195 protein-coding genes, 8 tRNA genes and 3 rRNA genes (1 of these 206 only partly in view) are annotated in these 174,870 nt (G+C 53.4%); 120 read left to right on the top strand and 86 right to left on the bottom strand.

Going from position 1 to position 174,870, the window contains the following annotated elements; translation table 11 throughout:
- The 5 genes from petA to BL107_RS04940 form a co-directional block, all read left to right on the top strand.
- Positions 1–936 (top strand): cytochrome f (petA, locus tag BL107_RS04960; protein ID WP_009789184.1); only part of this gene is annotated, 936 nt, incomplete at its 5' end.
- Between the two features lie 5 nt (positions 937–941).
- On the top strand, positions 942–1,784 hold the full coding sequence (lgt, locus tag BL107_RS04955) for a prolipoprotein diacylglyceryl transferase (protein WP_009789183.1): 843 nt from the start codon (positions 942–944) through the stop codon (positions 1,782–1,784).
- Positions 1,785–1,816: 32 nt separating this feature from the next.
- Entirely contained in the window at positions 1,817–2,572 is a 756-nt protein-coding gene (gene cobM / locus BL107_RS04950; protein ID WP_009789182.1) for a precorrin-4 C(11)-methyltransferase, read from the top strand.
- Between the two features lie 29 nt (positions 2,573–2,601).
- Positions 2,602–2,673 (top strand) — tRNA-Val (locus tag BL107_RS04945).
- A 97-nt stretch (positions 2,674–2,770) separates the two neighbouring features.
- Positions 2,771–3,592, top strand: a complete 822-nt coding sequence (locus BL107_RS04940) for a RodZ family helix-turn-helix domain-containing protein (protein WP_009789181.1) — start codon at positions 2,771–2,773, stop codon at positions 3,590–3,592.
- Here the strand turns inward: BL107_RS04940 and BL107_RS04935 are convergent.
- Positions 3,570–5,216: a Ppx/GppA phosphatase family protein gene (locus BL107_RS04935; protein ID WP_009789180.1), complete on the bottom strand. Its 1,647-nt coding sequence runs from the start codon at positions 5,214–5,216 to the stop codon at positions 3,570–3,572. The two genes, BL107_RS04940 and BL107_RS04935, sit on opposite strands and share 23 nt — an antisense overlap.
- 87 nt (positions 5,217–5,303) lie before the next feature.
- Between BL107_RS04935 and BL107_RS04930 the strand changes: the two genes are divergently transcribed.
- A complete protein-coding gene (locus BL107_RS04930) occupies positions 5,304–6,194 on the top strand; it encodes a 4-hydroxybenzoate polyprenyltransferase (RefSeq protein WP_009789179.1) in 891 nt (296 codons plus the stop codon).
- Complete coding sequence (locus BL107_RS04925) at positions 6,194–7,105, top strand: LD-carboxypeptidase (RefSeq protein WP_037988113.1); 912 nt, start codon at positions 6,194–6,196, stop codon at positions 7,103–7,105. Before BL107_RS04930 ends, BL107_RS04925 begins: the two co-directional genes overlap by 1 nt.
- Here the strand turns inward: BL107_RS04925 and ispD are convergent.
- Positions 7,083–7,763: a 2-C-methyl-D-erythritol 4-phosphate cytidylyltransferase gene (gene ispD, locus BL107_RS04920; RefSeq protein ID WP_009789177.1), complete on the bottom strand. Its 681-nt coding sequence runs from the start codon at positions 7,761–7,763 to the stop codon at positions 7,083–7,085. The two genes, BL107_RS04925 and ispD, sit on opposite strands and share 23 nt — an antisense overlap.
- 73 nt (positions 7,764–7,836) lie before the next feature.
- Here ispD and BL107_RS04915 point away from each other — a divergent pair, with 73 nt between their 5' ends.
- Genes BL107_RS04915 through fabG form a run of 3 tightly spaced genes read left to right on the top strand, consistent with a single transcriptional unit; the run spans position 7,837 to position 10,541 of the window.
- On the top strand, positions 7,837–8,670 hold the full coding sequence (locus BL107_RS04915) for a glycosyltransferase family 9 protein (RefSeq protein WP_009789176.1): 834 nt from the start codon (positions 7,837–7,839) through the stop codon (positions 8,668–8,670).
- A 12-nt stretch (positions 8,671–8,682) separates the two neighbouring features.
- Positions 8,683–9,741, top strand: coding sequence for a TrkA family potassium uptake protein (locus tag BL107_RS04910; RefSeq protein ID WP_006169827.1), 1,059 nt, complete (start codon positions 8,683–8,685; stop codon positions 9,739–9,741).
- A 47-nt stretch (positions 9,742–9,788) separates the two neighbouring features.
- The gene (fabG, locus tag BL107_RS04905) at positions 9,789–10,541 is read left to right on the top strand and encodes a 3-oxoacyl-[acyl-carrier-protein] reductase (RefSeq protein WP_037988112.1); all 753 of its coding nucleotides are present in this window, start codon (positions 9,789–9,791) and stop codon (positions 10,539–10,541) included.
- Between the two features lie 4 nt (positions 10,542–10,545).
- Here fabG and BL107_RS12885 read toward each other — a convergent pair whose 3' ends face one another.
- Positions 10,546–10,722, bottom strand: a complete 177-nt coding sequence (locus BL107_RS12885) for a hypothetical protein (protein ID WP_009789174.1) — start codon at positions 10,720–10,722, stop codon at positions 10,546–10,548.
- Positions 10,723–10,851: 129 nt separating this feature from the next.
- Here BL107_RS12885 and groL point away from each other — a divergent pair, with 129 nt between their 5' ends.
- Complete coding sequence (groL, locus tag BL107_RS04900) at positions 10,852–12,540, top strand: chaperonin GroEL (protein ID WP_009789173.1); 1,689 nt, start codon at positions 10,852–10,854, stop codon at positions 12,538–12,540.
- A gap of 305 nt (positions 12,541–12,845) precedes the next feature.
- Here the strand turns inward: groL and BL107_RS04895 are convergent, their stop codons facing one another.
- From BL107_RS04895 to BL107_RS04870, 6 genes are read right to left on the bottom strand one after another with little or no spacing between them, the layout of a single operon-like run.
- Entirely contained in the window at positions 12,846–13,535 is a 690-nt protein-coding gene (locus tag BL107_RS04895; protein ID WP_009789172.1) for an N-acetylmannosamine-6-phosphate 2-epimerase, read from the bottom strand.
- Between the two features lie 6 nt (positions 13,536–13,541).
- Positions 13,542–14,120, bottom strand: a complete 579-nt coding sequence (locus BL107_RS04890; protein WP_009789171.1) for a hypothetical protein — start codon at positions 14,118–14,120, stop codon at positions 13,542–13,544.
- 4 nt (positions 14,121–14,124) lie between these two features.
- Entirely contained in the window at positions 14,125–14,979 is an 855-nt protein-coding gene (locus tag BL107_RS04885; protein ID WP_037988111.1) for an ABC transporter permease, read from the bottom strand.
- A gap of 9 nt (positions 14,980–14,988) precedes the next feature.
- Complete coding sequence (locus tag BL107_RS04880; protein ID WP_009789169.1) at positions 14,989–16,002, bottom strand: ABC transporter ATP-binding protein; 1,014 nt, start codon at positions 16,000–16,002, stop codon at positions 14,989–14,991.
- 52 nt (positions 16,003–16,054) lie between these two features.
- A complete protein-coding gene (locus BL107_RS04875) occupies positions 16,055–17,035 on the bottom strand; it encodes a heme o synthase (protein WP_009789168.1) in 981 nt (326 codons plus the stop codon).
- Positions 17,028–17,954 carry a heme A synthase gene (locus tag BL107_RS04870; protein WP_037988768.1) on the bottom strand — a complete coding sequence of 309 codons (927 nt, stop codon included), beginning with the start codon at positions 17,952–17,954 and terminating at the stop codon, positions 17,028–17,030. Before BL107_RS04870 ends, BL107_RS04875 begins: the two co-directional genes overlap by 8 nt.
- 201 nt (positions 17,955–18,155) lie before the next feature.
- Here BL107_RS04870 and coxB point away from each other — a divergent pair, with 201 nt between their 5' ends.
- Genes coxB through BL107_RS04850 form a run of 4 tightly spaced genes read left to right on the top strand, consistent with a single transcriptional unit; the run spans position 18,156 to position 21,746 of the window.
- Positions 18,156–18,983 (top strand): cytochrome c oxidase subunit II, encoded by an 828-nt coding sequence (gene coxB, locus BL107_RS04865; protein WP_009789166.1) that lies wholly within the window; start codon positions 18,156–18,158, stop codon positions 18,981–18,983.
- Position 18,984: 1 nt separating this feature from the next.
- The gene (gene ctaD / locus BL107_RS04860; RefSeq protein ID WP_037988110.1) at positions 18,985–20,655 is read left to right on the top strand and encodes a cytochrome c oxidase subunit I; all 1,671 of its coding nucleotides are present in this window, start codon (positions 18,985–18,987) and stop codon (positions 20,653–20,655) included.
- Positions 20,652–21,275, top strand: a complete 624-nt coding sequence (locus BL107_RS04855) for a cytochrome c oxidase subunit 3 (RefSeq protein ID WP_009789164.1) — start codon at positions 20,652–20,654, stop codon at positions 21,273–21,275. Before ctaD ends, BL107_RS04855 begins: the two co-directional genes overlap by 4 nt.
- A 54-nt stretch (positions 21,276–21,329) precedes the next feature.
- The gene (locus tag BL107_RS04850) at positions 21,330–21,746 is read left to right on the top strand and encodes an AbrB-like transcriptional regulator (protein ID WP_009789163.1); all 417 of its coding nucleotides are present in this window, start codon (positions 21,330–21,332) and stop codon (positions 21,744–21,746) included.
- On the opposite strand, the gene BL107_RS04845 is transcribed toward BL107_RS04850, so the two are convergent.
- Positions 21,686–22,342, bottom strand: a complete 657-nt coding sequence (locus BL107_RS04845) for a riboflavin synthase (RefSeq protein ID WP_009789162.1) — start codon at positions 22,340–22,342, stop codon at positions 21,686–21,688. The genes BL107_RS04850 and BL107_RS04845 overlap by 61 nt on opposite strands.
- A 50-nt stretch (positions 22,343–22,392) precedes the next feature.
- Here BL107_RS04845 and BL107_RS04840 point away from each other — a divergent pair, with 50 nt between their 5' ends.
- The gene (locus BL107_RS04840; protein ID WP_009789161.1) at positions 22,393–22,965 is read left to right on the top strand and encodes a bifunctional nuclease family protein; all 573 of its coding nucleotides are present in this window, start codon (positions 22,393–22,395) and stop codon (positions 22,963–22,965) included.
- The gene (locus BL107_RS04835; RefSeq protein WP_009789160.1) at positions 22,962–24,083 is read left to right on the top strand and encodes an aldo/keto reductase; all 1,122 of its coding nucleotides are present in this window, start codon (positions 22,962–22,964) and stop codon (positions 24,081–24,083) included. Before BL107_RS04840 ends, BL107_RS04835 begins: the two co-directional genes overlap by 4 nt.
- Here the strand turns inward: BL107_RS04835 and BL107_RS04830 are convergent.
- Genes BL107_RS04830 through topA form a run of 5 tightly spaced genes read right to left on the bottom strand, consistent with a single transcriptional unit; the run spans position 24,072 to position 30,090 of the window.
- A complete protein-coding gene (locus BL107_RS04830; RefSeq protein ID WP_037988108.1) occupies positions 24,072–25,079 on the bottom strand; it encodes an ABC transporter substrate-binding protein in 1,008 nt (335 codons plus the stop codon). The two genes, BL107_RS04835 and BL107_RS04830, sit on opposite strands and share 12 nt — an antisense overlap.
- The gene (locus BL107_RS04825; RefSeq protein WP_009789158.1) at positions 25,076–26,275 is read right to left on the bottom strand and encodes a nicotinate-nucleotide--dimethylbenzimidazole phosphoribosyltransferase; all 1,200 of its coding nucleotides are present in this window, start codon (positions 26,273–26,275) and stop codon (positions 25,076–25,078) included. The genes BL107_RS04830 and BL107_RS04825 overlap by 4 nt, the downstream gene beginning before the upstream one ends.
- Positions 26,247–26,900: a DUF2232 domain-containing protein gene (locus tag BL107_RS04820; protein ID WP_009789157.1), complete on the bottom strand. Its 654-nt coding sequence runs from the start codon at positions 26,898–26,900 to the stop codon at positions 26,247–26,249. The genes BL107_RS04825 and BL107_RS04820 overlap by 29 nt, the downstream gene beginning before the upstream one ends.
- Positions 26,897–27,391 (bottom strand): hypothetical protein, encoded by a 495-nt coding sequence (locus BL107_RS04815; RefSeq protein ID WP_009789156.1) that lies wholly within the window; start codon positions 27,389–27,391, stop codon positions 26,897–26,899. The genes BL107_RS04820 and BL107_RS04815 overlap by 4 nt, the downstream gene beginning before the upstream one ends.
- Positions 27,391–30,090 (bottom strand): type I DNA topoisomerase, encoded by a 2,700-nt coding sequence (gene topA, locus BL107_RS04810; RefSeq protein ID WP_009789155.1) that lies wholly within the window; start codon positions 30,088–30,090, stop codon positions 27,391–27,393. The genes BL107_RS04815 and topA overlap by 1 nt, the downstream gene beginning before the upstream one ends.
- A gap of 114 nt (positions 30,091–30,204) precedes the next feature.
- On the opposite strand from topA, the gene BL107_RS04805 reads away from it, so the two are divergent.
- The 4 genes from BL107_RS04805 to BL107_RS13305 are packed head-to-tail and all read left to right on the top strand — an operon-like array spanning position 30,205 to position 32,924.
- Complete coding sequence (locus BL107_RS04805; RefSeq protein WP_009789154.1) at positions 30,205–31,776, top strand: NAD(P)H-quinone oxidoreductase subunit N; 1,572 nt, start codon at positions 30,205–30,207, stop codon at positions 31,774–31,776.
- Positions 31,769–32,515: an ABC transporter ATP-binding protein gene (locus BL107_RS04800; protein ID WP_009789153.1), complete on the top strand. Its 747-nt coding sequence runs from the start codon at positions 31,769–31,771 to the stop codon at positions 32,513–32,515. The genes BL107_RS04805 and BL107_RS04800 overlap by 8 nt, the downstream gene beginning before the upstream one ends.
- 32 nt (positions 32,516–32,547) lie before the next feature.
- On the top strand, positions 32,548–32,679 hold the full coding sequence (locus tag BL107_RS13310) for a hypothetical protein (RefSeq protein WP_369791565.1): 132 nt from the start codon (positions 32,548–32,550) through the stop codon (positions 32,677–32,679).
- 44 nt (positions 32,680–32,723) lie between these two features.
- Positions 32,724–32,924, top strand: a complete 201-nt coding sequence (locus BL107_RS13305; protein ID WP_369791578.1) for a response regulator — start codon at positions 32,724–32,726, stop codon at positions 32,922–32,924.
- Here the strand turns inward: BL107_RS13305 and BL107_RS04790 are convergent.
- From BL107_RS04790 to BL107_RS04765, 6 genes are read right to left on the bottom strand one after another with little or no spacing between them, the layout of a single operon-like run.
- On the bottom strand, positions 32,875–33,189 hold the full coding sequence (locus BL107_RS04790) for a sensor histidine kinase (protein ID WP_037988106.1): 315 nt from the start codon (positions 33,187–33,189) through the stop codon (positions 32,875–32,877). The genes BL107_RS13305 and BL107_RS04790 overlap by 50 nt on opposite strands.
- A 47-nt stretch (positions 33,190–33,236) precedes the next feature.
- Positions 33,237–34,124 carry a M23 family metallopeptidase gene (locus BL107_RS04785; protein WP_009789149.1) on the bottom strand — a complete coding sequence of 296 codons (888 nt, stop codon included), beginning with the start codon at positions 34,122–34,124 and terminating at the stop codon, positions 33,237–33,239.
- A gap of 36 nt (positions 34,125–34,160) precedes the next feature.
- Positions 34,161–34,940: a biotin--[acetyl-CoA-carboxylase] ligase gene (locus tag BL107_RS04780; RefSeq protein ID WP_232192765.1), complete on the bottom strand. Its 780-nt coding sequence runs from the start codon at positions 34,938–34,940 to the stop codon at positions 34,161–34,163.
- Positions 34,924–36,114: an aminotransferase class I/II-fold pyridoxal phosphate-dependent enzyme gene (locus BL107_RS04775; protein WP_037988104.1), complete on the bottom strand. Its 1,191-nt coding sequence runs from the start codon at positions 36,112–36,114 to the stop codon at positions 34,924–34,926. The genes BL107_RS04780 and BL107_RS04775 overlap by 17 nt, the downstream gene beginning before the upstream one ends.
- Entirely contained in the window at positions 36,101–36,427 is a 327-nt protein-coding gene (gene trxA, locus BL107_RS04770) for a thioredoxin (protein ID WP_009789146.1), read from the bottom strand. The genes BL107_RS04775 and trxA overlap by 14 nt, the downstream gene beginning before the upstream one ends.
- Positions 36,428–36,482: 55 nt before the next feature.
- Positions 36,483–37,256 carry a PspA/IM30 family protein gene (locus BL107_RS04765; RefSeq protein ID WP_037988766.1) on the bottom strand — a complete coding sequence of 258 codons (774 nt, stop codon included), beginning with the start codon at positions 37,254–37,256 and terminating at the stop codon, positions 36,483–36,485.
- A 66-nt stretch (positions 37,257–37,322) separates the two neighbouring features.
- Between BL107_RS04765 and BL107_RS04760 the strand changes: the two genes are divergently transcribed.
- Complete coding sequence (locus BL107_RS04760) at positions 37,323–37,889, top strand: DUF721 domain-containing protein (protein ID WP_009789144.1); 567 nt, start codon at positions 37,323–37,325, stop codon at positions 37,887–37,889.
- On the opposite strand, the gene BL107_RS04755 is transcribed toward BL107_RS04760, so the two are convergent.
- Genes BL107_RS04755 through BL107_RS04745 form a run of 3 tightly spaced genes read right to left on the bottom strand, consistent with a single transcriptional unit; the run spans position 37,865 to position 41,722 of the window.
- Positions 37,865–39,676: a glycosyltransferase family 39 protein gene (locus BL107_RS04755; protein ID WP_009789143.1), complete on the bottom strand. Its 1,812-nt coding sequence runs from the start codon at positions 39,674–39,676 to the stop codon at positions 37,865–37,867. The two genes, BL107_RS04760 and BL107_RS04755, sit on opposite strands and share 25 nt — an antisense overlap.
- Positions 39,677–40,777, bottom strand: a complete 1,101-nt coding sequence (locus BL107_RS04750) for a glycosyltransferase (protein WP_037988102.1) — start codon at positions 40,775–40,777, stop codon at positions 39,677–39,679.
- A gap of 9 nt (positions 40,778–40,786) precedes the next feature.
- Positions 40,787–41,722: a DMT family transporter gene (locus BL107_RS04745; RefSeq protein WP_037988100.1), complete on the bottom strand. Its 936-nt coding sequence runs from the start codon at positions 41,720–41,722 to the stop codon at positions 40,787–40,789.
- 53 nt (positions 41,723–41,775) lie between these two features.
- Between BL107_RS04745 and sppA the strand changes: the two genes are divergently transcribed.
- From sppA to BL107_RS04685, 14 genes are all read left to right on the top strand, one after another.
- The gene (gene sppA / locus BL107_RS04740) at positions 41,776–42,588 is read left to right on the top strand and encodes a signal peptide peptidase SppA (RefSeq protein WP_009789140.1); all 813 of its coding nucleotides are present in this window, start codon (positions 41,776–41,778) and stop codon (positions 42,586–42,588) included.
- A complete protein-coding gene (gene aroH, locus BL107_RS04735) occupies positions 42,585–42,968 on the top strand; it encodes a chorismate mutase (protein WP_009789139.1) in 384 nt (127 codons plus the stop codon). The genes sppA and aroH overlap by 4 nt, the downstream gene beginning before the upstream one ends.
- A 79-nt stretch (positions 42,969–43,047) precedes the next feature.
- The gene (locus BL107_RS04730; protein WP_037988099.1) at positions 43,048–43,623 is read left to right on the top strand and encodes a DUF2808 domain-containing protein; all 576 of its coding nucleotides are present in this window, start codon (positions 43,048–43,050) and stop codon (positions 43,621–43,623) included.
- Positions 43,624–43,669: 46 nt separating this feature from the next.
- Entirely contained in the window at positions 43,670–43,807 is a 138-nt protein-coding gene (rpmH, locus tag BL107_RS12180; RefSeq protein WP_011360548.1) for a 50S ribosomal protein L34, read from the top strand.
- A 75-nt stretch (positions 43,808–43,882) separates the two neighbouring features.
- Positions 43,883–44,269: a ribonuclease P protein component gene (gene rnpA, locus BL107_RS04725; RefSeq protein WP_037988097.1), complete on the top strand. Its 387-nt coding sequence runs from the start codon at positions 43,883–43,885 to the stop codon at positions 44,267–44,269.
- The gene (locus BL107_RS04720; protein ID WP_009789136.1) at positions 44,266–44,673 is read left to right on the top strand and encodes a PH domain-containing protein; all 408 of its coding nucleotides are present in this window, start codon (positions 44,266–44,268) and stop codon (positions 44,671–44,673) included. Before rnpA ends, BL107_RS04720 begins: the two co-directional genes overlap by 4 nt.
- A gap of 54 nt (positions 44,674–44,727) precedes the next feature.
- Positions 44,728–45,870 carry a membrane protein insertase YidC gene (yidC, locus tag BL107_RS04715; RefSeq protein WP_009789135.1) on the top strand — a complete coding sequence of 381 codons (1,143 nt, stop codon included), beginning with the start codon at positions 44,728–44,730 and terminating at the stop codon, positions 45,868–45,870.
- Positions 45,867–46,385, top strand: coding sequence for a DUF177 domain-containing protein (locus BL107_RS04710; protein ID WP_009789134.1), 519 nt, complete (start codon positions 45,867–45,869; stop codon positions 46,383–46,385). Before yidC ends, BL107_RS04710 begins: the two co-directional genes overlap by 4 nt.
- Positions 46,382–47,872, top strand: a complete 1,491-nt coding sequence (locus tag BL107_RS04705) for an AAA family ATPase (protein ID WP_009789133.1) — start codon at positions 46,382–46,384, stop codon at positions 47,870–47,872. Before BL107_RS04710 ends, BL107_RS04705 begins: the two co-directional genes overlap by 4 nt.
- Positions 47,873–47,951: 79 nt before the next feature.
- Positions 47,952–48,113 carry a hypothetical protein gene (locus tag BL107_RS12880; protein WP_009789132.1) on the top strand — a complete coding sequence of 54 codons (162 nt, stop codon included), beginning with the start codon at positions 47,952–47,954 and terminating at the stop codon, positions 48,111–48,113.
- A gap of 41 nt (positions 48,114–48,154) precedes the next feature.
- A complete protein-coding gene (serS, locus tag BL107_RS04700) occupies positions 48,155–49,432 on the top strand; it encodes a serine--tRNA ligase (protein ID WP_009789131.1) in 1,278 nt (425 codons plus the stop codon).
- A gap of 24 nt (positions 49,433–49,456) precedes the next feature.
- Complete coding sequence (gene rseP, locus BL107_RS04695; RefSeq protein ID WP_009789130.1) at positions 49,457–50,539, top strand: RIP metalloprotease RseP; 1,083 nt, start codon at positions 49,457–49,459, stop codon at positions 50,537–50,539.
- A 59-nt stretch (positions 50,540–50,598) separates the two neighbouring features.
- Positions 50,599–50,901 carry a 30S ribosomal protein S14 gene (rpsN, locus tag BL107_RS04690; RefSeq protein ID WP_009789129.1) on the top strand — a complete coding sequence of 101 codons (303 nt, stop codon included), beginning with the start codon at positions 50,599–50,601 and terminating at the stop codon, positions 50,899–50,901.
- A 116-nt stretch (positions 50,902–51,017) separates the two neighbouring features.
- The gene (locus tag BL107_RS04685) at positions 51,018–53,183 is read left to right on the top strand and encodes a polyribonucleotide nucleotidyltransferase (RefSeq protein WP_009789128.1); all 2,166 of its coding nucleotides are present in this window, start codon (positions 51,018–51,020) and stop codon (positions 53,181–53,183) included.
- Here the strand turns inward: BL107_RS04685 and BL107_RS04680 are convergent, their stop codons facing one another.
- Positions 53,184–54,101 carry a 3'(2'),5'-bisphosphate nucleotidase CysQ gene (locus BL107_RS04680; RefSeq protein ID WP_037988094.1) on the bottom strand — a complete coding sequence of 306 codons (918 nt, stop codon included), beginning with the start codon at positions 54,099–54,101 and terminating at the stop codon, positions 53,184–53,186.
- 26 nt (positions 54,102–54,127) lie between these two features.
- Between BL107_RS04680 and rsmI the strand changes: the two genes are divergently transcribed.
- Both rsmI and BL107_RS04670 read left to right on the top strand, forming a co-directional pair.
- Entirely contained in the window at positions 54,128–54,985 is an 858-nt protein-coding gene (gene rsmI / locus BL107_RS04675; RefSeq protein ID WP_009789126.1) for a 16S rRNA (cytidine(1402)-2'-O)-methyltransferase, read from the top strand.
- Positions 54,986–55,002: 17 nt separating this feature from the next.
- Entirely contained in the window at positions 55,003–55,245 is a 243-nt protein-coding gene (locus BL107_RS04670) for a hypothetical protein (protein ID WP_009789125.1), read from the top strand.
- On the opposite strand, the gene BL107_RS04665 is transcribed toward BL107_RS04670, so the two are convergent.
- On the bottom strand, positions 55,246–56,016 hold the full coding sequence (locus BL107_RS04665) for a helix-turn-helix domain-containing protein (RefSeq protein WP_009789124.1): 771 nt from the start codon (positions 56,014–56,016) through the stop codon (positions 55,246–55,248).
- A gap of 88 nt (positions 56,017–56,104) precedes the next feature.
- On the opposite strand from BL107_RS04665, the gene BL107_RS04660 reads away from it, so the two are divergent.
- The 6 genes from BL107_RS04660 to BL107_RS04635 all read left to right on the top strand — a co-directional run bounded on the left by BL107_RS04660 (position 56,105) and on the right by BL107_RS04635 (position 61,017).
- Positions 56,105–56,178 (top strand) — tRNA-Arg (locus BL107_RS04660).
- A 142-nt stretch (positions 56,179–56,320) separates the two neighbouring features.
- Positions 56,321–56,686, top strand: a complete 366-nt coding sequence (locus BL107_RS04655; RefSeq protein ID WP_009789123.1) for a hypothetical protein — start codon at positions 56,321–56,323, stop codon at positions 56,684–56,686.
- A gap of 160 nt (positions 56,687–56,846) precedes the next feature.
- A complete protein-coding gene (locus BL107_RS04650) occupies positions 56,847–57,980 on the top strand; it encodes an inverse autotransporter beta-barrel domain-containing protein (RefSeq protein ID WP_009789122.1) in 1,134 nt (377 codons plus the stop codon).
- A 231-nt stretch (positions 57,981–58,211) separates the two neighbouring features.
- Positions 58,212–59,198: a carbamoyl-phosphate synthase gene (locus tag BL107_RS04645; RefSeq protein WP_009789121.1), complete on the top strand. Its 987-nt coding sequence runs from the start codon at positions 58,212–58,214 to the stop codon at positions 59,196–59,198.
- A 293-nt stretch (positions 59,199–59,491) separates the two neighbouring features.
- Positions 59,492–60,580 carry a carbamoyl-phosphate synthase gene (locus BL107_RS04640; RefSeq protein WP_009789120.1) on the top strand — a complete coding sequence of 363 codons (1,089 nt, stop codon included), beginning with the start codon at positions 59,492–59,494 and terminating at the stop codon, positions 60,578–60,580.
- Positions 60,581–60,717: 137 nt separating this feature from the next.
- Positions 60,718–61,017: a PqqD family protein gene (locus BL107_RS04635; RefSeq protein ID WP_009789119.1), complete on the top strand. Its 300-nt coding sequence runs from the start codon at positions 60,718–60,720 to the stop codon at positions 61,015–61,017.
- Here BL107_RS04635 and BL107_RS04630 read toward each other — a convergent pair.
- The 3 genes from BL107_RS04630 to BL107_RS04620 are packed head-to-tail and all read right to left on the bottom strand — an operon-like array spanning position 61,014 to position 63,436.
- Positions 61,014–61,559, bottom strand: a complete 546-nt coding sequence (locus tag BL107_RS04630; protein WP_037988092.1) for a hypothetical protein — start codon at positions 61,557–61,559, stop codon at positions 61,014–61,016. The two genes, BL107_RS04635 and BL107_RS04630, sit on opposite strands and share 4 nt — an antisense overlap.
- The gene (locus BL107_RS04625) at positions 61,552–62,433 is read right to left on the bottom strand and encodes a sulfotransferase domain-containing protein (protein WP_037988090.1); all 882 of its coding nucleotides are present in this window, start codon (positions 62,431–62,433) and stop codon (positions 61,552–61,554) included. The genes BL107_RS04630 and BL107_RS04625 overlap by 8 nt, the downstream gene beginning before the upstream one ends.
- Positions 62,426–63,436: a hypothetical protein gene (locus BL107_RS04620; protein WP_009789117.1), complete on the bottom strand. Its 1,011-nt coding sequence runs from the start codon at positions 63,434–63,436 to the stop codon at positions 62,426–62,428. The genes BL107_RS04625 and BL107_RS04620 overlap by 8 nt, the downstream gene beginning before the upstream one ends.
- A 45-nt stretch (positions 63,437–63,481) precedes the next feature.
- Here BL107_RS04620 and BL107_RS13060 point away from each other — a divergent pair, with 45 nt between their 5' ends.
- The 4 genes from BL107_RS13060 to BL107_RS04600 all read left to right on the top strand — a co-directional run bounded on the left by BL107_RS13060 (position 63,482) and on the right by BL107_RS04600 (position 64,638).
- Positions 63,482–63,658: a hypothetical protein gene (locus tag BL107_RS13060; protein ID WP_156779385.1), complete on the top strand. Its 177-nt coding sequence runs from the start codon at positions 63,482–63,484 to the stop codon at positions 63,656–63,658.
- A gap of 183 nt (positions 63,659–63,841) precedes the next feature.
- Positions 63,842–64,012, top strand: coding sequence for a hypothetical protein (locus tag BL107_RS12875; RefSeq protein ID WP_009789115.1), 171 nt, complete (start codon positions 63,842–63,844; stop codon positions 64,010–64,012).
- Between the two features lie 52 nt (positions 64,013–64,064).
- Positions 64,065–64,208, top strand: coding sequence for a high light inducible protein (locus tag BL107_RS13055; RefSeq protein ID WP_009789114.1), 144 nt, complete (start codon positions 64,065–64,067; stop codon positions 64,206–64,208).
- A gap of 217 nt (positions 64,209–64,425) precedes the next feature.
- Complete coding sequence (locus BL107_RS04600) at positions 64,426–64,638, top strand: hypothetical protein (RefSeq protein ID WP_009789113.1); 213 nt, start codon at positions 64,426–64,428, stop codon at positions 64,636–64,638.
- 275 nt (positions 64,639–64,913) lie between these two features.
- On the opposite strand, the gene BL107_RS04590 is transcribed toward BL107_RS04600, so the two are convergent.
- A complete protein-coding gene (locus BL107_RS04590) occupies positions 64,914–65,627 on the bottom strand; it encodes a tetratricopeptide repeat protein (protein ID WP_198002322.1) in 714 nt (237 codons plus the stop codon).
- Positions 65,628–65,731: 104 nt separating this feature from the next.
- On the opposite strand from BL107_RS04590, the gene BL107_RS13215 reads away from it, so the two are divergent.
- From BL107_RS13215 to BL107_RS12030, 3 genes are all read left to right on the top strand, one after another.
- Positions 65,732–65,860 carry a hypothetical protein gene (locus BL107_RS13215; protein WP_255344634.1) on the top strand — a complete coding sequence of 43 codons (129 nt, stop codon included), beginning with the start codon at positions 65,732–65,734 and terminating at the stop codon, positions 65,858–65,860.
- A gap of 251 nt (positions 65,861–66,111) precedes the next feature.
- Positions 66,112–66,411, top strand: coding sequence for a hypothetical protein (locus tag BL107_RS04585; protein WP_009789109.1), 300 nt, complete (start codon positions 66,112–66,114; stop codon positions 66,409–66,411).
- Positions 66,408–66,965, top strand: coding sequence for a GIY-YIG nuclease family protein (locus BL107_RS12030; protein ID WP_009789108.1), 558 nt, complete (start codon positions 66,408–66,410; stop codon positions 66,963–66,965). The genes BL107_RS04585 and BL107_RS12030 overlap by 4 nt, the downstream gene beginning before the upstream one ends.
- A gap of 28 nt (positions 66,966–66,993) precedes the next feature.
- Here the strand turns inward: BL107_RS12030 and BL107_RS04575 are convergent, their stop codons facing one another.
- From BL107_RS04575 to BL107_RS04550, 6 genes are all read right to left on the bottom strand, one after another.
- Complete coding sequence (locus BL107_RS04575) at positions 66,994–67,314, bottom strand: hypothetical protein (RefSeq protein WP_198002321.1); 321 nt, start codon at positions 67,312–67,314, stop codon at positions 66,994–66,996.
- Between the two features lie 154 nt (positions 67,315–67,468).
- The gene (locus BL107_RS04570; protein WP_037988081.1) at positions 67,469–68,530 is read right to left on the bottom strand and encodes a carbamoyl-phosphate synthase; all 1,062 of its coding nucleotides are present in this window, start codon (positions 68,528–68,530) and stop codon (positions 67,469–67,471) included.
- A gap of 152 nt (positions 68,531–68,682) precedes the next feature.
- Positions 68,683–70,224, bottom strand: a complete 1,542-nt coding sequence (locus BL107_RS04565) for an AAA family ATPase (RefSeq protein ID WP_009789105.1) — start codon at positions 70,222–70,224, stop codon at positions 68,683–68,685.
- On the bottom strand, positions 70,211–70,990 hold the full coding sequence (locus BL107_RS04560; RefSeq protein WP_037988079.1) for a hypothetical protein: 780 nt from the start codon (positions 70,988–70,990) through the stop codon (positions 70,211–70,213). Before BL107_RS04560 ends, BL107_RS04565 begins: the two co-directional genes overlap by 14 nt.
- Positions 70,987–71,238: a hypothetical protein gene (locus BL107_RS04555; protein WP_009789102.1), complete on the bottom strand. Its 252-nt coding sequence runs from the start codon at positions 71,236–71,238 to the stop codon at positions 70,987–70,989. The genes BL107_RS04560 and BL107_RS04555 overlap by 4 nt, the downstream gene beginning before the upstream one ends.
- Before the next feature lie 240 nt (positions 71,239–71,478).
- Complete coding sequence (locus BL107_RS04550) at positions 71,479–72,843, bottom strand: phage integrase (protein WP_009789101.1); 1,365 nt, start codon at positions 72,841–72,843, stop codon at positions 71,479–71,481.
- Between the two features lie 994 nt (positions 72,844–73,837).
- On the opposite strand from BL107_RS04550, the gene BL107_RS12580 reads away from it, so the two are divergent.
- The 3 genes from BL107_RS12580 to BL107_RS04535 all read left to right on the top strand — a co-directional run bounded on the left by BL107_RS12580 (position 73,838) and on the right by BL107_RS04535 (position 77,500).
- Positions 73,838–75,487, top strand: coding sequence for a PD40 domain-containing protein (locus BL107_RS12580; protein ID WP_198002320.1), 1,650 nt, complete (start codon positions 73,838–73,840; stop codon positions 75,485–75,487).
- Positions 75,488–75,679: 192 nt separating this feature from the next.
- Positions 75,680–76,027, top strand: a complete 348-nt coding sequence (locus BL107_RS12575; protein ID WP_037988075.1) for a phage major capsid protein — start codon at positions 75,680–75,682, stop codon at positions 76,025–76,027.
- A gap of 1,155 nt (positions 76,028–77,182) precedes the next feature.
- Positions 77,183–77,500: a DUF3303 domain-containing protein gene (locus BL107_RS04535; RefSeq protein WP_009789096.1), complete on the top strand. Its 318-nt coding sequence runs from the start codon at positions 77,183–77,185 to the stop codon at positions 77,498–77,500.
- Positions 77,501–78,282: 782 nt separating this feature from the next.
- Here BL107_RS04535 and BL107_RS13210 read toward each other — a convergent pair.
- Positions 78,283–78,405, bottom strand: coding sequence for a hypothetical protein (locus tag BL107_RS13210; protein ID WP_009789094.1), 123 nt, complete (start codon positions 78,403–78,405; stop codon positions 78,283–78,285).
- Positions 78,406–78,843: 438 nt separating this feature from the next.
- Between BL107_RS13210 and BL107_RS04530 the strand changes: the two genes are divergently transcribed.
- Positions 78,844–79,026: a hypothetical protein gene (locus BL107_RS04530; protein WP_009789093.1), complete on the top strand. Its 183-nt coding sequence runs from the start codon at positions 78,844–78,846 to the stop codon at positions 79,024–79,026.
- Between the two features lie 329 nt (positions 79,027–79,355).
- Here BL107_RS04530 and BL107_RS04525 read toward each other — a convergent pair whose 3' ends face one another.
- Both BL107_RS04525 and BL107_RS04520 read right to left on the bottom strand, forming a co-directional pair.
- Positions 79,356–79,556 carry a hypothetical protein gene (locus BL107_RS04525; RefSeq protein WP_037988073.1) on the bottom strand — a complete coding sequence of 67 codons (201 nt, stop codon included), beginning with the start codon at positions 79,554–79,556 and terminating at the stop codon, positions 79,356–79,358.
- Between the two features lie 249 nt (positions 79,557–79,805).
- On the bottom strand, positions 79,806–80,060 hold the full coding sequence (locus BL107_RS04520) for a DUF1651 domain-containing protein (RefSeq protein ID WP_037988071.1): 255 nt from the start codon (positions 80,058–80,060) through the stop codon (positions 79,806–79,808).
- Positions 80,061–80,202: 142 nt separating this feature from the next.
- Between BL107_RS04520 and BL107_RS04515 the strand changes: the two genes are divergently transcribed.
- Both BL107_RS04515 and BL107_RS12865 read left to right on the top strand, forming a co-directional pair.
- Positions 80,203–80,427 carry a hypothetical protein gene (locus BL107_RS04515; protein ID WP_037988757.1) on the top strand — a complete coding sequence of 75 codons (225 nt, stop codon included), beginning with the start codon at positions 80,203–80,205 and terminating at the stop codon, positions 80,425–80,427.
- A gap of 1,122 nt (positions 80,428–81,549) precedes the next feature.
- Positions 81,550–81,702, top strand: a complete 153-nt coding sequence (locus tag BL107_RS12865; RefSeq protein WP_009789088.1) for a hypothetical protein — start codon at positions 81,550–81,552, stop codon at positions 81,700–81,702.
- Here the strand turns inward: BL107_RS12865 and BL107_RS04510 are convergent.
- From BL107_RS04510 to BL107_RS04495, 3 genes are all read right to left on the bottom strand, one after another.
- Positions 81,691–82,161 carry a hypothetical protein gene (locus BL107_RS04510; protein ID WP_156779382.1) on the bottom strand — a complete coding sequence of 157 codons (471 nt, stop codon included), beginning with the start codon at positions 82,159–82,161 and terminating at the stop codon, positions 81,691–81,693. The two genes, BL107_RS12865 and BL107_RS04510, sit on opposite strands and share 12 nt — an antisense overlap.
- Positions 82,162–82,466: 305 nt before the next feature.
- Complete coding sequence (locus BL107_RS04500) at positions 82,467–82,865, bottom strand: hypothetical protein (RefSeq protein WP_037988068.1); 399 nt, start codon at positions 82,863–82,865, stop codon at positions 82,467–82,469.
- 338 nt (positions 82,866–83,203) lie between these two features.
- Complete coding sequence (locus BL107_RS04495; RefSeq protein ID WP_037988755.1) at positions 83,204–83,464, bottom strand: hypothetical protein; 261 nt, start codon at positions 83,462–83,464, stop codon at positions 83,204–83,206.
- 89 nt (positions 83,465–83,553) lie between these two features.
- Between BL107_RS04495 and BL107_RS12570 the strand changes: the two genes are divergently transcribed.
- Positions 83,554–83,814 (top strand): hypothetical protein, encoded by a 261-nt coding sequence (locus BL107_RS12570; RefSeq protein ID WP_156779381.1) that lies wholly within the window; start codon positions 83,554–83,556, stop codon positions 83,812–83,814.
- A gap of 6 nt (positions 83,815–83,820) precedes the next feature.
- On the opposite strand, the gene BL107_RS04490 is transcribed toward BL107_RS12570, so the two are convergent.
- From BL107_RS04490 to BL107_RS04480, 3 genes are all read right to left on the bottom strand, one after another.
- Complete coding sequence (locus BL107_RS04490; RefSeq protein ID WP_009789082.1) at positions 83,821–84,063, bottom strand: hypothetical protein; 243 nt, start codon at positions 84,061–84,063, stop codon at positions 83,821–83,823.
- 242 nt (positions 84,064–84,305) lie between these two features.
- Positions 84,306–84,536 (bottom strand): hypothetical protein, encoded by a 231-nt coding sequence (locus tag BL107_RS04485; protein ID WP_009789081.1) that lies wholly within the window; start codon positions 84,534–84,536, stop codon positions 84,306–84,308.
- Between the two features lie 205 nt (positions 84,537–84,741).
- Positions 84,742–84,999, bottom strand: a complete 258-nt coding sequence (locus BL107_RS04480) for a hypothetical protein (RefSeq protein ID WP_009789080.1) — start codon at positions 84,997–84,999, stop codon at positions 84,742–84,744.
- A gap of 103 nt (positions 85,000–85,102) precedes the next feature.
- Here BL107_RS04480 and BL107_RS04475 point away from each other — a divergent pair, with 103 nt between their 5' ends.
- Positions 85,103–85,897, top strand: a complete 795-nt coding sequence (locus BL107_RS04475) for a prohibitin family protein (RefSeq protein WP_009789079.1) — start codon at positions 85,103–85,105, stop codon at positions 85,895–85,897.
- 12 nt (positions 85,898–85,909) lie between these two features.
- Entirely contained in the window at positions 85,910–87,130 is a 1,221-nt protein-coding gene (locus BL107_RS04470) for a DUF389 domain-containing protein (RefSeq protein WP_009789078.1), read from the top strand.
- 158 nt (positions 87,131–87,288) lie between these two features.
- On the opposite strand, the gene BL107_RS04465 is transcribed toward BL107_RS04470, so the two are convergent.
- The 3 genes from BL107_RS04465 to psbA (BL107_RS04455) all read right to left on the bottom strand — a co-directional run bounded on the left by BL107_RS04465 (position 87,289) and on the right by psbA (BL107_RS04455) (position 89,676).
- Positions 87,289–87,495, bottom strand: a complete 207-nt coding sequence (locus BL107_RS04465) for a YqaE/Pmp3 family membrane protein (protein WP_009789076.1) — start codon at positions 87,493–87,495, stop codon at positions 87,289–87,291.
- Between the two features lie 70 nt (positions 87,496–87,565).
- On the bottom strand, positions 87,566–88,411 hold the full coding sequence (locus BL107_RS04460) for a PfkB family carbohydrate kinase (RefSeq protein WP_232192762.1): 846 nt from the start codon (positions 88,409–88,411) through the stop codon (positions 87,566–87,568).
- Between the two features lie 185 nt (positions 88,412–88,596).
- Entirely contained in the window at positions 88,597–89,676 is a 1,080-nt protein-coding gene (gene psbA, locus BL107_RS04455; protein ID WP_009788850.1) for a photosystem II q(b) protein, read from the bottom strand.
- 302 nt (positions 89,677–89,978) lie between these two features.
- Between psbA (BL107_RS04455) and gap the strand changes: the two genes are divergently transcribed.
- Positions 89,979–90,992 carry a type I glyceraldehyde-3-phosphate dehydrogenase gene (gap, locus tag BL107_RS04450; protein WP_009789074.1) on the top strand — a complete coding sequence of 338 codons (1,014 nt, stop codon included), beginning with the start codon at positions 89,979–89,981 and terminating at the stop codon, positions 90,990–90,992.
- Between the two features lie 10 nt (positions 90,993–91,002).
- Positions 91,003–91,884, top strand: a complete 882-nt coding sequence (locus tag BL107_RS04445) for a GNAT family N-acetyltransferase (protein WP_009789073.1) — start codon at positions 91,003–91,005, stop codon at positions 91,882–91,884.
- 154 nt (positions 91,885–92,038) lie between these two features.
- On the opposite strand, the gene psbA (BL107_RS04440) is transcribed toward BL107_RS04445, so the two are convergent.
- Entirely contained in the window at positions 92,039–93,118 is a 1,080-nt protein-coding gene (psbA, locus tag BL107_RS04440; protein ID WP_009788850.1) for a photosystem II q(b) protein, read from the bottom strand.
- Between the two features lie 356 nt (positions 93,119–93,474).
- Here psbA (BL107_RS04440) and BL107_RS04435 point away from each other — a divergent pair, with 356 nt between their 5' ends.
- Entirely contained in the window at positions 93,475–93,804 is a 330-nt protein-coding gene (locus BL107_RS04435) for a hypothetical protein (RefSeq protein WP_009789072.1), read from the top strand.
- A gap of 14 nt (positions 93,805–93,818) precedes the next feature.
- Here BL107_RS04435 and BL107_RS04430 read toward each other — a convergent pair whose 3' ends face one another.
- A complete protein-coding gene (locus tag BL107_RS04430) occupies positions 93,819–94,730 on the bottom strand; it encodes an aspartoacylase (RefSeq protein ID WP_037988751.1) in 912 nt (303 codons plus the stop codon).
- 87 nt (positions 94,731–94,817) lie between these two features.
- Between BL107_RS04430 and BL107_RS04425 the strand changes: the two genes are divergently transcribed.
- The 4 genes from BL107_RS04425 (at position 94,818) to BL107_RS04410 (ending at position 98,662) form a co-directional block, all read left to right on the top strand.
- Positions 94,818–95,792 carry a glutathione S-transferase C-terminal domain-containing protein gene (locus BL107_RS04425; protein WP_037988749.1) on the top strand — a complete coding sequence of 325 codons (975 nt, stop codon included), beginning with the start codon at positions 94,818–94,820 and terminating at the stop codon, positions 95,790–95,792.
- Complete coding sequence (locus BL107_RS04420; RefSeq protein WP_009789069.1) at positions 95,789–96,427, top strand: DUF2301 domain-containing membrane protein; 639 nt, start codon at positions 95,789–95,791, stop codon at positions 96,425–96,427. The genes BL107_RS04425 and BL107_RS04420 overlap by 4 nt, the downstream gene beginning before the upstream one ends.
- Positions 96,424–98,319: an ABC-F family ATP-binding cassette domain-containing protein gene (locus BL107_RS04415; protein WP_009789068.1), complete on the top strand. Its 1,896-nt coding sequence runs from the start codon at positions 96,424–96,426 to the stop codon at positions 98,317–98,319. Before BL107_RS04420 ends, BL107_RS04415 begins: the two co-directional genes overlap by 4 nt.
- A gap of 124 nt (positions 98,320–98,443) precedes the next feature.
- The gene (locus BL107_RS04410; RefSeq protein WP_009789067.1) at positions 98,444–98,662 is read left to right on the top strand and encodes a CP12 domain-containing protein; all 219 of its coding nucleotides are present in this window, start codon (positions 98,444–98,446) and stop codon (positions 98,660–98,662) included.
- 242 nt (positions 98,663–98,904) lie between these two features.
- Here the strand turns inward: BL107_RS04410 and cgtA are convergent, their stop codons facing one another.
- Entirely contained in the window at positions 98,905–99,894 is a 990-nt protein-coding gene (gene cgtA / locus BL107_RS04405; protein ID WP_009789066.1) for an Obg family GTPase CgtA, read from the bottom strand.
- 57 nt (positions 99,895–99,951) lie between these two features.
- On the opposite strand from cgtA, the gene BL107_RS04400 reads away from it, so the two are divergent.
- Entirely contained in the window at positions 99,952–101,145 is a 1,194-nt protein-coding gene (locus BL107_RS04400; protein WP_037988065.1) for an ABC transporter ATP-binding protein, read from the top strand.
- Between the two features lie 9 nt (positions 101,146–101,154).
- Here the strand turns inward: BL107_RS04400 and BL107_RS04395 are convergent, their stop codons facing one another.
- From BL107_RS04395 to BL107_RS04380, 4 genes are all read right to left on the bottom strand, one after another.
- Positions 101,155–103,599, bottom strand: coding sequence for an endonuclease MutS2 (locus BL107_RS04395; RefSeq protein WP_232192760.1), 2,445 nt, complete (start codon positions 103,597–103,599; stop codon positions 101,155–101,157).
- A complete protein-coding gene (locus tag BL107_RS04390) occupies positions 103,562–103,942 on the bottom strand; it encodes a VOC family protein (protein WP_009789063.1) in 381 nt (126 codons plus the stop codon). Before BL107_RS04390 ends, BL107_RS04395 begins: the two co-directional genes overlap by 38 nt.
- A 264-nt stretch (positions 103,943–104,206) precedes the next feature.
- Positions 104,207–105,208 (bottom strand): porphobilinogen synthase, encoded by a 1,002-nt coding sequence (gene hemB, locus BL107_RS04385; RefSeq protein ID WP_009789062.1) that lies wholly within the window; start codon positions 105,206–105,208, stop codon positions 104,207–104,209.
- Between the two features lie 39 nt (positions 105,209–105,247).
- Positions 105,248–106,204, bottom strand: a complete 957-nt coding sequence (locus BL107_RS04380) for a DnaJ C-terminal domain-containing protein (RefSeq protein WP_037988746.1) — start codon at positions 106,202–106,204, stop codon at positions 105,248–105,250.
- Positions 106,205–106,321: 117 nt separating this feature from the next.
- Here BL107_RS04380 and BL107_RS04375 point away from each other — a divergent pair, with 117 nt between their 5' ends.
- Both BL107_RS04375 and BL107_RS04370 read left to right on the top strand, forming a co-directional pair.
- Positions 106,322–106,729 (top strand): hypothetical protein, encoded by a 408-nt coding sequence (locus BL107_RS04375; RefSeq protein ID WP_232192758.1) that lies wholly within the window; start codon positions 106,322–106,324, stop codon positions 106,727–106,729.
- Positions 106,729–108,408, top strand: coding sequence for a SulP family inorganic anion transporter (locus BL107_RS04370; RefSeq protein WP_009789059.1), 1,680 nt, complete (start codon positions 106,729–106,731; stop codon positions 108,406–108,408). The genes BL107_RS04375 and BL107_RS04370 overlap by 1 nt, the downstream gene beginning before the upstream one ends.
- Positions 108,409–108,412: 4 nt before the next feature.
- Here the strand turns inward: BL107_RS04370 and BL107_RS04365 are convergent, their stop codons facing one another.
- Positions 108,413–109,066 (bottom strand): tRNA-(ms[2]io[6]A)-hydroxylase, encoded by a 654-nt coding sequence (locus BL107_RS04365; RefSeq protein WP_009789058.1) that lies wholly within the window; start codon positions 109,064–109,066, stop codon positions 108,413–108,415.
- Positions 109,063–109,503 carry a type II 3-dehydroquinate dehydratase gene (aroQ, locus tag BL107_RS04360; protein ID WP_009789057.1) on the bottom strand — a complete coding sequence of 147 codons (441 nt, stop codon included), beginning with the start codon at positions 109,501–109,503 and terminating at the stop codon, positions 109,063–109,065. The genes BL107_RS04365 and aroQ overlap by 4 nt, the downstream gene beginning before the upstream one ends.
- Before the next feature lie 85 nt (positions 109,504–109,588).
- On the opposite strand from aroQ, the gene BL107_RS04355 reads away from it, so the two are divergent.
- Positions 109,589–109,670 (top strand) — tRNA-Tyr (locus tag BL107_RS04355).
- Between the two features lie 10 nt (positions 109,671–109,680).
- Positions 109,681–109,752 (top strand) — tRNA-Thr (locus tag BL107_RS04350).
- Between the two features lie 6 nt (positions 109,753–109,758).
- On the opposite strand, the gene BL107_RS04345 is transcribed toward BL107_RS04350, so the two are convergent.
- A complete protein-coding gene (locus tag BL107_RS04345) occupies positions 109,759–111,201 on the bottom strand; it encodes a glycoside hydrolase family 13 protein (protein WP_009789056.1) in 1,443 nt (480 codons plus the stop codon).
- 51 nt (positions 111,202–111,252) lie between these two features.
- On the opposite strand from BL107_RS04345, the gene glpK reads away from it, so the two are divergent.
- The gene (gene glpK, locus BL107_RS04340) at positions 111,253–112,758 is read left to right on the top strand and encodes a glycerol kinase GlpK (RefSeq protein WP_009789055.1); all 1,506 of its coding nucleotides are present in this window, start codon (positions 111,253–111,255) and stop codon (positions 112,756–112,758) included.
- A complete protein-coding gene (locus BL107_RS04335) occupies positions 112,751–114,334 on the top strand; it encodes a glycerol-3-phosphate dehydrogenase/oxidase (RefSeq protein WP_009789054.1) in 1,584 nt (527 codons plus the stop codon). The genes glpK and BL107_RS04335 overlap by 8 nt, the downstream gene beginning before the upstream one ends.
- On the opposite strand, the gene BL107_RS04330 is transcribed toward BL107_RS04335, so the two are convergent.
- On the bottom strand, positions 114,271–115,938 hold the full coding sequence (locus BL107_RS04330) for an alpha-amylase family protein (protein ID WP_009789053.1): 1,668 nt from the start codon (positions 115,936–115,938) through the stop codon (positions 114,271–114,273). The two genes, BL107_RS04335 and BL107_RS04330, sit on opposite strands and share 64 nt — an antisense overlap.
- A gap of 108 nt (positions 115,939–116,046) precedes the next feature.
- Here BL107_RS04330 and BL107_RS04325 point away from each other — a divergent pair, with 108 nt between their 5' ends.
- Positions 116,047–117,372, top strand: a complete 1,326-nt coding sequence (locus BL107_RS04325) for an aldehyde dehydrogenase family protein (RefSeq protein WP_369791564.1) — start codon at positions 116,047–116,049, stop codon at positions 117,370–117,372.
- Between the two features lie 96 nt (positions 117,373–117,468).
- Positions 117,469–118,437 (top strand): LysM peptidoglycan-binding domain-containing protein, encoded by a 969-nt coding sequence (locus BL107_RS04320; protein WP_009789051.1) that lies wholly within the window; start codon positions 117,469–117,471, stop codon positions 118,435–118,437.
- A 6-nt stretch (positions 118,438–118,443) separates the two neighbouring features.
- Here the strand turns inward: BL107_RS04320 and BL107_RS04315 are convergent, their stop codons facing one another.
- Together BL107_RS04315 and BL107_RS04310 are read right to left on the bottom strand one after the other, a co-directional pair.
- Positions 118,444–119,904 carry an ATP-dependent DNA helicase RecQ gene (locus BL107_RS04315; protein ID WP_009789050.1) on the bottom strand — a complete coding sequence of 487 codons (1,461 nt, stop codon included), beginning with the start codon at positions 119,902–119,904 and terminating at the stop codon, positions 118,444–118,446.
- A gap of 69 nt (positions 119,905–119,973) precedes the next feature.
- The gene (locus tag BL107_RS04310) at positions 119,974–120,936 is read right to left on the bottom strand and encodes a hypothetical protein (RefSeq protein WP_369791577.1); all 963 of its coding nucleotides are present in this window, start codon (positions 120,934–120,936) and stop codon (positions 119,974–119,976) included.
- Between the two features lie 178 nt (positions 120,937–121,114).
- Here BL107_RS04310 and BL107_RS04305 point away from each other — a divergent pair, with 178 nt between their 5' ends.
- Together BL107_RS04305 and BL107_RS04300 are read left to right on the top strand one after the other, a co-directional pair.
- Entirely contained in the window at positions 121,115–121,324 is a 210-nt protein-coding gene (locus tag BL107_RS04305) for a photosystem I reaction center subunit IV (protein ID WP_009789048.1), read from the top strand.
- Positions 121,325–121,329: 5 nt separating this feature from the next.
- Complete coding sequence (locus BL107_RS04300; protein WP_009789047.1) at positions 121,330–122,166, top strand: DNA-formamidopyrimidine glycosylase; 837 nt, start codon at positions 121,330–121,332, stop codon at positions 122,164–122,166.
- Here the strand turns inward: BL107_RS04300 and mtnA are convergent.
- Entirely contained in the window at positions 122,163–123,170 is a 1,008-nt protein-coding gene (mtnA, locus tag BL107_RS04295; protein ID WP_037988059.1) for an S-methyl-5-thioribose-1-phosphate isomerase, read from the bottom strand. The two genes, BL107_RS04300 and mtnA, sit on opposite strands and share 4 nt — an antisense overlap.
- Positions 123,171–123,220: 50 nt before the next feature.
- Here mtnA and mtnB point away from each other — a divergent pair, with 50 nt between their 5' ends.
- Positions 123,221–123,841, top strand: a complete 621-nt coding sequence (mtnB, locus tag BL107_RS04290; RefSeq protein WP_037988057.1) for a methylthioribulose 1-phosphate dehydratase — start codon at positions 123,221–123,223, stop codon at positions 123,839–123,841.
- Positions 123,838–124,584, top strand: coding sequence for an acireductone synthase (mtnC, locus tag BL107_RS04285; protein WP_009789044.1), 747 nt, complete (start codon positions 123,838–123,840; stop codon positions 124,582–124,584). Before mtnB ends, mtnC begins: the two co-directional genes overlap by 4 nt.
- 91 nt (positions 124,585–124,675) lie before the next feature.
- Here the strand turns inward: mtnC and rrf are convergent.
- The 5 genes from rrf to BL107_RS04260 form a co-directional block, all read right to left on the bottom strand.
- A 5S ribosomal RNA gene (gene rrf, locus BL107_RS04280) occupies positions 124,676–124,792 on the bottom strand.
- 105 nt (positions 124,793–124,897) lie between these two features.
- Positions 124,898–127,765 (bottom strand): 23S ribosomal RNA (locus BL107_RS04275).
- 436 nt (positions 127,766–128,201) lie between these two features.
- Positions 128,202–128,274 (bottom strand) — tRNA-Ala (locus BL107_RS04270).
- A gap of 9 nt (positions 128,275–128,283) precedes the next feature.
- A tRNA-Ile gene (locus BL107_RS04265) sits at positions 128,284–128,357 on the bottom strand.
- 184 nt (positions 128,358–128,541) lie between these two features.
- Positions 128,542–130,027 (bottom strand): 16S ribosomal RNA (locus tag BL107_RS04260).
- The 16S, 23S and 5S rRNA genes sit together here with 2 tRNA genes alongside, the layout of an rRNA operon.
- 692 nt (positions 130,028–130,719) lie before the next feature.
- Between BL107_RS04260 and BL107_RS04255 the strand changes: the two genes are divergently transcribed.
- Entirely contained in the window at positions 130,720–132,177 is a 1,458-nt protein-coding gene (locus tag BL107_RS04255) for a glycoside hydrolase 100 family protein (protein ID WP_009789043.1), read from the top strand.
- Between the two features lie 78 nt (positions 132,178–132,255).
- Here the strand turns inward: BL107_RS04255 and petD are convergent, their stop codons facing one another.
- Both petD and petB read right to left on the bottom strand, forming a co-directional pair.
- Positions 132,256–132,738, bottom strand: coding sequence for a cytochrome b6-f complex subunit IV (gene petD / locus BL107_RS04250; RefSeq protein ID WP_009789042.1), 483 nt, complete (start codon positions 132,736–132,738; stop codon positions 132,256–132,258).
- A 39-nt stretch (positions 132,739–132,777) separates the two neighbouring features.
- On the bottom strand, positions 132,778–133,434 hold the full coding sequence (gene petB, locus BL107_RS04245; protein WP_009789041.1) for a cytochrome b6: 657 nt from the start codon (positions 133,432–133,434) through the stop codon (positions 132,778–132,780).
- Between the two features lie 67 nt (positions 133,435–133,501).
- Between petB and ctpZ the strand changes: the two genes are divergently transcribed.
- The 7 genes from ctpZ (at position 133,502) to BL107_RS04215 (ending at position 138,214) form a co-directional block, all read left to right on the top strand.
- A complete protein-coding gene (gene ctpZ / locus BL107_RS04240) occupies positions 133,502–134,791 on the top strand; it encodes a carboxyl-terminal processing protease CtpZ (protein ID WP_050749863.1) in 1,290 nt (429 codons plus the stop codon).
- Positions 134,788–136,065, top strand: a complete 1,278-nt coding sequence (locus BL107_RS04235) for an HD domain-containing protein (RefSeq protein WP_009789039.1) — start codon at positions 134,788–134,790, stop codon at positions 136,063–136,065. Before ctpZ ends, BL107_RS04235 begins: the two co-directional genes overlap by 4 nt.
- Entirely contained in the window at positions 136,029–136,721 is a 693-nt protein-coding gene (gene minC, locus BL107_RS04230; protein ID WP_009789038.1) for a septum site-determining protein MinC, read from the top strand. Before BL107_RS04235 ends, minC begins: the two co-directional genes overlap by 37 nt.
- 57 nt (positions 136,722–136,778) lie before the next feature.
- Complete coding sequence (gene minD, locus BL107_RS04225) at positions 136,779–137,591, top strand: septum site-determining protein MinD (protein WP_009789037.1); 813 nt, start codon at positions 136,779–136,781, stop codon at positions 137,589–137,591.
- A 4-nt stretch (positions 137,592–137,595) separates the two neighbouring features.
- Complete coding sequence (minE, locus tag BL107_RS04220; protein WP_009789036.1) at positions 137,596–137,883, top strand: cell division topological specificity factor MinE; 288 nt, start codon at positions 137,596–137,598, stop codon at positions 137,881–137,883.
- Between the two features lie 17 nt (positions 137,884–137,900).
- On the top strand, positions 137,901–138,131 hold the full coding sequence (locus BL107_RS12170) for a helix-turn-helix transcriptional regulator (RefSeq protein ID WP_009789035.1): 231 nt from the start codon (positions 137,901–137,903) through the stop codon (positions 138,129–138,131).
- 11 nt (positions 138,132–138,142) lie between these two features.
- Positions 138,143–138,214, top strand: a tRNA-Thr gene (locus BL107_RS04215).
- A gap of 12 nt (positions 138,215–138,226) precedes the next feature.
- Here the strand turns inward: BL107_RS04215 and BL107_RS12860 are convergent.
- Genes BL107_RS12860 through BL107_RS04195 form a run of 5 tightly spaced genes read right to left on the bottom strand, consistent with a single transcriptional unit; the run spans position 138,227 to position 141,444 of the window.
- The gene (locus BL107_RS12860; RefSeq protein WP_009789034.1) at positions 138,227–138,397 is read right to left on the bottom strand and encodes a hypothetical protein; all 171 of its coding nucleotides are present in this window, start codon (positions 138,395–138,397) and stop codon (positions 138,227–138,229) included.
- Positions 138,394–139,002: an L-threonylcarbamoyladenylate synthase gene (locus tag BL107_RS04210; protein WP_009789033.1), complete on the bottom strand. Its 609-nt coding sequence runs from the start codon at positions 139,000–139,002 to the stop codon at positions 138,394–138,396. Before BL107_RS04210 ends, BL107_RS12860 begins: the two co-directional genes overlap by 4 nt.
- The gene (gene prmC / locus BL107_RS04205) at positions 138,999–139,907 is read right to left on the bottom strand and encodes a peptide chain release factor N(5)-glutamine methyltransferase (protein WP_009789032.1); all 909 of its coding nucleotides are present in this window, start codon (positions 139,905–139,907) and stop codon (positions 138,999–139,001) included. The genes BL107_RS04210 and prmC overlap by 4 nt, the downstream gene beginning before the upstream one ends.
- Entirely contained in the window at positions 139,886–140,959 is a 1,074-nt protein-coding gene (gene dprA, locus BL107_RS04200) for a DNA-processing protein DprA (protein WP_009789031.1), read from the bottom strand. The genes prmC and dprA overlap by 22 nt, the downstream gene beginning before the upstream one ends.
- 26 nt (positions 140,960–140,985) lie before the next feature.
- Positions 140,986–141,444, bottom strand: coding sequence for a thioesterase family protein (locus BL107_RS04195; protein ID WP_037988054.1), 459 nt, complete (start codon positions 141,442–141,444; stop codon positions 140,986–140,988).
- Positions 141,445–141,483: 39 nt separating this feature from the next.
- Here BL107_RS04195 and BL107_RS04190 point away from each other — a divergent pair, with 39 nt between their 5' ends.
- Positions 141,484–142,332 carry a universal stress protein gene (locus tag BL107_RS04190; protein WP_009789029.1) on the top strand — a complete coding sequence of 283 codons (849 nt, stop codon included), beginning with the start codon at positions 141,484–141,486 and terminating at the stop codon, positions 142,330–142,332.
- Between the two features lie 5 nt (positions 142,333–142,337).
- On the opposite strand, the gene psbM is transcribed toward BL107_RS04190, so the two are convergent.
- Positions 142,338–142,442, bottom strand: a complete 105-nt coding sequence (psbM, locus tag BL107_RS04185) for a photosystem II reaction center protein PsbM (protein ID WP_009789028.1) — start codon at positions 142,440–142,442, stop codon at positions 142,338–142,340.
- Between the two features lie 59 nt (positions 142,443–142,501).
- Positions 142,502–142,978 (bottom strand): 2Fe-2S iron-sulfur cluster-binding protein, encoded by a 477-nt coding sequence (locus BL107_RS04180; RefSeq protein WP_009789027.1) that lies wholly within the window; start codon positions 142,976–142,978, stop codon positions 142,502–142,504.
- A 185-nt stretch (positions 142,979–143,163) separates the two neighbouring features.
- On the opposite strand from BL107_RS04180, the gene psbB reads away from it, so the two are divergent.
- The 12 genes from psbB (at position 143,164) to BL107_RS04120 (ending at position 153,102) form a co-directional block, all read left to right on the top strand.
- Positions 143,164–144,723, top strand: coding sequence for a photosystem II chlorophyll-binding protein CP47 (gene psbB, locus BL107_RS04175; protein WP_009789026.1), 1,560 nt, complete (start codon positions 143,164–143,166; stop codon positions 144,721–144,723).
- Positions 144,724–144,744: 21 nt separating this feature from the next.
- Positions 144,745–144,840 (top strand): photosystem II reaction center protein T, encoded by a 96-nt coding sequence (locus BL107_RS04170; RefSeq protein WP_011360624.1) that lies wholly within the window; start codon positions 144,745–144,747, stop codon positions 144,838–144,840.
- Between the two features lie 213 nt (positions 144,841–145,053).
- Entirely contained in the window at positions 145,054–145,530 is a 477-nt protein-coding gene (gene nrdR / locus BL107_RS04165; protein WP_037988739.1) for a transcriptional regulator NrdR, read from the top strand.
- 114 nt (positions 145,531–145,644) lie between these two features.
- A complete protein-coding gene (locus BL107_RS04160) occupies positions 145,645–146,748 on the top strand; it encodes a 30S ribosomal protein S1 (RefSeq protein WP_009789024.1) in 1,104 nt (367 codons plus the stop codon).
- Between the two features lie 7 nt (positions 146,749–146,755).
- Complete coding sequence (locus tag BL107_RS04155) at positions 146,756–147,529, top strand: HAD family hydrolase (RefSeq protein ID WP_009789023.1); 774 nt, start codon at positions 146,756–146,758, stop codon at positions 147,527–147,529.
- A gap of 24 nt (positions 147,530–147,553) precedes the next feature.
- Positions 147,554–148,780: a methionine adenosyltransferase gene (gene metK, locus BL107_RS04150; RefSeq protein ID WP_009789022.1), complete on the top strand. Its 1,227-nt coding sequence runs from the start codon at positions 147,554–147,556 to the stop codon at positions 148,778–148,780.
- Between the two features lie 7 nt (positions 148,781–148,787).
- Positions 148,788–150,044 carry an FGGY-family carbohydrate kinase gene (locus BL107_RS04145; RefSeq protein WP_009789021.1) on the top strand — a complete coding sequence of 419 codons (1,257 nt, stop codon included), beginning with the start codon at positions 148,788–148,790 and terminating at the stop codon, positions 150,042–150,044.
- A 148-nt stretch (positions 150,045–150,192) separates the two neighbouring features.
- Complete coding sequence (locus tag BL107_RS04140; RefSeq protein ID WP_009789020.1) at positions 150,193–151,095, top strand: phycobilisome rod-core linker polypeptide; 903 nt, start codon at positions 150,193–150,195, stop codon at positions 151,093–151,095.
- A 247-nt stretch (positions 151,096–151,342) separates the two neighbouring features.
- Positions 151,343–151,612 (top strand): DUF2470 domain-containing protein, encoded by a 270-nt coding sequence (locus BL107_RS04135; protein ID WP_037988050.1) that lies wholly within the window; start codon positions 151,343–151,345, stop codon positions 151,610–151,612.
- A gap of 197 nt (positions 151,613–151,809) precedes the next feature.
- On the top strand, positions 151,810–152,382 hold the full coding sequence (locus BL107_RS04130) for a ComF family protein (protein WP_009789018.1): 573 nt from the start codon (positions 151,810–151,812) through the stop codon (positions 152,380–152,382).
- 30 nt (positions 152,383–152,412) lie between these two features.
- Positions 152,413–152,485, top strand: a tRNA-Phe gene (locus BL107_RS04125).
- Between the two features lie 419 nt (positions 152,486–152,904).
- Positions 152,905–153,102, top strand: coding sequence for a hypothetical protein (locus BL107_RS04120; RefSeq protein WP_009789016.1), 198 nt, complete (start codon positions 152,905–152,907; stop codon positions 153,100–153,102).
- Positions 153,103–153,151: 49 nt separating this feature from the next.
- Here the strand turns inward: BL107_RS04120 and BL107_RS04115 are convergent, their stop codons facing one another.
- Positions 153,152–153,346, bottom strand: coding sequence for a hypothetical protein (locus BL107_RS04115; protein ID WP_009789015.1), 195 nt, complete (start codon positions 153,344–153,346; stop codon positions 153,152–153,154).
- Between the two features lie 558 nt (positions 153,347–153,904).
- On the opposite strand from BL107_RS04115, the gene BL107_RS04105 reads away from it, so the two are divergent.
- Positions 153,905–154,144, top strand: a complete 240-nt coding sequence (locus BL107_RS04105; protein ID WP_009789014.1) for a hypothetical protein — start codon at positions 153,905–153,907, stop codon at positions 154,142–154,144.
- A gap of 1 nt (position 154,145) precedes the next feature.
- On the opposite strand, the gene BL107_RS04100 is transcribed toward BL107_RS04105, so the two are convergent.
- A complete protein-coding gene (locus BL107_RS04100) occupies positions 154,146–154,589 on the bottom strand; it encodes a hypothetical protein (protein WP_156779378.1) in 444 nt (147 codons plus the stop codon).
- 232 nt (positions 154,590–154,821) lie between these two features.
- Between BL107_RS04100 and BL107_RS04095 the strand changes: the two genes are divergently transcribed.
- From BL107_RS04095 to BL107_RS04050, 11 genes are all read left to right on the top strand, one after another.
- A complete protein-coding gene (locus tag BL107_RS04095; RefSeq protein WP_009789012.1) occupies positions 154,822–155,466 on the top strand; it encodes a TVP38/TMEM64 family protein in 645 nt (214 codons plus the stop codon).
- Between the two features lie 349 nt (positions 155,467–155,815).
- A complete protein-coding gene (locus tag BL107_RS04090) occupies positions 155,816–156,241 on the top strand; it encodes a hypothetical protein (RefSeq protein WP_009789011.1) in 426 nt (141 codons plus the stop codon).
- A 9-nt stretch (positions 156,242–156,250) separates the two neighbouring features.
- Complete coding sequence (locus BL107_RS04085; protein WP_009789010.1) at positions 156,251–156,823, top strand: phycobilisome polypeptide; 573 nt, start codon at positions 156,251–156,253, stop codon at positions 156,821–156,823.
- Positions 156,824–156,895: 72 nt separating this feature from the next.
- Positions 156,896–157,660, top strand: a complete 765-nt coding sequence (locus BL107_RS04080) for a phycobilisome rod-core linker polypeptide (protein WP_009789009.1) — start codon at positions 156,896–156,898, stop codon at positions 157,658–157,660.
- A gap of 7 nt (positions 157,661–157,667) precedes the next feature.
- The gene (locus BL107_RS04075) at positions 157,668–158,372 is read left to right on the top strand and encodes a pentapeptide repeat-containing protein (RefSeq protein ID WP_009789008.1); all 705 of its coding nucleotides are present in this window, start codon (positions 157,668–157,670) and stop codon (positions 158,370–158,372) included.
- A gap of 178 nt (positions 158,373–158,550) precedes the next feature.
- Complete coding sequence (locus BL107_RS04070) at positions 158,551–159,435, top strand: phycobilisome linker polypeptide (RefSeq protein ID WP_009789007.1); 885 nt, start codon at positions 158,551–158,553, stop codon at positions 159,433–159,435.
- A gap of 59 nt (positions 159,436–159,494) precedes the next feature.
- Complete coding sequence (locus tag BL107_RS04065) at positions 159,495–161,135, top strand: phycobilisome rod-core linker polypeptide (RefSeq protein ID WP_009789006.1); 1,641 nt, start codon at positions 159,495–159,497, stop codon at positions 161,133–161,135.
- Between the two features lie 89 nt (positions 161,136–161,224).
- Positions 161,225–161,959, top strand: a complete 735-nt coding sequence (locus BL107_RS04060) for a phycobilisome rod-core linker polypeptide (protein ID WP_009789005.1) — start codon at positions 161,225–161,227, stop codon at positions 161,957–161,959.
- A gap of 299 nt (positions 161,960–162,258) precedes the next feature.
- Positions 162,259–162,795, top strand: coding sequence for a phycobiliprotein lyase (locus BL107_RS12165; protein ID WP_009789004.1), 537 nt, complete (start codon positions 162,259–162,261; stop codon positions 162,793–162,795).
- Positions 162,796–162,809: 14 nt separating this feature from the next.
- Entirely contained in the window at positions 162,810–163,424 is a 615-nt protein-coding gene (locus tag BL107_RS12160; RefSeq protein ID WP_009789003.1) for a chromophore lyase CpcT/CpeT, read from the top strand.
- A complete protein-coding gene (locus tag BL107_RS04050; RefSeq protein ID WP_009789002.1) occupies positions 163,425–163,730 on the top strand; it encodes a hypothetical protein in 306 nt (101 codons plus the stop codon).
- A 3-nt stretch (positions 163,731–163,733) separates the two neighbouring features.
- On the opposite strand, the gene BL107_RS04045 is transcribed toward BL107_RS04050, so the two are convergent.
- Genes BL107_RS04045 through BL107_RS12155 form a run of 3 tightly spaced genes read right to left on the bottom strand, consistent with a single transcriptional unit; the run spans position 163,734 to position 164,607 of the window.
- Positions 163,734–163,955, bottom strand: coding sequence for a Nif11-like leader peptide family natural product precursor (locus BL107_RS04045; protein WP_009789001.1), 222 nt, complete (start codon positions 163,953–163,955; stop codon positions 163,734–163,736).
- A gap of 35 nt (positions 163,956–163,990) precedes the next feature.
- Positions 163,991–164,287, bottom strand: coding sequence for a Nif11-like leader peptide family natural product precursor (locus tag BL107_RS04040; protein WP_009789000.1), 297 nt, complete (start codon positions 164,285–164,287; stop codon positions 163,991–163,993).
- The gene (locus tag BL107_RS12155) at positions 164,287–164,607 is read right to left on the bottom strand and encodes a hypothetical protein (protein WP_009788999.1); all 321 of its coding nucleotides are present in this window, start codon (positions 164,605–164,607) and stop codon (positions 164,287–164,289) included. The genes BL107_RS04040 and BL107_RS12155 overlap by 1 nt, the downstream gene beginning before the upstream one ends.
- Positions 164,608–164,766: 159 nt before the next feature.
- On the opposite strand from BL107_RS12155, the gene BL107_RS04035 reads away from it, so the two are divergent.
- From BL107_RS04035 to BL107_RS04015, 5 genes are all read left to right on the top strand, one after another.
- Positions 164,767–165,963 carry a HEAT repeat domain-containing protein gene (locus tag BL107_RS04035; RefSeq protein ID WP_037988738.1) on the top strand — a complete coding sequence of 399 codons (1,197 nt, stop codon included), beginning with the start codon at positions 164,767–164,769 and terminating at the stop codon, positions 165,961–165,963.
- Between the two features lie 191 nt (positions 165,964–166,154).
- Complete coding sequence (locus tag BL107_RS04030; protein ID WP_037988737.1) at positions 166,155–166,691, top strand: bleomycin hydrolase; 537 nt, start codon at positions 166,155–166,157, stop codon at positions 166,689–166,691.
- Between the two features lie 44 nt (positions 166,692–166,735).
- Entirely contained in the window at positions 166,736–167,233 is a 498-nt protein-coding gene (gene mpeA / locus BL107_RS04025) for a class 2 C-phycoerythrin subunit alpha (RefSeq protein WP_009788996.1), read from the top strand.
- Positions 167,234–167,466: 233 nt separating this feature from the next.
- A complete protein-coding gene (locus tag BL107_RS04020) occupies positions 167,467–168,351 on the top strand; it encodes a phycobilisome rod-core linker polypeptide (RefSeq protein ID WP_006169798.1) in 885 nt (294 codons plus the stop codon).
- A 146-nt stretch (positions 168,352–168,497) separates the two neighbouring features.
- Complete coding sequence (locus tag BL107_RS04015; protein ID WP_009788994.1) at positions 168,498–169,394, top strand: HEAT repeat domain-containing protein; 897 nt, start codon at positions 168,498–168,500, stop codon at positions 169,392–169,394.
- A 6-nt stretch (positions 169,395–169,400) separates the two neighbouring features.
- Here BL107_RS04015 and BL107_RS04010 read toward each other — a convergent pair whose 3' ends face one another.
- The 3 genes from BL107_RS04010 to BL107_RS04000 all read right to left on the bottom strand — a co-directional run bounded on the left by BL107_RS04010 (position 169,401) and on the right by BL107_RS04000 (position 172,286).
- A complete protein-coding gene (locus BL107_RS04010; protein ID WP_037988040.1) occupies positions 169,401–170,030 on the bottom strand; it encodes a HEAT repeat domain-containing protein in 630 nt (209 codons plus the stop codon).
- 66 nt (positions 170,031–170,096) lie between these two features.
- The gene (locus tag BL107_RS04005) at positions 170,097–171,431 is read right to left on the bottom strand and encodes a HEAT repeat domain-containing protein (protein ID WP_009788992.1); all 1,335 of its coding nucleotides are present in this window, start codon (positions 171,429–171,431) and stop codon (positions 170,097–170,099) included.
- Positions 171,432–171,860: 429 nt separating this feature from the next.
- Positions 171,861–172,286 carry a DUF2656 family protein gene (locus tag BL107_RS04000; protein ID WP_009788990.1) on the bottom strand — a complete coding sequence of 142 codons (426 nt, stop codon included), beginning with the start codon at positions 172,284–172,286 and terminating at the stop codon, positions 171,861–171,863.
- A 37-nt stretch (positions 172,287–172,323) separates the two neighbouring features.
- Here BL107_RS04000 and BL107_RS03995 point away from each other — a divergent pair, with 37 nt between their 5' ends.
- Positions 172,324–173,250 carry a HEAT repeat domain-containing protein gene (locus tag BL107_RS03995; RefSeq protein ID WP_009788989.1) on the top strand — a complete coding sequence of 309 codons (927 nt, stop codon included), beginning with the start codon at positions 172,324–172,326 and terminating at the stop codon, positions 173,248–173,250.
- 70 nt (positions 173,251–173,320) lie between these two features.
- Here the strand turns inward: BL107_RS03995 and cpeA are convergent, their stop codons facing one another.
- Both cpeA and cpeB read right to left on the bottom strand, forming a co-directional pair.
- A complete protein-coding gene (cpeA, locus tag BL107_RS03990; protein ID WP_009788988.1) occupies positions 173,321–173,815 on the bottom strand; it encodes a class 1 C-phycoerythrin subunit alpha in 495 nt (164 codons plus the stop codon).
- A 51-nt stretch (positions 173,816–173,866) separates the two neighbouring features.
- On the bottom strand, positions 173,867–174,421 hold the full coding sequence (gene cpeB / locus BL107_RS03985; protein WP_009788987.1) for a class 1 C-phycoerythrin subunit beta: 555 nt from the start codon (positions 174,419–174,421) through the stop codon (positions 173,867–173,869).
- A 371-nt stretch (positions 174,422–174,792) separates the two neighbouring features.
- Between cpeB and BL107_RS03980 the strand changes: the two genes are divergently transcribed.
- Positions 174,793–174,870, top strand: the 5' portion of a protein-coding gene (locus BL107_RS03980; RefSeq protein WP_009788986.1) for a hypothetical protein. It continues 156 nt past the right edge of the window; only the first 78 of its 234 coding nucleotides appear in the window; its start codon is at positions 174,793–174,795; the stop codon falls past the right edge of the window.

Raw genomic sequence — 174,870 nt, 5'->3', positions numbered from 1 at the left:
ATGCGTCGCCATCTCTCTCTTGTTCTCGGTTCGCTGGTTATCGGCCTAGCGCTGCTGATTGCCCCAGGCGCAAGCTGGGCGTATCCGTTCTGGGCCCAGCAGAACTACGACAGTCCCAGGGAAGCTACCGGCAAAATCGTTTGCGCCAACTGCCACCTCGCCAAAAAGCTCACCCAAGCTGAGGTACCTCAATCGGTGCTCCCAGACAGCGTGTTCACGGCGAGCGTGAAAGTTCCCTACGAAGAGGGAATCAAGGAAATTGGTGCGGATGGCAGCGAAGTCCAACTGCAAGTTGGTGCCGTCGTGATGCTTCCCGATGGCTTCACCTTGGCCCCTCAAGACCGCTGGACGGATGAAATCAAGGAGGAAACCGAAGGGGTCTATTTCACCCAGTACAGCGACGAACAGCCCAACATCCTGCTTGTGGGTCCGATTCCTGGCGATCAAAACCAAGAAATCGTTTTCCCTGTTCTCTCGCCTGATCCCGCCACCGACAGCAATATCCACTTTGGTAAGTACCAAATTCATGTGGGTGGAAACCGTGGCCGCGGCCAGGTTTATCCAACCGGTGAAAAGAGCAACAACACCGTCTTCACCGCTCCAGCCGAAGGCAAAGTTGCTTCAATCGATGCAGGTGACAACGGGGCCAGTGTCGTCACCATCCAGGCTGCTGATGGCACCAGTACAAGCGAAACCATCCCAGTTGGTCCCCAGCTGCTGGTGAATGTGGGCGACACCGTTGCAGCTGGTGATGCCATCACCAACGATCCAAACGTGGGTGGATTCGGCCAGGTGGACGCTGAGATTGTTCTCCAGAATCCTGTTCGCATCTACGGCTTACTCGCCTTCTTCGCTGCGGTTGCTATCGCACAAATCATGTTGGTGCTGAAGAAGCGGCAAATTGAAAAAGTGCAAGCCGCTGAAGGCAACTTCTAAGCCAAATGTTTGCTTCTCCTGGGCCCGAGCTGTTTCAGTTCGGGCCTTTTGTTTTGCGTTGGTATGGGCTGCTGATTGCAGCAGCTGTCTTGATCGGGCTCAACCTCTCGAGCGCACTCGCACAACAGCGCAAGCTTGAAAACGGGCTAGTCAGCGACCTGCTCCCCTTACTTGTGTTGTTCTCCGTGATTGGAGCACGGATCTATTACGTTGCCTTTGAGTGGCATAACTATGCAGCCACGCCCCTAAAGGCGCTCGCAATTTGGGAAGGTGGCATCGCAATTCATGGCGCCTTAATTGCTGGAACTCTCACGCTGGTTCTGTTCTGCCGATGGCGTCAACAATCCTTCTGGGATGTGCTTGATGTTCTTGTTCCTTCCGTGGCCCTTGGACAAGCCATTGGACGCTGGGGCAACTTTTTCAACTCAGAGGCCTTCGGAATCCCAACAGATCTACCTTGGAAACTTTTCATTCCAGAACAAAATAGACCAATAATTTACATCAATCAAGATTTTTTCCACCCAACTTTCTTGTACGAATCACTCTGGAATTTTGCCCTATTTATCATTTTAATCCTTCTATTTCGATGGGGGGCTGAGCATCTCAACAAGCTTCCTGCCGGTGCAATGAGCTGCATTTACTTGGTGGGTTACAGCCTGGGCCGGGTTTGGATTGAAGGCCTACGCATCGACTCCCTTTGCATCGGTGCTCTCCCACCAGCTTGTGAAGGCGGTCTCCGCATTGCCCAACTCATGAGTGGAGTGCTTGCTTTTGCAGGAGGCCTCGGCCTTTGGTGGCTCTATGGCCGGAAGAAACTCTTACCAGATCCAGGCTTTCGACCCAACTGAAGCCAAGCTCATAGCTTGCATCCATCAGCCCCATGCATCCCGTCAGTTTCGTTGGAGCCGGCCCAGGAGCCTCGGATCTTTTGACCCTGCGGGCAGCAGATCGCTTGCGGTCTGCTGATGTTTTGATCTGGACGGATTCGCTCGTTTGCCCTGGGATCCCCAAACTTGCCCCGGACGGATGCGAAAAGATCCGAACCAGCACGATGACCTTGGAGGAGGTGATCCCGCTTCTCGTTGACAGACAAAAGAGCGGAAAACGGGTCGTCCGACTTCATGACGGCGATACAGCCCTCTACAGCGCAATCAATGAACAGATTTGCGCCCTCACAGACCACAACATTCCGGTGGAGGTTGTGCCTGGCATCAGCGCTTATCAAGCAGCAGCCGCAGGCCTAGCGAGCGAACTCACGATTCCAGGAATCGTGCAAACCATCGTTCTAGGGAGAGCAGGTGGGCGCACCGGTGTTCCAGACAGCGAAGAATTGGATCGACTTGCCGCCCTGAAGGCCAGCCTTTGCCTTTATCTCAGCGCTCGCCACGTGGACGAGGTGCAAACCACGCTGCTGAAACACTATCCAGCGGACACCCCTGTGGCGGTAGGGCATCGCGTGAGCTGGCCTGATGAATTGTTGTCTGTCATCTCCCTTGAGGAGATGACAGCATTTACCCAAGAACATGCGTTGATACGTACAACGCTGTACTTGGTGAGCCCGGCACTGGCTCGAGGCCCCCAACGTTCACGCCTCTATTCACCCGACCACGATCATCTGTTTAGGCCGAGTTCCTAACTACGCAGTGGTTTAAGATTGGATCGTGCGGGCGATTAGCACAGTGGTAGCGCACTTCCTTCACACGGAAGGGGTCACTGGTTCGAATCCAGTATCGCCCATATTTCATGGACGCTTCTTTCTGTGTCTCACTAAAAGTCACGTGTCATTTTAAAAAAAAATTAGTAAAATAATTTCATTGATTGATGCAATTACTGCATGGACGTTTCGACGCCCACTAACAATCAAGAGTCAAACTCAGGTTTACTCTTTGTTGGACAACAGCTTTCTGAACGTCGTCTTGCCAAAGGGCTGAGTCAAGAGCAACTGGCCGATCGGATGCACTTGGGCATTGAACAATTAGCCGCACTGGAATCTGGCGACAGGGACAAACTTCCTGAGCTTGTCTTTATCAAAGCCATGGTGAGGCGGCTCAGTACTCATCTAGAGCTTGATGCTGATGCCCTCGTCTCCTCACTCGGGTCTCTTTCGGACAGCGGCGGGGCAAAGGAGCGAGTGACGCCCGCAAAAGGAGCGATTTCTCTTCCCCCTCAACCGCCCTCTCGACCTGAGAGTGAGGCCATTTGGACATGGTTTGTCCTGATCGGAGCTGCAGCTCTTGGGGCACTGGCGTGGGTCCAACGGCCGGCGCTCCTTGCGCTCATCCAGCAGCCCCAATCCAATTCAGTCATCGCCCCCGCCAAGACAGCGACCACCTCGCAACAGGAACAGGAGGGCCTCACGACTGCGCCCAAAGATGCTCCTATTTCATCAAGCATCAACGAAGAGGGACTCCCTAACTCAGGTCCGATCACGCTCAGCAGCAAAGAGCCCAGCTGGATCGCACTCCGCCGTCAGGGAACAATCGAGTTTGAGGGAATCTTGGAAGGGGAACGAATCATCAAAGGTCCTGATGACGTTGAAATCTATGCAGGGCGTCCTGACTTGGTGGTGGTGTCGGTTGCCAATGGTGAACCGAGGGTGTTGGGAACCATTAGCGAGATCCAGTGGATGCCTCTTAATCCTGAACGCTCACGCTGAGTTCCACACCCGAGGCTTCTTGCACTGTCTCAGCACAACTTTCCAAGCTCCACTGTTCCAAACTCAAATCTCGATTGGATCGATCAGGAACAAGCTCGATCCGAAGCTGATGTTGAGATGCCTCGACATCCAGGGACATCACGACTGGATCGGGACGACGATCAATCGCCGCTGCAAGTCTCAGCAACAACGCCATCTCACCAACACATTTTCGATTCTCCCTGGTTGCCAAAGCCTGCCATGACTCATGGCGTTTTTTAGGCAAGCTGCGTCGGTGATAGCGCGCAATGGCGGCCACCATCAAATGTTCTGCTTCGGAATAACCCAGTAGCTCTCCGTGGCGAATGAGATACCAAGAATGCTTGTGATAAGCGCTGAGGTTGATGTGCTGGCCGCAGGTATGCAGCATCGACGCCGCCCACAACAGCTCCCGACCTTGGCCATCGTCTTGATGGATCACGCCCTTAGTCCTGTCGTAAAGGGTGAGGGCATGGGAGGCGACCTTCTCAGCCCGCTCCTGATTGACAGCAAACCGCTGCACCTGATGAATCACCGTCCGTTGACGGATGCTGCTCTGGAAACTGAACCGGTCTTCCAGCAGACCCTGACGCAACATCCAATCCACAATCAAACCCTCGCGCAGGGCTCGCTCGCTGAGCACAAGACCATCGACAGCCAGCATCTTCATCGTGGTTTGCAAAATCAATGCACCCGGAACAATGATTTCGGCGCGGCGATCATTAATGGCAGACATCTCCCGCCGCTGCGCCGGAGTCATGACGACCAACCGTTCGACAACCCGGTCCAGACGAGAGCGAGACACCTTGTAACCGTGGAATTTGAGCGGCGGACGGTCGTCTTCAACAGCAGCGAGGGCACCAATCGCCATCGCCGTCCCGCTGGTGGCCACCAAAACGGGTTTTTCGCCAGATTTAATGCGTCGAAGCACCTTGTCGACAGCAGGTTCTAGGGAACCCTGAATGAACGCTTGAAGAAACGAGCGTCGCTGCGGAGACAACGGCTCCTCCTTGATGAAATCCCGTTGGAGGCGCACTGCACCCACCCGGGTACTGGTCAACGCACGGGCATCTCGGCTATCCGCCAAGGTCAACTCTGTTGAGCCACCGCCAATGTCCAGGAGTAGGTGCGGCTTCTCTCCGAACGACATCCCCGAGAGCACGCCGAGATAGATCAATCGAGCTTCCTCAGGCCCACTGACCAGATCCACTTCAATCCCCAACTCATCCTTAATGCTCTGAAGGAAATCGCGCCCATTGGGGGCCTCCCTTACGGCACTGGTGGCGGCCGTGACCACCTGTTCAACTTGATGACTATTGGCTAATTCAAGGAAGCGACGCAGCGTTTTAAAGCCACGTTCCATCGCAGCAGCCGACAGTTCTCCCGTCTCTGGATCGCGCTCTCCTAGACGAGTCGTGGACTTTTCCGCCTGAATGATGCTGAAGGTGCGAAGGGCTGGATCCACGGAGGCCACCAACAAATGCGTCGAATTGGTGCCGATATCAATCGCACCAACCCGCCTCAGTCCTCCAGACTTGATCCCACGGGACAACGTCAATCCCTGGCCGTCTCCAGATGTCAGATCAGCGGTCTCAGCTTCCGACATGAACGACGCTGGCCTGACATGGATCCACTCTGGCACTGGTTCCAAAGGCCATCAGTCCATGTCTCGCGTTTTTAAATCTCTTTCACTGTGAATAGCAGCATCCCCAGCCTCCGCCCCTGGATCGAATTACTCCGCTGGAACAAACCATCTGGGCGGCTCATTTTGTTGATCCCTGCTGGGTGGTCTCTCTGGCTCACGCCGTCTGCTCCCCCCAGTGCCTCATTGGTTGGACTGATTTTGGTGGGGGGGCTTGCGGTGAGTGGAGCTGGCTGCATCGCCAACGATCTTTGGGACCAAGGGTTCGATCGTCAGGTGGAACGAACCCAAGCTCGACCCCTAGCGCGTGGAGCCCTGCAACGACCCCAGGCCTTATGCCTGCTACTTCTGCTGCTTCTCGTCAGCCTGGGGGTGGTCCTGAGCCTGTCCGATGAGAGTCGGGGCCTGTGCTTGGGCTTAGCGGTCGCCGCCCTCCCGCCCATTCTTTTGTATCCATCTGCCAAACGCTGGTTTGCTTTCCCCCAGGCCGTTCTTGCCCTGTGCTGGGGATTCGCAGTGCTGATCCCATGGGCTGCTGCAGAAGGCCAACTGAGTTGGACTCCAGCACTGATTAGTTGCTGGATCGCCACCCTGCTGTGGACCTTTGGATTCGACACGGTTTATGCCATGGCGGATCGACGAGATGATGCCCAAATCGGCCTGCGCAGCAGCGCCCTGAGCTTGGGGGAGTTTGCGACGTCAGTCGTTCGGATTTGTTATGGGCTCACCTGTTTTTCCATGGCCATCGCTGCCACAACGGCCCAAGTCGCCGCTCCGTTTTGGCCCTTTTGGCTCATGGCCACGGTCTTGATGCAAGTCAGTTGCTCACCCTTAACGCGTGAGAAAGCATCGATGGGGCTGTTTGCGCGTCATTTCAGCCGGCAGGTCCAGGTGGGAAGTTTGTTACTGATCGGGCTGGTCCTGGCAAGGGCTTGGACCTGATGGCCAAGCTCCAGCCGGCATCACCGTTGAAACCTGGCGATGCTGTGTCCTGCGTGGCAGCCAGTTCTGCCCTAGACGGCGATGGGCGGTTGAACGAGGGGATCCAGCTCCTCGAAAGCTGGGGCCTAAGAGTGCATCCACAAGCTTTAAGCGAACGCCACTGGGGTTACCTCGCAGGGAATGATCAAGAGCGACGGGCCGATTTAGAACCGCAAGCGCAGACGGCCTTGTTGGCCTGTGCCCGCGGTGGATGGGGGGCGGCACGGTTGCTCGAAAAGAAGATTGCATGGCAGCCGGGATGGCTGCTGGGCTTCTCGGACGTCACAGCACTGCTCCTAGCAAGGTTGGCCGCTGGCTTCGCAGGAAGCGTCCACGGTCCACTACTCACCACGCTTGCGGCGGAACCGGAGTGGAGTCAAGAACGCTTACGGAGACTTCTATTCGGTGAAGCGATCCCAGATCTTCACGGACGGGGCACAGGGGGCGCACAAGCCTCTGGGCCTTTAGTCGTGGCAAATCTCACGGTGGCGACCCACCTTTTAGGCAGCACACATTTCCCAAACCTTCACAACGCCATTCTGATTTTTGAAGACGTTGGCGAAGCGCCATATCGCATCGATCGCATGTTGACCCAATGGCGGTTGTGCGGGGCCTTGAATGAAATTGCAGGACTGGGCTTTGGACATTTTGAAGGGTGCGACGACGAAGCAACCAACGACCCAAACGACCAAGCACCGCCTCGGCGTTTCAGTCTGAATCAAGTGCTGGACGAACGCACAGCCGACCTCGGCATTCCGAGGGTTTTTGATCTCCCCGTGGGACACCGATGCGGCAATGCAGCTCTTCCCTTAGGGGCTGAAGCTCACCTGGACGGCGAGGCAGGGCGACTCAGGGTGTCGTCCTTGAACTGAGCACTGCTTCAGCCACCGTGAGATCAAAGGGAGTGGTCACCTTGATATTCGAAGGGCCAGCATCCAGAACCTGCACCGACCAGCCCAAACGCTCAAAAAGCGATGCATCGTCCGTCACGCTCCACCCCTCCGCTTGAGCTCTGGCATGGCCCTGACGGAGCTGCTCCACCTCAAACCCTTGTGGCGTTTGTGCAGCCCAAAGTTCAGCACGATCAGGCGTGTCACGGATCATGCCGTGTTCATCCACCCGCTTAATGGTGTCGGTCACTGGGGTTGCAGCAATCAATGCCGACCCAGCCTCCACAGCCACGGCACACCGATCAAAAAGGTCTGGTTGAACCAAACACCTGGCACCGTCATGAATAAGCACATGGCGTGCCCCCTCTGGCAGTCCGGCCAGACCCCGTAATACGGATTCCTGGCGGGTCGCCCCCCCCTGAATCCAAACCAAAGGTTTCTTCACGGAGCCAAGAGCATCCAGGATCTCGGCTCGATCGATGTCCTGGCCAACGATTCCAATCCAAGTAATTTCGGTGGCCGTCAACGCTGCATCAACTGTCCAAGCGATCAAAGGCCGCCCAAAAAGAGGCAACAGCAGCTTGTTTCGATCCGCACCCATGCGGCGACCACTCCCCGCCGCAGCAATTAACAGATGCACAAGCGACTCCTGCCGCGAGCAGGCGGAAACGTTCTCCATACAATCAGCTCGCACCCTGGATCGCGGCGCATCGATGCGAGTTCTTGCTCTCAGCCCTGGCTCGTCCCAAGACCAACTGGATCGTTTACCCGCCCTCGAGAGCCTCTGCCAGCAACTCGGCGCGTCCCTATTTGTGGCCTGTGACCCGGGAGTCAGCGCCGCCTGGCAACTGCTTCCCTGCGTCGAGAAGGTATTCCCCTTCGGCTTCGAAGCTGGCCCCAGCCTCGCTGACTGGGCCAATTTGCTTGGCAATGTGCGAGAACCTGATTTTCAAGTTTGCGTCAATTTCGCCGAGGGACAGCAGGTCAACCTGATGCTGTCGATGAGTCATATCCCAAGTCGAATCGGGACATCAGGATTTGCATGCACGGAGCAAGTTCAAGCCGGGGACGGCTTTGCTGCTCAACGGCTTTCGACCTACCTCTCCCCCCTCGGCTGCAACCTTGACGCCGATGCATTTCGCTTAGCCCTGCCAAGCCAAGAGCTCGAGGAGGCCCGCTCGAGCCAGCCCAAAGGGGATGGGCCGATGCTGATTCTTGCTCCATCCTCAGAGGATCAGGATTGGCCCTCAGACAGGTGGCTAGCACTTCCGAAGAGCATCTCCAAACGTCTTGCGACCCTGCGATCCAGCACTTTGGATCTGAACCTGTCGATGCGTCGACGGGCCGCGGCCGTGGCCTGCGCTGATGTGGTTCTTAGCAGCTGTGCCATCACGCAGCGGTTAGCTGTTTACTGCGGAATCCCACTCGTGGCGTTGGGAGCAACCCCAACCGACTTCCCACCGCGCGGCGACATTCGCTGTTTAGGAATGAGGTCCGATTTGGCTTCACTCACTGAGCAGGAGGTTTTGGATGCTCTCGGCTTCTAAACGAGCACCGGCATGAGCCGCAGAAGCAGAGCCAGGGCACAACTGAAATTATTAACGGCCCCCTGGAGAGGGCCGTTCACGGCTCTTGCCACGCTGATTCTTGCTGGAGCAAGCGGCTATCGCCTCACGGAGGGCTGGGATTGGGGGGACTGCCTCTGGATGGTGTTGATCACGGTTAGCACCATTGGATACGGAGAAGTCGAAACCCTGTCCCCGCAGGGACGCTTGGTCACCGTTCTGATCGTGGTGGGTGGACTCGTTGTGGTTCAGCTGGCGATTCAACGCGTCCTGGGTCTCAAAGAATCTGGCTACTTCCGAAGGGTGAAAGAATTTCGTTTCCATCGCATGCTGGAGCGCATGCATGATCACGTCATCCTTTGCGGCTACGGACGCATCGGCCAAGAGATCGCAGCCCAACTGTTGCGAGACAACATCCCCCTGGTGGTGATTGAAACGGATTCGCATCGACGCGATGTTGCCGAATCCAAGGGATTAAAAGTGCTGCAAGCGGATGCAACCCTCGACGAAACACTGCTGGATGCTGGCCTAGAACGCTGCCAAAGCCTCGTAGCAGCCCTTCCAGGAGATGCTTCCAACCTGTACGTGATTCTCAGTGCAAGAGATCTTCGAACCGATTGCCGGCTCATTGCTCGTGCCAGCAGTGATGAGGCCACGGCGAAGCTTCGACTTGCTGGTGCATCAGTCGTTGTGAGTCCCTACGTCGCAGGGGGGCGAGTCATGGCGGCATCAGCGCTTCGACCCCTCGCGCTTGATTTCATGGAGCTGTTGGCGGGGTCTGACTTTGAAATCGAAGAATTTCAACTCAGCAATAACCCTCAATATCTCTCAGCAATCCGAGGCCGCAGCTTGGCTGAATTGGAACTTGGGCGAAGGAGCGGCGCCTTGGTTATAGCGATCCGTGATCAGGGAGAACTCATCGCAAACCCAGGTGGCGACATGGAACTGGCTCCTGGCCAGCTCCTGATTGTGCTTGGCAGCAAGCTCCAACTCTCACGATTTCAGCAACTGCTCGGAGACGCCGTCGACAGCATCGAAACCATGCCGGGTTGAGAGAAAAGGCCTCGGATCTCTACGATCCTTCGATCTTCAGCTCTGCGATGTCCCCCACCACCTCCCTTGCTGGTCAGACCGCTCTGGTAACGGGGGGTGGTCGTGGCATCGGCAAAGCGATTGCTCTTGCACTGGGCGAAGCTGGCGCCGAAGTCGTTGTGAATTACTCCAGTTCCGCTGCTGCTGCCGATGAGGTGGTGACCGCCATCGAAGCTCTTGGAGGAAAGGCTTATGCCCTCCAGGCGAACGTTTCGGTTGAAAGCGATGTGGACGGCTTAATCAAAGCTGTCTTGGATCGCAGTGGTCGTATCGATGTGCTGGTGAACAACGCAGGGATCACGCGGGATGGCCTGTTAATGCGGATGAAAACAGACGACTGGCAATCGGTGATCGATCTCAACCTCACCGGTGTATTTCTCTGCTGCAGAGCCATTGCTCGGCCGATGCTGAAGCAAAAAAGTGGCCGCATCATCAACATCACCTCTGTGGTGGGCTTAATGGGAAATGCCGGCCAAGCCAATTACGCCGCAGCCAAAGCTGGTGTGATCGGTCTCACCCGCAGCACCGCCAAAGAATTGGCGAGCCGTGGGATCACAGTGAATGCCGTGGCACCAGGGTTCATTGCCACTGATATGACAAAAGACCTTGATGCCACAGCGATTTTAAAAGACATCCCCCTGGGGACATTTGGGACGCAGGAACAGGTGGCCGGGGTGGTGAGGTTCCTCGCAGGGGACCCAGCCGCGGCCTACATCACCGGACAAGTCCTCCAAGTGGACGGGGGAATGGTGATGGCATAACCCATCAGCAATCAAGGGGCTGAGCCAGCTCTTCGCGGAGTCGACGGATTTGCTGAAGCAAGCGGAGACGACGCAACCGAGCTGTTGCCGTCAAAAAAATTCGCAACGGCACATAAACAAGAGCCATCGTGCCGGCCAAAGCCGCCAGAAGGACAAACAACAGTGCTCCTGAATCGGCCATGAGAGAACCCTAATGAAACTGGCGCGACAAGGCAGTTCAAATCGGGCAGGATTCGGCTATCCCCACCAGCCTGCAGTTCCTGAAAGGCCGGTGCTCTATGGGACAGTGACGGACGGCTGAGTTGCCATCATGGCCAAACTTCTTTCTTTTTCCGACGAATCACGCAGTTCCCTTGAGCGTGGTGTGAACGCTCTTGCTAACGCTGTCCGAGTCACCATCGGGCCCAAGGGGCGGAACGTCGTTCTCGAAAAGAAATTTGGCGCCCCGGACATCGTTAACGACGGCGACACCATTGCACGCGATATCGAGTTAGAGGATCCTTTTGAAAATCTCGGCGCCAAACTGATCCAACAGGTGGCATCAAGAACCAAAGACAAAGCTGGAGACGGCACCACCACGGCCACGGTGTTGGCGCAGGCCATGGTTCGTGAAGGACTACGCAACACAGCAGCAGGAGCCAGCCCTGTTGAGCTTCGTCGAGGGATGGAGAAAGCGGCAGCACAGGTTGTTGCCGGTTTGGCGAGCCGAAGCAAGGCCGTCGAAGGTGATTCCATCCAACAAGTGGCCACGGTGAGTTCCAGTGGCGATGAAGAAGTGGGTCGGATGATCGCTGAAGCGATGGATCGGGTCAGCGTCGATGGCGTGATCACCGTTGAAGAATCCAAATCGCTCGCCACAGAAATGGAGGTGACCGAAGGCATGGCGTTCGATCGCGGATACAGCTCGCCTTATTTCGTTACGGATGCTGATCGTCAGGTTTGTGAATTCGAGAATCCATTGATCCTGCTAACTGATCGAAAGATCAGCACCGTGATCGATTTAGTGCCCGTTCTTGAAGCGGTTCAAAAAAGTGGCTCTCCGCTTTTAATCCTCTCGGAAGAAGTCGAGGGGGAAGCCCTGGCCACCTTGGTGATGAACAAGAGCCGCGGTGTCCTCCAAGTGGCAGCTGTGCGTGCTCCTTCCTTCGGAGACCGTCGAAAAGCAGCCTTGGCTGATATCGCCATTCTCACGGGCGGCACCTTGATCAGCGAAGACCAAGCGATGACACTCGACAAGGTGACGCTTGAGGATCTTGGTCACGCACGCAGGGTGACGATCAGCAAAGAGAGCACCACCATTGTTGCGAACGACAATCACCATGAAGCGGTGAGTAATCGCGTTGCCGCAATCAAGCGAGAGCTCGACGCGACAGAGTCGGATTACGACCGCGAAAAGCTGAACGAGCGGATTGCCAAACTGGCCGGTGGTGTTGCCGTCATCAAGGTGGGTGCTGCAACAGAAACCGAACTGAAGAACCGCAAATTGAGAATTGAAGACGCCCTCAATGCCACCCGTGCCGCAGTGGAAGAAGGAATCGTCGCTGGAGGCGGCAGCACGTTGCTTCAGCTCGCTGAAGACCTCAACGCCCTGGCGGAGCAATTGAGTGGCGATCAACGCACCGGCGTGGAAATTGTGCAGCGATCACTCACCGCACCCATCCACCAGATCGCTACCAATGCAGGGCATAACGGTGATGTGGTGATCGAAACGATGCGCCAAAGCGGCAAGGGCTTCAATGCCCTGAATGGTGTGTACGAAGACTTGATGGCAACTGGCATCGTTGATGCCACCAAAGTTGTTCGCCTGGCTGTGCAGGACGCGGTGTCGATTGCATCTCTGTTGGTCACAACTGAGGTTGTGATTGCAGACAAACCTGAGCCGGAACCACCTGCTGGTGCTGGGGGCGAAGATCCCATGGGAGGCATGGGCGGCATGGGTGGAATGGGCGGCATGGGTATGCCTGGAATGGGCGGCATGGGCATGCCTGGAATGATGTGATCTCGATCTGAGATTTCAAGCCCATCAATGGATAACCCATCGGAAGCACTTAGCAGCTCAGGCAATACTTCCGATGGGAACCGATGCTGAATATCATGAACAAGATTCAGCGCAAACAACTTATAATCGCCCTGAAATCACATCACTTAGAGGATTCCGAGTCGCAATATAGAAAATAATTTTTAAAGATTTTAACGGTCAATAATTATATAAATCGATAATAAAAGGCTAATTAATCTAATAATAATCGCACCCAAATAAACCTTTTGCGGACACAAATTACTCGAATGCTTAGCTAACAATAGCTAAATAGCTAAACTGCGACTGTATGCAGCTACTTGTAAATCAACTCCCGTAATTGCAGTACCTACAACAACATTATCCGCGCCGGCATCGAGGGCTGACCGAGCTGTGCCCGGGGATGCAATCCCCCCTTCGCAAATCAAACGAACCGAAGACTCAAGGCCACGACGGAGATCAGGCAACAGCTCCAATCCCGGCGGCGTGCGATCCGATGTGGTCTCGGTATAGCCATAGAGCGTAGTTCCAATCCAATCACAGCCCAACTCCGCGGCTCTCAATCCATTTTGAACGCTATCCACATCAGCCATCAATGTGGCCCTCAACTCCTGGCGAGCTCGCTGAATCAGATCTGCCAACAATTGCCCCTCCGGACGAATGCGCTCAGTGGCATCCAAAGCGATCACATCAGCACCCGCCGACCACACTCCCTGAATCTCACGCCAGCCCGGTGTGATGTACACGCTGCTATTGGGAAACGTGCATTTCCACAAACCAATAATGAGGGCCTCTGGGCAGCGACGCCGCACAGCACCAATGTGTTCTGGACTTTCCAAGCGAACACCAATTGCGCCATTGCGGAGGGACGCTTCCGCCATCGACGCGATGACATCAGGATCCCGCATCGGAGAGCCCAAAGGAGCCTGAACAGAAACGATGAGCCCCTTATTTAAAACTTCAGCGGTGGGAATCATGCTGAATCAAGAAGCCTGCGGGAAGCTCTGATCGGCACGGGGCAACCAGCGACGCAAGGAGCGAGGTGTGCTGATCGGTGGAGGCGTCATGGGAACCACAACGTTCCGGTCCTTGAGAGGTTCCACGGGTGGTGTGGTGGACTCTTCTTCTGACAACAACAGCTCTTGAACAATCAAGTTTTCAGGGAACGTTGTCACTTCGGCTTCAGTGAATTCTTCAGTGAATTCTTCTGAGAGTTGATTGATTGCTGGAACTGCAGGGGTGTCGAGGCCCTCCACCATCGGAGACTCCAGCTCTTGGACTACCAGGTCAAGGGAGACGTCGGATTCACTTGTTTGAACCAATTCCTCAGAGGGTGCGGCAATGCCTAAAACCGCATCGGACTGTTGCTGATCAAGCGACTCAGTGATGGCTTCGGCACAAGATGCTTGAGTGACTGGCAACGAATCGATGCCAAAGCGATGAACCCACTGACCCAATAACAGAGCCAGCTGTCGCTCATCACCGCAACGCTGTACATCCTGAATCTGCGATGCAAGAACGTTCTGACGGGGTGACGGCTGCTGAAACGGGGAAGAAAGCACGAATTCAGGAAAGCTTGCGGTTAAGGAGTGGGCGAATCAAAAGAAACAACCCAATAGTGAGAACCAACAAAACCAAAAGGCAGGTCTGACCCGTGAGATTCCCGTAGGGAGCCTCGAGTAAAACTGCCGAAAGATCGAGGGGGCCGCTGTAAGCAGCACGGATGGGCTCTATGGCGAAGGTAAGGGGATTTAGGGCTGCTAGCCAGCCCAACCAGGCGGGCATAAACGACAAAGGAGCTAAAGCCGTGCTGGCAAACAACAACGGAAGATTCGCGACAAAGATCACCGCAATGAGCTCAATATGTCCTGGGAGAGAGAACGCCAAGCCCAGACTTAATGCTGTTACGGCGAACACCAGCAGCAACAGTGTGACCATGACCAACAGCAAACCAGCCACACCAGGCCAGCCATAGCCAAGGAGTGAGGCGGTAACCATGATCGCCAAACTCTGCACCAAACTCAAAACTGTGATGTAAATCACCGACGACAAAACAATCGAACTTCGACTGCGTAATGGCGCCACTAGCAGTCGATTCAAAAAGCCAAACTCCCGATCAAACATCACGGGGAGTCCGGCATTCAGTGCACCACTAAAGGCGGTAAACACGATCACTCCCGCACCAAGAAAACGTCCATAGCTCATCCCACCCGGGAGCAGACCTTCTGGAGCATTCGCAAACAAGGCTCCAAACAAAATCAACCAAATCAGTGGTTGCAAAACACCAGCCACCAGAGTGGATGGACGGCGAACAAGTTGAAGAAACAGACGGCGCGTTAAGGCCAGGGTTTCTTGGGTGAGCTCTGCCAGAGCACCAGGATCCTGAGCTGACGGAGGCATCGAGGGGAGTGGGGAAGTCATCGAATCAGCTCATCGCATGGATTGACGCTTTTCCTGCTTGATGTCCCGCTGACCAGCAATGGCCAGCTCAGCATCCATCAGGGTGCGACCGGTGGCTTGAAGGTAAACGTCATCGAGGCTTGGTCGACTTTGTGCGAGTGCAAACACAGGAAGACCAGCACCTTCCAGCGAGTGACGAAGACGCTCAATCACCGACTCCCCTTCGATCACCAAATTGAGTGAGAAGCCCTGCGCTCGATTAATCACCACCTGTCGAACGCCTTCAACCGGTTCCAACACAGATCGAACCCGGGCAGCCTCTTGGGCATCACTGAACTCACGAACGCGCAGCGTCACACGGTCTCCCCCCAAGCGTTGCTTGAGATCTGTTGGGGTTCCCTCGGCGATCACCGCCCCTGCATCGATGATCGCCATCCGATCGGCTAGCGCTTCGATCTCCTCGAGGTAATGGCTGCTGAGCAACACGCTGGTGCCAGCTTCCACAAGTTGGTTCAGCAACTGCCAAATCGCACTTCGACTTTCAATGTCCAAACCCACGGTGGGTTCATCCAAAATGAGAAGACGCGGGCGATGCAAAAGCCCAGCTGCCAAATCGAGTCGGCGGCGCATCCCACCGGAATAGGTGCCGCAGCGTCGGTCAATCCACGGGTCCATTCCGAGACGATCGATCAAATCGTCAATTCGATGATCACGATCAGTCCGCTTCAAGTGGTAGAGGTCTCCCTGGAGCTGAAGAAGCTCACGACCGCTGAGAATCTTGTCGATCGCCACTTCCTGAGCGACGTAACCCAGCAAGCGACGAACCTCCCGGGGATGCTTCAACGCATCAACTCCATCCACCTGAACAGAACCACGATCAGGCGCCAAGAGAGTTGCCAGAATCCTCAATGTCGTGGTCTTTCCAGCTCCGTTGGGGCCCAGGAGACCGTAGAGACAACCCTCGGGGACGCTCAGATCAAGATTGCTGAGGGCGGTGACCGCTCCATAGGTCTTAGACAGCTGCCTCAGTTCAATCATCGCCATCGGGCAACGTCGGGGTCATGGACCTAAATCAAATGGAAATCTAGGAAAAATTTCAGCCAACACCCATCTGCATCATCAAGGCAATCATCTGCTGATCCAGGTGAGCCGCCAAAGCTGAACGACTCAAGATCAAAAGAAGACAGATGCCGAATAAATAGAGAATCGACCAGCGAAAAAGACCTTTGGCATTTGTGAGGCTGTCGGGATCAGCAGCAAGGCGATGCACGAGTTGCAGCAATCGGTTGTTGTAAGGCAGCAACATCAAGCCATAGAACAAGCCACCCGTTGGCAGCGCCAAAATTCCGAATCCACTGAGCAACACCGTTGCCCACCCGTAGCGGCTGATGGCCCGTGCGGTGACAACCGGTCCTTTCACCACAGGCAACATCGGGATGCCGACGGCGCGGTAATCCTCACGAAGCAACAGGGCCAAGGCCCAAAAGTGAGCCGGAGTCCACACCATCACCAACGCGAACAACCACCATCCCCCCAAACCGATATGTCCCGTGGCCGCTGCAGCTCCAACCAAAGGAGGAATCGCACCAGCGACACCACCAACCACGATGTTCTGGGTGGTGCGCGGCTTGAGCAGCGCGGTGTAGAGCAGCACGTAACTGCACAAACCCAATAACGAGAGGCCCGCGGCCAGACAATTCACACCACTGACCAACAGCATGGCCGCCACCAATGTGCAAGCAATGGCACCTATAAATGCGGTGGTTGGGGACAGCCTCCCGGAGGGGAGAGCGCGGCCACTTGTGCGGTTCATGCGACCGTCCAAGTCCTGCTCCCAAAGACAATTGAGCACACCCGCCGCAGCTGAAGCCAACGCCCCTCCACCGAGGGTGCAGATCAATCGTGGAGAGGAGAGGGGCCAACCCTCCGTGAGGGCCATTCCACCAAGGGTGGTCGCCAACAGCAGTGGAATGAGTCGCGGTTTGGCGACCTCAAGCCAAGCCGGCAATTTGACGCGCTTGCGGGACGGAACAACATCCGCCCGGGTCAGAGAAACAGTCGCGGTGACTTCAGCCATGACAGGTCTCCAGGGTGGTTCCGTCAACAACGACGGGAGAATGGACAGGGGGTTGATCGGGACATCGAGCGGCAAGGGCCGCAAGGACGGCCACCAGCAGGGCCGCCAAAAGTTGGTGGGAAATCGTGACGTAGGGCTGGGACAAGCCCAAACGGAATGTGGTGATGCCAAGGGCGACTTGTCCGAGAACAAGAGCGGAAACAAAAGCCAGAAGGGGCCACTGCCGACGGGCCCAGCCACCAGCCAGCAGGGCCACAACCACAAACACGAGCACCACGCCCGCAACGGGCATGGCGGTTGTGCGATGCAGCGAGACCCATTGGCAGGCCCCACCGCCGCTTAGGCAACGTTGGGCAGACCAAGTGGTGGCCATCCGGGCACCGAGCAAGCTTTGGCCAATCACCGCGACCAGGGCGAGCAGCGACAGGCCACGCCACCAAAGCGGAGCCGATACGCCAACTGATTGCTGTAGCCGCTGGGTTAAGCCGCTGAGGAGGGCCACCAAGGTGAGTGCCAAGACCAAATGAGCCGTGACAATTCCGGACGGAAGCAGTTGGAGCACGGTGAGAGCACCCAGGCCTCCCTGCAGAGCCACCATCCCCACTAAAGCCAGACTCAACCAAGGCATCCAGCGAGGAAGAAGCCGTCTCCAAACAACGGAAACGATGGCCTGAACAAGCAGAGCCATGCCCACGATGAAAGCGTCAAGCCGGTGGAACCACTCAAGAAAAACCTGAGCATTCATTTGCTTGCCAGGCAAAAGCGTTCCGTAACAGAGAGGCCAGTCAGGGCATGCCAAACCGGCTTCCATGACCCGGGTCGCCCCACCGATGACGACGAGTGCAACAACGGCCACAACCAGGTGGGCCGACAGTTGAGTCAAGCGTCGTCGAACAATTGGTAGAGAAAGAGTTGTCATCAACCAGCTCCCGCCGGTGGGCTCGCATGGGTCCTGTTTGGACCGTAGCGATGACATCCCAGGCGTCACCTTCTATGGACGAGTACGACAACTTTCAGCCGCCAATGGTGCACTTTTGCTGACAAGAGCGACGACTTAACAATCACTTCATGGAGATGGCTTGGCTGCTCCATACGCTGTTGGAAGTAAGGGATTTAATCCGTGCAGATCCCGTCCGCCATTCTCACGCTTGTGCTCGGGATGGCCTTAGTCCTTGGGGGACTGTGGATCGGACAAACGATCAATCTTCTGCCAATCGACGCCAGTATCAACGCTCCGATTTACGACGAACTTTTCAAGGTTCTGTTCACAATTGGAATCATTCTGTTCGTTGGCATCACAGGTCTCTTGATTTTTAGCTTGATTCGTTTTCGACGACGAAGCGATCAAATCGGTGATGGAGTTGCCATTGAGGGCAACCTTCCTCTTGAAATTTTTTGGACGGCTGTCCCTGCGATCGTCGTTCTCTTCGTAGGGCTCTACAGCTACGACATTTACGACCGGATGGGAGGCATGGTTCCTTTAGCCCATGACCACATGGGAGGCATGCATGAGGAAAGGATTTGGGGAGGCATCAGCTCAGGATCGGTTGGCTCAGAAATGGTCCCCGATGTCTTACCGATCGAAGTGACAGCGATGCAATTTGCCTTCTTATTCCACTATCCAGATGGAGATATCACCGCAGGCGAACTACATGTTCCTGCGGATCGTCCAGTCACGCTCCGGATGGAATCGAAGGATGTCATTCATGCCTTCTGGGTGCCTGAATTTCGCCTAAAGCAAGACATCATTCCTGGCCAACCAACACAATTGAGTTTCACCGCAACAAGACCGGGGCGTTACCCGATCGTTTGCGCAGAACTTTGCGGTCCGTACCACGGGGGCATGCGCTCCACCGTTGTGGTGGACGAAGCCGATGAATGGCAAACCTGGTTCAGCAATAACGCCAAACCGTCTCCTCCAACCGACACAACAGTCGCCAACACTTGAGATGACTGCCACACTTCCTCCCAACAGCACAGCCCCAGCCCCAAGACTTCAGCCCACAGGCTGGTTGCGGTACTTGAGTTTCAGCGTTGATCACAAGGTGATCGGACTGCAATATCTCGTCTGCGGATTTGTTTTTTACCTGATCGGTGGTGCTCTCGCTGGAGCGATCCGCACAGAACTGGCCAGCCCCGTGGCCGACTTCATGGCTCGGGACGTCTACAACCAAGTGCTCACCTTGCATGGCACGGTGATGATTTTTCTTTGGATCGTGCCTGTGGTGAACGGCGCCTTTGGAAATTATTTGATCCCGTTTTATGTCGGTGCACGCGACATGGCTTTTCCACGGCTAAATGCCGTTGCTTTTTGGTTGATTCCACCCGCTGGCTTGATGCTGGTGGCCAGTTATTTCATCACTGGAGCAGCCCAATCAGGATGGACCGCTTATCCGCCTCTCAGCATTACAACACCAGCAACTGGTCAAATCATTTGGATTATCAGTGTTCTTTTGCTTGGTGGCAGTTCCATTTTCGGTGGCATTAACTTCATCGCGACAATTTTGAAGTTGCGTCGTCCAGGACTCAAGCTGATGCAGCTGCCGATGTACTGCTGGGCCATGCTTGGCACCAGCATCCTGGTTGTCGCATCGACCCCTGTTCTTGCAGGAACGCTGGTTCTTTTAAGTTTCGATATCGTTGCCCATACTGGCTTTTTCAATCCAACACTTGGCGGAAATGTTGTTGTTTATCAACACCTTTTTTGGTTCTATTCTCACCCAGCCGTTTACATCATGGTTCTTCCAGCCTTTGGGTTGGTAAGTGAAATCCTTCCGATTCATGCCCGAAAGCCACTCTTTGGTTATGTGACCATGGTGTACTCGATCATGGCGATCGTTGTTCTGGGTTTGATTGTTTGGGCACACCACATGTTTACCAGTGGAACCCCACCTTGGATGCGCTTGTTTTTTACTATTGCCACCGCATTCATCGCTGTTCCCACGGGAATCAAGTTTTTCAATTGGCTCGCCACATTATGGGGAGGGAAAATAAGCTTGAACAGCGCTATTCTCTTCTCCTGCGGATTCATCGTGAATTTTGTGCTCGGAGGGATTACTGGGGTTGCCTTAGCGCAGGTGCCCTTTGATATTCATGTGCACGACACTTATTTCGTTGTTGCCCACTTCCATTACATCGTTTTTGGAGGCTCTGTATTTGTTATTTTTGCCTCGATTTATCACTGGTATCCAAAGTTCACTGGACGCATGCTGAATGAAGACTTGGGCCGCTTCCACTGTGCACTCACGTTCATCGGCTTCAACTTTTGCTTTGGACCACAGCACTGGCTTGGGCTCAATGGAATGCCAAGACGGGTTGCGGAATACGACCCCCAGTTCACCTTGATCAATCAGATCAGCTCGGTGGGTGCCTTGCTCATGGCCATCAGCACCCTGCCTTTCCTTTGGAACGTGATTCACAGTGCCTTTTATGGAAAAGTCGCTGGAGACAATCCATGGAATGCACTAACGCCGGAATGGCTAACCAGTTCCCCTCCTCCGGTGGAGAACTGGGTGGGTGAGGCACCTCTTGTGACAGAGCCCTATGCCTATGGCGTCCCCATCGATGAAATCGACTTGTCCGCCACGAGCGGTCGTGATCTCTGGAGCAGCGGCAAATGACCAGCACCCTTCCCGTCCAACCCGACAGCGCTGATAGCGCTAACAGCTCAGAAACCCACGGCCATGCCGTTGAAGAACATGGAGACTTCCGGATGTTCGGGTTAGCCACATTCCTCGTGGCTGACGCGATGACATTCGCCGGTTTCTTTGCGGCCTATCTCACCTTTAAAGCGGTGAATCCCTTACCGGAAGGCGCGATTTTTGAGCTTGAACTTCCCCTACCCATCCTCAACACGGTGTTGCTGCTTGTGAGCAGCGCCACTTTTCACAAGGCGGGGCAAGCGATACGTAACAGTGACCATGCACGATGTCGTCGCTGGCTGCTGATCACTGCATCGTTGGGGATCGCCTTTCTGATCAGTCAGATGGTGGAGTATTTCACGCTCCCATTTGGACTCACCGACAACCTTTTTGCCAGCACCTTTTTCGCAGCGACAGGTTTTCACGGACTACACGTCACCCTTGGAGCCGTGATGACTCTGATCGTGTGGTGGCAAGCCCGCGAAAACGGTGGACGCGTCACCGCTGAAAATCATTTCCCCCTCGAAGCGGCAGAGCTGTATTGGCATTTTGTTGACGGCATTTGGGTTGTTCTTTTTGTGATTCTTTATTTGCTCTGATCCCTTGCCGGCGTTAAACGTTCAAGCCAAAATTGATATGAATTGAGTTCCACAATGCTGGTCGGCAAAGAGCTGCTTGACAAAGCCAGATCGCTCAGCAATCGGTCAGAAGACGATATTGCCCGCGGCTGTGGATATGTCGGACCCAGCGGGCGACTGCTCAAAAAGAGTTTTTATCGGGCTCTTGTCGAAGCCAAAGCCAAAGCGCAGGGCTGGCAGTTGCCCAAGAGCAGTACGTCATCGTCGACAGGAACACGGGGACGCCAAGCGGAGTTTCGAACCCGGGTCCACGGCAATGGAAATTTGCTCATTGGTCATGCCTACACGCGTCAACTCGGCCTAGTTCCTGGTCAAGAGTTTCGGATCGAGCTGCAAAAAGAGTCTGGAGTCATCGTCTTGGTGCAAATCGATCAAGACCAGCCATTCGAAGCCAACCAATCCACTGATAAGTCAGCAACGGGTTTGGAGTAAGCGTCCTTCGGAGAATCAAGCAACAATCGCTCGGCATAACGCGCTAGTTGATCCACTTCGAGGTTGACACGATCACCCACTGCCAATGCCCGCAGGGTGGTTTCTTGCCATGTGTGCGGAATCACCGCCAATGAAAACGTCACCCCTTCTGGGCAGCAGTCCGCGACGGTGAGACTGATGCCGTCCACGGCGATGCTCGCTTTTTCGCAAACATAACGACCAAATCGCGGCTCCAACCAACGCATTTCTAGGAGCCAAGACTGGGGCAAAGCCTCCAGGCGAATCACCTCACCTGGCGCATCAACATGACCACTCACCAAGTGGCCGCCAAGGCGATCACTTAGACGAAGTGCAGGCTCCAAATTGACCAATCCACCTTGGTCTGACTTTCTGCCAAGGGTGGTTCGGCTCAGTGTCTCTTCACTGACATCAGCACGAAAGCCATCGGCCACCAGCTCAGCGACCGTGAGGCAGACCCCATCTACCGCAACACTGTCGCCCAAAAAAAGAGGCGCGAATGGTGCACAACCCACAACCACCACTGCCCCTGAACGACGCTGAATGGTTCCGACCGACTGCACAAGGCCTGTAAACATCACCTGCGCGATTTGCTATAGCCATAATCGGACAACGTGGAGGCGTCGCCATGGTTGAGATGAGCGTCGCTGGTATCGCTCTCGATGCCGCTAGTCGAAGCCCCATCGTTCTGCTCCGTGATCCAAGTGGACGGCGGCAGGTACCGATTTGGATCGATCAAGCACAAGCTCACAACATCATGGAGGGCCTCCAAGACACGCATCCTGCTCGCCCCCTGAGCCATGACCTCATGGCAGCCCTGTTGGTTGCAGGAGGCCTGGAATTAGATCGGGTCATCGTGCACGCCATTGAAGACAGCACCTTTCATGCGGTGCTCAAACTTCGACCCGACTTGGACGAGGACGAAGTCGATGACGAAGACGACATGGACTTCATCGAAATCGATTCCAGACCCAGCGACGCCATTGCTCTTGCCGTGCGGACCGGGAGTGGTATTTGGATGCTGGAAGAGGTGGTCGCGGAAGCATCAATCCCAGTTGACGCTGAAGCCGATGCCGAAGACCAAAGCGCTTTCAGCCGATTTGTCGATGAACTCAGCCCTGCGGCCCTTGTTCGTCATTTGAACAAACGAGGTGATATGGATGAACCCTCCACAGACACCAACACTCCGCCGAGCCCGTGAAACGGCGGTCCTTCGGAACTGGGCGGCCCGTCAGTTTGTTCACCCTTGGAACCATGCGGGCCATCGGTTCCGTGGACCAGATGGCCTCAGTTCTTGAAGCCGCGGCCAAGATCGGCATCAACCACCTAGAAACTGCCCCTGCCTATGGACCGGCAGAGCAGTTTCTGGGAGAAGCACTCCAACACTCTTCCACCCTTCCCGAAGGTGGATGGGTAACAACCAGCAAGCTCTTGCCGGGTTCAAGCCTTGTTGAAGGTCAGCACCAACTCGACGCAATCCTCCACCGGCTGGGCCTCAACACACTCGACAACCTCGCGGTTCACGGCATCAACCGACAGGAGCATTTGGAGTGGGCCCTGAGCGGTGAGGGTGCCCAACTCATGGAGTGGGCACTATCCAGCGGCCGCGTAACGCAGCTCGGTTTCAGCAGCCACGGAACGAATGCATTGATCGAACAGGCACTCCGAAGCCAGCGTTTCGACTTTTGCAGTCTCCACCTTCACCTTTTCGATCCTCAACGCTTACCACTGGCGCACTGGGCTTTGGAGAACGGGATTGGGGTCATGGCCATTTCTCCAGCCGATAAGGGGGGTCGGCTACAAGCACCGAGCCCAACGCTCAAAGACGATTGTCGCCCCATCGATCCGCTCGTCCTCGCCTATCGCTTCCTCCTTGCCCAGGGCGTATCGACGCTCACTCTCGGAGCCGCCTTCAGCGACGATCTCACCACCGCTGCTCATTTAGCCCAAGCGGATGGACCCCTCCAACAACAGGAAACCGAGGTGCTCCATCAACTGGAGCAGCGCCATCGAGAGCGCTTGGGCAACGATCTCTGCGGCCAGTGCCGTGCTTGCTTGCCATGCCCCAATCAAGTCCCGATTCCCAACCTCCTTAGGCTGCGCAATCTGACCCTTGGTCATGACTTAATCGAGTACAGCCAGGAGCGATACAACCTGATTGGTCGAGCCGGTCACTGGTGGGACACCATTGATGCCTCCGCTTGTGAAAGTTGTGGCGAGTGTTTGCCACGCTGCCCCCATGGGCTGAACATCCCCAAACTGCTAGCCGACACCCATACCCGACTGGTCGCGGCACCGCGCAGACGGTTATGGAGCTGACGCCCGCCAACGTTCCGCCAAGCTGATGCGCTGCTCAGGGCTAAGCGGTGGAAGCGACCAACATTTGCTCCAAAGGTCATCCGGTGGAAGCACCAAGGACCGCCAACGTTCTGGGAGCTGTGAACGATCAGCATCAAGAACTGCCGTTGCCAGAGGAGCCCGCCAACCCTCTTGGAGAAGTCGCCGGCGCATGGGTTCACGCCATGCCAGCTCCACCCATGCTTGAGGGAGAGGCTCCTTGGTGTCCTGAGGCCTGATGAGGACAGTCCAGTGCAACGGTGCACCCTGATTCGGAAGGATCACCTCCATTCGGGGATCTCGCCTCAACAAAGACAAGCAGCGTTGCAACGGCAAAACCACCACTTTGGCTACTCCCTTCAGCAACCAATTCACCGCCTGACGATCATCAAAAGTGAGCGCTTGACGCCGCAAACGCTGCAATGCATCCGGCTGTTCAAGACGATCGGCCAGATCGATCACCACCCTCGGGCTGGCAGGAAACACAATTTTGCCCTTCAGTTGAGGGTCGAGCAGCATCTGCCACCCCAACTTTTTAATCGCATCAACGACGGGGTTCGACCGAACGAGCAGAACCCAAGGACTCACACCAACAGGAAGCACCTGGGACGCCAACGGACCCTGCATTTTCAAAAATTGCTGCGCCAACGGATCGAGCTGGTTGCTAAGTGCAGCAGCCTCAATCGGCTGCAAAGCAACAGCGGAAAGGGTGTCGAGCCATCCATCGGTGCAGGCCAACAAATCTGCCTGAGCCGCATCCCCCTGGGTCCACTGCTCCAGGGCCTTGGCAGATGTGAGCTGCCAGGGGTCGGGCAACTCCATCGTCCAAGTTTTGGGTAGGACGCCAGCGGGAGCTAAAAACTGGTGCTTCACACCGCCAGCACGACACCCAGCCAAGCTGATCAAACCAGCTCCACCGATCATCCTTAGGAGATGACGTCGACGAATTCCGCTAGTCGGATCGAAAGGCATCGTCATGAAATCGACGTTACGGGTCGACCCAAGAGTTGGTCCATCGCTTGGTCGCAGTCATCCACCAACCCACGCCGACTCACCCCCTTCAGCTGAGCCAGGAGCAACAACGCACCAGCCCCAACCCCTTCTTTTACATATCCCAGCTCATAGTCACGCAGGGCCTGATGGGCACTGGCATGGAAATGCACACCTGAGGCGAATACGGCAAGCGATGCACCAAACCGTTCACCGATGGAATCGACGAGTCGATCCATTGGGGAAGCCATACCGGCGCTAGCCCCTTCATTAGCAAGCCAAGCTGTTGTGCCAACAAGAACCTGACGCAGCAACGATGCGCCAGCCGCTTTTGGCAGCGCATGCAAGGCCAACGCCAAAACGGCCAACATTTGACTGCCGCCCCCCAACAGCAGCGGTTGCTGCGATCGAGCAGCGCCAACTAATAAGCCCGCAGCCACCACCTGAAACGGATCGCCAACCGCCGCCAACACAGCTTGTGCACCGCAGCCTTTGATAAGACCCGCTTTCTGCAATCCCTGGGCGACCAACGCGGATTTCAGGCGATGGGGCGGTTGGCGAGCACTGCCGCTGATTAAGTCGCCCACCTCAAACCCCAAAGCGGTGAGAACGGCCTGGGCGGTGGTGGTTCCCCCTGGGACACATTCAGCTAAAACAATTGGCCGCTGCAGACTCGCTCCCAGTTGTTCTCCTTGCCGCCAAAGATGATTCACTCTCTCCAGTGGCATCGCAGCACCAGACGACAAGCAGTCAGCCGGTCCGAGGTCTGGAGATTCGAGTCGAACATGGTCGAAATCTGGCTGGCGCATCAACCCCACGGCAGCCACACGAGGTTGTAAGCCCAAACGAGCAACCACAGCGTGACTCAGCAAGGCCGGGGAGACACCTGCTGGAAGCGTCGGCAAAGGCCAACTTGGGGCCACCGATGGACCCTTCAACAACAACTCGGCATCGGCCAAAGCCGTCGTCCGGCGTGCGGCAGCGGTCGCACCTGCCGCAGAAATACCCTCCTGTTCTGCCGTTCGCGTTGCAGCCAACAACAGCAACACATCAGGACGCATGTCCTGATCCAGCCAGGGCGCCATTGCGGTGATTGAAGCAGCGGCATCACCCTGCTGACCAACACGCCGGCACCCTTCGGGCCATGCCCGCCCTTCAGAGTGGGTCAAGGGCAACAAGGGCATGCAACAACGGAGGCGGCTCAGGAATGGGCGAGCGCAATCGCGGAAAAATCCAAAAGGCCAGTGCATGGAGGGAGAGCACGTAGATCACCTCCTGCACAACCACCAACAGGAAGGCCATCACTTGAACCTGCGTTAAATCAGGGGTGATAGGGAGATGCAGCACGGCGATGAGACGATCCAAGATTCCAGCCCCCGCACGGGTGATCACAACCCAAAGGTTTTCTCCCACCAGAAGAGACAAGACCACCACCCGCACTAAAAAACCAAAGGTCCCCAGGACCACTCCCATGCTCCAACTCAACCACCAACTCCATCCTCGACACCAACACCAACCCAGCCATAACGCCAACAATCCATAGGGGAACAGCAAGAGAGGTCCACGGACTGGACCCATGAGCGCCGTCAGAAGAAGGACGGCCAGCAGGAGACCCTCAGCCCCAGACCTGCCGCCACGTCGCAACTGAAGAAGGGTGAGAGGGAGGGGAAGCGCCAATCGAAACAGAGCACCACCAACAGGGAGGTAGTACAAGGCCAACCAGATCAAGCCTGTGGTTGCCGCGAGATACGCCCCTTCGACTAACCGCAAAGCTTGCTGACGGCTGAGGGGTTGTGGATCCAAGCTCATGGTTGGATCCGCTCGATGCGTTCAACAGCAAAACGCACATCCGCGTTCCGCAGCACCCGCGTAACGGCCTCCGCAGGAGCAGCCGGGTCAGCACCGGAGAGTCGAATCGTGATCCGATAAGGCTCCTGGGGCTGATTCGAGGCAGGGGAATTGGGTTTTGCTGGATTGGAGGCTATTGGATTGGAGGGCGACTGCGATGACGGTGATGGGGCGGATGTTTCAAGTGCGACGGATGTTTCAGGTGCTTTGGTTGTTGCAGTTCCCTTCTTCAACACCCCATCGGGATTGTTCAGGTCAGACCCGTCTGCTGCAGGGCTTGCAGAATCCTTGATTTTCGAACCCGTGGAAGTGGTGTCATCCGATCGAGCCGGCTGCGTCTCAACAACTGTGTCCACCGACCCAAAACTCCTCTCCAACCGTTCGGCCAACGGAGTCCCGGCACACCCCTGGAGCAAAACCAGGGGGACCAACCACGTCAGGCGCTGCACCATTAGCTATTTCCCGGCTTAATCACCCGCACTGCACTCGCCCGAAGCCGACCCGTTTTTGTTGTAGCCGGGGCCTTTTTCGCTGCAGGTTTCTTCGCTGCAGGCTTCTTCGCCGCGGGTTTCTTCGCCGTTGATTTACGACTCGCCTTCTTGGCTGAAGCCTTCGCGGCTAACAGTTCGATGGCTTCTTCCAGGGTGACGTCTTCAGCGCCCTTGCCTTCCGGCAGCGACGCGTTCACCTTGCCCTGTTTGACATACAAGCCATATGGTCCGTCATAGACTTGGACGGTCTCCTCACTTCCCTCTGGCTTGCCCAAGTCTTTCAGGGCTGTCCGTCCTCCGCGGCCACGTTTGGGCATCGCCAAGAGCTCCAAAGCCCTGGAAAGACCAACCATCAGCACGTCGTCTTCCCCCTTTAAGGAGCGGTAATCCTTCTCGCTTTTGCCCTTATCCCAAACGACGTAGGGGCCAAAACGACCGAGGCCAGCCTGGATACGTCCACCATCAGGATGATCTCCCAAAAGTCGCGGTAACCGCAAAAGACCCAAGGCGTCGTCGAGCTTGAGATCCTCAGGTTTCACGCCTTTTGGCAGCGAAGCGCGCTTGGGCTTGGGATTCTCATCACTCACCTGACCACGCTGGACGTAGGGGCCGTATTGGCCAAAGAGCAGGTAAACCAAGTCGCCCGTTTCCGGATCTTCCCCGAGAGCCTCAGGTCCATCCGCTTTCTGCTTAAGAATTAGCTCGGCTTGATCTTGATCCAGATCCGCTGGGGTGATTTCGCGGGGGAGCGTTGCCTTGATCAACTCCTCCTCACCGTCGTCACTCACCCGCTTCGACTCGAGGTAGGCACCAAACCGACCAATGCGAACAACGCAGGTCAGGCCCTCCAGATCAATCGTTCGAGAGGCGCCTGGGTCGATATCCCCCTCCCGCTGATGCACTTGGGTTTCAAGGCCCTGTTCTCCCTTGTAAAACCCTTCGAGATAGGGAAGCCACTGCACTTTGCCGTGGGAGATCTCATCGAGGGTGTTCTCCATCCGTGCCGTGAAGCTGGTATCCACCAGATCGGGGAAATGCTCCTCCAGCAGGGCCGTTACAGCAAAAGCGGTAAAGCTCGGGGTCAAGGCGTTTCCCTGAATCGTTGCGTAGCCGCGATCAACAATGGTGCCAATGATCGAGGCATAGGTGGATGGTCGTCCAATGCCTTCTTTTTCCAACATCTTCACCAAGGACGCTTCGCTAAATCGAGCGGGCGGCTGGGTTTGATGCCCCAAGGCATCCACGTCTTTCGGCTGAGGCTTATCCCCGACCGCGAGGGACGGCAGCAGCACCTCTTGCCCCTCGAGAGCGGCGTCAGGATCATCACTTCCCTCGACATAGGCGCGGAAAAACCCAGGAAAATCGATGCGCTTGCCATTGGCTCTGAAACTCGCATCAGCTGAGCTCAAATCCACCGAGAGCATCGTGAGCCTCGCCTCAGCCATCTGACTGGCGACGGTTCGCTTCCAAATCAACTCATACAAAGCCAGATCACGACCATCAAGACCGGTATCTCCAGGGGTGCGGAAGCTTTCTCCGGCAGGACGAATCGCCTCATGCGCTTCTTGGGCATTGCGTGCCTTCGTGCTGAATTGACGTGGTCCGGGGCTCAAATACTCCTTGCCGTAGAGGCTTTGGACGCAGGTTCGTGATGCACTAATCGCTTGGTCGGATAGATGAACGGAATCCGTCCGCATGTACGTGATGAATCCGCGCTCATACAGGCCTTGAGCGCAACGCATGGTTTCCCGCGCAGAAAGGCGCAACTTGCGGTTGGACTCCTGCTGAAGCGTGCTGGTCGTGAACGGTGGAACCGGCTTGCGCACGGTCGGCTTTTCTTCCACCGCATCCACCGTCCAAGGGCTCCCCTGAACCTTGTCGGCCAAAGCCCTTGCCTCACTTTCTTGGAGCAATTGCACATTGGCTCCAGATTTCAAGCCACCGGTGCTCTCGTCGAAGTCATTGCCGCTGGCAATCCGCCGTCCAGCCACGTGGGTGAGCTTCGCTTCAAATCCGCGACCACCCTGCTCCAACTTGGCTTTTAAATCCCAATAGCTGCCACTGCAGAAGGCTCGTCGGGCCCGTTCACGTTGCACGAGAAGACGAACCGAAACCGATTGAACCCGTCCGGCAGAAAGGCCCCAGGCCACTTTTTTCCAAAGCAGCGGCGACAGCGTGTAACCGACGAGGCGATCCAGAATCCGACGGGTCTCCTGGGCATGCACGAGCTCCATGTCGAGGTCTCTCGTCTGATCCAGCGCCTTACCGATGGCTTCTTTGGTGATCTCGTGAAACACCATGCGCTTCACGGGCACTTTGGGGGCCAACAGCTGAAGCAGGTGCCAGCTAATGCTTTCCCCCTCCCGGTCTTCATCCGTGGCCAGGAGCAACTGATCGGCGCCTTTTAAAGCATCTTTTAATTCACGGACAATTTTCTTTTTGTCCTTCGGAACCACGTACAAAGGCTCAAATTCGGCCTCAGTGTTCACGCCGAGGTTGGCCCATTTTTGGCCCTTTGCAGCCGCAGGAATCTCGCTGGCGTTGTTCGGCAAATCCCGGACGTGGCCCATGGATGCCTCGACCTTGAATCCCTTCGGAAGGAAGCCGCGAATGGTGCGGGCCTTCGTAGGGCTTTCAACGATGACGAGGGTGTGCGCCACAGGCGGCCAATGAACCGATCTCCTTCTTTATCGCACCGCGGAACGCGATGCGCATCCAATCGGTCCGTATAGGCGCCGCTACAGTCAACCCAGCACAACGAAATTCAGGCCGTCATGCCCGAGATGGGTGCTCTTCTCCTCGCCACCCAGGCCATGGCCGCCCCTGGTGAGTTGCTGAACCTTTCCCTGAACGCCTCGGCAGTCCTGCCGGAAGGGGCCGTTCTTCTGGCGATGATCGCCACGCTGTTGGTGGATCTTGCCGGCGAAAAGGTAGCTGCACGCTGGGTTCCACCGATTTGTTACCTCGGGCTAGGCAGCGCCCTGGTCCTACTGGCACTCCAATGGAATGCACCCCTGGAACCCTCATTCCTTGGGGCGTTTTTGGCGGACAATCTCGCCGTTGCTTTCCGGGCCGTCATTGCCACATCAACGCTGCTGTCACTACTGATTAGCTGGCGATATGCCGAAAAAAGCGGAACGCCTGTTGGCGAATACGCCGCAATCCTTTTAGCGGCGACCCTTGGGGCGATGCTCCTCTGTGGGGCAACGGATCTGGTCAGCATCTTCATCTCGCTCGAAACCCTTTCTGTGGCGAGCTACTTGCTGTCGGGGTACATGAAACGCGATGCCCGCAGCTCGGAAGCAGCGCTCAAATATCTGCTCGTTGGCTCAGCCGCTGCAGCAGTATTTCTTTACGGAGCTTCACTGCTGTACGGCCTTAGCGGCAGTACCAGCCTCGAAATCATTGGTCTTGCCTTACAGACCAGCACCACGCCCCTAGCGGCCTTGTCTTTGGTGTTTGTGCTGGCGACTGTGGCCTTCAAAATCGCGGCTGTTCCTTTTCACCAGTGGACTCCGGACGTTTACGAAGGCTCACCCACTCCAGTCGTTGCCTTTCTGTCTGTGGGCTCCAAAGCTGCAGGATTTGCACTGGCCCTACGCATTTTGGTGGGCTGTTTTGGAGCCTTCGACGATCAGTGGAAGCTGCTATTCACGGTCCTTGCCGTGCTGAGCATGACGTTGGGCAACGTCGTCGCCTTGGCACAGACATCGATGAAACGAATGCTGGCTTACAGCTCGATTGGCCAAGCCGGGTTCGTGATGATCGGCATGGTGTGTGGAACCGAAGACGGTTTCGCTGCCATGGTTTTGTATATGGCCGCTTATTTGTTTATGAACCTTGGTGCATTTGCTTGCATCATCCTGTTCTCGATTCGTACTGGTAGCGATCGAATTTCCGATTATGCGGGCCTGTATCAAAAAGATCCTTTAATTACGCTTGGCCTAAGTCTTTGCCTGTTATCCCTGGGAGGAATCCCTCCCATGCTTGGATTCTTTGGAAAAATCTATCTTTTCTTTGCCGGCTGGGCCAACCACGAATACTTACTTGTTGTTGTTGGACTGATTACATCAGTCATCTCTATTTACTACTACATCTCCGTCATCAAGATGATGGTTGTAAAAGAGCCCCACGAGGCATCTGATGTTGTTAAAAACTATCCAGATGTCGATTGGTCCCTGATGGGAATGCAGCCTCTGCGGGTTGCCCTGATTGGTTGTGTTGGCGTGACAGCCATCGGTGGAATTCTCTCCAACCCACTCTTTCAATGGGCGAACGAAGCTGTCTCTGAAACACCTCTGCTCCAACAGGCGATCGCTCTAGTTGGAGAGAGGGGTCTTGGTTGAGGCAGATCCCAAACCGATTGCTGAACTTCGCGGTGTCAGCAAAATTTATGGTTCTGGCGACTTAGCCGTTAAAGCGCTTGATCAGCTCGACCTGGTCATTCGAGAAGGGGACTACCTGGCCGTGATGGGTGCCAGTGGATCTGGAAAGAGTACGGCGATGAATATTCTTGGCTGCCTCGACCGCCCTACTCAAGGGAGTTATCGCCTCAATGACATGGCGATTGATCAGTTGGATGACGATGCGTTAGCTGAAGTTCGAAACCGCTCGTTGGGTTTTGTTTTTCAGCAATTCCACCTCCTCCCCAATGCAACGGCAATGGACAACGTGATGTTGCCAATGATCTACGCCGGCATCGAGCCAGAGGAACGACGGGCAAGGGCACGGTCAGCCCTTGAGAGAGTTGGGCTTGGTCAACGCTTAGACAACCGTCCAAACCAACTCTCGGGGGGGCAGCAGCAACGGGTGGCCATTGCACGGGCCATCATCAATCAGCCCAGCCTGCTCTTGGCCGATGAACCAACGGGCGCCCTTGATTCACAAACCACCAGGGAAGTTCTGGAATTATTCGATGAGCTGCATCAACAGGGAATCACCCTTGTGCTCGTCACCCATGAAGACGACGTAGCGGCCCGAGCACGACAAATTGCTCGCTTTCAGGATGGTCACATCCTTGAAATCAACAAACCAAACGGGGGGTTAGATCACTCCGATGTCGATCATTCCGTAGGGGCAATCTGAACAGCCCGCCATGCCAGCAGATGGATGAAGCCATGCAGGAATCAACTGGTGCACTCGTTGTAGCGATCGTTGAGGACGATCCCAGGATCCAACAGCTGTTGCTTGCAGAGATCCAAGACGAAGGCCACAACGGGGTGATCTTCCATTCAGCCGAAGATTTTTAGAGAATTCCAGCGTGCAACCGTTTGACCTTGTTTTGCTTGATTTGATGCTCCCTGGCATCGATGGACTGGCTTGCTTACAACGAATTCAAGACAAAGCCGTTCTTGCAGCACCCCCTCGGGTGGTAATCGTGACAGCTCTCAATGACGCGGGAAAACGAGCGGAAGCCCTGAGCAACGGCGCCGAAGATTACGTGCTCAAACCTGATCTTTTTGAGCGTCTTCCGGAACTTCTCCGTCCCTCATAACTGGGCGAATGGGCAACGTCAGCAACGCTGTTGTGAGTGAGCCATCCATCACAGCGCTTTGCTCAAGGATCAACGTTCCCTCCCAGCCCACGACCAGTTCTCGGGCTAGTGCCAAGCCAAGACCGGCTCCCTCTACCTGAAGACCGTCGCGGCGAAGCCTCCCCCGAATAAACGGATTCAGCCAACTCTTCAGCATCGATTCCGAGACGGGAACACCGATTCCATGGTTTTTGATTGCAATCTGAACACAGCTCTGTTCGTCCAATCTGCGGTGTTGGATTTATTTTGCGGGCTCAAGAAGCCAACTAATCACTAATCATCACGCTTGAGACTTTCCAGAAGCTGAGACATTAAAAGTGCCACTGGATCCTCACCAGGTGGCATCCATCCCGCCAAATCGAAGTCTCCGGGATCCACGGCATACCAAGACGTTGCTGATGGCAGCCGAAGTTCGAAGTGCAAATGCGGACCTGTGCTCAAGCCGGTGCTTCCAACTCGTCCAATCACGTCGCCCTGGCGCACTCTTTGACCAGCTTTCACATACAACTCAGAGAGATGGCCATACAAGGTTCGGCGCCTTGGCTCGCGATGATTCAACTCAATAGCAAGGCCATAGCCACCGGCCAAGCCACTGCTTAAGACGGAGCCGGAGAGTGCCGCCACCACTGGGGCACCCTCTGGAGCAGCAAAATCGCGACCGGAGTGCATTAACCAGCTCCCCAGCAAGGGATGAAGCCGCCAACCAAACCCACTACTTGCAAAGGCCTGTCCGACAACTGGAAATAACAAGGCTCGATTCCCATTCCCTCGCACGGGCAAAGGTCTTGGCGTCACTGCAAAAACAGACTCCAATCGGAACCCTCCCCGTCCACCGGCCAGCAATGCCGACACCGGAATCCGAACAGGCTGAGAGCGGGAGCGCTGGAACATCACCCGGGGAGACGCCGTTCGAGTGACCACGCCCGATGCACACTCCTGTCGCGACAGGGCACCATCACGACAAGCCTCCGATCGATGGTTGGACCGAATCGGAACACCCACTCGACCTGTCTCCAAGCCCAGTCGTTCCTGCGGTGTGATCACCCGTTGCCGTTCCAAGTCCTCAAGAGGCTGATCAAAACCCAACGGTGGCTGCGGAAGCGGGGCAGAGACATTGAGCAACCAAATCAACGAAAACCAGTGCAGCACTCGAACTGGCATGGGCAACAGCCCCTGAAGTGTATGAAGCAGAAGCGCTCATGAAGACCAGCGACGCCACTCCTCGTAGCGCGTCCCGTGGTGAAGCTGAAGCGCTCCATCGGAGGCCACCCCAGAAATCATCCAGGTCCGACCATCTTTGGGATGCTGAATTTGCTTCGCCCAAAGCAGCCTGTTTAAGGCTGGCAGGCACCAGCTGCCATCACCTCCGATCTGTTGGCAACGATCGAGAGCTAGAAGGATTTCGGCAGTCCAACGGGCCGGATCATGGGAACCGACTCGATCGAGCTGATCGAGAGCAATACCCTCGATCGGTACTGGATTGCAAATATTGAGGCCAAAGCCAATGCGGAGCTGGCGCACGCTCGATCCACGCTGGGTGACGCTGGGCAGAAACCCCGCCAACTTTCTTCCGTACAAAACAAGATCATTGGGCCATTTGATTCGGACCGGAAGGCCATGGCACTCCAATCGTTCTGCAAACGCCACAGCAACCGCTAAGCCCAAGAGGCCAGCACGGCCTGATCCCTCGCCATGCCAAGGAAGAGCCGCACTGAGCCAAACACCACCCCGCGGTGATGACCAGCGTCGTCCCCACTGGCCCGTGCCCCAACGTTGGTGAGCCGCCACCACGGCACAGGCCTGATCGAACTCAACCGGCCCTTTCAACCAACGACTCAGCAGCACTTCCGTGCTGCTGCACACCGGAACTGAACGCAGCAACCAGGGCTGAGCAGCACCACCCGCCACCCGGCGGTAATTCCACATCACTCGACCACCATGGCGGCCTGGACGACAGGCCTCATTCATCCAAGGCATCCATCAGTCGCTGGGCAGCCAGTTCAAGTTCATCAACGGGTCGCACCAATGCCATCCGCAACCAATCGCGACCCGCGACACCAAAGCCAGAGCCTGGAGTTAGAGCAACGCCACTGCGCTGCAGTAATTCCGATGCGGTTTGTTCATCAGACCAACCGCGGGCTAGGGCCGCTGCAGGCAGAGGCATCCAGAGATACATGGCCATATCTGGACAGGCGATGTTCCAACCCCGATTGGAGAGCAAACGCACAACACGATCACGTCGCTCCCGAAAAATTGGATGCAACTTGATAGGCCAATGCGCAAACTCTTGCAAAGCCTGGATTCCTCCCTGTTGCAAGGCGAGCGACTGATTGAAATCAATGACGGCCTTCGTTTGCCGTAACGCTGCAATAAGCGGTGCGGCTCCAACAGCAAAACCGAGACGTAAACCGCCCAAGCACCAACCCTTCGACAAGGAGAAAAATTCAATGCCCCAGTCCCTCCATCCGGGAGCCTGCAACAAGGCCGGAGCAACGCCGTTGAGGGCAAGATCTACATAGGGATTGTCGTGGGCAATCACGAGCTGATGCCGTGTTCCGAACCCCATGATTCGATTCAAATCCTCTTGATCGCCCACGCGAGCGGTTGGATTATGGGGATAACCAAGCACAAACAATTTCAACTGATCCCACTGCGACGCTCGAATGCTTTGCAGATCCGGCCGCCAGTTGTGTTCCGGAGACAGAGAAAGCTTTTGAACCGCCGCACCTGCCAGGTGCAGTCCCCCTGAATGCGATGGGTAACAGGGATCAAGATGCAGAGCCGCATCTCCATCATCCAAAACGGCAAGGGGAAGGTGAGCCGTGCCTTCCTGAGAACCAACGAGGAGTTGAACTTCACGGTCGGGGTCGACGACAACACCAAAACGCTGCCGGCACCAATCAGCGACAGCTCGATGAAAGGGCTTGACCCCTGCCTGGAGGCAGTAGCTCGTACTGGATGGCTGGAGAACAGCTGTGGCGATCGACTGCAGCACCTCCTGTGGCGGAGCTAAATCGGAAGACCCGATGGAAAGATCAACAAGAGCTGGCCCGCCCCGCTGTGCTGTTCTCTCTCTATAAGTCTGCTTGGCAGCATCGCTTCGAGCGAAGACACCACTGCCAAGCGCACTTAACCGTTTAGAGGTTGGCATCCAGGAAGGCTTGAAGTTGGGGCTTAGCGATCGCCCCTTCATGCCGAGCCACAAGCTCCCCATCACGGAACAGGATCAAGGTGGGAATCCCTTGAACCTGATATGCATCTCGCGTTGAGGGATTTCCATCAACTTCAATCTTTCCCACCCTCAGCTGGTCGCCATAGGTTTCCGCCGCCCAAGTCATCAGGGGAGCGATGAGACGACAAGGACCACACCAGGGGGCCCAAAAATCCACCAACACCGAGCCGGAAGCTTTCAACACCTCCGTTTCAAAACCGGCATCCGTGAAATCAACAACTGAGGGCGCCAAGACAAATCAGTGACTCAACCAATGCTATGGAGCTCCACGGAAAAAACCGTGCGAATCAAAGCTTGTCAATGGAACGCTTCAGATCCTCGAGATCAGCGTCGACTTCTTCGACTTGCACCGGCTTGACCTGCTCTGAAACTTCCGCCGCTGGGAGCGCTACTGCCTCCGGACCACCTTTCAACTGGGTTCGGAGGGCTTCCAAATCGTCATCCACATCATTGCCACCCTCTAAAGCTGCGAATTGACTCTCTAGATCCGTTCCGGCCAACTCCGCGGCAGCTTGCCCTGTGGCCTCCATTGCCTCGACTTTCTCCTCCATCCGCTCAAAGGCAGCCATGGCTGAATTGGTGCCGATGCTTCCCACTGCACTTTGAAGTTGCTGTTGGGCCTGAGCCGCTTGAGCGCGGGCCTTGAGCATGTCTTTTTTGGTCTTGGCTTCGGCAATTTTTCCCTCCAAAGCCACAAGGCTTTTTTTGAGCGTGTCCACTTGACCCACTTGGGACTGGACTTGGGCTCCCAGGGACGTGGCCGTTTCTTGGAACGTCTTGCGTCGGGTTAACGCCTCACGCGCCAGATCTTCCTCACCTTTTTTCAGTGCAAGCTCGGCCCGCTCGTACCAAGTTTTTGCTTGGGCTTCAGCCTGTTCCGATTGGTTACTAAGACGCTTCTGACTCGCGATCGCTAAAGCAACCGCTTGGCGCAATTTGACCAAATCGGACTGCATATCCGCAACCGACTGATCCAGGATCTTGACTGGATCCTCCATGCCACTGACAGCGGCGTTGGCATTGGCACGAACCAGTCGGCCCAGCCGATTGAAGAAACCCATTGCACTGAGAAGGATCCAGCTGAAGGTTAGCGAGATCTGACGCATTTCTCTGCCTATGGTCTTGGTATGGCAGTGGCTCCCGATTCCCAGCGTCGACGTCTCCCTGGCCTGGAATTGCTCCAGGCGCCCCAGAGAAAGAGCCCGGAGCAACTTAAAAACTGCCTTGGTTCCCTGCAGCGGGACTGGCGTCGTGATGATCACTTAGCGGCCCTCTGGCAAGACTGGCCATCAATTGCTGGAGCGCACCTCTCACCTCACTGCCGACCCCTGGCACTCCAGCGCGGCATTCTCACCGTCGGTGCCAGTCATCCCCAATGGCGACAGGCTCTCCAGTACAACCGTCCCCAGCTACTGAGCGCACTCACCAGAGCGGGCCATGCCGTTCGGGATTTGCGCATCCAACAACACCACGCCATTGCTTCGCAAAAACTTGAGGACGAAGCCACCATTTGGGCTCGACACCCAAGCCGAATTGATGTCCACGGCATGGGGACGTGCCCCAGTTGCCAGAGACCGGCTCCGAATGGAGAAATCAAGTTGTGGGACCACTGCGGGTTTTGCCACCGTCAGAAGCTTGCTCAGCAATCCCCCGAGCCCCTCGATCCCGATCAAAATCGCTCGGGCCTCGGTTGACGCCAATCCGCATCAACTCCATTGGCTTTCAATACGTCAGCACGCTGTTCCAATCGCTCCCGATCAAGCCGCCAGAGGTTGTAGATCCCAAAACGTCCAAGATCAATGGGATGGAGACCGCGCCAATGGTCTTGAGAAGACGTCCCTTGATCAATAGCAATCAACACGGTGTCGGAAGCATCCTTGGTTCCCAAGGGATGCCCAACCCAGCCTCGGCGTTGTTCGTTAGCCAATCGATCCGCCAAGTTCACCAAGGCTCCGTTGGAACGCCCCTCAAAAACAATCACCTGGCCAGTATGAAAATGCAGTGATGGCTTCATGGCACCAACCATGGCCAGGGGTTCGCCTGGACGGTGTTGCTTCTTCATCTGGTCGGCTACTTGCCTCACAGGAACCTGACGGAGTTGATCCGCCAGTTCCGCGATCGGAATTAAGGCGCTGACGTGAAACAACAGCAATGGAATTTGCATACTCAGCAAGCCAATCGCCGCCGATTTGCGCTGGACCAAAACCACAGAACTCAATACCGCCGCGAGACTGAACCAAAGCGCTGCTCGCCACACCAAACCGCTGCCCAAGAGGTCGGAAGCGAGGCTGGGCATCTCGGGATCACGAATCCAGACAACCCACACCGGCGACAACCAAAAGATGATGGCTAAGCAAGCCACCAATCCAATCGAAGCGGTCCAAGCCCAACGTTGCAGACGGTCCCGACTGGTCGTCGCCAGTGCAATCAGAAGTGCCGCTGCTGGAGTTGCAGGGAGCCAGTAACTCGGAAGTTTGGTGGCTGCTGCAGTGAAAAACAGCAACACGGCCACCAACCAACAGGATGCAAATTGCTGAAGCGAGTGCTCAGGGGGCACTCGCCATCGCGGCACCCGAGCCAACCCAAGCAACAGCAAGGGAGTGAAGGGCAACGCCGCCACCACCATCACCGGCCCGAAAAACCACCACGGCTGGAGATGGTCATTCACGACCGACGTAAAACGCTGGAGGTTGTGATAGCCAAAAAAGCTGTCCCAGAAGGCTTGGCCCTCCACACAAAGTTCAAGGGCATACCAAGGCAAACTGATCAGGGCGGTGATCAGTAAGCCGGGCAGCGGGCGCAAGCGCCTCCAAGGGGTTTGCAGATCGCGTCGTAAGGCACTGAACAAAAGCAACGCCAAACCAGACAGCACCACGGCCACTGGACCTTTCACCAAAACGGCGAACCCAAGAACAATCCATGCAGGCCACCAGGACACATAGCTTGGATCGGCAAATCGTCGCCACTGCAAGAGCAAGCTGATCCCCAGCAATCCACATAACAACGAATCACTGACGGCCGTCCGACTCCACACCAAGACAAGGGGAGACAAGCCGAACGCAAGAGCTGAGATCACAGCTGTTGCCCTTGGCTGCTCATCGTCTGGCTGAGGCCAACGCAGCAGGGTGTCCGCAAGGGTGACCATCAGCGCAATCGCAGCCAGGGCCGATGGCAACCGCGCTGCCCAACTCCCAAGCGGATCCCAGAGATCACGCACTGGCAAGGAATAGCCAAGCCCCATCAGCCAATACACAAGAGGCGGCTTGTCGTATCGCGGCAAACCATTCACCCGTGGGGTCAGCCAATCACCCGTTTCAGCCATGGCACGTCCAGCCGCGGCAAACAAAGGCGGCGTCTCGTCCATTAGCCCAGTCGCACCAAGGCGCCACAGGGTGATCAACACCCCAAGAGCAAGCACCAACGCAAGGACCTGTCGTCGCTGTCGGCAGGACACAGTCACCGGCAAGGGCCTTCCATGCATCTAACTGATGCTGACATCTGCCTTCAATCCATCACGAATCCATCTCTCCACCCGAGCGCTGAACACTTCGCATGTGGCGTTCTTTTCAGCCCAATCTCGGCATTTGAAACGGTCAATTTGATTGACATGACGCAACGCTGTCACGAGGGATTCCACATCGTCTGGGGGCACTAGCCAACCGGTTTCACCAGAAATAATGAGCTCCCCAGGTCCGCCCCTGTCGTAGGCCACCACGGGGACTCCACAGGCCAAAGCTTCCACCACCACATTCCCGTATGCCTCGTTCCACTTGGGTGTATTGATCAGGGCACGGCAGGAACCCAACTGCTGCTGCAACGTGTGGGTGGGCAGAAATCCTCTCCACTGGATCGTTCCAGGCGGCACCATCGCTTCAACGGCAGCGGCGTAGGCAGGGTCTTCGCGCAAGCCCCAAACCAGCAGCGACTCGCCGAGAGCAGCGGCGGCGCGAGCCGCATCCTCCAATCCTTTTTCTGGAGCAATTCTCCCGGCCCAACCCAAGGGGCCATCAGAGGACAATTGCAGGGAGTAACGGCTGAGATCAAACCCGTTCCCCACCACTCTGGCGGTTCCTGGAAGCTGAAAATCTGCTGCTTGACGGCGGGTATGAAAAGCCAGGCTCTGGGGATGACTAGAGGCCACGGCTTCGATGGCCTCACGCATCACATGGGCCACATCCCCCATGCTGATCAAATGAAACAGTCTGGGCTGAACCCAGGGCGTGAGCCAAAGCGGAAGCCAGTCGTAGCCGCAGTTGATGACTGCATCGGCACTCGTCCCGTGGTGTAGAGCTGCCTCCCACAACGCTGGCAATAATCCGTTCCTTGGAATCAAAACCGAAGCATCGGCATCAGCGTGCTGCCAGCTGGGTTGATCAACACCCTCCACCTCCACCAGGGTGACGCCGGAACATCCAGAAGGCAGCGTCGATCCCTTGGCTGAAACGAGGGTGACACGGTGGTTTTGCCGCACCAATCCCTGGATCAACGACGCGAGGGTGAGTTCCACACCCCCTCCGCGGCCACTCCCAAGCGCACCGATGGGGGTATTCACCAGCACAAGCTGAAGAGAACGCACAGGCATCGAAACGGATTACGAGGACAGTTCAGGAGCGGGCTCCCACAGACGGCGACGCTGGCTGACGCAGATCACCGACAACAAAACCAACATCACGCCGACCCACTGCAATGGATCCAAGCGCTCGCCCAACAGCCAGCCGCCCGTTGCCAAGGCAAAAACCGGTGTCAAAAATCCCAAGCTGCTGAAGCTTGTGAGGTCTCGGCGATTGGCAAACCAAAAAAAGAGTCCGTAGGCCAAAGCACTGCCCAGAAAACTTGCAAACCCCATCCGGCCCCAGTCAGCAAGGGACCATCCGATGGGCTCCACGCCATTTTCAAAGCCGAATAGAAGGAGCAAAGGAATTCCTCCCAAAACCATGTGCCAAGCCGTCACAGCGACGGGATCACTGTGACGCGATGCGAAGCGTATGAGAACAGTCCCGAGGGCCATGGCGAGAGATGCAAGCAACATCCAGACTTCGCCAGGCTGCAACAACTGCTGAACAGCTGGAGGATCAGCCAGCAACCACCAATGGTTAAGGAGTTCGCCAGGAACCCCGAGACAAAAAATCCCAGCCAAGCCAAGACCCAAGCCAACCCAGCCAACAGGGTTGATCAACTCTGCGAATAACCCCCGCGCCAAAAGAGCGACCAGCAACGGCTGCGAATCAATTAACACCGACCCAAGGCCAGCACCGGTGCCATCTAGACCAACGGCCAAGAGGGCTTGAAACAAACAAGCATCCACCACAGTGAATAGGGCAAACCAGCCCCAATCGCGACCATCAATCCAGACAGATCGCCCCGTCCAAACAACCCACAACAGAAGAACCAAACCCGCAGGGAATAGCCGTAATCCCGCGACAAGCCATGGCCCACCTGTGGCCAAAAGCGGGGCCATCGCTGTCATAGCGGTGCCCCACAGAGCAAAGGGCAACACCATCAGCAGCCAGATCCAAATGGACGGCATGAAGAACGTTCGAAGGCCTCTTTTTAAGATCATGGTGTCTAGACCTGCGCGACATGATCTGGCCCCTGCGCCGAAAATCACACCGCCGAATGGCGCGCATTGTTGTGGAGGGACCGATCAACGGGGCCACACGACAACGCGTGCTGAAGGCTTTGCTGGAAGTGAAGCGGCGTGAATTCCCCGCACTTCTTCTACGAATTGACAGTCCTGGTGGGACTGTTGGCGACAGTCAAGAAATCCATGCAGCGCTGCTGAGACTGAGAGAAAACGGCTGCCGCGTGGTGGCCAGCTTCGGCAATATTTCCGCTTCTGGCGGGGTCTACATCGGTGTAGGCGCAGAAAAAATCGTGTCGAACCCAGGCACGATCACCGGCTCGATTGGCGTGATCCTGCGGGGCAATGATCTGTCCCGCGTGTTTGAACGCATCGGCATTCGCTTCGACACCGTGAAGAGCGGGAAATTCAAAGACATCTTGTCCCCCGATCGAGCACTGAATCCTGAGGAACGCGCTCTCCTTCAGGACTTAATCGACAGTAGTTACAGCCAATTTGTGGGCGTTGTAGCGAAAGGGCGAAACCTCACCGAGGAAACTGTAAAAACCTTTGCAGATGGGCGAGTCTTCAGTGGAGAACAGGCGTTATCGCTAGGGCTCGTGGATGAACTAGGTGACGAAGACCACGCCCTCCGCTTAGCCGCCCAGCTGGCAGATCTAGATCAAGACGACATTCGACCGGTCACCCTTGGTAGACCCCGCCGGAAAGTGAGCAACTTGCTGCCGGGCTCTCAGATCGTCAGCCAACTTCAGAAATGGCTGACGATGGAGCTCATGGGCAGTGGTCAGGTGCTTTGGCTGTATCGCCCATGAGCGACACCGAACTGAAATTGGTCGGCCTTCGGGGAGCGACAACAAGCGCTGCCAACACCACAGCGGCCATTCGAGACGCCGTTTGCGACCTCATTGATGCCCTTGTCAAAGAGAACGACTTATCCCCTGAACGGATCGTTTCAGTGACTTTTTCAGTGACAGCCGATCTTGACGTCTGTTTTCCTGCGGCCATGGCCCGACAACGGCCTGGATGGGACGGTGTTGCGCTGTTGGATTGCCAGCAAATGGCCGTTCAAGGAGACCTTGAGCGCTGCATTCGAGTGCTGGCACACGCCTGGATGCCACCTACACGAGAGCCAAGACACCCCTATCGCAGCGAGGCTCAACGATTACGGCCGGATAGATCTCGTCACAACTGACAGATGAGCCGCCGACCCCTCGAGGCATCGCTCTGTCGCAGGACTCAGGAGAATTAGAAAATTATCAAGCGTTAATCCCATGCCCCGTTCGCTTCTGCAACGCCTCATGCCATGCGCAGCGACCGCGAGTGCATTGCTGGTTGGAGCATGCCTAAGCAGTACTGCACCAACTCCGTCAATAGCTCAAGGCACATCGGGACTTATGGAGTTTCGCTGGGACAACAACGATGGTTACAAGAAGCTGTATTACTACCAAACCTCTGCGATCCAGGACGATCGCGCCGACTGGTATCTGACTCTCCGCGAAAAAGATCGCAAGACGGCCATTCTCAAGTTGACCGTTGAAGTGCCTGACTTTTTTGACGCCAAACTCAAACCAGAACGCATATCCCTCTGCCGCACATCTCGGGGCAGCATGATGAGCCGCTCAAAGTGTCTTGAAGAGGTTCCCGCCACCATCGAGGTGAACGAAGACCAAACGGCGATTGAAGTTTATCCGGATGAACCCGTACCCATGGAGGGTGACTATTCACTCCGCATCAAACTTTTTAACCCCAAGGGGAAGCGGATGTACCAACTCAACGCGTTGATCCAAGCCCCGGGCGACGTGCCGATGTCTGGTTACGTCGGCAGTTGGCTGATCGACATGGACTGACTGATAAAATCATTAGCTCAGATCGGCCGGACGCCAAACAACTCATATGACGAAGCGCACTCTCGGTGGAACAAGCCGCAAAAGAAAACGTGTTTCAGGATTTCGCGTTCGCATGCGATCCCATACGGGACGTCGGGTGATTCGCACCCGACGGAAACGGGGACGGACTCGTCTAGCCGTTTAAATCCGGCGACTGTTGCAACGTTGATGAGGTGAATGGCTTCGCCTCATTTGAACAAACCGTATCCAATGTTGGTTGATGGTGCTCCCAGCTTCCATGCGCTTGCGTGGACATCGTTGTTTCAGCCGCTTACACCGTTCTCAACGCCGTCACCACGGGACATGGATGGTGCTTCGCCAAATCCAAAGTGATCGAACATTGCTTCGATCGGAGCTTCGCAGCCAAAGCGATACAACCTGCCGCTGTGCCCTGGTGATCAGCAACAAGGTGAGCAAACGCGCTGTGCGTCGCAACCGCCTACGACGATTGCTCCATAACCATCTCCGACAACGCCTCGAACAGCGAACCGATTTAGCTGGATGGTGGTTGCTATTCAGCCTCCGACCCAATGCCGCGGAAGCCGAACCCGCGCAATTGCTCGAAGAATGCGACAGTCTCTTGAAAATTGCAGGTCTGGAACGATGACCACGATTCAGGAAGACGTCCATTACGAGGGCGGTCCAGCCAAGGGAGATCTCATCCTCAATGTGCTGCTGGGCTTCACGTTGATTGGTTTGCCGTTCACGATTGGAGCCATTGTTCGAGCTGTTTGGCTTCGCTTTCGAATTACGAGCCGACGCATCTCCGTCTGTGGTGGATGGATGGGGAACGACAAAACCCAAGTGGTGTATTCCCAAATCAGCGAAGTCAGGACGGTTCCAAGGGGCTTTGGTGCCTGGGGCGACATGGTGCTTGTTTTGAACGACGGTGCGCGACTTGAAATGCGCTCCTTGCCCCGCTTTAGGGAAGTTGAGGCCTACATCCTTGAACGGATCAACAAGCGTTCATCCACATCAACTGACAAGTCGGTCGAAGGCTTCGCCGTCTAAGCCCCTGCTCATGCACACTGGCGTCAGAACGTCACTAACCCCGGGTTTCTCAACGTGATCGGATACATCTCCGACAACCTTCTCATTCCAATCCTGGATTTTTTCTACGGATTGGTTCCCAGCTACGGCTTGGCCATCGTGGCTTTGACGCTGGTGATAAGAGTTGCTCTTTATCCCCTCAGTGCTGGGTCCATTCGTAGCGCTCGACGGATGCGGATCGCGCAACCCGTGATGCAAAAGCGGCAAGCCGATATCAAAGCCCGTTATGCGAGCAATCCCCAAAAGCAACAGGAGGAACTCGGCAAAGTCATGAAGGAGTTCGGCAGCCCTCTTGCAGGTTGCTTGCCTCTGCTGGTTCAAATGCCGATCCTCTTCGCACTGTTTGCAACCCTTCGGGGATCACCCTTTGCGGATGTGCCCTACACGTTGAACATGAAGGTGTTGCCGGCTGATCAAATCGCAGCCGTTGAACTCAAACCCTTCAACAGCGCCAGCCACTCAATTTTTATCGGTGAAACCGATCACGTCCCAGTGATTGCAAGCCTTCCCCGGGGCACCAAGATGGGCGTCGGCGATTCAGCCAGCGTCAATTTGCATACCAAAGACGGGCGATCCTTTTCCGACGTTCTCACCGAACTTGAGAACCCTGGGAAATTCTCACCAGCCTGGTCCGTCACCAAGGGTGATGACATCGTCCGTGTCACGGAAGACGGAACCATCACCGCTATCGCTGCCGGTGACGCCACTGTCGAAGCCAAAATTCCTGGGTTAGCCGCCCGCAGTGGCTTTTTATTCATCAAAGCCCTCGGACAGGTGGGCTTTTACGCCGACGGAGCAATCAACTGGGATATTGCGATTCTGGTGGGTGGATTCGGTTTAACCCTTTTCCTCTCTCAGCTGTTGTCGGGCATGGGAATGCCTGCCAACCCCCAACAGGCCACCGCCAACAAAATCACCCCAGTGATGATCACAGGGATGTTCCTGTTTTTTCCCCTGCCAGCTGGCGTGTTGCTTTACATGGTGATCGCCAATATTTTCCAAGCCCTCCAAACGTTCATCCTCACGAAAGAAGCCCTGCCTGAGAACTTGCAAAAGATTCTTGACCAACAGGCGTCACAACAAACAGTGACGGCAACGGCAACAGCGGGTGGCTCCAGCGATTCACGACTGCCCTTCGAACCTAAAGGCGGAAAATGATTCCAGAGCTGGAGCCAGTTGCTCTTCAAGAGCTCCGGGCCCTTGGCAGTCCAAAAACCTGGGTGTTTGAGGGGTATCTCGATGCCCTTACATCGTTAACACCCGTGCGGGGTGAGATCCAGGCTGAACATCGCGGCAATGTTCTTGCTGTGGAAGCAGAGCTCAACACAATCGTGACGCTCAGCTGTGACCGTTGCCTTGGACAGTTCAACCAGCAGCTTTCGGCCAGTCCTTCTGAGCTGATCTGGTTAGGTGACCAACCACCTACGGAAGACCAACTGCAGTTGTCCGCGGAGATCTCGGACCTGGAAGGACTGGTCGAGACCCTCGACCCACGCGGTAATTTCGATCCACAGCAATGGGCCTTCGAGCAACTGAATTTGCAACTGCCCGTTGTGAACGATTGCGGTGAAACCTGCCCTGGAGCGCCAACGTTCAATCAGGACGTTGTCGCCAACGATGAACCAGCGACAGATCCACGTTGGGAGGCGCTGCGGCGCTTAAGTGACCCATGAGCAGTACGGCCTGGAGTCATCAACTTGATCTTCTGATTCGAGCGCGAACACCGCTGATCTGGATTCGAAGTAGCGAAGAGGTTCGAGTTGAAACCCTGTTGAGCCAGGCCGCGATACGCCTCCAAAGTCAGCTGACCAGTTGGAACTTCATTGATGGCCTGAGCGGCACATTGAACGACGAAGGAGTCGGGAGCCGACAGCCGATGGCCATGTTGCAGTGGTTGCAGAATCTCGACCCCAGTCGTCCAACCCTGGTTCTCGCGAAAGACTTTCACCGATTCTGTGATGACCCTGGCGTGGCGAGGATGTTGCGCAACCTCGAGACGTCTCTTCGCAGCACACCCCACAGCTTGATTCTCTGCTCTGGGCAGTGGACACCCCCAGCAGATCTCGATGAATCATTAACGCTGCTGGACCTTCCGTTACCGGATGCCGATGATCTCCGTCAGCTCATCAGCAGCATCGGATTAAACAGCGGAAGCGCCCTCGACCCTGCTGTGCTTGATGAGCTCACACAGGCCTGTAGTGGTCTGAGTGAGATGCGTGTTCGTCAGGTTGCAGCGCGGGCCCTGGCTCGACGCGGCAGCATCGGCGCAGAGGATCTGGCTGAGGTTCTTGAGGAAAAACGTCAGGCCATCGCCCGAAGCGAGGTGTTGGAGTTTTGCCGCAGCGATTCAGGCACCGAAGCCATCGGCGGCCACGATTCTCTGAAGAGCTGGCTTCAACAGCGACATCGCGCCTTCTCTGAAGAAGCACGTCGCTTTGGGCTTCCTCTCCCCAGGGGCGTCCTCCTCGTTGGGCCTCAGGGGACAGGAAAATCCCTGACCGCAAAGGCCATCGCACGGAGCTGGTCAATGCCCTTACTACGTCTCGACGTGGGTCGGCTCTTTGCTGGATTAGTGGGAGCGAGTGAAGCGCGCACCCGAGACATGATCCAGCTCGCGGAGGCCATGGCGCCTTGTGTGTTGTGGATCGATGAAATTGAAAAGGGGTTTGGCGGCGATGGCCGAAGCGACGGCGGCACAAGTCAACGGGTGCTGGCGAATGTGCTCACTTGGATGGCTGAAAAAAGCTCTCCTGTCTTCGTTGTTGCCACCGCTAACGGGGTGGATCAGCTGCCACCGGAACTTCTGCGCAAAGGGCGTTTCGATGAAATCTTTCTGCTGGATTTACCAAGCGAAAGCGAACGACAAAGCATCCTTGAGCTCCATTTAAAACAACGTCGTCCAGGCGTGACTCTTCCGCTGGAGACCGTTGTGAGCCGCTGTGAAGGATTTTCTGGGGCCGAACTGGAGCAGACGGTGATTGAAGCCATGCATTTGGCCTTCGCCGAACACCGTGAACTCAGCGAGACGGATTTAATTCGAGCCGCGTCCCAACTCATCCCCCTCTCCCGCACCGCCAGCGAATCCCTTGCGCAGCTCAAAGAATGGGCGGCTGGAGGTCGAGCACGACAGGCTTCTATTGCTGGACGTAACGAAGCCTGACGGGGCGTAAAGATGCGGTTCACGGAACGAGCATCCCTGTACTGCACTCCCTACGGTCCGACCATCTGTCAAATACTCCATGCAGCGTCAAAACGACATCGTCATGCAGCTTTGTGTGGCTTGCCTTGGCGCCGGTGTGATTACCACAGTGGCCGTTGCCCAAGGCCAAAATCCCTTGACAGCTCTTGGCATCACGCTGTTCTCAGCCATTGCTGCCGTGATGGTTGGCCAGGTGCTCTGAACGGGCTGCCATAGGCTGCCGGCGTTGCTGTTTCACGCACCGTGATCGACCAGCGCCTTGTGCGTGATAACCCCGAAGTTATCGCTCAACAATTGAAGCGGCGGGGTAAATCCATTGATCTCACTGGCCTTCAGCTGATTGCGAGGCAACAACGGGGCTTAGAAGAAGAGCGCAGCACCCTGCAAGCCGATGGCAACCGGATCGGCAAAGAAGTGGGCTTAAAGATTAAGGGCGGTGCAGATCCGAAGGGAGATGAGGTTGCCGCTCTTCGACAACAGGGCAATGCCATCAAACAAAAGGTGGCTGTTTTTGAAGAGGAGGAAAAGACGCTCTCTGGTCAATTGCGCGACCAACTCCTCAGTCTCCCGAATCTGCCTTCGCCACTTTGCCCAGATGGGAAGAACGAGGACGACAACGTCGAAGTGCGTCGCTGGGGAACGCCTCGCATCGAGGAGGGATTGGAGGAGCACTGGCAAATCGCTCAGCGGCTGAACCTATTCGACACCGAACGGTCGGTTCGCATTGCCCAGAGCCGCTTTGTCACCCTGATCGGCCAGGGAGCCCGCCTAGAGCGAGCACTGATTAATTTCATGCTGGATCTCCACACCAGCAAGGGTTACAGGGAGGTGATGCCACCGGTTTTGGTGAACACCGCCAGCCTCACTGGCTCAGGCCAGTTACCGAAATTCGCCGAAGAAAGCTTCCGCTGCGCAGAAGACGACCTCTGGCTCACGCCGACGGCAGAGGTTCCCGTGACATCGCTGCATCGCGACGAAATCATTCCAGCCGATCAACTTCCTCTTCGCTATTCGGCCTACAGCCCTTGCTTCCGACGAGAAGCGGGGAGTTACGGACGGGATACGCGCGGCCTCATCCGTCTTCACCAATTCAACAAAGTTGAGTTGTATTGGTTCGTCCATCCCGACCAATCCGAAGAGGCACACCAACAGATCACCGCCGATGCCGAAGCGGTGTTGCAGGCTCTCGACTTGCCATACCGGGTTTTGGATCTATGCACGGGTGATTTGGGCTTCTCGGCACAACGCACCTACGACCTAGAAGTGTGGTTACCAGGGGCTGGGGCTTTCCGAGAAATCTCCAGCTGCAGCGTTTGCGGCGATTTTCAAGCCCGCCGATCTGCCATCAGAACCAAAGACGGCAAACAAACGAAGCTCGTTCACACCCTGAATGGGTCGGGCCTAGCTGTAGGGCGCACCATGGCTGCACTGTTGGAGACGGGGCAGCAACCAGATGGAAGCATTCTCCTTCCCAAACCATTGGTGCCATACGTCGGGTTTGAGCGGCTCCAGCCAGAATGAACTGACTGAGCATCAATCGGCTGGATGAACGTATTTGCGGCCCTGTTGGTGCTTGCTCTCTTAATCGTGGTGCATGAAGCAGGACATTTTCTTGCCGCCACGCTTCAAGGCATTCGCGTTAGTGGCTTCTCCATTGGCTTCGGACCCGCGTTGATTAAACGTCAACGGAAAGGCGTCACTTACGCCCTAAGGCTCCTACCCCTGGGTGGTTTTGTGGCTTTCCCTGATGACGACGAAGACAGCACCATCCCCTTAGATGATCCCGACCTGCTGCGCAATCGTCCGATTCCGCAGCGCGCTCTGGTGATCGCCGCCGGCATTCTTGCCAACCTTGCATTGGCGTTGGTCATTCTGATCGGCCAGGCCGCGATTGTGGGACTTCCAGCCGATCCAGATCCAGGCGTTCTGGTGGTGAATGTGCAGCCTGATGGCGCAGCTGCTCGCGCTGGCTTCAGGCCTGGAGATCAAATCCTCTCGATTAACTCCAACAAACTTGGAGCCGGGCAAGCCGGCGTCGAGACGATGGTGAAGCTGGTAAAAGCAGCTCCCAGCATGTCCCTTGCGGTTGAGCGGGTTCGCCAGAGCCAACTTGAACAAATTGAACTCAAGCCATCGAATGTCGATGGACAGGGAAGAATCGGGGCGCAGCTCCAAGCCAACCTCAGTGGCGCTATCCGACCCGTCAATGGACTAGGGGAACTGGTCCAACACACCGGGGGCCAGTTCGTCCGCCTGGTGGGACAAACCGCGAGTGGCTATGCCGGGCTGATTACCAACTTCAAAGCCACAGCAGGACAGGTGAGCGGTCCGGTCAAAATTGTGGAGATGGGTGCCCAGCTGAGCCGGCAGGGCGGTAGTGGTTTGGTGTTGTTCATGGCCTTGATCTCGATCAACTTGGCCGTCCTCAACGCGTTGCCATTGCCTTTGCTGGATGGCGGCCAAATGGCGCTTCTTCTTATTGAAGGGGTCCGAGGCAAACCCGTCCCTGAACGGCTTCAACTGGCGTTCGCCCAATCCGGATTTCTTCTTCTGGTCGGACTCACAGTCGTCCTCGTCGTCCGCGACACCAGTCAATTGACCTTCGTTCAGCAGTTGCTTGGGCGGTAGTGGTTCTTGCTCCTCGGAATGTAGACTCAACAACCTGTTGAAACGCTGCCCCCAGCTGCATGGCTAAAAAGTCGATGATTGCGCGCGATGTGAAGCGCAAAAAAATGACCGAGCGCTATGCAGCCAAGCGCTCGGCACTGATGGCAGCCTTCAATGCAGCGGCTGATCCAATGTCTCGTCTCGAGATACATCGCAAAATTCAGGCCCTTCCCCGCAACAGTGCCCCCACTCGGATCCGTAACCGTTGCTGGGCCACTGGCAAACCCCGTGGTGTCTACCGCGATTTTGGCCTTTGCCGTAATCAACTTCGTGAACGGGCCCACAAGGGTGAACTGCCAGGTGTTGTGAAGTCCAGCTGGTAGACCACTGCAGACTTTTCGGTTGATCCACAAGAAAGGGGAGGTGAAAGCCTCCCCTTTCTTGTGGATGGAAGCCATGAAATGTCAAAATAAGAGTTGACAAAAGGACATAAGCCGTCGTGCAAGGAAAAACACAGTCGATCTCGTTTGACGGACGCGAGATAAGACTGACCACCGGGCGTTTTGCTCCCCAAGCGGGTGGTTCCGTCTTGGTTGAATGCGGCGACACAGCCGTGCTCGTCACAGCGACACGATCGAGTGGACGCGATGGAATCGATTTCCTTCCACTGATTTGTGACTATGAAGAACGCCTGTATGCCGCCGGACGGATTCCAGGCAGCTACATGCGTCGTGAAGCCCGCCCACCCGAACGCGCAACACTCACCTGTCGCTTGATCGACAGGCCCATGCGGCCGCTATTCCCCAGTTGGATGCGCGACGACTTGCAAGTTGTTGCCACATGCCTATCGCTGGATGAACGGGTTCCTGCGGATGTGCTGGCAGTAACAGGCGCGTCCATCGCAACACTTCTGGCAGGCATTCCCTTCAACGGACCGATGGCGGCTGTGCGGGTCGGACTCCTTGGCGACGACTTCGTTCTGAACCCCAGCTACCGGGAAATTGAGCGCGGAGATTTAGACCTCGTCGTTGCTGGCACGGCTGATGGTGTGGTGATGGTTGAAGCAGGCGCCAACCAACTTCCCGAACAAGACGTCATTGAAGCGATTGATTTCGGCTATGAGGCGATCCAGGAGCTGATCAAAGCCCAGGAAACGCTGCTGAAGGACCTTGGCATTAAGCAAGTCAAGCCTGAAGCGCCCAAGGAAGACACCACAGTTCCTGCTTACCTTGAAAAGCAGTGCACAAAAGCGATCAGCGCTGTGCTCAGCAAATTTGAGCAAAGCAAAGAAGAGCGCGATAACGGTCTTGAAGCCGTGAAAGTGAGTGCAGCAGAAGCCATTGCAGCCCTGAAGGAAGACGACGCTGTGCGTCAGGCCGTCTCCAGCAGTTCGAAATTGCTTGGCAACAGCTTTAAGGCTCTGACCAAGAAACTGATGCGTCAGCAGATCTTGAAGGATGGCAAGCGCGTCGATGGACGTGGCTTGGATGAAGTCCGTCAAATCAGCGCAATGGCAGGAGTTCTTCCCCGTCGCGTCCATGGTTCAGGCCTCTTCCAGCGTGGTTTAACGCAGGTTCTGTCCACCGCGACCTTGGGAACCCCCAGTGATGCCCAAGAAATGGATGACCTCCATCCCAACACCGAGAAGCTGTACCTCCATCACTACAACTTCCCCCCCTACTCCGTTGGCGAAACCCGTCCAATGCGATCCCCCGGCCGTCGGGAAATTGGCCATGGCGCTTTGGCGGAGCGAGCCATCCTTCCCGTCTTGCCTGAAAAAGACACCTTCCCCTACGTCGTACGGGTGGTGAGTGAAGTGCTGAGCTCCAATGGCTCGACGTCGATGGGCTCCGTTTGCGGCAGCACCTTGTCGCTCATGGATGCCGGTGTGCCCTTGAAAGCCCCAGTGAGTGGTGCCGCGATGGGTCTGATTAAAGAGGGCAAGGACATCAAAATCCTCACCGATATTCAAGGTATTGAAGACTTCCTTGGCGACATGGATTTCAAGGTGGCTGGCAGTGAGAAAGGGATCACAGCCCTTCAAATGGACATGAAAATCACTGGTTTACCCGTGAAGGTCGTTGCCGATGCTGTGAACCAAGCCCGTCCCGCTCGCCTACACATCCTCGAGAAGATGCTCGAGGCGATTGACACTCCGCGTGAGACTCTGTCGCCCCATGCACCACGCCTGCTGAGCTTCCGCATCGATCCAGAATTGATCGGGACAGTGATCGGTCCAGGTGGTCGCACCATCAAGGGCATTACCGAACGCACCAACACCAAGATCGATATCGAAGACAGTGGAATTGTCACCATTGCCTCCCACGACGGTGCTGCAGCAGAGGAAGCCCAAAAGATCATTGAAGGCCTCACCCGCAAGGTGAATGAGGGCGAAATGTTCTCCGGCTCGATCACACGCATCATTCCAATCGGTGCCTTCGTGGAGATCCTTCCTGGAAAGGAAGGAATGATCCACATTTCTCAGCTCTCCGAAGCTCGGGTTGAAAAGGTTGAAGATGTCGTCAAAGTCGGCGATGAAGTCACCGTGCGCGTTCGCGAAATCGACAACCGCGGTCGGATCAACCTCACCCTGCGTGGCGTTCCGCAAAGTGGCGAATCAACCGAGGTGGAACCGCAGCCCACCCCAGTTGCTCCCCTCAGCTGATCACACCTGAAAGCCGGGATCAATCTCGGCCATCGCCCGCGTCGCACGCTCTCCAAGCGCGACGTGGGCTTTTCCATGGCTGGCGATCAAACAGCCCGCCTGACGAACATCGCCTGTGTTGTATGTAAGGTCGCCGAGGTCAGCGTGGGTAAATCGTCCACCAGCCGCCAACAAAACAGCCTCCGGTGCAGCCATATCCCAATCCTTTGGAGCACTGCGCCCGGATAGGGAGATGTAGAGATCGGTTTCTCCACGAAGAATCGTGGCGACCTTGCAGCCCACACTGCCAACCGCCTTCGAGCCACCGAGTTGAAGTTCACCGATTAATTTCTCTAGCCGGTCATCGCGATGACTACGGCTCGCCACCAGAAGCAAGTCGGACAACTCCGAGCGCTCGCTGAAGCGCACAGGCGAACGCGTTCCCCCTCGGTCTTCACACCAGGCATCGTCGCCCACAAGACCAAGCCAGAGTTCATCGGCTTCGGGTAACAGCACCACGCCTAAAACAGGCCGATTCCTCCGCACCAAGGCGAGGTGCACCGCATACTCCCCAGTTCCTTGGAGAAAGTCCTTGGTGCCATCAAGCGGATCAAGGATCCACAACCATTCCGCGGGCAGAGGCTCTCCCTCGGTGAGCTGCTCTTTGGCGGTTTCCTCGCTTAGCAGAGTCCAACCAGCATCGGGAAAAGCCCCCGACAACCCCGCCAGGAGCCATTCGTTCACGGCCAGATCAGCCGCCGAAACAGGCCCCTCGCCCCCGTTATCGACACTTAAGGCTTTCGGAAAACCATGGGGAGGCTGTTCGCCACGGGCGTATGCACGAAGAATGTCGGCTGCACCCCAGCTCAAGCGTCTCAACTCGGTCAACAAAGCTTCCTTGCTGACCCCAGCAGGGAGAATGGCGGAGTTGGACATCATGATTAAGAGGGGCGCAGGCCATTGTGATGCAGCGGGATGAACCAGCCGCCGGAAGCCTGTACCTCGTCGGTACTCCGATCGGTCATCTGGGTGACCTCTCCCCTCGGGCCAGTCACCTTTTAACAACGGTAGATGTCATCGCATGTGAAGACACACGCCATAGCGGACAGTTGCTGAGCAATCTCCAGGCCCGCGGACGCAAACTCTCCTTTCATCAGCACAACATTCGTACGCGATTGCCCCAACTTCTGGAGCTATTGGCAGAAGGCCAAAGTCTTGCGGTGATCAGCGATGCGGGATTGCCAGGCATCAGCGACCCCGGCGAAGAGCTGGCCAGTGCTGCTCGACAGGCGGGGCATCCCGTGCTGTGTATTCCTGGTCCTTGCGCGGCCACAACAGCTCTCGTAAGCAGCGGACTTCCCAGTGGACGCTTTTGTTTTGAAGGTTTTCTACCCACGAAGGGGAAAGAACGACGACAGCGCCTGGAACAGCTCTCAAGCGAACACCGCACCACCGTGCTTTATGAAGCACCGCATCGATTAATCACGTTGCTTGGCGAGCTCGCCAGTTATTGCGGCTCCGATCGTCCGATCCAAGTGGCGCGAGAACTCACCAAACGCCATGAAGAACAAGTGGGGCCCACGGTGGAAGCAGCTCTCAGTCATTTCGAGCAAACCCGCCCCCAGGGCGAATTCACTTTGGTCTTAGGAGGTGCGCCACCCACCGCAAAACCAGCCCTCAATGACGCTGAGCTCATAGAACAACTGCAACAGCTCATGGCGCAGGGAGTGAGTGCTAGCGATGCTGCACGACAACTCGCCGCAACGACCGGGCTCTCACGGCGCCGGCTTTATGCATTGCTGCACCAAGACGCGTCAGACTAAAAAAAATCCTTGGTTCTTTGCTGCCTCGTTTACGACTACTGATCTGGAGTTTTGGAGGGAGCGCCCTGCTGCTGCTTCTGCTCTGCCTTGGCGCACAAAACCTGCAACAGCGTCATCAACTTCAAATCGGAAAAGTTCGACTTGTGCCACTGCCAACGGGATTTCTCGTTGGCATCTCGCTGGTGTTAGGCGTCATCAGTGGAGGAAGCGTGGCCGCGGTACTGATGCCGGCGCAACAAGAAACCGACCTCGACCCTTAATCAGGCATCGAGGGCAACCACCGTGCCCTCCATCACAAGCCGTGTAATTCCTCGTTTCAACAAATAGGAACTCGTTCGCTCAAACACCGTGGTGTCGGGCACCTTGATCACACGCTGGCTGCGACCACACTGACGTTTCGCGGCCCGAGGATTGGCAAAGAGAAATAGACCCTGACGGTCCTGATCAGCGGTATCCAATGGACCCAATTCAGGAAAATCCCTCAAAGGGCGAGCATCTAACTCAACAACCTTGTCGACCAACATATAAACACTATCGGGGAGAACACCGGGGCTAAGCGGCTGCGTTTCCATGGGTGCCGATCCACTTAATCCCGCAACCCCGATCAAGGGCACTAATTCTGTGAACACGTCCATGGGGGCGGGCTCCTCAAGCGCTGTGCCCGAATCGTCCGAAACCTCCGCAAAATCAGCGGCATCATCCAGCGCCAAGTTGCTCGCCTCCTCCGCAGAGAACTCTCCAGCAGAAGCCTCTGGTGTATCGATCTGAACCGATGGGAGATCGACAGTTGAGGGACCATCCAACGGTGGAATCTCAAGCAAGGGTTGCGACGCAGCGACGGCTGTTCCACCCTTCTGACGGCTGGCCTTCAATGCGGCGTAAGCCTCAGGCGGCAACAGAGCTTTCACCGTACGGCTCACCGTATTTGGGCTACAACCAAATGACTCAGCCAATGCTGCGGTGGATTCCCCCGCCTTGTAACGGCCAACAAGGTCTTGCTTCTCGCTGTCGCTAAGACGACGCGCTGCCATCCAATGCTGTTACACAGTGACCAAGTTTAGAAGCCAATGGCCGATATCCACCCATGCCTTCCAGCCCGGACTGCCAAAATAACGGGATGCTCCCTTAGCTCAGCTGGATAGAGCAACTGCCTTCTAAGCAGTCGGTCGTGTGTTCGAATCACACAGGGGGCGTTAGTTACAGCAAGGGTTCTTAGCAGCAGCTGAGATCCGTTTTTATTTTTTGTGCTCAAATCTGTGCTCAAATAGTCCTAGAGTTGGGTCTCAGAAGCCCGCCACGCCAACAGGTTTGCGGTTTTCTCCGACGAGAGAGGTCATGGCACGAGCAACAGCAGCAGAGACCTCTGATCGCATCGATGCCCTCCAGGGAATGATCCTGGCCGGCACTCCAAATAGCGAGTGTCTTGCTTTTGCCAGAAAGGAGTGGGGGATCAGCAGGGCTCGGGGTTACGAGCTAATGAAGCGTGCCTGGAGTCAGATCAAGGACGATGTCGATGAAACAGGGATTGATCGACTTGAACTGCTGGCTTGGTCAATACAGACGCTGATGTCCGCAGCTGGTCAAGCGAAGCAACAAAAGAATCCTGGAGCTGTTGTTGCATGCATTAAGCAGCTCGACTGGATGACGGGGTTGGGTATCAACTCAACTGCTGGGCAACGAGGCCCACGAGGGCGGAGATAGCGAACTATCTCCTCAAGGAAAGGATTAAATATCCATCAGTACCGTCGCAAGGCGGGTTTTTTTATTAGTTATCGCTCAGAAGCAAATTTGAAACTGCCTATTGCAGCCCGCATCAGCAGCAAAAGCAGATGAAAGTGCTGTCTTCTAAATGTTGTGTTCAATGCAGCGTTCCATCCGCCTGTCGTTATCGCTGAGCGGTGTTGCTGCACTGGCACTCTCTAACGGCGCTCTGCTGCCTGCCACTGCTCAAGAGGTAGGTAGCGCCGATGATCTTGGGGTGATGAGCATCAGCCTCGCTGATGTCGTCAAACCCACCATTGGTTTTCAAGGCGCACTGCAGGGAGCAGGAACACCAAACCAAGCAGGCATTGGCGGGTTCCTGCCAATCGCTGTAAGTGAGAACAGTGTCTTCTTTGCTGATGTGCTGCTCAATGCCAACTTTGCTGATTACGGCGGCAACAGCAGCATCGTCAATACAGAGGTTGCTGGCACAACGATCAGCACCTCATCAAGGCTTGGTTATCGCTGGCTGAATAGCGACCGATCCTGGATGTATGGCGTGAACGGCGGCTATGACACCCGCCCGATGAATACAGGTAATGCTGAAACAGGTGTCACGCTCTACGACAAGGAAAGTGCTTTCTTTCAGCAGATCGCTGCAGGTCTAGAAGCAGTCTCTGATACCTGGAACTTCAATGCCTATGCCTTAGTTCCTGTTGGTGATGTAGAGCAGCGCCTCAATGCGCGTTATTTCGGCGGGGCGCTTGATACCTATGGTCTTGATGTTGGTTATGCAATCACTCCAGATCTCAATGCCTCAATTGGTTACTACTACCAAAGCGGTGATCTAGGAGAAGCAGATGGTTCGGGCGTGCAGGTAGAGCTGGATTATCAGATCGCTGATGGTTTAACTGCTGGGATCAATGTTTCCTATGACGAAGCCTTTGAAACTAGAGTTTCAGGCAACATTGAGTATCGTTTTGGTAGCAATAGTTCAGCTGCAGAAACCAAGAAAAAAGCATGGCAAAAGCCAACCATTCAAGCGTTATCTGAAAGCGTTAAAAACAGGAATATCCGCGTTCATGATGCAGCAGATCCAGATGCGAAGTGCAAATTGTTTAGTCTGCGCAATGGTAAACAAATCGCTTCCAGGAATCCATCGAGCTTTTTGTCCCGTTTCCACGACCGAGGAGTAACCTTGGCGAGCACGATACATTGTGACCCTGGCGCGCCTGATGCAACTGCTAACGGCTGGGTAGACATTTGCATCAACACATACCATCATCGTTGCTAACGGCTGGGTAGACATTTAAGTACTGGCCCATCTGGGATCTAATATCTAATCAAAGCTCTCATAAAAGCAGCTCATTGGCGGTTCAATACCTGGCACTAATCAATATTTAGCTACGCCACGAGCGGGGTTTTTTATTACCTGCTGAATAGCAGCAAAGCTGTTACTGCCTACTGCAGCGGGCAGTAACAGTAAAAGCAAGGCATTGTGCGTTCAATAGATCCATCCTTATCAATGCAACGTTCTCTGCGCCTGTCGTTATCGCTGAGCGGAGCTGCCGCAGTCGCACTCTCTAACAGTGCTCTGCTGCCTGCCATTGCTCAAGAGGCAGGTGGCGCAGAAGATCTGGGGGTGATGGAGATCAACCTCAAGGATGCTGTTCAGTTCAATTGGGGTTTCCAAGGCGCATTGCAAGGAGCAGGAACACCGAATCAAGCCGGTATTGGCGGATTCCTTCCAATTGCTGTTGGTGAGAACAGCGTGTTCTTTGCTGATGTGCTGCTCAATGCCAACTTTGCTGATTACGGCGGCTACAGCAGCATCATCAATACCGAAGTTGCTGGCACAACGATCAGCACCTCAACGCGCCTTGGTTATCGCTGGCTGAATAGCGACCGCAGCTGGATGTATGGCGTTAACGGTGGCTATGACAGCCGCCCGATGAATACAGGTGGAACTGATACAGGCGTGAATGTCAGCGGCACAGAGAAGAGTGCTTTCTTCCAGCAGGTGGCAGTTAATGCAGAAGCAGTCTCTGATAGCTGGAACTTCAATGCCTATGCCTTAGTTCCTGTTGGTGATACAGAGCAACAGCTGAATAGCGTTTATCAAGGCGGCTCGCTTGATACCTACGGGCTTGATATTGGTTATTTCATCACTCCAGCCGTTAATGCTTCTGTTGGTTATTACTACCAAAGCGGTGACCTAGGAGAAGCAGATGGTTCCGGCGTACTCGGACGCTTGGCTTATGAAATGACCAGTGGCGTCACAGCAGGAGTGAATATCTCCTACGACGAGGCATTTGATACAAGAGTTTCAGCTGATATTAAAGTGCGCTTTGGTGGTCCAAGTACAGCAACAGCTAAGAAGAAAAAGTGGGAGAATCCAACAATTAATGCGTTAACAGCATCACCCAAGAACAGAGATGTGAGAGTGCACGACAAACACGAACAAGAATGTCAGTGCACGACACATACAGCTAAGTGTTCTTTAGTGTGCTAATTAAGCGTGAGTGCACGACAAATCGATGCGTGGGACCACGTGTGCGTGGTGCGTGCTTCAACTCTGACCATAACTCCCAAAACCCTTGCAATTGCAGGGGCTTTTTATTTCTTTAATCACTGCTTAATCATGCCTAAGTGCAATCCAATATCTGGCACTAAATAAATATCACCCCGTCGCAAGGCGGGGCTTTTTATTAGTTACCGCCAAGAAGCAAAGCTAAAACTGACTACTGCAGTTCGCATCAGCACTAAAATCAGACAAAAGTACTGAATACTTGGTTGTTGTATCCAATGCAGCGCTCCCTGCGCCTGTCGTTATCGCTGAGCGGTATCGCTGCACTGGCACTCTCTAACTTCGATCTGCTGCCTGCCACTGCACAAGAGAGCTCAGCAGAGGATCTCGGTGGCGTGATGAGCATCAGTCTTAAGGATGTGGTCAAGCCAACCATTGGGTTTCAGGGTGCACTGCAAGGTGCAGGTACACCAAACCAAGCTGGTATTGGTGGGTTCCTACCTCTATTCGTTGGTGATAACAGCGTCTTCTTTGCTGATGTGCTGCTCAATGCCAACTTTGCTGATTACGGCGGCAACAGCAGCATCGTCAATACAGAGGTTGCTGGCACAACGATCAGCACCTCATCAAGGCTTGGTTATCGCTGGCTGAATAACGATCGCTCCTGGATGTTTGGGGTGAATGCTGGTTATGACAGCCGCCCGATGAATACCGGTAATGCTGATACCGGTGTGGATGTCACAGGTAAGCGGGATGTCTTCTTTCAGCAGGTTGCTGCGAGTTTAGAAGCGGTATCGGAGACCTGGAACTTCAATGCCTATGGGCTCTTCCCCATTGGAGATACTGAGCAGGTCCTGAATGACCGTTACCGCGGTGGTGCGTTAAGTACCTACGGCTTAGATGTTGGTTATGCAATCACCCCTGAGTGGGATGCCTCGATTGGTTATTACTACCAGCATGGCGATGACCTCACAGCAGATGATGGCTCTGGTGTGCTCGCTCAGCTGGCGTATGAAATCACGGATGGTTTAACGCTTGGCGTCAAGGTTTCCTATGACGAAGCATTTGAGACCCGCGTTTTAGGAAACATTGAATATCGCTTTGGCAGCGGTAGTGCAACACAAGTTGAGAAGAAAAAATGGCAGACACCAGTGCTTCAATCACTCACGGAATCAGTCAAACATCGTGATGTGAGAGTTCATGATGGAAACAAAATAAAAAACCAACCCTGTGGCAGAAAAACTGACCTTGGGGACTCTGGAGCACAAAAGTATAAATCAACTAATGGGAATAGATATGGCTGCTTTCCAACATATCAAAATACTGTAAAAGGTGGTTTTTATTGGAATAAAACATCTACACGCTAACTTCGCAATAAACTGCCAGCAGCTGCGTTTCACCGGTCGATGCCGCTATATCCCTGCCCGTCCTGCTGTTGCAGCCCGCTCTTTGTGTTGCATCCCCTCAAAATTGATCCATGCCATGATTTGGCTAGATACAGATCATGAGCTTTCAACGCTTGATGACAAGCAGCACCAAACGATTCAAACAGCACCACCACGCTGTCTGCACAGAACTCGATGGCGAAGTCGCATTATTTCAAAGTAAAACCTGCGACTATCTTGTTCTTAATGAGACAGGCTCAGCCATTTGGAAGGTATTGAAAGCTCAGCCAACGTTGCCTGAAATCTGCAAGCATTTACAGGACGAATATGAAGTCGCCCCAGATGAATGCAAGTTGTCTGTTGAAGCTTGGCTGGAGGCTGCCTTGGAAAAGAATGTGATTGTCGTGGTTGACGATTAAAATGAAAAGTGTGTTTTGAGCCTTCTTACCCAAATTTCACCGCCAAGTTGATTCCCTCCAAGCATTTGGAAACCAAGGCGTGCAAAATAACGCCGCATGAATGTCTTCTGCAAGCCAGGATTAATGTTTTCAGCTAGTAAGACCTTTGCTCGATGATCACGTTTCTCTGCATCATGATCAAACCCGTGAAGAAATGCTCTAAATAGTTGATTCGCCAAACGTGGCCGCCTGGATTCTGGGACTATATACATGCGTTGAAAGTAGGCATGGCTTCCGAGATCTAGTGAAGTTTCTAGTTCTCTAAGTACAACAAATACAATGCCATTAATTGCGCCTAATCGATCACGTGAGACTGCGGCTGGCTGTCTTGATATAGGCTTCTTAAGTAGACCCATGCGCTTCTGGCTATTGCTTAGTGTTGCTTGAAACGACTTCAATTCTTCTTGATATGCATTTCCATGCTGGCTCCAGAAAGCTCTCAACTCACGATTTAGCTGATCATTCACCTCTCCAAATACAAATTCAATTCGAGGATCAGTCAACTTCTGGCCCTTCGTATTCAAAGCGATTCATCGCTTCAGACAATCCATTTGCTAGACGCTTTCGCTGCTCAATTGAAAGTTGTTCCGCTCCTTCTCCGGTACGACCTGAGCGAAAGAACCGCTCACAACCGGCAGGTTTTTCTGCAAAGCCATCAACATCTTCCTCCAATTTCTTTAGTCGATCGATGGATGTATTTTCTAAAGCCTGATTAATGAGTTTTGAGTCAGTAGTAAGCCCTAAAAAGGTTGCTAATTCAGTGAATGTTTCTGATCCTTTTGCTAGCATGTCTTCATAACGCATGATCAACACCGGTAGCTGAGTTTGATCAGCCCATGAGCGCACATGTTGATCCCAGCGGCCCATGTATTGCCGCACCTGGTGGCCGCCAAAGCGTTCCCCTGGCACCAGCGCTGCATTGGGATCAAGCAGGGAGTCAACGCATCGATCCAGCGGCCATGAGAAGAAGTGACTCAGTGACACGGCCACATCTTCCGGGTGGCGCAGGATATAAACCACTCCAGAGCAGCCTGTTGTACTCACCACTGGGCGCCCACGGGAATCAGGAGATTTAAATGCATCATGCACTTTGTGAAAGCGCTCTCCTTCTGCGAATAGCCACGCACTGGCACCAGCACGTCCGCGTAATGGATCAAGTTCACTAAAACTTAGATCGCAACTATTGATCCCTAATTGATCGTCCAGCCAAAGCCTGGATGAGGCAATCGCTCCAGTTTCAATATCTTGATTAAGATTTAGTTGTTCTCCAGGATTGTCTCCTGACAGCCTCATCAATTCAGTAATAAAAACCCTGCACCAGGTGTTGCCTGATTTTGGATAAGAAGCCAGATACCAGTAGCTGTGATCGTCAGTCATTGCTTGCGTCCTCTTCTGTGGCTGCTCTGCGCTGTTGCATCGATTCTGGTTGCATCAGTTCCACCTTCTTCAGGCTTTCGGCCATTGCTTTGATTCCATCTGGAACAACCAAGGCATGCAACGGCACCATTCGAGCTAGTGCAGCTGCCTGCATAAACAGTTGAGCTTCTGCATCCATGCCTCGATACATCCTGGCGTGAAAGGCTTGGTTGCGCAGGCGCATTAAGGCATTTGTTTGTGAGAAATTGCGTGAAGCCTTAATAGATACTTTTTCCATTTCATCTTCTGCCTCATCGGCATCCTCCTCTTTGCCCGATTCTTCTTTGGCGCGATTTAAGGCATAGATCAGCCGTAATGGTGTTGGCTGTGGCATGCAAGTTAACTCTTCAGCTAGCAATGCATATCGCTTAAGTCCCTTACGTACAGGTGGTAGCTGCGCCCAATTCAATTCCAAAGCCACAACAGCGTCGTACCAAAGCTTGAGTTGACGCATCCCTGGCTGCACTATCCCATCACTACCAACGGCTACCAGCTCACTACTCAATAAGCGCCACCCTTCTTGGATTAAACACCAGGCCAGGGTGGACTTTCCTGCAGCTGGATGGCCCAACAGGAGGATGGCCTCACCATCGCGCTCCAGCGCTGTTCCATGCAAAACCAATGCACCGCGCTGGATCGCTAAGGCTCCAAGTCCACTGGTGACAGCAAAAGTGCGGATGTCGCGGTCACTGACGCTGTCATCCCAGCGCTGCCATTCCAAACGCTCACCACCAGTGGCACGAAACCAGCCAATGCCTTCCAGTTCCAGACGCCAATCTTGAGGTGCTAACTGCAGTGTTGGCGTGCTGTGAGGGCTTGGCTCAAGGCTGGGCCATTGCCGATGATCACCCTGTTGGATTTGCACCAGCGCATCACTGGCTGAATCGGAAGTTTGCAGTTCTGGCAAAACCAAATCGCTGCTGATCTCTGCTCCCAGGGCGCAATAGCGATGAGGTTTGATCAACGAATTAGTGAGGTTTCATGGAGTCTCTCGTGATTGGGTCTGAGCTTGCAAGAACTCACTGAAATGCCACTTGATCAAGGAGAAGAGTTTGCTCTCATCCCGCTTACCCAAATGGCTGTGGAACTAAAGAAGACACCATCGGAAGCGTTATCGAGATTGATGGCAAAAGAGTTTCTCCGCCGAAAAGGTGGTGGAGAGTTCCTCTGTGAGGGGGATCGGTGAATGATTGCTCTTTCATCCTGGTGTCGTGGAGCATGCCGCCAAATAGGGAGAGTGTCTGCTGAATGCCAATCCCCACTTATCAGTAGCCAATTGTTTTTGCGTGTTCGGTTCCTTGGCGGTTTTCACCGTCACGACCAAATCAGTTGGCTGGCGATGGTTGTTGCATCGTTCAAACAATCTCAAATGTCTACTGAAGTCCGCAACTGGGATGTCGTTGCCAAAGCATTAGAAGCTGCTGGGAATACCTCCAGCGAGATGTACATCCGTGCAGCAGCCCTAGCTCAAGGGAAGCTCGACCCAATGCCCACTAGCTCTCCAGAAGCGCCCTACAGCATTTCTGCTGTAGCTGGCTGATCGCAGCAAATCAAAGCCTCACCTTGTGGGGCTTCACTACTTAACCAATGACATGACTAATTCAACCCACTCCCGATTCGGCTTCAGCAACTTTGCTGAGACTTGGAACGGTCGCCTCGCAATGCTGGGCTTTGTAATCGGATTAGGCACCGAACTACTGACGGGCCAGGGAATCCTCAGTCAAATAGGTCTCTGAGCAGGATCGTTCATACCTAATTCTGATATGGACTACTCACCTACAAACAGGAGGTGGGGTGATGTCGATGCGCCAGCTCGATTGGATATGCGGACTGGGCATCAACTCAACCAGCGGGCACCGAGTCCATCGGTCGCGGCTATGAACTGATCCAATCGCTGTCATTTAAAAGGTTTCGGCAAATAGCTACAACATCAGGAGCCACCTAAACAGCCCAATGACTACCGAGGACAAAAACACCGAAGCAGAGGCTGAACTTCAAAGACTCAACAAAGTTCTGGAGGTTGCAAAGCGAAACGGGAATCAACTCTTTATCGAAAACATCGAGCGTGAGATCGTTGCCATTGAGAGAGGTGATAACTCACCCCTCATCGCGGATTACCTCACTGATGATGAGCGTGCTGGTAGCCGACCTGGACGTGAGGCGTAACTGGTCTTACCGCAATTGTAGAAACAAGATAATCATTTTCCTCGCTTGCTTTCAAAAAAACGAACCAATGCTGGTATCGTTTCAAAGAAGAGCTTAAAGCTAAATTTTAAATATAAAAAATATGCACCTAAAGTAATTAGCAATATGAAAAGATTTTCTGGCCCTTTGCAGCTATTGCAAATAAGTATATTTCCAATTTTCCAGAACGCCAGCGGTATTGAAAAAAACCAAATCCAGAAGAGGAATGTTTCTCCTCGGGTCATGTATTTTGGCATTTATTTGCAGAAATCGTTAAAAACTTCTAAAGCAGAAGTGTTTCCAAGGGATGATGCTTTCTCGAAGTCAGAACATGCACTTTCGGGTTCTCCTAGCTTTGAAAATGCATACGCTCTGTCGTAGTAGATGTCTGCATGTACGCCAGTTGACCAGGATGTGTTGTCTGCGATTTTTGGATCAATGGCTACTGCCTTATTGAAGTCCTGAAGTGCTCCGCTGTAATCACCAATTTCATATTTGACATTACCTCTCATTCTTATGTTGTTGGCGTGATTGGGTTCAATGGCAATTGCCTTCGTGAAATCATCTAACGCCCCCTGGTAATCGCCGGATTTCCTCCGCGCATTGGCTCGATTTCCGATCGCATTTATATGCTTAGGAGATAACTCAATTGCCTTTGTGAATGAGGCAATTGCAAGCTCTTGCTCGTTTGTATCAACGTATGCATTGCCTAGTACATAATGGTATTTTGCGATTCCATTATTCATGTCTATAGCTTTAAGCAGATCTTGTTTCGCTAATGAGTATTGGCCTAGATCGTCTCTAGCAGCGCCCCTCATGTAATAAGCCTCAGCATGATCTTCTATTTCCAAAACCTTGGTTGAAGAATCAATTACTACTTTCTCGAATCCACTCTTATAAAGGTTTGATGCTGCTGTTTGGAGATAGTTTGCTTTTTGCCATGTTTCGCTTTCGCAGGCGCAAAGGCTCAAGCAAGCAAGCGGAACAAGTACCAAGAGTCGTTTCATGCAACTACTGTGCCTCTGTTTTCCATATTTGACCCCGAGGACTAGTATTTGCAGTGCTTGGTGAGGTGTTGTCCCTGTTGCAGCTGACCTCTGCGGAGCTTGCAGCCCAGGACTGTGCGGCAGTGCTGGTCAACGCCATAAACAAAGCCGCCAAAATCGCCAAAACACTTTTGAGCAGGGTTCCTGAGGCGGATTAGTCCCAATGCGGGAACCAGACTGGAAGAAGCCCTGCACGGGCTAGGCCAAGTACCACTGCAAGTGTCGCCAGCTTTACGCCTGTAAGGATTACTGCGGTCTTCCAGCTGAACAGTGCTCTCGGAAGGGTGATCACTGCAGGTGCTCGGCCAAAGGACATCATGCGCGGTTGGCAAGCTGACCGCACAAGACTGGGTAAGACAAGACTCCACCAACCTTTGCCGTCGGCAGGAGTGCTTGCAAGAATCAGGTCATGACAAGCGACGCCGAAAAGGAACTCAGCAGGATTGAGCGGGAACTCGACGCCAAGCAGCAACCACCTGGAAAGCCTCCTGTAAAGCAAGGCGGTTGGGTCGGTGACAATGACGAGAAGCCAAAAAATCAGTCCCTTGATGCTGTCGTTGTCGGGGCGTTGTTGCTTCTAGGCATTGGGGCGACGTTCCTTGTAGGTGAAAGCCTCAACAAAACCGAGAAGACTCAGCTCAGCTCAGGTGCCATTGGTACAGCTGTTGGATTGCTGGTGGGGTACGGCGTTGGAAAGTTGAGGCCATGATGAATGTTGGATATGTATACCTAATCCGTAATGGAGATTTATATAAAATTGGACACACCGCAAATCTTGAGAGGCGTCTAAAACAGCTTCAGCCCTGTGTTCTGGTCCAGTCTTTAGTCACAGATCGCAGTTTAAATCTTGAGCAAGAGCTGCATAAGCTATTTCAAAATGTGCGTATCCCGCAGACAGAATACTTCCGTTTAAATAACTATCAGGTCGAACAAGCGCGGCTTGCGCTGGGATGGATAAAGCCGGAAGGTACTCCTACGCAACAGTTGTCGGGCTGGAAAAGACCGTCTCAGCCTTTGCCTGAGCCGAAGCCTCCGTCCACTGATCCCAAGCTTTGGGATACTCCTCAGCCTGCGCAGAACCCCAATCAAGGCGATGACTGGTGGTCTCTTCAGAGAAAACAGCAAGGTGAAATTCGCGCCCGCGAGCGTGAAGCAAGGCTGCAGCGTGAGCGTGAAGAGAGAGGAGAGGATCAGAAGCTTCGCAACCGCCTTCACTGGGAAAAAATGCGGCAGGCCGCTCAGGAAGATCCTGGGCAGTCGTAAGTCGGCTTACTGCTTCCGCTGCTGATTGCTATTGGGTTTGCCAACGTTCGTAAATAACTTTGTCCCACTGTTGAGATTGCTCACGGGTTATGTCGCACTTTTTGAGGACATCGCACTTATCAGCGCAGAACCAAGGTTCAGGACCGCCCCCCGACTCTTCAATTAAGTGCCAGCTACGGCAGGTTCTGTTGGCCTCTTTTTGCCACGACTCAAAGCCCCAGGGGCCTTTGTAAACGCCCTTAGCTATTAGTTCACTCCTGGCCTTGCTTTCAATTTTAGATTGCTCGAAGCTGATCCCAAAGATCAGCAGCAACAGCATTGGCCCACCGATAAACATCGCGAGAATCAAGCTGACTTCCTGGCCAGTCATCGGCCTAGCCCGCCTGTGTCGCATTCCCATGACTGGAGAGTGCTACTGCTTAATCATTTTGACGCAAGGCTTGTTGAGACCGCAATAGAGATTCGCGTCTATTGCGTATTTAGTGCCGGGTATCGGATGATTATCAGTTCCTCTTCCCAGTACAGTAATAAGAATTAACGCTGCAACCCCCATCCCAATTCCCATTCTTATCGTATTTCCATTGGTCCTCGCACCACACCACCTTAGTAGACCCGCCCCTTGTCATTTGGCACCGAGATGCACCGCCATCCAGGCCAAACTCTCCATCGTGCACCCTTACATCCCTGTTGCTTGGTGTTGATGTTAAGGCATTGATTACAGGTAATTGTTGAACTTCTTTGCGCTGAGCTGTTGTAGATGCGCCACCTAAGCGAACTTTAACGTCTGCTGAAACTCTGGTATCAAATGCTTCGTCGTAGGAGATATTCACCCCTGCTATGACTCCACTTGTCATTTCATAAGCCAAGCGTCCACGCACACCAGACCCATCGACATCTTCTTGATCGCGGTGTTGGTAGTAATAACCTGCTGATGCTTTCAAAACAGGAGTGATGAAATAACCAGCATCCAAGCCATAGGTGTTCAACGCGCCGCCCTCATAAACGCTATTGAGCTTCTGCTCGACATCACCCACAGGGATCAGTCCATAGCCGTTCAAGGTCCAGCTGCTTGAGACTGCTTCTGCGTTCAGTGCGATCTGCTGGAAGCCGACGGTCTTCTTGTGGGTGACGTTAATGCTGGTATCGGCATCACCTGATTTCAATGAACGGCTGTCATAACCACCATTCAGACCAAACATCCAACTGCGGTCGCTGTTCAGCCAGCGATAACCCAAGCGCGTAGACGTTGAGTAACCACCACCGACATCGGTATTGATGATGCTGCTGTAGCCATCGCGGTCACCGAAGTGGGCGTTGACCAGGGCATCAAGGAACCAAACGCTGTTCTCATCAACAGACAGTGGAAGGAACCCGCCAATACCAGCTTGGTTTGGTGTGCCTGCACCTTGGAGTGCACCTTGAAAACCAATGGTGGGTTTGACCACATCAGCGAGGCTGATGCTCATCACACCAAGGTCTTCTGCTGAACCCTCTTGTGCAGTGGCAGCCAGTGGTGCAACAAAAGCAGCAGTGGCAAGCAACCCTGCAGAAAGACGACGCAGCATCAAAGGAATCACGTGTGACTTGACGATGACGGCGATGCGTAGCTTTTGCTACATAAAAGGCCAGCCTTCAAGGCGGCTTCCAGTCGTAACCACCTTGTTGCGACTGGAAGTTATGCCGTCAGGTTTTTACGCAATCGAACTTGAGACCGTCGTCACCAGTTGTCTGCCGAATCTTCCATTTCGTAAGGCAGTGATGCCGGTCTAGGAAGTAATTCGGTGACAATGACTGGCATGACAGGCATCTGATGACTTCCCGGCATATTTCCCTTGGGAACAACAGTGTTCCCAATTTCTACGGTGGGAACAGCCTCGGGAACTTGCTTAATCGCAGTCTCTGACTGTGTTTCTTCTTTATTACTTCCTTCTATATAAAACCCCGTATAGGAGGCTTCCTTCTGCTGAAGCAGCTTTGGCGCCAGAGCGTAAGAACCACGATGTGGCCTGGTTATTTGGCGTTCGCCAAACATGGATCCAAGCGTGTTGTCGACGGTCTTTGTTGGTTTGCCGTGCCGAGCAAAAACTTCATCGACCAGACTTCCCCGCGTCAAAGAAGGTTTGCCATTTTGATGCGCTCGCCAAAGAACATCGATGATTGCCTCGCGGCAATTACCGACGACTTCTACTTCTTTCGCTAACTGCAAAACTCCTGTTTCACGGTTCAAGTTGAAAGTCAGGCTGCGGCATGGATCAACAACTGCCGCTCGGTCTTTTTTGAATTTGGCTGTTACACCGATTTGCCTGCCGTCTTGGTCAAGCGCCTTGCTGAATGACACCACCATGCTTGGGTCTTCCGCCCAGCTTTTTGCACCGCTAGATGTTCCTTCTTTGGTGCCATCGTGATTTAACAAAACGATGGAGCTTCCAGTTGGCTGGCAAATGCCTTCCCGCAAATAAGTGAGCATTGCTCTGCTGGATAAATTATTTTCATGTGACCAACCGGCTGCACTGCTAACGCTTTTAACGCTGTCGATGAAGTTGGCGTCGATTTTTTTCGCCCGAATGAATTGTTCCAATCGAATAACGTCTCTGATGTCGGCACGCCAAGACTCATGCCCTTGATCTGATGCATTGCCCCAGAACCAGATGCGTTGCTCTGGGTGTCCAGGCGTCAGGTATGGATGATTTGGATCAATTTGGAGGTCATCGAGTGATTTTTTTAGTGGCGCAACGCCGCTATCAGTTGCAATGAATAAGCACTTTCCTGGCTTACCAGGATCACTGCGATCTAGAAATTTTTGCCCTGTTGCAATGGACCACATGGCGGCCAGTGCCGTTGTTGTCTTGCCGACACCAAAGGGTGAAAACCAAAGAGCAACATCACCCTTGGGCAGCCAGCCATCTTTGAGATAAGTCAGCTGCTCGACTTCTCTTAGGTCAACGCTGTCGTGCTTTTGCTGAGTCTTTTTGACTTTTGACTTGGTGAAAGCTTTGAAGAGGTCGCTGGTGATTTTGTCGTCCGAAAGCCGCCAGATCGTTTTGAGATCTCGCCGACAATTCATTTCCTCGTCGTCGTTGCCGCTTGTTATGGCTGCCAGCGTTGCTTCCAGCAGGTCGCTGTACGACTCTTGCGCCAACACATCGTCTTCACGCAATGTGTCTGGTGACTGTGGAGCAGCCTTTTGAGCCTGTTCTTCTTGGAGCTTTGCGGTCTCAGCAAGGCTGCCGAAAACCTCCTGATATTCAGTTTTGGCCATCGTTAGTGCTGTCGGCTAGAGGGTTAAAAATCAGTGGGTCGTTGATGTATTCGCGTCTAAAGCTCAAAGCGTCTTCTTGCTTGTGATGGCAGGCTGTGACAGCCTTTTCGAAGGTGTCGTAACTATGCAGAGCCCTAGGTCTTTCTCTGTGAATACGCCGAATTTTTGGCAGTAATTCTTGGCCGCGTTCGTCTGCTCTTTGCACAAGGTCGAAGGCCGCATCACGCTCTTCTCGCGTCAGTGCTGCCTCAGTGAATAGTTCTGTCGCCAACGCCTCGTCTGCAAGCTCAAGGAAGGCGAGAACTATTTGAACAACTTCATGGGGTTGTGCATTTTGGAAGCGCCCAGCCGTTGGCTTGCTAGCCGAACGGCTGTAGCGAGCAGGTTTGAAGACGGTGCAGTTGTTTCCAAGGCCAACGCCTTCCGCCACTTTTTTGAACAGAGTTCCATTGACTCGAACGAGTCCTTTTGAATCTGTTTGTGGTGGCGAATAGGTTGATCCGTTCCAGCAGTAATAGCTGTCGCCAGTTCTTCCACATTTGCCATCAGGCCGACCACACATGATGCAAGGGTCGGTTTTTGTAGCGCGAACAAACTTGCCCGGTTGAGCACCAGAACAAGCACCAGCACCACCGGATCCAGGGCGGAAACAAGTGTTGGGCTTGTGTTTTGACGATGAAACCGACTGCTGATTATGCAGTTGTGGACTTAAAGTTGAAGCATCCTTGGCAGGGAGTGACTCAAGCCCAGATTGGGTTTGAGTCATTTTTTTGCCCTCACCAGATCAGCAACGACCACATCAGCGCGGCGAATTAGTTGACCACGCTCGTGGAAGGCTTCACGGACAGCATCAACATTCCAAACGATGCTGGCTGTTCGGCTAGCGCCGAGAATGTAGTGCTTACGGGGCAGCAGAAAACCACCGTCGTAATCAATACGGCAGCGTTTTAAATAAGAACGGCTAACGGCCAAATACCTTGCGGCATCTGCCGTTTTGAGCCAAAGCTCAGGCATAGTGAACCACAGAACTGGTTAGAGTTCTTCCTGTGATTCACCGTTCGGGTCTTTCCTACTGCAACCGGAAGGTGTTACAGCGGTCCCCGTATTTAGGAAGGAACGATTCCACCTTTGGGTGAAGCTTTGAGAGATAGGCCCAAGGATTTCAGGATTGCTCTCCTGAAGTTGCCCTAGCCAAATATCCAGCTCAAAGCAGGTGGCGCGAAACCAACGATGACCAATTAACTATAAGCATGATCAAGCTGAATGCACTGATTGGTTGAACTGCTCGAATACTTTGCGGACCTGATCGGGGTCAATAAATTCGGCGTAATAACGCATATGAGTCTGGTGCGTGTGTCCCATCGCGGCGGCGACTGCCCTGGTTGGAACAATCATTTCCGTTGATTGATGCACCCGCCAGGCGAAGCTATGGCGCAGAGAATTTGGCTTCATTTCCGGCTCAGTCTTGATCAGATCCTTCCAGAATTGTGTTGACTTGACCTGCTCACTAAAAGCATCACCGACATCACGGAAGAAGCCTTTCTTACCAACTTGATCAATCTGTTTCCGCAGCCGCTTCGGAAAAGTTACAAAGCCTGAGTGATACTGAGCCAGCATATCCATGGCCTCATTTTCAGGTCTGCCTTTGCATTTTGCATACATCGCCGTTCGTGGCTCTTTAGCTGGCGCAGAGCGTGTTTTGGAGTTGGCCTTTGCCTGCATACCAACTTTCAGCTGCAAGCCATTTGCCGTTTCTGTCGGCATCACCAATGCCAGCTCACACTCGCGCAGGCCAAAGTATCCAACGAGCCCAACAGCAAGCCTCAACTGGTTTTTGCCGTTGACCTGCAGCCAATCAAGGAAGTCTGAAAACTGCTCGTCCTTCAGCGGAATGGTCTTGCGGCCAACCTTGCTATCAACGTCACGGGTGCCAATCAGCTGGTTCTTGAGAGCAGCCGAAAGCTTGGGACGGTAGCGACTGCTAGCGCCACATTCTTCAACAGCGAAACTCAAGAAACGGGTGACATCTTCAATGCCGCGCTTTCGCCCTGAACCGCCAGCTGATGTAACTACGACCAGATTGCTGTTTTTATCCTTCCTATAAAAGTGCTGTTCGGCATAAGCACGAATAAACGCTTCGTAGTTGCGGGGTTTTGGCGCTGTTTTTAGTGTATTTAGCGCCTTGGCGACACGCTGCTCAATCAGCCTCAGTGAGTTTGAGCGGAGGATTGGTCTAAGCGACGCCAAGAACCGTTCAGAAGCGTTGTCCCAACCTTCAGCGTTAAAGGCGCCCTCACCATCTTCACGCTTATCACCAGACCATCCTTGACGCTCAACGATGGCCTGCTTCAAGGTCTTGCTGATGTCTTCGACAAGTATTTTCCGTATATCCCTAGTCCACTCCCGGATTGTCAACGCATCTTCAGCAGTCCAAGTGAGGTGCTTCGGAAGATAGTTCTGCTGACGGGTGCCGTCGTCAAAGATCACCGTCAACTGCACCATTGAGCGCCCTGAAGGCAGCTTCACCAGGAAACCGGCGCCGTTGTCGGCCTTGATGTCCGACCGCAGCTTCTTGACCCATGCAGGCTGCTTTGCACGTTTTTGAGCACCAGCGGGCATTTTGAGCACGAAATGTGGCGTCGCTACAGACCGACTGCCTAAAGGGCAACTGGCCTCGCTTGTGCTCAATATTGTGCTCAAAAGGGGCACAAGTGTCTACAACCTTGCCTAAGCGGCTGTGCTCAAACGTTCTACGAAGCTAGTTACTGCAACGGCTCTGACTGAGAATTTGGCACCGAAAGTCGATTTCCTGGCAATTTCACCGATTGCCTTCTAAGCAGTCGGTCGTGTGTTCGAATCACACAGGGGGCGTTACTAGTAACGCAAGCGGTTCTCAGAGAGTTTCTGGGAACCGTTTTGTTTTTGTAAATCAACCTCTGTGCGCAGAATTGTGCGCAGATTTAACCCAAGCTCAACCGGACAGGGGATGGGGTTGCGATTTCCCCGCGCAGATTTCAAGACCCGGTACCTGTACAGAAAGACGCCCCCACACCAAAAAGGCCTTTAACCGTCGTCACCAGTTGTCTGCCGAATCGGCTCTTATGCCAACTGGCTAGCAAGCTCAACGGGCAGGGATTTTTATGCGCGTACCTTCCTGTGTCTATGTGCCTGTTTTTCTCAAACCCATTGCACTGGAATCGATTGATCTAGATACATTGCTGTGTCCTGTCGTGCCTGTTGTGTCCGTACAGAGCATCAGCTTGGTTATCGGCTGGGTCCTTACTGTCAGGGGGCGTATGGGTTATTTCGTACCCCGTTGCCTCTTTAGCGCCCGACTAAAGAGGGTTAAATAGCTGGTCAAAAAGGATACGGAGGTCTTCGCTAATACAAATCCTTATTCTTATTCGTTGTCTTGGGTGTCGTATAAGTGTTTATCCCTAAGGCGTAACTGTGGCTTAAGCTCCTCGATAAAGGTCTTGTATTTCAAGTCCTTCTGAAACACCCTATCAACTCGGTAGGCCAGAAGAGAAACAACATGGATAACAAATGTTTACTTCGACGGCTACCAAAGAGAAGAGAGGAGCGGGGATTCTCTCTTCTTGAGCTTGTCGTAATGCTTGCTGTACTTGCAATTCTTACAGCTGTTGGTCTTCCAAGGTTCATAAAGTTTATTTATGCGGCTCAAAGTGCCGTTGCTCGTCACTCTATGGTTAATCATGCCAAGGGTTGTGCAAGACAGAGATATTTTTCTACAAATTATGGAGGGCTTGACTCTGTTCCTGGCTATATAAGTTCGCTACCCGGTAGTTGCCTTGAAACGGCTACATACACTCCAGAGCCAGGCAGTAATAATCCAACGTATATATATGATCCTGCAAAGGGAGTTGTTCAATGTTTTTATGGCTCCAGCCAGCTCGAATACCCTTCATGCATAATTACCGCAGCATTAATAAGCGAAAATGCAGACACAGTAGAAACCGTCGAACCTAAACCAAGCATTATTCAGCTCACTTCAGGAAATGCCTCTGGTAATAATTTCAGTTGTAATGGTGAATTTTATACAGAGAGAGGTTCGCAAAATGAATCTTGGGGATTGCGAGATCAGCAATATCGAGTGAATAGTCAAACGGGTGAGAGAGTCATGATTACTGCTACCAAGGATGGGACTGCTTCAACTGGAGATAGTCAAACTGTAAAAGATCTTTCATGTGATGGAAGGTATGCATTGTTTGAGCTTGATGAATATGGCTCGGTTGATATTGATGGACTGCCAGGTGCTGATGGCGCTATAGATGACAGGACAGGATTACCTGCCAATGATAGAGGTGCTCTTTATAGAAAAGATCTTGAGACAGGTGAAGTGATAAGAGTAGATACACTTAGTGACGGAACTAAAATGCGCAATAAATGGTCTATTCGCGAGGCAACAATGACTTCCGATGGAAGATTTGCGATTTTTGAAACTCCTGATGTTCAGCTTGCAGGGTTGGAAGAAGCTAAATGGGAATCTGATGATTGGTCTAGAACTCTGGCATACAGAAAAGATCTAAAAACAGGAGAACTCTCTACTGTCGTTACAAAACCAGATGGTTCACCAGGCGATGGATGGACAAGTTCAGGAGGATATGGGAATGGGGTTAGTAGTGATGGATCGAAAGTAACCTTTATTTATAGAGGTGACGATCTTGTGCCAGGTGTAAGCGGAACAAATGTCTATGTTAAAGATTTTATTGCCAATAAAGTCTCATTGGTTTCATCAGACACCCAAGGGAATCAATTGTCAGGCTTCGGAAATTTTGGTTCTGGATCAAGCATTTCGGCAGATGGTTCAAAAGTCGTTTTTACAAGTCAAGGATCAGCTGGCGGAGCACAGTTGATGATGAAAGACCTTGAATCTGGGGCGCTAAGTGTTATCAGTAAGAGCAACAGTGGAGCCGAAGGTAATGGATACTCGGGTGGAGGCGGATTTCAATTCTCAGAAAATAATAAATATGTTGTGTATGAGTCGTCTGCATCAAATCTCACTTCCAATGACACCAACGGGAAGTACGATATTTTTGTTTACGATGTCTCTTCTGGTAAAAATAAAAGAATTTTAGATGACAAGGCGAATGGATTTGACGATCACCTTCGGGATCCAAGGATAACCGCAGATGGTAAATATATTACGTTTACATCTAGAAGTAAAGGGATAGCATCGGACGCCGAAAGTAGTGGTAATAATGAGCTTTATATGGTAGAAAGTCCCTTCTTTTCAGAGTAAAAGTTAATTTTAGTTATAGGAATTAAATGGAAAACTCTGTCGACTATTTAGAGATCAACCTAGAACTCTTTGATCATATAGATCCAACGAGTGTGAGCCACTCTGCATGATCGTCGCTTATGGCCTCACCTTTCCAAGGCCTTACCCAACCAATAGGCCCAAAGCGCCGCCAGCCTTGCGAGTAACTAATCGGTGCACGCATCAACCTTTGATCCTGACCAACCGAAAGTCGAATCGGTTCTTGGAAAGCTCAAGGACAGTCAAGGCCAGTACCTCCTCAGCCCTTATGGAGCTGAACTTGGCCGTTCCCAAATTGCAGGGCGGCGTTTTGAGGTCAGCAACAATGTCCCCTCAAACCTCACAAAGGGTTCAGGGGCCGACCTGTCCGCTGTCATCTACGGAAATTTCTCGTTGAATATTTCCAACATCAGACAGCTTTCGGCTGAACTGCAGCGCCCCACGAGGCAAGACAAATTTGGTAGCAATAGACACATAACAGCAGCACATCGCAAGTGCAGCATTGTGTCGACCTCGTCGTGAGCATGTGACGAGGTGTTGTTGTGTCCCTGAGGGTGATGTCTCAGGGGCTTTTTTATTCCCACCGCATACCCTTCCAAACTCCTCAAGCGCCGATAGCAGAGCCGATTGGCCTGGTGGGTGATGAGCTGCACGACTTGAAAAGTCCGAGGAAGAAAAGTCTGCGGCTCAAACCCTTGAGACGATGTGATTCACCAGATGAGCGTCGATCTAACGGACCACCCAGAAATTCACATCGGGCATCGATCACGACTCGAATCGCTAAGGAAGGCCGCTTTCTGGCAGGCGCGTAACAGTCATGTCATACCTGCTTGGACCGACAGGAAAGGGGCATCACCCTCTTTCGCTGATTCAGCAACCAAAAACAAGGCCAAACAACATCGTTTAAATCGACAAACGCCGTTGAGGATCAGATAGAGAGTATTTATTGAAACCAATACAAAAAGCATTCAAAAAAAACCCCTCGTACTTTTATTTAATTTTCAAAAATTTTACAAGTAAAAAGCATAAGACCCCAAAAATCAAATCAGTAGTGAGGCTCATCCACGTCAATTAGATACCGCGTTGAAGGTACGAATTAAAAATCAGGGAAGAAAAGAAATTGCGACGGTCGCCGCGGTTGTCTCATCAAAGGACTAACCACAAAGTGGCGCATCTCAGCGGAACCATAATCACCACCATGCAATGCTCTTATTACTGCATTGATCGGAATATTTGCTTTCATAACAGAGGGATTTCACTTTCTTCATACTGTCTTTGTAAAAGTAATTTGAGGGACTTTTGACTGATCCTTCAACCAGTAAGCACGAGGCAACGGTGCAGAAAGACCACCAACAGGAACCAAAAAGGTGAGGACAATGATGGGAGTAATGAATTGAGTGATGTTCAAAGATATTGGTTGTATTGCATAGCTCATTCATGGTCTTTAACAGCAAAACAACCCGCGTCAGCAAATTGGGAGCCATCCATACTCTCCTCTCACCCATTCAAGTGGTAAAACCATCACCAGCAGAAACCCAGCAGCGCGATGAAGATGGTGAATATTGGATTAGCGCGAAACAGACGCAAGCGAGTGAACATCGGTGAGTAAGTGGTGACTTGAGCATTCGATGCAATGTTTACTGGCTAAAACAAGAATGTCTTTGATTTAAGCCAACCATGCAGATGTATCTTGCCGACTGCATTTTTCCAGATATCGAGGGACAACTCGCTGCGTACAAGAGTTTTTGTGAGTTGTGGGATTCAGGCGAAATGGCGAAGGCTGACAACTTCCCTGGTTTCGAAATGCTGTTTCGCGTCCATGCACCAGGAGCTGGTCGAGTGACGTGTTTGTTCAAAGCTGAAAGTGATGCACAAATCTTCGAGCACTTCGCTCCTTGGCGGGCTCAATACGGCATTGAAATGGACTTCACCCCCGTCATCGGTTGCCAAGACGTTGTGGACCATCACAAAAAACTGTTCGCCAAAATGAGCTAACTACTTCAGCAATGCAACCGGGGATGACAAGAGGCAAGCGCCTGCATCGCGCCGGTTGCATCAATTCAGCTCAATGCAAACGGGTCACGAAGCCATGATCGCGAATGACTGCTTAGACAGGGATTTCTGCCTCGATTTCCCAGCCTTGCTCGATCAGTTCATTAGCAGTCTGCGAGGCGTCTTTTGAGGCAACATCAACGAGGAGGAACTCTTCTTGTTGATTGCAATAAATCCTGGTTAATCCGATCACGGCGGGGGCTCCCGGGCGTCGACACCGCAATGATTACGCAGTGCGGCAGATCTTGCAATCAAACCTCTGCCGTTGAACACAAACGAAGGCGAACAGGCCATATCAAACCAGCAAATCGTTCTCTAAAGCTATCTTTGCTCTATGTAGGCAACCCCATGCAAATAATCGATCAGCCTCAGATCGATCATCACAGGCCATATAGGGAGAGGATAAATAAAAAAGGATGCAATAAAGCATTAGAGATGTTGTTCGACCAAGCGCAAAATTCAAGGAGAAATAAATATGTTAGTTTGATTAAAATTTAAAATATCTTTTTAAATTAATTCAAGTCAATCAAAATTGATGGCAAGTCTATTCTGACGCTCAAATTTAAAAATTGAATATCAAAAAGGCCATTGATCTAGTGCTGAGCTGCTCGATTCATCTTGTAGATGTTCAAAGCGAAGCAAGCGGTTCCGAAGCTGATGGCAAGAACGAGAAGGTCTTGTGTGGCCATTGTTTAACCTTAATTTTGGGGGGGGATAGGGGCTGTTCAGCCTTGGATTTTTTTGATAACAGGCAAGTCGGTTGGTTGGGCCAGAACGAAAACAACTGCGGCCGTGAGCACCGAAGTGATGGCCACTAGGGCGAAGATGGCACCTGAGTAATCCGTCATCAGAGCTCGTTCGTTAATTTCTGTAACGAATACTAGTCCATTTGTTACGCGGTGTAAACACCGCCCAGCCCTTTAACGTCCTGTTCGTCGATGCAGGGCAGACGCAGTCCAAACGCAGGCCTCCTGAAGTAGCCACAGCAGACAGCTCGTGAGTTTCTACGGATGCACATCAATTGCTGAGTACGCAGAATGAAATTAGTGGAAGGAATCACAATGCGGTCACTTACGCTCAAAACATCTGCATTTCTCGAGTATTTTTTAATTCAAGTATTACTTTATTTGATTTTACTTCCCCTAAAACTTATTTATCGTGCACCTCAGCCTACCTGGAATGCATGGTTTGCGAATCAAAAGCTCTGCCAACTTGATGGTCGTTATTGCTAACACTTACTGCGCGATCAATCCAGCATTCACATCGATCAGTAACGAAGAATCGAGTTGACTTCATCAGCCCCACAAACCACGACTCAAGATCACTCATCTGAACTTCTTGAAAGCCTCATTGCTGGAGAAATCTCCCTGCAGATTCAAAACATTGCTGAAGGTCTCCAACGGGAAGGCTGGCCGATGCCATTGGTGAAGCTCTTCATGCATGTCGCTGTGGAGGATTTACCCGAGTGATGACATCGGAAAGATAACCCCCCAGGCGTCTTTCGATTGATCTCAGTCGTCACCGCCGGGAAAAAGATCACGGCTGGAAGCTTCGCCAAGTTTCCTTTTTTTGCAGCAATTTTTACAGCTGCCAGCTAAGAGACATGCAAAATTGCTCATATGAGTCCAATTTTTCGCTGCCTAGGTTGCGGCCAATTCATCGAGAGGTCGTTAACGGCCTACAAAAAACACAAAGGGCAGATCTTTTGTTCAACCTGCAACGATCGAAAGCTGATCGAGGTAGCTGCCGATTCAAAAAAGGCATAGCAGCACTCATTGCCCCAAACAAACCATTTGATTCAACGCATGAGGAGCCAAGCCAGAAGGGCACCAACACCGACACCTTTAAAAAATTGAGCCCAAGTGAGTCCATAAGTATCGAGTTGAAGCATTCGCATCATCAGATTCAGCACCTCTTTGTGCTTACGCACGAGAAACGAACTATCAGCTGTGTTGAGCTGTTGAACCTGCTTAAGTTTGATCTCGCCGAGCTTTGCCACTGTCCTTATGTCGCCTTAGCAACTGTAGACCTCACCCAATTGCCCACGATCCACCAGTTTCTCAACTTGATACGCAAAACCAGCCAACACAAGACATGAACACACGCAGGGGGAGTGAGTGCTCAAACAATTGACAACCGAACCCAGCGGTAAATATTATCCGCAGCTAGAAGACAATTAACAGTTGGAATCAAGAGATTAAACAAATAAAATCCCAACTGGCCACAAAGTGTTGATTAAACCAACCGCTTAGGGCTCAACATCGCCCCCCCAAACCGGTGATGTTGGAGCCCATCCCTTACGGACCAGCTCCATCCAAAGCTTTCTTGCTTCTGCATCCCGCAAATATCGACGCGACTTCAACAATGCTGGCTCGCCATTGGGCATCTCACGGCCTCGGTCGACGAAAACACGAGGGTCTTGCGCCCAAGACCTGTGATCACGATGAAAGCGGTACGTCCAAAACCGCTTTCTATCCGTCAGCCAGCCCTCGCCCACACCCATTGCTCGAGTACATCTGTACTAGCAAAGCAGATCGTCCCTGTCAAGCGATCCTGGGTAGGCCGTGGCATTGCAAGGGTTAATCAGCCATGAATGGCGCCAGCACGTACTCTTTGCAAAGCGTGGCTCAACGGGAGAAAAGATGATGGCCTTGAAACTCCATTCTGCGGATTATCGTCATGAGGATGGGGTCACCTATTGCATTAAGCGAGGATCTCTTGATCAAGACTTCACGATCTATGAGAAACGAAGTGATGAATGGATCGATAGCGGTCTTGATCAAGCCGTGCAAGAGCTGAACTTCGCAGAATTCAAACGGCTTGGACTCTTGATCAAAACGATTATGGACAATGATCAGTGGATTGCCTAGCGCTATCTAGCTTCGGCCAATCAAGGCACGGAACAAAATCTCGGATCAAGTATTGACTATCTAGCAAGGGAAAAGAAGCAATGAACCGAGCTCTAACTTAAAAATCGCTGCAATCGCGATTGAGAACACATCAGAGCAGCTTGGGTGATAATCGCTAACGTAAGGGACACCATGACACAGCAATAGATGAACGGCAAAGTGCTTGTTGTTGGTATCATGATCTTCTTTATTTTATTCTTTGTCTACGAAAGCTGGCTCATGAGAGGCCTACCCCACTAATCGCCTCGATGGAGCAATAGTCTTAAACACGTAAGATATCAAACCAGACCATCTATGCACAGGCCACTTTAATCCATCAAGACTAATGGATACAGATCAAACACCAAAGAACAAGGCTCACAAAGCCAAGACGATCACCCTCAATACGTGGAACAAACTTGTTGACCGACTCAGACGGCGGATCGCGTTTGTTCCAGCCGTTGATGACACCGTTAAATCGCTGAAGGACGTAGGAATTGAATTAAAAGACAATCAAAATTGAACATTTTTTCGTAGCAGCTTGAACGAATATTTACGATAGTTCCCCAAGGAAATAGCCGCCAATCAAATTAAAAAAAATCATTTCTCGATTAGCATTGTGGGCATGCGTCGCCAATTTCAACACAAAAATATTGACTAAAATAGTCAGCTCTATTCCTGCACCTTTGGTGGCCAGACCATGATTCTGTCTAAATACACAAATAACAGAACAAAGGCATCCTTGCATTGACAGCCTTATGTCATATTCACAACTCTATTTATAGCCAAATCCTAATAGATTAATCGACCATTAACACAGCATTTGTCTATGTAAAACCGCAGTCAACAGTTATTTAGTTGCCTCGCCTAAAGGGATTTTTTATTGCAGCTAAGAATACCTCTGGCAGTTGCCAACTGGCAATGACCACGACAGTTAGCCAATGATGCGGGGAACTTCAAAGGTTGAATCGCTCTCGATCTTGAAGAACCCCTCTGCGATCTGAAATAGAGCACCTCAACCTTGTGGGATGGCATTTGAGAGCACTCCCACTCAGCAACGAACTAGTAGTTTTGTCATCATGCCTAAGCCAACCCGCACCGCTCATGGGAACGGACCTTGCTGCCATACTGATCTCATCGGTATTTCTTGGGGTTGGTTATGTGATTGCCAAGTTCTTCCCTGAGGCATCTTTGATGGCGGCAGTATTCCTGGTAGGACTGACGATCCTCAACATCACCCTGGCCTTACTGGCCTAACTTGTTAATCCCTTGAAACTGAGGAGTGGCAGGAAAAAGGGAGGCCCTCTCAGACCTTCCCAGGATTGCAGTGTCCCCGCTCTCAAGGACAAACTGATTGCTATGTCTCATGCAGAGCGTTTTGGTAGGAAGAGGCACGAAACCTCCATTTTGAATTAAATTCTCATCGATATTCGCCAAAGGCTGGAAAGGATGGGCGACTGAATTCATTTTCATCCAGCGAACCACCCCGCTATCCACATCAGCAAGCTGGGGACGGCAGCTCTGGGTCTTGATTTGAGCGAGTCTTTTCATCTGCATAGGTTTTGCCAACTTGAGCCAATGGAAACCAACAAAGCGGCGCAGGAGATTGATCGGATTGAGCGCGAACTGGACGCGAAAGGGGCTCCACCCGTCCAACCACCAAAGAGCAGTAGCGGCAATGGCGATGAAGCTGGAAAACGCCCGAACCATCGCCATCTCGATGCAGTCCTTGTTGGCGCTGTCCTGTTAGCGGGTATTGGGCTGACCTTTTGGGTTGGAGAAAAACTATCAACTAGACAGAAGACACAACTCGGAGCAGGGACAATCGGAGGGGCTGCTGGCCTTTTGATTGGTTATGGCATCGGAAGAATCAAGCACTAAGCGACTTGTCTACCCCCCCTATTCGGTCAGGAACAAAAAAGTAATTGTGGCCTTTAAATTCATAGCCATTGCTTGCAAACTTAGGCGAATCGAAGAGAATTTTCCATCAACAAAAAAATATCTCCACATCGAGAGATCTATTAATTACATAAACGCCGAAGAAAACCTGGAGTCCTCGACTTCTGCTCAGTTATTTCCACAATCAAATTATTGACCTTATTGATAACATGAACTTCAATTTTAGTAACAACGCTGTACATTTTCCAAAGGCCTACTTGATTTTCTGACCTGGCATAAGTAACTTGCCAAGAATCACCAACAGGGGTGACAGTAATCTGCGTCCAGAAGACCTTATTGCTATCTCCAGGAAAGAGGAAGTACTTACAGGAACCATCTTCCTTTTTTTCTTTGTCGAATCCGAGATCCTTCAGTTGATGGTCGAGGTCCTGCATGGCAACGGATCTACTTGAATCACTCTGGCGATGGACGGATGATCCGCATGCCATTAATACCAAATCAAACAATTTGCTGGTGGCCATACCATGTCAGAGCGAAGCCCTGGATGCCTTGATGACGAGTCCCGAACAATCAGAATCCAGCCTTCCTCAGACGAGGGCTCCAAACAAGCGACAAATCTATTGAATTAGACCATTTCAAACCCAAAGCAAATCACACTCATCTTTAGTGAACTTTCGAAACAAAACTAATGATTCAAGGCAAACAATAGAACCATCAGCTTTCATCAAAACAAATATTCAATCAATATAGCAATAGAAAATTAGAATTTAAACAGCAAAATTTATAGGTTAAGTTATTTAGCAGAAGAAACACGCGGACTCCAATAAAAAAGACAAACAACCCGAGAGCAAGGGTTTGTTTAGCTCGCAGCTACCGCGTCTGCATGGATTCCTTGCATCGTATTTTCTAGTTTGGCCACATCCTGCAGCCCATTGGCATCAAACCACGGTGCTGTAACCCAATCAAAACCCTCACCAAACGTGTTGTCGGGAGCGACGACGTACCAATGGCAACTGACGTCGGGCACGTCCACTGCGCATTTCGACCAATCGGCCTTCCACTGGGGTACTTGAACCCACATGACAGCCGCAAAAACCAGTGAGAAAAGGCTTCGCAGCATGAAACTCATTTAATAGATGCTGGAACCTAGTCGAAATCACAGCTCAAAGGAAGCCCGGGCTGCCAGCCAACACTCCTGACGCCAACTGGATGGAACTTGATGGAGCAAACAGCCTCTCGGCAAAAGAGTTATCTGCTCCATTCATCGACTGGGGAAATCCTGAAAACAACAGCGCCTATTTTTTAGGAGGTGGCTTAATTAACTCACCAGTTTGCAGCGAAACCACACCAAAACTGACGACAAAAACCAAAGCAACGACAGCAAGAAAACCAGCTGTGAAATTACTAATTTCCAACTCACCCAACATGAAGCCGAAAAACTGCATGAATGCCCCGCAATGTCCCAATTGAAGCCAATTAACCACGAATCAAACGCACCACTACCAAAGCGGCCAAAGCCGCAAGAGGCCAGATCAGCCAATTAAGTGGAGGGAAGGCAAACGCCAGAACAAGACCCACAACGAAAAAGATTAAGAATCGTCCGAGCGTCATAAACAGGTTTTGTTCTGTCCCATCAAAGCCTAGGCCGCTGCGATAGGAAAGTGCTTTGAGCAATTCGACGGACTTGACAGCACCGATCACCACACCTTTGATCGACATATTCCCTGGCCTTATCGGCATCAAAGGATGAAAGAAACCACGTTTGATGTGATCCCAACACAAGATCAATCGGGTTATTGGGTCAGAATTTGCTCAGAGAATCGTTGCTGTAATGCATTTGTTTCATCCATGCATCTCACAGACGACAAAAAGCCGCAACTTATGAATTGCATCCTTAAAGGTTGAGATCTGATAAAGGCACAAACCTAGAATGGTCTGCATGGGTATCACTAACCCGTCAATTAGTCCTCAAATAAGGTGATTCCACTCGCCTGCTCTTCGAGATGCTCGGCTCTATCTAAAACAGCTTTTAATACATCTTCTGGGATAGGACAAATACATAGTTGTTCCAACATATAAGCCACATCACGGGTTGCTGTAAGAACCGCGGGTGAAACCTGCTCCAATGGAATCGATCGAGACTTTTGACGCTTTCGTTTGGATTCTTCTTTGGATCCGACTGGCTTAGCCATTTCTACGACAGTTTTTTCTATTCTGATGGTTCAAAAGCTCAAATAGTGAAATCGGCCAAAACTGGGGCGATTCATGAAACAGTTGTTTCAACCACCTTCTTAGCTGTGACGCACCAAAATGGGATGGATGCGCATCGGCTAATACTTTTTCCCTCAACCTTGCTGAAAAATGTACCTATAAAAAAAATTGCCATAAATCACAGACCTATTGATCACCATAGAAACGGCAGTAACTCAGCATTTCTAGATTCGAAATTCCCGTCGATCGCTCCGCCTGAACCAGGGCCCTCGACTCTTCAGAGCTTCCATCGGGGGCTCCCCAATACACGGCACACAGGGAGCGCATTCGATCGTTACGGGAATCACGAACATCCATCCGCACCGCCATAACCGCGACCAAGACTGAACAAACCCCAACCGTGATATAAAAAACGAGTTTGATCTCGTTGCGAAAAAAGGCCATCGCGACAAATCGGAAAGAATGATGTCGGTTTCGATGTGAGTTCGCTGAAACGACACAATCTCAACAACAAATCCGACATCATTAAAGTAACGAACCGGTGGTAATGCAGACCCCAAGACCCGTCAACGACCCAGCGAACACAGTGATTGTGCTCGTGGCCATCGCCCTCAGCGCTCTCTTACTGGTGGGGCAAGCTCTATTTATTGTCCCGGCAGGCAAAGTCGCCGTAGTGACCACCCTAGGAAAAGTGAGCGGAGGGTCTCGCCTCCCTGGACTCAATCTCAAAATCCCACTTATCCAGTCCGTCAATCCATTCGACGTACGCACCCAAGTGCGACCTGAAGAATTCTCTACTCTTACGAAAGATCTACAGGTGATTGAGGCCACTGCAACCGTGAAATACGCGGTTCGTTCGGAAGAAGCAGGCAGAATCTACAGAACCATTGCTAGCAATGATCGTGATATTTATCCACGCATCATTCAACCTTCACTCCTAAAAGCTCTTAAATCAGTTTTCTCTCAATATGAACTGATCACAATTGCAACTGAGTGGAATGACATCTCTGCAATCGTGGAGCGTACTGTCGCGGAAGAATTGAACAAATTTGATTATGTGGAGGTTAGAAGTCTCGACTTAACCGGACTACAAATCGCCAAAGAATATCGTGCAGCGATCGAACAGAAGCAGATTGCAGAACAGCAGCTTCTTCGCGCCCAAACAGAAGTGAAGATCGCAGAGCAAGAGGCGATCCGTTACGACACCCTCAATCGAAGCCTGGATGATCAGGTGTTGTTCAAGCTTTTTATCGACAAGTGGGATGGCAGAACAGAGGTCGTTCCGTCTCTTCCCGGTAGCGCTGGTGGCATGCCTCCAGTCATCGTGGGTCGACGTAGTTAGGCCATTTAATCCTTGATAGCGAGTCAAGAGCAGCTTCTTGAAGAAGGCGAACGCCTCGACAAGTTGCGCCGCAGCTACGACGGAGATGAAGCTGTTGACGAGTCCTATGTAGTACTAACGATTGGCGCCAGCCTGATCGCAACCCTAGGACTCCTCGCCAACAACGCTGCCGTTGTGATCGGTGCGATGGTTGTGGCCCCGTGGATTCTTCCCCTGCGAGCCCTGGTGTTCGGGAGCTTGATTGGCGACAAAAAGCTGTTGTTACGCGCATTGCTCACCCTTTCTATCGGCGTGACAATTACGACTTTGTTGTCGATGGGACTCGGCCTAGTGGCCGGAAACATGAATCTATTAATGGTTGTTCCAGACGAAATCACAGCTCGCCTGCAACCCAATCTTCTGGATCTCGGCATTGCCCTCGCCGCTGGAGCCATCGCTACCTACGCCAAGGTGAACCCTGGAGCAGTGAGTTCGATGGCCGGCACAGCGATTGCGGTAGCCCTCGTACCTCCAGTTTGCGTGATGGGAATCATGCTCGCCGCTGGTGAATTGGACGATGCCCAGGGAGCAGGTTTGTTATTTTCCGCCAACTTATTAGGAATTTTAATCGGCGGGATCACTATTCTTGCAACACGTGAGCCTTACTTCAGGCAAAAACTTCGAACACAAAATCGTTCACGTTTACCACTACTGATTGCACTCATTTTAGCTTTTGCCGTCGGCGACAAGCTTTACGGACGCCTGAAACGACACGTATACGCAGTGAAAATCGAAGATGCGAAAGAACGTATTGAAGGCGGAATCAGATCCTATCTAAAACGTCAAACGACCACTTTTGGAAACAACAAATCATTAGATGTTGCCAGTATTTCATTCGACTGGCCAGATTATTGGGAACGACATCGCTCTCCTCAACTGCAGGTGGTAGTGCGGGTCACAGACCCAACAACTCCGAGCTACATGCAAGTGCAATACATCCAGGATCGCATTAATGAAAGAATGGAAAGGGAATTTCCTGGCCTTCAATTACAGATGGAAGTTCAACGAATTAACATGACCGTTGTATCGGGTAATGACGTTACTTCAGAGCCAACCAAATTTAATCTTGAGCGAATCTTGGGGCAAGAAATGATTCAAAAACCATCGCCACCAGACCCAGACAAAAAAGGAGAAGGCAAAATCGAAATTGATGCTGATATCGAACCTGAATCCCTAAACATTAGTAATCAATAGTTTAACCTAGAAATCTTCTGCACACCGAAAAAATATTTCAGCCTGACTTCACTCCACAAAGCTATTATCAAGACTACGATAACCCGATCAGGCTCAATCAATAAAGTATCTCTCTCCCCAATCAAGCCCATCTCCGCACAAATAACAGATATTTAAACCTATTTACGCGTGAGAATAATGAACAAAGCATGAATCATAGCTGCTGGCCACATCCCGAATAACACAGGAAAGCCAAACCCACCGACTGCAAATAAATAGATCAGTAGATTGATCCAAAAGGCTCTCCCCAGCCCAACTTGGGTAAAAACCCCCAGCGGCGGAATAAATAGCGCAATAATGACGCGAAAAATGTCGCCGAACGTCATTCGTTTTGTTTAAGGAGCTCGCTTGATTAATAGCAATACTTCAAACAAAACGACAACACACGTCTGAGTTTCATTCATAGGGTCCAAAACGGCTTGCACATGCTGCGCCAAGCTGACATCCCAGCTGAATGGCCCTCTCCAACGGCCACTGGGCCGCGAGACCAGCCAAGACCCCCGCAGCAAAACTATCTCCACACCCATAGGTTTCGATCAATGGGGCCGGCAACACACTGGCGCTAAAGCGGTCACCGGTACTGATTACCCCTCCCGCTGCACCTTCCGTAGAAATCTGAACTCCTGGGAGAGGTGTAAGCGCTCCTGGTGCAACAATCTCTGCCGGATCAAGACCGCTGCCAATTAAGGCATCGATTTGGACAGCGGCCGAATTCAACACCGCTAGGCCAACCCTTGGCGTTGCTGCCAAGACGGGAACAGCTCTGGCAGCCTGGACTAAAGCAGCATCAGCTGCCGTGATGAAAGCTCCGTCACATTGATGCAAAACATCCCAAGGCAAGGGATCGCTCAAAACTGGAGTCAGACGATCACCAATCACCGTGATCCCTCGATCTCCTCCGCCATCCACCAGGCTGATGCCACGACGGGTGGGGGCATCGCGCCACGCCACATGAACCGCAACACCGCGATCCTGAAGACGCTGAACACAGGCTTCTCCAACGGAATCGCGGCCCAAGGCCGTAAAAAAATGCACAGGCCGATCCACCAGTTGTGCCAACTGGACAGCAATCACGGCCCCAGCACCCGCCGGCTCCTCAAGCCGCTGTTTGGCATGACTAATCAAGCCCGGTTGAGGCCATCGATCCACGGCAAGAAAATCAACCCATTCGATATGACCAACAACGGCTAAACAAAGCTGTTGGAGTTGCGAAGACGACTCAGGATCCAAAGGCTGATTCAAAACAACAGGAGCTAGGTGCAGGCAAGCTTCGTATCCAACTCCAATGCCCGTTTTGATGAGACCAAAGGCTGTCGATTGAGATCAAGTAAGCGTCAACAAAAAGCCCCCGCTGTGAGGCGGGGGCTTTGCGATTCAGTTGATCTGAATCGTTTTGTCTGTTCCAGAAGGAACAGGTTGATTCCAGATCAACCGATTGCAGGTGCTTGGAGTGCCACAGGAGTGGACTCAGCAGCTGCCAGGTCGAGGGGGAAGTTGTGAGCGTTGCGCTCGTGCATGACTTCCATGCCGAGGCCTGCACGGTTCAACACGTCGGCCCAGGTGTTCAGGACGCGGCCCTGACCATCAAGGATGGACTGGTTGAAGTTGAAGCCGTTGAGGTTGAAGGCCATGGTTGACACGCCAAGGGCGGTGAACCAGATGCCGACAACAGGCCAGGCAGCCAGGAAGAAGTGGAGGCTACGGCTGTTGTTGAAGGAGGCGTATTGGAAGATCAGGCGACCGAAGTAGCCGTGAGCAGCCACGATGTTGTACGTCTCTTCTTCTTGGCCGAATTTGTAGCCGTAGTTCTGGGACTCGCTTTCGGTGGTTTCACGCACCAAGGAGGAGGTCACCAGTGAGCCGTGCATGGCGGAGAACAAGCTGCCGCCGAAGACGCCTGCAACACCCAGCATGTGGAAGGGGTGCATCAGGATGTTGTGCTCAGCCTGGAACACCAACATGTAGTTGAAGGTTCCAGAGATGCCCAGGGGCATTGCATCAGAGAACGAACCCTGACCGAAGGGGTAGACGAGGAAGACTGCAGATGCAGCAGCGACAGGTGCGCTGTAGGCAACACAGATCCAAGGGCGCATGCCCAAGCGGTAAGAGAGTTCCCACTCACGACCCATGTAGGCGTAGATGCCGATGAGGAAGTGGAAAACGACGAGCTGGAAAGGACCGCCGTTGTACAGCCACTCGTCGAGTGAAGCTGCTTCCCAGATGGGATAGAAGTGCAGGCCGATGGCGTTGCTGGAAGGAACAACAGCACCAGAGATGATGTTGTTGCCGTACATCAAGGAGCCAGCGACAGGCTCGCGGATGCCATCGATGTCAACCGGAGGAGCGGCGACGAAAGCGATGACGAAGCAGATGGTGGCAGCCAACAGAGTTGGGATCATCAGCACACCGAACCAACCGACATACAGACGGTTGTTGGTGGAGGTGACCCACTCGCAGAAGGACTGCCAGCTAGAAGCGCCGGAGCGCTGCTGGATGGTGGTGGTCATGAGAACGGAAAACAGCCTGTGGGTCGAAACCCGGCGGCGAATAAGAAAGGTCGGAGAACCGACTTGCGAAATGTAACGGAAGTTTGCGAAGCCGTCACCGATTGGCCGCTGAGCCTTTCTGATCGCTCCCATCAGCTCCGCTGATCACCGCCCCGTTCCTCGCAGATCGCTATTGCTGGGGAGGTTTCGGTGCAGGTAACGGCCATCAACACGGTGTCGACAGTGTGCATACGCCCAAAGGGCCGGGTTGGATGAATGCATTCCCCCTATAAAGACCACATCTAAGAAACAAAGAGATTGCGATGACGACCCGCATTGGCATCAATGGGTTTGGACGCATCGGTCGATTGGCATTCCGACAAGCAGTGTCTTTACCGGATATTGAGGTTGTCGCGATCAACGATTTACTCGATATCGACTATATGGCTTATTTATTGCGTTATGACTCAACACATCGGCGTTTTCCTGGAAGCGTTGAAGTGGAGAATGGAAATTTAATTGTCAATGGGAAAAAAATCCGTATCAGTGCGGAACGAGACCCCAAAAGCCTTGCTTGGGGAGACGTAGGCGCTGATTACATCCTCGAAAGTACAGGATTTTTTCTGACAGATGAAACAGCACGGTGCCACATCGAAGCAGGCGCTAAACGCGTTGTAATGAGTGCCCCATCAAAGGATGAGACACCTATGTTTGTCATGGGTGTGAATCATAAAAACTACGACGATCAAGATATTGTTTCGAATGCAAGTTGCACGACAAACTGTTTAGCACCGATTGCAAAAGTTGTTCACGACAAGTTTGGAATTCAGAGTGGATTAATGACCACTGTTCATGCAACAACAGCAACCCAAAAGCCAGTTGACAGCCCTTCGCTTCGAGATTGGCGAGGTGGCCGAGGCGCAGGCCAAAGCATTATTCCCAGCTCTACTGGTGCTGCCAAAGCTGTTGGGAAAGTCATCCCTGAGCTCAACGGAAAACTCACTGGCATGGCATTCCGGGTCCCAACACCTGACGTTTCAGTCGTTGATTTGACGGTTAATTTGGCTCAGTCCACATCCTATGACGCAGTAAAGGATGCAATGAGAGAAGCTTCTGAAAATGAACTTTCAGGCATTCTTGGTTACACTGAAGATCAAATTGTTTCGAACGATTTGCTTGGCGAAAGCTGTACCTCGGTGTTTGATGCTGGAGCAGGAATGGCACTAAATGATACTTTCATGAAGTTAGTTGCTTGGTACGACAACGAATGGGCATACAGCTGTAAGTGCATTGATTTAATTCAGCATATGGATTCCAGCAAGAAGAAAGATTCCTGAAGGCGATTGCATGCCTGAACTAATCATTCGACCTGCTCGGGCTTCTGATATTCCAGCAATTGTTCGCTGGGCAAGAAGCGAAGAGTTTGCACCTGGATTTGGTGATGTTGATATCTATAGGAATACAGACAAACAAGGTGTTTGGGTGGGCTGGCTTGATTCGACTCCGGTTGGATGCATTGCTGGCATTAAATACAACAATATTTATGGATTCATAGGCTTGTATATTGTTAGGCCCGAATACAGGGGACATGGGTATGGACATAAGCTCTGGGAACAAGCTTTACTACATCTTCAAGACGTGAAATGTATTGGCTTAGAAGCAGCTCCCAATTTAATTACTAATTACGCAGAATGGGGCTTCAAGCCATCATCTAAAACAATCCGTTGGCAATTATTCAACCCAGACGAAGATGTTCCAGCACAGCATGAGCTCTACCCGCAAAACTTGACCGTTGTAACTGGCTCTAAAATCCCATTAGAAGCCATTAAAAAATATGATTCTGAGCGTGAATTAATTGCACGGCCACACTTTCTATCTCAATGGCTTGAGCATCAAACAGGCAAAGTGATTGCCTTAATCGACAAATCCAATTGCTGCCATGGCTTTGCTCGTATACGACCATGTCTTCTGCCTGCAGGAGAAGGCTGGCGAATCGGCCCCATTCTGGCTGACTCACCAATGTTGGCCGAGGTTTTGATTAGGAATTTGTTTGCTGAGCATGAAGGCGTAATTTTGATTGATTCTCCTCAGCGCAATAGCAGTGCACAGTCACTTTTGTCTTCCCTCGGTTTTCGTGAGATTTCAGCAACAACACGGATGTACAAGGGGTCCCATGAAGCAGTCCTAACGAAAGATGTTTATGGATTGGCGTGTCTAGAACTTGGCTAACTAATTGATCAAGCTGATCGACGTCACCTTGAAGTGAGTGTCGATTGAGATCAAGTAAGCGTCAACAAAAAGCCCCCGCTGTGAGGCGGGGGCTTTGCGATTCAGTTGATCTGAATCGTTTTGTCTGTTCCAGAAGGAACAGGTTGATTCCAGATCAACCGATTGCAGGTGCTTGGAGTGCCACAGGAGTGGACTCAGCAGCTGCCAGGTCGAGGGGGAAGTTGTGAGCGTTGCGCTCGTGCATGACTTCCATGCCGAGGCCTGCACGGTTCAACACGTCGGCCCAGGTGTTCAGGACGCGGCCCTGACCATCAAGGATGGACTGGTTGAAGTTGAAGCCGTTGAGGTTGAAGGCCATGGTTGACACGCCAAGGGCGGTGAACCAGATGCCGACAACAGGCCAGGCAGCCAGGAAGAAGTGGAGGCTACGGCTGTTGTTGAAGGAGGCGTATTGGAAGATCAGGCGACCGAAGTAGCCGTGAGCAGCCACGATGTTGTACGTCTCTTCTTCTTGGCCGAATTTGTAGCCGTAGTTCTGGGACTCGCTTTCGGTGGTTTCACGCACCAAGGAGGAGGTCACCAGTGAGCCGTGCATGGCGGAGAACAAGCTGCCGCCGAAGACGCCTGCAACACCCAGCATGTGGAAGGGGTGCATCAGGATGTTGTGCTCAGCCTGGAACACCAACATGTAGTTGAAGGTTCCAGAGATGCCCAGGGGCATTGCATCAGAGAACGAACCCTGACCGAAGGGGTAGACGAGGAAGACTGCAGATGCAGCAGCGACAGGTGCGCTGTAGGCAACACAGATCCAAGGGCGCATGCCCAAGCGGTAAGAGAGTTCCCACTCACGACCCATGTAGGCGTAGATGCCGATGAGGAAGTGGAAAACGACGAGCTGGAAAGGACCGCCGTTGTACAGCCACTCGTCGAGTGAAGCTGCTTCCCAGATGGGATAGAAGTGCAGGCCGATGGCGTTGCTGGAAGGAACAACAGCACCAGAGATGATGTTGTTGCCGTACATCAAGGAGCCAGCGACAGGCTCGCGGATGCCATCGATGTCAACCGGAGGAGCGGCGACGAAAGCGATGACGAAGCAGATGGTGGCAGCCAACAGAGTTGGGATCATCAGCACACCGAACCAACCGACATACAGACGGTTGTTGGTGGAGGTGACCCACTCGCAGAAGGACTGCCAGCTAGAAGCGCCGGAGCGCTGCTGGATGGTGGTGGTCATGAGAACGGAAAGAAATGCCCCCGAGGGGACGGTTTATGGAAGGGACAGGAATCCCTGCCTTCACCCAATGTAAAGCAATATTGAGTTCTGTGTTCGGACATTGCGCCAGCCAATGTTGAGACCTGTTGCTATGCCTGGAGTGCACAGAAAGATTTAAGATTTCAGAAACGAGCTTTCATTTTGGTTTTAATCCGCTGGCTCCTTGCAGGACAACGCCTCGAAGAGACTGTTCCTCTGTCCTCGGCGCGTCATCGCCGGAATCAGCTTGAGGCAGAAGGAGCCACTGTGTATTGGAGCGAAAGGCTGGTCAACTGCTGACCTCCCCTGAAAAGCCAAGACCAATACTGAGCATTGCCATGGGTCGGCCCTCACATCTCAACTGGCTGTTAGCTGCATCCATTCTTCTGGCGGGATGCTCGTCATCAGCGTTGAAATCAGCAGGCGATCAAAATTCAAAAGCAGCCATTGAGCGCATGGAGTTGCGGCTGAACCAGCTCGAGCGACAGCTCAACGACTTCCAAGGAACGGCACCTCCAGCAGACAGCAAGACGCCAGCTGGACCGATTCGCTCCCTAACGCTGAGGCTGGGTACCGATGACGATCGACTGCGGTTGTACTGGGGTGATGGACAAACCAGTGACCTGGCCTGCAGCCAGGAAGGCAAGGGAACTTGGGCTTGCGGGTAAATCAGGGATCAGTCTCAGCCCAGAAGTTTTGCAAGGTGTTCCAACCATTGGGGCTCCATCTCCCACACCTCCCTCTGCGTTAGAGAAAAAGCAATGTGCTTTTCGGCATAGGCCGCTTCATTGATGAAAACGGGAATGGGTTGGTGCTCCATTTGAGGAGACTCCAGCGTTGTTCCGTCGGCTGCCTCGAAAATCGCATCTGATGGCGTTAAGGGAATCCAATCCCTTCCCTGGAGCCGTTGGTGAACCAAGGCTTGGGGCTGATCGGCCTCCCCTCGTGGCACATCACAGCTACCAAGGTGCCGGTGCAACACCACCTGTCGGGGAAGACGCACCACTCCTGATCGAACACCTGCAAGCGCCTCTAGACAAGCCTCCACTGCAAGGCGCGTCTGACGCACAATCCGTGCTTCAAGAACTCCCTGGGGAACAGGTCCGACTTCTACGACCAATCCACAGGGCCACCGCTCAACCAAAAACCCGGTCTGGGCCGAATCTGATTCATGCAAATAAATCGGTAGCCCTAAGGCAGATTGAACAAGGGCTGCCAAGGCCAAATCAGCAGGTCTTCGTCCATAAAGCACTAAAGAACACCCCATCGCAGCCGTTGTGCTGTGTAAATCGAGCACGACGGAGCAGGGCTCGTCTCCCTTTGGCCCAAACCTCCCAACCAGTTCACGCGCGCGACGCATTTCCAAGTCTCCACCCGACTGCTCAAGCAGATCCGCTCTGAAACTTCGGTTGAGATCACGGTCGACGTAACGACGCATCGCAGCCTGGGCCTGGGGATTACCCACCAACCGTTGAATGGAAAGACCCGCGGAATTGATCAGATCAGGCTGATGATTCCATTGCTCCAACAACCACGGAGCGTTGAGCTCATTGCCGTGGGTCCCTGCCACAACCAGAACATCGCTGGCAGCCATGAACTCAAAACAGATCTTGTTTGACTGAAGCATGGAGCCAAGATGGCTGAGGTCTCCGCGACCTCAGCCATTGCGACGACAAAAGCCATGTCGATTCCACCCATCGTTGTGATGGCAGCCAAAGCAGGTTGGCGTTGGCAATGGCAAAGGCTCATGGGCGGCCTTGGTCCCGCCGATGCCGCCGGGAACTACAGCAGACCCAAAAGTGATCACCTTGAGGCGCAAGTCCCCGACCCTTTGGACTTGCAGTCCCGCCGACCAGACCAACGCCCCCATTTACTTGTTGGACGCAGCTGTCCATGGGCCCATCGCACCTGGCTGGTCCATCAATTGCGAGGGCTTGATCAGAGCCTCAATCTTCTGACGGCCTCTGCAGATCACAAGGCAGGACGGTGGCAACTCAATCCTCCATGGTTGGGATGTAACAGCTTGCTTGCGCTGTATCAACGCTGTGGCGCGCCTCCCTCCCATCGCGCCACTGTTCCAGTGCTGATCGACCCCATCCATCCCAAAATCTTGGGGAACGAAAGTGCCCAGCTCGTAGAGGTGTTGAACCGCTGGCCAGCCCACGCGGAAGCCCCCGACCTGGCACCACCAGAGCTGCAGAACAGCATTCATCGTTGGCAGGAACTCCTTCAACCCAATGTGAATGATGGGGTTTACCGCTGCGGCTTTGCCCGCAACCAAGCGGCATACAACCGTGCCGTAACCGCACTATTTGCAGCCCTCGATCAAGTGGAGTCAAGCCTGGGGCAATCGGGCCCCTGGCTTTGTGGCGATCGAATCACCTTGGCGGACGTGCGTTTATTTCCCACATTGATTCGTTGGGAGATGGTCTACGCACCCTTGTTTGGTTGTAGTCAGCGTCCTCTCTGGCAGTTCCCGAAACTTTGGGATTGGCGACGACGTTTATATAGGCAGCCGGGTGTCCAAGCAAGTTGTGACGCCGAGGCTTGGCGACATGACTACTTCGGAGCGTTATTTCCGCTGAATCCTGGTGGAATTGTCCCCACTGGTCCAGACCTGACCACACTTGTATCCAGTGATATCGCGAACGCATGACAACGGGTGATCCGCAGTTTGAAGGCGTTTATGGCCCTTACACGATTACATCAACAGATCGGCTGGAGGTGCAGCGCTATCGCATCTCACTTCTTGTCGCTGGGCTAGCGATGACTGCGGCGCTCGTGCACTGGTGGCAGTTTGGGGATCGCTGGGCCTGGATTTGGCTTCTACCACTGATGGCCGGGCTCGGCTTAGCACTGCACTGGATCCATATCTATGTAAGACCACTCCACAACGCGCTGAAATTGTTTTGGTTGATGGGTTGCTTGGGCTGGGGGCTGCTCCTAACGCGGGCTGGCCCCGATGAAGCCCTCGCCGTGCTTGTTGCACAACCGTTATGGATCCTGGCGATCGGTCCCCTGTTTGCTGCCTTGGCAGGCATTGGCTTCAAGGAATTTTTCTGCTTCCGACGACCCGAAGCGATAGGGCTCACCCTGCTTCTACCCATCGCCCTCCTTGGGCGTCTAGTGGGCATTATGAATACGACCCTATGCGCTGCTCTTCTACTGACAGCAGCACTGCTGATGGTGGTGCTCGCACTCCGCAAGTTCGGGATGGAGGCCGCTGCAGATGTGGGCGATAAGAGTGTGTTTGCATATCTAGACAGCCAACGCCCTGTCAGCACACCGTGAGTTTGATCAGCTTGGTGGGTGCGTCGAAAGACTTCGGCATCCGAACTCTCTTTGCCGATCTGAATCTTCATATCGGCGATAAAGAGCGCCTTGGGTTGATCGGTCCGAACGGCGCCGGAAAATCCACCTTGCTCAAAGTTCTCGCGGGAAGCGAACCGCTCGGGAACGGTGAACGACGCTGCTCTCCGCGTCTACGGGTTGAACTCGTTGGGCAAGAGAGTCGAATCACCCCTGGGCTCACCGTTCTCGAACAAGTCTTGGAAGGGTGCGGGGCCAAACGCGATCTGCTGTTGCGCTTTAACGCCCTTAGCGACGCGGTTGCCGCGGCACCAGACAACACAGCATTGCTGTCAGAGCTGGGAGAACTCAGCCAAACGATGGATGAAGAGGATGCCTGGAGCCTCGAACAGCAATGCCGAGAAGTACTGCAAAAACTGGGAATTGGCGACTTACAACGTCCCGTAGAAGATCTCTCTGGCGGCTATCGCAAACGGGTTGGATTGGCCTCAGCACTGGTGGCCTGCCCAGATGTACTGCTTCTAGACGAACCCACTAACCATCTCGATGCTGCTGCAATTGAGTGGCTTCAGAGCTGGTTGGATCGTTACCCGGGTGCCCTCGTTTTAGTCACCCACGACCGTTACGTGCTCGATCGTGTCACCCGACGAATGGTGGAAGTCGATCAGGGCCGGGCTCGAACGTATCAAGGCAACTACAGCACCTTTTTGCAGCACAAAGCCGAAGAAGATGCTTCCGAAGCAGCTTCAGCTGCCAAGTTTCGTGGAGTTCTTCGACGCGAACTGGCCTGGCTTCGACAGGGCCCCAAAGCTCGCAGTACCAAGCAAAGAGCACGACTTCAACGCATCGAGGCGATGCGCGAAGACAAACCAAGCCAAGCCAAGGGCAAGCTCGAAATGGCGAGCGTGAGTCGCCGCATTGGCAAACAAGTCATCGAAGCGGAGGCTCTTGGGGTGACGGCGAATGGACACCCTGATGGCCTACGCCTGCTCGACGACTTCAGCTACAGCTTCAGCCCTGAAGACCGTGTGGGAATTTTGGGACCCAACGGCAGCGGGAAATCCACCCTGCTGGATTTGATTGCAGGACGGCGTCAAGCCACGGAAGGAACTTTGCGGCTTGGCGAAACCATCCATATCGGCTATTTGGATCAACACACCGATGCCTTTGACCAAGGCAAAGGCCTGGAAAGAAAAGTGATCGAATTTGTCGAAGAGGCGGCCAGCCGGATCGATTTAGGCGGGGAACAGGTCACCGCCTCGCAACTTCTAGAACGCTTTCTTTTCCCCCCTGCACAACAACACAGCCCACTAAGCAAGCTTTCGGGAGGAGAGCGTCGTCGACTCACCCTGTGCCGAATGCTGGTTCAAGCCCCCAACGTGCTGCTGCTTGATGAGCCCACCAATGACCTTGACGTGCAAACACTCAGCGTTTTGGAAGATTTTCTAGAAGACTTCCGTGGCTGCGTCATCGTCGTTTCCCACGATCGCTATTTTTTGGATCGAACCGTGGATCGTCTGTTTTGTTTCGAAAACGGCCGTCTAAAGCGTTTTGAGGGCAATTACAGCGAATTCCTTGAGCAACAAAAACAACTGGAACGGACGCAAACCCTTGCACCAACACCCACCAAGGAACGTCAGCCCCGCAAGCCCCCATCGGAGGGGCCACGACGTCGCAGCTTCAAGGAAACAAAGGAACTAGAACAGCTGGATTCAAGATTGCCTCAACTCGAGAAGCAGCGCTCAGCGCTAGAAGCGCAAATCTCCGGCCACTGTGACGACATGACCGCACGAAGCCTCGAACTTGCAGAGCTTATTAGCACCATTGAACAAGCGGAAGAACGCTGGCTCGAGCTCAGCGAGCTTGCTATTTGAGAGGTTGGCTCCATCGATGCAACCCGGGGCCAAACCTGCCTCTAGCAAAAGGTCATGGCTTCAAGAAAGCCCGAAATAATTTTGGGAAAGTCGGTTTAAACTTGTTGGAGAGAAGGCTGGCATCATGAAATCCATCGACGAGCACATTCAGAAGGATCAATCTGAACTCGAAGCAGCGAAAGCCACTGGAGACCAAGCCAAGGAGCGCCACCTCACTGAAGAGCTGAAGTCTCTTGAGGAGTACAAAGAGCACAACCCAGAGGACAAGCACGACCCCACCTCTCTCGAGTTGTATTGCGACGCCAATCCTGATGCAGACGAATGCCGGGTTTACGACGATTGATCGTTCACAGGGGTTTCAACTCCACAAGCACGTATTTCGAAAATGCTGGTCAGGAAACCGACCAGCATTTTTTATGGATTTAAACCGCTCATATCATTCCCTGATCCAATCAATTTAAAAAATTCAGCCCATTTGCAAATTATTGCTAAAGATTTTTCTTTAATCAATCAGACAGATAAGCAACAAAATTCAAGGCTAAATAATAATGTTTAATCGCATTTGCTTGATAGAACTAGACGCACCTACACCCCAAGCTCTTTCCATACATTGTCAAGCAGCTCGTTGAGATTCGTTCCCATGGCGGCAGATATGCATGAAACATTTCGTCCGCTGGCGTTTTCCAAGTTGGCCAACACATCTGGCAAATCAGACTCTTGCACCAGTTCTTTCTTGTTCAGCACCAAGAGTCTTGGCCGGTCGACCAATCCATGCCCGTAGGCTTTGAGCTCCTGCTCCACCACGCGCAAATCCTCAACCGGGTCCTCAGATCCGGCATCGACCAGATGAATCAAGAGGCGCGTTCTTTCGATATGGCGTAAAAAATCATGGCCCAGACCAGCCCCTTGGGCTGCACCAGCAATCAGGCCAGGAATATCGGCAAAAACGGTGCCATCCCCGCTCGGACGCCGCACCACTCCCAGATTGGGAATCAGAGTAGTGAACGGGTAGTCGGCAATCTTTGGACGAGCTGCCGAAAGCACGGCAATCAAGGTGCTTTTACCAGCATTGGGCAAACCAATAATTCCCACCTCCGCAAGCAGCTTCAACTCCAACTGCAACGGCCACTCCTCACCATCACGCCCTTCCGTAAATTTCTCGGGTGCACGATTGCGGTTGCTCAAATAATGGGCATTTCCCAAGCCCCCACGCCCCCCAAAGGCCGCCACCAGCCTTGTTCCGGGCTCAATGAGATCGCCCAAAAGAATGCCTGTAGTGAGGTGCCGAACTTCAGTCCCACAGGGAACTTTGATCACTAGTTCACGCCCTGAAACGCCAGTGCGTTTATTCGGCCCACCGCGTTTTCCATCGTCTGCAGCAAACAACCGTTTGTATTTGAAATCCAACAACGTTTGCAGATTGCTGTCGGCTTCCAACACCACATGCCCCCCATGGCCACCATCCCCCCCAGAGGGACCTCCGGCGGGCACGTACTTTTCTCTGCGGAATGCAGCGATACCGTCACCGCCGCGGCCACCGCGTGTGGAGATCCGCGCCTGATCGATGAACTGCACGGCAGCGTTGTTTGGATCCAATCCACAACCTTAGGATCAGACCGATGCAGCAATCGATTGTCAGGCGTCCGTTTCGAAGCTCTCAGTAAGACCTACCCCGGACGACGCGGCGAAGCACCAGTGGAGGTGTTGCGAAAACTAGATCTAACAATCAAAGATGGGGAATTTTTGGTTCTTGTTGGGCCATCAGGCTGTGGCAAAAGCACACTGCTGCGCTTACTGGCTGGCTTAGATCGCCCCAGCTCCGGTGAAATCCTGATTGGTGATCGACCGGTCAGCCGCGTTCGACCAGCGCAACGCGACGTGGCCATGGTGTTCCAGAGCTATGCGCTCTATCCCCACCTCAGCGTGCGAGACAACCTGAGTTTTGGGCTGCGCCGAAGCCAATCACGCTCACCATGGCAGCAACTGCAGGACCAATTCAGTCGTGCCACGCGAGGCTGGCCACCAGCACTCAGAGTCCGTTCGAGCCGAGAACAACAAATCACTGAGCAAGTCCAAACGGTGACCAAGGCTCTCGAGTTGGAGCCACTCTTGGATCGGTTGCCGAAGGAATTGTCCGGCGGCCAAAAACAACGCGTCGCCTTGGGACGTGCCATGGCGCGAAAACCTGCGGTGTTCCTGATGGATGAACCGCTCAGCAACCTCGACGCCAAGCTCCGCAACAGCACACGCACCCGCATCGTTGAACTGCAACGAGCCCTGGGCACCACCACGGTGTACGTCACCCACGATCAAGTGGAAGCGATGACGATGGGCCACCGGATTGCCGTGTTGAACGCAGGCAAGCTCCAACAACTGGGAACACCGATGGAGCTTTACAACTGGCCATCCAATTTATTCGTGGCGCAGTTCATCGGGAGTCCGCCGATGGCACTTCTACCGGTTTGCGTTGGGCCGAACGCAACCCTGCTACTCGGGGATCGACGGCTTCCCGTTGAAGGACCTTTAGTTCAGGCTCTTTCCAGCCTTGAAGGACAGCAGCTCACCGCAGGGCTGAGGCCAGAGGGCTGGATCTTGGCTCCGGCAACAAACCGGAATTTGACCGCAGAAGTCAGCCACTGCGAAGTGCTGGGCAACGAGCAGGTCATCACCTGTCGTCTGCTGGAAGGAGATCACTTAATCCAGGTGCGCACGCCGCCCAAGCCCCTCTATCAACCAACACAAATGGTGCATCTCTCACCAGATCCACGCGGTTGGAGGTTGTTTGATGGACTCGGCAACGCAGTTGCCATGCCAGACACGATCTAATCCAGGGGATCAACGCACCCAAACAACGCTGCAACCAGGCCCCCCATCACCCTGCTCAGCATCAACGACCCGCTCCACATAGGGCACCGTATCGAGCCACGCCCGCAGGCCACGCTTCAGCTTGCCTGTGCCGATTCCATGGATCACCCACAGCGGTCCATTGGCATTCCGGAGCTGTTCTTCAACGGTGGATTCAGCTTCGTGCACACGCATCCCACGAATATCCAAAGTGTTGCGGCTCGTGCGAACTTGAGCGCCTGCTCCCAATCCAGAGCGCGCTTGCACCTTCACAACGGGAACCGGAGGTGGTTCCGCCTTCCGTCCATCCAAGCTTTCAACAGCATTGAGTTCCACAGTGCTGCGCATCACGCCGCAACGCACCGTGAGCTGCAGACCGTCGTCTGAGATAGCCAATACTTCTGCAGCCTTTGCCAAGGCCAGCAACCGAACGCGTTCTCCGACCTCAGGTCGCCAGCCGGGTTTCGGTGCTCGCTTTTCCTTCGTTGGACGGTGATGGTCTTCCAGTTTGCGAAGGCGTTGTCCGGCCTTACGCGCCGTTTCACCATCAGCGCGGTCGTCCCGCAACCGTCGAATCAACGAACGCACCTCGTTCTGTCCTTCACGGATGGACTGTTCCAGTCGCTGACGTCCTTGTTCTTGATGCAATGCCGTCTGCTGCTTTTGCTTCTGCCAGCGCAAAAGCAACTCTTCATGCAACAGCTCTGTACGAGCCAAAAGAGCTGCAGCATCTTCCGCCGCTGCTTGCTGTCGCTGGCGTTGCGCCTCAAGGCCTTGAATCACCGTGTTCACCTCACCCTCCGCCGCCGGAGCCAAGAGGGCTTGCGCTTGATCCAGCACCCCTGCATCAAGACCTAAACGCGTCGCAATCGCTAAGGCATTGCTACGCCCAGGGATTCCCCAGAGAAGTTCATAAGTCGGAGACAGGGTTTCGGCGTTAAAGGCCACCGAAGCGTTTTCAAAACGGTCGTCGGAGTATTTGAGCGCCTTGAGCTCGCCAAAGTGCGTTGTCGCGATCGTGAGTCGAGCACGATCCGCCAATGCCTTCAGTAGAGCTGTAGCCAAAGCCGTGCCTTCGCTTGGATCTGTCCCTGCTCCCACTTCATCCAACAGCACCAAGGCTGGCGCTGGACCAGATTCAAGTGCGTGCAGGATCCTGCCAATACGTTTGATATGTCCGCTAAATGTGGACAAGCTCTGCTGAAGCGACTGCTCATCGCCGATATCGGCCAAGACTTGGGGACACCAGGGCAAGGACGGCTGCCCAGAACAAGGGAGCAGCATCCCGGCACGAGCCATGAGTGCGGCTAACCCAAGGCTCTTCAGGCTCACAGTTTTTCCGCCGGTGTTGGGGCCTGTGATCGCAACCACGCGGAGTTGTGCGGACACATCCACACTGATCGGCACCACCGGCGAACCGCTGGACCGTTTGTGCTGCCAAATGAGCAATGGATGTCGCAAGTCCCTCAGCAAGAAGGGAGCCTCAGGATCTTCCGAAAGATTGGGGGGAACAGCCCCGAGCCAACGGCCGTAACGCCCCCGGGCCAAAGCCAAATCCAGGGCTAACAGAATCTCAACGAGTGAGTTCAGCACTGGCTCGTCCTGGGCAACCAAGTCACTCAACTCAGCGAGAACGCGCTGTTCCTCTTTTCGAATTCGAGCCTCGATATCGACCAGCTTGTTGCCCATCGTGAGCACCGAGCGAGGCTCGATAAAAACGGTGTTCCCAGACGCCGAACTGTCGTGAACTTGGCCCGACACTTGACCTACAGCGCCTGCCTTAACGGCGAGGACAGGGCGTCCATGACGTTGCGCGATGACTGAGTCTTGGAGAAATGACGCGTAACGACGCGTGAGCTCTTGGAGCTTGTCGCGTCGCTCCTGGCGCAAGCCATGCCATTGCTGTCGAAGGCCCGCCAAGGGTGGGCTCGCCCGATCCGCAACACGACCGCCTTCTTCCAGGGAAAACTTCAAGCGCTGCTCTAGATCAGGCAGGGTGACCATCGTTTCGATCAGAGCTGTACAGACGGGACGCAGCTCCGGATCGTCGATTTGACGACGCAATTTTCTTGCCGCAGCAAGGGTTCCAGCCACCGCCAGCAACTCTTCTCCTGAGGCCACACCACCTTTGAGGCATCGCAGCAGAACTGGCCGAAGATCATTCACACTTCGGAAACTCAGCCCTCCTTCCGTGAGATCGTCCAAAACCGCCATTTCAACGGTTTCGGCCTGTCGCTGAAGCGTCTCCGCAAGCGAATGGGGCAACTGGGTCGCCCGGGCCGCTTCGAGGCCCATGCGCGTGCTTGCAAAGGTTGCCAGGTGCTCGCACACCACAGGCCACTCCAAAAGCTCAAGCGTTTCACTTAAGGCCTGATGGTGACTAGGGGGACTCACGGTCTCAGTCGCAGTTGGAAGGGATGCCACCGGGGGGTTCATAAAGCATTTCGAGCCAATTGCCGTCGGGATCTTTCAAATAAAAGGAGGCAGTGCCGTCGCGATGGTCGTGCACGGCACCCACATGGACTCCTTGCGCCTTGAGTCGATGATGAATGGCATCCACGTCAGCCCGATCGCGAAAATGAAAGGCGAAATGGGGGCCTGCCGCCTTGTAGCCCGGTCCGAGCAGTGCCAAGCCATCCCGAGTGTCACCTGCCTCGAGGTAGCACCAATCGTCCGCCTGCCAAACCAGACGCATGCCCAGCCCTTTGTAAAAGGTCACGGCACGTTCCACATCATCAACGCGGATAGCGACGTGGCCGAGCCGATCAACCGTTGGCATTCGTCAGAGCGACTGAAGAACACCATTGTGGAGCAGATCACCTCAAACCAGCGAGCGTTTCGCGCCAACCCACTCGTCCAACCCTCACCTTTATGCCTTCAATATTGAATTCAACAATTCAGCTCGGCAGGTCACTCATCAAAGAGCATCAAAAAAAATAACCCTGCCCACCATTTACCAGCCCTAAGACATAGATACAAGAGATTAAAGGATAACTAAAATTTACTAACAATAGATCTTGTCAACAATCAATTAGTCCAGAGACTAACTTTCCCGAAGCCAACCAGCGGCATCACAAGCATGATAGGTGAGAATTAAATCAGCTCCAGCTCTTTTAAAGCTCAGCAGAGTTTCTAAAACAACAGCTTTTTCGTCAATCCAGCCGCGCTCTGCAGCCGCCTTCACCATTGAATATTCGCCGCTTACATTGTATGCAGCGATGGGAAGTTCTGATTCCTCACGGAGACGGTGAATGATATCCAGATAAGCCAAGCCAGGTTTCACCATCATGATATCGGCGCCTTCTTGCTCATCCAGCTGAGCTTCAGTAATCGCCTCCCGAGCATTCGCTGGGTCCATTTGGTAGGTGTCTTTATTTTTCGGAATCGGTTTTGACCCATCAGATCGCGGCGCCGAATCCAGAGCCTCTCGGAACGGGCCGTAATAAGCCGAAGAATATTTAGCGGTGTAGCTAATGATGCCGACATGTTCAAATCCCTCATCATCGAGGGCTTCGCGGATGGCCCCAACACGGCCATCCATCATGTCGCTAGGACCAATGAGATCTGCACCAGCTCGGGCTTGAACTACCGCCTGCTTACAAAGCTGTTCAATCGTCTCATCATTGAGAACAACTCCGTGCTCACTCACAATCCCGTCGTGCCCATCACAGGAATAGGGGTCCAAAGCAACATCCGTCATGATCGCCATCTGAGGGATAGCCGCTTTGATTTGACGAATCGCACGGGGAATTAACCCGTTTTCGTTAAAACACTCCGCCCCATCTTCCGTTTTGAGTTCCTCAGACACCTTGGGGAACAACACGATGCAACGAACACCCAGATCCCAGGCGCGCTGAACCTCGCCCATCAGAGCAGACAGACTCCACCGACTAGCTCCAGGCATGGCAGCAATGGGCTCTACCCCATCACCCTCATGCACAAAGAGGGGGTAAATAAAGTCTGCAGCTGAAAGGCTGTGCTCTCGCACCATGGCGCGTAAAGCTGGCGTACGACGCAAACGACGGGGGCGGTAGGTGAGCTCCATCAGACCCGGGGAGGTACCAGCGATCGTACGGTCCGCTGCTCAAAGCGCGGCGCTTCGTAACCAGTCGTGGCGGGGATTCGAAGAACGCTGAACACGAAGTTGTTCAAGCAGCTGCTGCTCCTCTGAACTCCACGATGCAGGCAGCTCAAGGGTGAGCGTTAGCAGAAGATCGCCGCGGCCAGCTTTCAAAGGCCATCCCTTATTTTTGAGTCGGAGACTGCGCCCTGGCGGAGTACCAGGAGGAATCGATACCTGAGCTTCACCGTCAGGGGTCATCACGGTGACCATCCCGCCCAAGGCCAACTCATCAAAACTGACCGGAAGGTCGGCACGCAGTTGATCACCATCAAGGCGCCAAATCGCATGGGGCTTGATCGAAAGATTCAGGTAAAGATCACCGCGGCGACCCGTTCCAGGCTGCAAATTTCCCTTTCCCTTCAAACGAAGACGCGATCCGTTCTTAACCCCAGCGGGGATTCGGACCTGAACCCGCTCGTTATTCACGGACAAGGTTCGCTCGCCACCCCGGTAGGCCTCCGTAAATGAAACCCCAACGGAGGCTTCCGCATCAAGATTCACGGGTGAACGCGATGCCTGAGCTCCCCTTGGAAATCCTCCACCAGGAAAACCACCCCCCTGGAATCCAGGGGAACCGCCTGGGCCGCCAAAGCGACCGAGCAAGTCGTTAATGAAATCGTCGAAATTTCCATAGCGGCCGAAATCAACATCCATGCCGGGCGCGCCACCTCCCATCCCCCCTGCCTGGTTCCAGTACTGGCCAAATTGCTCATATCGCCTGCGCTTGTCGGCATCAGACAGCACTTCATAGGCCTCACTAATGTCCTTAAAGCGCGCCTCGGCCGATGCATCTCCAGGATTCACATCTGGATGATATTGACGAGCCAACTTTCGAAAAGCACGCTTGATCCCGTCGGCGTCTACGGATCGATCAACACCGAGAACCTGGAAATAATCCTTGTAACCGCTGCCAGCCATGGTTTCCATTCCCTAATTCCACTTTCTCAACAGCGGCTCGTTTCGTGCGGGTTCGAAATGGAGGGAAGCCCGAACGGTGCCATCCGCCCTAACTTCGTTTTGACGCACTTGGCCTGCATGAAAAGAATCGGTGGAATCGTTTTCACGGGTTGGGCCTTGGGCGCAGCGATTTGGGCTCTCCCTGCATTGTCAGGAGAGAAATGGAAGGGCACGATCGGAGAACCCCTTCGGGCATCGAGCAATCAAGCCATCGAACTCGCTAATCATCTGAGTTCAATCGGAGCTCGCTTTTATGGCTCCTGGAGTTGTCCAGCTTGCTTTCGCCAAATGAATCTGTTTGGCCAACAAGCCGGAAGCACAGTTCCGTACGTGGAGTGTCGTCAACCCAAAAAACATCCCCAACAAGCCGCCGATTGTGAATCTGCAGCCATTCGTGCTTACCCCACCTGGGTCATGCCTGATGGACGTCGACGAGAGGGGCTGCAATCGCTCGAGGCACTGAGTAGCTGGAGTGGGCTGCCTTAATGGGCTTCATTCATGGCTTCCACCGCCGCAATCTGAAAGGCGACCTCCTCGGTGGACTGACCGCTGCCGTTGTGGCCCTGCCTCTCGCCCTGGCCTTTGGCAATGCAGCTCTGGGGCCAGGCGGAGCAATTTATGGGCTCTACGGAGCAATCGTCACTGGATTCTTGGCCGCTCTTCTAGGCGGAACGCCCGCCCAAGTGAGTGGTCCCACAGGGCCGATGAGCGTGACCGTGGCGGGGGTTGTGTCCAGCCTCGCGGCCGTTGGCGTCAATCAAGACCTTAGTGCTGGCGAAATCCTGCCCATGGTGATGGCTGCTGTGGTCATCGGCGGCGTTTGCGAAATACTGCTTGGCGTACTGCGTCTCGGCCGCTTCATCACGCTCGTGCCCTACTCCGTGGTGTCGGGTTTCATGTCGGGCATTGGTTTCATCATTCTCGTTTTACAGCTCGGGCCTTTTGCGGGGATCACCACTCGAGGTGGCGTGGTGGATTCGCTGCAAACACTGGCCAACAGCCCTGGCCTCAATCCCGCAGCTTTAGCGGTGGGTGTGATGACACTGGCTGTTGTTTTCCTGTCGCCCTTGCGTTTGCGCCAGTGGATTCCCTCCCCACTCCTGGCACTGGTGATTGTGACGCCACTGTCATTGCTGTTTTTCAATGACGACCACTTAATCGCCCTTGGACTGGAACCACTGGCTCGGATCGGAGCCATCCCCGAGGGAGGACTTCAGCTGGTGATGCCGAACTTCAGCGAACACCTTCCAGAGCTGGTGAAGGCAGGTCTTGTTCTCGCCCTGTTAGGAGCCATCGATTCGCTCCTCACCTCACTCGTCGCCGACAACATCACCCAAACCAGCCACGACTCCAACCGTGAGCTCATTGGCCAAGGAATGGCCAACACCGCTGCGGGCTTCCTCTCTGGCCTACCAGGGGCTGGGGCAACGATGCGCACCGTGATCAATATCAAATCTGGCGGCGCCACACCGCTATCTGGGATGAGCCACTCACTTGTTCTGCTGATTGTTTTGCTTGGGGCAGGGCCGCTTGCTGCACAAATTCCCACCGCACTGTTGGCTGGAATTCTGATCAAAGTCGGGCTCGACATCATCGACTGGGGCTTCCTACTTCGGGCCCACCGCCTCTCAGGGAAAACAGCGGTGTTGATGTACTCCGTCCTGTTAATGACGGTGTTTTGGGACTTGATTTGGGGAGTGTTAGTTGGAATGTTCATCGCCAACTTGCTCACCGTTGATTCCATCACCCAAACGCAACTGGAGGGGATGGACGCCGATAACCCACCCGATGCCGCTGAAGGCCCTCTCCACGACCTCAACACAGAAGAAAAGGACTTAGTTCTTCAGTGCGGCGATGCCCTAATGCTGTTCCGACTCCGCGGACCACTCAGCTTTGGTGCCGCCAAGGGAATCAGTGCCCGCATGGGCCTCATCCAGAACTACAAGGTATTGATTCTGGACATCACAGAGGTGCCACGAATTGGAATCTCTGCCTCTCTCGCCATCGAACGGATGGTTCAGGAGGCACAGTCATCCGGGCGAACCATTTTGATTGCTGGAGCCAACGCAAAACTGCAACAGCGCCTGCGTCAATTCGGTGTTCATGGAGAACTTGTTGCCTCTCGGCGTGAGGCACTGCAGATAGCAGCCCAAGACATTCCGTAGTAACTCAAACAGGACACACCCCACAGGAGTGCATCCGCACATTTTCCGGACAATCAAGGACACCTTGCAACGCCGCCACCTCAGCAAGGGCCAGGGTTTGCAAGCGTTCAATTAATACAGCTCGAGAAAAGCGCTCCTCAACTAGCACCCAATACAAACCGAAATGTCGCGCTTCGCTTGCTAAAAGATCACCATAGAGCGAGCGCAATTCAGAATCCGGACTGTGCTCGGCCAAAAGAGCCATCCGTTCATGGCTCCGCGCTTCGATTAAGCCCGCCACAAGAAAAGAATCCAGCATTCGCTGGGGCTCGCCCTTGCGGATATGACGCGCCAGGTTGGCTGCGTAACCGGGCGAAGGAAGTGGCTCGAGGTATCGGCCGCGCGATTTGATCAAGCCAAGAACCTGCTCAAAGTGCTCAAGCTCCTCCCGAGCCAGAGGGCTCAGCGCCTCCCCCAGGCCTGGTTCACACAGGTAACGGAACATCATCTGGACAGCAGACCCTGCTGCTTTCCGCTCGCAATGGGCATGGTCAATCAACACCTCCATCGGCCGCGCGTTGGCTTGTTCGACCCAAGTCCAACTCGTGGGTGCCGCGAGCCAGCGAATCGAAGCGATGGCCTTCTCTGGGGTGGTCTTTTGCGGGAGGGAAAGGGTCATCCGCCCTGTCGCAAGTGATGGACCAGACCGCTCAGGGCCAATGAGTAACTTTTGGCGCCGAATCCACTCACCACACCAACCGCACGATCTGCAAGGTAGGAATGATGACGAAAAGGCTCACGAGCGTGGGTGTTGCTGAGGTGTAATTCCACATAGGGAATGGCCACACCCGTTAAGGCATCTCGAATCGCAATTGATGAATGGGTGAAGGCACCTGCATTAATCAAAATCCCTTGGCTCTCACCCATGGCTTGATGGATTCGTTCAATAAGAGCTCCTTCAAAGTTGCTTTGGAAACTCACCAACTCAACGCCATCGGCTTTGGCTTCTCGCGTGAGCTCCATTTCAATCGTGGCCAAGGTGTCGCGGCCATAAATCCCAGGCTCCCGCTGCCCCAGCAAATTGAGATTTGGACCATTAAGGAGCAGAACGTGCATGGCCAAAAGGCCGTTTCAGCTGGGTTAATCGTATCGATACGGCAGGAAATGACGCATCGGCTGGTAAATTCTCCGGGTGTGGTTCGGGTCGGTGCCCGAGTGGTTAATGGGGGTGGACTGTAAATCCACTGGCTCTGCCTACGTTGGTTCAAATCCAACCCGGCCCACCTTCCACACGCCCTTGTAGCTCAGCGGTAGAGCACTCCCTTGGTAAGGGAGAGGTCTCGAGTTCAAGTCTCGACAAGGGCTTCCATCTCACTCCTTGGCACTGGGGGTGAAGCAGATCACGGCACTCTGGGGACGCAAGCTCCCATTGATGAAACTGCCGCAAATCACCTGATCATCAGAGCCTGGGTTGGAACAACGCAGCTCTGTGTGTCGGCTTCGATTGATCCACATCGTCCAAGTTTCCGTGGATGCCATCAAGCCATCTGATCCCATGGCGCTCCAGCTGATCAATGGCTGGCCAAGGTTGAGCCAACGATCGCGGAATGCTTTTAGGCGCGACACGTAGCTGCAGAGATCAGCCCTCCAGGGCTGTTCCCATGGGAAGGCCTCACGACAGGCCGGTTCCGGACCACTCGAACGGTCGTCATCCGGGCCACCGGCCAACCCAGCCTCGGTGCCGTAATAAATACAAGGCGCCCCTGGCTGGAGAAAAAGCATTAGCAACGACAACTTCAAGGCAGCCACATCACCCTTCAGCGTGTGCAGCGCCCTCGGCACATCGTGGCTATCGAGCAAGTTCATTTGGGCGCGATTCACTTCAGCGCGATACCAGCTCGCCGTGGTGGTCCAGATATCGATCAGCTCCAGCGTTGTCAAAGGGTTCAAGGGATACTCGGGATTGCGATAGCTCTGACGAAGCTGATCCCCAGCCACCCAGCACAAGCTGCTCCAGCCAAGGCGGTAGTTCATCACGCCATCAAAATGCTCTCCTTGCAGCCAGCGGCGTGCATCTCCCCAAACCTCTCCAACAATCCAAGCGTCTGGGTTGACCCTTCGCACCACCTGTCGAAAAGACACCCAAAACTCTGCGGGCACCTCTGCAGGAACATCGAGTCGCCAGCCATCGATGCCTCGTTCCAGCCAATAACGGGCCACCGCCAGCAAATGCTCACGCACTCCGGCATCGGCATGGTTGAACTTTGGTAGGTCTGGCAACGCCCACCAACAGTCGTATCCACAATCTTCGTCCTGGGCTGGGTAGGGGCGAATGGGCCATTGACGGACATGAAACCAATGGCGATAGGGCGATGACTGCCCGTTCTCAGCAAGATGGTGGAAGGCCCAAAAGCCGCGGCCGCAATGGTTAAAAACACCATCAAGTACCAGTCGCATCCCGCGTTGATGCAGCGCAGCAATCAGTGCATCTAGGGCAGCGTTACCCCCCAAAAGAGGATCAACCTGGAAGTAGTCGTAGGCGTGATAACGATGGTTCGCTGCCGAAGAAAAAATCGGGGTCAGATACAGGCAGTTAATCCCCATCGCTTGAAGGTGATCCAAACCATCGATCACTCCATAGAGATCACCCCCTTGAAACCCTTCCTCAGTGGGATCAGCACCCCAGGGCTTGAACTTCAAATGCTGTTGTGCCTCAACCCTGGCGCTACGACGAAAACGATCAGGAAAAACTTGGTAGATCACCGCCTCAGTGACCCAAGCCGGCGGGTCGGAAAACAATGTGGGCAAGCCCATAACCTTTCCAGGTGGCGATCCTCTCGCTAGCAGAGAAGAAACAGCACTGCCATGGCGCATCAGCCTCTTCTGTTGGCCCTGGACCAGGGCACGAGCAGCTCCCGAGCTGTGGTCTTCAATCCGGCGGGCGATCTGGTCGCCAGCGCTAGTGCCCCCCTACCGATCCAGTACCCAGCCGATGGCTGGGTCGAGCAGGATCCACTAGAGATCTGGGCGAGCCAACGGCAAGCCCTCATCGACCTTCAGCAAAAGCTGAGTGACGATCAGCGCCAAGCGGTGGTGAGCTGTGGGATCACCAACCAACGGGAAACAACCGTGCTTTGGCGACGCAGCACCGGTGTTCCTTGCGGTCCAGCGCTGGTCTGGCAAGACGGTCGGACCGCATCCATCTGCGCAGACTGGAAGCGCCAGGGATTGGAACAGGACTGGCGGAGACGCACAGGGCTCTTGCTCGACCCCTATTTCAGTGCCAGCAAAATCCGTTGGATGTTGGAGCACTACGGAGAAGCAGCTGCCGCCGCCGCCACCGATGACCTCTGCTTCGGCACCGTGGAATCGTGGCTCCTTTGGCAACTCACCGAGGGCCAGCATCACGGAAGTGATCTGAGCAACGCCAGCCGCACCCTGCTGCTGGACCTGGAACAACGCCAGTGGGTGGATGACTTCCGCATCCACACCGGATTACCAGCCAGTGCTTTACCCGAGCTGCTGCCCTGCCGAGGGGACATCGCCCAAATTGCCGCAGGCCTGCCCTTTGAAGGGCTGCCGATCCAGGCGATGCTCGGAGATCAACAAGCCGCCACCCTCGGACAACTCTGCTTGCAACCCGGTGAAAGCAAATGCACCTACGGAACAGGAGCGTTCCTCGTGATCAACACCGGCAACGAGATCCGTCGATCCGAAGCTGGGCTCCTCAGCACCCTGGGGTGGACCGACGCTGATGGGGTGCCCACTTACTGCCTTGAAGGCAGCCTCTTCAATGCCGGCACCGTGATCCAGTGGCTTCGGGATGGTCTCCAAATCATCGAGAGTGCCGAACAGGTGAACGACCTCGCCAATCAAGTTGCTGATTCAGGCGGCGTGATGCTGGTGCCGGCCTTCACAGGTTGGGGAACCCCCCACTGGAACCCAGAGGCACGGGCAATCCTGGTGGGGCTAACCCGCGACAGCAACCGCTGCCACATTGCAAGGGCCGCCCTGGAGGGGATCGCCCTGTCCGTGTCCACCCTCGTGGACCTCGCGGAACAAGCCCTCGGGCATGGGCTGGGAGAACTTGCAGTCGATGGGGGAGCCGCCGCCTCGGATCCGCTCCTGCAGGCCCAAGCAGACAGCACAGGGCTCACGGTGCGGCGACCCGCCAGTCTTGAAAGCACCGCACGAGGCGTGGCGTTGTTTGCAGGTTTACAAGCTGGAGTGGTCAACGATCTGAACAACCTTGCCCTCCACCGACGTGATGGAGCCCAACTGTTCCAACCGCAGTGCGATGCGGTGCAGCGCAAGGCTTGGCGAATCCGTTGGGATGACGCCGTGACCCGCAGCTTGAACTGGCATGAATGATCACAACGTTGATTTGGTTGTGATCGGCGCGGGGGCCAGTGGCGCCAGCGTGGCCTACGAGGCAGTTCGTCGCGGCCTTTCCGTTGCGCTCTTAGAGGCAGGGGATATCGGCGGTGGCACGAGTAGCCGGAGCACGAAATTGCTGCACGGCGGCGTGCGCTATCTGGAACTCGCTTTTAAAACCCTCGACCTAGCGCAGCTAAATCTTGTACGGGAGGCATTGCTGGAGCGGGGCCATTGGTTGGAACAAGCTCCGTTTTTGGCCCGGCGCCTCGAACTAGCACTCCCCACAAAAACGCTGTGTGGCCAGGCTTACTACCGCATCGGACTCGGCCTGTACGACGCCCTCGCAGGGCGTCAAGGCATTGGCTCGAGTCGATTGCTGTCGAGCCACCAATTGGACGAAGCCCTGCCGCAGTTGAAACGCTGCCAAGGCGCTGTGGCCTACAAAGATGGGCAATTTGATGACGCGCGACTCAACCTGCTTCTGGCATTAACCGCCCAACGGGCCGGGGCACAGCTACGCACCCGCTGCAAAGTGGTTGGACTCGAACGCAATGGCGCCGGCCGGCTGGTGGCCGCTATCAGTGAAACCGGAGACGGGACGCAAGAACGCTGGACAACCCGCGTGGTTGTGAACGCAACAGGACTCGGTGCCGATGCCGTTCGTCGATTAGCAGACCCGGCATCCCCGGCACGGATGCTCACAAGCCGTGGAAGCCACATCGTGCTGAAGCAAAACCTCTGTCCGCAGGGCCTGGGACTTCTCGTTCCCTCCACAGCCGATGGCCGAGTTCTGTTCATGTTGCCGTTCTTTGGACGCACATTGGTGGGAACCACCGATGAAGCCTGCGATCCAAACCTGGCCTCGTCCTGTACGGCTGACGAAGAAAGCTACCTGCTGAATTATGTGCGTGAGTGGTTCCCAGGCTGTGCTGAACCGCAGGTCACCAGCCGTTGGGCCGGAGGTAGACCGCTGCTCAAACCACCTGGAGAGGGTCTAAACAGCAGCAGAGTGGTCCGCGAGCACGAGGTGGAGACCCTTCCCTGTGGATTGGTGAGTGTGATGGGCGGCAAGTGGACCACCTGTCGACCGATGGCTCTTGACACCCTGGCAGCAGTCGAGCAACAGCTAGGGCAACCACTTCCATCCCCCAAAGCCGTGGTGCTACTGGGAAGTGGAGCCACGCCAACAGCCACACGAGACGAACTCGAAACACAAACAAACCAGCTCGAAACTCTCTTGCCCAACACTCCTCAACGCGCTGCGCAGATCGAGCATCTTCAGGGCAGCCATGGTCTTCAGGCCGTGCCGATGATCGAAGCCGCTGATCCTGAGAAGCGAGCCCCCCTGAGCGACGTGATTCCCCTCTGTGAGGCAGAGATCTCCCATGCCATCCAATCGGAGCATGCCCGCAGCAGCACCGACGTACTGGCCCGCCGTTGCCGCCTAGCGATGGTGGATTTTGCTGAGGCGCAACGGCTGGAGCCTCTCGTTGAGACCTACCTCGCTCAGTCCGGTCTCGTATCGGGCGCCACCTCCACCTCACCAATGAGCCACCAGTTGAATCCGTAGGGCGGCAAATTCACAAACCACTCCTCGTTAGCAATTGGGAATTCACACCCCCACATCACTTCGCGCGTGCGTTGTCCTTTCCACGCCGATAGATCCAAGCTCAATGAGGCCCCAGCAGCGGTCACATTGGCTGCCACCAAAACAGACATCTCGTCGGTGGATCGCAAATACACCAAAACGCCTGGATGACTGCTGGGGAGCAAGGTGAAATCCCCGTGTTGCAGTGCTGGCAGCAACCGACGGGAGGTGAGCATCCGCCGATGCCAATTCAACAATGAACCCGGCAACTGCTTTTGCACCTCCACATTCACGACTCGGTAGTCATAGCCAGCAGCCGTAATGGGAGGCAGCACCAGCAATGGATCGGGAGCCATGGAAAAACCACCATTGCGGGCTGGGGTCCAAGCCATCGGAGTTCGGTTGGGATCACGGTCCCTCAATCCAGGCCAATCGCCCATCCCCAGCTCATCGCCGTAATACAAGCAAGGCATCCCGGGCAGGCTGTACAACAAACCGTGCAAGAGGCGGTTGGAACGGGGATCACCGTTGAGCAACGGAGCCAGACGACGGTTAATTCCCCAGTTCAGCCAATGGCCCTGCCCCTGGGGCAAACCAAACCGCACCGCTTGAATCACCTCATCGTCAATGAGGTGTCCATCGCCAAGCCAAAGCTCATCATGGTTGCGTAACGGCAGCGCCCACCGGGGACCCTCTATGGCCTGCTCTGCTTCAAGCAAACACTCGCCCAACTTTTGAGCCGTACCGCTGGCGATGGCCGCAAACAAATGGGCTGTGAGCACAAAATTGAAGGCCCCCTGAAGCTCATCGTCCGCGAGATAAGGCGCCGCCTCCTCCACAGGTTGAATCGCCTCACCGAGCAGCAACACATCGCGGCCATGGGCATCCACGCGCTTCCGCAAGCGCTTGAGGAACGCATGGGTTTCCGGCAGCCCTTCGCAACGGGTTCCTTCTGCCTCAAATAAAAACGGAACGGCATCGAGGCGAAAGCCATCCACCCCCCTCTCAAGCCAGAAATCGACGACTTCCAACATTGCCTCCTGAACCCAGGGATTGGCGTAGTTGAGATCTGGCTGATGACGGAGAAAGCGATGCAGGTAGTACTGCTCCGCAACGGAATCCCATTCCCAGTTCGATGATTCAAAGTGCCGAAACAGCACCGGCGCATCGCTGTACTGCTTGGGGTCATCACTCCAGACGTAGACCCCACGCTCAGGACTGCCTTTTGGAGCCCATCGGGCCCGCTGGAACCAGGGGTGTAAGTCACTGGTGTGGTTCAAGACCAAGTCGAGAATCACCCGCATGCCCTGGCTATGGGCTGCTGTCAGGAAGCGATGAAACGACGCCAGATCGCCAAGATCTGGATGAATCCCTTTGAAATCAGTGATGTCATATCCACCATCCCGCAGTGGGGATGGATAGATAGGCGTCAGCCATAGGGTTTTCACCCCAAGCCAACGCAGGTAAGGCAAACGGGCTGCCAAACCTTTGAAATCACCGATGCCATCACCGTTCCCGTCGGAGTAGCTACGAACGATCAGTTGATAAACGACCGTTCCTGACCACCATGGCCGCCCTGTGGTCATCCCCCGGATGCAGATGCACCACTGCTAGACCCGTCTGGCCAGAACGTCAGCCCCGTGATCCTCTCCATCCAACAATTGACCCGGATGCAAGAGAGCGTTGGCTCGGGGATGACTCGACCCTTGGCCTGGCGCAAAGAGCAGTTGGGACGGCTGATGACACTGGTCGAACAGCATGAGCAAGACGTGCTGAAAGCCCTTCAAAAGGATCTCGGAAAACCAGCAACCGAAGCTTTCTTTGAGATTGTCGCCCTGCGGCAAGAGTTGAAATTCACACGTCGACATTTGCGTCGATGGATGCGTGCCAAACGGGTGCCTGTTCCCGTTGCCCTCAGCCCGGGGCAGGCCCAGGTGATTCCAGAACCCTTGGGCTGCGTCCTCGTGATCGGTCCCTGGAATTACCCCTTCCAGCTCACCCTGCGTCCTCTCATCAGTGCCCTGGCAGCTGGCAATACGGCGGTTTTGAAGCCCTCGGAACATGCACCGGCTGTTGCAGAGTTAATCGCCAAGCTGGTCGCCGACCATTTCGAGCCAGAGGTCGTGAGGGTTGAGCAAGGCGATGGTGCCGTCGCAGCACAACTGGTGGCCATGCCGTTTGACCATATCTTTTTCACCGGTGGCGGAAACATCGGCCGCAAAGTCCTGGCCGGAGCGGCCACAAACCTCACACCGGTCACCCTTGAACTGGGAGGGAAAAGTCCTGCCCTTGTGCTTCAAGGCGCCAATCTTGAGGTGAGTGCCCGTCGGTTGATCTGGGGTAAAGGCATCAATGCTGGGCAAACCTGTATTGCCCCAGACCACCTTTTGGTGGAGTCCGATCTCTACCCAGACCTCCTCAATGCGCTGCGCAATGAACGCTTGGCGATGTACGGGGACAATCCACTGGCATCCGATCAGCTCGGGAAAATCATCAATGAACAGCAGTTCCATCGACTGGAACGATTGCTGGAAACAGCAAGGGCGAATGGTCGAATCTTGATTGGCGGCGAAATCAGCCGAGAGCAACGTCGCATCGCCCCAACCGTGATTGAAGTGAATGATCGTCAAGATCCACTCATGGGCGAAGAACTCTTCGGACCGCTCTTGCCCATGCTTCGCCTGGACAAGCTCAGCGAGGCTCTTCAGACAATCCGACACCAAGGCAAACCCTTGGCTCTTTACCTATTTGGAGGAAGCGAAGCCCAACAGCAGGAGGTGCTGAGCACCACCAGCTCAGGTGGTGTTTGCTTAAACGATGTCGTGATGCAAGCCGGCATTCCAGAACTCCCCTTCGGAGGCGTCGGCGCCAGTGGTATGGGGAGTTATCACGGTCACAACGGTTTTCAGACCTTCAGCCACTACAAGGCCGTCCTGAAACGGGGGTTCCGGTTTGATTTCAAACTTCGGTACCCGCCTTACTCCTTAGATCTCGACGTGTTGAGACGAATCGCGGGATGAGCTAATGAGACAGAGACATCCCTTCCGCAGCAGTCGCTCTGGGGGGGTGGCGCTTTGCTTCAGGCACCGTATGGTTCGGGAAATGAAAGGAGTCGAATGCGCCGCTCTGGTTTCGCCGTCCTTGCCCTGACGGCTCTAATCCTTCCCCTCTCGGCGACCGCCGCCACCATCACGGTGCGACCAGGCGAAACGCTTACAGACATTGCCTACCGTTCAGGCGTGAGCGTGGGCACTTTGATGCGGCTCAACAACATGAGCAATGCCAACTACTTGGAGGCGGGCAGCCAGCTTCAAGTGCCAGGGCCAAGGGTGAATGCCGGCAGCGGGCGACATCGCGTGAAAAAGGGAGAGACCCTCAGCAGAATCGCAACCCAATACAAGGTGAGCAGCCGAGATCTGATGATCGTCAATGGCCTCCGCAACGCCAACCACGTGGAAGTGGGCCAAACCCTGAAATTACCCAGCAACGCCGTTCTGCCAAAACCTGGCTTCAAACCCGTTGCAGTAACTCCCATCGCTGGAGCCACTGAACACACTGTGGTTAAGGGGCAAACCCTCACCCAAATTGCCAAGGCCTACAAGCTGCCAATCTCCACGCTGATCAGCATCAACGACCTCACCAACCCCAACAAAGTGGAGGTGGGCACACGGCTGTATCTCACACAACCCACTACCGCTTTGGCGACCCAAAGCGTTTCTGCCAAAGCCACCCCAAGCCAAAGCAAGCCGGCAGTGACCAAGCCCGTTCAAACCAAAGTCAGCAAGGCAAAACCTGCCAAGAAGGTTGTGCCTGCCTCGAAAACCACCAAAACGCAACTTGCAAAGTCGACGGATTGGAGAACCTATGGCCCACTCCAGGTGGACTGGGCCAACTGGCAACCGATGGGCGGCAGTCAGGTGGTTCCTACACTGAATGCCCAAGGCCAAGGCTTGTACCTGGCGGTAAATTGTTCAGCCAAAAAAATTAATGCCACCGGAGCCGATGGCAGCTGGAAACTCTGGGCCTCCCCCCAAAGCCGCTTCGAGAAAGACTTGGTTAAAGATCGCTGTCAAGCCAGGGCATAGCGAGGCCTATGCCGCGTAATCCAGTGGCCATGGAGTCTTAAGGAAACTGCGACCGCTCTCCCGGAGGTACAGCCGTTGAGCACCATCGTTGCTCTCACGAATTAATTCCTCCTGCACGAGTCGCCGTGCCAGCCAGGTCCAGCGGTCTCCACGACCGGGCTCATGCAAGGCGAGGTGCTCACCCAAACGTCGAAGGTCCATCCCCTCCTGGTCTGCCAGGTGCGTCAACAGGGTTTGCACCTGAATAGACCAGTCACGGTGATTTGGAGCGGTTTTGCAGCGGTCGCAATGTCCACAGGGGCTCACAAGCTCCCCCACAGCCAGCAACAAAGCCTGCTCACGACACATCTCGCCTTCAGCAACAGCCTCCATCCGTCGGAGCTGCTGCTGAGCAAGATCAAGGCGTCGGCGCTCCTCTAGCGAGGAACCTGAACGACCGGACGCCTGCATCGCCCAGCTCAACGTTGTGCGATCGCCTGGAGAGAACAACACAAGACAACTGGCGGGTTGGCCGTCGCGTCCTGCCCGACCCGATTCCTGCAAATAGCCCTCAGGGGTTGCTGGAAGATCCAGGTGGAGCACCAAGCCGACATCACCACGATCGACCCCCATGCCAAAAGCCACAGTTGCCACGAGCACGGGACGCTTCTGTTCCAAGAACCGCGTCAAAGCCGTCCGACGGGTGTCTGGGTCCAACCCAGCGTGGTACGGCGTGGCATCAACTTTGTGCTCCCGGAGCCGCTCGGCCCAGAGCTCGACAGACCGGCGCGTCCGGGCATAGATCAACGCAGCTCCTCGGGATTGCTCCAAGGCCTCCAGCACCTGCGGCATCGGATCCCTAGGCCGACGTTGCATCGTGTAGTTCAGATTGACGCGCCGAGCCGAGCTCACCTGCACCAAGGGACTGCGGAGATCGAGCAAGCGCAGGATGTCGGCCCGCACCCTCGGAGCCGCCGTCGCACTCAACGCCAGCATCGGAACGCCGGGGCAGAGTCGACGAATCATGCCCAAACGTCTGTAGTCAGGACGGAAGTCGTGCCCCCAGGCACTGATGCAGTGGGCCTCATCGACGGCAAGAGCCACGAGACGTCCCTCAGATGCATGGTTTTCCAACATCTGGCGCGTCGCCTCTCCCTGCAAGCGCTCCGGCGCGATGTAAAGCAATCTCAGGGATTCATCGCGCAAACGCGCCATGGCTTGTTGCCTTCGGCCTGGATCAAGCCCTGCATGCAAACAGGCTGCTGTGATCCCCCGTTTCTGGAGTGCCAACACTTGGTCCTCCATGAGAGCCACGAGCGGCGAAATCACAACCACTAAGCCATCACGCACCAACGCTGGGAGCTGATAGCAAAGCGACTTGCCTCCTCCCGTTGGCAAGACCGCCAACGCATCGCGTCCTTCTAGAACAGCCTCAACAACGGCGCGCTGGCCAGCTCGAAAGCGATCCCACCCAAAGTGAGTCTGCAAAGCGCTTTCGAGGGAGTCCAGGACACACCAGATCTAGTGCCCCCAGGATAACGAGCACAAGATCTGGTGTTAAGCCAAGGGCGGCGGATCCAATTGGTCTGGTGATTCCTCCACCAACTGCAGGCGGACACGCTTTCCACCTGCCAACTCCCCCAACGACACGCGCATCGTGGCCCCACTTAGAGACTGCAAGGCATTGAGTACATCACGGAGATAAGGCGTACTGCTGCCACTTTCCACCCAAAGGCGCTCGTGCAAACCGCCAAGACGTCTCCAGGACGTATGCAGCTTGAGAACCGCCGACTCCAAAGCCTGCGCCTGACCCACCGCGTCCGCCAGAAGGCCGAGGGCATCAAGACGTTGCGCCTCTTGCATTGCTTTGTCTAAGTCGAGCTCCCCCTGCTGAAAAGCCCGAACGGCAGCACCCGACTCATTGGCCTTCGTAATCCAACGGGCCGTACTGGTGACATCTTTAATGCGATCCAGCTCGGGTTCATCCCGCAGCACCTTGCGAAAATCCTCTTGTTGCGGTTCCGGCAGCTTGGCAAGCTCCCGAACAAGGGGCGCCACAGCTCTAGGCGGGAGAAGATTCTCCTGGGTGCGCTGACGAATTTCCTCCGGCAGCAACGGACTGGTCGCCGCAGTGAATTCATCGGTCAAGCGACGAACTTGCTTCCGCGTGATCTCCTGACCTTCATTGGCCGCCTCCGAGATCATCAGCTGAACTTCTGGAACCGCCTGGGCCGTTTCCATGAAGGCGCGTTTCGAAAACTGATTGACGCTGCTTTCCTCTAAGGCGCCCTCCGTGAGCATCGCGTCCGCCGCTTCAGCCAACTGAATCAAGCCGTAGGCCCGCGTTTTGCTGATTTCGTTTTCTCGAAGCCATTGGAGGAAGCCTGCTCCACGCCCCTCGCCACCTCTCTTTTCCCGGTCACGAACGGCTCCAAGAATGCGACCGCGCCAAATTTCAGTTTGCAAATCGAAGCGATCGCAGATGGCCCAGGCCTGCTCCAGGCGGGCCAGAAACTCCATGGTGCTGATGTCATCGCTCTCTGGATCAGGAAGATCCAGCTGCAATGAGGGTTGATCAGGCACAACAGATGTGGTCAAGTGCAACGCCAAGGAGGAACGGACGACATTCTGTGACGTAGAGGTCTCCTGCCGCATCCAGCGAGATACGCTCAAAACTGCATCCTTTTTATGCACAGCGATGGCGATCTCCCGCGGCGCCAAGGTGCGCATCAAGCGTCCCGAGTCCTACTGGTTCAACGAAGTTGGCACTGTTGCCACAATCGACACATCTGGAATCCGTTATCCGGTGGTTGTTCGCTTTGAAAAGGTGAACTACAGCGCCATGCAAGGCGTTGATGGCGGCATCAACACCAACAATTTCGCCGAGTCAGAACTCGAGTCCGCCTGAGGCCATTGCCTGAGCTTCCTGAAGTTGAGACGGTTCGCCGAGGATTAGCGGACCGTCTTGAATCTTTTGAAATCGCTGAAATCGAAGTCTGCCGAGCGAGGGCCATCGCGAGTCCGGGTGGAGTCGAACGATTTGTGGCGGGCCTAAAGGGTGCCATGGTCGGAGCTTGGTCTCGCCGTGGCAAATACCTCATGGCCCAGCTCGAACCCAATCGAGGCAGCTGGGGCGTGCATTTGCGAATGACCGGCCAATTCCAATGGCATGCGACGCCAGCAGCACCTTGCAGTCACACGCGCGTGCGTTTTTGGAATCAAAACAACGAGGAACTGCGTTTTGTTGACCTGCGCAGCTTCGGAGAGATGTGGTGGATACCAGAAGGCAACGACCTCGACAGCGTGATGACGGGTCTTAAACGACTCGGGCCAGAACCCTTCAGCGATGCATTCACAGGTGCCTATCTCAAGCAACGGCTCAAGGGTTCCGCACGACCCATCAAAACCGCCCTGCTGGATCAATCTCTTGTTGCCGGAGTAGGAAACATCTACGCCGATGAGAGCTTGTTCGCGGCTGGGATTCCACCTCTCTCACCATCGGGGAAGCTCACGATCGAACAACTGGTCCGACTCCGAGATGAACTGGTCAACGTGCTGCACATCAGCATCGGGGTTGGAGGAACAACCTTCAGCGACTTTCGAGATCTAGAAGGCGTCAATGGGAACTATGGGGGGCAGTCTTGGGTGTATCGACGCAGTGGACAGCCCTGCCGCAAATGTGGAACGCCCATCATCCGGGAAAAGTTATCGGGCCGAAGCACCCACTGGTGCCCGAGCTGTCAGCGCTAGTTCACCAACGGCAATGCACTTAGGGAGTGTCTTGAGGGAGATCGAATGACACCAAATTCAGTAATCAGCCCTGTAATCAAGTGGGCTGGAGTGATGTCAAAAGCAGGATTCCAAGCACGCACACCGAAGGCACAAATAGGTTCACCGTGGAAATGGGTAATTTCATCCTCCGGACGCTCCTCGATGGTGATGGCATCACCATCAACGGTGGTGATGTCGATACTGCTGCTTGGAGCACAAACATAAAAAGGCACCCCATGGGCTCGCGCAGCAAGGGCGAGGTTGTAGGTACCGATCTTGTTGGCCACATCTCCATTACCAGCAACACGGTCACAACCGACCAAAACAACATCCACCTCACCGCGACGCATCAGCAAACCACTCGCTCCATCAACAATCACCGTCGAGGGCACACCACAGCAGCCAAGTTCCCAAGAGGAAAGAGCGGCCCCCTGCAGACGCGGACGGGTTTCATCCAGCCAGGCATGCTTCAAAATCCCATGCTGATGACCGGCCACGATCACACCAAGGGCCGTACCGACTCCAGCCGTGGCGACGGCACCGGTGTGGCAGTGATGAAGAACACGACAATCATCCGGCAAAACCCCAATGCCGTAATTCACCAATGCCTGCGTGAGGGCACGATCCTCCGCTTCGATGACAGCGGCAAGGCGTTCGAGTTCACGAACATCAACCCAACCTTTGGAGTTAACGAACGATTGCATCCGATTGAGCGCCCAACTCAAATTGACTGCAGTCGGGCGGGACGCACGTAGACCTTCAATGGCTTGATCAAGATCATCTCCAGACCGTGCTGCCAAAACAACACCCCACGCGGCAGCAATCCCAATAGCAGGGGCACCACGCACAACCATCGAACGAATCGCGTCGCTGACCTCATGCCACTTGGTGAGCTGCCGGTAAACAACCGAATGGGGCAAGCAGCGCTGATCGAGCAAATCAAGCTGACCGCCAGTCCAGCGCAAACTCCGAGGAAGCGTCAAAACAGGGGTTTAACTTCTACTTATATAGAAGAAAACAGCACTCCGAAGACGTGAACACGAACCAGGAGCTTCGCGAACAGCTAACGAAAACCATTTCAGACCTGCATGGGCGGAGATGGTGTGAGGGCACAGGGGGCAATTTCAGTGTTGTCGTTCAACGAGACCCAATCCATCTACTCATGGCTCCCAGCGGCATTAATAAGGGTCGAGTGGAGCCAGCACAGCTCGTAATCGTGGATGAACATCAACATGTCATTGAGGGCCGAGGACAAGCCAGTGCAGAAACAACACTGCACGTCGAAATCATTAAACGATTGGAATGTCGCGCAGTTCTTCATACACACTCCATTAATGCCACCGTCCTTTCAGATCATTTCGCAGAGCAAGCCAAAATCCGATTAGAGGGATGGGAAATGCTCAAAGGATTAAGAGGGATTATCAGTCATGAAACATCAATCGATATTCCGATCGTGTCTAACAATCAAAACATCAAGGAACTCAGCCAGACCGTTCGACCGTATCTCAGTAGCACCTTGCCAGGTCTTCTTGTGGCAGGCCATGGTCTCTATGCTTGGGGGAATTCATTGGCAGAAGCTCAGCGTCATGTGGAGATTCTTGAATTCTTATTCTCAGTTCTATTGCAGAAAAAACTATTGGAATCTAATTCATGATTAGCCATATCTTGCTCGACATCGAAGGAACAACATGTCCGGTGTCATTCGTAACAGAGACCCTATTCCCTTATGCAAAATCAGAGTTAAAGAGTTTTCTCCATCGCCACAGAAATGATCCAATTATCAATAAACTTATTCATAATGCCGAGGATGAATGGATTAAGGACAACAGTGAAGACAGCACAAGACTCAGACATGAATCAGAGAAAGGACAGCAGACAAAAGATCTAAAAATCGAAGCCTATCTACAGCTGTTGATTAAAACCGACAAAAAGTCCACTACGCTCAAAGACATTCAAGGAAAGATTTGGAAAGAAGGGTATACAACAGGAAGAATCTCTTCAGAACTTTTCGAAGATGCCCATGAAAATCTAAAAAAATGGCACAAACAAGGATACAAACTTTCGGTGTATTCGTCCGGCAGCGTCGAAGCACAGCACTTACTTTACAAATTCACTAACAAAGGAGACATTGAGAATCTATTTAGCTCCTGGTTCGATACCCATATTGGCAACAAGAAAGAGCCATCGAGCTATACGGCAATTGCATCGGTCATGGGCTGCAAACCCCAACATATTCTTTTCATCAGCGACAACAGTGACGAATGTGATGCAGCCAAGAATGCAGGGCTATGCACCCTTTACAGCATGCGAGACGGCAATCCCCAACAAGAACCCAGAAATCATCCTGTGATCAGTAGTCTTGAAGAGGTAGAAAAGTGGCTTAACCCCAAGGTATAGGGCACAAAAAAACCACCTCCGCAGAGGTGGTTTCTTCGTAAAAATGATCAGACCGGTATGGTCTTCAGATCACTTTTTTAGAGAATGTTTTACCTGGCATTGAGCTATTTTCTCAGGGGGCTACCCCCCAAATATCGTCGCCGCTGATGCGTTTCACAACCGAGTTCGGGATGGATCGAAGTGGTTCCACACCGCCATGAACACCAGGATAAAACCATTCTCAGAGGGTGAACCCTGAGAACTGCATAGGATTACAACTTGCGTTGCGCGTCTGAATCAACAAAGAATTTGTCTTCAGGCAAGAACCAAAATGTTGGTCAAGCCCTCGGTCTATTAGTACTCCTCCGCTGCATCCATTACTGGACTTCCACGTAGAGCCTATCAACGGGTGTTCTTCCCGTGACCTTACTGGGTTACCCCATGGGAACACTCATCTTGAGGTGGGCTTCCCACTTAGATGCTTTCAGCGGTTATCCACTCCGCACATGGCTACCCAGCGTTTACCGTTGGCACGATAACTGGTACACCAGAGGTGCGTTCCTCCCGGTCCTCTCGTACTAGGGAGAAATCCTCTCAATGTTCCTACGCGTACACCGGATATGGACCGAACTGTCTCACGACGTTCTGAACCCAGCTCGCGTACCGCTTTAATGGGCGAACAGCCCAACCCTTGGGACCGACTTCAGCCCCAGGTTGCGATGAGCCGACATCGAGGTGCCAAACCTCCCCGTCGATGTGAACTCTTGGGGGAGATCAGCCTGTTATCCCTAGAGTAACTTTTATCCGTTGAGCGACGGCCCTTCCACTCAGAACCGTCGGATCACTAAAGCCGACTTTCGTCCCTGTTCGACTTGTAGGTCTCACAGTCAAGCTTCCTTCTGCTTTTGCACTCGTCAGCTGATTTCCAACCAGCCTGAGGAAACCTTTGCGCGCCTCCGTTACCTTTTAGGAGGCGACCGCCCCAGTCAAACTGCCCACCTGATACTGTCCGCTCCCCGGATAACGGGTGAACGTTAGAATCCTAGCTCTGAAAGAGTGGTATCTCACCATTGACTCCCTCGTACCCACGAGCACGAGATCAACATCTCCCACCTATCCTGCGCATTCAGAGCCCGGACACAATACCAAGCTACAGTAAAGCTTCATAGGGTCTTTCTGTCCAGGTGTACGTAGTCCGCATCTTCACAGACAATTCTATTTCGCCGAGCCTCTCTCCGAGACAGCGCCCTGATCGTTACGCCTTTCGTGCGGGTCGGAACTTACCCGACAAGGAATTTCGCTACCTTAGGACCGTTATAGTTACGGCCGCCGTTCACCGGGGCTTCAGTCGCCAGCTTCGCTTACGCTGACCGGCTTCCTTAACCTTCCGGCACTGGGCAGGCGTCAGCCCCCATACATCGTCTTGCGACTTAGCGGAGACCTGTGTTTTTGGTAAACAGTCGCCAGGGCCTCTTCACTGCGACCACATTGCTGTGGCACCCCTTCTCCCGAAGTTACGGGGCCATTTTGCCGAGTTCCTTAGAGAGAGTTACCTCGCGCACCTCGGTATTCTCTACCACCCCACCTGTGTCGGTTTCGGGTACTGGCAATCATGTCTTAACGGGTATAGAGCTTTTCTTGGAAGCATGACGTCACCAACTTCGCTGCCGTAGCAGCTCGTACTCACGCCTCAGCTCGGAACGTTTTCACCGCTCCTCAACGCCTCGAACGCTTGAACCAGTAACCAACATCTGGCTTGGCTAGCCTTCTCCGTCCCTCTTCCCAAAACATGACCGGTACAGGAATGTTGACCTGTTATCCATCGACTACGCCTTTCGGCCTCGCCTTAGGTCCAGACTAACCCTCCGCGGACGAGCCTGCCGGAGGAACCCTTAGGGTTTCGGTGCATGGGATTCTCACCCATGTTTTCGCTACTCAAGCCGACATTCTCACTTCTATGCAGTCCACATCCGCTCACGCTAATGCTTCGCCCCACATAGAACGCTCCCCTACCATAAAATCCGCAGCTTCGGTACAACACTTAGCCCCATTCATTTTCGGTGCAGGATCGCTCGACCAGTGAGCTATTACGCACTCCTTTGAGGATGGCTGCTTCTAGGCAAACCTCCTGGTTGTCTATGCAATCCCACCTCCTTTATCACTTAGTGTTGATTTGGGGACCTTAGCTGGCGGTCTGGGCTGTTTCCCTCTCGACCATGGAGCTTATCCCCCACAGTCTGACTGCCTCGCTACACACAGGGTATTCAGAGTTCATCTCGATTTGGTACCGCTCTCGCAGCCCGCACCGAAATGGTGGCTTTACCCCCCTGCTGGAGCACGAGACGCTACGCCTCAACGTATTTCGGGGAGAACCAGCTAGCTCCGGGTTCGATTGGCATTTCACCCCTAACCACAGCTCATCCGCTGGCTTTTCAACGCCAGTCGGTTCGGACCTCCACTTGGTATCACCCAAGCTTCATCCTGGCCATGGTTAGATCACCCGGGTTCGGGTCTATAAACACTGACAAACGCCCTATTCAGACTCGCTTTCGCTATGGCTCCACCATTTCCGGTTTAACCCGCCAGTGCCTATAAGTCGCCGGCTCATTCTTCAACAGGCACACGGTCACCCTATGAGTAGGGCTCCCATTGCTTGTAGGCTCACGGTTTCATGTTCTATTTCACTCCCCTCCCGGGGTTCTTTTCACCTTTCCCTCGCGGTACTGTTTCGCTATCGGTCACACAGTAGTACTTAGCCTTACGAGGTGGTCCTCGCGGATTCACACGGAATTTCACGTGCTCCGTGCTACTCGGGATACAGCTAGCTCAGTTCAGTTTTCAGATACGGGGCTTTCACCCTCTGTGGCGTGCCATTCAAACACTTCTCCTAACATTCCTGATACACGTTGCTGTCCCACAACCCCGATGGTCGAAACCATCGGTTTAGGCTCTTCCCCGTTCGCTCGCCGCTACTTAGGGAGTCGTTTTTACTTTCCTTTCCTCCAGCTACTAAGATGTTTCAGTTCGCTGGGTTGGCTCGCGCCAGCCTATGTATTCAGCTGGCCGTATAAAAGGGTTGCCCCATTCGGAAATTCCCGGATCAAAGCGTGCTTCCAGCTCCCCGAGACTTATCGCAGGTAACCACGTCCTTCATCGCCTCTGTGTGCCAAGGTATCCGCCGTGAGCCCTTTGTAGCTTGACCAATTAACCTCTTAAACGCTTACTGCGGTTGAAAGCAGATTCTTCTGGTTTCATCAACAACTTTCGTTGCTCATAAAAACAAAATCAAACTCTGATTCGCTCGACACGAATCAAAGAACATCTAAGAGTCTCGGCTCTTGCTCAAAAGAATTTTCATTGTTCTAAATCTAAATTCCCTTTCGAGAATTTAAACTGAAAACAATGCATCTGTAAGATGCTTTGTTTTTCCAGACTTACCTATGCAGTTGTCAAGGTTCTACTAGACATCAAATTAATCTTGCGATTAATCTGAGCCCAGCATCTTATCAACCGATCAAGTAATTCTTACTGATCTGGAATGACAGGAAGCTGGGGTCCAATCTAGTGGACACATCTAAATCACACTCCTTCGAGTTCATCCTCCGAGTTACCGGACAATGGAGATTGAGTTCGGTCAGTGGAGGTTAGGAGACTCGAACTCCTGACATCCTGCTTGCAAAGCAGGCGCTCTACCAACTGAGCTAAACCCCCAACACCGAATGGGCCATCCTGGACTTGAACCAGGGACCTCACCCTTATCAGGGGTGCGCTCTAACCACCTGAGCTAATGGCCCAGGGGACTCTTCCCTTGCGGGGTGTGACCTAGACAAAGTTTAGGAACTGAACATCTCTTTCAATCTCTCGATGATTGCTCATCAATCTTTGAAATAATGTTGAGGTACCGATCGACCTAAGGTGACAGGATTTCGGCCTAAGAATAAAATACTCAGACATCAAAATCATTGTTTTGTCTCCCTGTTAGGAGGTGATCCATCCGCACCTTCCGGTACGGATACCTTGTTACGACTTCACCCCAGTCATCAGCCCCACCTTCGACGTCCTCCTCCACAAGGGTTGGAGTAACGGCTTCGGGCGTGGCCAACTTCCATGGTGTGACGGGCGGTGTGTACAAGGCCCGGGAACGTATTCACCGCAGTATGCTGACCTGCGATTACTAGCGATTCCTCCTTCACGTAGGCGAGTTGCAGCCTACGATCTGAACTGAGCCACGGTTTATGGGATTTGCTTGTCCTCGCGAACTTGCTGCCCTTTGTCCGTAGCATTGTAGTACGTGTGTAGCCCAGGATGTAAGGGGCATGATGACTTGACGTCATCCACACCTTCCTCCGGTTTATCACCGGCGGTCTCTCTAGAGTGCCCAACTAAATGCTGGCAACTAAAGACGTGGGTTGCGCTCGTTGCGGGACTTAACCCAACATCTCACGACACGAGCTGACGACAGCCATGCACCACCTGTCACTGCGTTCCCGAAGGCACTCTCTCGTTTCCAAGAGATTCGCAGGATGTCAAACCCTGGTAAGGTTCTTCGCGTTGCATCGAATTAAACCACATACTCCACCGCTTGTGCGGGCCCCCGTCAATTCCTTTGAGTTTCACACTTGCGTGCGTACTCCCCAGGCGGAACACTTAACGCGTTGGCTACGACACCGAGGGGGTCGATTCCCCCGACACCTAGTGTTCATCGTTTACGGCCAGGACTACAGGGGTATCTAATCCCTTTCGCTCCCCTGGCTTTCGTCCATGAGCGTCAGTGATGGCCCAGCAGAGCGCCTTCGCCACTGGTGTTCTTCCCGATATCTACGCATTTCACCGCTACACCGGGAATTCCCTCTGCCCCTACCACACTCAAGCCCCTCAGTTTCCACTGCCATGATGGAGTTAAGCTCCACTTTTTAACAGCAGACTTGAAGGGCCGCCTGCGGACGCTTTACGCCCAATAATTCCGGATAACGCTTGCCACTCCCGTATTACCGCGGCTGCTGGCACGGAATTAGCCGTGGCTTATTCATCAAGTACCGTCAGATCTTCTTCCTTGATAAAAGAGGTTTACAGCCCAGAGGCCTTCATCCCTCACGCGGCGTTGCTCCGTCAGGCTTTCGCCCATTGCGGAAAATTCCCCACTGCTGCCTCCCGTAGGAGTCTGGGCCGTGTCTCAGTCCCAGTGTGGCTGATCATCCTCTCAGACCAGCTACTGATCGATGCCTTGGTGAGCCATTACCTACACCAACTAGCTAATCAGACGCGAGCTCATCCTCAGGCGAAATTCATTTCACCTCGCGGCATATGGGGTATTAGCAGCCGTTTCCAGCTGTTATCCCCCTCCTGAGGGCAGATTCTCACGCGTTACTCACCCGTCCGCCACTAACCCGAAGGTTCGTTCGACTTGCATGTGTTAAGCACGCCGCCAGCGTTCATCCTGAGCCAGGATCAAACTCTCCGTTGTAGATCAACCCCTTTTGGCTTTCACCTCAGATTGACTTGCTTCACCCACACATAAGCACTGGCGTACTTACTGCAGTTGTCGCCACCTTGTCTTCTGACAGATCAAGGGTTCTTAAGAGTGCACTTCTGATTTCTCATCGTGACTTTCCAGGATCTCAGATCCGGTCGTTGCTCCACACTGCGCACACCGACAACTCAAAGGCTCGTGAAAACCTCCTTGTTGTAAGCGCAATGCTTCATTGCAACTTAAATTTTTTGACGGGACCTCACACCTTTATCGCAATTTCATTCGAATTCAAATCACATCTCTCGCGATGCAATCCAAACTCAAACGCGATAAAAGCGTCAGTTCCTAAACTTTTCAATTGTCCAGGTGCGATCAACTCAAACCATCTCCCTCTCGGAAGCAGTCGGCTGATCAACGCGGTCGTTTCCAACCGCTTTTGAAACTTACAACACCGTCGGATTTCTCCCGCGGCCCCGTAAGCCGACCTCAGAACATCTAAAGGCCTTCGCCTTCAGCGCTTCGGTCTTGCGCGCTCGCCTCTCGGCTCCCGCGCAAGACAAAAACATAACACCCCTCACTCCCCTCGCGCAACTGGTTGCTCACCGTAAGCATCTGCAGACTTGCTTCCACTGGCGGAACCCTTTGCCATCACTAGGTTTCAAAAAGAAGCCTGCACCTGGAGTGCCATGGGGACGCGATTTACCGAAGAAAGTCAGCGATTTCGCCCCAGTTCTAAAGAAGACCAAGTGGTCCAGAAGGCCCAAGAACACTTCGAACGCACTCTCATATCGATTCAGGGACAACTGGCCGGCAGCGTTGCAGCCCTTGAAAGCAGTTATGCCGATTCAGAGCTGAACTACGGCGAAATCTTTGTTCGGGACAACGTCCCGGTGATGATTTATTTGCTGGTGCAAGGTCGCTTCGCGATCGTGAAGCAATTTTTGAAGGTTTGCCTCGACCTCCAAAGCACGAGTGTGCAAACCCGTGGGGTTTTTCCAACAAGTTTCGTTGAAGAAGAGGGGAATCTGGTCGCTGATTACGGCCAGCGGTCCATTGGCCGGATCACCTCTGTGGATCCGAGCCTGTGGTGGCCGATCCTTTGTTGGATCTACGTCAAAAGAAGTGGAGACACTGATTTTGGTCGGAGTCCGGAAGTGCAACGCGGAATCCAGCTCCTTCTTGATCTAGTGCTGCACCCCAGCTTTGAAGGAACACCAGTGCTGTTCGTACCGGACTGCGCCTTCATGATCGATCGTCCAATGGACGTTTGGGGCGCACCACTGGAAGTGGAAGTGTTGTTGTACGGAGCACTACGAAGCTGCATTGAACTCATGGAGCTTTACCAACGCCACGACACCAGCGCACTCCTGGCAGAACGTCTCCGCCTCAGTCGCAAATGGACGCATGACCTGCGCCAATTTCTGTTGAAGCACTACTGGGTCACCAGCAAAACCATGCAGGTCCTCCGGCGTCGCCCCACGGAGCAATACGGAGACAACCAGCACCAAAACGAATTCAATGTTCAACCTCAAGTGATCCCTGATTGGCTACAGGACTGGCTTCAGGATCGGGGTGGATACCTCATCGGCAACATTCGAACTGGCAGGCCGGACTTCCGTTTCTACAGCCTCGGCAATTCGCTCGCCTCGATGTTTGGACTGCTCACGGCACCACAACAAAGGGCCTTATTTCGGCTCGTGCATCACAACCGAGATCACCTCATGGCACAAATGCCAATGCGGATTTGTCATCCGCCAATGGCAGGGGTGGAGTGGGAGAACAAAACGGGGTCTGACCCTAAAAACTGGCCCTGGAGTTATCACAACGGTGGGCATTGGCCAAGCCTGCTTTGGTTTTTTGGGTCATCAATCCTTCTCCACGAACGGCTGCATCCCAATGCCGACGTGTTGTTAATGAGTGAAATGACAACCCTCCTCGACGAGTGCTACTGGAGCCATCTCAACCAACTTCCACGTCAACAGTGGGCTGAATATTTCGACGGTCCAACAGGAACATGGGTAGGGCAACAATCAAGGACATTTCAAACGTGGACCATCGTGGGTTTCCTTTTAACCCACCATTTCCTGCGCGTGAATCCCGATGACGTCTTAATGCTGAATCTGGACGCTGGCCTCAGCCGCTAGCTCTAAGAGGCAAAAAAAAGGTCATAAAAAAACCCCAGCTCGAAGGCCGGGGGGTTTCGCAGTGCACTCAAAAAAGGATCAGAACAATCCAAGGGTGAGCGACTTATCGATTGGCAGCGCAGCGCCAATACCCAAATAAATGGTGGTGATAGTTCCAAACAGGAACACAGTCATCGCCACAGGGCGACGGAAAGGGTTTTGGAACTTGTTGAAGCTCTCAATGAACGGAACAAGCATTAGGCCTAGGGGAACCAATGTTTGCAACGCGATTCCAAGCAGTTTGTTTGGAACAACACGCAGGATCTGGAACACAGGATAGAGATACCACTCAGGCAAGATCTCTAGTGGTGTAGCGAATGGATCGGCCTTATCGGCCAACATTGCAGGGTCCAGAACAGCGAGGCCAACAACGCAAGCGATTGTGCCAAGAATGACGACCGGGAAAATATAGAGAAGGTCGTTCGGCCAAGCTGGCTCTCCGTAATAGTTGTGCCCCATGCCCTTGGCGAGCTTGGCCCGCATTTTGGGATCAGAAAGGTCAGGCTTCTTGAGAATGTGCATCAGTTAATCCAAGTGTTGAAAGAACGGAAGGAACAACGATCACAAGGGACCGGAAATACCTTGCTTACGAATCATCAGGAAGTGCATGAGCATGAACACCGCGAGGAGCCAAGGCATCACGAAAGTGTGAAGGCTGTAAAAGCGAGTGAGCGTTGCTTGACCAACACTTTCTCCACCACGGAGTAACTCAACCATGAAGTCTCCAACAACTGGAATGGCTGCGGGAACACCGGAGACAATCTTCACAGCCCAGTAACCAACTTGATCCCAAGGCAGGGAGTAGCCAGTAACACCGAACGAAACCGTGATCACAGCCATGGTGACGCCAGTCACCCAGGTGAGCTCACGAGGACGCTTAAAACCACCGGTGAGATAAACCCGGAACACATGCAAAATCAGCATGAGCACCATCATCGAGGCGCTCCAACGGTGCACCGAGCGAATCAGCCAACCGAAGCTGACGTCTGTCATCAGGTACTGAACAGAGGTATAGGCCTCAGCAACTGTTGGCTTGTAATAGAAAGTCATCGCGAACCCTGTCGCGAACTGAATCAAAAAGCAGACCAACGTGATGCCGCCCAGACAATAAAAAATATTGACGTGGGGGGGGACGTATTTTGTGCCGATGTCATCAGCAATGTCCTGGATTTCCAGACGTTCCTGGAACCAGTCGTAAACGGGCGAAGAATTCGCCATGCACAAGCGGGCTCGGGTTGCGAAAGTCTACGGAGCACGCTTCAACCAACGAGGCGAAAGGACTGTGATGTATCCAACTGTTAACAACTTCTCGCATCGCCTGCGGCGCAAGACCTCTTCAATGGCCAAAAAGCTCATCGCTCCTTTGATTGCGGCCTGCATCGCGTTTGGGCTGGTGTTCGCGCCCATTTCGACGGTCTACGCCCTCAGCGATACCCAACAACTGGTGGTCGATAGCTGGCGCCTGGTGAACCAGGGCTATTGGAACCCGGAGCGGCTCGATGACGTGCGATGGCGACGCCAACGCCAAAAAGCTCTCGAAAAAACAATTCAGAGCAGCGAAGACGCCTACAACGCCATTGAGGAGATGCTCGGAGAACTCGGCGACCCTTACACACGACTCCTACGGCCGAAGGACTACGCAGCGATCAAAAACAGCACCAGTGGGAACCTCAGCGGCGTCGGTCTGCAACTTGGTCCTGATGACCAACAAGACCAAGTGGTCGTGATTTCAGCTTTGGACGGATCGCCAGCTGCAGACGCTGAAATCGCAAGCGGGAGCTATCTCCTGGCTGTCGATGGGCAACCAATCGCCGATCTCGGCCTCGAAGGAGCCGCCAATGCACTTCGCGGAGAGGTTGGCACCCAGGTGGTACTGACATTGCAGCAGGGAAGCAATACTCCTGAAGAGCTCTCCTTAGAGCGCCGCAGCGTCGACCTTCGTCCGGTGCGGACACGACGGTTGCGCACCGAATCCCACACCCTGGGCTATTTGCGTATTACCCAGTTCACAGAGGGTGTTCCCAAGCAGGTGCTGGAAGCACTCGCTGAACTCCAAGACAAAGGCATCGAAGGATTGGTTCTGGACCTACGCAATAACTCCGGTGGACTCGTGAGTTCTGGTTTAGCCGTTGCGGACGACTTCCTCAGCGGGGGAGCCATCGTTGAAACCCGCAACAGAGAGGGCATCACAGACAGCATTCAAGCCGGGACTTCAACACTGTTTGACGGACCCATGCTCACTTTGGTGAATGGCGGCACGGCAAGCGCTAGCGAAATCCTGGCGGGAGCTTTACAAGACAGCGGCCGCTCAACCCTGCTGGGCAATCGAACATTCGGGAAAGGGCTCATTCAAACCCTCACGAACCTGAGTGACGGCAGTGGTCTGGCCGTCACCGTGGCCGGCTATGTCACCCCCAGCGGACGAGATATTCAGGATGCAGGGATTGAACCCGATCGCCTTCTTTCCGATCCTGAACCTCTCAACCCAGGCGGGGAAGGAGACCGCTGGCTGAACGAAGCAGAGCAGTGGATGGCGTCGTTGTTGGAGCTCGATAGCAACACCTCCATCCCATGAGGCAACGGACGTACAACGATCCACTGCATCGAGAAATCGGTCTGGAGCAGAGCGCCCCATGCGAGGCCATGGTGATGGAACTGGTGGACACAGCGCCATTTCAACGCTTGCGTCGCATCCGTCAGCTCGGTCCAGCCTTCCTGACTTTTCATGGTGCTGAATCAAGCCGCTTCACCCACTCGCTAGGGGTGTTTCACCTGGCACGTCGTGCGTTTAAGCGCATGGTGGAACAAGCTCCAGAACTTGAGCCTCACCGACCTGTTTTGTACGCAGCAGCGCTGCTGCATGACTTAGGTCACGGCCCCCTCAGCCATACAGGGGAAGAAATGTTTGGTTTGCGTCATGAGTCCTGGTCTGCACGGATCATCCGCGATCACACAGACATTCGCGAATGTCTCGAAACAGAGCAGGCCGGCACTGCCGATTCCGTAGCCGATTTGTTGGAACACGGCATTAGCCCCCATCCCGTTATCCAACGGCTGGTCAGCAGTCAGTTGGATTGCGACCGACTCGATTATTTGCTTCGCGATAGTTACAGCACTGGCACGCGCTATGGCCAACTCGACCTGGATCGGATTCTTGGGGCGTTAACCCTGGCGCCAGACGGCGACATTGCCATTCACCCCAAGGGTTTGATGGCCGTGGAGCATTACCTGGTCGTTCGCAATTTGATGTACCGCAGCGTCTATAACCACCGACTCAATGTGGTGTGCAACTGGCTGCTGGAACGCCTCGTGCAATTGGTACGAGATCTGGGGCGCCAAAAAGTCTGGACTGACGAGGTAATGGCCCAGTGGCTATGGAATGCCGACCAAATCAACCTGGATCTTTTCCTTGCCAATGACGATGTACGGACTGGTTATCACTTGCAGCGATGGAAAGAGGAAGGGCCTTCAGCAGTGGCAGAACTCAGCGCTCGTTTTCTAGACCGCAACTTGTTTAAAGCGACGGCAGTTGATCATTTAAGTCGTGAAAACCAACTCAAATCATTAGCGATCGCGACGCGTCTAGCCGAAAGCCAGGGCCATGATCCTCGCAACAGCTGTGGACTTCGCCATCAGCAAATCCGCGGCTACCACCCCTACAGAGGTGGATTAAGGCTTTGGGATGGAGAAAATCTTCAGGCGCTGGAACAAGCCTCTCCCCTCGTGGAAAGCCTGATCCAACCGGCCGCAACATCCTGGCTCATTCACCCCGGTGACATCAGCGCTGAGCTGCGTCAAACCATGGCTCTTGAATGGACGACGCGATCGAACTGGACCCCAGAGGAATGAAAGTAAAACTCCCAAACCACCGTGACAGGCACTGGAAGGACGCGATCAAAGACTTGCTTGACGCTGCAAACACGGAGTGTGTTGATCTCGACTGTGGGGATTGGTTTCTCACTTACACCGACCTTCAAGACCTGATGGTTCACGTGGATCAAAGCGGGCGACGGCTTGATTCGTTGATCAGCAACGTTCCTGCCACCGTTGTGAGTGCCAAAGCGTTTGGTGTTGAAGCAAGGCTTCAACAGTCGGAACCGTTTGGCTCAAGAGAGCTGATCAGCCAGGAACTCCCAAGCGAATCAACACCGACCCAGCCGACTGGCGTGATGTTTCATCAGGGAACATTGCGCTCTGGTGACTACCTGCAAAGCGATCGGAGCATTCTGATTTATGGAGATGTCAATCCTGGAGCCACGGTCAGCTCGTCTGGAGACATTCTTATTTGGGGTCGACTCAGAGGTGTGGCCCATGCAGGGGCAGATGGATCGACCCAAGCTCGGATCATTGCGCTGCAACTTCGCCCTCTTCAGCTCCGTATCGCCGATGCTGTCGCGCGAGGACCGGCTGACCTTCCCCAACCTGGGTTAGCGGAACAAGCCTCCCTTCGTGAGGGTGTCATCAGAATCGATCCAGCCGAAGTGATGAGCTTCCAACACGGTTGATCGAAGTTGTCACGAAGGATTTGAAGCTTATCCTGATCCAAACAAAGCGGAATCCCGGTGTCGACGACCCGAACGATCCTGATCTGCTCCGGCAAGGGCGGCGTCGGTAAAACCACCACAACAGCCAACCTCGGCATCGCCCTGGCCAGGCTTGGGGCGAAGACCGTTGTGCTGGATGCCGATTTCGGCCTACGCAATCTCGACCTTCTTTTGGGCCTCGAAAACAGAATTGTTTTCACGGCCCAAGAAGTGCTTGCCGAAACATGCCGATTGGAGCAAGCCCTCGTTAAACACAAGCAGGAGCCCAACCTGGCCCTTTTGCCCGCTGGCAATCCTCGAATGCTCGAATGGCTGACGCCAAAAGACATGAAAGCAATCGTGTCGTTGCTCGAGGAACAATTTGACTACGTCTTGATCGACTGCCCTGCCGGCATCGAAGACGGCTTCAAAAATGCGGCCGCTGCGGCTCGGGAGGCTGTTGTTGTGACGACTCCTGAAGTCGCCGCTGTGCGTGATGCAGATCGCGTCATTGGTCTGCTCAACACCCAAGGGGTCACCCCTGTGCAACTGGTCTTGAACCGAGTGCGGCCCAAGATGATGTCCAATCAAGAGATGCTGTCTGTCGACGATGTCACCGACATCTTGGCTCTTCCACTTCTGGGCTTGGTCTTTGAAGACGAGCAGGTGATTGTGAGTACCAATCGTGGGGAACCACTGACGCTGGGGGAGACCGGCTCTCCTGCAGCGAGGGCTTACAACAACATCGCCAAGAGGCTTCAGGGAGAAGACATTCCCCTAATGGATCCTTCCGAAGCACGCCAAGGGTTCCGCGCCAGAGTGCGCCAGTTAATGCAAACCAGACTTTTTTGAATCGATGACCGTCAAAGATTTCATCGACAAGCTCCTAGGCCGTCAAACCTCCAGTGCGAGTACGGCCAAGCAACGGTTGCAACTTGTTCTGGCCCATGACCGCAGCGACCTCAATCCCGAACTGCTGGCCCAAATGCGCCGTGAAATCCTCGAAGTTGTTGCTCGTTACGTGGAGATCGATATCGAGGAAGGAGACGTCAGCCTTGAAACCGAGGATCGCATGACTGCTCTGGTTGCCAATCTGCCCATTCGTCGATCGATCCAACAACCACCGAACGGGGGAACTCTTTAAGCAGTCACTCTTGGACTTTGACTGCCACCACACCGCTCACTCCATCGGAAGCCCGTCTAAGCGCTCTCTTACTGCAGGGCCTTACGAATCGCGACATTGCAGATCGACTGGTCATCAGCCTCAGAACCGTTGAATGTCATATCAGTCGTGCCTTGTCCAAAACAGGGTGTCGAACTCGGCTTGAGTTAGCCCTTTGGATGATGGAGCGACCGTTCAATCTTCAAGACTCAAGACCCACTGATCGGTAGAGTTTGGCAATGCCGGCTTAGCTCAGTGGTAGAGCAGCGCTTTTGTAAAGCGAAGGTCATCGGTTCAAATCCGTTAGCCGGCTTTTAAGGGATTTTTAGAGGCTGTCTTCGTTGACTGGGGCTGCAAACAGCCACACCCCCACCAACAACAAAATCCAAGGGATCCAACTGAATTGAAGAACTGGAGTTATCACGAACTCAAGCGGTTCCAGCACCCAGTGAAGAAACGTCATCACCGCCAAGCAAAGGCCAACAAGAAGGATCATTCCGTTGCATTGATGCCCTCCGGCATCACAGCACCATGGCGAGCAATGCGCCAACAACCCACACTCCTCCAGATCAACACGGTGCTGGCCTCTCCGGAATGCCTGGGCCAGGGTTGAGGTCCGAGCTGCGCAAGATCAGGAAAGAACTCAGCCGCTTCCAAAGCCGTCGTCGCAGCAGACTGACCAGAAGGATTGGCACTACTGGTCGCGAGCGGACCGCTGAATGAGAGCAGATTCTGGGTTACTGCACAGGCTGGGATCCGACAACCAATGTTGGATCCACCGGGATTCAGGTAGTCCACATAAGGGCCTCGAGCTGGCAGAACCAGCGTGATTGCGCCAGGCCAATGCTTCGCCGCCAGGGTTTTGGCATCGTTATGGCAACGGGAATCGACACCCTCCAATAACGCATCAACCGTGGCCCCCATCAGAATTAGGGGCTTATCGGCTGGGCGCTGCTTCAGCGTCCAAATAGTCTCGGCGTTCTGAGGCAAAACAGCCAGACCCGGCAACGTATCCGTCGGAATAATGACCGCTTCGGAGGCTTGCAAACGCCGCGCTATGGATGCAATGGAATGCACCAACGGACCCCTTGGCGCTGTCATAGGGCCGATGTGAGGGCGCGCTGACCCTGAGCAAAACGGGCGACCCCCTCAAGATCGTTCGCAGCAGAGACATTCACCAGACCAACCCGACGCATTAAATCCTGAACGCTCTCACTTTGGTCATGGTGGTGTTCCAAAAACAGGACGCCACCTGGAGCAAGAGCCCGCGGCGCATCTTTCAACAAGGAGCGAATGGCCTCGAGACCATCTTCCCCACCAACCAACGCAACATGCGGTTCATGCTCCCGCACTACAGGAGCCAACTCCCCAAGTAGTGGGCTTGGGATGTAAGGAGGATTACTCACCACGATCTCAAGCTGTCCCCAAGAGGCCCGCAATGGAACCCACCAAGATCCTTGTTGCAACCGACAAGATTGGGCTGGAGCAAGGGCCTTGAGGTTCTTCTCAGCCAGCGCCAACGCATCGATGCTCAAATCGACGGCATGCCCCTCAGCATCCGGCCATGCACGACACAAGCTGACGGCGATCGCACCGCAGCCCGTCCCTAAGTCGGCCCAAGAGCGGGGGGGACGTCCCCCCGCGAAAGCCAAAGCCAAATCCACCAAAAGCTCGGTCTCTTGTCGAGGGATTAAGGCCGCGGACGACACCTCCAACAGGAGATCTCGCCAAGGACAAACACCAACCAGGTGTTGAAGCGGCATGGACTGCTCCAAATGGAGCAGCCAAAGCTTTTCGAGCTCCTCCAATGACTGATTAATCGCGATCCTTCCCTGGGAGTCAATCAGGAGTCGCTGCAATTCCGACCAGGACACGCCACCGCCAAGATCGAGCAACCAATCGAGATCAACGGAGCGTCCACCGCGACGAAGTTGGCGACGGCGCCAAGCCAGCAGATCATTGCCAGCAAGGAACTGCTCGGTCGTCACGATCTGCGGCGCCGCCAAAGATGGCCAGCCTCACACACCAACTGTCCTTGACACTCAAGGGCCACAAGCCGAGAGGAAAGATGACCCCCCTTCGCCCCAAGGCGCCGCTGAAGAGTCTCGATGGATGCACCATCTCCGATCGCCGCCAGTAAGGCGTCCTGAGCCACGCTTGTTGAAGCAGACATCAACGGCCCCTCTCCCAGGTGATCGGCTAGATCAGATGTCGTTAAGAGCAGTGAGGCTTGATTCCGAAGAAGTTCGTTACTCCCACGGGAGGACCAACGACGTGCATCACCGGGAACAACCCAAACAGGACATTGAAGTTGAGAGGCGAATTTGGCCGTGATCAACGCCCCGCTGCGCTCAGGACACTCCACAACCACGAGAGCTTTCGCAAGCGCCACGATCAACCGATTGCGTTCAACGAAAGAGCCTCGATTCATGGCTGTTCCTGAAGACAGCTCGGTTAGCAAAAGCCCTTTACAACTGACTTCCGACTGCAATGTCTCATGGTGTCGTGGATAGACACGCTCTAACGCGGTCCCCAAAACTGCCACCGGACGTCCACCCGCGTCCAAACAGCCCTGATGAGCCGCCGCATCAATCCCCTCCGCCAAACCACTAATCACTGGCCAGCCCATCGACGCCAACGAGCGGCCCAAATCCTCAGCCACTGCGAGACCATGGGCTGAAGCGGCCCGAGTCCCCACAACGGCAACAGCCTGCTGTTGCCGTTGGCCGTTAAGCAGCGATAAGTCACCACAGTGATGCAAAAGAACCGGGGGGCGATCAAGACGATCCACCCCCTGTGGCCATTGGTGATCCCCTGGGAGGAGCACATTCCCAGGGACATTGATCTTGGGAGTTTTGCCATGCAACCGACGGAAGCGTTCCACGCTCGACCAACAGGATTCGGGCCAAGAGAGCAGCGTCTGAAGCCGATGCGTTGGCCAGCTCCAGAGCTCAGCTGGACCCACCGACCACTCATAAGCAACGGAACGCAGAGCGCGAATCCGAGCCGCACCAAGCCCAGGGCAATGACTCCACAACCACCACCAAGACCGGTCCATCTCAAAACTAGTACATTTGCACTAATTCAAACATCTTCAGCGGTAGGACCCTGGCGCAACCGGTTCATCAAAGCCTGCAGGTGAGCGGGCGGACGTCGGAGCACACGGCCGGCGGTCACCATGACGAGTTCAACCGATGCATCCGCCATGAGCTGGCCATTGCAAAGCATCTGACAACGCCAGGGCCAACGGACCCCCACAGGGAGGCTGCTGATGCTTTCCAAAACAACCATGTCGCCATGACAAAGAGCGTGTCGGTAGTTGATGTTCAAGGAAACCACTGGCATCTCCACGCCCAGCGTCGTCATCTCGGCATAGGTGAGGCCAGCAGCAACCAAGGCCTCAACCCTGGCTTCTTCCAGCCAAGCCACATAGGCCCCGTGCCACATCACACCCGCGTGATCAGTGTGTTGAGGCAACACACGCTTCTTCAACCTCCACGGCGTCGGCGTAACGCTGTCCGTCAGCTTTTTCGTCAAAACCATTCCTGCCCATAGGCTTCTTCAAAGGCTGCCGCATCAATCATGTTCAGGAACCTGCTCATTGCCGATTCGGGCAAGGGCCATGTGGAAGAAATGATCCGCATGCTGCAGGACATCCCCAGCTTCAAAACCGCACGCGTCAACCTTTTGCACGTGGTGCCAGAACAAAGCAAAGCCGGCTCCGAAGGGCACCGAGACAATGCGCAATCCATGCTCGAGGGCGCTGTTGATCGCATGGGCCTCGAGCCCAGTGCCGTACAAAGCATCGTTCGCGATGGAGACACCAAGCAAACCGTGCTCAAAGTGGCGGATGAACTTGATGCCGACTTGATCGTGATGGGTTCAAGAGGGCTTGGCCGCCTTCAATCGATCCTCGCCAACAGCACAAGCCAATACGTCTTTCAACTCTCAACGCGGCCCATGCTGCTTGTCAGAGACGACCTCTACGTTCGGCACGTCAATCGTGTGATGGTGACCATTGACGGGACTGGAGTAGGTGACGACGCCCTCAAAACCGCCTGCGAATTCGTGCGAGACATCCCAGGAGGAACCCTGACCGGCCTCCACGTGGTGCGACAGGAATCAGCGCCCTCCCGCGGAGGACGGACGAAAGCAGACGACATCCTGGAAGCAGCGGTTCAAAGAGCACGTAGCTTCGGCGTCGACCTCAAAACCATTCACACCGAGGGGAAAGATATCGGCCGAAGCGTTTGCGCAGTCGCCGAAGAGATCAATGCCGACATGCTCGTGATCGCCTCACAAGATCGACGACCGCTTGTGGCCCGTGGCCTCGTGGATTTTGACAAGCTGCTCGGGGGATCTGTAAGCGATTACATCCGTGTTCACGCTCCAGCCCCAGTACTGCTTGTTCGGGAACCGGAGCGCCGTTAGATATCTCAGGCTTCGCTGCGATTCGTGCCGATATAAAGCACGATCAAAAAGATTGCTGGAACCAAAATGAACATGAGGCTGGCAACAAATCCGAGATCGTTGGTTTCCATGGCCGCTGGAGGGATCCCCGCGAAGGTATCACCGACAAGCGGCCAACGTCGCAGCGAGCTCAGCCCTCTTCATCGGCAGTAGCAGCCGATTCCTTCTCAAGGGTCGGCTCTCCTGCGGGCTCATCCTCGCTTTCGAGTTCCTGATCGGGAGCTGCAGGCCAAGCGGTTGGACCCACGGGCAGCGGTGCCTGACGCGCCGCAGCAAGCCTAGTTTCGGCATCTGGCAAGCGAATCTGAGGCCGAGTTAGCACCATCACCGATTTTTCAACCAGGGCCTGACAAGCCAAACGCCACTCTTGGGGGCGACGACGCAACTTGCTGTCCTCCACGGGAGTGCGCGCCGTCAAAGCATCGGCATTGTTTTCATCTACGACTGAAACAAAGCAAGTACTGCACTGACCACACCCACCGCAGTTACCCAACTGCCCTTTGAGGCCATAGAGCTCAAGGCTTTGGCGTAGAGCGACTTCACGCAAATTTTCACCGGGATAGCACTCCACGTCACGACCTTCGCGAACGAAACGGATCACTGGCATGGGAGCAGATGGCACACAGACACCCATCATGCGGCGAAGGTTTGCGTTTTGTGAACGGTTTAAGCCTTAATCCTTGTCACTGGAACGTTGCATCCCTGTCGTGATTCAACCAATGACCTAACGAAAGCCCTTACGATCGCGGGGTCTGGTTGCGCGTGCGCAGCCTTGTCCCCCGAACCTGTCCCATGGGATTGCCCTGGTATCGGGTGCACACCGTCGTCATCAATGACCCGGGTCGCCTTTTGGCTGTGCACCTCATGCATACAGCCCTCGTTGCCGGCTGGGCCGGCTCCATGGCTCTGTACGAATTAGCCATTTTCGATCCATCCGATGCTGTCCTGAACCCCATGTGGCGTCAGGGCATGTTTGTGATGCCCTTCATGTCACGCCTGGGAGTTACCGGGAGCTGGGGTGGTTGGAGCATCACTGGTGAAACCGGTGTTGATCCTGGTTTCTGGAGCTTCGAAGGTGTTGCCGCCGCCCACATCGTTTTTTCTGGCCTGCTAATGCTGGCCGCCATCTGGCACTGGACCTACTGGGATCTTGAGATCTGGCAGGACCCCAGAACCGGAGAACCAGCTCTTGATCTCCCCAAGATTTTTGGCATTCACCTTCTCTTAGCTGGCCTTGGCTGCTTTGGATTTGGTGCTTTCCATCTCACTGGTGTGTTTGGGCCTGGCATGTGGATCTCTGATCCATATGGAATAACCGGCCACCTTGAGGCGGTTCAACCGTCTTGGGGACCAGAAGGATTTAATCCATTTAATCCGGGCGGCATCGTTGCCCACCACATCGCAGCTGGAATTGTTGGCATCATCGCTGGCATTTTCCACATCACCACACGACCGCCTGAGCGCCTCTATAAGGCTCTCCGGATGGGCAACATTGAGACAGTCTTAGCGAGTGCCATCGCAGCTGTTTTCTTTGCTGCATTCATCGTTGCTGGAACTATGTGGTACGGCTCGGCTGCTACCCCAGTTGAGCTTTTCGGCCCCACTCGTTATCAGTGGGATCAGAGCTACTTCAAGACTGAGATCAATCGTCGCGTTCAAACCGCCATGGACGATGGCGCGACCCGGGAAGAAGCCTTTGCTGCGATTCCAGAGAAGCTGGCGTTCTACGACTACGTGGGCAACAGTCCTGCCAAGGGTGGCTTATTCAGAGTTGGCCCAATGGTGAATGGCGACGGTCTCGCCACCTCATGGCTGGGTCATGTTGTGTTCACCGACAGCAACGGTCGTGAGCTGCAAGTTCGACGTTTGCCGAACTTCTTCGAGAACTTCCCAGTGATTCTTGAAGATGAGCAAGGCATTGTTCGTGCTGACATTCCCTTCCGTCGTGCGGAAGCCAAGTATTCCTTCGAACAACAGGGCGTTACTGCTCAAGTGTTTGGTGGAGCCTTGGATGGTCAGAAGTTCACTGATCCTGCTGACGTCAAACGTCTGGCTCGCAAATCCCAATTGGGTGAGGCCTTCGATTTCGATCGTGAGACCTACAACTCTGATGGTGTCTTCCGCAGTTCACCTCGCGGTTGGTTCACCTTCGGCCACGCCACCTTCGCGCTGCTCTTCTTCTTTGGACACATTTGGCACGGGGCTCGCACCCTGTACCGCGATGTGTTTGCTGGTATCGATCCAGACCTCGGAGACCAGGTGGAATTCGGCCTGTTCGCCAAGTTGGGCGACAAAACCACACGTCGTCTGCCAGAGGGCTACGTGCCCCCAGCAGGAACGCCTCTCAACTGATCGCCTCCTAGGAACCCTCAGATGGAAAGCTTCGCTTACGTCCTCATCCTCACTTTTGCGATTGCCACCTTGTTCTTTGCTATCGCCTTCCGCGATCCACCAAAGATCGGAAAGTAATCCAATCCTTCAAACCCCGCTTCGGCGGGGTTTTTTCATGCTTTTCCAAGCAGCAAAGCCGGCTGCTTTTTCTTTAGATCGATTGATTAAAACGTGAACAAATCGGCTCATATCTTCCGATCAGTCATGGCGGAAAGATAGATATCGCCTCACCACCCTTTTCAAGTCACTAATCAATGCGTAAAGTTGATGCATATTTGATTGTGATTGGGCGTGCAGTGCCCCTCCTGCCAAAACACAGATAGTCGCGTTCTGGAATCCAGAGCTGCAGATGGTGGACGCAGCGTGCGTCGTCGCCGGGAATGTCTTAACTGTGATTTTCGCTTCACCACCTACGAACGTGTCGAAACCGTTCCGATCACAGTGATCAAACGAGATGGTTGCCGGGAACTCTTCAACCGAACCAAAGTTTTGCATGGCTTGAGTCGAGCATGCGATAAAACCGGGCTCGATGCTGCACGGCTTGAAACAGTCGTCGAAAATCTCGAACTTCAACTGCAGCAGCGCACTTCCAAAGAAGTTGCAAGCTCTGAAATTGGAGAATTAGTTTTAAAGGAGCTCAAACAAATCAGCGAAGTCGCCTACATCCGTTTCGCATCGGTGTACAGACAATTCCGCGGAATCGACGATTTTGTGTCCACCCTCGAAACGATGAACACAGAGCAGGAACATCTTGCTGCTGTCCGCTAAAAACGAGAACTAGGGCTGGTTCATCTGTAGAGTCACACATTCTCCGTGCAACGTCGGCGGGCGTTGGACGCGAATCCTTCGTACTACCCACCTGAGGTAGACCGCCACCCCCCCATGGCCGCGACGCCCACAGAAGAGCAAACCCCAGACACCAGCACAGCAACACCAGTCGATGAAGCAACTGCCACCGCAGAAGCTGGTGACCTGACAGCTGAGCAAGCCTTTGAAGCAGAGGATCTCGGCATTCCCGAAGACGTTCCGACCGCTGACGACCCCAGCAGTCGAGCCAACCGGAACAACCTTGAGGATGCCGGCTTCACCCTTGATGAATTCGCGGCCCTTCTTAGTAAGTACGACTACAACTTCAAGCCAGGCGACATCGTCAACGGCACGGTCTTCGCCCTCGAATCCAAGGGCGCAATGATCGACATCGGCGCCAAGACCGCCGCGTTCATGCCCCTACAAGAGGTGTCGATCAACCGGGTCGAGGGCCTGAGCGATGTGCTCCTGCCCGGTGAGATCCGTGAGTTCTTCATCATGAGTGAAGAGAATGAAGATGGTCAGCTCGCGCTGTCGATTCGAAGGATCGAATATCAACGTGCCTGGGAGCGCGTGCGCCAGCTTCAGAAAGAAGATGCCACGATTTACTCCGAGGTGTTTGCCACCAACCGTGGTGGTGCACTCGTCCGGGTTGAGGGATTGCGCGGATTCATCCCTGGCTCCCACATCAGCACGCGCAAACCAAAAGAAGAGTTGGTTGCCGACTTCCTCCCACTGAAATTCCTTGAAGTGGACGAAGAACGCAACCGCTTGGTCTTGAGCCATCGCCGTGCGTTGGTTGAGCGCAAGATGAATCGCCTAGAAGTTGGCGAAGTGGTGGTTGGCACCGTCCGCGGTATCAAGCCCTACGGAGCCTTTATCGATATCGGCGGTGTGAGTGGATTGCTGCACATCTCTGAAATCAGCCATGAGCACATTGAGACGCCCCACTCTGTTCTCAATGTGAACGATCAGATGAAGGTCATGATCATCGACCTGGACGCTGAACGAGGCCGTATTTCCCTCTCCACCAAAGCGCTGGAGCCGGAACCCGGTGACATGCTCACCGACCCTCAGAAAGTTTTTGAGAAAGCTGAGGAAATGGCTGCTCGTTACAAGCAGATGCTTCTAGAGCAAGCTGAGGAAGGAGAGGAGCCCATCGCATCAATGATGATTTGAGCCATCCATGGCCACATTGCTGCTGAGGGGACAACCCATCGGCTCGATTCATGGGGTGCTGTTCGACAAGGACGGCACCCTTTCCCATAGCGAGCCTCACCTCCTCGATCTGTTCGAGCGAAGACTCGCTGTGATTTGCGATCTCTGGAGAGACGCCAAAGGTGCCGCCCATCTCAGTGAACTCGACACCACACTCAGGCAAGCCTTTGGGATTCGCGACAAGGCACTCCATCCTGGTGGAACCCTCGCGGTTGCTGCACGCCAAGACAACCTCACCTCCACTGCCACGGTGTTCTGCATTTTTGGTTGCAGCTGGCCCGAAGCCCTGGCACTCGCCGAGACTTGCTTCCAACGAATCGATCAACAATTCAGCGATGACGGATCATCGCGCCCACTTCTCGACGGTGCCAAAAGATTTCTTGAAAAACTCGACAACGCATCGGTTCTCAGCGCTGTGATCAGCAATGACACAACAAAAGGAATCAATACATTTCTGGATCACGAAAACATCAGCTCTCTGGTGGCGGATTGTTGGAGTGCGGATGATCAACCCAGAAAGCCAAACCCGGAAGCGGTGCATCAGCTATGCAAACGCCTGCAACTGCTACCGCATCAATGTGCCTTGATCGGAGATGCGGAAACAGACCTCCAAATGGCGAGGGATGCTGGTATCGGCTGCGTGATTGGTTATCTAGGCGGATGGGATATACGCCCTCACTTAACCACCGCCGTGCATCAGCTTGAACATTGGAATGAGCTTGAACTTGAAGCCGACCCGTAAAGTCTCTCCAAGACATTTATTTGCATGAGTCGTTACGTCTTCACCTCGGAATCCGTTACCGAAGGGCATCCAGACAAAATCTGCGATCAAGTGAGTGACGCAGTCCTTGATGCTTTGCTGGCACAGGATCCTGCAAGCCGTGTGGCCTGCGAGACCGTTGTCAATACTGGGCTTTGCATGATCACCGGCGAGGTGACCTCCAAGGCCAAGGTGGACTTCATCCACCTCGTGCGCGACGTCATCAAAGAGATTGGCTACAGCGGCGCTCGCGCCGGCGGTTTTGATGCAAACAGCTGTGCCGTTTTAGTCGCTCTTGATCAGCAATCACCTGATATTGCCCAAGGCGTTAATGAAGCTGATGACCACGCTGGCGATCCGCTGGACTTGGTCGGTGCGGGAGACCAGGGGATCATGTTCGGCTACGCCTGCAACGAAACCCCGGAGTTGATGCCGCTGCCCATCAGCCTGGCGCATCGTTTGGCCCGCCAACTTGCTGAAGTTCGCCACAACGGAACACTCGACTATCTCCTGCCCGACGGCAAGACCCAAGTGAGCGTGGTCTATGAAAACGACCAGCCCGTTGCGATCGACACGATTCTGATCTCAACCCAACACACTGCCGAAGTGGGGGGGATGAGTGATGAGCAAGGCATCCGCGAGCGCATTACGGAAGATCTCTGGACCCACGTCGTCGAGCCCGCCACCGCCGACCTCAACCTGAAACCCAGCCGGGAGAGCACCAAATATCTAGTGAACCCCACCGGCAAATTCGTTGTGGGTGGGCCCCAAGGAGATGCAGGTTTAACCGGACGCAAGATTATCGTCGACACCTATGGCGGCTACGCACGCCACGGCGGTGGTGCCTTCTCGGGCAAAGATCCCACCAAGGTGGACCGCTCGGCTGCCTATGCCGCCCGCTTTGTGGCGAAAGCCCTTGTGGCGTCTGGCTTGGCCGGCCGCGCCGAAGTGCAGTTGAGTTACGCCATTGGTGTAGCCAAGCCCGTTTCGATTTTGGTGGAGTCTTTCGGCACAGGAACGGTGTCGAATGAAGATCTCACGGCGCTCGTACAAGAGCATTTCGACTTGCGCCCAGGCGCGATTATCGAAAACTTCGGACTACGCAATCTTCCTCAAGCACGGGGTGGTCGCTTCTACCAAAACACTGCGGCCTACGGTCATTTCGGCCGGAACGACCTCAATCTCCCTTGGGAAGATGTCGCAGCCAAGGCCGAGGAACTGCGCAAAGCCTGATTCAGCCATGACCTCCCTGGTGCTCGGAATTGACCTGGGCACCAGTGGCGTTCGCATCGCCGTGCTGGATCGATCGAACACCATCCAATATTCGACATCAGTTCCTTACGACGTCGGACTGAATCAGCCCGATGGTTGGACGCGAGCATGTTCCACATTGATTGCTCGAATCCCTGCAGAACAGCGATACAGCATTAAGGCGCTTGCTGTTGATGGCACATCAGGAACGTTGCTGGCCTGTGATTCAACGGGGCGCCCCCAGGGTGAGGCTTTGCCGTACTCGGAGGCTTGCCAGGGCTTTGAGCTGCAGCTTCAAAAGCTCGTTCCCGAAGGTGGTCCGGCCTCAAGCAACAGTGGAAGCCTCGCGCGGGCGCTGCAACTCACGAAGGTGTATGGCCCTTCTACCCTTCTCCGCCATCAGGCGGACTGGATCAATGGATGGTTTTTGGGGGATTGGACTTGGGGCGAAGAAGGGAACAATCTGCGGCTTGGGTGGAACTTGGAGAATCACTCGTGGCCAGAGGCCCTCACCAAACAACCATGGCTCAATCGGCTTCCCATCATTCGGCCCAGTGGAAGCACCTTGGGAACAATCGCAAGTGCCCGAGCCCTTGAACTCGGACTTCCTGACGATGCTCAAATCGTGGCTGGGACAACAGATTCCAATGCGGCGGTGCTGGCGACTGATCCTGGTGATGACGACGGAATCACCGTGTTGGGAACCACGCTGGTGATGAAGCGCTTCACAACAGTTCCGATCCACGGACCAGGGATCACGAGTCATCGCGTCGGAGGACGCTGGCTGTGCGGCGGCGCATCCAATGCTGGCGCAGGGGTTCTGCGTCAATTCTTCAACGATGAACTACTCACTGAACTCAGCCGGCAAATCAACCCAGACACCAATAGCGGCCTGATCTTTCGCCCATTACCGCGACCTGGGGAACGATTCCCAGTCGATGATCCATCCTTAATGCCCATCCTTGAGCCACGGCCCGTAAGCGATGCCTTATTTCTCCAGGGCTTGTTGGAGGGACTTGCCGACATCGAAGCGCAGGGGTGGCAAACCTTGACCGCATTGGGAGCAAAACCACCCAAACGACTGATCAGCATCGGTGGTGGCGCACGAAATCCGCAGTGGCGACGGATCAGGGAACGTCGCTTAGGCATGCCAGTGATCACATCTCAGCAGCAGCCAGCAGCGGGAGTTGCCCGGCTCGCTCTCGCCTCCCTCAATGAATCCAGACCATCGACTGAGCAAGGCTGAGGAGAATCATCTGTTGGAGGGCATCAATTCAACGAAAACGAGCTAAAAAAATTAGGTGGCAAACATTTTGTTGCAAGCCTGGGGTATCAAGGGCCTAAATAACTTCATCGCTTTATTCTCACGCAACGAATCCTTGTAAGGCTCATTAATGGTCGTCATCAAGCCGACACGCGATTTCACCAGTCTCGACCGCGTTTCCTACGTTGCGAACAACGCTGCGAAGTCCAGACAAAACACCGCGATCAACCGCTACCGCGAAGAGCAGAAACTGGGGAATTTAATTCCAAGAAAAGGCCTTGTTGGCAAAACATCCCTGGAATACAAAGAAAATCTCTGTGGAGCGACCGGCATCGGTACCGGCCCTCGCATTCATAGCGAGTGTCCGTTTAGTGCCGTTGCGGATGAATTCGCCTCAACAGGAAGTGAAGCTTTAACAGCAACGATGACGGCGGCCTACCGCCAAGTCTTTGGAAATCTTGGGCCAACCGAGAATCAGCGTTGCACCGAGCTGGAGTCCCAGCTGATGAATGGAGATATCTCGGTCCGTGATTTTGTCGCAGGTCTTGCCAAATCAGATCTGTACAAACAGAACTATTTTTTCCGGGTGTCGCCAATCCGTGGCATCGAATTGAATTACAAACATCTACTTGGACGTCCGCCGCTCAACCAGGCTGAAGTGAGCGCAGCGATCACCGTGATTGCTGAGCATGGATTCGATGGTCTTGTCGAGAAGCTCACTCGGTCGGGTGAATACCTGGAAGTATTTGGCACCGATACTGTTCCCTATCTCCGCGCTTGGACCTCAGCAGCAGGTGCTTACTGCTCCACGTTCGTGAACCTCGGACGCGTCACGCCAGGGAATGCCGCTTCAGACACCACGATTGAAGGGCGCAGCCAACTGGTGATGGAATTCACGAATGCCAGACGCTTGTCCACAGCAGAGGGTGGCTACGAAGTTTCAAGCTTCTCCTACTCGCGTGCGATGAACGATCCAACATCCGGCGCTTTTGCCAGAATGTATGGGTCTAAAAATTCCAAATCCTGGGGCTGAATAGGGCTTCTTGAATGACCATTTGAAGGTCTTCAATTCAAACAACTATCACCAAAGCATCGTGACCGAAAGGTTTCGATGCTTTTTTGAATTTTATCCCCACCACCATGCCAACAAAACCCCAAGAGGTGCTTTCCCTGCTGTTGTTTGTGGCACTGTCGTGCTATGTCGCATTCAGCGGTATCCGGCTTGGAGCTCTTCTATGGCAACGTTTTAGCTAAGACAACATTTTTTAGGACTATTCACCATGCCTACCGACCCCTTAACTCCCGCTGTCAGTGCACGCATTTGTACGCACATGAATGATGACCACGCTGAAGCTGTGTTGGATTACGCCCGTCATTACGGCGGCATCAATGCACCAGAATCAGCTCGAATGGTTGCGGTGACGCCGAATTCAATGGAATTGGACGTGGATGGCAGCAAGCTGCAAATCCCCTTCGACCACACCCTCACCGACAGCGAGGATGCCCACCGCACATTGGTGGCCATGTTGCGTGCCATGCCAAAAAACTGACCCTCGCGGTAACGGGGAACACTTAATAGCCCCCATCAGACCCACGGTCCTCGATGCACTTTGCTGGACGCACTGAATCAAGGAGCACTGAATCAAGGGGCACCGTGATTCAGTCAATACTCCAGACTGCTCAGTCCTTCCTGATTCAACCCTCCTGTCCTATCTGCCGAGCGAGTCTCGAGGACAACATTCCGCCCATGACCGATGTCGAGCATCAGCCATGCGGCCGCTGCATCGAGGAGTACGGCCTCGGCGAATCAAACACCAGCGGGAGTGAACCACTTCCATGGAAAGCACTCGGCACCTATCAAGGTCGGTTCCGACAACTCGTGCTGAAGATCAAAGAGCAGCCTCAAAGCCGCACTGGACGAGCAGTGATTCAGCTGCTTGCCAAGGCTCACCCTCTTCCCAAGGAAGTTCTGTTGGTCCCCATTCCAAGCTGGAAAAAGAAGCGTTGCAACCCTCTCCCAAATCTGATTGCTGCAGGGTTTGGGCAGCCCAGCACAATGCTGCTGCACCGCACTCGAGCTGGGCTTAGTCAGCATCACCTCAATCGTTCCATGCGAATGCACAACCTGACAGGCGCCTTTCACGCAGCCCCCGCCCCACAAATATCCCTGCAGTCGAAAACAACGGTTTGGCTGGTGGACGACATTCTCACGACTGGTGCAACCGCCTTGGCTGCTCAAAAAGCCCTGAACGAAGCCGGACATTCGGTAAGAGGAATTATCTGTCTGGGGCGTACACCAGCGAAACGCCTCGGGCGGTGATTTAAGATTGCGACGTCGCGAAAGCGGCTAGCCGGGATAGCTCAGTTGGTAGAGCAGGCGACTGAAAATCGCCGTGTCCCCAGTTCAAATCTGGGTCCTGGCATTTCCCTAAACGCCATGCAAGGCACGTCATCGCAACAGAAACGTTGTGATGACGTGCCATTACTATTTGGCATCCTTCGACAAATCCGCCAATTGGGTTGGGAGCGCTGGAGGATTTTTCAAGAGTCTTCAATCACAAGACAAACCAGAACTCCCCGACAAGCACAAAAAAGGGAGGCCTCCCCAGACCCCCCCAAGTTCGACGCATCCCCGTTCCCAAGGACAATTCAATTGTTGTGTATCACGAAGAACTTTTTTGTAGGGACGGACACCTGATGACTTTCATTCCAAATCATCCATCCATTCATGTTCGTACCACGTGGGCATGACTGGTCCGAGCTGAGAACAAATCCGGAAGTCTTTAAGTCCGGTAAAAATCGTTGCTGATTCTCAGCCAGAGCGCACCTATACAGCCATCAGATGGTTGTTATCACAATGGATCAGGGCGATACAAAGCATCTCCAGGAGACCCTCAAGCGACAACTGTGGAGCGAAGCCGGCCTATGGATGCAAGACAGAGCGCAAACTCTTTGGGACAGCGGGATGCCTGATGAAGCAGCGGCGCTCTACTCAGAGTTTGCCCGAGGCCCCGCGATGGAACAAGCATCCGGAACTTGACCATTTTTCAACGACCCAGGCTTGGCATGTCCCGAGAGTGCTCATCCCATTAATCGATTTCAGGTCGACGACGTCCAGCATGAATCGTTGCCACTTCAGTGATCGCCTCGATCACCAAATGCTTCCTCCAATCCTGGGAAGCATTGAGCAACTCATCAAAATCCTCAGCTGTCATTTTCTCTGCAAGGCCACCAAGAGTTCCTTTGATAGCGCACTTGAAAATCACTTCCTGCTCATAATTCATTGGGCTATTCCTGCTGCTTCCATTCTGTCAAGGAAACATTCAGCCAACCCCATAAGCAAAAAAAAGAGGCCCCCTCCCACAGGTTCCTCTTGAAACGTCTTTAATTGCGATCCCGTCCAAGGAAACGCTTCACACAAGTTAACGGCAGTGTTACAAACCATTGAGGCTTCGTGGTCCAGTGGCGCATCTGGCTTAGGGCGGTACTCCACGGTTGCTTCAAAGGCAACAGAGCTGCAAGGCATTCAGCCTTTTCAAGCTGGCGCCCCTCGCTTCCCCTGATCCGTACAACGAGGGGGAATCACGAGCGACATCCTCTTGTTAGTTGGAGTGCCTTCGAGCAAGGAATAGAGTCATGACTCGTGTCACCTTCCAGGAGTGATCCGTACAACCGCTCGGCAAACCTCAAGGTCTGACCCTGCGGCCTAGAAGCCGTATGCAAACTCCCGCAAAGGTGTTTTCTGTACAGCTACTAAACCAATTTGAATGCTTTAAGGGCCACATTGTCGTAGCGCCCTAGTTCAAATCAGGTTCCTGGCACCCAACGATGCCGAATTAATTGTGTCCTTCGTGGCGGCTAACGCTGATAGCGACCGCGTTTTCAACAATGCGGACAGCTTCGCGATGGTGTTTGATCGCACCTGGAAGAGGTTGAGTGATTCCAGCGACGCATCAAACTCGCCGGATGAACGAATCAAAGCTGTGCTCGAAGCGATGGCTGATCATCCATTTGTGATCAGCTCCCCTGAGATGGCGCAACAGGTCGCCATCTTCAGGATTCGCTTACTGGATTTGTCTTAACTCAAGCGGACAACAAATCAATCTGAGGATCATCCACATATTCCATCTCGTCGTCAGAAGACGCCTCGATTGGCATCTCACCGGACGGCAAGACTTCTTCGATGGACTGATCTTCGAACGCTTGATCTTCAGATGGTTGATCGTCGGTGCGCTGGTCTTCAATTCTCTCCTCGTTGACGGCCTCAGACTTGAAAGGCACGACTGTTGAGGGAGTCAAACGGTTACGGAGCGAACGCACTTTCAACTCACTGGCAGACAACAATTCACCAGCCTGCTCAGAGTGCTCGAAATCTGCCTCTGCCTCGAGTTGCTGGCCTTCGACCAACTGCAGACGCTCTTCCAAGTCCAGGACTCGTTCCACTAAAACTTCAACCACTTCGCTAAGACCCAGCAGCTGTAAACAGAGCTGCTGTTCGAACTCGGACCGCAGAGAGGGCTTAGCCACTAGAGACAACCTCGTTTCGAGTACTTCGCTGATGGTATCGATGATGAACCTACTGTCCACGTCCACTGGCGGAACAAGTCACGATGGCGGCCAATACTTCAACGAGTCGCAACGCCTTCTGTCGAACTTGTGTATCACCGAAATGAGGCCCTTGACTGAATAAAGCGTTACCAATCAGTGGAAGGTCTACCTAACCGGCCTAGAGTCTTTACCAAAAGATTAAACCCGACCGATGCCAAGGATAAAGACTGGAATAAAAATAGCCTTAATTACTATATTTGTAATTCTAATAGTATATTATCTACAAAAATATGGGATCGAGCCTCTTAAAGAAGCCGTGCAGAGCATGGGCATTTGGGCTCCAGTCGGAATAGCATTTCTTCGCGGAATTAGCATCGTTTTACCGGCATTACCAAGCTCGGTTTACTCATTACTCGCTGGCTCGTTACTGGGATTTGAAACCGGTTATCTCACAATTATTTTCGCCGATTTCGTGTTTTGCAACGCAGCATTTTTCATTGCCAGAATTTGGGGACGCTCGCCCGTAAGCCGCCTGGTAGGGCACAAGGCTATGGAGCGGATTGATGGATTCAGCCAGAATCAACTGGAGGGAAATTTCTTTTTGATGACAGGTCTATTAATGACTGGCTTGTTTGATTTTCTAAGTTATGCGATTGGCATCAGCCAAACCCGTTGGAGAATTTTTGCGCCTGCCCTTGTAATCAGCATATTAATTAGTGACTCAATCTTAGTCGCCGTTGGTGCCGGGGTTACACAGGGAGCCAGCGTGATGCTGGGCATTGCCTTACTTGCAATGTTTGCCTTGGCAACACTCACAGGCTTACTCAAGAAAAAGTCAGTCGAAACAAACAATTGACGAAGCAACGAAATGATCACCAAGTCAATCAATATGAGACAGTTGAATACATAAGCCGGCTAAGGGCATCGAAGAATCATCTATACAAAAAACAAGATCTTTCAAATTACAAACCTCCCAAACTTTGCTCAGAGAACAAGCACGGAGGCCTTACAAATACCTAGTGCTGACATTCGTCACCCCAACAAATATCAAAAGTTACTTTCTACGCAAGAACGCTGGGCAAGCACATTCTCAGATCGCGACTTCAATCACCGCAAGCCATTGACCCACCGCGATCTGTAATGCGACAAGTTCAAAGGGAAAGCCCCTCGGCACTGGTTAAATGAACGACTTCTGATCAGTGCGGATGAGCTGTCTCGCAGATCCAAGAATCGAGGCACTTCAAGAGCATGCCGATGCCAGCGGAGAGCTGAGTTTCCCAGCAGGTCCTGACTGCTTTCGCATCAACTTGCGGGACGAAAACATTCAGCTCTGGCAGGAAACGTTTGAACAAATCATCAGTCCGGCCAACCTTCTGCTGGCCTGCGCGGACAATGACGGCGATCTCATTGATACAACGCTCACCTGGGTCGTGGGGTCTGCCATCCGTGGCACCACAATCAGCTCAGCAACTGAAGCGAAGCAACTCCTCCATGCCATGGGATCGTCCAGCGAAGTGGCGCAAATCGCGATCGAGCATTGCCCAGGACTAGGGGAAAATCTGGTCTGGGCTTTTTATCTTGAGCGGCATGGTGGGCTCATTGCCACCCCCGTCTCGTCGTTTCAGCTCTAAAAAAAGCCGATGCCGAATGATCCAGTGCTGAAGCAGTTGATCGCATCAGCTCAAGTGTTGGGACTGCAGAACGATCCTTCTCTACCAGCTTCTGATCGCCAGATTCTTCGAATGGCGGATGAAGAGAAGCGCGCCTTATCACCAGCAGAAATCCAACAAATTTGTCAATCCTCGAAGGTTGATGCTCAGCTGATCGAGCAGCTCCAGGGCAAAGCCAATCACTTGGTGCAGCAAGCACGTGAATTCCTTGTGAGAGAGCAGCCGCATCTCGTGCAATCGGGTGGCGCGCTGTTCCCATCGGAACGCGCCGAAGCCTGCTGGAGAGACTGCTGGCAGTTCTTCCGCGTGATCGTTTATGCGATTGCGTGCAAACAAGACCAATTCACAGATCCAGAAGGAATGGGCGCTTTGCTCGCTCTGTATGCCCACGTCGGAGTGCCCATCGAAGGACTCAACATCGCCCTCAAACGGCTAAAAGTCCTTTCCGAGCACGAGGTTTCAGGCGCAATCGAAGCCCAACTTCTTAGCGATTCATTTATGCACCTACTCAAGGAACTCAACAAAACTGCAGTTAAGTACTGATACGAGATTCGTTGAAATTCCGGCAAATAAGACGAAGATCAACACCGAGTATTTTTACCCATCGTCATTTCAATGGCTTTGCCCCTGCAGGCGTATCCCCTCACAACGCAGAACGCACGGGTGAGCAATCTGGCGGGGGATACCAGCACAGTTCGAACGGAGCTAACGGGTTCTTCTGAAGGCGGCGCGGATACTTATCGCTCCAACATCGACTGCTTGATCGAACAGGCCTATCAGCAGATCTTTTTTCACGCGATGCAAAGCGATCGTGAGCCGTTTCTGGAATCACAGCTGAGAAGCGGCAACATCACACTTCGAGATTTCATCCGAGGCCTGCTGCTGTCTGAACGTTTTCAGCAGGGCTATTACCAGTGCAGCTCGAACTACCGGATGGTGGATCAAGTGGTGGGGCGTGTGCTCGGCCGCCCCGTCCATGGCGATGCTGAGCGCTTGGCCTGGTCGATCGTGATTGGGGAGAAAGGATTCACCAACTTTGTGGACACACTCCTCGATAGCGATGAATACATGAGCTGCTTCGGTTACGACCTTGTGCCGCAGCAACGCTCCCGCGTCTTGCCAGGACAATCTCTAGGAGAGACACCGATTTATCAGAGCTTCCCCCGCTACGGAGCCGACTGGCGCGACTCTCTGCAAGAGAGAGCTCCCAGATCTCAGTTTGACGGTATGCAAGGCCAAACATTGCAAGTCTCTGAGCTGTGGGTCAACGGACAACCACCGGCGTGGCTGCTCAAGGTCTGGTTGGGCCTCTTCGTTGTTGGAGGCTTCGAGATCACCAGGGTGCTGCTTACGATCGCGATCTCAATGGTTCGCAGCTGACTCTCTGATGGTTGGAACGGTGGCTCTCAATCTGCGCACCTGGGTTGCACCAGAAACAGTTCGTCCACAACAATTCGAGGGCGAGTGCATCGATGCACGGGGAGCCAACTGGAGCGAACAAGATCTTGGCGAGCAAGACCTTCGCAACGCCAATTTGTGCAGGTGCGACTTACGAGGCAGCAATTTAAGTCGCTGCCAACTGGAGGGAGCAGACCTTCGGCTTGCTCGTTTTGACCATGTCACGACAGTCCCTGAGGGCTTTGATCTGTTGAGAAGTGGGGCAGTCGGCCCAGGCGCGAAGCTCAACGGAGCATTTCTGAACAATGCCGATCTGCGCGGTATTGATCTGCGTGGAGCTGTCTTAATGGGGGCCTACCTCAGCGGTGCCGACCTCAGTGGTGCACTGCTCGATGGTGTCTCTCTCGCTGGATCCGATCTTCGTTTCGCCACTCTTCGTGGCGCGATGTGCCGGGCGACCCGGTTCGGCACGAGCCAACTTGATCTCGCTGATTTCCGTGGTGCTGATCTCCAAGACGCTGCTCTAGACAGCGTTGAATCCATCAAAGGGGCTGATTTCAGCCATTGTTCAGGGCTCAACGAACAATTAACAACTCTGCTGAATCGATCGGCAATGGAACTGGATCACTGGAATCCTCTGACGCGCGGCACAACACGAACAAGCCTCGAATCGCTCCGCAGCCCCCAGAGCTGAACGGCCTCAAAACACTCAACCGAGGCGTTCACCCTAAAAAGGCAGCCAAAGCCCTTGCGATGGCAAGTAATTGATGTGTCACGCAATACTTGGCAACACTTGATTGAGGTTTATAAAGAAGCTGCTCTACATCAGCACTTCTGACTGAGTATTGCCTGGTGCTAACGCGAGAAAATTCATGCCTTTCGGTCCTGCCTCGCTTCTGGGGGTAGAACGCTTCTCCGAAGAGAGTGAAGCGCCACTAGAACTTCTCCCGGGCGATGAAGACTCCAAAAAGGAGCAGATTATTCGCGCTGTTTATAAGCAAGTGCTTGGCAACGCCTATGTGATGGAGAGCGAGCGTCAGCTGGTTGCTGAATCGCAATTCAAGCTTGGTGAGATCAGCGTTCGGGAATTCGTTCGCCGGATCGCCAAGAGTGATTTGTATCGCAGTCGCTTCTTCGAGACATGCGCTCGATACCGCTACATCGAGTTGGCATTCCGTCACCTGATGGGTCGAGCACCCATCGACTTCCAGGAGATGCGCGACCACTCCGAACGGCTTGACGCCAAGGGGTACGACGCTGATATCGACAGCTTTCTTGATTGCGACGACTACCAAAACGCATTCGGAGAATGGATCGTTCCCTACCAACGTGGCTGGAAAACTGAAAGCTGCACCACCCTTCAAGAATTCACCTGGAGTTTCCAACTTCTGCGGGGCAACAGCAGCAGCAGCCTGAAAGGAGATCTCGCCGGCATTAGCAGCAAACTTGGTGGAGCTGCCTATCAAAACCGCCCTCTTGCGGTGATTCCACCGTCCTCCAGCGAAACCTCAGGCTGGAGTTTCCGTCCGTCCCGCAATCTCCAGGATGCTCCGACCCGTCTTGGCGTGGGCGCAGGCGAAGAGGGCATGACCTATCGCGTCGAAGTGACGGGATACAGCGCCAATAATGTGCGCCGCATCTCCCGCTATGTGCGCAGTAACCGCATTTATTACGTGCCTTTCAACAAGCTCTCTGAGCAATTCATTCGGATTCACCGCGAAGGCGGAAAAATCGCAAGCATCACTCCGGTGACCTGATCCTTTCAGGATTTTCTTCAACGACACTTCCTCGAACCATTCCCCCCCTCCCCTGAACCATGGACACAACTCAAGCTTCAAAAGGATTCGGCGCAGAAACAAAATGGAGCAGCCCCGTCAGCTTTGAACGCAAAGGGGTCGGCAAAAAACCTGCTCTCACGATTGGTGAATTCCTCAAGCAATCATGCGATCAACTGGCGATCGGGGTTGGACCTCGCAGTCATGCGGATTGCCCTCACCGCGTCACCTCAGAGTGCTATAGCCCAGATGATTCATCGGCTCTGAATGACGTCATTGCAGCCGCCTATCGGCAGGTATTTGGCAATGCGCATGTGATGGATTTCGAGCGTTGCGCCGAGCTGGAAGCTCAACTGCGTAATGGAGACCTCGATGTCCGTAATTTCATTCGAGGCCTGGCGAAATCAAGCTTTTACAAAAGCCGCTTTTTCTTATCCGTTGCCCCTCAGCGCGGCATTGAACTGAATTTCAAACATCTCCTTGGCCGGGCACCGCACTCCCAAGCAGAGATGTCGGCAAAAATTTCCCTGCAGGCGGAGCACGGGCAAGCAGCTGTCATCGACAGCATCGTCGATTCGGCCGAATACCTCGAGGTGTTTGGTAGCAATGTGGTGCCTTACGCACGGTCTTGGAGCTCCCCGGCGGATCTCTCCACCGCAGCATTCCCAATGCTCGCGGCGATTCAGAAAAGCTTTGCCGGTAGCGACAGTGCCCGTGGCGGAAGCAGCGCTTTAACCACAAGCCTTGGCAGCGGTACCGCTCCTCGAATCAGCGTCCCATCGCAACCATTTGGGATCCGCCCATCTGCAGGCGGCGGCGCTCGCTTCGCAAGCAAAGCCCCTGGTGTCACCAGTGGGAAAGACAATGCACCCATGCGTGGTGACTCCTACGTGTACTTCGGTTTGGGGCAACGAGAGCAGGAAACTTATCAGCGCTGCCCAGGCGATAGCCCAGATCAGCTCGCAGCATTGATTCGCGCGTCGTACAAGCAAGTAATGGGCAACCCCCATCTGATGGAATTTGAGCGCGCCATCTCAGCGGAGAGCAAGTTCATCGATGGTTACCTCAGCACTCGAGAATTTGTCCGTGCGATTGGATTGTCGGCTGAATACAAGCGTCGTTTCTTTGAGACCAACGCCCCTTATCGCTTTATCGAACTGAACTTCAAGCACTTCCTCGGACGCGCGCCAAAGTCTCAGGCTGAAATCAGTGAGCACACAAAAATTCTGGCTGAGGGCGGCTACGACGCAGAAATCGCCAGTTACGTCGACTGCGAGGAATACCAGAGCACCTTCGGGGAAGACACCGTGCCATTCGCACGAATCCTGTCTGAAAATGGCCGCTCTCAAGTGGCTTTCAACCGTCACCTGAAATTGGCTGAAGGCTTCGCTGCTAGCGACACCGTTCAAACCAGTTCGTCCCTCGTAACGTCTGTTGCAACCGGCATGGTTCCTGGAGGCTGGAGCTCCACCACCACAAGGATCAACCGGACTGGCACACAATCTGGTGCGCCTGATCCCACCAAGAAGCGTTTCCGGATTGTGGTGGGTGCTCAAGCAGCCCGAGGACGTCAACGCACTGCAGGAAATACTTATCTGGTATCCGGCAAAGACATGTCGAGCCAGATGAAATACATCCATGCCCGTGGCGGCAAGATTGTTTCTATCACTGAAGTGATGTAACTGAAGCATTGATCTTGCATTTCATTCAATAGCCTCCCCACTGGGTGGGGGGGTGAATCCAACACTCTTCCCTCCACTTTCATCAAACAATGACGGACACCCAAACACTGGTCGCACCTGCTAATACTGACCTCGGCCATGCCGATGAGGTAATTCAGTCGATCTACAAACAAGTCTTTGGCAACCGTCATCTGATGGAGCTTGATGTGAATCAGTCACTCGAAGCCTTGTTTATGAATGGTGATCTCACCGTGCAAGGTTTTGTCACTGCCTTGGCACAGTCAGAAACCTACAGAAAGCTATTTCTTGAGCCAAGCAGTCCTTACCGTTTTGTTGAACTCAACTTCAAACACCTGCTTGGACGTGCACCACATGATCAAGCAGAACTGATGGCGCACGTTCGTTTAATGAACGAACATGGCTACGACGCTGAAATTGCTAGCTACACCTACAGCGATGAATATCTGCAAGTTTTCGGTGTTGATCAAGTACCCCATAACAGATCAACTCAAACCGTTAGCGGTGGCAGAACAATTAATTATCCACGTGCCGCAGCTGTTGACGCTGGCTATGCAGGGTTTGATGGTGCCGCAAAGGGATCCAGGCTTCTAAACAGCCTCTCAACGGGAAGTTCGCCAACCATCATTGATCGCAAGAGCGTCGGAAATGCCAATGCCCTCAGAATCACATGGACGTCCGGGCGTCAAATTGGCGCCAACCGGCGGGCTGTTCAAAACTCGGTGGTGAGCCAAACCTCCATGTCGGCAACGATCCAAAGCATCCTGAAGCAGGGTGGACGGATCTCTTCTATTGCGAAGGCTTAACGAATAGGGCCTTTATCGGCCACACATCAAAGAGATCGGCGATGATTTGGGTCAGGCTTAGCAAGTCGATTCCCAAACGGGTCACGATCTCTCAAGCATTTCGTCAACCGTCCTTTTAATTTTACAAATGCCCATCCTTAGCCACAGCACAGGTCCACAACACAATCAAAGCGAAGCCTTCAATGAGTCTGTGTCATCTGTACCAATGGCGATGTCCATGATGGTGGATTCTTTGGTGAACATGATGCAAAGCAATTTACCTAATACACAGCACGACAGTCGATCAGCTCTCCATCAAGATGAATATTGAGCAATTTGTTGCTCAAAGCTTGGGCGAATGGCGATCAATGAGATCTGGCCATTCATTGGCTTTTCAACAATTCGAAGATGTTCTCAGCGAGATCACCATTACGCAACTCGATACGGATAACAAGGAAATCAAAGAGGCAATAAAAAATTCTTCTCAGCCAGACGACAGCGCTTATACTTCTCCATTTAAAATGGAATGGAATGCAGAAAGTGATTGGGAACCAGATGATCCAACAGCTGTATCCTCAGGCTCGTGCATCATCATTCCGATCCCTAAAGATCAAACATCAGGACATCTTCTAAGAAGCGTAGGGTATGCAGAATCTTTCCCTGCAGAGTCCAGCTATCGATTCCTCAATGATGGAACGTTTATTTTAGAAACTAATTATGAGCAATCCATCGCTCAAGAAAGGATTTGGTTCGTATCCGAGCATGTTCGCTGTCGCTCTTCCGTCTTAAAGACATCCGAGGGATCTGGAATCCTCCAATCATCTTTCGCATCAGAAGTTCGAAGAATTAAAGTTTAGAAAGAGGTTAATTCATGGAAATAGAACAGCAGCTGAGATTTGCCAGAACACTCGCAGGAATTTATGACAATTATGAGCAAGCACAAGTCAACCCGAAAGATTTTGCTCGAATCAATATAGTATTTCGTCCATTACCCTGGGAAATCTTTGAGGGACCTGGATTTTATTCTGAGCAATTTTATGATTACGCCAAATGGAACCCTTATCGCCAAGGGATTCATCGACTAAAAATAAAAGACGATACCTTTATTGTTGAAAACTTTGATTTTGCTAATAAGGACCGATTGGCTGGCTCCGGAAGTAATCCTGAATTACTTGAATCGCTTGAACAAACAAGTCTTAAAAGCCGTTGCGGATGCGCAATGCATTTCACAGAAGAAAGCGACGGCAAATATATCGGATCAGTAGAACCCGGAAAAAAATGTTTGGTCCCTAGAAATGGCAGTCTTACTTATTTAGTAAGCGAAGTCGAAGTTGATGCAAACAATTGGATCAGTCGTGATCGTGGCTTTGATCCTGCAACCGATCAACCACAATGGGGTTCTGAGCATGGACCTCTGCGGTTCAAACGGATCGAAAATTTTTCAGAACTCATTTCAACTAGCTGGATAGAACAGAAGGAATCGTGAATGCTTGATCATGGGAAACAAATTAAAGCCTGGATTCGCTCACAGCATTTGATATGCGACGGGACTGATTTTATTTTTGAGACTGTTGATCAAACACAATTAGAAAAATTCGAACTTTGCATTGAATCTATGGGGGGAAAAGTCCGTGCAATCAAAGCTGTTGGCAATTGGCCAATGGGTCCGAATCGATCGTTCAAAATCTTGAGAGCGATAGCCAGTGTTCCGCGCCCAGGCGGAGAAGAGTTCGTGACGTATTGGGCGAAAAAAGGAAACCATCAAACGCGCTACTCGGAAATCAACAGCTAATGTTTATTCATCGAACCATCCCATCCATGTGGGTTTAGAAAAATCGGTGTGCTGACTCCATTTTCTTAGAATTGCCAAGGAATCCACTGCAAAACCATGACGTTCTGCGATTGAAATCACCTCATCTTGATTTAAGGCACTTTTGATTTCATCACGAAGATCGTCATTTGTTCGAGCTAAGGCAATAAAACGCTCAAGGAGTTGATCTTGTTCTAAATCAGACATAAGAACAAATAACTAGTTTGCAAAGATCGCTGGCTTTAGGCACTTCCATCGCCAGCACCATGCATCAGCATAGCCCTCCATACTGTGTGTTGTCGAAATGCCCACGACCAGTGAACTGGGTTCGCAGACAGAATTGATTGCTGAATTGAGTCTGACTGGAGCTCAAAATCCTGATTAAAAAGGGTATTCCACTCACTTTCAGTGAAATCAAAACCTTGGCTTTGCCCAAAAGCAATAATCTGATCATGACTGGACAGTGCCTTAAGACCTGTCGCCAGCTCATGGAATCGGACCACATCATTTAAAAAACAATTTAAAGACTCGATTGACATCAGCAACTCTCTATCCAGATCGCAAAATTAGCCTTCTTACAGATAAGTTGCAAGACCAATGGGCCACCGGTACAACGCAACAAACGCCAAGGTATTGCCTGAGCTGATACACCGGAATCTACGAGAATCTTTGGAGTTCTTGTCGCTTGTTCAAAGGGAATTAATGCTGCTCCTGTGAGTGAAGACTCAACAGATTGAACAACAATACGCAGCCTCTCTAAATCATCAACATCATTCAAATCATCCTGAACCTGAGGATTACCGCACATGGTCTCAACGAAGTGAGACAGGGCTAATTCAGCTTCAGCTCCGACAGGCATCTCATACCAGTTGTTGTGTAGAGATTAACAGACACGACTCTCCCACATTCACCACCTCAAAAAAATGATATGCAACACTGCCTACACCAAGGATCTGTTCTGGCAACAGGGCCTTCCTGCCTGAAGTGCTAATTTTGTTCAGTGCTTCCGGAAATGGTCGTGTCTGAGAGATTTGACATTTTGTTTGAAGGAATGCCAGAAGAAAAAGCATTGCTTTTATTACAGACAAACCCTGACGATCTGCCCAATCCTGTTGACAAATATATGGCAGCAACCAAGCTTGCTGCTTGCCGAAGCGAACGCTCTTTAGAGGGATTAATTGCAGCCGTACAACTCGATCCTGAAAATCTCATCAACAGAATCACACGCAGAAAAGCTCTGGAAGCCCTTGGCCGCAGGAAAGACGAGAAAGCCTTACCAAGCTTATTCAGTGCGCTGCGTTTCGATGACGAACCTTCAGTGATCAACGCACTGGATTCGATCGCGCAGATCGGATCCCCACTCACCGCAGACCAAAGCGATCAACTCCTTGAGGCATTGCAAAGCAGTGACAATCAAAAGCGATCGGCGATCCAAGCTCACACTCGGCTCAAGCTTTCAACGGGGGAACAAGCAATCTCAGCCTTTGAGAACGATGAAAATCCATTGGTCGCTGGAGCAGCCCGGGCCTACACCGCCAAAGTTCTTGGGAAGGTTGAATCCCTTGGGCCACTGGTCAAACAACTCACTGATCCCGTCGCAGGACGACGACGATCAGCTGTGATCGATCTTGGCGATGCTGGAGATGCCAGCTTGCTGGGTCATTTGGTCACTTGCCCAGTCTCTATGCCGTTGAGGGCAAAAAGCGCCTTTCAGCTGGTAGATCCCGAGAAGAGTGGTCAAATCCCTGACGACTACGTGGCCCTCCTGGAGCAACTACTACGAGACGACCCTTCCACGCTCGCTTTACAGAACGATTGGATTTGTGAGGGGCAAACTATAGAGATCGAAAAGAATCTGCAACATCGCGACGAAGGCAAGCAATACGGCGGTGCACTAAGCCTGATCAGGATGCAGAAGCAAGAACAAATTGATGCGATTGAGCAGATTCAGACCAAGCATTGGAGTGATTACGGCGCGAACTACCTCTTGACATCGGTTATTGGACTTCAGAAAGTTCATGAACACAGCCATCTGGTCCGGACAGCACTGGCAGAAACACTGCCGCAGTATGCAAAGTCGAGGGTTGCAGCGGCCTGGGCTTGTCTGAGCCTGAACCTCTCAGACCAAGTCGACTTACTCAGGGAGATCCAGACCGAAAGCAAATGGACACCGCTTAGATGGAGCTGCGAACAGGTACTTCAACAGTTGTCATAAACGCAAATTTCCAATCAAGACAGTACTTCTTGAGCAAAAGCGAGATCATTCCGCTTTTATTCATATTTGATTCAGATTCAACGAATGCAAACTTTCTTGTCTACACATCTGCATTGAGCTGGGAGGCAAGGAACCAGGGTTACTGTCAACCCGATGCGGATTCGCATTCCCCCAACAACACTCCCACAACCATGCTCGACGCATTCTCCAGGAAGGCCGTATCGGCCGATTCCAGCGGTGCTTTCATCGGCGGAGGCGAGCTGGCCTCTCTGAAGTCTTTCATCGCTGATGGCAATAAGCGCCTTGACGCAGTGAACGCTATTTCTGGCAACGCCGCTTGCATCGTCTCTGACGCTGTTGCAGGCATCTGCTGCGAGAACACCGGCCTTACCGCTCCTAACGGTGGTGTGTACACCAACCGCAAAATGGCTGCTTGCCTGCGCGACGGAGAAATCGTCCTTCGCCATGTGAGCTACGCCCTTCTTGCTGGCGATGCTTCTGTTCTTCAGGACCGCTGCCTGAATGGTCTTCGTGAGACCTACGCCGCATTGGGCGTTCCTACTGGTTCCGCTGCCCGCGCAGTCGCCATCATGAAGGCCGCTGCTGGCGCCCTCATCACCAACACCAACAGCCAGGCCAAGAAAGCTGCTGTCACCCAGGGTGACTGCGCAAGCCTGTCTGCTGAAGCAGGTAGCTACTTCGACCAGGTGATCAGCGCTATCAGCTGAGCCACGTCTTTATTTAAACGTCCACACCCACTTACTTCCTCAAAATGAAGTCCGTCATCACCACCGTGGTCGGCGCTGCCGATAGCGCTTCCCGCTTCCCTTCTTCCTCCGACATGGAGTCAGTTCAGGGTTCTATCCAACGCGCTGCTGCACGTTTGGAAGCCGCTGAAAAGCTCTCCCAGAACTACGACGGCATTGCTCAGCGTGCTGTTGACGCTGTGTACGCCCAGTACCCCAACGGTGCTACTGGCCGTCAGCCCCGCCAGTGCGCTACTGAAGGCAAAGAGAAGTGCAAGCGTGACTTTGTTCACTACCTGCGTCTGATCAACTACTGCTTGGTCGCCGGCGGCACAGGCCCCCTGGATGAGCTGGCTATCAATGGCCAAAAAGAGGTCTACAAGGCGCTCAGCATCGACGCTGGCACCTACGTGGCTGGTTTCTCCCAGATGCGTAACGACGGTTGCGCCCCTCGCGACATGAGCCCCCAGGCTCTGACCTCCTACAACCAGTTGCTGGACTACGTGATCAACTCACTGGGCTGATCAATCAGCCTGGTTGTTGTTAAAACACAGCAAACAAAGGGGTGGGCAATGCCCACCCTTTTTTTTACCAATTGCAAGCAACAATCAACCGAAAGTCTCTGACATTTTATTTAGCCAACAAATAAAGCTTGAATCTCTAGAGAACGTCACTTTGACCAAAAGGTTTTTACAAGACCTGTAATTCCTTCAGGGAGATGTGACGAACCGTCCACAACATCACCCCCTCACAAATCATGCTCGGCACAGAAACCAGCCTGAAGTCTCTCACTTCGGCTACTCGAACCGGACCCGCTGCTTTCTCCACACAAAGCAAAGCCGGTAAAAACACAGCACACCGAACAGTCGCAGGAGTACGCGCTGAGTACAAGCGTCAGCACTGTGCATCGATGGGGATTGGAATTGGGCCCCGCTTGCACGCCGAATGCCCCTTCGGATCAGTGTTTGATCAGTACAATCCAGACAATGCAGCAGCTCTTGAGCGAGTGATCGCGGCTGCTTATCGTCAAGTACTAGGTAACCTGCACCCCAGAGAAAGCCAAAGAGAAACGTCACTTGAGGCGCGACTATTGAACGGTGAAATCACTGTTCGTGACTTCGTAAACGGTTTGGCTAAGTCTGATTTTTACAAATCAAACTTCTTCCATTCAGTTGGTGCCCAGCGTGGAGTCGAATTGAACTTCAAGCATTTACTTGGCCGAGCACCTCTGAACCAAGCAGAAGTTCAAGACCACATCAAGCTACAGGCTGAAGAAGGTTTTGACGCCCTAATCGACAAACTGACCGATTCTGCTGAATACACAGAAGTCTTTGGTTCGGACATCGTTCCTTACGAAAGAACTCACGATTCATATGCTGGAATGTTCACACGTTCCTTCAATCTGATGCGGGAACTTGGTGGCACGAAGGTTGCCGTCAGCGACAACGCACAAGGTCGCAACAGCCGCACCATCAACCCTCTTGCCATTGCTGCACGGGAAGATTTAAAACCTTCTCCTTTCTTCAGCTATACGGCAATCACTCGGACACCTGCCAAACTTCCCCAACAGCAGTACACAGGGCACAATCCACCGAAGATGACGGATTACGTGGCTTTCCGTCCATTTGGCTGCCACTTCTGATCCATTAAAGATCAAGAGAAAGCAGACACACGCCCTCAACCCTTCCATGTATATGGAAGGGTTTTTTATATTCTTTCATTACAACAAAAGAGTTCTTCCTTAACAATGATGAACTAGATTTAGTTCAGATACTCATCAAGAGGACTGTGGCCGCAGAAGCTTCAAATCATCCAATCAACGCGGCCGAGCAACTCACAGAGCAAGAAGCTTACGAATTAGCAGAGGAGTTAAAACAGAAACTCACAGAGAAGATAATACCCAGTTCCAATCAAGAATCAATCAAAAAAATGGTGGCCGGACTCGGGGATCCGCGAGGTGCTCTCCGCCTCACCTTTGCACAAAGCCTTGGCTCAGTAGGAACGGCAGCTATTCCCATACTGTGCGATGCCCTGAAGAACAATCCCAATGTTTTGATCCGACGTGCATCTGCGAAAACACTCAATATTATTGGCAGTAAAGTGGCATTACCAAATCTAATTGAGGCATTTCGAACAGACGACGATCCTGTCGTTCAAGGCTCATCGGCAGGCGCAATGGCAACCATAGGAGAACCTGCTGTTGAATCTCTATTGGAATTACTAACTGATAGCCAGTGCAGTGCATTTCAGATTGGTCTGATTAATCTCGCCTTGAGCTTTACTGGATCCAAAGCTCCTAACGCATTCAACCAAGCTGCCCAATCAGATAATCCTGAGATAAGAATAGCGGCCCTTACCGCACTGGCCGAACAGGTTCATTCAGGCACAAATGAACATGCTAAAGAGCTACTAATTCGAGCCTTAAATGATGATTCAAGCGAGGTACGGGCAGAGGCCGCCACAATTACTGGGAAGACACTGGAGCCCGAGGAGATTATCAATGAACTCTGCGGATTACTAAAAGACAAAGACAATCAGGTAAGAATTAACACAGCTTTAGCCTTGATGAAAATAGAAGAAATTTCATCAATAAATTCCTTAAGCGAAGCTATTTCGGCAGAAGAGGATGGCCAAGTCAAAACTGTACTAGAAGTCGCTCTTAATCAACTTATCGCACTTAAATAATGACAATTACTTGAGATTTAAGCTTGCTCGTCTCTCTAAACTGGACTGAGCAACTTCACGAATGAGAGGATCCTTTGTATCATCTAGGGCTAACTTTTCTAAGAAAGCCGATACAAGTGGAGAATCAAGTTCCGCTAAAGCCATAGCCGATCCTTGAACATGAGCAATATTCGCCCGATCGCAAGCCTGAATTAAAAGAGGTATAACACGGTCCTTCTCAGAATCATGCTTTGATAAATAACCAAGGGTCATCAATGCCGATTGAGCAACGACTGGGCTGGAATCGTCTAGAGCTTGCTCAAGCATAGATAATATATCTGCGGGAAACGCAGCATTAGGGAAATTAACCGATATCTGGACAATGGCTTTAACACAACAAGCTCTTACTGTGCCATTGCCTGATGATTGAAATAATTTAAGCAGATCAGGCAATGTCCGCGGCCCCAATGTACCTAGGGCCTTTACAGCTGTTCTGTAAACAACTGGATCAGGATCTTCTAATTCGGAAAAAAAATATGGCATTGCCTGATCAGGCCAGTGCTCCGCCAACAAAACACATGCCTCATCTCTTATGTTTGGATTGGGGTGCTTGAGGTCTTGAACTAAAGATTCGAACGATGGAAGTGAATCACTCATATCAACAACAAATTACTTAGTTATTACCTTTATTTTAGCATCACAAGGAATAGTCAAACGACTACCCTATGAAGATGTTGCACTCAAGCGCAATAGACAAATCTCAGATCTTGCGCGAACGAATGGATCAGGGTCGACAACAAACTGGCTCAAAATATTCTCCCTTAGAGAGATATTCACTTCAGCCATACTCTCAAGACAGAGAGCAGTCACATAGCGACAGTCCCAAGGAGCATCAACACCTGCAGACAAGAAGCCAGGAATAGACTGAATAAATAAATCAGGAGACAAAAAGTGAAGCGCCTGAATAGCAGCAGCACGGCTTTTTCTAAATTGAGGCCGACGATTAATGATTGATTCTTGAATTATCTCAAGAACGTGACGAAGACCATCTTCTGGCCAATCAGATCGCGATCCAAAAATACGCATAAAAAAGTAGTGAGCGCCATAGTCATTGTGAGCTTCCCGCGCCCATAAATCTGACATCAGTGGCCATAAGACCTCGGACGAACATTGTCGCAAGCCCATCAGAGCCAAATAACAACGACTAAAATCAGTATTAAATAGATCTCGCAATAGAAATTCTATACTTGGCTGCTGATCATACTTATGGACAATGTCAATACAGGAAGGATCATCGCGCAAAATAGTGTCAATTAAAGACAAGATATTTGCATCAATTAACATAGAATCTGAATCATTCAAAATCTGACGACACGCACGCATCCGAAATGCTGGAGATACTGGTGCCGAAACTATTGCCGGAAGAAAGTCAAAAGCATTCGCATCAATCAGATCCTGTACAGCCGATTGTCGATCCATCTGATTTGGGACAGTTAAATGTTCCACAATCTTGTCCAAATTTAATTTTTCGTTTGAAAGTTGTGCAATTGCCGAAATAGCAGCTCCACGTACTCCAAGGTTCTCAGAGTCCTGAAGGAGACGAATCGATTCAATACTTTCCTGCACCTTCAGGCTGGCAAGACATTGAATTAATACACGAAGATTTTGAGTTTTATCCTGAAGCAAAGCAAGCATTCGCCTAATGATTGCAGGATCACAACATTTCAACTGCTGTAAAGCCCAAACTGAATTTTCAACCAAGTAAATATCGTCAGATTCAAGACATTGCCCAATGACCTGAACTGACCGAGTAGAACCAAGACGGCCGAGAACTTCCACAGCCTTCCTCTTGGCAATCTGTACAGCCTGTTCGCCTGAGGGTTGCGAAAGAAAATCCAAAAGTATTTGCTCAGTACGGTTCCCAGGGAAATTAATTAAATGCGCAGCAGCCATATAGAAATCACTTTTAGACTCAAGTTGATCAATTGGCGTAGTTAAAATTTGATATGCATGGGCGCAAGTGAGCTCGGGATGAATATTATTAAATGCATCACCCATTGAGATATAAGCCTATAAAGTCATATCAATATTTTACCAAAAGAGATCGTTGACATTCGCAATCTGATTAAAAAAAGTAACGCTTTGGGGCGGCATCCGAATAAGTCTTAAAATCATCAAAATACATTAAAAAAGATGGGTCCATTCACGGGAGCACAATTCACGGTTCAAGTCAGCTCGCTAAATAGATCGAGACCATCATTAACGACACATTTTAAAATCCCATTTAATCAACTGAATAATGGCATGCAAGTAATGCACCGTACTGGTTTTTATATCAACAGCATTTCGGGTGGAACCCAGAGCCCTATAGAAAATATGACAAGCACATCAAACAAGCGACAACCAGAATCTCAAAAATTAAACGCTAAAAAGCCTAATTCACGACGCCGTCAACGTAAGAACGGTTAGGGAGCACTTGTTAGAGGTTTAATCTGACACCTCAAAGACTGCATCTGACGGGCGACCAGCTTTGAGGGCATTCCAATTAATGCTCTCCAAAAAGGCATCAGGATTACCGCATTCGACGACATCAACTCCCCAGCTTCCTTGTGATAGTGGGGATCCTGGACTCCCAGCGGTATCCTTACGTCCACCAAGGGCGAGCAAATGGTGATCAATGTTGTGCTTCTGAATTAAGCGATATTGCTTCCAAGCTTTCACGAGTTCTTGAGCCATCTCATGGGCAACCAGGTGAGATTCAATACGCACCAACCAATGAGGATGACTTAACGCCTCAGCATTAGAGAAAGAGGATGAGCTGCTCAAAAGCCCTTTTGCCAAATCTGCAGCAGAAATCGAAGGTACAAGCTCAGATTGAACCTGGAGATTATGAGAAAGAATAAAAATTGTCATTGTTAAGGTCTAAGGTTTGTGGAGGTAGAGCGCATGATTGCAAGTGACAACCAAGCCGAACTTGAATTCGAGCCAGGAGTGGAATTCTCAATCCGAATCGAATGAGCATATTCAGCTAAGCGAAGCTGAGGCTTCAGATTTGGCTTCACACCTTAAGGAGAAACTGAAATTAGGAGAAGCCATTGAATCAGATCCTGATTCAATTTCTAAAATGGTAGCCGGCCTAGGCGACCCTCGAGGCCTGTTGAGACGAAGTTTTTCGGAGAGTCTTGGATCTGTTGGCAAAGTTGCGACACCAGCTCTCTGTAAAGCGATGTTGACCAGCGATCAAGTCACAGTTAGGAGAGCAGCTGCAAAAACACTTACTTTGATTGGCGATACTGACAGCCTCCCAGACTTACTTTCTGCTTTTCGTGGCGATAACGACTCAGTTGTTCAGGGCTCAGCTATGGGTGCCATAGCTGCCATGGGAGAACAAGCTGTCGAACCAATTCTGGGCATCATTGAGAACCGCCAAAGCACTGAAATGCAAATTGGCTTAGCAAATTGGGCGTTAACAATTGTCGGAGATAGAGCACCGCAAGCCCTTTACAAAGCAACTACTTCGGAAAATGCAAATGTGCGGAAAGCATCAATATTTGCTCTAGGGAGCAACATTCAAACATTAGATATTGAAGCTGATAAAAACCTATTGGTCAATGCACTATTAGATCCTTCTGCAGAAATTCGTGCAGAAGCAGTTACCCTTTTGGGCAAGCTAGACGACACGGAAACTGCAGGTCCATTGCTTGTACCTCTTTTGTCTGACGCAGACATTTGGGTGCGGAAGAATTGCGCGCTTTCGCTGATGAAACTAAGGGCCACATCATCAATCGAAGCTCTTCAGGAAAGAGCAAAAGTCGAAGATGATGAAGTTGTCTTAAATGTAATCAAACTTGCCATAGCACAACTGCTCAAAGTATAAAAAAGGGAATCATCATCAGACAAAAAAAAGGGAGCCGAAGCTCCCCTCTTTTTTGATTATTAAACGGATCTCAGGAAAGAGCGTTAATCAGATAATCAAGGTAACTCTTGAACTCATTCAAAGCTTGAGGGCTCATGTCACGAGGTGCACAGGCACGGTCGCGGGTGTAGGTCAAGGCTTCGACGTAAGGGCCAGTGGGAAGGCTCAAACTGCGATAAACCTCACGTGCACCTGCAATGCCCCACTCATCAAGAGGACCGGTGCCGCCAACAACCAAGCAGTAGTTGATAAGGCGCAGATAGTGGCCGAGGTCGCGGTAGCACTTGTCTACCTTGACCTGGGTGTCACCAGCCTCACCAGGCTGCTTGAGGTAGGCGTACTTGTTGAAACAAGCATCGCCAGCTTCTTTAGTCACTGCGTCTAGGCCAGAAGCAAGTTTTTCAGCAGCTTCTAAACGAGCAGCCGCACGCTGAATGTTGCCTTGTACAGCTTCGAGATCGTTCTGAGAAGGGAAGCGACCTGCTGCATCAGCAGCAGTCACGACGGTGGTAACGACGGACTTCATTGTTGAATTCCTTTAAAGGGGAAAGTGTCTGAGAAGAAGAAGAAAGGCCGTTTAGGCAACGGCGCCGATCACGCGATCGAAGTAGGCACCAGCTTCGGCAACCAAAGCTGAGCAATCACCTTGCGTGGTCTCCATCTTGCGGAAACGCTTACCACCTGAGGCGGGAGAGTTGGTTTCGCCGATGAGAGCCGTGGCAGAGGCCTTCATGATGGCCACGGCGCGAGCTGCAGACTGAGTCGGAACGCCCAGAGCGATGTAGGTCTCTTTAAGACCGTTCAAGCAGCGATCGTCGAGCACGGATGCGTCACCAGCCAGCAGGGCGTAGCTGATGTAGCGAAGAACGATCTCACCATCACGCAGGCAAGCAGCCATGCGGCGGTTGGGATAGCAGTTGCCACCAGCCTGAATCAAACCAGTGTTTTCGCAAATCATGCCTGTTACGGCATCAGAAACGATGCAGGAGGCGTTGGAGGTGATGGCGTTAACAGCGTCTAGACGCTTGTTGCCTTGACTGACGTAGGAACGCAGACCAGCGAGGTCGGTACCACCAACAGGTGCAGTTTTGGCGTCAGCGCTGACGACCGAACGGGAAAATGCGTCGAGCATTGGGGGCCAGACAGTTATGTGGGGAGGGGGCTTCTGGTGCAGCGAGTAGTCGAAGGAGAAGCATTCAACGAGGAAGCCTTAACCAGGGACTAGTGAACTCAAAGGACTCGAAGCTCCTTAGCAAGGTAAGCCCGCTGAACCAAGCAGTGGCAGTGGATCTGCGGATCACGCAAAAGTTCGTCATCTTCTGAACGTCAACGTCCATCCAGTGATGCTGAGATTTTCGTCTCAGTAACGCATCCAAGAGGCTCAGCGATCGTCCTTTCACACAACCGCGACAGTCAGTTGGTCACCAATCGCAACGCCGCGGGGTCGGGTCAGAGGGCTGGCGGGGTAATCTTCCTACACTGATTTACTTAGTAGTAGTCCGAATGACGGATCAAGCTGATCAGGCTCCATCAGTAGAAGAATTACAGGAATCAATTGACGAACTTTCTGCTTACCGAGAG

This window comes from Synechococcus sp. BL107 (assembly GCF_000153805.1).
GTDB lineage: Bacteria > Cyanobacteriota > Cyanobacteriia > PCC-6307 > Cyanobiaceae > Parasynechococcus.
This window is presented reverse-complemented; position numbering and strand designations above follow the sequence as displayed.

Excerpts from the sequence above, each read along its gene's own strand:
- lgt (WP_009789183.1), top strand. The coding sequence starts at position 942 with ATGTTTGCTTCTCCTGGGCCCGAGCTGTTTCAGTTCGGGCCTTTTGTT.
- cobM (WP_009789182.1), top strand. The coding sequence starts at position 1,817 with ATGCATCCCGTCAGTTTCGTTGGAGCCGGCCCAGGAGCCTCGGATCTT.
- BL107_RS04940 (WP_009789181.1), top strand. The coding sequence starts at position 2,771 with ATGGACGTTTCGACGCCCACTAACAATCAAGAGTCAAACTCAGGTTTA.
- BL107_RS04935 (WP_009789180.1), bottom strand. The coding sequence starts at position 5,216 with ATGTCGGAAGCTGAGACCGCTGATCTGACATCTGGAGACGGCCAGGGA.
- BL107_RS04925 (WP_037988113.1), top strand. The coding sequence starts at position 6,194 with ATGGCCAAGCTCCAGCCGGCATCACCGTTGAAACCTGGCGATGCTGTG.
- BL107_RS04915 (WP_009789176.1), top strand. The coding sequence starts at position 7,837 with ATGCGAGTTCTTGCTCTCAGCCCTGGCTCGTCCCAAGACCAACTGGAT.
- BL107_RS04910 (WP_006169827.1), top strand. The coding sequence starts at position 8,683 with ATGAGCCGCAGAAGCAGAGCCAGGGCACAACTGAAATTATTAACGGCC.
- fabG (WP_037988112.1), top strand. The coding sequence starts at position 9,789 with ATGTCCCCCACCACCTCCCTTGCTGGTCAGACCGCTCTGGTAACGGGG.
- BL107_RS12885 (WP_009789174.1), bottom strand. The coding sequence starts at position 10,722 with ATGGCCGATTCAGGAGCACTGTTGTTTGTCCTTCTGGCGGCTTTGGCC.
- groL (WP_009789173.1), top strand. The coding sequence starts at position 10,852 with ATGGCCAAACTTCTTTCTTTTTCCGACGAATCACGCAGTTCCCTTGAG.
- BL107_RS04895 (WP_009789172.1), bottom strand. The coding sequence starts at position 13,535 with ATGATTCCCACCGCTGAAGTTTTAAATAAGGGGCTCATCGTTTCTGTT.
- BL107_RS04885 (WP_037988111.1), bottom strand. The coding sequence starts at position 14,979 with ATGACTTCCCCACTCCCCTCGATGCCTCCGTCAGCTCAGGATCCTGGT.
- BL107_RS04880 (WP_009789169.1), bottom strand. The coding sequence starts at position 16,002 with ATGGCGATGATTGAACTGAGGCAGCTGTCTAAGACCTATGGAGCGGTC.
- BL107_RS04875 (WP_009789168.1), bottom strand. The coding sequence starts at position 17,035 with ATGGCTGAAGTCACCGCGACTGTTTCTCTGACCCGGGCGGATGTTGTT.
- BL107_RS04870 (WP_037988768.1), bottom strand. The coding sequence starts at position 17,954 with ATGACAACTCTTTCTCTACCAATTGTTCGACGACGCTTGACTCAACTG.
- ctaD (WP_037988110.1), top strand. The coding sequence starts at position 18,985 with ATGACTGCCACACTTCCTCCCAACAGCACAGCCCCAGCCCCAAGACTT.
- BL107_RS04855 (WP_009789164.1), top strand. The coding sequence starts at position 20,652 with ATGACCAGCACCCTTCCCGTCCAACCCGACAGCGCTGATAGCGCTAAC.
- BL107_RS04850 (WP_009789163.1), top strand. The coding sequence starts at position 21,330 with ATGCTGGTCGGCAAAGAGCTGCTTGACAAAGCCAGATCGCTCAGCAAT.
- BL107_RS04845 (WP_009789162.1), bottom strand. The coding sequence starts at position 22,342 with ATGTTTACAGGCCTTGTGCAGTCGGTCGGAACCATTCAGCGTCGTTCA.
- BL107_RS04840 (WP_009789161.1), top strand. The coding sequence starts at position 22,393 with ATGGTTGAGATGAGCGTCGCTGGTATCGCTCTCGATGCCGCTAGTCGA.
- BL107_RS04830 (WP_037988108.1), bottom strand. The coding sequence starts at position 25,079 with ATGACGATGCCTTTCGATCCGACTAGCGGAATTCGTCGACGTCATCTC.
- BL107_RS04825 (WP_009789158.1), bottom strand. The coding sequence starts at position 26,275 with ATGCCCTTGTTGCCCTTGACCCACTCTGAAGGGCGGGCATGGCCCGAA.
- BL107_RS04820 (WP_009789157.1), bottom strand. The coding sequence starts at position 26,900 with ATGAGCTTGGATCCACAACCCCTCAGCCGTCAGCAAGCTTTGCGGTTA.
- BL107_RS04815 (WP_009789156.1), bottom strand. The coding sequence starts at position 27,391 with ATGGTGCAGCGCCTGACGTGGTTGGTCCCCCTGGTTTTGCTCCAGGGG.
- BL107_RS04805 (WP_009789154.1), top strand. The coding sequence starts at position 30,205 with ATGCCCGAGATGGGTGCTCTTCTCCTCGCCACCCAGGCCATGGCCGCC.
- BL107_RS13310 (WP_369791565.1), top strand. The coding sequence starts at position 32,548 with ATGCAGGAATCAACTGGTGCACTCGTTGTAGCGATCGTTGAGGACGAT.
- BL107_RS13305 (WP_369791578.1), top strand. The coding sequence starts at position 32,724 with ATGCTCCCTGGCATCGATGGACTGGCTTGCTTACAACGAATTCAAGAC.
- BL107_RS04785 (WP_009789149.1), bottom strand. The coding sequence starts at position 34,124 with ATGCCAGTTCGAGTGCTGCACTGGTTTTCGTTGATTTGGTTGCTCAAT.
- BL107_RS04780 (WP_232192765.1), bottom strand. The coding sequence starts at position 34,940 with ATGCCTTGGATGAATGAGGCCTGTCGTCCAGGCCGCCATGGTGGTCGA.
- BL107_RS04775 (WP_037988104.1), bottom strand. The coding sequence starts at position 36,114 with ATGCCAACCTCTAAACGGTTAAGTGCGCTTGGCAGTGGTGTCTTCGCT.
- BL107_RS04765 (WP_037988766.1), bottom strand. The coding sequence starts at position 37,256 with ATGGGTTTCTTCAATCGGCTGGGCCGACTGGTTCGTGCCAATGCCAAC.
- BL107_RS04760 (WP_009789144.1), top strand. The coding sequence starts at position 37,323 with ATGGCAGTGGCTCCCGATTCCCAGCGTCGACGTCTCCCTGGCCTGGAA.
- BL107_RS04755 (WP_009789143.1), bottom strand. The coding sequence starts at position 39,676 with ATGCATGGAAGGCCCTTGCCGGTGACTGTGTCCTGCCGACAGCGACGA.
- BL107_RS04750 (WP_037988102.1), bottom strand. The coding sequence starts at position 40,777 with ATGCCTGTGCGTTCTCTTCAGCTTGTGCTGGTGAATACCCCCATCGGT.
- BL107_RS04745 (WP_037988100.1), bottom strand. The coding sequence starts at position 41,722 with ATGCCGTCCATTTGGATCTGGCTGCTGATGGTGTTGCCCTTTGCTCTG.
- sppA (WP_009789140.1), top strand. The coding sequence starts at position 41,776 with ATGATCTGGCCCCTGCGCCGAAAATCACACCGCCGAATGGCGCGCATT.
- aroH (WP_009789139.1), top strand. The coding sequence starts at position 42,585 with ATGAGCGACACCGAACTGAAATTGGTCGGCCTTCGGGGAGCGACAACA.
- BL107_RS04730 (WP_037988099.1), top strand. The coding sequence starts at position 43,048 with ATGCCCCGTTCGCTTCTGCAACGCCTCATGCCATGCGCAGCGACCGCG.
- rpmH (WP_011360548.1), top strand. The coding sequence starts at position 43,670 with ATGACGAAGCGCACTCTCGGTGGAACAAGCCGCAAAAGAAAACGTGTT.
- rnpA (WP_037988097.1), top strand. The coding sequence starts at position 43,883 with ATGGTGCTCCCAGCTTCCATGCGCTTGCGTGGACATCGTTGTTTCAGC.
- BL107_RS04720 (WP_009789136.1), top strand. The coding sequence starts at position 44,266 with ATGACCACGATTCAGGAAGACGTCCATTACGAGGGCGGTCCAGCCAAG.
- BL107_RS04710 (WP_009789134.1), top strand. The coding sequence starts at position 45,867 with ATGATTCCAGAGCTGGAGCCAGTTGCTCTTCAAGAGCTCCGGGCCCTT.
- BL107_RS04705 (WP_009789133.1), top strand. The coding sequence starts at position 46,382 with ATGAGCAGTACGGCCTGGAGTCATCAACTTGATCTTCTGATTCGAGCG.
- BL107_RS12880 (WP_009789132.1), top strand. The coding sequence starts at position 47,952 with ATGCAGCGTCAAAACGACATCGTCATGCAGCTTTGTGTGGCTTGCCTT.
- rseP (WP_009789130.1), top strand. The coding sequence starts at position 49,457 with ATGAACGTATTTGCGGCCCTGTTGGTGCTTGCTCTCTTAATCGTGGTG.
- rpsN (WP_009789129.1), top strand. The coding sequence starts at position 50,599 with ATGGCTAAAAAGTCGATGATTGCGCGCGATGTGAAGCGCAAAAAAATG.
- BL107_RS04680 (WP_037988094.1), bottom strand. The coding sequence starts at position 54,101 with ATGATGTCCAACTCCGCCATTCTCCCTGCTGGGGTCAGCAAGGAAGCT.
- rsmI (WP_009789126.1), top strand. The coding sequence starts at position 54,128 with ATGCAGCGGGATGAACCAGCCGCCGGAAGCCTGTACCTCGTCGGTACT.
- BL107_RS04665 (WP_009789124.1), bottom strand. The coding sequence starts at position 56,016 with ATGGCAGCGCGTCGTCTTAGCGACAGCGAGAAGCAAGACCTTGTTGGC.
- BL107_RS04655 (WP_009789123.1), top strand. The coding sequence starts at position 56,321 with ATGGCACGAGCAACAGCAGCAGAGACCTCTGATCGCATCGATGCCCTC.
- BL107_RS04650 (WP_009789122.1), top strand. The coding sequence starts at position 56,847 with ATGCAGCGTTCCATCCGCCTGTCGTTATCGCTGAGCGGTGTTGCTGCA.
- BL107_RS04645 (WP_009789121.1), top strand. The coding sequence starts at position 58,212 with ATGCAACGTTCTCTGCGCCTGTCGTTATCGCTGAGCGGAGCTGCCGCA.
- BL107_RS04640 (WP_009789120.1), top strand. The coding sequence starts at position 59,492 with ATGCAGCGCTCCCTGCGCCTGTCGTTATCGCTGAGCGGTATCGCTGCA.
- BL107_RS04635 (WP_009789119.1), top strand. The coding sequence starts at position 60,718 with ATGAGCTTTCAACGCTTGATGACAAGCAGCACCAAACGATTCAAACAG.
- BL107_RS04625 (WP_037988090.1), bottom strand. The coding sequence starts at position 62,433 with ATGACTGACGATCACAGCTACTGGTATCTGGCTTCTTATCCAAAATCA.
- BL107_RS12875 (WP_009789115.1), top strand. The coding sequence starts at position 63,842 with ATGTCTACTGAAGTCCGCAACTGGGATGTCGTTGCCAAAGCATTAGAA.
- BL107_RS13055 (WP_009789114.1), top strand. The coding sequence starts at position 64,065 with ATGACTAATTCAACCCACTCCCGATTCGGCTTCAGCAACTTTGCTGAG.
- BL107_RS04600 (WP_009789113.1), top strand. The coding sequence starts at position 64,426 with ATGACTACCGAGGACAAAAACACCGAAGCAGAGGCTGAACTTCAAAGA.
- BL107_RS04585 (WP_009789109.1), top strand. The coding sequence starts at position 66,112 with ATGACAAGCGACGCCGAAAAGGAACTCAGCAGGATTGAGCGGGAACTC.
- BL107_RS12030 (WP_009789108.1), top strand. The coding sequence starts at position 66,408 with ATGATGAATGTTGGATATGTATACCTAATCCGTAATGGAGATTTATAT.
- BL107_RS04570 (WP_037988081.1), bottom strand. The coding sequence starts at position 68,530 with ATGCTGCGTCGTCTTTCTGCAGGGTTGCTTGCCACTGCTGCTTTTGTT.
- BL107_RS04565 (WP_009789105.1), bottom strand. The coding sequence starts at position 70,224 with ATGGCCAAAACTGAATATCAGGAGGTTTTCGGCAGCCTTGCTGAGACC.
- BL107_RS04560 (WP_037988079.1), bottom strand. The coding sequence starts at position 70,990 with ATGACTCAAACCCAATCTGGGCTTGAGTCACTCCCTGCCAAGGATGCT.
- BL107_RS04555 (WP_009789102.1), bottom strand. The coding sequence starts at position 71,238 with ATGCCTGAGCTTTGGCTCAAAACGGCAGATGCCGCAAGGTATTTGGCC.
- BL107_RS04550 (WP_009789101.1), bottom strand. The coding sequence starts at position 72,843 with ATGCCCGCTGGTGCTCAAAAACGTGCAAAGCAGCCTGCATGGGTCAAG.
- BL107_RS12580 (WP_198002320.1), top strand. The coding sequence starts at position 73,838 with ATGCTTGCTGTACTTGCAATTCTTACAGCTGTTGGTCTTCCAAGGTTC.
- BL107_RS04535 (WP_009789096.1), top strand. The coding sequence starts at position 77,183 with ATGCAGATGTATCTTGCCGACTGCATTTTTCCAGATATCGAGGGACAA.
- BL107_RS13210 (WP_009789094.1), bottom strand. The coding sequence starts at position 78,405 with ATGACGGATTACTCAGGTGCCATCTTCGCCCTAGTGGCCATCACTTCG.
- BL107_RS04520 (WP_037988071.1), bottom strand. The coding sequence starts at position 80,060 with ATGGGTGTGGGCGAGGGCTGGCTGACGGATAGAAAGCGGTTTTGGACG.
- BL107_RS04515 (WP_037988757.1), top strand. The coding sequence starts at position 80,203 with ATGGCCTTGAAACTCCATTCTGCGGATTATCGTCATGAGGATGGGGTC.
- BL107_RS12865 (WP_009789088.1), top strand. The coding sequence starts at position 81,550 with ATGGGAACGGACCTTGCTGCCATACTGATCTCATCGGTATTTCTTGGG.
- BL107_RS04510 (WP_156779382.1), bottom strand. The coding sequence starts at position 82,161 with ATGGCGATGGTTCGGGCGTTTTCCAGCTTCATCGCCATTGCCGCTACT.
- BL107_RS04500 (WP_037988068.1), bottom strand. The coding sequence starts at position 82,865 with ATGGCCACCAGCAAATTGTTTGATTTGGTATTAATGGCATGCGGATCA.
- BL107_RS04495 (WP_037988755.1), bottom strand. The coding sequence starts at position 83,464 with ATGCTGCGAAGCCTTTTCTCACTGGTTTTTGCGGCTGTCATGTGGGTT.
- BL107_RS12570 (WP_156779381.1), top strand. The coding sequence starts at position 83,554 with ATGGAACTTGATGGAGCAAACAGCCTCTCGGCAAAAGAGTTATCTGCT.
- BL107_RS04490 (WP_009789082.1), bottom strand. The coding sequence starts at position 84,063 with ATGTCGATCAAAGGTGTGGTGATCGGTGCTGTCAAGTCCGTCGAATTG.
- BL107_RS04485 (WP_009789081.1), bottom strand. The coding sequence starts at position 84,536 with ATGGCTAAGCCAGTCGGATCCAAAGAAGAATCCAAACGAAAGCGTCAA.
- BL107_RS04480 (WP_009789080.1), bottom strand. The coding sequence starts at position 84,999 with ATGGCCTTTTTTCGCAACGAGATCAAACTCGTTTTTTATATCACGGTT.
- BL107_RS04475 (WP_009789079.1), top strand. The coding sequence starts at position 85,103 with ATGCAGACCCCAAGACCCGTCAACGACCCAGCGAACACAGTGATTGTG.
- BL107_RS04465 (WP_009789076.1), bottom strand. The coding sequence starts at position 87,495 with ATGACGTTCGGCGACATTTTTCGCGTCATTATTGCGCTATTTATTCCG.
- psbA (WP_009788850.1), bottom strand. The coding sequence starts at position 89,676 with ATGACCACCACCATCCAGCAGCGCTCCGGCGCTTCTAGCTGGCAGTCC.
- gap (WP_009789074.1), top strand. The coding sequence starts at position 89,979 with ATGACGACCCGCATTGGCATCAATGGGTTTGGACGCATCGGTCGATTG.
- BL107_RS04445 (WP_009789073.1), top strand. The coding sequence starts at position 91,003 with ATGCCTGAACTAATCATTCGACCTGCTCGGGCTTCTGATATTCCAGCA.
- psbA (WP_009788850.1), bottom strand. The coding sequence starts at position 93,118 with ATGACCACCACCATCCAGCAGCGCTCCGGCGCTTCTAGCTGGCAGTCC.
- BL107_RS04435 (WP_009789072.1), top strand. The coding sequence starts at position 93,475 with ATGGGTCGGCCCTCACATCTCAACTGGCTGTTAGCTGCATCCATTCTT.
- BL107_RS04430 (WP_037988751.1), bottom strand. The coding sequence starts at position 94,730 with ATGGCTGCCAGCGATGTTCTGGTTGTGGCAGGGACCCACGGCAATGAG.
- BL107_RS04425 (WP_037988749.1), top strand. The coding sequence starts at position 94,818 with ATGTCGATTCCACCCATCGTTGTGATGGCAGCCAAAGCAGGTTGGCGT.
- BL107_RS04420 (WP_009789069.1), top strand. The coding sequence starts at position 95,789 with ATGACAACGGGTGATCCGCAGTTTGAAGGCGTTTATGGCCCTTACACG.
- BL107_RS04410 (WP_009789067.1), top strand. The coding sequence starts at position 98,444 with ATGAAATCCATCGACGAGCACATTCAGAAGGATCAATCTGAACTCGAA.
- BL107_RS04395 (WP_232192760.1), bottom strand. The coding sequence starts at position 103,599 with ATGAACCCCCCGGTGGCATCCCTTCCAACTGCGACTGAGACCGTGAGT.
- BL107_RS04390 (WP_009789063.1), bottom strand. The coding sequence starts at position 103,942 with ATGCCAACGGTTGATCGGCTCGGCCACGTCGCTATCCGCGTTGATGAT.
- hemB (WP_009789062.1), bottom strand. The coding sequence starts at position 105,208 with ATGGAGCTCACCTACCGCCCCCGTCGTTTGCGTCGTACGCCAGCTTTA.
- BL107_RS04380 (WP_037988746.1), bottom strand. The coding sequence starts at position 106,204 with ATGGCTGGCAGCGGTTACAAGGATTATTTCCAGGTTCTCGGTGTTGAT.
- BL107_RS04375 (WP_232192758.1), top strand. The coding sequence starts at position 106,322 with ATGAAAAGAATCGGTGGAATCGTTTTCACGGGTTGGGCCTTGGGCGCA.
- BL107_RS04370 (WP_009789059.1), top strand. The coding sequence starts at position 106,729 with ATGGGCTTCATTCATGGCTTCCACCGCCGCAATCTGAAAGGCGACCTC.
- BL107_RS04365 (WP_009789058.1), bottom strand. The coding sequence starts at position 109,066 with ATGACCCTTTCCCTCCCGCAAAAGACCACCCCAGAGAAGGCCATCGCT.
- aroQ (WP_009789057.1), bottom strand. The coding sequence starts at position 109,503 with ATGCACGTTCTGCTCCTTAATGGTCCAAATCTCAATTTGCTGGGGCAG.
- BL107_RS04345 (WP_009789056.1), bottom strand. The coding sequence starts at position 111,201 with ATGGGCTTGCCCACATTGTTTTCCGACCCGCCGGCTTGGGTCACTGAG.
- glpK (WP_009789055.1), top strand. The coding sequence starts at position 111,253 with ATGGCGCATCAGCCTCTTCTGTTGGCCCTGGACCAGGGCACGAGCAGC.
- BL107_RS04335 (WP_009789054.1), top strand. The coding sequence starts at position 112,751 with ATGAATGATCACAACGTTGATTTGGTTGTGATCGGCGCGGGGGCCAGT.
- BL107_RS04330 (WP_009789053.1), bottom strand. The coding sequence starts at position 115,938 with ATGACCACAGGGCGGCCATGGTGGTCAGGAACGGTCGTTTATCAACTG.
- BL107_RS04325 (WP_369791564.1), top strand. The coding sequence starts at position 116,047 with ATGACTCGACCCTTGGCCTGGCGCAAAGAGCAGTTGGGACGGCTGATG.
- BL107_RS04320 (WP_009789051.1), top strand. The coding sequence starts at position 117,469 with ATGCGCCGCTCTGGTTTCGCCGTCCTTGCCCTGACGGCTCTAATCCTT.
- BL107_RS04310 (WP_369791577.1), bottom strand. The coding sequence starts at position 120,936 with ATGGAGTTTCTGGCCCGCCTGGAGCAGGCCTGGGCCATCTGCGATCGC.
- BL107_RS04305 (WP_009789048.1), top strand. The coding sequence starts at position 121,115 with ATGGCGATCTCCCGCGGCGCCAAGGTGCGCATCAAGCGTCCCGAGTCC.
- mtnC (WP_009789044.1), top strand. The coding sequence starts at position 123,838 with ATGATTAGCCATATCTTGCTCGACATCGAAGGAACAACATGTCCGGTG.
- BL107_RS04255 (WP_009789043.1), top strand. The coding sequence starts at position 130,720 with ATGGGGACGCGATTTACCGAAGAAAGTCAGCGATTTCGCCCCAGTTCT.
- petD (WP_009789042.1), bottom strand. The coding sequence starts at position 132,738 with ATGCACATTCTCAAGAAGCCTGACCTTTCTGATCCCAAAATGCGGGCC.
- petB (WP_009789041.1), bottom strand. The coding sequence starts at position 133,434 with ATGGCGAATTCTTCGCCCGTTTACGACTGGTTCCAGGAACGTCTGGAA.
- ctpZ (WP_050749863.1), top strand. The coding sequence starts at position 133,502 with ATGTATCCAACTGTTAACAACTTCTCGCATCGCCTGCGGCGCAAGACC.
- BL107_RS04235 (WP_009789039.1), top strand. The coding sequence starts at position 134,788 with ATGAGGCAACGGACGTACAACGATCCACTGCATCGAGAAATCGGTCTG.
- minC (WP_009789038.1), top strand. The coding sequence starts at position 136,029 with ATGGACGACGCGATCGAACTGGACCCCAGAGGAATGAAAGTAAAACTC.
- minE (WP_009789036.1), top strand. The coding sequence starts at position 137,596 with ATGACCGTCAAAGATTTCATCGACAAGCTCCTAGGCCGTCAAACCTCC.
- BL107_RS12860 (WP_009789034.1), bottom strand. The coding sequence starts at position 138,397 with ATGATCCTTCTTGTTGGCCTTTGCTTGGCGGTGATGACGTTTCTTCAC.
- BL107_RS04210 (WP_009789033.1), bottom strand. The coding sequence starts at position 139,002 with ATGACAGCGCCAAGGGGTCCGTTGGTGCATTCCATTGCATCCATAGCG.
- dprA (WP_009789031.1), bottom strand. The coding sequence starts at position 140,959 with ATGGACCGGTCTTGGTGGTGGTTGTGGAGTCATTGCCCTGGGCTTGGT.
- BL107_RS04195 (WP_037988054.1), bottom strand. The coding sequence starts at position 141,444 with ATGGTTTTGACGAAAAAGCTGACGGACAGCGTTACGCCGACGCCGTGG.
- BL107_RS04190 (WP_009789029.1), top strand. The coding sequence starts at position 141,484 with ATGTTCAGGAACCTGCTCATTGCCGATTCGGGCAAGGGCCATGTGGAA.
- psbM (WP_009789028.1), bottom strand. The coding sequence starts at position 142,442 with ATGGAAACCAACGATCTCGGATTTGTTGCCAGCCTCATGTTCATTTTG.
- BL107_RS04180 (WP_009789027.1), bottom strand. The coding sequence starts at position 142,978 with ATGCCAGTGATCCGTTTCGTTCGCGAAGGTCGTGACGTGGAGTGCTAT.
- psbB (WP_009789026.1), top strand. The coding sequence starts at position 143,164 with ATGGGATTGCCCTGGTATCGGGTGCACACCGTCGTCATCAATGACCCG.
- BL107_RS04170 (WP_011360624.1), top strand. The coding sequence starts at position 144,745 with ATGGAAAGCTTCGCTTACGTCCTCATCCTCACTTTTGCGATTGCCACC.
- BL107_RS04160 (WP_009789024.1), top strand. The coding sequence starts at position 145,645 with ATGGCCGCGACGCCCACAGAAGAGCAAACCCCAGACACCAGCACAGCA.
- BL107_RS04155 (WP_009789023.1), top strand. The coding sequence starts at position 146,756 with ATGGCCACATTGCTGCTGAGGGGACAACCCATCGGCTCGATTCATGGG.
- metK (WP_009789022.1), top strand. The coding sequence starts at position 147,554 with ATGAGTCGTTACGTCTTCACCTCGGAATCCGTTACCGAAGGGCATCCA.
- BL107_RS04145 (WP_009789021.1), top strand. The coding sequence starts at position 148,788 with ATGACCTCCCTGGTGCTCGGAATTGACCTGGGCACCAGTGGCGTTCGC.
- BL107_RS04140 (WP_009789020.1), top strand. The coding sequence starts at position 150,193 with ATGGTCGTCATCAAGCCGACACGCGATTTCACCAGTCTCGACCGCGTT.
- BL107_RS04135 (WP_037988050.1), top strand. The coding sequence starts at position 151,343 with ATGCCTACCGACCCCTTAACTCCCGCTGTCAGTGCACGCATTTGTACG.
- BL107_RS04130 (WP_009789018.1), top strand. The coding sequence starts at position 151,810 with ATGACCGATGTCGAGCATCAGCCATGCGGCCGCTGCATCGAGGAGTAC.
- BL107_RS04120 (WP_009789016.1), top strand. The coding sequence starts at position 152,905 with ATGGTTGTTATCACAATGGATCAGGGCGATACAAAGCATCTCCAGGAG.
- BL107_RS04115 (WP_009789015.1), bottom strand. The coding sequence starts at position 153,346 with ATGAATTATGAGCAGGAAGTGATTTTCAAGTGCGCTATCAAAGGAACT.
- BL107_RS04095 (WP_009789012.1), top strand. The coding sequence starts at position 154,822 with ATGCCAAGGATAAAGACTGGAATAAAAATAGCCTTAATTACTATATTT.
- BL107_RS04090 (WP_009789011.1), top strand. The coding sequence starts at position 155,816 with ATGAGCTGTCTCGCAGATCCAAGAATCGAGGCACTTCAAGAGCATGCC.
- BL107_RS04085 (WP_009789010.1), top strand. The coding sequence starts at position 156,251 with ATGCCGAATGATCCAGTGCTGAAGCAGTTGATCGCATCAGCTCAAGTG.
- BL107_RS04080 (WP_009789009.1), top strand. The coding sequence starts at position 156,896 with ATGGCTTTGCCCCTGCAGGCGTATCCCCTCACAACGCAGAACGCACGG.
- BL107_RS04075 (WP_009789008.1), top strand. The coding sequence starts at position 157,668 with ATGGTTGGAACGGTGGCTCTCAATCTGCGCACCTGGGTTGCACCAGAA.
- BL107_RS04070 (WP_009789007.1), top strand. The coding sequence starts at position 158,551 with ATGCCTTTCGGTCCTGCCTCGCTTCTGGGGGTAGAACGCTTCTCCGAA.
- BL107_RS04065 (WP_009789006.1), top strand. The coding sequence starts at position 159,495 with ATGGACACAACTCAAGCTTCAAAAGGATTCGGCGCAGAAACAAAATGG.
- BL107_RS04060 (WP_009789005.1), top strand. The coding sequence starts at position 161,225 with ATGACGGACACCCAAACACTGGTCGCACCTGCTAATACTGACCTCGGC.
- BL107_RS12165 (WP_009789004.1), top strand. The coding sequence starts at position 162,259 with ATGAATATTGAGCAATTTGTTGCTCAAAGCTTGGGCGAATGGCGATCA.
- BL107_RS12160 (WP_009789003.1), top strand. The coding sequence starts at position 162,810 with ATGGAAATAGAACAGCAGCTGAGATTTGCCAGAACACTCGCAGGAATT.
- BL107_RS04050 (WP_009789002.1), top strand. The coding sequence starts at position 163,425 with ATGCTTGATCATGGGAAACAAATTAAAGCCTGGATTCGCTCACAGCAT.
- BL107_RS04045 (WP_009789001.1), bottom strand. The coding sequence starts at position 163,955 with ATGTCTGATTTAGAACAAGATCAACTCCTTGAGCGTTTTATTGCCTTA.
- BL107_RS04040 (WP_009789000.1), bottom strand. The coding sequence starts at position 164,287 with ATGTCAATCGAGTCTTTAAATTGTTTTTTAAATGATGTGGTCCGATTC.
- BL107_RS12155 (WP_009788999.1), bottom strand. The coding sequence starts at position 164,607 with ATGCCTGTCGGAGCTGAAGCTGAATTAGCCCTGTCTCACTTCGTTGAG.
- BL107_RS04030 (WP_037988737.1), top strand. The coding sequence starts at position 166,155 with ATGCTCGACGCATTCTCCAGGAAGGCCGTATCGGCCGATTCCAGCGGT.
- mpeA (WP_009788996.1), top strand. The coding sequence starts at position 166,736 with ATGAAGTCCGTCATCACCACCGTGGTCGGCGCTGCCGATAGCGCTTCC.
- BL107_RS04020 (WP_006169798.1), top strand. The coding sequence starts at position 167,467 with ATGCTCGGCACAGAAACCAGCCTGAAGTCTCTCACTTCGGCTACTCGA.
- BL107_RS04010 (WP_037988040.1), bottom strand. The coding sequence starts at position 170,030 with ATGAGTGATTCACTTCCATCGTTCGAATCTTTAGTTCAAGACCTCAAG.
- BL107_RS04005 (WP_009788992.1), bottom strand. The coding sequence starts at position 171,431 with ATGGGTGATGCATTTAATAATATTCATCCCGAGCTCACTTGCGCCCAT.
- BL107_RS04000 (WP_009788990.1), bottom strand. The coding sequence starts at position 172,286 with ATGACAATTTTTATTCTTTCTCATAATCTCCAGGTTCAATCTGAGCTT.
- cpeA (WP_009788988.1), bottom strand. The coding sequence starts at position 173,815 with ATGAAGTCCGTCGTTACCACCGTCGTGACTGCTGCTGATGCAGCAGGT.
- cpeB (WP_009788987.1), bottom strand. The coding sequence starts at position 174,421 with ATGCTCGACGCATTTTCCCGTTCGGTCGTCAGCGCTGACGCCAAAACT.